216 protein-coding genes, 3 pseudogenes and 2 other annotated features (2 of these 221 only partly in view) are annotated in these 230,686 nt (G+C 34.2%); of the genes and pseudogenes, 106 read left to right on the forward strand and 113 right to left on the reverse strand.

Translation table 11 applies throughout. The features are described 5' to 3' along the window. From BQ7474_RS09270 to galE, 9 genes are all read right to left on the reverse strand, one after another. A protein-coding gene (locus tag BQ7474_RS09270; protein ID WP_073998580.1) for a MarR family transcriptional regulator crosses the window boundary here: on the reverse strand, positions 1–136 show its 5' end (the start). Its footprint begins 398 nt before the window's first position; the window shows 136 of its 534 coding nt (coding positions 1–136); it begins with the start codon at positions 134–136; the stop codon falls past the left edge of the window. 134 nt (positions 137–270) lie between these two features. After that, entirely contained in the window at positions 271–690 is a 420-nt protein-coding gene (locus BQ7474_RS09275) for a PTS sugar transporter subunit IIA (RefSeq protein ID WP_073998581.1), read from the reverse strand. Continuing rightward, positions 690–1,697: a PTS system mannose/fructose/sorbose family transporter subunit IID gene (locus BQ7474_RS09280; RefSeq protein ID WP_073998582.1), complete on the reverse strand. Its 1,008-nt coding sequence runs from the start codon at positions 1,695–1,697 to the stop codon at positions 690–692. The genes BQ7474_RS09275 and BQ7474_RS09280 overlap by 1 nt, the downstream gene beginning before the upstream one ends. After that, positions 1,687–2,493 carry a PTS mannose/fructose/sorbose/N-acetylgalactosamine transporter subunit IIC gene (locus BQ7474_RS09285; protein ID WP_073998583.1) on the reverse strand — a complete coding sequence of 269 codons (807 nt, stop codon included), beginning with the start codon at positions 2,491–2,493 and terminating at the stop codon, positions 1,687–1,689. The genes BQ7474_RS09280 and BQ7474_RS09285 overlap by 11 nt, the downstream gene beginning before the upstream one ends. A gap of 16 nt (positions 2,494–2,509) precedes the next feature. After that, a complete protein-coding gene (agaV, locus tag BQ7474_RS09290; RefSeq protein WP_073998584.1) occupies positions 2,510–2,986 on the reverse strand; it encodes a PTS N-acetylgalactosamine transporter subunit IIB in 477 nt (158 codons plus the stop codon). An 18-nt stretch (positions 2,987–3,004) separates the two neighbouring features. Further along, on the reverse strand, positions 3,005–3,280 hold the full coding sequence (yajC, locus tag BQ7474_RS09295; RefSeq protein ID WP_073998585.1) for a preprotein translocase subunit YajC: 276 nt from the start codon (positions 3,278–3,280) through the stop codon (positions 3,005–3,007). Positions 3,281–3,529: 249 nt separating this feature from the next. Next, the gene (locus BQ7474_RS09300; protein ID WP_082187917.1) at positions 3,530–4,354 is read right to left on the reverse strand and encodes a sulfatase/phosphatase domain-containing protein; all 825 of its coding nucleotides are present in this window, start codon (positions 4,352–4,354) and stop codon (positions 3,530–3,532) included. Between the two features lie 41 nt (positions 4,355–4,395). Next, complete coding sequence (locus BQ7474_RS09305) at positions 4,396–5,316, reverse strand: nucleotidyltransferase family protein (protein ID WP_073998587.1); 921 nt, start codon at positions 5,314–5,316, stop codon at positions 4,396–4,398. After that, positions 5,313–6,341 carry a UDP-glucose 4-epimerase GalE gene (gene galE, locus BQ7474_RS09310; RefSeq protein ID WP_073998588.1) on the reverse strand — a complete coding sequence of 343 codons (1,029 nt, stop codon included), beginning with the start codon at positions 6,339–6,341 and terminating at the stop codon, positions 5,313–5,315. Before galE ends, BQ7474_RS09305 begins: the two co-directional genes overlap by 4 nt. 308 nt (positions 6,342–6,649) lie before the next feature. Here galE and BQ7474_RS09315 point away from each other — a divergent pair, with 308 nt between their 5' ends. Continuing rightward, on the forward strand, positions 6,650–7,921 hold the full coding sequence (locus BQ7474_RS09315) for a glucose-6-phosphate isomerase (RefSeq protein WP_073998589.1): 1,272 nt from the start codon (positions 6,650–6,652) through the stop codon (positions 7,919–7,921). Positions 7,922–8,010: 89 nt separating this feature from the next. Further along, positions 8,011–8,916 (forward strand): lactate/malate family dehydrogenase, encoded by a 906-nt coding sequence (locus tag BQ7474_RS09320; protein ID WP_073998590.1) that lies wholly within the window; start codon positions 8,011–8,013, stop codon positions 8,914–8,916. Between the two features lie 126 nt (positions 8,917–9,042). On the opposite strand, the gene BQ7474_RS09325 is transcribed toward BQ7474_RS09320, so the two are convergent. The 6 genes from BQ7474_RS09325 to BQ7474_RS09350 all read right to left on the reverse strand — a co-directional run bounded on the left by BQ7474_RS09325 (position 9,043) and on the right by BQ7474_RS09350 (position 15,173). Then, positions 9,043–9,786 (reverse strand): sugar isomerase domain-containing protein, encoded by a 744-nt coding sequence (locus tag BQ7474_RS09325; protein WP_073998591.1) that lies wholly within the window; start codon positions 9,784–9,786, stop codon positions 9,043–9,045. A 12-nt stretch (positions 9,787–9,798) separates the two neighbouring features. Further along, positions 9,799–11,034, reverse strand: coding sequence for a PTS ascorbate transporter subunit IIC (locus BQ7474_RS09330; protein WP_073998592.1), 1,236 nt, complete (start codon positions 11,032–11,034; stop codon positions 9,799–9,801). A 2-nt stretch (positions 11,035–11,036) separates the two neighbouring features. Continuing rightward, on the reverse strand, positions 11,037–11,312 hold the full coding sequence (locus BQ7474_RS09335) for a PTS sugar transporter subunit IIB (RefSeq protein WP_073998593.1): 276 nt from the start codon (positions 11,310–11,312) through the stop codon (positions 11,037–11,039). A gap of 1 nt (position 11,313) precedes the next feature. Then, positions 11,314–11,748, reverse strand: a complete 435-nt coding sequence (locus tag BQ7474_RS09340) for a PTS sugar transporter subunit IIA (RefSeq protein WP_159429560.1) — start codon at positions 11,746–11,748, stop codon at positions 11,314–11,316. A 13-nt stretch (positions 11,749–11,761) separates the two neighbouring features. Next, on the reverse strand, positions 11,762–13,633 hold the full coding sequence (locus tag BQ7474_RS09345; RefSeq protein ID WP_073998594.1) for a BglG family transcription antiterminator: 1,872 nt from the start codon (positions 13,631–13,633) through the stop codon (positions 11,762–11,764). Between the two features lie 310 nt (positions 13,634–13,943). Then, complete coding sequence (locus BQ7474_RS09350; protein WP_073998595.1) at positions 13,944–15,173, reverse strand: dicarboxylate/amino acid:cation symporter; 1,230 nt, start codon at positions 15,171–15,173, stop codon at positions 13,944–13,946. A gap of 135 nt (positions 15,174–15,308) precedes the next feature. On the opposite strand from BQ7474_RS09350, the gene uraA reads away from it, so the two are divergent. After that, positions 15,309–16,574: a uracil permease gene (uraA, locus tag BQ7474_RS09355; protein ID WP_073998596.1), complete on the forward strand. Its 1,266-nt coding sequence runs from the start codon at positions 15,309–15,311 to the stop codon at positions 16,572–16,574. A 75-nt stretch (positions 16,575–16,649) separates the two neighbouring features. Here the strand turns inward: uraA and BQ7474_RS09360 are convergent, their stop codons facing one another. The 3 genes from BQ7474_RS09360 to BQ7474_RS09370 form a co-directional block, all read right to left on the reverse strand. Next, positions 16,650–17,624, reverse strand: a complete 975-nt coding sequence (locus BQ7474_RS09360; RefSeq protein ID WP_073998597.1) for a CPBP family intramembrane glutamic endopeptidase — start codon at positions 17,622–17,624, stop codon at positions 16,650–16,652. A 95-nt stretch (positions 17,625–17,719) separates the two neighbouring features. Then, positions 17,720–18,625 (reverse strand): CPBP family intramembrane glutamic endopeptidase, encoded by a 906-nt coding sequence (locus BQ7474_RS09365; protein ID WP_073998598.1) that lies wholly within the window; start codon positions 18,623–18,625, stop codon positions 17,720–17,722. A gap of 27 nt (positions 18,626–18,652) precedes the next feature. Continuing rightward, positions 18,653–19,303 carry a hypothetical protein gene (locus tag BQ7474_RS09370; protein WP_143180006.1) on the reverse strand — a complete coding sequence of 217 codons (651 nt, stop codon included), beginning with the start codon at positions 19,301–19,303 and terminating at the stop codon, positions 18,653–18,655. Between the two features lie 70 nt (positions 19,304–19,373). Between BQ7474_RS09370 and BQ7474_RS09375 the strand changes: the two genes are divergently transcribed. The 5 genes from BQ7474_RS09375 to BQ7474_RS09395 all read left to right on the forward strand — a co-directional run bounded on the left by BQ7474_RS09375 (position 19,374) and on the right by BQ7474_RS09395 (position 24,353). Then, complete coding sequence (locus BQ7474_RS09375) at positions 19,374–20,237, forward strand: hypothetical protein (protein WP_073998600.1); 864 nt, start codon at positions 19,374–19,376, stop codon at positions 20,235–20,237. 98 nt (positions 20,238–20,335) lie between these two features. Further along, positions 20,336–21,895, forward strand: coding sequence for an N-acetylglucosamine-specific PTS transporter subunit IIBC (gene nagE, locus BQ7474_RS09380; RefSeq protein ID WP_073998601.1), 1,560 nt, complete (start codon positions 20,336–20,338; stop codon positions 21,893–21,895). Positions 21,896–21,964: 69 nt separating this feature from the next. Then, positions 21,965–22,531, forward strand: coding sequence for a helix-turn-helix domain-containing protein (locus BQ7474_RS09385; RefSeq protein ID WP_073997051.1), 567 nt, complete (start codon positions 21,965–21,967; stop codon positions 22,529–22,531). Next, the gene (locus BQ7474_RS09390; protein WP_159429565.1) at positions 22,495–23,349 is read left to right on the forward strand and encodes an IS3 family transposase; all 855 of its coding nucleotides are present in this window, start codon (positions 22,495–22,497) and stop codon (positions 23,347–23,349) included. The genes BQ7474_RS09385 and BQ7474_RS09390 overlap by 37 nt, the downstream gene beginning before the upstream one ends. Before the next feature lie 77 nt (positions 23,350–23,426). After that, positions 23,427–24,353: a DUF7916 family protein gene (locus tag BQ7474_RS09395; protein ID WP_073998603.1), complete on the forward strand. Its 927-nt coding sequence runs from the start codon at positions 23,427–23,429 to the stop codon at positions 24,351–24,353. Positions 24,354–24,728: 375 nt separating this feature from the next. Here the strand turns inward: BQ7474_RS09395 and BQ7474_RS09400 are convergent, their stop codons facing one another. The 9 genes from BQ7474_RS09400 to BQ7474_RS09440 form a co-directional block, all read right to left on the reverse strand. Then, positions 24,729–26,099 (reverse strand): MATE family efflux transporter, encoded by a 1,371-nt coding sequence (locus BQ7474_RS09400; protein WP_073998604.1) that lies wholly within the window; start codon positions 26,097–26,099, stop codon positions 24,729–24,731. Positions 26,100–26,226: 127 nt separating this feature from the next. Next, entirely contained in the window at positions 26,227–28,149 is a 1,923-nt protein-coding gene (gene thrS, locus BQ7474_RS09405) for a threonine--tRNA ligase (protein WP_073998605.1), read from the reverse strand. Positions 28,150–28,202: 53 nt separating this feature from the next. Then, positions 28,203–28,389: a binding site (T-box leader), on the reverse strand. A 141-nt stretch (positions 28,390–28,530) separates the two neighbouring features. Next, positions 28,531–31,143, reverse strand: coding sequence for a coiled-coil domain-containing protein (locus BQ7474_RS09410; protein ID WP_073998606.1), 2,613 nt, complete (start codon positions 31,141–31,143; stop codon positions 28,531–28,533). Continuing rightward, positions 31,133–32,092 (reverse strand): AraC family transcriptional regulator, encoded by a 960-nt coding sequence (locus BQ7474_RS09415; protein WP_073998607.1) that lies wholly within the window; start codon positions 32,090–32,092, stop codon positions 31,133–31,135. The genes BQ7474_RS09410 and BQ7474_RS09415 overlap by 11 nt, the downstream gene beginning before the upstream one ends. Further along, positions 32,082–33,488, reverse strand: coding sequence for an ATP-binding cassette domain-containing protein (locus BQ7474_RS09420; protein WP_073998608.1), 1,407 nt, complete (start codon positions 33,486–33,488; stop codon positions 32,082–32,084). The genes BQ7474_RS09415 and BQ7474_RS09420 overlap by 11 nt, the downstream gene beginning before the upstream one ends. Further along, on the reverse strand, positions 33,475–34,176 hold the full coding sequence (locus tag BQ7474_RS09425) for an energy-coupling factor transporter transmembrane component T (protein WP_073998609.1): 702 nt from the start codon (positions 34,174–34,176) through the stop codon (positions 33,475–33,477). Before BQ7474_RS09425 ends, BQ7474_RS09420 begins: the two co-directional genes overlap by 14 nt. Beyond that, positions 34,177–34,758, reverse strand: coding sequence for an MptD family putative ECF transporter S component (locus BQ7474_RS09430; protein WP_073998610.1), 582 nt, complete (start codon positions 34,756–34,758; stop codon positions 34,177–34,179). A 16-nt stretch (positions 34,759–34,774) separates the two neighbouring features. Then, positions 34,775–36,496 carry an ABC transporter ATP-binding protein gene (locus BQ7474_RS09435; RefSeq protein ID WP_073998611.1) on the reverse strand — a complete coding sequence of 574 codons (1,722 nt, stop codon included), beginning with the start codon at positions 36,494–36,496 and terminating at the stop codon, positions 34,775–34,777. Continuing rightward, positions 36,496–38,244 carry an ABC transporter ATP-binding protein gene (locus tag BQ7474_RS09440; protein WP_073998612.1) on the reverse strand — a complete coding sequence of 583 codons (1,749 nt, stop codon included), beginning with the start codon at positions 38,242–38,244 and terminating at the stop codon, positions 36,496–36,498. Before BQ7474_RS09440 ends, BQ7474_RS09435 begins: the two co-directional genes overlap by 1 nt. 261 nt (positions 38,245–38,505) lie before the next feature. Between BQ7474_RS09440 and BQ7474_RS09445 the strand changes: the two genes are divergently transcribed. The 3 genes from BQ7474_RS09445 (at position 38,506) to BQ7474_RS09455 (ending at position 42,114) form a co-directional block, all read left to right on the forward strand. Then, positions 38,506–38,979 carry a PTS sugar transporter subunit IIB gene (locus BQ7474_RS09445; RefSeq protein ID WP_073998613.1) on the forward strand — a complete coding sequence of 158 codons (474 nt, stop codon included), beginning with the start codon at positions 38,506–38,508 and terminating at the stop codon, positions 38,977–38,979. Positions 38,980–39,126: 147 nt separating this feature from the next. Further along, positions 39,127–40,785, forward strand: coding sequence for an FAD-dependent oxidoreductase (locus BQ7474_RS09450; RefSeq protein ID WP_073998614.1), 1,659 nt, complete (start codon positions 39,127–39,129; stop codon positions 40,783–40,785). Between the two features lie 9 nt (positions 40,786–40,794). Further along, complete coding sequence (locus BQ7474_RS09455; protein ID WP_073998615.1) at positions 40,795–42,114, forward strand: sialidase family protein; 1,320 nt, start codon at positions 40,795–40,797, stop codon at positions 42,112–42,114. 49 nt (positions 42,115–42,163) lie between these two features. Here the strand turns inward: BQ7474_RS09455 and BQ7474_RS09460 are convergent, their stop codons facing one another. The 28 genes from BQ7474_RS09460 to BQ7474_RS09590 form a co-directional block, all read right to left on the reverse strand. Next, positions 42,164–43,486, reverse strand: coding sequence for a hemolysin family protein (locus BQ7474_RS09460; protein WP_073998616.1), 1,323 nt, complete (start codon positions 43,484–43,486; stop codon positions 42,164–42,166). Between the two features lie 16 nt (positions 43,487–43,502). After that, a complete protein-coding gene (locus BQ7474_RS09465; RefSeq protein ID WP_082187920.1) occupies positions 43,503–44,195 on the reverse strand; it encodes a V-type ATP synthase subunit D in 693 nt (230 codons plus the stop codon). A gap of 9 nt (positions 44,196–44,204) precedes the next feature. Continuing rightward, complete coding sequence (locus BQ7474_RS09470; RefSeq protein WP_073998617.1) at positions 44,205–45,572, reverse strand: V-type ATP synthase subunit B; 1,368 nt, start codon at positions 45,570–45,572, stop codon at positions 44,205–44,207. Continuing rightward, positions 45,572–47,329, reverse strand: a complete 1,758-nt coding sequence (locus BQ7474_RS09475) for a V-type ATP synthase subunit A (RefSeq protein ID WP_073998618.1) — start codon at positions 47,327–47,329, stop codon at positions 45,572–45,574. The genes BQ7474_RS09470 and BQ7474_RS09475 overlap by 1 nt, the downstream gene beginning before the upstream one ends. 11 nt (positions 47,330–47,340) lie before the next feature. Then, on the reverse strand, positions 47,341–47,652 hold the full coding sequence (locus BQ7474_RS09480) for a V-type ATP synthase subunit F (protein ID WP_044565092.1): 312 nt from the start codon (positions 47,650–47,652) through the stop codon (positions 47,341–47,343). Further along, the gene (locus BQ7474_RS09485) at positions 47,645–48,709 is read right to left on the reverse strand and encodes a V-type ATP synthase subunit C (protein ID WP_073998619.1); all 1,065 of its coding nucleotides are present in this window, start codon (positions 48,707–48,709) and stop codon (positions 47,645–47,647) included. The genes BQ7474_RS09480 and BQ7474_RS09485 overlap by 8 nt, the downstream gene beginning before the upstream one ends. 10 nt (positions 48,710–48,719) lie before the next feature. After that, the gene (locus BQ7474_RS09490) at positions 48,720–49,271 is read right to left on the reverse strand and encodes a V-type ATP synthase subunit E (protein WP_073998620.1); all 552 of its coding nucleotides are present in this window, start codon (positions 49,269–49,271) and stop codon (positions 48,720–48,722) included. 15 nt (positions 49,272–49,286) lie between these two features. Continuing rightward, complete coding sequence (locus tag BQ7474_RS09495; protein WP_073998621.1) at positions 49,287–49,757, reverse strand: V-type ATP synthase subunit K; 471 nt, start codon at positions 49,755–49,757, stop codon at positions 49,287–49,289. Further along, positions 49,757–51,691, reverse strand: coding sequence for a V-type ATP synthase subunit I (locus tag BQ7474_RS09500; RefSeq protein ID WP_073998622.1), 1,935 nt, complete (start codon positions 51,689–51,691; stop codon positions 49,757–49,759). The genes BQ7474_RS09495 and BQ7474_RS09500 overlap by 1 nt, the downstream gene beginning before the upstream one ends. Continuing rightward, complete coding sequence (locus BQ7474_RS09505) at positions 51,678–52,001, reverse strand: ATPase V (protein ID WP_073998623.1); 324 nt, start codon at positions 51,999–52,001, stop codon at positions 51,678–51,680. The genes BQ7474_RS09500 and BQ7474_RS09505 overlap by 14 nt, the downstream gene beginning before the upstream one ends. Positions 52,002–52,194: 193 nt before the next feature. After that, positions 52,195–54,501 carry a YhgE/Pip domain-containing protein gene (locus tag BQ7474_RS09510; protein ID WP_073998624.1) on the reverse strand — a complete coding sequence of 769 codons (2,307 nt, stop codon included), beginning with the start codon at positions 54,499–54,501 and terminating at the stop codon, positions 52,195–52,197. Between the two features lie 10 nt (positions 54,502–54,511). Continuing rightward, positions 54,512–56,566 (reverse strand): efflux RND transporter permease subunit, encoded by a 2,055-nt coding sequence (locus tag BQ7474_RS09515; protein WP_073998625.1) that lies wholly within the window; start codon positions 56,564–56,566, stop codon positions 54,512–54,514. Between the two features lie 14 nt (positions 56,567–56,580). Then, positions 56,581–57,123, reverse strand: a complete 543-nt coding sequence (locus BQ7474_RS09520; protein WP_073998836.1) for a TetR/AcrR family transcriptional regulator — start codon at positions 57,121–57,123, stop codon at positions 56,581–56,583. 207 nt (positions 57,124–57,330) lie between these two features. After that, entirely contained in the window at positions 57,331–58,389 is a 1,059-nt protein-coding gene (locus tag BQ7474_RS09525; protein WP_073998626.1) for a ribonucleotide-diphosphate reductase subunit beta, read from the reverse strand. A gap of 11 nt (positions 58,390–58,400) precedes the next feature. Further along, positions 58,401–58,661 carry a Txe/YoeB family addiction module toxin gene (locus BQ7474_RS09530; RefSeq protein ID WP_073998627.1) on the reverse strand — a complete coding sequence of 87 codons (261 nt, stop codon included), beginning with the start codon at positions 58,659–58,661 and terminating at the stop codon, positions 58,401–58,403. A 1-nt stretch (position 58,662) separates the two neighbouring features. Then, on the reverse strand, positions 58,663–58,923 hold the full coding sequence (locus BQ7474_RS09535) for a type II toxin-antitoxin system RelB/DinJ family antitoxin (protein WP_073998628.1): 261 nt from the start codon (positions 58,921–58,923) through the stop codon (positions 58,663–58,665). Between the two features lie 67 nt (positions 58,924–58,990). Continuing rightward, positions 58,991–61,519 (reverse strand): ribonucleoside-diphosphate reductase subunit alpha, encoded by a 2,529-nt coding sequence (locus BQ7474_RS09540; protein ID WP_073998629.1) that lies wholly within the window; start codon positions 61,517–61,519, stop codon positions 58,991–58,993. A 165-nt stretch (positions 61,520–61,684) separates the two neighbouring features. Continuing rightward, the gene (locus BQ7474_RS09545) at positions 61,685–62,167 is read right to left on the reverse strand and encodes an RDD family protein (protein WP_073998630.1); all 483 of its coding nucleotides are present in this window, start codon (positions 62,165–62,167) and stop codon (positions 61,685–61,687) included. Continuing rightward, positions 62,160–63,146 (reverse strand): signal peptide peptidase SppA, encoded by a 987-nt coding sequence (gene sppA, locus BQ7474_RS09550; protein WP_073998631.1) that lies wholly within the window; start codon positions 63,144–63,146, stop codon positions 62,160–62,162. The genes BQ7474_RS09545 and sppA overlap by 8 nt, the downstream gene beginning before the upstream one ends. Then, positions 63,133–64,119 (reverse strand): Ldh family oxidoreductase, encoded by a 987-nt coding sequence (locus BQ7474_RS09555; RefSeq protein WP_073998632.1) that lies wholly within the window; start codon positions 64,117–64,119, stop codon positions 63,133–63,135. The genes sppA and BQ7474_RS09555 overlap by 14 nt, the downstream gene beginning before the upstream one ends. 289 nt (positions 64,120–64,408) lie before the next feature. Next, positions 64,409–65,557, reverse strand: a complete 1,149-nt coding sequence (locus BQ7474_RS09560) for a 2-hydroxyacyl-CoA dehydratase subunit D (RefSeq protein WP_073998633.1) — start codon at positions 65,555–65,557, stop codon at positions 64,409–64,411. Positions 65,558–65,577: 20 nt separating this feature from the next. Continuing rightward, complete coding sequence (locus tag BQ7474_RS09565) at positions 65,578–66,954, reverse strand: 2-hydroxyacyl-CoA dehydratase subunit D (RefSeq protein WP_073998634.1); 1,377 nt, start codon at positions 66,952–66,954, stop codon at positions 65,578–65,580. 9 nt (positions 66,955–66,963) lie between these two features. Next, entirely contained in the window at positions 66,964–67,785 is an 822-nt protein-coding gene (locus BQ7474_RS09570) for an acyl-CoA dehydratase activase (protein ID WP_073998635.1), read from the reverse strand. A gap of 147 nt (positions 67,786–67,932) precedes the next feature. After that, positions 67,933–69,672: an acyl-CoA carboxylase subunit beta gene (locus tag BQ7474_RS09575; RefSeq protein ID WP_073998636.1), complete on the reverse strand. Its 1,740-nt coding sequence runs from the start codon at positions 69,670–69,672 to the stop codon at positions 67,933–67,935. A 15-nt stretch (positions 69,673–69,687) separates the two neighbouring features. After that, positions 69,688–70,482 carry a glutaconate CoA-transferase subunit B gene (gctB, locus tag BQ7474_RS09580; RefSeq protein WP_073998637.1) on the reverse strand — a complete coding sequence of 265 codons (795 nt, stop codon included), beginning with the start codon at positions 70,480–70,482 and terminating at the stop codon, positions 69,688–69,690. Further along, positions 70,475–71,479: a glutaconate CoA-transferase subunit A gene (gctA, locus tag BQ7474_RS09585; RefSeq protein WP_073998638.1), complete on the reverse strand. Its 1,005-nt coding sequence runs from the start codon at positions 71,477–71,479 to the stop codon at positions 70,475–70,477. Before gctA ends, gctB begins: the two co-directional genes overlap by 8 nt. Before the next feature lie 28 nt (positions 71,480–71,507). Next, the gene (locus BQ7474_RS10650; RefSeq protein ID WP_159429561.1) at positions 71,508–71,666 is read right to left on the reverse strand and encodes a hypothetical protein; all 159 of its coding nucleotides are present in this window, start codon (positions 71,664–71,666) and stop codon (positions 71,508–71,510) included. Between the two features lie 49 nt (positions 71,667–71,715). After that, positions 71,716–72,300: a leucine-rich repeat domain-containing protein gene (locus BQ7474_RS09590; protein ID WP_073998639.1), complete on the reverse strand. Its 585-nt coding sequence runs from the start codon at positions 72,298–72,300 to the stop codon at positions 71,716–71,718. A gap of 410 nt (positions 72,301–72,710) precedes the next feature. Between BQ7474_RS09590 and BQ7474_RS09595 the strand changes: the two genes are divergently transcribed. Next, a complete protein-coding gene (locus BQ7474_RS09595; RefSeq protein WP_073998640.1) occupies positions 72,711–73,976 on the forward strand; it encodes a Glu/Leu/Phe/Val family dehydrogenase in 1,266 nt (421 codons plus the stop codon). A 94-nt stretch (positions 73,977–74,070) separates the two neighbouring features. Here BQ7474_RS09595 and ltrA (BQ7474_RS09600) read toward each other — a convergent pair whose 3' ends face one another. The 8 genes from ltrA (BQ7474_RS09600) to BQ7474_RS09630 form a co-directional block, all read right to left on the reverse strand. Continuing rightward, entirely contained in the window at positions 74,071–75,462 is a 1,392-nt protein-coding gene (ltrA, locus tag BQ7474_RS09600; protein ID WP_073998641.1) for a group II intron reverse transcriptase/maturase, read from the reverse strand. Further along, positions 75,459–75,611 carry a hypothetical protein gene (locus BQ7474_RS10655; RefSeq protein WP_159429550.1) on the reverse strand — a complete coding sequence of 51 codons (153 nt, stop codon included), beginning with the start codon at positions 75,609–75,611 and terminating at the stop codon, positions 75,459–75,461. Before BQ7474_RS10655 ends, ltrA (BQ7474_RS09600) begins: the two co-directional genes overlap by 4 nt. 365 nt (positions 75,612–75,976) lie before the next feature. Next, on the reverse strand, positions 75,977–76,921 hold the full coding sequence (locus BQ7474_RS09605; protein WP_073998642.1) for an NAD(P)-dependent oxidoreductase: 945 nt from the start codon (positions 76,919–76,921) through the stop codon (positions 75,977–75,979). A gap of 123 nt (positions 76,922–77,044) precedes the next feature. Next, a complete protein-coding gene (locus BQ7474_RS09610) occupies positions 77,045–77,836 on the reverse strand; it encodes a nitrilase-related carbon-nitrogen hydrolase (protein WP_073998643.1) in 792 nt (263 codons plus the stop codon). A 65-nt stretch (positions 77,837–77,901) separates the two neighbouring features. Further along, positions 77,902–78,843, reverse strand: coding sequence for a 5-oxoprolinase subunit C family protein (locus BQ7474_RS09615; protein ID WP_073998644.1), 942 nt, complete (start codon positions 78,841–78,843; stop codon positions 77,902–77,904). After that, the gene (pxpB, locus tag BQ7474_RS09620) at positions 78,836–79,582 is read right to left on the reverse strand and encodes a 5-oxoprolinase subunit PxpB (protein WP_073998645.1); all 747 of its coding nucleotides are present in this window, start codon (positions 79,580–79,582) and stop codon (positions 78,836–78,838) included. The genes BQ7474_RS09615 and pxpB overlap by 8 nt, the downstream gene beginning before the upstream one ends. Positions 79,583–79,595: 13 nt before the next feature. Then, a complete protein-coding gene (locus BQ7474_RS09625) occupies positions 79,596–80,879 on the reverse strand; it encodes an NRAMP family divalent metal transporter (RefSeq protein WP_328585405.1) in 1,284 nt (427 codons plus the stop codon). A gap of 1 nt (position 80,880) precedes the next feature. Continuing rightward, on the reverse strand, positions 80,881–81,657 hold the full coding sequence (locus tag BQ7474_RS09630) for a LamB/YcsF family protein (protein ID WP_073998646.1): 777 nt from the start codon (positions 81,655–81,657) through the stop codon (positions 80,881–80,883). Positions 81,658–81,863: 206 nt separating this feature from the next. Here BQ7474_RS09630 and BQ7474_RS09635 point away from each other — a divergent pair, with 206 nt between their 5' ends. Together BQ7474_RS09635 and BQ7474_RS09640 are read left to right on the forward strand one after the other, a co-directional pair. Next, on the forward strand, positions 81,864–82,370 hold the full coding sequence (locus tag BQ7474_RS09635) for a helix-turn-helix domain-containing protein (RefSeq protein WP_073998647.1): 507 nt from the start codon (positions 81,864–81,866) through the stop codon (positions 82,368–82,370). A gap of 28 nt (positions 82,371–82,398) precedes the next feature. Next, positions 82,399–83,274, forward strand: a complete 876-nt coding sequence (locus BQ7474_RS09640) for an IS3 family transposase (protein ID WP_268873873.1) — start codon at positions 82,399–82,401, stop codon at positions 83,272–83,274. A 120-nt stretch (positions 83,275–83,394) separates the two neighbouring features. Here the strand turns inward: BQ7474_RS09640 and BQ7474_RS09645 are convergent, their stop codons facing one another. The 22 genes and pseudogenes from BQ7474_RS09645 to BQ7474_RS09740 all read right to left on the reverse strand — a co-directional run bounded on the left by BQ7474_RS09645 (position 83,395) and on the right by BQ7474_RS09740 (position 103,085). Continuing rightward, a complete protein-coding gene (locus BQ7474_RS09645; protein ID WP_073998648.1) occupies positions 83,395–84,642 on the reverse strand; it encodes a sodium/glutamate symporter in 1,248 nt (415 codons plus the stop codon). A gap of 52 nt (positions 84,643–84,694) precedes the next feature. Further along, a complete protein-coding gene (locus BQ7474_RS09650) occupies positions 84,695–85,891 on the reverse strand; it encodes a sodium ion-translocating decarboxylase subunit beta (protein WP_073998649.1) in 1,197 nt (398 codons plus the stop codon). A gap of 8 nt (positions 85,892–85,899) precedes the next feature. Continuing rightward, entirely contained in the window at positions 85,900–86,298 is a 399-nt protein-coding gene (locus BQ7474_RS09655) for a biotin/lipoyl-containing protein (protein WP_073998650.1), read from the reverse strand. A gap of 27 nt (positions 86,299–86,325) precedes the next feature. Then, the gene (locus BQ7474_RS09660) at positions 86,326–86,658 is read right to left on the reverse strand and encodes an OadG family protein (RefSeq protein WP_073998651.1); all 333 of its coding nucleotides are present in this window, start codon (positions 86,656–86,658) and stop codon (positions 86,326–86,328) included. A 420-nt stretch (positions 86,659–87,078) separates the two neighbouring features. Continuing rightward, positions 87,079–87,564: a group II intron maturase-specific domain-containing protein gene (locus BQ7474_RS10795; protein WP_268873874.1), complete on the reverse strand. Its 486-nt coding sequence runs from the start codon at positions 87,562–87,564 to the stop codon at positions 87,079–87,081. Further along, positions 87,538–88,470 (reverse strand): annotated as a pseudogene (gene ltrA, locus BQ7474_RS10800) (group II intron reverse transcriptase/maturase); the annotation flags it as partial. The pseudogene ltrA (BQ7474_RS10800) and the gene BQ7474_RS10795, both read right to left, overlap by 27 nt. Beyond that, complete coding sequence (locus tag BQ7474_RS10660) at positions 88,467–88,619, reverse strand: hypothetical protein (protein WP_159429550.1); 153 nt, start codon at positions 88,617–88,619, stop codon at positions 88,467–88,469. The pseudogene ltrA (BQ7474_RS10800) and the gene BQ7474_RS10660, both read right to left, overlap by 4 nt. A 286-nt stretch (positions 88,620–88,905) precedes the next feature. Continuing rightward, positions 88,906–90,138, reverse strand: coding sequence for a sodium/glutamate symporter (gltS, locus tag BQ7474_RS09670; RefSeq protein WP_177343667.1), 1,233 nt, complete (start codon positions 90,136–90,138; stop codon positions 88,906–88,908). 244 nt (positions 90,139–90,382) lie between these two features. Beyond that, complete coding sequence (locus BQ7474_RS09675) at positions 90,383–91,153, reverse strand: carbon-nitrogen family hydrolase (protein ID WP_073998652.1); 771 nt, start codon at positions 91,151–91,153, stop codon at positions 90,383–90,385. Between the two features lie 92 nt (positions 91,154–91,245). After that, the gene (locus BQ7474_RS09680; RefSeq protein WP_073998653.1) at positions 91,246–92,352 is read right to left on the reverse strand and encodes a biotin--[acetyl-CoA-carboxylase] ligase; all 1,107 of its coding nucleotides are present in this window, start codon (positions 92,350–92,352) and stop codon (positions 91,246–91,248) included. A gap of 12 nt (positions 92,353–92,364) precedes the next feature. Continuing rightward, a complete protein-coding gene (locus tag BQ7474_RS09685; RefSeq protein WP_073998654.1) occupies positions 92,365–92,898 on the reverse strand; it encodes a biotin transporter BioY in 534 nt (177 codons plus the stop codon). Between the two features lie 158 nt (positions 92,899–93,056). Next, positions 93,057–95,039, reverse strand: a complete 1,983-nt coding sequence (gene ftsH, locus BQ7474_RS09690; RefSeq protein ID WP_073998655.1) for an ATP-dependent zinc metalloprotease FtsH — start codon at positions 95,037–95,039, stop codon at positions 93,057–93,059. Continuing rightward, a complete protein-coding gene (locus tag BQ7474_RS09695) occupies positions 95,040–95,510 on the reverse strand; it encodes a MarR family winged helix-turn-helix transcriptional regulator (protein ID WP_073998656.1) in 471 nt (156 codons plus the stop codon). A 114-nt stretch (positions 95,511–95,624) separates the two neighbouring features. Further along, positions 95,625–96,509, reverse strand: a complete 885-nt coding sequence (locus BQ7474_RS09700; RefSeq protein WP_073998657.1) for an NAD(P)/FAD-dependent oxidoreductase — start codon at positions 96,507–96,509, stop codon at positions 95,625–95,627. Then, positions 96,509–96,817, reverse strand: a complete 309-nt coding sequence (gene trxA, locus BQ7474_RS09705) for a thioredoxin (protein ID WP_073998658.1) — start codon at positions 96,815–96,817, stop codon at positions 96,509–96,511. The genes BQ7474_RS09700 and trxA overlap by 1 nt, the downstream gene beginning before the upstream one ends. A gap of 168 nt (positions 96,818–96,985) precedes the next feature. Beyond that, positions 96,986–97,687 carry a DUF1538 family protein gene (locus BQ7474_RS10470; protein ID WP_235821513.1) on the reverse strand — a complete coding sequence of 234 codons (702 nt, stop codon included), beginning with the start codon at positions 97,685–97,687 and terminating at the stop codon, positions 96,986–96,988. A gap of 259 nt (positions 97,688–97,946) precedes the next feature. Continuing rightward, complete coding sequence (gene pta / locus BQ7474_RS09715) at positions 97,947–98,945, reverse strand: phosphate acetyltransferase (protein WP_073998659.1); 999 nt, start codon at positions 98,943–98,945, stop codon at positions 97,947–97,949. 106 nt (positions 98,946–99,051) lie between these two features. Beyond that, positions 99,052–99,528, reverse strand: coding sequence for a DUF4446 family protein (locus BQ7474_RS09720; RefSeq protein ID WP_073998660.1), 477 nt, complete (start codon positions 99,526–99,528; stop codon positions 99,052–99,054). Next, positions 99,525–100,082, reverse strand: coding sequence for a cyclodeaminase/cyclohydrolase family protein (locus tag BQ7474_RS09725; RefSeq protein ID WP_073998661.1), 558 nt, complete (start codon positions 100,080–100,082; stop codon positions 99,525–99,527). The genes BQ7474_RS09720 and BQ7474_RS09725 overlap by 4 nt, the downstream gene beginning before the upstream one ends. Further along, the gene (locus BQ7474_RS09730) at positions 100,063–100,965 is read right to left on the reverse strand and encodes a ParB/RepB/Spo0J family partition protein (RefSeq protein ID WP_073998662.1); all 903 of its coding nucleotides are present in this window, start codon (positions 100,963–100,965) and stop codon (positions 100,063–100,065) included. Before BQ7474_RS09730 ends, BQ7474_RS09725 begins: the two co-directional genes overlap by 20 nt. Then, positions 100,958–101,893: a ParA family protein gene (locus tag BQ7474_RS09735; RefSeq protein ID WP_073998663.1), complete on the reverse strand. Its 936-nt coding sequence runs from the start codon at positions 101,891–101,893 to the stop codon at positions 100,958–100,960. Before BQ7474_RS09735 ends, BQ7474_RS09730 begins: the two co-directional genes overlap by 8 nt. Next, positions 101,871–103,085, reverse strand: a complete 1,215-nt coding sequence (locus BQ7474_RS09740; protein ID WP_073998664.1) for a nicotinamide-nucleotide amidohydrolase family protein — start codon at positions 103,083–103,085, stop codon at positions 101,871–101,873. Before BQ7474_RS09740 ends, BQ7474_RS09735 begins: the two co-directional genes overlap by 23 nt. Positions 103,086–103,170: 85 nt before the next feature. Between BQ7474_RS09740 and BQ7474_RS09745 the strand changes: the two genes are divergently transcribed. Beyond that, positions 103,171–104,118 carry an NAD(P)H-dependent flavin oxidoreductase gene (locus BQ7474_RS09745; protein WP_073998665.1) on the forward strand — a complete coding sequence of 316 codons (948 nt, stop codon included), beginning with the start codon at positions 103,171–103,173 and terminating at the stop codon, positions 104,116–104,118. Positions 104,119–104,259: 141 nt separating this feature from the next. Here the strand turns inward: BQ7474_RS09745 and BQ7474_RS09750 are convergent, their stop codons facing one another. The 4 genes from BQ7474_RS09750 to mnmE form a co-directional block, all read right to left on the reverse strand. Next, the gene (locus BQ7474_RS09750) at positions 104,260–105,021 is read right to left on the reverse strand and encodes a CPBP family intramembrane glutamic endopeptidase (protein ID WP_073998666.1); all 762 of its coding nucleotides are present in this window, start codon (positions 105,019–105,021) and stop codon (positions 104,260–104,262) included. 69 nt (positions 105,022–105,090) lie between these two features. Next, positions 105,091–105,714 (reverse strand): 16S rRNA (guanine(527)-N(7))-methyltransferase RsmG, encoded by a 624-nt coding sequence (gene rsmG, locus BQ7474_RS09755; protein WP_143180015.1) that lies wholly within the window; start codon positions 105,712–105,714, stop codon positions 105,091–105,093. A gap of 7 nt (positions 105,715–105,721) precedes the next feature. Further along, on the reverse strand, positions 105,722–107,614 hold the full coding sequence (gene mnmG, locus BQ7474_RS09760) for a tRNA uridine-5-carboxymethylaminomethyl(34) synthesis enzyme MnmG (protein WP_073998668.1): 1,893 nt from the start codon (positions 107,612–107,614) through the stop codon (positions 105,722–105,724). Then, positions 107,604–108,971 (reverse strand): tRNA uridine-5-carboxymethylaminomethyl(34) synthesis GTPase MnmE, encoded by a 1,368-nt coding sequence (gene mnmE / locus BQ7474_RS09765; RefSeq protein ID WP_073998669.1) that lies wholly within the window; start codon positions 108,969–108,971, stop codon positions 107,604–107,606. The genes mnmG and mnmE overlap by 11 nt, the downstream gene beginning before the upstream one ends. Positions 108,972–109,230: 259 nt before the next feature. Here mnmE and glsA point away from each other — a divergent pair, with 259 nt between their 5' ends. Together glsA and BQ7474_RS09775 are read left to right on the forward strand one after the other, a co-directional pair. Beyond that, complete coding sequence (gene glsA, locus BQ7474_RS09770) at positions 109,231–110,160, forward strand: glutaminase A (RefSeq protein ID WP_073998670.1); 930 nt, start codon at positions 109,231–109,233, stop codon at positions 110,158–110,160. A gap of 9 nt (positions 110,161–110,169) precedes the next feature. Beyond that, a complete protein-coding gene (locus BQ7474_RS09775) occupies positions 110,170–111,636 on the forward strand; it encodes an alanine/glycine:cation symporter family protein (RefSeq protein WP_082187923.1) in 1,467 nt (488 codons plus the stop codon). Positions 111,637–111,906: 270 nt separating this feature from the next. Here the strand turns inward: BQ7474_RS09775 and BQ7474_RS10945 are convergent, their stop codons facing one another. The 5 genes from BQ7474_RS10945 to rpmH are packed head-to-tail and all read right to left on the reverse strand — an operon-like array spanning position 111,907 to position 114,592. Next, positions 111,907–113,115 carry a Jag family protein gene (locus BQ7474_RS10945; RefSeq protein WP_082187924.1) on the reverse strand — a complete coding sequence of 403 codons (1,209 nt, stop codon included), beginning with the start codon at positions 113,113–113,115 and terminating at the stop codon, positions 111,907–111,909. Continuing rightward, the gene (locus tag BQ7474_RS09790; protein ID WP_073998671.1) at positions 113,081–113,833 is read right to left on the reverse strand and encodes a YidC/Oxa1 family membrane protein insertase; all 753 of its coding nucleotides are present in this window, start codon (positions 113,831–113,833) and stop codon (positions 113,081–113,083) included. Before BQ7474_RS09790 ends, BQ7474_RS10945 begins: the two co-directional genes overlap by 35 nt. A gap of 21 nt (positions 113,834–113,854) precedes the next feature. Further along, positions 113,855–114,070 carry a membrane protein insertion efficiency factor YidD gene (gene yidD, locus BQ7474_RS09795; RefSeq protein ID WP_073998672.1) on the reverse strand — a complete coding sequence of 72 codons (216 nt, stop codon included), beginning with the start codon at positions 114,068–114,070 and terminating at the stop codon, positions 113,855–113,857. Beyond that, the gene (gene rnpA / locus BQ7474_RS09800) at positions 114,060–114,410 is read right to left on the reverse strand and encodes a ribonuclease P protein component (RefSeq protein ID WP_073998673.1); all 351 of its coding nucleotides are present in this window, start codon (positions 114,408–114,410) and stop codon (positions 114,060–114,062) included. The genes yidD and rnpA overlap by 11 nt, the downstream gene beginning before the upstream one ends. 47 nt (positions 114,411–114,457) lie before the next feature. Continuing rightward, positions 114,458–114,592: a 50S ribosomal protein L34 gene (gene rpmH, locus BQ7474_RS09805; RefSeq protein WP_044567037.1), complete on the reverse strand. Its 135-nt coding sequence runs from the start codon at positions 114,590–114,592 to the stop codon at positions 114,458–114,460. A 699-nt stretch (positions 114,593–115,291) separates the two neighbouring features. Between rpmH and dnaA the strand changes: the two genes are divergently transcribed. From dnaA to BQ7474_RS09925, 24 genes are all read left to right on the forward strand, one after another. Then, positions 115,292–116,692 carry a chromosomal replication initiator protein DnaA gene (gene dnaA, locus BQ7474_RS09810; RefSeq protein WP_177343679.1) on the forward strand — a complete coding sequence of 467 codons (1,401 nt, stop codon included), beginning with the start codon at positions 115,292–115,294 and terminating at the stop codon, positions 116,690–116,692. 229 nt (positions 116,693–116,921) lie between these two features. Beyond that, positions 116,922–118,034 (forward strand): DNA polymerase III subunit beta, encoded by a 1,113-nt coding sequence (gene dnaN, locus BQ7474_RS09815; protein ID WP_073998675.1) that lies wholly within the window; start codon positions 116,922–116,924, stop codon positions 118,032–118,034. Between the two features lie 9 nt (positions 118,035–118,043). Then, complete coding sequence (locus BQ7474_RS09820) at positions 118,044–118,250, forward strand: RNA-binding S4 domain-containing protein (protein WP_073998676.1); 207 nt, start codon at positions 118,044–118,046, stop codon at positions 118,248–118,250. Further along, positions 118,250–119,335: a DNA replication/repair protein RecF gene (gene recF, locus BQ7474_RS09825; RefSeq protein WP_073998677.1), complete on the forward strand. Its 1,086-nt coding sequence runs from the start codon at positions 118,250–118,252 to the stop codon at positions 119,333–119,335. Before BQ7474_RS09820 ends, recF begins: the two co-directional genes overlap by 1 nt. A 23-nt stretch (positions 119,336–119,358) precedes the next feature. After that, complete coding sequence (gene gyrB / locus BQ7474_RS09830; RefSeq protein WP_073998678.1) at positions 119,359–121,260, forward strand: DNA topoisomerase (ATP-hydrolyzing) subunit B; 1,902 nt, start codon at positions 119,359–119,361, stop codon at positions 121,258–121,260. 8 nt (positions 121,261–121,268) lie between these two features. Beyond that, positions 121,269–123,731: a DNA gyrase subunit A gene (gene gyrA, locus BQ7474_RS09835; protein ID WP_073998679.1), complete on the forward strand. Its 2,463-nt coding sequence runs from the start codon at positions 121,269–121,271 to the stop codon at positions 123,729–123,731. Between the two features lie 9 nt (positions 123,732–123,740). Then, positions 123,741–124,043, forward strand: a complete 303-nt coding sequence (locus BQ7474_RS09840; protein WP_073998680.1) for an STAS domain-containing protein — start codon at positions 123,741–123,743, stop codon at positions 124,041–124,043. Between the two features lie 3 nt (positions 124,044–124,046). Then, entirely contained in the window at positions 124,047–124,382 is a 336-nt protein-coding gene (locus BQ7474_RS09845) for an ATP-binding protein (RefSeq protein ID WP_073998681.1), read from the forward strand. Continuing rightward, positions 124,382–125,164, forward strand: coding sequence for a SigB/SigF/SigG family RNA polymerase sigma factor (locus tag BQ7474_RS09850; protein WP_073998682.1), 783 nt, complete (start codon positions 124,382–124,384; stop codon positions 125,162–125,164). The genes BQ7474_RS09845 and BQ7474_RS09850 overlap by 1 nt, the downstream gene beginning before the upstream one ends. 437 nt (positions 125,165–125,601) lie before the next feature. After that, positions 125,602–126,567 carry a LacI family DNA-binding transcriptional regulator gene (locus tag BQ7474_RS09855; RefSeq protein WP_073998683.1) on the forward strand — a complete coding sequence of 322 codons (966 nt, stop codon included), beginning with the start codon at positions 125,602–125,604 and terminating at the stop codon, positions 126,565–126,567. Positions 126,568–126,592: 25 nt separating this feature from the next. Next, positions 126,593–127,597 (forward strand): ABC transporter permease, encoded by a 1,005-nt coding sequence (locus BQ7474_RS09860; RefSeq protein ID WP_143180009.1) that lies wholly within the window; start codon positions 126,593–126,595, stop codon positions 127,595–127,597. A 1-nt stretch (position 127,598) separates the two neighbouring features. Then, positions 127,599–128,486 (forward strand): carbohydrate ABC transporter permease, encoded by an 888-nt coding sequence (locus BQ7474_RS09865; protein WP_073998684.1) that lies wholly within the window; start codon positions 127,599–127,601, stop codon positions 128,484–128,486. 3 nt (positions 128,487–128,489) lie between these two features. Continuing rightward, positions 128,490–130,112 carry an extracellular solute-binding protein gene (locus BQ7474_RS09870; protein ID WP_073998685.1) on the forward strand — a complete coding sequence of 541 codons (1,623 nt, stop codon included), beginning with the start codon at positions 128,490–128,492 and terminating at the stop codon, positions 130,110–130,112. 8 nt (positions 130,113–130,120) lie between these two features. Then, positions 130,121–131,578 carry a glycoside hydrolase family 32 protein gene (locus BQ7474_RS09875; RefSeq protein ID WP_073998686.1) on the forward strand — a complete coding sequence of 486 codons (1,458 nt, stop codon included), beginning with the start codon at positions 130,121–130,123 and terminating at the stop codon, positions 131,576–131,578. Continuing rightward, entirely contained in the window at positions 131,578–132,453 is an 876-nt protein-coding gene (locus tag BQ7474_RS09880; protein ID WP_218188990.1) for an ROK family protein, read from the forward strand. Before BQ7474_RS09875 ends, BQ7474_RS09880 begins: the two co-directional genes overlap by 1 nt. A gap of 3 nt (positions 132,454–132,456) precedes the next feature. After that, on the forward strand, positions 132,457–133,569 hold the full coding sequence (locus BQ7474_RS09885) for an ABC transporter ATP-binding protein (protein ID WP_073998688.1): 1,113 nt from the start codon (positions 132,457–132,459) through the stop codon (positions 133,567–133,569). A gap of 187 nt (positions 133,570–133,756) precedes the next feature. Then, on the forward strand, positions 133,757–134,407 hold the full coding sequence (locus tag BQ7474_RS09890; RefSeq protein WP_082187926.1) for a hypothetical protein: 651 nt from the start codon (positions 133,757–133,759) through the stop codon (positions 134,405–134,407). A 167-nt stretch (positions 134,408–134,574) separates the two neighbouring features. Further along, positions 134,575–135,489, forward strand: a complete 915-nt coding sequence (locus BQ7474_RS09895) for a helix-turn-helix transcriptional regulator (RefSeq protein WP_073998689.1) — start codon at positions 134,575–134,577, stop codon at positions 135,487–135,489. Between the two features lie 94 nt (positions 135,490–135,583). Next, positions 135,584–137,350, forward strand: a complete 1,767-nt coding sequence (locus BQ7474_RS09900; protein ID WP_073998690.1) for an ABC transporter ATP-binding protein — start codon at positions 135,584–135,586, stop codon at positions 137,348–137,350. After that, positions 137,343–139,097 carry an ATP-binding cassette domain-containing protein gene (locus BQ7474_RS09905; RefSeq protein WP_073998691.1) on the forward strand — a complete coding sequence of 585 codons (1,755 nt, stop codon included), beginning with the start codon at positions 137,343–137,345 and terminating at the stop codon, positions 139,095–139,097. Before BQ7474_RS09900 ends, BQ7474_RS09905 begins: the two co-directional genes overlap by 8 nt. Before the next feature lie 144 nt (positions 139,098–139,241). Then, a complete protein-coding gene (locus BQ7474_RS09910) occupies positions 139,242–139,481 on the forward strand; it encodes a helix-turn-helix domain-containing protein (RefSeq protein ID WP_073998692.1) in 240 nt (79 codons plus the stop codon). Continuing rightward, positions 139,482–139,682 carry a hypothetical protein gene (locus tag BQ7474_RS09915; protein ID WP_073998693.1) on the forward strand — a complete coding sequence of 67 codons (201 nt, stop codon included), beginning with the start codon at positions 139,482–139,484 and terminating at the stop codon, positions 139,680–139,682. It abuts the gene before it with no gap. 107 nt (positions 139,683–139,789) lie between these two features. After that, positions 139,790–141,409, forward strand: a complete 1,620-nt coding sequence (locus tag BQ7474_RS09920; RefSeq protein ID WP_159429562.1) for an ATP-binding cassette domain-containing protein — start codon at positions 139,790–139,792, stop codon at positions 141,407–141,409. Continuing rightward, positions 141,402–143,132: an ATP-binding cassette domain-containing protein gene (locus BQ7474_RS09925; RefSeq protein ID WP_073998695.1), complete on the forward strand. Its 1,731-nt coding sequence runs from the start codon at positions 141,402–141,404 to the stop codon at positions 143,130–143,132. Before BQ7474_RS09920 ends, BQ7474_RS09925 begins: the two co-directional genes overlap by 8 nt. Positions 143,133–143,433: 301 nt before the next feature. Here the strand turns inward: BQ7474_RS09925 and BQ7474_RS09930 are convergent, their stop codons facing one another. Then, positions 143,434–143,817: a hypothetical protein gene (locus BQ7474_RS09930; RefSeq protein WP_073998696.1), complete on the reverse strand. Its 384-nt coding sequence runs from the start codon at positions 143,815–143,817 to the stop codon at positions 143,434–143,436. 240 nt (positions 143,818–144,057) lie between these two features. Between BQ7474_RS09930 and BQ7474_RS09935 the strand changes: the two genes are divergently transcribed. Further along, entirely contained in the window at positions 144,058–144,651 is a 594-nt protein-coding gene (locus tag BQ7474_RS09935; protein ID WP_073997383.1) for a helix-turn-helix domain-containing protein, read from the forward strand. Continuing rightward, entirely contained in the window at positions 144,639–145,508 is an 870-nt protein-coding gene (locus tag BQ7474_RS09940; protein ID WP_235821527.1) for an IS3 family transposase, read from the forward strand. The genes BQ7474_RS09935 and BQ7474_RS09940 overlap by 13 nt, the downstream gene beginning before the upstream one ends. A 122-nt stretch (positions 145,509–145,630) precedes the next feature. Here BQ7474_RS09940 and BQ7474_RS09945 read toward each other — a convergent pair whose 3' ends face one another. The 4 genes from BQ7474_RS09945 to BQ7474_RS10705 all read right to left on the reverse strand — a co-directional run bounded on the left by BQ7474_RS09945 (position 145,631) and on the right by BQ7474_RS10705 (position 148,625). Continuing rightward, on the reverse strand, positions 145,631–147,478 hold the full coding sequence (locus BQ7474_RS09945) for a heavy metal translocating P-type ATPase (RefSeq protein WP_073998697.1): 1,848 nt from the start codon (positions 147,476–147,478) through the stop codon (positions 145,631–145,633). Positions 147,479–147,481: 3 nt separating this feature from the next. Then, positions 147,482–147,706 carry a cation transporter gene (locus BQ7474_RS09950; RefSeq protein ID WP_004812500.1) on the reverse strand — a complete coding sequence of 75 codons (225 nt, stop codon included), beginning with the start codon at positions 147,704–147,706 and terminating at the stop codon, positions 147,482–147,484. A gap of 9 nt (positions 147,707–147,715) precedes the next feature. Then, a complete protein-coding gene (locus tag BQ7474_RS09955; RefSeq protein WP_073998698.1) occupies positions 147,716–148,009 on the reverse strand; it encodes an ArsR/SmtB family transcription factor in 294 nt (97 codons plus the stop codon). Between the two features lie 172 nt (positions 148,010–148,181). Then, the gene (locus BQ7474_RS10705; protein WP_177343668.1) at positions 148,182–148,625 is read right to left on the reverse strand and encodes a hypothetical protein; all 444 of its coding nucleotides are present in this window, start codon (positions 148,623–148,625) and stop codon (positions 148,182–148,184) included. A gap of 498 nt (positions 148,626–149,123) precedes the next feature. Here BQ7474_RS10705 and BQ7474_RS09965 point away from each other — a divergent pair, with 498 nt between their 5' ends. The 14 genes from BQ7474_RS09965 to BQ7474_RS10025 all read left to right on the forward strand — a co-directional run bounded on the left by BQ7474_RS09965 (position 149,124) and on the right by BQ7474_RS10025 (position 163,296). Then, positions 149,124–150,704: an ATP-binding cassette domain-containing protein gene (locus tag BQ7474_RS09965; protein WP_073998699.1), complete on the forward strand. Its 1,581-nt coding sequence runs from the start codon at positions 149,124–149,126 to the stop codon at positions 150,702–150,704. Between the two features lie 113 nt (positions 150,705–150,817). Further along, positions 150,818–151,309, forward strand: coding sequence for a GNAT family N-acetyltransferase (locus BQ7474_RS09970; protein ID WP_073998700.1), 492 nt, complete (start codon positions 150,818–150,820; stop codon positions 151,307–151,309). After that, positions 151,302–152,075, forward strand: a complete 774-nt coding sequence (locus BQ7474_RS09975) for a dimethylarginine dimethylaminohydrolase family protein (protein WP_073998701.1) — start codon at positions 151,302–151,304, stop codon at positions 152,073–152,075. Before BQ7474_RS09970 ends, BQ7474_RS09975 begins: the two co-directional genes overlap by 8 nt. Before the next feature lie 200 nt (positions 152,076–152,275). Further along, positions 152,276–152,746 (forward strand): IS200/IS605 family transposase, encoded by a 471-nt coding sequence (gene tnpA / locus BQ7474_RS09980; protein ID WP_073998702.1) that lies wholly within the window; start codon positions 152,276–152,278, stop codon positions 152,744–152,746. A gap of 124 nt (positions 152,747–152,870) precedes the next feature. After that, positions 152,871–153,053, forward strand: a complete 183-nt coding sequence (locus tag BQ7474_RS10570; RefSeq protein WP_159429563.1) for a hypothetical protein — start codon at positions 152,871–152,873, stop codon at positions 153,051–153,053. A gap of 37 nt (positions 153,054–153,090) precedes the next feature. Next, positions 153,091–153,459, forward strand: a complete 369-nt coding sequence (locus BQ7474_RS09985; RefSeq protein WP_073998703.1) for an EXLDI protein — start codon at positions 153,091–153,093, stop codon at positions 153,457–153,459. A 400-nt stretch (positions 153,460–153,859) separates the two neighbouring features. Further along, positions 153,860–154,534, forward strand: coding sequence for a DNA alkylation repair protein (locus BQ7474_RS09990; protein ID WP_073998704.1), 675 nt, complete (start codon positions 153,860–153,862; stop codon positions 154,532–154,534). A gap of 417 nt (positions 154,535–154,951) precedes the next feature. After that, positions 154,952–156,172 (forward strand): ATP-binding protein, encoded by a 1,221-nt coding sequence (locus BQ7474_RS09995; RefSeq protein WP_235821542.1) that lies wholly within the window; start codon positions 154,952–154,954, stop codon positions 156,170–156,172. Between the two features lie 1,092 nt (positions 156,173–157,264). After that, positions 157,265–157,522, forward strand: a complete 258-nt coding sequence (locus BQ7474_RS10000) for an AbrB/MazE/SpoVT family DNA-binding domain-containing protein (RefSeq protein WP_044567017.1) — start codon at positions 157,265–157,267, stop codon at positions 157,520–157,522. Next, positions 157,519–158,646: an alpha/beta fold hydrolase gene (locus BQ7474_RS10005; RefSeq protein ID WP_073998705.1), complete on the forward strand. Its 1,128-nt coding sequence runs from the start codon at positions 157,519–157,521 to the stop codon at positions 158,644–158,646. Before BQ7474_RS10000 ends, BQ7474_RS10005 begins: the two co-directional genes overlap by 4 nt. A 405-nt stretch (positions 158,647–159,051) precedes the next feature. Then, positions 159,052–159,513 (forward strand): flavodoxin, encoded by a 462-nt coding sequence (locus BQ7474_RS10010; RefSeq protein WP_044567022.1) that lies wholly within the window; start codon positions 159,052–159,054, stop codon positions 159,511–159,513. A 162-nt stretch (positions 159,514–159,675) separates the two neighbouring features. Beyond that, entirely contained in the window at positions 159,676–161,898 is a 2,223-nt protein-coding gene (locus tag BQ7474_RS10015) for a hypothetical protein (RefSeq protein ID WP_073998706.1), read from the forward strand. Between the two features lie 9 nt (positions 161,899–161,907). Continuing rightward, positions 161,908–162,552, forward strand: coding sequence for an ABC transporter ATP-binding protein (locus BQ7474_RS10020; RefSeq protein WP_073998707.1), 645 nt, complete (start codon positions 161,908–161,910; stop codon positions 162,550–162,552). 72 nt (positions 162,553–162,624) lie between these two features. Next, positions 162,625–163,296, forward strand: a complete 672-nt coding sequence (locus BQ7474_RS10025; protein ID WP_082187928.1) for a hypothetical protein — start codon at positions 162,625–162,627, stop codon at positions 163,294–163,296. Positions 163,297–163,298: 2 nt separating this feature from the next. On the opposite strand, the gene BQ7474_RS10030 is transcribed toward BQ7474_RS10025, so the two are convergent. After that, positions 163,299–163,688, reverse strand: coding sequence for a type II toxin-antitoxin system death-on-curing family toxin (locus BQ7474_RS10030; RefSeq protein ID WP_073998708.1), 390 nt, complete (start codon positions 163,686–163,688; stop codon positions 163,299–163,301). Beyond that, a complete protein-coding gene (locus tag BQ7474_RS10035; RefSeq protein ID WP_073998709.1) occupies positions 163,685–163,927 on the reverse strand; it encodes a type II toxin-antitoxin system Phd/YefM family antitoxin in 243 nt (80 codons plus the stop codon). The genes BQ7474_RS10030 and BQ7474_RS10035 overlap by 4 nt, the downstream gene beginning before the upstream one ends. Positions 163,928–164,031: 104 nt before the next feature. On the opposite strand from BQ7474_RS10035, the gene BQ7474_RS10040 reads away from it, so the two are divergent. Both BQ7474_RS10040 and BQ7474_RS10045 read left to right on the forward strand, forming a co-directional pair. Next, on the forward strand, positions 164,032–166,704 hold the full coding sequence (locus tag BQ7474_RS10040; protein WP_073998710.1) for a DNA methyltransferase: 2,673 nt from the start codon (positions 164,032–164,034) through the stop codon (positions 166,702–166,704). Positions 166,705–167,003: 299 nt separating this feature from the next. Continuing rightward, on the forward strand, positions 167,004–168,452 hold the full coding sequence (locus BQ7474_RS10045; RefSeq protein WP_073998711.1) for a hypothetical protein: 1,449 nt from the start codon (positions 167,004–167,006) through the stop codon (positions 168,450–168,452). Between the two features lie 208 nt (positions 168,453–168,660). On the opposite strand, the gene BQ7474_RS10050 is transcribed toward BQ7474_RS10045, so the two are convergent. Then, on the reverse strand, positions 168,661–169,323 hold the full coding sequence (locus BQ7474_RS10050) for a deoxynucleoside kinase (protein WP_218188991.1): 663 nt from the start codon (positions 169,321–169,323) through the stop codon (positions 168,661–168,663). A 308-nt stretch (positions 169,324–169,631) separates the two neighbouring features. Further along, on the reverse strand, positions 169,632–170,603 hold the full coding sequence (locus BQ7474_RS10055) for a hypothetical protein (RefSeq protein ID WP_073998712.1): 972 nt from the start codon (positions 170,601–170,603) through the stop codon (positions 169,632–169,634). Positions 170,604–170,826: 223 nt separating this feature from the next. On the opposite strand from BQ7474_RS10055, the gene BQ7474_RS10060 reads away from it, so the two are divergent. The 14 genes from BQ7474_RS10060 (at position 170,827) to BQ7474_RS10125 (ending at position 188,537) form a co-directional block, all read left to right on the forward strand. Then, the gene (locus BQ7474_RS10060; protein WP_073998713.1) at positions 170,827–172,824 is read left to right on the forward strand and encodes a peptidoglycan amidohydrolase family protein; all 1,998 of its coding nucleotides are present in this window, start codon (positions 170,827–170,829) and stop codon (positions 172,822–172,824) included. 360 nt (positions 172,825–173,184) lie between these two features. Next, positions 173,185–175,368, forward strand: coding sequence for an ABC transporter substrate-binding protein (locus BQ7474_RS10065; protein WP_073998714.1), 2,184 nt, complete (start codon positions 173,185–173,187; stop codon positions 175,366–175,368). Positions 175,369–175,616: 248 nt separating this feature from the next. After that, positions 175,617–176,129: a helix-turn-helix domain-containing protein gene (locus BQ7474_RS10070; protein WP_073998715.1), complete on the forward strand. Its 513-nt coding sequence runs from the start codon at positions 175,617–175,619 to the stop codon at positions 176,127–176,129. A gap of 375 nt (positions 176,130–176,504) precedes the next feature. After that, on the forward strand, positions 176,505–178,775 hold the full coding sequence (locus tag BQ7474_RS10075; protein ID WP_073998716.1) for an ABC transporter substrate-binding protein: 2,271 nt from the start codon (positions 176,505–176,507) through the stop codon (positions 178,773–178,775). Between the two features lie 348 nt (positions 178,776–179,123). After that, positions 179,124–180,086 (forward strand): ABC transporter permease, encoded by a 963-nt coding sequence (locus tag BQ7474_RS10080; RefSeq protein ID WP_073998717.1) that lies wholly within the window; start codon positions 179,124–179,126, stop codon positions 180,084–180,086. Between the two features lie 10 nt (positions 180,087–180,096). Further along, the gene (locus tag BQ7474_RS10085; protein WP_073998718.1) at positions 180,097–182,070 is read left to right on the forward strand and encodes an ABC transporter permease subunit; all 1,974 of its coding nucleotides are present in this window, start codon (positions 180,097–180,099) and stop codon (positions 182,068–182,070) included. A gap of 8 nt (positions 182,071–182,078) precedes the next feature. Next, a complete protein-coding gene (locus BQ7474_RS10090) occupies positions 182,079–183,080 on the forward strand; it encodes an ABC transporter ATP-binding protein (RefSeq protein WP_073998719.1) in 1,002 nt (333 codons plus the stop codon). Continuing rightward, positions 183,067–184,686, forward strand: a complete 1,620-nt coding sequence (locus tag BQ7474_RS10095; protein WP_073998720.1) for an oligopeptide/dipeptide ABC transporter ATP-binding protein — start codon at positions 183,067–183,069, stop codon at positions 184,684–184,686. The genes BQ7474_RS10090 and BQ7474_RS10095 overlap by 14 nt, the downstream gene beginning before the upstream one ends. Beyond that, complete coding sequence (locus BQ7474_RS10100; protein WP_073998721.1) at positions 184,683–184,871, forward strand: hypothetical protein; 189 nt, start codon at positions 184,683–184,685, stop codon at positions 184,869–184,871. Before BQ7474_RS10095 ends, BQ7474_RS10100 begins: the two co-directional genes overlap by 4 nt. Positions 184,872–185,138: 267 nt before the next feature. After that, complete coding sequence (locus BQ7474_RS10105) at positions 185,139–185,342, forward strand: helix-turn-helix transcriptional regulator (RefSeq protein WP_073998722.1); 204 nt, start codon at positions 185,139–185,141, stop codon at positions 185,340–185,342. Between the two features lie 9 nt (positions 185,343–185,351). Continuing rightward, positions 185,352–185,768, forward strand: a complete 417-nt coding sequence (locus BQ7474_RS10110) for a histidine kinase (protein ID WP_073998723.1) — start codon at positions 185,352–185,354, stop codon at positions 185,766–185,768. Positions 185,769–185,863: 95 nt separating this feature from the next. Further along, positions 185,864–186,628, forward strand: a complete 765-nt coding sequence (locus tag BQ7474_RS10115; RefSeq protein ID WP_073998724.1) for an AIM24 family protein — start codon at positions 185,864–185,866, stop codon at positions 186,626–186,628. A gap of 97 nt (positions 186,629–186,725) precedes the next feature. Next, entirely contained in the window at positions 186,726–186,986 is a 261-nt protein-coding gene (locus tag BQ7474_RS10120; protein ID WP_044567100.1) for a glutaredoxin family protein, read from the forward strand. Between the two features lie 324 nt (positions 186,987–187,310). Further along, the gene (locus BQ7474_RS10125; protein WP_073998725.1) at positions 187,311–188,537 is read left to right on the forward strand and encodes a M20 family metallo-hydrolase; all 1,227 of its coding nucleotides are present in this window, start codon (positions 187,311–187,313) and stop codon (positions 188,535–188,537) included. Positions 188,538–188,597: 60 nt separating this feature from the next. Here the strand turns inward: BQ7474_RS10125 and BQ7474_RS10130 are convergent, their stop codons facing one another. From BQ7474_RS10130 to BQ7474_RS10145, 4 genes are all read right to left on the reverse strand, one after another. Next, on the reverse strand, positions 188,598–189,053 hold the full coding sequence (locus BQ7474_RS10130) for a hypothetical protein (RefSeq protein WP_082187929.1): 456 nt from the start codon (positions 189,051–189,053) through the stop codon (positions 188,598–188,600). Continuing rightward, positions 189,040–189,858 (reverse strand): DUF3100 domain-containing protein, encoded by an 819-nt coding sequence (locus BQ7474_RS10135; protein ID WP_073998727.1) that lies wholly within the window; start codon positions 189,856–189,858, stop codon positions 189,040–189,042. Before BQ7474_RS10135 ends, BQ7474_RS10130 begins: the two co-directional genes overlap by 14 nt. Positions 189,859–189,867: 9 nt before the next feature. Then, the gene (locus BQ7474_RS10140) at positions 189,868–191,046 is read right to left on the reverse strand and encodes a M20 metallopeptidase family protein (RefSeq protein WP_073998728.1); all 1,179 of its coding nucleotides are present in this window, start codon (positions 191,044–191,046) and stop codon (positions 189,868–189,870) included. Positions 191,047–191,206: 160 nt separating this feature from the next. Beyond that, the gene (locus tag BQ7474_RS10145; protein WP_073998729.1) at positions 191,207–191,488 is read right to left on the reverse strand and encodes a YkvA family protein; all 282 of its coding nucleotides are present in this window, start codon (positions 191,486–191,488) and stop codon (positions 191,207–191,209) included. A 140-nt stretch (positions 191,489–191,628) separates the two neighbouring features. Here BQ7474_RS10145 and BQ7474_RS10150 point away from each other — a divergent pair, with 140 nt between their 5' ends. The 9 genes and pseudogenes from BQ7474_RS10150 (at position 191,629) to BQ7474_RS10185 (ending at position 199,067) form a co-directional block, all read left to right on the forward strand. Then, positions 191,629–192,627: a DUF4236 domain-containing protein gene (locus BQ7474_RS10150; RefSeq protein WP_073998730.1), complete on the forward strand. Its 999-nt coding sequence runs from the start codon at positions 191,629–191,631 to the stop codon at positions 192,625–192,627. Between the two features lie 3 nt (positions 192,628–192,630). After that, complete coding sequence (locus tag BQ7474_RS10155; protein WP_073998731.1) at positions 192,631–193,431, forward strand: class I SAM-dependent methyltransferase; 801 nt, start codon at positions 192,631–192,633, stop codon at positions 193,429–193,431. Between the two features lie 231 nt (positions 193,432–193,662). Then, positions 193,663–194,358 (forward strand): N-acetylmannosamine-6-phosphate 2-epimerase, encoded by a 696-nt coding sequence (locus tag BQ7474_RS10160; protein WP_073998732.1) that lies wholly within the window; start codon positions 193,663–193,665, stop codon positions 194,356–194,358. Between the two features lie 19 nt (positions 194,359–194,377). Next, positions 194,378–195,298: a dihydrodipicolinate synthase family protein gene (locus BQ7474_RS10165; protein ID WP_073998733.1), complete on the forward strand. Its 921-nt coding sequence runs from the start codon at positions 194,378–194,380 to the stop codon at positions 195,296–195,298. Between the two features lie 11 nt (positions 195,299–195,309). Then, the gene (locus tag BQ7474_RS10170; protein WP_073998734.1) at positions 195,310–196,824 is read left to right on the forward strand and encodes a sodium:solute symporter family protein; all 1,515 of its coding nucleotides are present in this window, start codon (positions 195,310–195,312) and stop codon (positions 196,822–196,824) included. 4 nt (positions 196,825–196,828) lie between these two features. Next, a complete protein-coding gene (locus BQ7474_RS10175; protein WP_073998735.1) occupies positions 196,829–197,278 on the forward strand; it encodes a NanQ anomerase/TabA/YiaL family protein in 450 nt (149 codons plus the stop codon). Positions 197,279–197,343: 65 nt separating this feature from the next. Then, positions 197,344–198,222, forward strand: a complete 879-nt coding sequence (locus BQ7474_RS10180) for an ROK family protein (RefSeq protein ID WP_073998736.1) — start codon at positions 197,344–197,346, stop codon at positions 198,220–198,222. 44 nt (positions 198,223–198,266) lie between these two features. Beyond that, positions 198,267–198,449: pseudogene (locus BQ7474_RS11025) on the forward strand (MurR/RpiR family transcriptional regulator); the annotation flags it as partial. Between the two features lie 48 nt (positions 198,450–198,497). Further along, positions 198,498–199,067, forward strand: a complete 570-nt coding sequence (locus BQ7474_RS10185) for a MurR/RpiR family transcriptional regulator (RefSeq protein ID WP_235821515.1) — start codon at positions 198,498–198,500, stop codon at positions 199,065–199,067. Between the two features lie 169 nt (positions 199,068–199,236). Here BQ7474_RS10185 and panB read toward each other — a convergent pair whose 3' ends face one another. Both panB and BQ7474_RS10195 read right to left on the reverse strand, forming a co-directional pair. Then, positions 199,237–200,064 (reverse strand): 3-methyl-2-oxobutanoate hydroxymethyltransferase, encoded by an 828-nt coding sequence (panB, locus tag BQ7474_RS10190; RefSeq protein ID WP_073998738.1) that lies wholly within the window; start codon positions 200,062–200,064, stop codon positions 199,237–199,239. After that, positions 200,061–200,972: a ketopantoate reductase family protein gene (locus BQ7474_RS10195; protein ID WP_073998739.1), complete on the reverse strand. Its 912-nt coding sequence runs from the start codon at positions 200,970–200,972 to the stop codon at positions 200,061–200,063. The genes panB and BQ7474_RS10195 overlap by 4 nt, the downstream gene beginning before the upstream one ends. A gap of 648 nt (positions 200,973–201,620) precedes the next feature. On the opposite strand from BQ7474_RS10195, the gene BQ7474_RS10200 reads away from it, so the two are divergent. The 10 genes and pseudogenes from BQ7474_RS10200 (at position 201,621) to BQ7474_RS10250 (ending at position 211,666) form a co-directional block, all read left to right on the forward strand. Further along, positions 201,621–202,772 (forward strand): cation diffusion facilitator family transporter, encoded by a 1,152-nt coding sequence (locus BQ7474_RS10200; RefSeq protein ID WP_073998740.1) that lies wholly within the window; start codon positions 201,621–201,623, stop codon positions 202,770–202,772. A 341-nt stretch (positions 202,773–203,113) separates the two neighbouring features. Beyond that, the gene (locus BQ7474_RS10205) at positions 203,114–203,569 is read left to right on the forward strand and encodes a ferritin-like domain-containing protein (protein ID WP_073998741.1); all 456 of its coding nucleotides are present in this window, start codon (positions 203,114–203,116) and stop codon (positions 203,567–203,569) included. A 687-nt stretch (positions 203,570–204,256) separates the two neighbouring features. Next, complete coding sequence (locus tag BQ7474_RS10215; RefSeq protein ID WP_073998743.1) at positions 204,257–204,586, forward strand: hypothetical protein; 330 nt, start codon at positions 204,257–204,259, stop codon at positions 204,584–204,586. A 181-nt stretch (positions 204,587–204,767) separates the two neighbouring features. Then, positions 204,768–205,699, forward strand: a pseudogene (locus BQ7474_RS10220) (IS30 family transposase). Between the two features lie 287 nt (positions 205,700–205,986). Further along, positions 205,987–206,289 carry an ArsR/SmtB family transcription factor gene (locus BQ7474_RS10225; protein WP_073998744.1) on the forward strand — a complete coding sequence of 101 codons (303 nt, stop codon included), beginning with the start codon at positions 205,987–205,989 and terminating at the stop codon, positions 206,287–206,289. A gap of 101 nt (positions 206,290–206,390) precedes the next feature. Beyond that, a complete protein-coding gene (arsD, locus tag BQ7474_RS10230) occupies positions 206,391–206,759 on the forward strand; it encodes an arsenite efflux transporter metallochaperone ArsD (RefSeq protein WP_073998745.1) in 369 nt (122 codons plus the stop codon). A 32-nt stretch (positions 206,760–206,791) separates the two neighbouring features. Then, positions 206,792–208,534 (forward strand): arsenical pump-driving ATPase, encoded by a 1,743-nt coding sequence (arsA, locus tag BQ7474_RS10235; RefSeq protein ID WP_073998746.1) that lies wholly within the window; start codon positions 206,792–206,794, stop codon positions 208,532–208,534. Between the two features lie 6 nt (positions 208,535–208,540). Continuing rightward, positions 208,541–208,957, forward strand: a complete 417-nt coding sequence (locus tag BQ7474_RS10240; RefSeq protein WP_073998747.1) for an arsenate reductase ArsC — start codon at positions 208,541–208,543, stop codon at positions 208,955–208,957. Beyond that, complete coding sequence (arsB, locus tag BQ7474_RS10245) at positions 208,954–209,994, forward strand: ACR3 family arsenite efflux transporter (RefSeq protein ID WP_073998748.1); 1,041 nt, start codon at positions 208,954–208,956, stop codon at positions 209,992–209,994. The genes BQ7474_RS10240 and arsB overlap by 4 nt, the downstream gene beginning before the upstream one ends. 112 nt (positions 209,995–210,106) lie before the next feature. Further along, positions 210,107–211,666, forward strand: coding sequence for an IS1182 family transposase (locus BQ7474_RS10250; protein ID WP_073998749.1), 1,560 nt, complete (start codon positions 210,107–210,109; stop codon positions 211,664–211,666). Positions 211,667–211,920: 254 nt separating this feature from the next. Here BQ7474_RS10250 and BQ7474_RS10255 read toward each other — a convergent pair whose 3' ends face one another. Then, positions 211,921–213,069: a cobalamin-independent methionine synthase II family protein gene (locus BQ7474_RS10255; RefSeq protein ID WP_073998750.1), complete on the reverse strand. Its 1,149-nt coding sequence runs from the start codon at positions 213,067–213,069 to the stop codon at positions 211,921–211,923. Positions 213,070–213,141: 72 nt separating this feature from the next. After that, positions 213,142–213,376: a binding site (T-box leader), on the reverse strand. Between the two features lie 154 nt (positions 213,377–213,530). On the opposite strand from BQ7474_RS10255, the gene BQ7474_RS10260 reads away from it, so the two are divergent. From BQ7474_RS10260 to BQ7474_RS10270, 3 genes are all read left to right on the forward strand, one after another. Continuing rightward, positions 213,531–214,025 (forward strand): GNAT family N-acetyltransferase, encoded by a 495-nt coding sequence (locus tag BQ7474_RS10260; protein ID WP_082187930.1) that lies wholly within the window; start codon positions 213,531–213,533, stop codon positions 214,023–214,025. Positions 214,026–214,110: 85 nt separating this feature from the next. Further along, positions 214,111–214,383: a type II toxin-antitoxin system RelB/DinJ family antitoxin gene (locus tag BQ7474_RS10265; protein WP_073998752.1), complete on the forward strand. Its 273-nt coding sequence runs from the start codon at positions 214,111–214,113 to the stop codon at positions 214,381–214,383. Further along, positions 214,380–214,655, forward strand: a complete 276-nt coding sequence (locus BQ7474_RS10270; RefSeq protein WP_073998753.1) for a type II toxin-antitoxin system YafQ family toxin — start codon at positions 214,380–214,382, stop codon at positions 214,653–214,655. The genes BQ7474_RS10265 and BQ7474_RS10270 overlap by 4 nt, the downstream gene beginning before the upstream one ends. Positions 214,656–214,702: 47 nt before the next feature. Here BQ7474_RS10270 and ahpF read toward each other — a convergent pair whose 3' ends face one another. Further along, complete coding sequence (ahpF, locus tag BQ7474_RS10275; RefSeq protein WP_073998754.1) at positions 214,703–216,250, reverse strand: alkyl hydroperoxide reductase subunit F; 1,548 nt, start codon at positions 216,248–216,250, stop codon at positions 214,703–214,705. A gap of 21 nt (positions 216,251–216,271) precedes the next feature. Then, positions 216,272–216,841, reverse strand: coding sequence for a redoxin domain-containing protein (locus BQ7474_RS10280; RefSeq protein WP_073998755.1), 570 nt, complete (start codon positions 216,839–216,841; stop codon positions 216,272–216,274). A gap of 205 nt (positions 216,842–217,046) precedes the next feature. Here BQ7474_RS10280 and BQ7474_RS10285 point away from each other — a divergent pair, with 205 nt between their 5' ends. The 9 genes from BQ7474_RS10285 to pepF all read left to right on the forward strand — a co-directional run bounded on the left by BQ7474_RS10285 (position 217,047) and on the right by pepF (position 227,798). After that, the gene (locus BQ7474_RS10285; protein WP_073998756.1) at positions 217,047–217,577 is read left to right on the forward strand and encodes a hypothetical protein; all 531 of its coding nucleotides are present in this window, start codon (positions 217,047–217,049) and stop codon (positions 217,575–217,577) included. 16 nt (positions 217,578–217,593) lie between these two features. Beyond that, positions 217,594–219,276 carry a hypothetical protein gene (locus BQ7474_RS10290; RefSeq protein ID WP_073998757.1) on the forward strand — a complete coding sequence of 561 codons (1,683 nt, stop codon included), beginning with the start codon at positions 217,594–217,596 and terminating at the stop codon, positions 219,274–219,276. Continuing rightward, complete coding sequence (locus BQ7474_RS10295; protein WP_073998758.1) at positions 219,276–219,701, forward strand: hypothetical protein; 426 nt, start codon at positions 219,276–219,278, stop codon at positions 219,699–219,701. The genes BQ7474_RS10290 and BQ7474_RS10295 overlap by 1 nt, the downstream gene beginning before the upstream one ends. A gap of 256 nt (positions 219,702–219,957) precedes the next feature. After that, positions 219,958–221,556: a CAP domain-containing protein gene (locus tag BQ7474_RS10480; protein WP_082187931.1), complete on the forward strand. Its 1,599-nt coding sequence runs from the start codon at positions 219,958–219,960 to the stop codon at positions 221,554–221,556. Positions 221,557–221,816: 260 nt separating this feature from the next. After that, positions 221,817–223,082 (forward strand): bifunctional folylpolyglutamate synthase/dihydrofolate synthase, encoded by a 1,266-nt coding sequence (locus tag BQ7474_RS10305; RefSeq protein ID WP_082187932.1) that lies wholly within the window; start codon positions 221,817–221,819, stop codon positions 223,080–223,082. 204 nt (positions 223,083–223,286) lie between these two features. Beyond that, positions 223,287–224,396, forward strand: coding sequence for a glycerate kinase family protein (locus tag BQ7474_RS10310; protein ID WP_073998760.1), 1,110 nt, complete (start codon positions 223,287–223,289; stop codon positions 224,394–224,396). Between the two features lie 46 nt (positions 224,397–224,442). After that, entirely contained in the window at positions 224,443–225,117 is a 675-nt protein-coding gene (locus BQ7474_RS10315; RefSeq protein WP_044565739.1) for a rhomboid family intramembrane serine protease, read from the forward strand. Between the two features lie 8 nt (positions 225,118–225,125). Then, on the forward strand, positions 225,126–225,995 hold the full coding sequence (locus tag BQ7474_RS10320; RefSeq protein ID WP_073998761.1) for a membrane lipoprotein lipid attachment site-containing protein: 870 nt from the start codon (positions 225,126–225,128) through the stop codon (positions 225,993–225,995). A 21-nt stretch (positions 225,996–226,016) separates the two neighbouring features. After that, a complete protein-coding gene (pepF, locus tag BQ7474_RS10325) occupies positions 226,017–227,798 on the forward strand; it encodes an oligoendopeptidase F (RefSeq protein WP_073998762.1) in 1,782 nt (593 codons plus the stop codon). A gap of 58 nt (positions 227,799–227,856) precedes the next feature. On the opposite strand, the gene BQ7474_RS10330 is transcribed toward pepF, so the two are convergent. After that, positions 227,857–229,197: a sodium-dependent transporter gene (locus tag BQ7474_RS10330; RefSeq protein WP_073998764.1), complete on the reverse strand. Its 1,341-nt coding sequence runs from the start codon at positions 229,195–229,197 to the stop codon at positions 227,857–227,859. Positions 229,198–229,330: 133 nt separating this feature from the next. On the opposite strand from BQ7474_RS10330, the gene BQ7474_RS10335 reads away from it, so the two are divergent. Continuing rightward, complete coding sequence (locus tag BQ7474_RS10335) at positions 229,331–230,047, forward strand: glycerophosphodiester phosphodiesterase (protein WP_073998765.1); 717 nt, start codon at positions 229,331–229,333, stop codon at positions 230,045–230,047. Positions 230,048–230,179: 132 nt separating this feature from the next. Beyond that, on the forward strand, positions 230,180–230,686 hold the beginning of the coding sequence (locus BQ7474_RS10340) for an ABC transporter substrate-binding protein (protein ID WP_073998766.1). 879 nt of this gene lie beyond the right edge of the window; 507 of the gene's 1,386 nt are visible here — the first part of the coding sequence; its start codon is at positions 230,180–230,182; its stop codon lies beyond the right edge, outside the window.

Here is a 230,686-nt window from a genome sequence, read left to right on the forward strand (position 1 = left end):
AAAAGGCTAATACAAAATCATACATTGGGTCAAGGAGTTTGCTAAGCTCTTCGTATTTTCTATCTGTTTCTACTTTGCCTTCTTCAATGTCAAACCAACTATCTATAACTTCTTTTTCATATATATCTTTTTTCATTTTTTACCTCAATATTTATAATACACCAAAATATCATTTAATAAAAGGTTAATAATTAAGGCTTTTAACTATAAAGCTATATAAAAAACCTAGCTAAGAATCACTAAATCTTAGCTAGGTTTAAATTTTAATTCCTAAATCCCATCCAAGTCATCATCTTCTTGGCTTACTTCCAAGTCGAATTTTGTGATTGATTCTTTTGATGTTTCTAGGACTTCTTCTATGAATTCATCTAGGTTTTCCGTTTCTGAGCTTAGGGCTTGGTAGAGCATGGCAAAGTTTACTCCTGCCAAAAATCCTACATTGCCCTTATCTGATAGGCTCATTACAGATCTATTAAATGGTGTTCCACCTGCTAGGTCTGTAAGTACAACTACTTGGTCGTAGTCTAGACTATCATAGGCTTCTACTAATCTTTTGTCTAAGTCTTCTAAATTGTCTCCTTCATGAAATTCTACAATTTTTATATTTTCAAATTCTCCGGCTATCATTTTTATTGTCGAATATAAGCCAGATGCAAAATTTCCGTGAGTCGTTAATATAATACCTTTCATTAGAATATACCTATATATGAACCAACAATTCCTAGTAATAGTAGGAAACCAATACACATAATTGGGGTCCATCCTTTCTTTGATAGTAGGAAGTATAAGAGTAGTGTAAGGGCAAGCGGTACTAGGCTTGGAATTATACCATCTAGTACTTCTTGAATATTAACTGTTACTGGAACTTCTTCGTAAGTGTTAAATTTAACTTGGCTTGTTCCATTCCCTAGGTCTCTAATCTCTGCACCTTCTTGTAGGTCAGTAGTTAGTGCACCATTGTCATCTTTTACATACAAGTATTCTTCATATGTTTTGATTGAGTCATTTGGAAGAACAGTTTGTACTTCTCTTGCTTCGTTTGTACTACCATTCGGTATTTCAAGGGCAAGTTTTGTTCCACCATACACTGAAATTAATGCGCCTACTACCATTACACCAAGGATTGATGCAGCTCTTGTAAATTCTTTGGCATTGGCTGTAAAGACATCAATGGCTTCAGATCCCATTTTGTATGACCAGTTCATTAACCAGTAACGGATAATAAATTGGAATACATTAAATATTACTAAAAATAGGATAGGTCCAGCGATTGATCCTTGTAGGGCAAGGTTTGATGCTATACCAGCTGAAATTGGTACTAGTGTAAACCAAAATAGGGCATCACCAATACCACCAAGTGGTCCCATAGCAGCAACTCTTACGGCTCTGATTGTTGGAATCTCTACCTTGTTTTGTTCAAGAGATAGGATAATTCCCATTACAAATGTTACCAAGAATGGGTGGGTATTGAAAAATTCTAGGTTGTGGGTCATAGACCTTGATAGGTCTTCATCATTTGTGTGGATTTTTTCTAGTCCAGGCAGGATTGAGTATAACCATCCTGCAGCTTGCATTCTTTCGTAGTTGAAGGATGCTTGTAGGAATAGTGATCTCCACACCATTTTGTTTAGTGTTTTCTTATCAAGAGTAGGAGCTGGATTTCTATCTTGATATTCATAAATTTGATTAGATTCCATCTTCATAGTCTCCTTCACTTACGCTTGTTGCTTGAACTTGTTTAAGTTTTGTGTGGATTTGGTAATCCCAAAATGCAATTGCAAAACCAATTAATGAAATTAATAGTAGTGCTGCACCGCTTAAATCAGGATTAGCCATGATAATTACTGCAAAGGCAAAACCTGCAAGGAAGAATCCCCATAGGTCACGGCTAAGCATTAGTCTTAATAGAACAGCAAAACCTACGTATTTCATCATTCCACCTGCTACACCTAGTCCATGCATAAGGGTATCAGGGATTTCTTTTACAAGTCTAGTTCCAAAAGCAGAACCAGCTAGGAAAAATAGAACAACTATTATACCAAAAATTGTTCCAAGAGCAGCCATAGCCCCGTAGTTGATTTTTTCAATACCGCGTGGGTTTGCATCAGCAGCATATTGGTCCGCCTTTGTCATGATTGGCGCCATAGCTGTAAAAAGTAAGGTCACCCCATATTGGCCAAGAAGTGCAAACGGAATAGCCGCAGCTACAGCTGCATTTGGTTCAAGACCTGATGTTACCGCAAAGATTACTGACATAATACCACCGATAACAGCATTTGGTGGTTGTGCCCCACCTACTGGCATGTTACCAATAGTCATAAGTTGGTAAGTTGCGCCTACAATAAGACCAGTGTGTAAGTCCCCAAGAATAGCCCCAATAACTGGACCCATAACAATAGGTTGGTATAGGGATTCTAGGAATGAGAATTGGTCTATAGCCGCAAAAAATGTTACCACAAATATCAATAGTATTTGTAAAGCATTAAATTGCATATAAATCTCCTAAAAATTATGAAAATAATTTATCAATATTATCTTTTGATTCAGTAGGAACTTTTCTAATCTCAATATCAACGCCCTTATCACGAAGAGCTTTGAAAGCTTCTACATCTTTATCATCAACAGCAACTGTTCCAGCCACTTGGCGTTTACCCTCAGCCATGTGCATATTTCCAACATTTAACTTATCTATTGGTACTCCACCTTCTACAAGTTTTAAAACATCCTCTGGTGTTTCGCAGATGATAAATATATGTTGCCTATCAGCAGCCTTGTGGATAGTATCAATTGTCTTTTGAATAGTCCAATATCTGGTTGCAACACCTGTTGGAGCTGCCATATCCATAAGACCTTGCCTCATTTTGTTAGAAGCCACTTCATCATTAGCCACCAAAATTAGATTTGCACCAATAGCCTTGGTCCATTGAGTTGCAACTTGACCATGCAATAGACGGTTATCAATTCTGGTTAATACAATATTTGGCATAAATTCCTCCTTATAAAATTATTTAATAACGGATTGAATAGAAGAACGATCTACTTTAATTTCAACATTTTCTGCAATCTTTACAATAGCCGTTTCTTTATTAAGCTTAACAAGAGTTCCATAAATCCCTCCTAAAAGCATAACCTTTACCCCCGGCTTTAAACTTTCTTGTAAAATTCTCATATTCTCCCTAGACTTTTTCATGTTTTTTGCACTTATAATTTGCATAATAACAAAAAAAACGGACAAAAAAGCTAAAAGAACAAGAGAAATTTGCCCTATATTATCAAGCATACATCCTCCTATAATCTCTTATTTCAGTTTTAATTATAGATATATTTGATAACCTTGTCAAATATAACGAGTTATAAACATTGAAATTTTAATGTTTTGATAAAGGGGCTGTTGCAAAATAGATAAATCGTTCCTATATCATTCGAGCACCCTCCCAGAAAGGTCTCTGTCAGCCGACGGGCTAGTTACCTCCCTGAGCCGGCGGGCTAAACCTCAAACTTTCTGGGAGTGCACTCCAATGATGGAACGTTAGATATCTATCAATTTGCAACAGCCCCACTCCAAGGTATCCCTGACTTCACATCCGACTTGCAAATTACCTTCTTTGATGTATCTCTCTGGTCTGTTTTTTAGTTCTTTCACTACTTTGCCTCTGTAGTCTTTTATTAGACTAGCTTTTGTTTGATCGTCCTTGAGGTCATTTACTTCTTTTGGATCATTTTTTATATCGAAAATTTGTTCTTTGCCACTTTGGCTATACCAAACATATTTATAATCCTTATCTAGAATGTAGTGGTTTGACAAGTCCTCATAGGCGTGTTCGCCGTTAAGGTAATCTCTTTGACTTTCTTTTGTGCCGTTGATTAAATCTTTTATTGATTTGCCTTCTACACTTTCCGGTATTTCTATGTCACAGAAATCTAGCAAACTAGGCATTATATCTCTTAGTTCAACTATTTCATCTAGCTTGCTATCCTTATTGTCTCCCAAGTTCTTGCCTGGATCATATACTATTAGAGGTATGTGAATTGATCCTTGGTATGGGACGGATTTTCTTAGGAAATTGTGGTCTCCTATCATATCGCCGTGGTCTGAATCAAAGACTATGATGGTATCTTCTAAGAGACCATATTCACTAAGTTTCATTAAAAATCTTCCAACTTGGTGGTCAATTTGTTCTACTAGGCAGCTATAGGCTCTTTTCGCATTTTTGATTTTTTCTTGGCCTATATCTCCATAAATAGCATTTATATCGTAATTTTTGCCCTTAAAGAAATCCCAATCACTATAGATGGTAGGCAGAACTTCCTTGTTCTTGTATTTGTCAAAATAATATGATGCCGGAGGTAGCAGCTAGTGTGGGCAACAATAGACTATGTTTGTTTTTGTTCATCTTATTTGACCCAAATATCTGATGGGTAAACTCCTTTTTCAAACATTGCTTTAAAGGCTTCTTGGGCTTGTTTTAAGTCTTCTTTATAGGTTATACCTATCCACTTTTCATTGGTTGGAAGAATAGTTATTTCTGCCTTGTCTTCTTTTAACAGTTCATCGATCATTTCTGGAAGGACGTATTCTGCTTTTTCTAGATTATCTTTATTTCTTTGAAGATATTTCTCAAAGTATTCTTCGCATAAATCTATGAATTCTGGGTAACTTGCCCACATATTCATTGAAACTAGACTTTCTAGGTTAAGTAAGTCAGAATCGAGATTTTCCTTGCTGGAAAGAGAACCATCTTTTTCTAGTTTTATTTCATGAGTTTCTAGGATTTTTACTAGTTTATTGTTCTCATCTCCTACAGAAACTCCACGCGTCACTGTTCCGTTGTCTGATAGGGTGTTTTTTAGTTTGTAGCCTGCCATGGCGATTTGCAATTTATCTTTATCTCTATTTGCTGGATCTACTAGGAAGTCATGCAAGTCTTTGAAAACTTTCTTGCCATAGTAATCATCAGCATTTATTACTAAAAATGGTTCGTTTACAAATTTTTTGGTCGGTATAATTGCTTGGACTGTTCCCCAAGGTTTGGTTCTGCTCTCTGGATTTTTGAATCCGCCTGGAAGTTCTGGCCTTTGATAAGCATATTCAACTTCCATAATTTCAGAAATTCTATCGCCAATTATTTCTTTGAAGTCATCTTCTATCTCATCTCTTATGATAAATACAACTTTGTCAAATCCAGCTTCTTTGGCATCAAATATTGAATAGTCTATGATGGTATAGCCATTGTCGTCCATTTTGGCTAGTTGTTTGATGCCCGCCCCATATCTGCTGCCTATTCCTGCTGCTAATACTACTAATGTCGTCTTCATTTTTCCTCCGATTTGTATCCATTTGGATTCATTTTTTGCCATTTCCATGCATCTTGGCACATTTGATCTATACCATTATCAGCAACCCATCCTAGTACTTCCTTGGCCTTACTAGCATCTGCAAATGACTTATCTATATCTCCTTCTCTTCTTGCCTCAATTTGGTATGGGATTTCTTTACCACATGCTTTTTCAAAAGCATGAAGGACATCGAGAACCGAATAACCATTACCTGTTGCTAGGTTAAATACACTTACTCCATCAAGCTCATCTATCTTATCAACTGCCAAGACATGGCCCTTGGCCAAATCTACTACGTGTATATAGTCCCTGACTCCTGTACCATCGTGAGTGTCGTAGTCGTCACCATAAACGTGTAAGTACGGGAGCTTGCCAACAGCAACTTGAGAGATATATGGCAATAGATTGTTTGGAATGCCTTGTGGGTCTTCGCCAATAAGTCCAGATTTGTGAGCTCCAATTGGGTTAAAATACCTTAGCAAAACCACTTTAAAGTCTGGGTCAGCCGTGTTTAGGTCAGTCATAATTTGCTCCATAAAGGACTTGGACCAGCCGTATGGATTGGTGCAAGTGCCCTTTGGAAAATCTTCAGTAATAGGCGTTGTTTCTGGATCACCATAAACTGTAGCTGATGATGAGAAAATGATGTTTTTAACACCAACTTCCTCCATAGCTTCAAGCAGGCTTAGGGTTCCTGTAAGGTTGTTATGGTAATATTTGAGTGGTTTTTTGACTGATTCACCGACAGCCTTGAGAGCTGCAAAGTGTATGACTACATCTATTTTCTCTTTGATTAAAACTTCTTTTAAAAATTCCGTATCTAGGATATCAGCCTCATAAAAAGTAAGTTTCTTGCCTGTAATCTCTTCCACCCTATCTAAAGCTATCTTTGATGAATTTACAAGATTATCGTAAATTACAACATCATATCCTCTTTCTAAAAGTTCTACAGCTGTGTGGCTACCAATATATCCTGCCCCACCGGTCAATAATACTCGTGTCATTTTTATCCTTTCATTTTAAGTCAAAAAGTATATTTTCTTGGCTTAGCAAAGCCATATGATTTTTTCTTCTTTAAGTATAGTATACGCCAAGTTTATTATAAAAAATAGCTATTTTCTTGTCAAATGAATTATAAAACCTTTTCATCAATATATAAATGTATTTATATTACGAAATTACTTGTTATTAGCTCTACAATATACTATCAGGCTAAATTTTTAAGATAACATTTTCTCCAAAACTTTCCCCATAAAACTAGCTATTTACCAAAGTTTGGGTATAAATTAAGTAGTTTATGAAGGAGGCTATGATGAGATTAGATTTTACAAATGTTGACTTGAAAAACATCAACAATTATGAAGAAAAAGCCATGGATGCCTTTAAAACTTTGATTGATGGATCAGGTGAAGGTAATGACTTTTTGGGTTGGATTGATAGACCAAATAACTACGACAAAGAAGAATTTGAGAGAATCAAAAAGACTGCAGCAAAAATCCAATCTGACAGTGAGGTTTTAGTTTCTGTTGGTATTGGTGGTTCCTACCTAGGTATCAAAGCTACAGAATTTGCCTTGGATAAGTATTTTAACTCTGATAGAAAAGTTAAAATTGTTTACGCTGGCAATAATATTTCTGGCGAATACATGGCTGATTTGCTTGATTACCTCAAGGATAAGGACTTTTCAGTAAATGTTATTTCAAAATCAGGTACAACAACAGAACCTGCTATTGCTTTTAGGTTCTTAAAAGAAGCTCTTGAGGAAAAATATGGTAAAGAAGAAGCTAAAGGCAGAATTTATGCTACAACAGATAAAAACAAGGGTGCATTGAAAGACTTGGCAAGTTCTGAAGGCTACCAAACTTTTGTTGTTCCAGATGATATAGGCGGACGTTTCTCTGTAATATCAGCAGTAGGTCTATTGCCACTTGCAGCTAGCGGCATCAATATAGACGAATTTATAGCAGGCTTTGCAGAGGGACGCGAAATCTATACTAAAGAAGATTTTGAAAATGAAGCTATCAAGTATGCAGCTGTTAGAAATATGTTATATGAAGATGACAAAGATATAGAAGTCTTTGTAAACTACGAACCAAAATTACAGTATATTGCAGAATGGTGGAAACAATTATTCGGAGAGTCTGAAGGTAAAGATGGCAAGGGAATCTTTCCAGTATCTATAAATAACTCTACAGACCTCCACTCACTTGGACAAATGATTCAAGATGGTAGGAGAAACCTATTTGAAACTGTAATAGAAATTGAAAATGCAAAAAAAGATATAGAAATCAAAGAAACAGCTGACAACCTAGATGGACTAAACTTCCTAGCTGGCAAAACAATGAATTATGTTAACAAGCAAGCCATGGAAGGTACTACAATTGCCCATGTAGGCGGAAATGTACCAAATATTCGTATAATCCTAGATGAAGTTAGCGCCAAATCAATAGGCAAACTATATTATTTCTTTGAAATAGCAGTTGGTGTATCAGGCTATATGCTTGGAGTTAATCCATTTAACCAACCAGGAGTAGAAGAATATAAGGCACAAATGTTTAAATTACTTGGAAAACCAGGATATTAAAATATAGTTAGTAAGAGTGCACTAAAAAGAGTCTGGCGTTACGGCTCTTTTTTTCACTTAGTATTGAATAAATTAATAAGAGGTGGATAATGAAAAAAATTTCTCTAATTGGCTTAGGAAATGTAGGGGCTACAGTTGCCTATACTTTGATAGAAAGACAACTTTGTGATACCCTTGCCCTATTTGACAAAAAAGAAGGACTAGCTCAAGCAGAAGTAAACGACATGTCTGATGGCATGGTCAAACGTGATGGAAATGTAAATTTAATAGCAGGAAAAACATCTGATCTAGATGATAGTGATATTATAATTTTTGCGCCTGGTGATATTAGTATCTTGCAAAAACATTCTGACCGCTTAGAAGAATTCAAATATACCAAAACTTGCGTAGAAGAATGGGCTCCAATAATCAAAAAATCAAAATTTGATGGAATTATAGTATCTATCACAAATCCTTGTGATGTTATAGCAGAATATATGCAAAAACTAACCGAGATCCCTCGCGAGAGAGTCATAGGAACAGGAACAATACTTGATACAGCAAGGATGAAAAATGCTGTAGCAAAATTTGTGGACCTAGACCCAAATTCTATAGACGGTTATGTCATAGGCGAACATGGCAACAGCCAATTTGTAGCTTGGTCAAATGTTTATATAGCAAATGAACCAATAACAAATCTTTTGGACCAAAAGACTATCGAAGATATAGAAGAATCAACCAGAATGAAAGCTTTTGAGACAATTAAGGCAAAAGGATACACATCTTACGGTATAGCAAATGCTACAGCAATAGTAGTAGAGACAATATTTAAAGATTCCAAAACTATCCTTGCAGTTTCTTCATATTCACCAGTTGATGGTTGCTACATAGGACACCCTGCCGTAGTTGGAAGAAATGGAGTAATCCGCGATTTTCGCCTAAAACTAGATGAAAAAGAACAAGCTAAATGGGAACATTCAGTAAAAACAATAAAGGAAACTGCTCCAATAAAATAAGGGCCCTTGCACTTGCAAAAGCCCCGATAATAGAATCCCATTGTGGATTCTTTTTTTATGCGATTTTACCCTTTTTTCTTAGTCTATTTGAGTTGATAATAGCTGCTGATGCGTCACCTGTGAAATCTAATACATTTTGTACTTTATGTTACCCTTATATTCTTCGTATAGTTTTCTATTAAGTTCATCCCCTCCATCAAGGTTAGCACTATAGAATATTGGTATATTAGTAAATCCTTCTTCTGTAAGTTCAATTATAGATTGAGTTATAATCTCCTGCGCTATATATATCGAAATAATAGAACTCGTAGGCGTTACTTTGCTTCCTAACGATTTAATATATACCGATGCATCACCTATATCTCCATGATTATCTAGCACCACATCTGCTATTTCATATAACTTCTTTCCTGAGCTATGTCTAGATGTTACAGACTTGCTGTATTCAAGATTAGTTATGCATACTACTGTTGCATTATTTTTTTTCGCTTCTAATGCAACTTCTATAGTTTGGGGATTTCTGCCCGACACAGAATGAACAAGTAATAAATCGCCTTTAGAAAAATTAACTTCTTTTCCGATTATCTCGCCATAACCTTCTAATCTCTCCATTTTTGACGTTCTTGTAATGGGAGTAGTATCGAGCATTGTTTCCTTAGGAAAAATTGGATTTATAGTCATTAACCCACCTGCTCTATAGTATAGTTCTTGAGTTAGGATACCAGCATGAGATGATCCGAAAACATAAATATTTTTCTTTTTTAATATAGCCTGCTTAAAAAGATCAACAGACTTTTCCATGCCTTTAATTTCTTCATTTTGTACTGTTTTTATTATAGATGAAATTCTATCATAATATTTAAAATTCATTAAATCTCCTAACTAAAATATTGATAAAACTAATTTTGCTAAGCTACCAAATATGGAAAAATCATTCCCACCGAAAATTAACATCCAGTTAGAAATAGTATTTGAGTAAATATCAGCTGAGATACCTAAAACAAAAATCATAACTATTGAAGATACAGCTGTTCCTATAATGCAACCTTTCATACCGCCTTGACCTTCAGCAATAACAGCAGCTGCACCACATTCAAAGAAACACGTAATAACTAAAGGTAATAAAAATGTGTTAAATATTCCTAATTTATTGACTACTATTAAGGTAATAGTGGATACGACCATTGAAGTTATGAATCCTATAATTACAGCATTAGGTTTATAATTAAATATTACTGGACAATCAAAAGCTGGTATTGCGTTTGGTACAATCTTTTCTGAGATACCTTGAAATGCTGGTACAATTTGATTAATTAGCATTCTAACACCTTGTAACATTATTAATAAACCTGCTCCAAACTTCAAACCTTGATTTAAAGATTCGAAAATTAGATTATTTTCAGTTAGAGATGGTATAATTAATCCAATAATAATCCAAATAAGCATCATAACAATACCACCTGTTATTGGAACTTCTCTAAAAAAAGATAAACTTTTCGGAAAATCTATATCTTCAGTAGATTTGTTCTTATCTCCTACAACTCTTGCTATAGATCCTGCTATAATTGATAATAGTCCTGTAGGATGTCCTAATGTGAAAGATTCGTCACCTGTTACATCAAATACATATTTTCTTAAAACCCAAGGCATTATAGACCAATACAATGCTGATAATATAGCTGCAGAAACAATTAAAGCTGTTCCTTTTAAACCTGCTTCAACGCCCGCGGCTACAAATATAAATGGAAACCACCAAATCATATGTCCAGTTAAAAATATTGTTTTAATAGGTGTGAATTTTGCAATTAGAAGATGTATAACCAATCCAATGAACATTGCTAATCCAACTTCTCCTCCAAAATTAGCAGTAAATGTAATATCATTTAACCCTTCCCCTACACTGCCATTAATTGCCTGCGAAAAAGCTTCGTTTATAGGAGAAATAGTTCCTACTAACATGCCTACACCAGTATCTAATATTATCATTCCAAAAGCAGCCATTAAACTGCCTTTAATAACATCAGATGCTGATTTCTTTTGTAATAACAATCCAATTAATGCAATGAGACCTAGCAATACTGGCGGATTTCTTAAAATATTCTGTGTAATAAAATTCATATTTACTCCTTGTCAATAAATTCTTTTATCTTTGACTCAACTTCATTAACATCCATGTATTTCATTATTGGGATAACAGGTACATTTACTGATGATTTTAATTCATTAGCAAGTTCATTACTAGTCAAAATCAAATCTACATCAGTACCTCTTGCTCCTGATAAATCAGTATTCTCTACATCTCCCTCAATATTTAAATTTCTTAAAGCTTTTTCAGCACTCATTTTTAAAATCATGCTTGAGCCCACTCCAAATCCACAAACTGCCAATACTTTCATTTTATGCTCCTTTTTTTATTAATTCGTTAATTTCTTGTAAACTTCCATTTATGAAAACATCTTTTTTTTCTTCATCCATCAATAGTTCTGATAGTTCCGCTAATGATTGCATATGGCCATCCCTATCTTCTGGGGCTAGTACAATAAAAAGTTTTACTGGATTGCCTAGTAAATCAACTGGTTCTTTAATAGATAACAAACTCATTGATTGTTTATCTACATTCTCTTCTGAAATAGCGTGTGGTATTGCAATATAATCATCTATTACAATATATGGGCCAAATTTTTTTATACTAGAAATCATATCATTTACATATTCGCTTTTTACTGACTCGTCATCTATTAGTGGCTGAGTAGCAATTTTTATAGCTGTTTCCCAATCATTAACCTTATCAACTTTACTCATTCTTTCTAAAAATAAAATATCAGAAAGCATCATTCCTCCTTTTTCAAAATTTAGATACATATTTATAAATTATATTCGCGGCTTCCACAGAATTATTTGCTAATAGTAAATCTTTCTTAAATTTATTATCGTTAAACAGATTTGATAATTCGAACAAGGCTCTTAAATGGTCGCTTTGATTAACAGTGGCAAAAAAAATGATAAAATTTATAAACTCTCCAGAGTTTATTCCAAATTCAACTGGATTCTTTATGATTAATAAAGAAAATCCTGTTCTTTTTACACTATTCGATATACTGGCGTGTGGCAACGCTACTCCATCTGTAATTATTACATAAGGTCCGCTTCTTCTTATATTATCTATAGATTCTTCTATATATTTATAATTTATATAATCTTTATCTTTTAAAATAGAGCCCGCTTCTTTAATAGCTGTTTCCCAATCTGATTCGTAATTCTTAATTTCTATAAATTCTTTATTTAAAAATTCTGTAGCACTTAATCCGTATCCTTCTGAATACGTTGTTGGAAAAACGTTATCTTTAAAGTCTTCTTTGCGTTTTTTATCCATCTTTCTTATAATCAAATGATCCAAGAAATTATTAATATTGGAAATATCTTCGCTAGAAAATCCAATATTTAAATCTATCTGAATTGTTTTTTCTAATTCAGTACTTACAGTTGAAAATATCACATCAATATCAGATAAATCGATCAAACCAACCTCATGACTGCTAATAATTTTGTCTATATGAATTCCAAAACTATTTTCTATACGGACCTTTAGAAATTTTTCTGTTCCCAATCCTAAATCGGTTAATAAAGCAGCTCTCGCTTTTTTTAGTTCATTTAATCTCATAATCTCGTAAGAAGTTAAAAAATATATAGAAATATAATTAATATCATAATCATCAAATATTTTATTGTAGTAAGATTCCAAAATAGTTATATTATTTATGACAGCTTTTATGATATCATTGCTAATGGATCTAGGAAATCCTTCTATCATTAATTTATCATAATTTGTTATATTAACTTCATTTCTTTGAAGATGCATAGATAAATTACTAAAAAGATCAAAGTCTTCTTGAAAAGGAATATTGAGTTCATTAGAAATTCTTTCTATAAACTTTCTAGCTATTACTTGAGTATTCGGTGACTTAAAACTATCAACAATTCTAAATCTATATTCTAAGCTCTCTACAAAAATATTAATATAAAATTTTTCGCTATTAGGTAGTATAATCTTTGTTGTATTCTCAATAATTTTAATTACATGTTCACCTAGTTCAGAAACACTAGATTTTTCATAATATTTAATAAATTTGTTTAAGATAATTCTTGTTGAAAATAACGTTAGAAAATTGACAAGTTTGAAATAAGATTTTTTTGAAAATTCTAATCCATACTTATTTTCTAAAGTATTAATTTTTTCTGTAATTTTGGTATGAATATCTTTTAAAATATCATTTTCTAAAATTTCTATTTTGAATTTTCCATTATAAATTATTTGATATAGGTAATTATTATTATCTAAGAAATCTAGAATATATGATCTTAATATTTCCTCATCCGAATTTAATATTAGTCCCTTTCCCACATTTATTTCAACATTTAAATTGTTATACATCGTATAATCAATTAATTTTTCTTGATCAGATATTAAAGTGGTTCTAGATATCTGTAAAATATCTGAAATTTCTTGATAAGTTAAATACTTTGTACTTAAAATCAGCAGCAATGTTGTGCATTTAACTCTCTCATATACATTTAATCTATAAAAACTAACATCTAAATTTTTAATTATTATTTCATACAAATTATGATTATTAATACTAACTAAGCCATTGTAAATTGAAATATGGTAAGTGGGTTCAATTTTATTAATAATTATATTTAATCTATCTACAGTCATCCTTATTGACCTAGAACTTACACTAAATATATCAGATAGAATGTCTATATGCTGATTATCTTCCGATTCACAAATATATTTAAGAAATATTAAATCTTTATAATTTATTTAATCACCTCCTATAAACATTATAAAACGTTTGCAATCTTTAATCTAGAACAATATGCTTCATCATATGAAGTCATTTATACTTACTTAAATTTCAATAAAATATTTTTTTAAAAATTTATTGAAATGAATACAATAAAAAAATAAAGTATGTTTACATTATTTTGATAATGAACATACTTTATTTATTAATCAAACTATTTTATGCGATTTTACCCTTTTTTCTTAGTCTATTTGAGTTGATGATAGCTGCTGATGCATCACCTGTGATGTTTAGTACTGTTCTACCCATATCAAATATTCTATCAACTCCTGCTACTAGGGCAATTCCTTCTACTGGAAGACCAACTGATTGTAAAACCATAGCAAGCATTATCATTCCAGATCCTGGAACTCCTGCTGTACCTATTGATGCGAGTGTTGAAGTGATTACAATTGTAAGCATCTGACCAAGTGATAGATCTATGCCATAGCAAGCCGCTATAAATACTGCACAAACACCCTGGTAAATAGCTGTACCATCCATATTTATTGTTGCGCCAAGTGGCAATACAAAGGCTGTCACATCGTGGTCAGCTCCAAGTTCTTCGCAGCATTTCATATTTATTGGCAAAGTTCCCATAGATGATGCTGATGAAAAGGCAAATATCATAGCTGAAGACATACCCTTGAAGAATTCTATTGGATTTAGGCCACCTAAAGTTTTGATTGTAAATGAATACACTATCAAGGCGTGAAGTAGGTAAGCTAGATAAGCTACAAGAAGTACTGATGCAAGAGAGCCGATAATTACTGGTCCATTTGCTGCTATAACTGGTGCTAGCAAGCAAAATACACCAATTGGTGAAAGTTTTAGGATTAGCCCCATAGCTTTCATAAATATATCATTAAGTATATCTATAGTTTCAATAGCCTTGACTTGTTTAGTTTTTTCTAGCATAAGTATTGAAAAACCAATGATTAAACTCATCACTATGATTTGTAGCATATTGTTTTCAACCATAGGTGCTATGAAGTTACTTGGGAAAATATTTACTAATGTGTCCATGATTGAAACTTCATTTGTCATTTCAAAAGTTAGATCACTAGTTGAAATAACTGGGAAGAATTTCTTAAAAACATTTGCCAAGCTTAGACCGATAATAATTGCACAAGCTGTAGTCAAAAAATAGTAAATGACTGTAAATCCACCAACTTCACCAACCTTCTTGATGTCTTTCATGGAAATTATTCCGCCGATAATAGAAAACAAAACAATAGGAGTAACAATAAATTTGAGTAGATTAAGAAAAATATCTCCAAATGGCTTAATATATGTAGATAAAAATTCAGCCTGACTTTGCATAAGTAGACCAACAATAATGGCCAAAACCAGTGCAATAAAGATATTTCTCGCAAGAGAATTCTTCTTACTTTGTTTCTTTTCTGTCATAATTCGTCCTTCCTTTCTTATTAAATTATTAGTATTTTATCGCAAATTTTTACTTTGTAAAGTTTTTAAAATATTTGACAAAATTTCTTTCCTGTTATAAAATATCGAAGATTTGAGATAAAATATGGAGGTCATATGCAAAAGAAAAAAATTTATAAGGTAAATGAGGATGTACCAGCAAAATTACTAGTCCCTCTTGCTCTCCAACATACCTTTGCTATGTTTGGAGCATCAGTTTTGGTTCCAATATTATTTGGGATTAATCCTGGGATTGTACTTTTGATGAATGGCATTGGAACGATATTATTTATATTGATTACCAAGGGAAAAGCTCCTGCCTATCTAGGATCTTCTTTCGCTTTTCTTGCACCAGGAATTGCCATTATCAATTCTCAAGGTTTTGAATATGCCCAAGGAGCCTTTGTAGCTGTAGGAATTCTTGGTTGTTTACTTTCCTATATAATCTACAAAAAGGGAACTGATTGGATTGATATAGTTTTGCCGCCAGCTGCCATGGGAGCTGTTGTTGCACTAATTGGTTTTGAACTTGCCGGAAACACAATTTCTGGTGGATCAATTGGAGCTAATATTATGACTGATACAGTAGCAGCTACTGATTGGCTTGTATTTTTGGTAACTCTTCTTACTGCAATACTTGGATCAATTATGTTTAAGGGATTCTTGTCAACTATACCAATATTAATTGCAATTATTGTCGGCTACATAGTAGCTTATTTCAACGGCCAAGTTGACCTTACACCAGTTAGAGAAGCGCAAATTTTTACTATCCCAACTTTCCAGTTAGCAAAATTCTCTCCTGAGGCCATATTTGCCATGCTGCCAGTCTTATTGGTTATTGCGGCAGAGCATATCAGCCACCAAGTTGTAACAAGCAACATCATTGGCCAAGATTTGATTAAGGATCCTGGTCTTCATAGGTCGATATTTGCAGATAACTTTTCAACTGCCATCTCTGGGCTAATAGGTGGAGTTCCTACAACAACTTATGGTGAAAATATAGGAGTTATGGCTATCACAGGAGTTTATTCAGTGAAAGTTATTGGAGGAGCTGCGATTATATCAATCCTTATGGCCTTCATAGGACCTCTTTCTGCACTAATATCAACCATTCCAGGCAATGTCATCGGCGGAGTAACCTTCTTGCTTTATGGAATGATTGGCACAAGTGGCATTAGATTATTAGTAGACCAAAAAGTCGACTATTCTAAATCTGACAATCTAATCTTAACAAGCGTGATATTTATAGCAGGACTTTCTGGCTTATCCATCCAATTTGGATCAATAGAACTATCAGGCATGGTTTTATCATCAGTAATAGCTGTAATACTTTCACTAATGATTCACTTAATCAAAAAATCTGGTCTATCAAACTTGGAATAAAAAATAAGGAGTTCTTGTAAAAAACAAGACTCCTTTTTGTCTTTCTTATATTCGATTTTTTATAAATTATTATATCTATTTTATTATTTCTGAAGAATTTTCTTCTTGATTCTGATTGTAATATCTGCTGTAGACTAATGACTTCTCTTTGGATTTTTTGATTAAATAAATAGTTACTATAGTCAAAACTATCGTAGTTGCCAAGCCTCCTTCAATGCCAAAAGCTCCACCAGTCAAACTTGGATTTCCTAATAACTTAGAGATGAAAATAGTATTTTTGCTATTGGCTATGCCACTTACTGAAATACCAAAAATATTACCTTGGGCAAAATTCCAAAAACTATGGGCTGAAGCCGAAAGCATTATGTCATCTGATACATAAAATAATAGGGAAAATAGTATCCCAACTATAAAAATATTAATGGCAGCCAACAACCCAAAAGAATTATTAGCCAAGTGCAAGAGGGAAAATATCAGAGCGTTTGATATTATACCGACCAAAGGGCTATATTTAGCAGCAAAAGAATTCATCAAAATAGACCTTGTCACTAGTTCTTCTTCAAAGCCTTGGAACATCCATCCAATTATTATAAAAAGATAAATGATTGGAGAAATATTGGCAATATTTGACTTTATTTCAATAAGTCCCAAGATTTTTAGTATTAGAATAACCCCACCAATCATTCCTAGACCAAGCAATAATCCCTTTATGTAGTTTTTGAATTTATTTGGGCTAGTAAGACCCAGAGATTCTTTATTTCTTTTTTGAATTTTTTTTGCAAAAATATAGACAGAAATGCTCACTAAAATAGTTAAAAACAGCATTCCCAATAACCTATATTCGCTATCTATGGAGTTGAAATAATTCATCATAGATTGTGGATTTTTCGTTATACTTGGATTAGAAAATGCAATGGCCAAACCTGAAATAACACCAACTATTAACATAGGTAATTGCATGAATAAAAGCAGTAAAAGAACAGTAATTATAGGGTTTTTATCTTTCATTGTTCTCTTAGTCTCTCTTATTGAATAGTTATCATGAAGCATAAAATATCCTCCTTCTTTTTCTATTAATCAATTACCCATAATTAATAGAAAATTAAATTTTTTTTAAAAAAATAAGGCGGAAAACCGCCTAAACTTTAATTGATTTTATCTACGTATAGATTTCTTCTTTTTATAATTCTTATTATTACAAAAATCATTATGATTTCAACAAGGGTCACAAAAATAGATCCTTCAAAGCCAAAGGCTCCACCGCTTATTAGGTCACCACCCATAAGTTTTGTTTTAAAAAAAGTATTTTTAACTTCATCCATACCACTTACACTCATTCCAAATATATTTGCCTGAGCAAAGTTCCAAAAGCTGTGAGTTGCTGCAGGTAAAAATATATTATCTGATATGTAAAATAACAGAGAAAACAAAATACCCATTAACATTATATTTATAAATGCTAGGATTCCAAATCCTGTATTGCCCATATGTAAGATAGCAAATAACAGGCTATTTATTATTATCCCTACTATTACTCCGTTGTTTACAGCAAAAAAATTCATCAAAATAGATCTTGTTATAAGTTCTTCTTCAAAGCCTTGGATAATCCAACCTATTATAAAAATTATAAAAAATGACCAAGATATTTTGGATGTATTTATGCTGATCTCAGCAAAGCCTGTAAGTTTTGCCACAAAAGCTACTACAAGTATCATAAAAATACCAAGTAATAGGCCCTTAAGATAAGATTTCAACTTATCACTACTTGTAAGTCCCAAGCTAGCTTTGCTTCGTTTTTGGTAATATCTTGCAAATAGGTAGGCTAATAAGGCTATAAATAGGGTAGTAAATAAGCTGACAAGCAGAAAAGAATCTGCATTTGCCAATTTATTTGAGTAACCTTTATCTTCCAATAATATCTGGGAAATCAAGGGGTCAATTATGGCCCCTGGTACTTGCATTAATAAAAATAAAATCACAACAGTTGAAACTGGATTGGTTTTTTTTAATGTCTTTCTGCTTTGTTCTATAGAAAAGTTGTCTTTTAGCATGGGACTTCCTTCCTTATTAAGGAAAATCTAATTTCCCTTGCTTGTATCCTCATTATCACTTTCGGCTTTTTTTTCTATCTTTGGTAGATCATCCGCATATTCAAGAGCACCACCTAGGATTGCATTGATAAAATCCCTAGTTTCATAAACCCTATAGCCTTTTATGGTTCTTTCCAAAAATATATTGGCCTCCATGACAGTCCTATCCTTACTAGGAGTAAGAAGTTTTTTGACATAGTTGTTGTGGACTACCGTCTGATCCTCATCTCCCTCGACACTATCATATACATCTATGTAGTTGACGTTTTTGACATTGAGCCTTACTTCTTTGCCCTTTGATTTGTTAGTCACATCTATTACTTCAAGGTCTAGATTTGAAAAGTTGCCGTCATAAAATTCTTCTTGTTTGACCGAATCATCAGAATATGATTTTCTTAAGACATCCAAGATAATTGGCAGACGATCTGTCTTTTCCTCAAGATATGTCACATCATAGGTTTTGATAGCCTTTTCCAATTTTTCAACATTTTTATTAACATTAAAATTTATAAAATAATAAATTGCAGAAAAAATTCCTAGTATTAATATTACCAGAATAAGATATGGTAATACTGACATCTTTCTCCTTCTTGGAGGAGTATGCTTTCTTCTGCGATTTGCACTATAATTTCTTGCCATAAATACCTCGCTAATTTTAATTATACCATAAGAAATAGCCTAATTTTTAAAATCGTGATATTATTATCATATGAATACATATAAAATCAAACTTGCAGATGGCCTAGCTTTGTTGCTATTATTAGCATCTTATCTATCGCCATTTTTTGCAAATCAAATAAAAGTGAATATAAATGTTCTTACAATGCTCATCAATTGCTATATCATAGCCTATCTGGCCTATAATATTTCCTTTACTGATAGCAAAAAAGTATTATTGATGGCCTTACCTCTCATAGTATATGGAACTTTCATTATATTTTACACCAAGGGCTTTGAACTTACATTTAACAAATACTTGATAGCAGATATAAGGTATTTGATTGTAAACTTCTTTGATGTGATTTTTGTTGTTTTTGTATTTTTTATCATTGAACTTATCCTATCTAGGATATTGGGGACTAACATTACAAGTGTTATAGCTTTTTTAGGTCTTTTACTCTACCTTGCTATGCATAATACTAATTATATTCCCTTTGACTTTTACTATAAGGACATCTTGGTCTACTTTGCCTTCTATGTTTTGGCAACTAGGATCAATCCAGCTAAATCAATAAATAAATTTCTCTATCCCTTGGCAATTCTCCTATTTGTTGGAGAAGTATACTTGGTATACAGCAAAAATTTCTACCTAGGCATATATTTCTCGCTCTTCATCCTAACATATATCATCTTAAAGGGAGATTGTGAAGTGGGTACAAGGAGTTTTGGCAAGTATTTGACCTTTGCCTATATCTATCCTTACAAGCTAATATATATCCTTTTGGCAGGCATAATTGATGCTAGTACTCTTATAGTAACAGTTATGGCAATTTTAGTAACTTTCTTCTTAGGAGAGATTTTATTTAAGCTAAAGATGAAATTTTTGGATTATATCCTTATAGGCGTACACTAATTTGTCAAATAAATTATTTAAAAATATTCCAAATTATGATAATATAGAGAAGTAATGGTATTTATTTAACATTAAAAATATTTTATTAGGAGGTAGTTATGAAAGAAAAACTACAAAGATTAGGTCAAGCCCTAATGCAACCGGTTGCGGTTATGCCTCTAGCAGCCCTTCTTTTGGGTATCGGATATTTTATTGACCCTGTTGATTGGGGTGCAGGCTCACCAATAGCAGCGTTTTTTATTTCTGCTGGTGGAGCAGTTTTAGATAACCTAGGCATACTATTTGCAGTTGGTATAGCATTTGGTATTGCCAAAGAAAACCACGGCGCAAGTGCTCTAGCTGGTCTTGTAGCATTTTTAACCTTATCAAAGATGCTATCAACAGGAACAGTTGCACAACTTAAATCTCTTGACGTCGAAACATGGACAGCAAGCGATCCATTTAGAGTTGCGGCATTTGATGCCATCAACAACAAGAACGTCCTTATAGGTATTATATCCGGAGTCTTGGGTGGCAAAGCCTACGATAGGTTCCACTCAACAAAACTTCCAGACTTCTTAGCATTCTTCTCAGGAAGAAGACTTGTGCCAATTATGGCATCTCTCTATGCATTAATTGCATCAATAATTCTAATTTTCCTATGGCCATTCATTTATGCTGGTCTAGTAAAATTTGGTACAGCACTAACAGGAATGGGAGCTCTTGGTGCTGGATTATATGGATTCTTTAACAGACTATTGATTCCAACAGGACTTCACCATGCCCTAAACCAAGTATTCTGGTTTGGACTTGCTGATATCAACGATATACCAAATTTCTTAAATAACGTTCAAGAATCAATCACAGCAACCTATCACCCAGGTATGTACCAAGCAGGATTCTTCCCAATAATGATGTTTGGTTTACCAGGTGCAGCCCTAGCAATTGCTCAAAGAGCTGATGAAAGCAACAAAAAAGCTACCAAAGCTCTTATGATTGCAGGTGCCCTTGCATCATTTTTAACAGGTGTAACAGAGCCACTAGAATTTGCTTTTATGTTCGTAGCTCCTCAACTTTACCTAGTACACGCACTACTAACAGGTATTTCAGTATTCTTAGCAGCGCAACTAAAAGCATATGCAGGATTTGGATTCTCAGCTGGACTTATAGACTTACTACTATCATCAAAAAACCCAATGGCACAAAAAATTTGGATATTACTTGTAATGGGACTAGTATTCTTTGCAATCTATTACTTCTTATTTAAGACTTTAATAGAAAAATGGGATATAGCTACTCCAGGTAGAAGCTCAAAAGCTCAAAAAAGTGAAAACAAGGCAAGAGTTATAGAAACCGAAGATAAGGGTAGGGTTTCAACAAGTGATAAAACAGCTGACCAAGAAGCTAAAGAACAACAAGCCACTGTAAAAGGATCATATGCTGATACAGCAAAGGTAATTTTACAAGGCCTAGGCGGAGCAGAAAATATTGATACAACAAGCTATTGTACAACAAGACTACGTCTAACAGTAAATGATCCAGCAAAAGTAAATGACGATAAAATCAAAGAAGCTGGCGTTGCAGGAATTATGAAACCAGGTCCAAAAGCAGTCCAAGTAATCATAGGACCACAAGTTCAAGCAGTATACGATGAATTTGTAAAACTTTTGGGTAAGTAATAACTGAAAATCAGCAGGCTAATGATATGTACCCTCTTTACTGGACAAACCAGTAAGGAGGGTATTTTTATGAAATATAGTTATGAATTCAAAAAAGAATGCGTACAATTGTATAGAGAAGGTAAATGGCCTGATACACCTGAAGGAGCTAAAGAAAAAAACTTTCATGATTCAATTAGAACATGGTTTAAGTTAGAAGAACTTCATGGACCAGAAATTTTAAAACACGGAAATAATATTAATTGGACTGCTGATGAGAAATTAGAAATGATATCTAAAGTGTTAGCTGGAAATTCCATAAAATCTATAGCAATCGAAAATGGAATCAATGATGGACAACTTTATTCATGGGTTAACAAGTATAAAAATTATGGATATAATGGTCTTGTGAATAAAAAGAAAGGCCGTAAATCTAAAAATACAAGTATGAAAAATAATAATAACCATAAAGCAAAAGAACTTAATGAATCTGAAAGAGAAGAACTAATAAAACTTAGAGCAGAAAATGAATATATAAAAGCAGAAAACGAAATAATAAAAAAAGAGATCGCCTTGAGAGAAGAACGTTACGCTGCGCAACTCAAGGCGAAAAAGCAGCGATTGTCAAAGAACTCAAAGAAGAAGGATACAGACTAAAATATCTTTTAAAAGCTATTGATATGCCAAGATCAACATACTATTTTGAAATAAACAAAGTTGATAATATAAAGATTAAGAATAGTCATATTGCAGATAAAATAACTCAAATATTTAACTTACACAAAGGAAGATATGGAGTAAGAAGAGTATATATGGATCTGATAAATCAAGGTTATGTCATAAATCATAAAAGAGTTCAAAGAATAATGCATGAGCTAAAACTATTTGGAAAAAGATCTAAGGAAAAATATCACTCATATAAGGGGAAGGTAGGTAAAGTAGCAGATAATATAATAAATAGAGATTTCAAGGCAGATAGACCTCTACAAAAATGGACTACTGATGTGTCAGAATTTAAATTCTCTTGGGGTAAGTGCTACATATCTCCAATACTTGATATGTATACCAATGAGATTATTTCTTACGACCTATCCTTAAGTCCTAACTTAAATCAGATATCAAATATGTTAGAAAAAGCATTTAACAAATTTCCGAAACTAAATAATCTGATACTACATTCAGATCAAGGATGGCAATACCAACATAAATACTATGTGAATGAGCTTAAAAAACATGGTATAAGACAATCAATGTCAAGGAAGGGAAATTGCTATGATAACTCCATTATGGAGACATTCTTTGGAAGATTAAAAAATGAAATTTATTATGGTTATGAAAAGAGCTATAGCTCTTTTGAAGAATTTTCGAGAGCAATAGAGGAATATATTGATTATTACAATAACGAGAGAATTCAATCCAAAACAAAATGGATGCCACCTACAAAGTATAGGTTAGCATCCACTACAATTAGTTAATTAAAATATTGTGTCCAGGTTTATGGGTACACATCATAAAGCTTGCTGATTTTTTTATAAAACAAAAGGAGGAGAAAATGAAAAGATTATTAAACTACCAAGGCAAAGACTACCTCAAAGCTAGCCCTATGGAACTAAAACAAGCCATACTAGCATCAGAAGGCAGGGTAATAGTATCAGAATCAGTAGTATCATCCCAACCATACATTGGAGGCCTTACAAACGCTGAAATAGAAAGAGCCTTTGGAGCAGACATACTACTATTAAATGCCCTAGACCTAGAAAATCCAACAATAAACGGAGTCCCAGAAGAAGCATCAAATCACTTAGCATGGCTAAAACGCGCAACATCAAGGCCCCTAGGAGTGAACCTAGAACCTGTAGATACTAATGCAGCAATGACCCAAAGTAGAGAAGAACTACCAGCTGGTAGGATAGCATCCATAAAAAACTACAAATTAGCAAATGATCTCGGCCTAGATCTCATATGCCTAACAGGCAACCCAGGAACAGGAGTAACTAATAGCCAAATACTAGAATCCATAAAAGAAGCCAAAGAGAACTTCAAAGGACTTATCATAGCTGGCAAAATGCACGCAGCAGGAACTGACGGACCAGTAATGAACCTAGAAATAGCCAAAGATTTCATAAAAGCAGGCACAGACATACTCCTAGTACCAGCCCCATACACTGTTCCACACTTTAACGAAGATGACCTAAAAGAGATAGCAGACTATGTCTACGATTACAACACTGACAAAGACATAGAAGAAAAAGTCCTCATAATGTCTGCCATAGGCACCAGCCAAGAAACAAGCGATGAAGACACCATAAGACAAATCGCCCTAGCAGCAAAATCAAATGGCGCCCACCTCCAACACATAGGAGACGCCATGAACGGCATATCCCTACCAGAAAATATCTACACCATGGGAGTAGCCATCAGAGGAGTAAGATGGCAAATGTACCAAATGAGCTCTAGTAACTATAGGAATGTAGAATAGAGTTTGTTTTCTATAAATATATGCTATAATAAAAACGCCACTTTATTAAGTGGTGTTAGGGGGTGATATGAAATGTCATCGTCAGTTGTGGAAAATTTTATTTTTCCTCTCCTAGTCGGGATTATACTTTTGATTATATCAAGGTATGTAGATTCCAAAAACTAGGTAAAGAAAAAGACAGTAGTTCGTACCTACTGTCTTTTTTAATGAGTAATACTACTCTATCATCGTCAGTATCCTTGTTCCCAAGGGCTTTATAGAGGTGGCATCTCTTAATATTATTATAAGTCAACTATTCAAATTTTCAATACTCGATTGAGTTTGAATCTTAATAAAATAATATTTTGTGATTATTATAAAAATACTGTGATCTTATTACAGCACATCAATCTTATTTCTAATATCCCTCTTTAGCATCCATATACACAAGATGGAGTTTAAGAATTCTGCTATGAAAAATGACCACCAGGCTAGTTTTAGGTTGCCTGTTAGGGATAGGACGTAGAATATTGGTACTAGTATTATAAATTGTCTGAGGAATGATTGGAGTATTGCTATTTGCCAGTTTCCTAAGGATTGGAAGACTCCACCTACTGCTACTACTGATGGGATTGCTACAAAGTAGGATAGGCTTACTATGCGCATCATTGGCACTCCTATTTCTATCATTGTTTCTGTTGCGTTAAAGAGGCCTAAAAGTTGTTCTGGCCATATCCACATTACTAGTATGGATATGGATACTAGGGCAAAGGAGCTTTTCATTGCAAGGCTTATGGCTTCTTTTATTCTTTCCTTTTTCCTTGCCCCAAAGTTGTAGGCCACTATGGTTGTAAGGGCGTTTGATATGCCTATGACTGGCAAGAAGGCAAATGATTGGAATTTAAACATTACCCCGTAGGCTGCTATGGCTGATGATCCAAATTTGTTTAGGATTTGGTTTAGGACAAATACTACTATGGATCCTATGGTTGACATAACTATGGATGGGATTCCTATCCAAAATATTTGTTTGACTATGTCAGCGTGCAATTTGAACTTATCTGATGTAAATTTGATTTCCTTGTTTTTTGTCTTGTTGAAGTATAGGCCTATCAAAGATCCACCGACTTGGCCTAGGACTGTGGCTATTGCTGCTCCCTTTACTTCAAGCCTTGGAAATCCAAATAGGCCAAAGATTAAAATTGGGTCCAGGATTATGTTTAGGACAGCTCCTGATATTTGGGTTATCATCGTATAGTTGGTTAATGATGTGGCTTGGAGGAGCTTTTCTGCGAGTATTTGAAAGAATATGCCGGCAGAAAATATGGTCACTATGTATAGGTACTCTTTGGTATAAGTAGTGACTATTTCATTTTGTTTTTGGGCTAGGGCATATGAATTGGTAAATAACAATCCAAGGATTGCAAATACTACTGATAGGATTATGGCAAGGATGACTCCGTGCCTGGCAACAGAGCCTACCCTATCTCTATTGTTTTCTCCCAAGAACCTACTTAATAGTGCTGAAGATCCTACTCCTATACCTACTCCAAAGGCTATTAGGATATTTTGTACTGGAAATGCAAGGGATACTGCTGTTAGGGCTTCTTCTGAGATTTGTGCTACGAAGATTGAGTCCACTACGTTATAGATTGATTGTACTAGCATAGAGATTACCATAGGTATGGACATCTCCAAGAGAAGTTTGCCTACAGGCATGGTTCCCATTTTGTTTTCTTTTATTTGTATATCTTGTATGTCTGTCATAATTTCTCCACTAATTTTTTGTATAAGCTTATACAATAAACCATTTAGTAAAATTCTGTCAAGATGTTTTATGCTTTAAAGCAAAAATCCCAGGAAATTATCCTAGGATTTTCAGCTTATCATCCAATTAAAATGCTGATTTTACTGATTTTGTTTTGCTTTCTTCTGATATTTTTTCGATAAATTCTTCTAAGCTTACTTCTGGTGTTTCTTCACCATCTCTATTTCTTACTGTTAGTAGTTTTGAACTTTCTTCCTTTTCTCCTACTACTAACATATAGTTTGCACGCATTAATTGTGCTTGGCGGATCTTATATCCTACTCCCTCGCTTCTTCCATCAACCTTTACCCTAAATCCAGCTTCTTTGATTTTGTCTTTAAGGTCATAGGCTGTGTCTAAGAATTTGTCGCTTACCGGAATAATTACTACTTGTTCTGGGTTAATCCATAGTGGGAATCTTCCTGCAAAGTGTTCTGTTAGTACTCCTATAAATCTTTCTATTGATCCTAGTAGGGCTCTGTGAAGCATTACTGGTCTTTTCTTCTCACCATCTTCATCTACATATGTTAAGTCAAAGTTTTGTGGTAATTGGAAGTCTAGTTGGATTGTTCCACATTGCCATTCTCTTTTGGCTGCATCTAGGAGGTGGAAGTCAATCTTTGGTCCGTAGAATGCACCATCGCCTGGGTTTAATTCATAAGCGATGCCACGTTCTTCAAGGGCTGCCTTTAGTTGTTCTTCCGCAAAGTCCCAATCTTCTAATTCTCCCATATAGTCATCTGGTCTTGTTGATAGTTCAAGTGTATATTCGAAACCAAATGTTGAGTAGAGTAGGTCTGCAAGGTCAATCATTCTGTAAACTTCTTCTTTGATTTGGCTTGGCAAACAATATACGTGGGCATCGTCTTGGGTAAATGTTCTTACTCTGAATAGTCCATGTAGGGTTCCTGATAGTTCGTGTCTGTGAACTTGGCCAAATTCTGCAAGTCTGATTGGTAGGTCTCTATATGAATGTTGGTTAGATGCGTAGGTCAAAACTGATCCTGGGCAGTTCATTGGTTTTATAGCATAGTCTTCTTCGTCAATTTTTGTGAAGTACATGTTTTCTTTGTAGTGGTCCCAGTGACCTGACTTGTGCCATAGTTCTTCGTTCATGATAAGTGGAGTTTTGATTTCTCCATATCCACGTTCTTCAAGAACACCTCTCCACCAGTCTAGTAGTTCGTTCATTAAAATCATTCCGTTTGGATGGAAGAATGGGAATCCAGGTCCTTCTTCGTGGAAGGCAAATAGGTCCATTTCTTTTCCTATCTTTCTGTGGTCACGGCGTTCGATTTCTTTTTGTAATTCTTCCCAGTCACTTAGTTGGCTAGCTTTTTCAAAGGAAATTCCGTAGATTCTTTGAAGCATTTGGCGGTCAGAGTCACCTCTCCAATATGCGCCAGCAATTGTTTTTAGCTTAACTGCTTTGATTTTCTTTGTTGATTCAAGGTGTGGACCAGCACATAGGTCTGTAAATACATCCCCCATCTTGTATAGAGTAATCATCTCATCAGCTGGAAGGTCATTTATTAGCTCTACCTTGTAGTCTTGGCCTTCTTCTTCAAACATTTTTAGGGCTTCATCTCTTGAGATTTCAACTCTTTCAAGTTTATGGTCATCTTTAGCAATGGCAAGCATTTCTTTTTCTATTTTTTCAAAGTCTTCTGGTACAAATCTGTGGTCTAATTCCATATCGTAGTAGAATCCATCAGCTACAGCTGGACCTATAGCAAATTTAGTATCTGGCCAAAGTTTCTTGATAGCAGCAGCCATAATATGGCTTGTTGTATGCCAGAATATTTCCTTGCCTTCCTTATCTTCAAATTTTACAACTCTAAAGTCACTATCTTCTGTGATTGGCTCAGCATAACCCATGACTTTGCCATTAACAACGGCTCCAAGAGCAGCTCTGTATAGGCCTTCAGAAATATCTTTAGTAACTTCTCCAACTTTTACGCCACTTTCATATTCTCTTATCGAATCATCTGGTAATTTAATTTTAATCATAATCTCTCCTTACTTTTTTTCACAAATAAAAAACCGTCCCTTATCGTTTCCGATAAAAGGACGGGTCATATCCGTGGTTCCACCTAATTTTGTTCTCATTAAAGGTCTTAACGCGACCAGACGTTTTAATTTCTTAAAAAACTCCAGGGTGGTCTTCGACAATTTTCCTTTTAAGACTTCTCAGCAATCGTCTCTCTCTGTAAAAATTCCAATCTCTACTGTCCCTATCATTGTTAATATTATATAAATTAGTTTACCTTCAAAATGGACTTTTGCAAATTATTATTGATGAGCAATATCTCTGCTTATTAGTTTTATATACAAAAACATCTCTGAAAAAATATATTTCGGTTTAGCTAAATGTGTCTATTTATTAGACTATTATCCCAAAATTTTTTCATATTCTTTTATAAATTCTTCAGCCTCTTTTTCTAAAACTCTGCTCTCTTCTATTAGTTTTTCTAATTTATCTTTTACATTTATTACAGTTTTTGGTGTGTAGTCTAGTAGATACTGAGCTGCCAAGGCTTTAATCTTTAGGGCATTTAATGATTTCTTAACCATAAAAAGATTATTTTGTAAGCTAGATCTCTTATAGTAACCTTCTTTAATATTTTTATATCCCTTGCCTACATAAATTATGTCGTAAGAATCTTTTTTATTTAAATCATCTTTTTCTAAGTCATGTGACTTATCAGGTTCTTGTGGATTCACTGGTTTAGATGGTTTGTTTTTTGCATTTGCAATTGCTTCTATTAATTTATTGTTTAGTTCAATTAAGTCTTCTGCTGATAAATCTTTATTTTTTAGTGCTAGGTCTATTTCTGCAATTACTTTCTTTAAATTTTCATCATCTATTTCTTTGCTGATCTCTATTAGCTCTTTAAGAGATTTTTTACTTCTTTGTATTTTTTCTTTAGTTTTTTCATCAGCTAAGTTTTTCTCTTTTTCTGATAATGTATCTTTGGCATCAGAAGCTTTCTTTTGTGCCTCTTCTAAGTCTTTTTGAGCTTCTTCTTTTGCCTTATTGGCCTCATCCAATTTTTTCTTACTTTGAGCTTCTTTTTCTTTTGCTTCTTTTACCTTTTCTCTATTTTGTCTAAGCTCTTCTTTTGCTTTCTCGTATCTTTCCTTGGCTTCTTTTATTTCTTGATTAATGTTCGCATCACTTGTATTTTTTTCTAATTCTGATATTTTTTCTTCAAGTTCTTTTACTTTTTGATCAGCCTCTTTTTTTGAAGCATTAGCTTTTTCTAAAGCTTTTTTAGATTCTTCTAATTCTTTTTTAGCTATTTGCTCTGTTTTTTCATTAGCTTCTAACTCTTTTTGTTTTTCTAGAGTTTTTGCTTCGGCTGTCTTTATTTCTTCTTGGATTTTTTCTTTTTCTTTGTTTGCTTGATCTAGAGCTTTTTTAAGCTCTTCAATTCTTTCTTTATTATTTTCTATACTTTGTATTAATTCTTTGGATTCTTTTAGACTATCTATATAGGCTTCATCTTGTTCGTATTTAGCTAGAGCTTCTTTATAGATTTCTTCTTTTTCTGTTAGGTTTTTTGATAATTTTTCCATATTCGCTAGTTGACTAGTAAATTCTTTATCAAATCTCTCGACAGTTCCACCTATAGAGCTAGCTTGATAAGCAAAGTTCCAATCATATAATTGAGCTCTACTATCTCTAAATGCATCGGTTGCTTTTACTACTGCTCTCCAACATTCCCAATACTCATCTTTAGCTTTTTCATAATCATATAAAGGCCCTTTTACATTGTGAAAATAATTATCTTTATTGCTTTCTTCAAGTTCTTTTATCTTGTCATCTAGATTTTCAGATGTAATATTGCCATTTTTTATATCTTCTATTAGTTTATTTTTTGCTATAGCCTTACTTTGTTCAATTGTTTTATCATGTTCGCTTCTAATTGCGCCATTATAATTCCTTACTGAATCTAAATCTGCATTGGCCTGATCATTAAGTTCATGGCATTTTTTTCTTAGCTCGTCTCGTAGTTTGTTACATGCTTCTGCTTGCTTTTCTAGCTTATCTATTTCTTCTTGCTTTTTATTGTATTGGTCGCTGTCTTTTTCTAGAGATTTTATTTCTTCCTTTGCCTTATCTAAGCTTTTATTAATTTCTACTAAATTTGTATTTTCACTTTCAAATTTTATTATTTCTTTATAAAGATTTTCTAGATTATTCTTATTTTCCTCTACCTTTTCCAGAGATTTTTTAGTATTGGTTTTCAAACCCTCAACTTCATTTCCTATTTTATCCAAATCTTCTTTTTTATCTTCTAGGGCATTTTGGGATTTATTTTTCGCATCTTCTAAATCTTTATTAGCTTTTTCGTAATTTTCTTCTACTTCTTTTGTTTTTGGATTATCTATGAGCTTATTTAGGTCTTCCTGTGCTTGCTTTTCTTCTGCTTTTGCTTTTTCTAGAGCATTCTTAGCTTTGTTTACTTTTGCTTCTTGAGCTTCTTTAGAACTTATGGCTTCTTTTACTTCCTTATCTGCTTTGTCTTGATCATCTTTTGCAATTTCCAAATCTTTTTTTGCTTTTTCTAATTCTTTTTCTGCTAATTCGTTTTTATCTTTTAACTCACTAAGTTTTATAAATTCATCGCTAGCATTAGTTTGCTCTTCTACAGCCGCTTCTAGATTTTGGTAAGCTTTTTCTTTTTCATCACTAGCCTTAGCATAATTGATATTTGCTTTTTCTACTTCTTCATCTCTTTGTTTTTTCTTATCTTCCTTATCTCTTAAATTTTCTTCTGCCTTAGATAAATCTTTTTGGGCTTCTTCTACTTCTTTTTGTAGTTTTTCGACTTCCTCACTTGCTTTTGTTAATTCTTCATTTTTAGTATTAATTTCTTCATTATTTTCTAATGGCTTTGCTTCATTACTTGCCGCAAATGAGCTTATTGCTGGGCTTAGGGCATTTAAACCCAAAGCTAGTAAAAGTGCAGTTGCTAATTTTTTATTTTTATTTTTCATATACGTTCTCCTTTTTATTAATACATTTTTTGTAAACTCTTCTATATTTGCTAGGACATAAGCCTGAATAAATTTTAAAATTCCTAGCGAAATTTGATTGTTCTGCAAATCCTAGTTCTTCTGCTATTTGACCTATTTCTTTATCTGTGCTTATAAGCAAATCCTGAGCTTTCATCATCCTAATTATATTTAGATACCTCATAGGAGTATATTGAAATTCACTAATAAATTTATTATTTAAGCTAGATTTTGATATTTGAAACTTATCTACTAAAAAATCCAAACTAATATCATTAGCCAAATTTTTTCTAAGATAACTTTCAATCTCAAATATTTGATCTTCACATTGTTTTTTATAGTATCTACTTCTATTATCACTAATCTTCCTGTCTGATATTAAACAGATTAATTCTAAAGTTTTTATAGCAATTAAACTTTTATTTTCTTCTTTAAGGTATAAAATAAGCTGGTTTGCAGCCTCTAATAAATCTTTATCTGATGAGGTGTAGCCTACATCACTTATGTTTTTAAATTTATTAACAAATGTTTGTAAAATTTTATAATAATCCTTACTAATATCAAGATTATTAGGATTAATAACTATGTTAAAGGCAGTTGTTTTTTCTCTGTTCGTATAAGATTTTTTAGATTTAGGTATATACTTACCTACAAAAAGTTGTCTATTAATTAATACCTTGCTATTATTGATATAAGTAAAATAATTGCCTTCATAAGAGTAGGCAATCCTATAACCATAGTTGCTGCTTTCAATTGAATTTTCCGAACTATATTTTTCTTTAAAGTCTATATATACTACATAAACTCCTGGAAAGATTAAGTAAGATCTCATTTTATTTTTTGGGGATTCTATGGATTCATAGTCAAAAATTTCTTTATCTTTTGTAGGGCAAAGCTTAAATCCCCAACTTTCAATACCTTTAACTGCCATTTACAAACTCCACCACATTCTCATCAACCATTTTTATAAATTCATAGTCATGGGTTACAATTATTACTACTTTTCCCATCTCTTTCATTTCTTTAATTATTTCAATTATTTTTTTCATATTTGTCATACAAAGACCAGATGTAGGTTCATCTAAGATAACAATTTTCTTTGGACTTGCATATGCTAAAGCTAGGGCAAGTCTTTGTTTTTGTCCACCAGATAAGCTTTGAGGATGTATATTTTTCTTATCTATTAAGCCAAGTTTAGAAAGACTTTCATCTTTTATTTTTTCATCCTCTATAACTATTGAAATCTCTTTATATACGCTCTCTGTAAAAAGCTGATAGTTTACATCTTGCATTACAAGGGATATATAATCTCCACTTGATTTAATTTTCTGACCTTTATAGTAAACTAAAGACTTTTGCCTCTTATTTAGCTTACACAAATTCCTAATAAAGGATGTTTTTCCTATGCCGTTTTTACCAATTATAAAATATATCCCAGGATCAAAAGAAATATTAAAGTCAAATAAAACTCGCTTACTATTTTTATATTTGCAATAAAAATTAATACATTTTAATGCATGATTATGATCATATGACTTATCATCTAAAGACTTTCTAGTCCATTTTTCATTTTTTATTTCATTAATCCCTATTTCATCTAATCTTCTTAGATTATAAGTCTTTATCAAATCATTATTTACTTCTTCTTTATCATATTCTATAAGATTATTTTCTTTAATTATACAAAGCTTATCTAGTATATTTTTTAAATAATAAAGTCTATGCTCAGCGATAATTATAATCTTACCCATATATTTTAAGATTTTAATAACATTTGCTAGCTTTTCAATTGCTTTTTTATCAAGAGAGGCTGAGGGTTCATCAAATACATATATATCATTATCTAAAACTGCTACAGAAGTAATTGCCACTAATTGTTTCTGTCCACCTGATAATTTTAATAAGTCCTTATCAAGAAGTTTTTCTGTACCTAATATATTGCTATATCTATCAATAGTTTGAAATATTTCATCTCTTTCTATATTTCTATTTTCCAAAGCAAAAGCTATCTCATCAAGAGAATTTACTGCATAAAATTGATTTTTAGGATTTTGAAATACCGTAGATATAAACTTACTTCTATCTGCTATGGTCATATCTACTAGATTCTTACCATCTAATTCAATTTTCCCACTCAATTTTGCCTTATCAATCTCAGGAATTATTCCATTGATAGCTTTAATAATCGATGACTTACCAGAGCCGGATTCCCCAGTTATTACATTCACAGAGCCTTTTTCAAAATTTATATTGACATTTTCTAATATCTTATAACTTTTTTTGTCAACATCTTCATAGTCTAATCCAAAATCTTTAAATTCTAGCATACTTTCCCCTTATAAATAAAATTATTAAAAGCAAGGAAAATACTAAAAATACATAATCAAAAAATTTAAGTCTAGTATTTGAAATGCTAGAACGTTCACATCCTACTTTCATCCCTCTTGTCATTGCAGATATTGATACATTATCAGCTGTTTGTGAGGTTATCATTAGCAAGGGAACAAATTTATATTCCAAAATCCTAACTGGATTTTTAAAGAAATTTTTTGCTGTTAATCCATGCATATAGATAGCCTCATTTATTTTTTGATAGTCCTCTTTTATGGAATAAAAAAATCTAAACATAACTGAAATTGGTATTATTATATAATCAGGAAGCTTTATTTTTTTTAGAGCATAAACTAAATCACTCATAGTAGTAGTGCTGATTGTATAATAACCCATCATAAAGCCTGGTAGAACGCTCATAGTAATTCCACAATACAAGTTTAATATCATAGTCCGTATATTTTGAGGAAGTATTAATAAGTATTTATTTCCTACAATGGCGAGAGTATTTACTACTACTCCCTTTATAAGCATTGACCATCTTTTATCTACCAAGGCAAAAATATAAGGTAAGAAGCACAAGAACATTCCTAAATAATAATAGTTATGTACTAGGCTCCCTTCAATTACAACAACTCCTACTACTATAGTTAAAAGTAGTTTTGTTCTAAAATCAAGCTTCATCTATGCCATTCCTGCTTTTATAAAGTGTTTTTTAAGTATTTTTATTCCTAGCGTACAACCTAAATAAGCACCTAATACACCAAGAGCAACAATTGGAACAAATGACCAAGTAGGCATTACTGACATTAACTTTTCTACAAAGTCTGCTTTATAACCTTGGCTTATCAAATTCTCTTTATAAGAATCTCTAGCTATATATAAAGGTAATAGATTAGCAGCAGAAAATAATGAAAAAAACATATAAGTTAACCTTGCATATTTTATGCTTTTGTAATTACCTTTTTTCATTATAAATTCTGAAACTAAAGCAATAAGAACAATGAGTGGAAAAGCAAGAGAGCCATGACCACTTAAAGAAAATACCAATCCAAAAATAATGCCCATTATCAAAATCATACCAAATTTATCTATTTTAGTTGAATAGAGCATAAAAACAGGTCCTGATAACAAACAACAGGCAAAAGGGACAAGAGGCATGAGGACAGGTATAAAACCTATCATGCCAGCAACCCATACTGCCATAACGACTAAAAGAGAAAATACTCCTGCATTTACTAAATCTCGTACATTAAATTTATTCACTTATAAAAAACCTCCCTTAATATACAAATTCTTCAGAAAGTCTTGAGCTTTCTATCATTTTTGCGTAAGTTTTACTATTGTCCAAAAGATATTCATGAGTTCCTAAAGCTTCGATTTTCCCCTCATTCATAACTATAATTTGATCTACATTTTGAATTGACTTCATTCTGTGAGATATGAGCACTACCGTCTTATTTTTTGTTAGTTCATTTAAAGAATCTTGGATATACTTTTCGTTTTCTACATCTAAAGAAGCTGCTATTTCGTCTAACAAAATTATTTCTGCATTTTTTAAAAATGCCCTAGCTATTGAAATTCTCTGTCTCTCTCCTCCAGATAAGTTTGAGCCATTTTCTCCAATAAGAGTTTTATATCCCATTGGAAGTTTGTTTACAAACTCGTCGCAATTGGCAAGTCTTGCAGCTTTCAAAACTTCATCATCACTTGCGGATAAATCTCCAAACCTTATATTATCCATAACGCTTCCATTAAATAATATTACATCTTGAAATACCATGGATATGTGGCTAAATAAATCCTTAGTGTCCACGGTGCTTATTTCTTTGCCATCTATAGATATCTTTCCTTTATCATAATCATAAAGTCTTGATAAGAGTCGAAGTACAGTTGTTTTTCCGCAACCAGATGGTCCTACCAAGGCGCTTACTTTATCTTGGTAACTATTAAAGGAAATACCATCTATTACTTTCTTACCATCTTTATAGGAAAACTCTAAATTTTCACAAGAAATATCAAAAGATTTTATATCACTTCTTTGACCTTCTTGAATATCCGCCAATTCGATGGATTTGATTTTTTCAACTGGTGAATCTATATACATAAATTCTCCATAGTATGTTACAAATTGATCTACTCCGTCTATTAGCCTTGCCGCAGCAAATAAGTAGCCGGAAAAGTATAGAATATTTATATTACCTTCAATAAGTTCCTTTAATCCAAAATATATGGCAAAACCCAGAGCAAATTTTGCCACAATTTGTGAAAGTGTTAATGGTATAACTTGGGAGATTTCGGTAGAAATATGTTTTTTCTCAAGCTTATTTACAAAATGAATTGCTTCTTTTTCTTTGCTTTCGCTTAAATTATAAGCTTTGATTTCTGTAGATGAGTCTATAAGCTCTTGAAAAATCCTAGCTGATTCTCTTTGATCTTTGTAATATTCTCCTGTCGCTTTCTTTTGCCTATTTTTAGATAAAAATGTCAACAATATACTTGCTAAAATCGGAATAATTATAGCCAAGGCTAGTCTAAGATTTCCTATTAATAACAAAATTGAAACGATGCAAAAACTAATTATAAAACCATAAAATCCTGGGATAGAATGACTTAGACAGTGTTCTATAGTTTCTACATCTTTCATTATAGTTTGGGATAAATCTGTAAGATCGTGGCTAGCATAAAAGGAGAGGGGCAAATCTTTTAATTTCTCAGCAAGACTAATCCTTAAATTTGCACTTTCTTTGTAGGTCTCGTTATAGGTTGTCTTATAATCCTTATCAAGTACCAAGGCCATTATAATAGCTACAATTATATAGGATATTATAGTAGCTTTAAGAGAAAAGTCCCCAAGATCCAACAAACCCTGGATTGTATACATTAGCAAAAATATAGGCAACATAAAAGATAGGTTTTTAAGTGTTGAATAAAAGATTGCTATCGACGTTCCCTTTGCACCCTCATCCGTTAGGGCAAATCTATTTTTTAAATAATCTTTCATTAGCTTATCCTCCATTGGTTGGCTTCATCATACAAATCTACAAATTGTTTGTACCTAGCTCCCTTTTCCATCAAATAATCATGACTTCCTCGCTCAATGATATTTCCGTCTTCAACTACTAACATCTCATCAACTCCACGAATAGAAGATAATCTGTGAGCTATCATAATGACTGTTTTGCCTTCCATTAGATTTTTGAAGGCTTGTTGAATTTCATATTCATTTTCTGGATCTGCTGCAGCCGATGCTTCATCTAAAATAATTATTTTAGGATCTTTTAGAAATATCCTTGCTATAGATACTCTTTGTATCTCTCCACCTGATAAATTGACCCCGCTTGCTCCAATTATAGAATCATAACCATCTTCAAATTTATCTATGAATTGATCACACTTAGAAAGTCTTAAAGCCTCATAAACTTCCTTGTCACTTGCATCCTTTTTTGCAAGTTTTACATTTTCAAAAATTGAAATTCCTTGAAATAGTTTTGGATTTTGGTAAACCATGCCAATATTATCCATCAAAGTCTCTTTTTTATAAGAGTAAATGTTTTTATCACCTAGAAGTACTTCCCCAGAATCTATAGGATATAAAGCGGAAATAAGTTTTGCAATAGTTGATTTACCGCCTCCAGATGGACCTACTAGGGCATAAACTTTATTTTCGTCTAATTTAAAAGATAAATTATCTATTATCTTGGTCTTTTTTTCATAAGAAAAACTTACATTTTTAAATTCTATAGAATAATTATCTATAAAATCATCATTTCCATAAGTAGTTTTATTGGCATTCATCTCATCAAATAGATTTTCGAGATTGTCTACTGCTGTAGTTGCCTCTACGTTGTACATGCCGACATACATAATCTTCATCAAATCTGAGAAAAATAAACCCATAAACAAGGTAAAAAATAGAAGCTTAGCAGACCAAAGATAAGGATCAGCGCCATTTCTCACTACCATGTAAATAGCAATAAATATAGGCGTAATTATAAAAATATTTAATACCCATTGAAAACTTACAAAGGGCAACCTACAAGACATAGAATAAGCGTAAACCATATCTCTATAGTCGTTAATAGTCCTATATAACTTTTTAAAACCTATGAGTGGAGCATTAAAAATCTTTACAACCGGCAATCCTCTGACATATTCAACAGCCTGGCCATTAAGTTCATCAGATTTTTTCATATAAGCTATGGTAAATTCTTTTTCACCAGACATTTTATAAAGTAAAAACATAGATATTAAAACAATTATTACGAAAAATATGCCCAGATAAAGATCTATATTAAAAACCAAGATCAGCAATAGTATCGGTGTAATAATTGCTGCTGTATGGTCAGGTATTAAGTGAGCGACACTCATATGAGTTTGCTCAACATTGTTATCTATAATTTTTCTAACTTCTCCTGACTGATGAGTATCAAAAAATGTGTTTGAAGCATTTATTAAATTCTTAATTCCTTTTTTCCTAAGCCTCGTTTCCAAGCTAAAAGCCGCTAAATGGCTCATCCAAGTCCCTACTATGTATAATATAGCTTGTACTATAAATAAATTTAATACATAAGATGCACTAAATTTTACACCTAAATAATCTCCTTTTGTAAAAACACTTTCAATTATTTGCCAAATCAAATAATAGGCATAAAATTGGACAAAACATCCTAAGGCCGTAAAAACAACTGATAATATACCATTAATTTTTTTATCTGGAATATAAGAAAATAATTTATTATATATTTTCAAAAGTATACCTCCTTATAATCGATGTATATTGATAATCAATATCATTATATAGTATATCAAAAATTATCTATTATACTTGCCAAAAATCGTATTTTATTCAAAAATCTTCAAATTTTTATAAAATTTTATAATTTTTATAAATAATTAATGAATTTTACTAAGTAGGAAAAAATAATATGACAATACATATGTCTTAGGGTAAAATGATTGAATATAAAATATAAGAAAATATGAGAGAGTAAGTAAATAGGAGGAAAATTTATGGCAAAAGCAGTTTTATTAAGAGTTGACGATAGACTATTGCACGGCCAAGTAGCCAGAAATTGGATGAAACAAGTTGGCGCTGATGTAATAGTTGTAGCAAACGACCTTGTAAGTGAAGACGAAAAACAACAACATCTTATGGACCTAGTAACACCAATGGGTTCAAAATCATATTTCTTTGGTATAAGCGAAGCTAGTTCTAAAATCAAAGACCTTGAAGAAGAAGATGCCCTAGTTTTGGTAGAAAGTCCAGAAGATGCCCTAAAATTGATTGAAGATGGAATTGAAATCGACTCAGTTAACGTAGGAAACATCCACCAAACAAGTGACAAAGAAAAGGTAAACGAAAGTATCTTCGTAGATCAAAATGATATTGATACATTTAAGAAAATCGAAGCTAATGGTAAGAAACTAGACATTAGAACCCTACCAAATGATAAAGCTATAGATTTTGACCAACTTTTCAAATAAATAATAAAGCCAAAGCTTTCAAAGCTTAGGTAAAATGATTGAATCCAAAATGAGGGTTTTGGATGCATTAGAGGAGCGTGAAGCTCCTTTTTTTATTTTGGGGTAAATATTTACTAAGAATCGGTCAAAGAAGAGGGAGGAGAAAAAATGAAAGTTATAATAGTAGGAGCTGTAGCAGCTGGGGCAACCCTTGCCACTTCACTACGTCGTCTTGATGAAAATATTGAAATAGTAATGTACGAAAAGGACAGAGATATGAGCTTTGGCAACTGCGAATTACCCTACTACCTATCCTACCAAATAAAAAACAGCCAAGATTTGGTCCATAGGGACAGCGAAAGTTTTGCAAAAAGATACAATATAAAGGCAAAAAACTACCACGAAGTCCTTTCAATCGATAAGGAAAACAAATCCATCAAAGTTTTGGACAAAAAATCCGACAAAGAATTTGTAGAAAATTACGATTACCTAGTACTTGCCACCGGTGCCCACGCCAATGTACCAAAAACTATTAAAGGAACTGACAAGGACCATGTTTTTACCATCAGAAATGTAGTAGATGTAGAAAATATAAGAACCTACTACGAAAAAAATAAACCTAAGGAAATCTTTGTTGCAGGCGGTGGATTTATCGCCATAGAAGCAGCCCACGCCCTGAACGAACTAAAAGATACTCAGATAAATATGTTCGTCCGTGGCAAAATCCTTGGAGTCATAGACGATGAACTCAAAGCATTTATAGAAGAAAACATCATAGAAAACGGTATAAATATTATCCATGAAAAAGAACTAGTAGAAATCACGGACAAAGAAGCCATATTTGCATCAGGCAAAAGAGTCCCTGCAGATATGGTAATACTTGGTCTTGGAATGCTTGCAAATAACAAGCTTGCAAAAAATGCTGGCCTAGAGATAACAGAAAAAGGTTCCATAGTAACAGATGATGATTACAAAACTTCAGATCCAAACATCTTTGCCATAGGCGATGTGATTGATATCAGAAATTTCTTTACAAGAGAAAATGAGAACCTAAAACTAGCTTGGCCAGCCCATAGGCAGGCAAAATATGTAGCCAATCTCCTAGGAGGAGAAAAAAGCAAAAAACAATCATTTATAGGAACTTTTCTATTAAAATCCTTTGACTTAAATATAGGAGTAACTGGTCTTGGAGAAGCAAAATTAAAGGAATTGGCCTATGATTATGACACAACGCTCATCTCCCACACAGACATAGTAGGGATAATGCCAGAAGCACAAATGGTCTATATGAAACTATTATTTGACAAAAATAATGGCAAAATCTACGGAGCTCAAGCCTTGGGCAGAGGAGTAGTCGACAAGAGAATCGATGTCATAGGAAGTCTTATAAAAATGGGTGGAACGATATATGACCTCTACGACCTAGAACTTGGCTACCAGCCATATTACTCAACAACCGAAGATATCAACAATGTCATAGGATCTCAGGCCATAAATATTAAAGAAGGAAGGCTCCCTCATGTGAGAATATCAGAACTAAATGATATTATCTCTGATTATAAAATATATGACATAAGAAACGAAACCGCCTACAAAGAGTGCCATATAAAGGGAGCAAAACTATTTACAGGTGATATAGAAAAATTTAAAATTCCTAAAGATAAGAAAGTCCTAATCTACGACCAAACAGGTTCATCCGCATCTAACACCATAAAAAGACTAAAAAATATGGGAATAGAAAACGTCTACATGCTAGACGGAGGCATGCTATACTTGCGTAAATACGCCAAATACCTTAAACTGGACTTAGTTTGTGAAGAAGAATAGGAGGCAAATGTGTACAAATCATCACCAATACCAATTTTTTATCCGGGACTTGATGATTCGCCTTTTTATAGGATTCCATCTCTTTTGATGCTTGATAATGGAACTATAGTTGCTGGAGCTGATCAAAGACTCGACACTAGGTCTGATTGGGGGAAAATCAATCCAGTTTTGCTTTTTAAAAATCCTGGTTACGATTTTGCAAATTTTACCAAAGTTATTGATATGGATGGAGCTGATACAGACAATCCACCATTTAATATAGATATGTGTCTTTTAGAAGACAAAGATAGACTATATATGATTGTTGATGCTTTCAAGTCTGGCGGCAACTTTTGGGCAGCCAAAAATCAAGAATCATACAAAGAAGTTAAAGGAGAGAAATATTTAAAATTTTTTGATTCTAATAGCAATGAATTCTATGTAAGAGATGATGGAAGCGTCTATGATAATAGGGATAAGAAGACAAATTTAAGTATACAGATGACTGATACTATGCCATTTACCAATCTTTATAATATATATGAAGATGGCAAGGTCATCGGTAATATTTATAAAGACACATCACCCTACCAAATCCACCAAACTTCTCACCTGTGGCTGACTCATTCTGATGATGGTGGGAGAACTTGGCAATGCCCAGTAGATATTACTAAGCAAATTGCAGATCCTAGGATGAAATTTCTTGGGACTTGCCCGGGAGTAGGCCTAAGCTTAGCAAATGGTCGCCTGCTTTTTGCCATCTACTATTCAATAGGAGATGATTACAACAAGGAAAATGTAGCACTCATCTACAGTGACGATGAAGGCAAGACCTTCAACAGGTCTAGGTCCATCAATTTTGGAAAAGATGAACTCCTTGGAGACTTAGGATTCAATACATCAGAAAGCCAGCTAATAGAGCTTAACAATGGCCATGTAATGATATTTGTGAGAAATACTTCTGGCAAAGTTCTCTATGCCATCTCAAAAGATTTGGGAGATACCTTCTCAGAACTTAGGGAAGTTGACTTTGAGTCCACATCAACATGCATGGTTTCAGTACTAAAATTTGAGAGAGATAATAAGGAGTACATCCTCCTATCAAATCCAGACGGCCCTGACAGGAGCCATGGATCTATCAAGATCCTTGAAGTAAAAAATGATGACAGGTTAGAATTTGTAGGAAAAAAGATAATTAATAACAAGCACTACGGATATTCCTGCCTAGCCCACAGTCCAAAAAAAGACACATACGCTCTTCTTTACGAACAAGAAGAATTGATAGACGGAGAGAAAAAAGATATTATTTACTATACAGAATTTGACCAAGAATGGCTCTTTGATTTGTAAAAGAAAAAATGGATGGTTAGAATAATAAGGATTCTAACCATCCATTCTATTAGTTTTCCAAGGTTGTTTCTTGCTTTGCTTCTTTTAATTTCCTTATCCTACAAGCTTTTATCCTATTGTCTTCTATGTATAGGATTTTGATTTCGTAGCCCTTGTAGTCAAAGGCGACGTTTTCGCCAGCGTCTGGTATATAGCCTAGTCTGTCTATTATGAAGCCTCCCAAAGAGTCGTAGTTTTCGTTGTCTTCGTCTATTTCTATTGGGATTTTCTCGTTTAGGTCTTTGATAGACATAGAAGCCTTTACTACATATACTCCCTGCCTATTTTCCCTAAATTCGTGGATATATGACTCACCTTCGTCTAGGTCACCTACTATCTCTTCTAGTAGGTCATCTATGGTTACAACCCCAGCAAAACCTCCGTATTCGTCTATTAGAACGGCCATATGGATGCGTTTGATTTGCATATCTGAGAAAAGCTTGTCTGTTTCAATCTTATCTGGTGCAAAGTATGCTGGTTTTATAAGACTTCTTAGGTGGACATTTTTGATACCAACGCGACTTGCTTCTAGTAGGTAGTCTTTGGTAAAAATTATTCCCAAAATATTGTCTACTTCGTCTTCATAGACTGGTATCCTAGAATGTTTGATCTTGCAAAACTCATCTAGCCAAGTTTTTTCCATATCGTTGACATCTATCATAAAGACATCTGTCCTTGCGGTCATTATCTCTTCTGCTATGAGATCATCAAAGCCCATGATGGAATTAATCATCCTAGATTCCATGGGACGGATGATGCCTTGATTTTCTCCTACTTGGACAATGGATTTTATCTGCTCGCTGGTCACTTCCTTTTCTACAGCCTTGGCTTCTATGCCAAATACGTTCATAAAAAAGTTTGTGACAAGGTTAGTAAATCTTACAAACGGTGCAGTTATTCCAAGTATTAGTCGGCTTAGAAAGTTTGTTGCCATCGCAAGCTGCATAGGGTTTCTGACTCCAATGCGCTTTGGAATTTTGTCTATAAATATTATTTTAATTATAGCAAAGATTATAATGGATAAGACAATATATGTGCTCATCCTTCCTTCTAAAATATGGTAATAAGGTAAGCGGCTGATAAAATAAGTTATTATCACAAAGGATATGATCATATCGATCAAATCAAATGATTGGTTTAGCTTATCTTGGTCGCTGATTATTTTTAGAAGGGATTTAGTCTTATTATCTCCTTCTTCTTCATAGATTTCTTTTAGTCTATTTGAGTTTAGTGATATAAGACTAGTGTGTACAGCTCTTATAATCGCATTTAATATTATTAGTAAAATGATTATAGCTGCGTTTTTTAAAGTAAAATAGGGCCCAGCCTCCATTTATCATCTCTCCTTGTTAAATGTAAGTTCTATTATCTTCTACAAATTGCTTTTCGTTTAAAGTATCTGTAACATCTGGGTCAGAAATAATATCTTTTACTTTCATTAGTCTAGCAATAGTAGCTCTTTCATTTTCTTCTAGTTTTGCTCTGATGTATTTGATTGTCTCTTCCAAGTCTGGAATTGTACGGTATTCTAGAGCATTAACACGACGACGTGTTGATTCTATCTCATCTGCCATTAGTTGGGTGGTCTTTTCCAATTCAGCTAGTTTGAGTAGTTTTTCCATAACTTCATTAAGGCCAATGATTGCTTGGTCAAGCCCTGCTGATGTTTCGGCATAGCCATAGGAAAACATACTTGCGTTTTCGTCTTGGTCGACCTTAAATGCCATTTGTGGAATCCTAACGCTCATGATATTTTTTACATCTATATCTACACCAACTTTTTGGGTTGGAAAGCTTACTGCAGCTTCCATAGCCTCTGGAGACATAAAGGCACTTGCTATAAGAAAGTCAGAGAAGGAGTCAGAAAGCTCTTTTTCTACTTCTTCTCTTAGGGTCTTGTTCTCGCGGATTAGTATCATAAATTGGCGCATGAGTTCATCTTGCTTGTCTTTTAATAATTTGTATCCACGTTTGCTTGTGCCTAGTCTTTTCTTGAGGGTATTTAGGTTCATCCTAGTTGGCGTTACTTTTAGTCTTGCCATTTTTATCACCTAATCCATGTATTTTTCAATTAGGACGTCGTCAATTCTCTTAAGTTCTGATTTTGGAATGATCTTTAATAATTCCCAACCAAGATTTAGAGTTTCTTCTATAGACCTATTGGTGTAATATCCTTGGTTGATGTATTTTTCTTCAAATTCTTTGGCAAATTCTGCAAAGGCAAGGTCTGCATCTGATAAAGCGGAGTCACCCAAGATTTTTTGAAGTTCTCTGGCATCAACACCTGATGCGTATGCTGCATAAATTTGGTTCATTGTTCCAGCATGGTCTTCACGAGTTTTGCCCTTGCCTATACCCTTATCTTTAAGACGAGATAGGGATGGAAGGATTGAAACTGGTGGTTCTACACCTTGGTTATAAAGCTCACGGTTAAGGATGATTTGTCCTTCTGTGATGTAGCCTGTTAGGTCTGGGATTGGGTGGGTGATATCATCTTCTGGCATTGATAAAATAGGAATTTGAGTAATGGTTCCTGGTTTGCCACGAAGTTTTCCAGCTCTTTCATAGATTGTAGAAAGGTCTGTATAAAGATATCCTGGATATCCACGACGGCCTGGTACTTCCTTACGGGCAGCTGATACCTCACGCAAAGCTTCTGCGTAGTTGGTCATGTCTGTCATGATAACAAGTACTTGCATATCTTTTTCATAAGCTAGGTATTCTGCACAAGTTAGGGCCATTTTTGGTGTTGATAGACGTTCAATTGCTGGGTCATCAGCAAGGTTCATAAATAGTACTGAACGGTCCAAAGCTCCAGTTTTTCTAAAGTCATCTAGGAAAAATTGTGCTTCTTCAAAGGTAATACCTATAGCTGCAAATACTACAGCAAATCCTTCGTCATCGTTTAGTACTCTGGCTTGACGGGCAATTTGTGCTGCTACTTGGTTGTGTGGTAGTCCGTTTCCTGAGAAAATAGGAAGCTTTTGTCCACGTACTAGGGTGTTTAGTCCATCTATGGTAGAAATACCTGTTTGTATAAATTCTGATGGATAGTCACGGCTTACAGGGTTGATTGCTGTTCCGTTTACATCTCTTTTTTCTTCAGGAATGATAGCAGGACCATCATCAATTGGTTCACCTAGACCGTTAAATGCACGGCCTACCATATCTTCAGATACGCCAAGTTCTAGTGGACGTCCAAGAAATCTAACGCTTGTTGCAGCAAGGTTGATACCTGTTGATCCTTCGAAAAGTTGGACCATGGCACGACCTTCTTCGATTTCTATAACACGACCACGGCGACGTTCGCCTGTTTGCATTTCGATATCTACTAGTTCATCAAAGTTGACACCTTCTACACCTTCAACTAGCATAAGAGGGCCAACGACTTCTGTAACTGTTTTATATTCTTTTAACATTATGCCTCCTTTTGCAAGTTTCCAATTTCTTGGTCAATTTCATCTTTGATATCTGCTAATTTCTCGATTTCTTCTTCGCTTACAAACTTAGCACGAGTGATTCTCTCGTGAACTGGAAGTTTTTCAATCTCAGATATGTCTATACCATTTGAAAGAGCTTCTATAGATCTGTCGTAGTTATACAAAATCAAGTCAAGCATGATGTTTTGTTTCTTTAGTGAACAATAGGTATCAACATCGTGGAAGGCATTTTGTTGCAAGTAGTCTTCTCTGATTGATTTTGTAACATTTAGTTTTAATTTATCATCATCTGATAGGGCATCACGACCAACAAGTCTTACAACTTCTTGTAAGCTTTGCTCTTGGGCAAGCAAGCTCATAGCGCGTTTTCTCATAGTTGAGAAGTCTTCGTTGACATTTGAGTCAATATAGTTATCCATCTTGTCTTGGTATAGGGAGTATGAGTTTAGCCAGTTGATAGCTGGGAAGTGACGTTGGTAGGATAGGTCGTAGTCTAGTCCCCAGAACACTTTTACTATACGAAGTGTTGCTTGGGTTACTGGTTCTGAAAGGTCTCCACCTGGAGGAGATACAGCTCCGATTACTGTTAGTGATCCTTTTTCGTCACGGTTTCCTAAAACGTCAACTTTACCACTTCTTTCGTAGAAGTCTGCTATACGGCTTGCTAGATATGCTGGGAATCCTTCATCTCCTGGCATCTCTTCTAGACGACCACTCATTTCACGTAGAGCTTCTGCCCAACGGCTTGTAGAGTCGGCCATCATAGCCACGTTGTAACCCATATCACGGAAGTATTCTCCAAGGGTGATACCTGTGTATATACTTGCCTCACGGGCAGCTACTGGCATATTTGAAGTGTTTGCTATAAGGATTGTTCTCTCCATTATTGATTCGCCAGTTTTTGGGTCTATTAGTTCTGGGAATTCGTTAAGTACGTCAGTCATCTCGTTGCCACGTTCACCGCAACCAACGTAAACTACCATATCTGTATCGGCATATTTTGCTATTTGGTGTTGAACTACTGTCTTACCAGATCCAAATGGTCCTGGTATTGCTGCAGTACCACCCTTAGCAACTGGGAAGAATGTATCTATAACCCTTTGGCCTGTGATAAGTGGTTCGTTTGGATCAAGTTTTCTTCTTGATGGACGAGCCTTTCTTACTGGCCATTTTTGGATCATATTGATTTCTTTATCACCATCTTCTGTTTCTATAACTGCTACAGTTTGCTCAACTGTGTATTCGCCAGATTTTATATCTTTTATTTTTCCGCTTACTCCAAAAGGTACCATAATTTTGTGAGTAAGTACGTGTGTTTCTTCAACAGTACCTAGGACATCTCCTGCCACTACTTGATCGCCTATATTAGCAGTAGGATTGAATTCCCATAATGTTTCACGAGATAAAGCTGGTGATGTAACTCCTCTTTTTAGGAAGTTGCCAGCCAAATCTTCAAGTTTTTTAAGTGGTCTTTGGATACCATCGTACATGTGGCGAAGCATTCCTGGTCCAAGCTCAACTGATAGAGGGTGGCCTGTTGAGACAACCTTGTCTCCAGGGCCTATACCTGTCGTTTCTTCATAAACCTGAATACTTGCAACATCTCCTCTCATCTCTATTATTTCACCGATGAGCTTATCTTTTGATACCTCAACCACGTCATAGATGTTAGCATCAGATAGGCCGCTAGCTTCTATCAATGGTCCTGATACTTTAGTAATTTTACCTTCTTTCAAATTAAGCTCCTTTAATTTAAAATGTTGGCTCCAACAGCCTTTTCTACTGACTTGTTGATATCAGCAAGGCCTATGCCCATAGAACCTGTGTTTCCTGGGATTAGGATTATTGCTGGAGTCATCTGATCTCTATATTTGTCAATTGTAGATGGGATTTGTTGGGCAAATTTTTCTGTAATAAATATCACGCCAACTTCTTCTTTGGCAAGGTCTTTGATCTTTTCACTTGCCTCATTGCCATCTATAACTGTGTATACTTCTACACCGAGTGCCTTAAAGGCTAGAACTGAGTCCTTATCTCCGATTACCGCTACTCTATACATATGTTTCACGCAACCTTTCTAGGGTAAAGTCTTTTGGAAGATTGTTTAGCTTTGAAACTAGGATAATCCTTAAGTTTTTGATCTCTGCTTCTTTTGAAATTATATAGTTCATCAAAACTTCTGGCCCATAAGTCATTTGTTTGGCCAGCCTTGAATAGTCCATTTGATGGTCATCAATTGATTTTTCAAGGTCAAGTAGGTTTTGATTCATAGTCTTATCGCCATCTATGGCGTTAACTACATACTTGTTGATATTTTCATTAGAAAGACTTACCACGATTTGATCTATTTCCTGTGGGAAAATCTCATCAAATCTTTCTTTTTCTATATAGCCTCCATCTATAAGAGCGCTATTAAGTTCCTCAATGTCAGAATTTTTGCTTTTTACTCTAAGCATTGTCTTTAGATTGATAAGGTCAATTCTCTCTTTGGTAAAGCGAGTCAATTCTTCTAGGTCGATAGCCTTGGCATCTTCTAATAGCTTTTTATAATAAGCCTTATCAAGGCTAATTTCCAAGTCTTTCGGATTTTTGCTTTCATCAAAAATAGCCAGTGCCTTTTTGGCATCTTCTAGGTAAGATTCGCTTGGGTTGGTCGATTTGTTGAAAGGCTCATAGCCTTCTATATCTAGGGTTTCCAAGAAATCTTTATCTAGGCCATCTTCGTTTAGAAGTTCTTTTTTGATATAGGCAAGGTCAATATTTGATAAATCGCTATAAAGATTGCTATAGTTTTCCTTTTGGATGATTTCCTTTAGAAGTACTTTTAGGTTATGGAAGTTATATCTTTCCCTAAAATAATCCAAAATATTGCTATCACTAGCGGTATTTTCGATTAATTTGTAAGACTTTTTAAGTTCATCATCTAGGATTTTCTCGTATTCCTCATCCCTATTGAGATTTTGAATGCTTTCTCTATAAGAAGAATCGCTTAGGGCGTTTAAGACTTCGCTTAGAGAGTCATAGTCAACTAGTCTTTCCAAGTCATTTTTACTAAGGAGGTTGTTTTCATATATTCTTGTTGAGATAGATCCACCTATATAGTTATCTCTGTTCATTTAGCCCTCCTTATTTAAAAATTTCGCTTGAAATTTGTTTTCTTATATCGTCAATATTGTATTTTATTATTGAAGAAAATCTGTTGTCGTATTCAATCTTTCCAGATTTGATCACAAAACCATCTTCTACGCTTTCATCTGCTACTGTAAATCCGTGAAAATCTTCGTTTTTTAAGGCATCCCTGTAGTTTTTTGCCAAAAGCAGGTCTCCACTTTTGATATCAGAGTTTTTTATAGTATTTAAAACAAAGTTTTTGTAAGAAGATTCGTCGATATTTTTTAGATTTTCTAAAAGCTTATCTACTATTTGGTCTATAACCTTGTTTTTTGCAGAAATTTCTATATCTCTAGATTCTCTTTTTGCTGAGACATTTTCATTTGATAGTATAGTTTCTGCTTCTCTATTTGCCTTATCGATAATCTCACGTGCTTTGATCTCTGCTTCGTTTTTTGATTGGTATATGATTTCGTCAGCCTTTTCTTGGGCTTCTCTTAAGATTTTTTCTTTTTCAGTATTTCCTTCGCTAATAATTGACTCTAATATTACTTCAAGATTATTCATAATCTTTTCCTAATATTAAGCTCTAACTAGTAGTAGAGAAATTACAAATCCTAAGATAGCATAAAGCTCAACCATTACAGAGTAAACTACACCTTTAACGAATTGGTCTTCGTTTTTAGCAAGGATGTTTACACCTGCGATAGCAACACGTGCTTGTCTTTGTGCTGATGCATAACCAACTATTGCTACTGGAAGAGCTGCCATTAGTAGGTATAGACCTCTTTCAAATGTGATAGAATCTCCACCTGTGATTTGTTGTAGGATAAAGAATCCGATTACGAATCCATAAAGACCTTGGGTACCTGGTAAAAGTTGTAGTACAAGGGCTTTACCAAATTTTTCTGGTTGGTCCACTGTCAACGCTGCTGTAGCCTCACCTGCCATACCTACGCCCTTTGCTGATCCCATACCTGATAATAAAGTTGCAAGAGCTGCTGCTAATACTGCAAATATTGTTCCACCGTTTTCAATAAAAAATTCACTCATTATTTTTCTCCTTTTCTAATGATATTTATAAATTTTGTGTCTTCGACCATCTCACGGAACTTGATTCCGCCACCTTCGTAAAATTTGTTAAACATTTCTACATAAATTAACCTTAGTGAGTGTACATAAGCTGATAAATATGATAAGAACATATTAAATATTTGGAAAATTACAAAAACTATAATTCCCGCGATTAGACCACCTATGCCACCATCAACCAACATTTCTACAATCAAGTTTACAGAATAAGCTACGAAACCTCCAGATAATACTAGGGCCATAAGTCTTAGGAAGGATACAAAGTCTCCAATCCAAGATGTTATTCCGTAAAGTTCATAGGCACCGGAAGCTATTCTTCCACCCCATGATTTTATAGCACGTCCTGCAAATAGAACTATTATTACCATGCCCGCTATCATGACGTATTTTGCTATTGGGCTTTTGGTAAGGGCTAGAGCTATTGCTCCGCCTACTGCCATATACCAGCTTATTACATCAAAGAATAGTCCGTCTGGGTGTCCATCGCGTATTGCCATAAAGCCTTTGACACCAAGGGCAAAGAATAAAGAAATACCTCCAATGATTAAAGACACAGTTATTAGAGTGTCTATATCATTTTGAGTATCGACCAAGCCAAATGGTACATCTATTATTCCACCAAAAACTGATCCGAATATGATGCCAAATACACAAGCTGAAACCGATATTCTAAGGAACAGTTTTAGGGTTTGTTCAGTGCTTTTTGGGAACTTCTTAAGTTTAAGTGCAAGTAATATTGCTATTACTCCAAGAAGTCCATAGCCTAAGTCGCCTATCATAAAGCCTGTAAATATTGTATAAAAAGGCGCTACTATAGCTGTTGGGTCTAGCTCGCTATACTTTGGCAAAGAATAGGTCTCAACCACGCTTTCATAAGGCTCTATGAGCTTGTTGTTCTTTAAGATGATTGGAACATTTGGATCTTCTTTTTCGGCTTCTTTTACATCTAATATGTATTTATCGCCTAAAGTTTTGTCCAAATCAGCCTTAAAGGCATTTGTCATATCACTTGGTACATAGCCTTCTATGATATTCATCTGGCGAGTTTTTAGGAAATTTTCGCTAGATTCTTCCTTTTTTCTTTGGTTTCTTACATAAGATTGGTAGATGTATAGGTCAGGCAAATATTTTGCCAGTCCTCTGATTTGCTCATCTATTTTTTCAATCTCAGTGTTTTTTTCATCTTTTTTCTCATTTAGGCTAGTTAGGTAGGCTCCTATATTATCATCTGCACCAATTTTAACTTTGCTAAAGCCATATTCTCTTAATACATCTTCAAATTCTTCCTCTAAGGCTAGAGTTGAGACAGCTACCACATAGTAGTTGCCATCGCGCTCGCTTATCTTATAGACAAGGCTTCCATCAAGACCACGCTCTACCAGAGCTTCTTGTAAGCTTTGGTAAAATCTAGATGAAATTGTTCCTGTTTCTAGGAAAAACCTATCGGAATTATAAAGCTTGTTGATATTGATATCTATATCTTTCCAAGGGGATAGGTCGTATACTCTAGAAGATAAGTTCTCTTTGGCATTAACTAGTTTTTCACGACTGGTTACTAGGTCTCTTAATTTCTCATAAATTAAATCGAAACCGAAGTTTGAACCCTTTTTGTTGACTTCCTCTATAGACATCTCACTTGTTTCAGTATGAAGTTCTTCTGGCAAGTTCTTGTTATAGTCTTCTATTAGTTTTATAACATAATCTACCTTGTTGATAGATTCGTCTATTTGAGCAAGTTCTTTTGTTGCCCTAATTTCGGTCAAATAGTCTTCATCATTTTCTAGAACCAAATCGTTAAAATGAACGTAGTTAAAGTCTTGTAGGATATTTAAAAGATTTTCTCTATCAGAGTCAAAGGCTAGCAAGTTAAACTTATCCATTTTAACTATTGCCATTTCTAATTATCCTTTCTGTAAGCTCATTTATTAATTGATCTATATCACTAGTTTGATTATCAATAATACTTTTTGAACTAGCCTTGGCCTTTTCTAGTATAGGCTCTTTGTCTAGTTGAGCTTTTTTATTTGCATCTTCAATCAATTTAGCTTTTTTTGCATTAGCTTCAGAGATTATTCTCTTGTATTCAGCATTTGCCTGATCTTTAGCATCTTTTACAAGTTTACTTGCTTGATCTTTGGCATCACTTACACTTAAGCTGGCATTTTCTTCAGCTTCTTTGATCTTAAGTAATATATCGTCTGCCATTTTTCACCCCCTAAATAACATTAATTAAATTATACCATAAATATATACCCTAAAATAGGCTTTGATTAAGTTTTATCAATAATCTAACCTTGTTTTTATGAAAATATAAAATGTTTTCCCTTTTTTTATTTCTTAACTTATCTATTGAAAAAAATAAGTGAATCCAAATCAATCTGGATTCACTTGTATTTTTCTACTTAATCTTTTCTATAATTCTAGATCTTGTCTCAAAGTCATCTGTTGAACCAGAGATTGCATTGTTTTCTTTGGCTAGTTTTGACATCTCATCTAGGATATCTGAGATCTTTTGGGCATCTCCTGTTTTGTTTGAAAGTTCATCTATGCCCTTAGTCTTGTAATCCTTTAGACCTTGGTTAAATTCTTGGTAATTTGCTTGGTAGGTATCTGAACCTTCTTTGATTTGTAGGGCTGCATTTCTTAGCTCTTGGATACCATTGTTTAAATCGCCTATTCCCTTGCCCATAGGATTTATAGCTTTTTCATTGATATCTCCAAGGCTGGATAAAGCTTTTGATCTTTCTTCAAATTGAGCTAGACCATCAGATAATTGCTTAGAACCATCTTTTAGGTCAGATGATTTTCCATCTAATTGGCCCATAGCGCCAGCAAGTTTTGCTACACCTTCTTTGTTTTGGCTAGTTCCTGCTTTTAACCTCTCTGAACCTTGTTTTAATTCTTTTGTAGCATCGTCCATTTGACCTATAGCTTGGCCCAATTTTACCAAATCAGAATTTGATAGGCCACTGTCTAGTTTACCAACTCCTGCAGCAAGTTTTCCTGACGCTTCTTCTAATTGGCCACTGGCTACATTTAGTTTTTGACTTAGCTCAGCACTTCCCTTATGAGCTTGGCTAATTCCTGCATTTAATTCTTTGGATCCTTGGTTTAGACCTGCTAAGCCTTGGCTAATAGCTCCATTGACTTGGGCACTTGCTTTAAGATTTTCAGCTTGGGCGTATAGGCCACTTTCTAATTGTCTTAGGGTATAGATTTCATCAGCATATGATCCATCAACATCTTTGCTTTCAAGACTTGCTGCAATACCTTCTATGGCAGTTGCTTTAGCTATGATGTCTTCTACAGAAGCAGATAGGCTTGGTGAATTTTGAGCTGTTTGATTTAGTTTTTCTATTCCTTGGCTTAGGGAAGCTGATGATTCTTCTAGTTTGCCTAGGCCACCGTCAAGTTCACTTACGCCATTTGCTAGTGGTTTAACATTTTTGCCAAAGTCATCTAGGCCAGTTTGGAGACTTGCTAGTGATTTACTTAATGATGCTATGCCTTCACTACCAGATATAGCTGAGGTTTTTTCTCTTAGTGTTCCTGTGGCTTCGGATAGTTGGCCAAGTCCTGCATCTAGTTTACCAGCACCTGCATCAAGGTCATTTGCACCCTTATTTAGCTTGTCCATATTTGCGTTGATCTCGCTAACAGCTTCGGTGTATTGGCCTATGCCAGCATTAAGTGATGAACCACCTTGGTTAAGCTTTGTTACAGCTCCTGAGATTTCTTGAGTTTTGGCTGGCAAATCTTTGAAGGCATTGGCAAATTTTTCGTAAGAATTTACTAACTTTGTTGATCCATCGCTAAGCTTTTTACTTCCATCGGCAAATTTGCCAAGACCATCGTTTAATTTTTGGCCACCGTCGTTTAGTTGGTCTCCAGCATCTACCAACTTATCCATATTGCTTTCTAGCTCTCCTATGCCATCATTTAGGTCGTCTAGGGAAGCTAGGTTGTTGTCTTCTTGGAAGAATTCGTTGGTAATTACTGCATAGATTTCACTTACTTTGTAGTCGGTGACATCCATTTCTATTTCTAGGTTTTCTTTGAATCTATCAAGTTTATCTGCTTCTATGACATCTGTTAAGTTTTCCTTTAGACCAGGAGTTAAGAGTCCTGTTACTATGTCGTTTTTGCCATCTTTTACAATTTTGCCATCTGGTGTTTCTATATTTGTAACTTTGTCAGAATCAAAGCTCATTACTGTTACAACTGCATATGGAGAGTATACTTTTTTCTCCTTGCCGTCTATAACAGCTTGGCTACTGATATTATTTGTTGAGCTTGCTACAATTTTTAGATGGCCGCTTTTGCCTTCTAGGTCTTTTGATGATATTTCTTTACCATCAAGATAGTAGGTCACCTTTACATCTACTGGAAGTTTTTGATCAGATTTGCCTTGATAGTAGATATCCTCATCTTTTTCATTCCAGTTGATGTAGCCATCACTAGTCTTGATTTCTTGGTCTGTTTCAAGGTTTTTTATATCTTTTAGGTTTGATTTATCCTTTGCCTTGATATTTTTATCTGAGTTTAGCCAAACAGAAGCTGTTTGGTCGGTTATCTTGCCATCTTCTACTGTTACATATATTGTTTCACTTTTCTTTAAGTTATCACTTGCAGCATAGGATACATTTGTTCCCAAGACTGAAGATACTGTTAGAACTGCAAGTGCTTTGACGAATTTATTTTTCATTAATTTCCTCCTAGTTTAAGCCTTTGGTAGTCTTTTTGATAAATGGGAATGTTATACTAATGATTGCTGGTAGGAAGATTATAATTACAAGCATTGAAATTATAGCTCCTCTTGCCAAGAATATACATATAGTTGATACTATTTCCATTTTTGAATATATACCTACGCCGATAGTTGCTGCAAAAAATGATAGGGCAGATGTTACTATTGATTTTGCTGTCTCTTTTGTTGCAACAGCTAGGGCCTCGTTCTTATCTTTTCTTTTTTTGTATTCAAACAAGAACCTATCTGTCATTAGTATTGAGTAGTCAATTGTAGATCCAAGTTGTACTACACCAATTATTATTGATGTTATAAATGGTATTGTTTTTCCTGTGTAGAAAGGAATACCCATATTGATGAAGATCGCAAGTTCTATTGCTGCAATTAATACAACCGGGATAGCAAATGACTTAAATACAACGGCTATTATGACAAATACAACTGCAATTGATGCAATATTTACCATCTTGAAGTCACGATCAGATATTTCTGTAAGGTCATCGGTAAGAACCGCTTCTCCTGTTAAGTATCCATCAGGGTCATGAGCTTTGACAATCTTCTTTATCTCCCCTATTTGTTTTTTAACTTCTGGGGAAGCTGTTTGGTATTTGGAATTTAGCATAATCATTTGATAGCCATTTTTCACAAAATTGTCTTGTAGCTTATCTGGCAAGACGCTAGATGGTAGGGTTAGACCTGTTGCAGAGTTTACACTAAGAACATTGTTTACACCTTCAACATCTTCTAGTTGATCTACCATTTCATTTATAGATTGCTTGCTTAGGTCTTCTTTTACAACTACAAAGTGAGTGGAAGCCATATTGTAATCTTTTTTCATCTTGTTTAGGGCTACTATAGAGTCCAAATCTTGTGGCAAGGACCTGTCTAAGTTGTAGTAAAGGTCAGTGTGATTTGAACCATATGCTGCTGGTATAAAGAGGGCCAAAAATACAATAAATAAAGTTTTTCTGTATTTTAATGTAAAATTTGAAGTCTTATCAAATTCTGGCAATAGTACTTTATGGTTAAATCTGTTGACCCATTTTTCTGATAGCAATAGCATTGGTGGAAGGACAACAACTGTTGAAATTAGACCCAAAAGCACACCCTTACTCATAACAAGTCCAATATCTTTACCAAGACCAAGTCTCATCAAAAGTAGGACTAAAAATCCTGCAAAGGTAGTAAGAGAAGATGCAAAGATTGATGCAACAGTGGACTCTATGGCCTTTGCCATAGCATCTTCATTATTTTCTGTAGTCTTTTTCTTTTCAACATATCTGTGGTAAAGGAATATTGAATAGTCAGTAGTTACAGCTAGTTGTAATACTGCTGCAATTGCCTTTGTGATATATGAAATCTCTCCCAAAAATATGTTTGTACCAAAGTTATACAAAATGGCATAGCCTATGTTTAGCATAAATAGGAAAGGAATTATAGTTGATTCATTTGCCAAACTTAATACTATAAGGGCAAGAGCAACTGCCAAACCTACATATATAGGGGTTTCGTGGTCAATCAAATCCTTGGTATCTTTTACCAAAGATGATATACCTGATAGGTACTTTTCCTTAGACTCAAGAGCCTTAATTTGATCTATGGCCTCCATAGTTCTAAATGAAGATGATGACTCTGCGAATTTGATCATCAAGAGAGTCGAATCTTCAGCATAAAAGGTATCTCTTATATTGTCAGGCAAAAATTCATTTGGTACTGTATCCCCCACAATAGAGGATTTTGAAATAACATCCTCAACACCATCAATTTCTAGAATCTCTTTTTTTAGCTTATCTGCATCGTAGTCAGATCCCTTTAGGATCAACATCCCCGTAGCAGCATTTTTAAAATCTTTATCTAGAATTTCTTGGCCTTGGGTAGACTCAAGGTCACTTGGCAAGTAGGAGAGAATGTCGTAGTTCACACCAGTGTTCTTATAGCCTATCCATGAAGGAATTAGCAATAACGTCATTACCAAGAGGACTAACTTTGCATGATGTGAAATAAAATTTGCAATTCTTTTCATTATTAATCTCCCGTTTACTTAAATATTTTTCTAATAACAGCAAACAAAACTGATTTCATCTCATCTATTGAAAGAACAGATTCTTCCATCAAGGCACTCTTGCAAGTGGAAATGATATTTTCAATAGTAAGGGAAAGTATGTAAAGCTGTTGGGGCTCTGTAAATGAGTGCGAAAATAAATTCTCATATTTATTTAGAATAAATTTTAGAGTCGAATCAGCCTCTCTTAACCTTTGATCATTTTCAATCTCGGTATAAAGTGCCCAAGTAATATTTTTGCTAAGAAGGTCTAGTTCGAATGGATTGGCAATCAGATAATCGATAATATAATCGACAAAAGATATATATCTTTCGATCGGATCTTCGCCTATACAAGAATTCTCAGCATTGATAATGATAGAGCTTGCCAAATCTAAAACTAATTTCTCCTTAAGGTCGTTTTTATCCTTGTAATAAAGATAAAAAGTTCCAAGGCCAAAACCAGCCTCCTTCATAATGTCTCTAACAGAAGTCTTCTCCAGACCCTTTCTTTGAAAAACTCTAATAGCCGCATCCATAATCAGTGCTTTCTTATCATTCGATTTGTAAATTACCAATCCTATCCCTCCTTTTTTAAAAATGAACAACGTTCATTTGTTGTTACAAAAGTATGATACCAGCATAATGAACAGTGTTCAACTTTTTTAGAAAAATTTTTTTATCTGCATTTAAACTTTGGAATTTTAATACTAGGAATAAAAAAAGAACCCCGGAGGGTTCGCTTTTTATAAGTCGTCTTCTATTACTGATGATTTGGAGTAAGCAGATACTTTTGCTTCGAAGAAATCTGTTTTTACTTGGTTTGGATCTGAGTATTCATCTACCCATTTCATTGAACTTGGTATTTCGTTATATCCTTCATAGATTGGACCAAATCCTAAGCCTTTTGCTCTTAGATTTCCTAGATATTTGATATAATCTTCAATCATCTTGCCATTTAGCCCAGCTATATTATCACCAATAGCGTATTTGCCCCAAGCAATCTCTTCTTCTACACCTTCTTTGAGCATTTCTGTGTAATATTTGATGTGCTCTTCAGTAAATAAGTCTTCTCTTTCCTTTTTAAGGTCGTTGATTAAGGACCTAAACAACCACAAGTGAGTATTTTCATCACGGTTGATATACCTTATCTCTTGAACAGTTCCTGGCATCTTGCCGTTACGTCCTAGGTTGTAGAAAAATGAGAAACCTGAATAGAAATATATACCTTCAAGGATGTAATTTGCAATTATAGCCTTCATAAAGTTAAACTCATCATCCCTTTCTAGGAAATGATTGTATTGGTCGCCTATATATTCATTTCTGTGAAGCAAGTGTTCGTCATCTTTCCACATATACAAGATCTTGCTACGCTCTTCTGGCGAACAGATTGTATCTAATATATATGAATATGATTGAGAGTGGATGGACTCTTGGTAGGTTTGAATTGATAGGCAAAGATTTATCTCATTTGCTGTGATATAGGTCTGTAGATTTGGTAAATTTGCTGTTTGTATAGAATCTAGATAGGTCAAAAATGAAATAATCCTATCAAAGGCAAATTTCTCATGTTCATCAAGATTGCGATAATCTTTAATATCTTGGTTTAAATTTATTTCCTCTGGAATCCAGAAATTGTTCATAGCTTGCCTGTACCAATCGCTAGTCCATGTATATTTAAGGTTATTAAAATCGTTTAGGTTTGTGGTATTACCTTGGATAATCTTTCTCTTAGAAAGATCAATATCCCCATCCTCATTAAAAATCCCACGCTTGCCAACTTCTCTTTTTTTACTTTCTTCCATTGATTGCTCCTTTACATATAATGACCTTTACATGCTATAATTACTATTTTATCATCCAAAACTTTATAAACCATTCTGTGCTCTTGATTTATTCGCCTGCTCCAATAACCTGCATAATTTGACTTAAGTGGTTCTGGTTTCCCAATTCCTTCAAAAGGCGTTCTTATACTAACTTTTATTAACTCATTTATCTTTTTAAATATTTTCTTATCCTGCTTTTGCCGTGCAAGGTAATCTTCCCATGCGGGCAAAACCCACTCAATACTTCTCAAATCACTCCTCGATTAGTTCATGATTTACAATCTCAATCCTTCCATTCTCATAATCATCTATTAATTGTTCAAGTTTTTCCAGATTTTTTGGACTATAAAATGAATCCGCTTCTAATTCAAAGGGTATCCTATTTTCTCTTACAATTTTCTTTAAATATATGTTAATTGCTGATGACAGGGAAATACCTATATCAGAACATACTCTTTCTGCATCTTTTTTTGTATCTGAATCTATACGTACATTTATTTGTGATTGTGCCATCAAGAAACCTCCTATCACTATACATTTACTATACATTGTATAAGGAGATTATCAAAGGATATAATCCCTAACTTGCACAAGAATCACAATCTTCTACTTCTAGGCTCTTGCCTCTTACATAGTAGATTGATTTTACTCCTGATTCCCATGCTTTGATGTAGACATTTAGGATTTGTCTCATGGTGTATTCTGTTGTGATGTAGATATTGATTGATTGGGCTTGGTCTATGTGTCGTTGTCTTACTCCTGCCATCTCCATTGAGATGTTTTGGTCGATGTCGTGGGCGTTTTCGTAAAGCCAGAAGGTTTTGGTTGTTAGTCCTGGTGCTACCCTTGGTACTATAGCGCCCTTTTTTTCTTCTAGGAAGTAGCGGCTCATGATTGGGTCAACTCCTGCCGATGTGCCGGATATGATTGATGTTGATCCTGTTGGAGCTATGGCCATTAGGTAGCCATTTCTTAGGCCGTTTTTGGCAACTTCTGCTTTTAGTTCTTCCCATCTTTGGCTCTTATAATCTCTAAGTTTGAAGTAGTCACCATTTTGCCAGTCAGATCCTTCAAATTCTTTGTAGGATCCTTTTTCTTTGGCTATTTCCATGGATTCTTTGATAGCATAGTAGTTGATATCTTCGTAGACCCTATCAACAAATTCTCCGTGAGCTTCTTTGTTTGACCATTTGATGTCATTTTTTACTAGCATATGGTGGTAGCCACTCGTGCCAAGGCCAATGGCACGGTATTTTTTGTTGGTTACTTCTGCATATGGTGTTGGATAGTAGTTTAGATCTATTACGTTATCTAGGGCACGGACTACTGTTCTTACTGTTTCTTCAAGTTCTGCTTGATCATTTACATCTAACGTACCTAGGGTTAGGCTTGCTAGGTTACATTCAACAAAGTCTCCTGGTTTTGTTTTATTTACTATGATTGTATCGCCATTTTCATCTACTATTTCTGTTGAAACTGTCTCTGATGGGCTCATATTTTGGGCGATTTCGGTACATAGGTTTGATGAATAAATCATGCCCTTGTGTTTGTTAGGGTTCATCTTATTTACTGCATCTCTATTAAAGACAAATGGTGTACCTGTTTCTGTCCATGATTTGATTAGTAATCTTACCATTTCTTTTACAGGCATGGTACGGCGAGATATTTTCTTGTCGTCTACAAGTTTTAGGTAGAATTCTTTCCACTCATCTCCATAGGTATCTTCTAGGGCCTTGCCGTATTTTTTGTCCACTTCGTGTGGATCAAACATATGCCAGGTTGCGTTTATATCATCCCTGCAAAGTTCCCAGAAATAATCTGGAACGCAAACACCTGGGAAGATGTCGTGGGCTTTCATGCGGTCATCCCCGTTATTGGTCTTTAGGGCCAAGAATTCTGGTATATCCTTATGCCAGATATCTAGATAGCAGGCAACTGCACCTTGGCGCACTCCTAGTTGGTCTACAGCAACTGCTGTGTCATTAGCAAGTCTTATCCAACGGATAACTCCACCTGCAACTCCCTCAAAACCACGGATATCGGATCCGTTGGCGCGAACCTTACCGAAATAAAGTCCCATACCTCCACCGTGTTTGGAAACTTCGGCAAAGTTTGTTATAGAACGGTAGATTCCCTTTAGCGTATCTGGAACTGTGTCTATAAAGCAAGAGGAAAGTTGATTAAATGGCTTTCTAGCATTGGTCATTGTTGGTGTTGCCATAGTTGCTTTTAGGCTTGAAAGTATATCATAAAGTCTTTTGGCAAAGGCCACTCTGTCTTTTTCTGGAATAGCAAGGTGCATGGCAATACCCATAAACATTTCTTGAACACTTTCTATGATATCACCAGTGAAAGTCTTAATAAGGTATCTTTTCCTCACTAAGTCTAGACCAGAGAATGTAAATAATTTGTCGCGGTCCTTGTTAAGGCAGCTTTCAAGCTCATCAAGGTCGTCAGAGCTGTAGTTTTCTAAGATATATTCTCCATAAAGACCTGCTTGTGTAAGGTATTCAATTTTTGATTTGAAGTCATAGATATCAAATCTTTCTTCGTTTCTTTCGATTTCTAGGTCGATTTCATACATTAAGAACCTAGCTGCTATGATTTCCCAATCTGGACCTTCCTTGCTTGTAAGCTCACTTGCAGCGCGGATTAAGGCTTTTAGGTAGTCCATATCTGTCATATTTGGCTTGGTGAAAGATTCAAATTTTAAATATAAAGATTCAATTGGATATCTTTGGTTGTCAAACTCTTCTTGGATATCTTCAAGTATTCTTAGTACTTCTTTATCAGTAATAAAGTTTTCAAAATCAGTAATAACCTTACGATCCATATTGTGTTTGGCTCTGTATAGGATGTAAGATTTTACTTCTCTGTAATAATTTTCATCAATAAGAGTTAGCTCGACTAAATCTTGTACTTCTTCTACTGTAACTGTGTGGTCTTTGGGATATTTTTCCTTGATGGTTGCTACAATTTTTTCTGACATATATTTTAACTTTTCGTCAGTAACCATAGAGTCAACAGAAGCAAAAGATTTTTTTATAGCTATCTCGATTTTTTCTTGTTCGAATGGAACATAGGTCCCATCTCTTTTAATTATTTCCATTATTACTCCTCAATTTTAACAAAGAAAAATAAACACTAGATATAGTGTTTATTTCTAGGTTTCTTATTAAATTATACCACATATAGTATGCTTTTGAAAATTTGGTACAAAGTCTTGTTTTCAATCTTTGGCATATTTTTAGGTTTTTGTCAGTTGTATTTTATATTAATTTGTGACTATTTCTAAATCTTTTTCATTAAAATATAAACTAACATTTTCCCTTACTACGACAGTATCTGAAAGTATATCCGTAAGAGATTGTTTCATAGGAGCAAAACCTACTATCAAATACAAAAACATAAATTTGTTTTGGATGTATCTTCCAAATGTTTCACGTGAAACAATTTGTAGGAAGTCTAAATCGCTTCCATCTAAACTAACGACACGTATATTGGTAATCATCTTGCCAAGTGTTTGCCCCTTATTAAAATATGTGGTGAGGGTAAAATAAGCCAGAGTAATAATCCAATACACTAAGACCTCTACTTGTAAATTAAAAGCAAGTTCAATATTAACAAAACTTATAATGATTCTTTTCAAACCATAAACAACTAGCATATCAATTGCAAAGGCTACTAATCTTATGAAAAAACCTGCATAAGCAAAACTAGGAAGGTCCTTATAATCTCTTAGCTTAAGTTCACTCATAATAACCCCCGTATAGATACAACGGTTTTTTACTTTCACTATTCATTAACTCTTGTAAAATTTGAAGTTCTGACTTCGGCTTGTCTGTAAAAGACTTAAAACCAGGGAAATATTTACTAAAATTTGAAAATACATCTGATTTTTCAACTAGCATTGGATCTGATAAGTTGTATTCTTTTGCCATATCCTTATAAGCATCGTCCAGGTCTCCAATTTTATCAACCAATCCATTTTCTAAAGCCTGACTTCCATCATATACCCTACCATCAGCTAGCTTTCTAACATCAGCTTCTGACATATCTCTACCATCTGCTACGACTTTGACAAAACGAGAAAAGGCAGAGTCAACTAAGTTTTGTAAGTATTCTTTTTCTTCCTTATCAAGTGCCTTGCCAGGAGAGCCTGCATCTTTCATTTTGCCAGTTGTGATATTTTGTTCCTTAATGCCATATTTTTCAAATAAGCCTTCTAGAGAATATGACTGCATTATAACTCCAATTGAACCAGTAAAGGTCTCGTTAGATGCGAAAATCTTGTCACAAGGAGCTGAGATATAGTATCCACCACTTGCTGCAAGTTCTTGCATTACAGAATAGACTGGTTTATTTTCTTCTTGGAGTTTTTTAATCTCTTTGTAGATCTTCTCGCTTGCATAAACAGATCCACCTGGAGAATTTATGTGCATAATAACCCCTGCTACATTTGGATCCTTGCGAGCATCTTCTAGCAAGTCAACAATAGTATCGTTATTGGCGTCATTGGCGATTACTCCGTCAACATTTATTACAGAAATTTTCTGGAGAGGATTTGAGCCATATATTTCTTCTTCATCCATCTGATAAAATTTATCAAAGGCTTCTTTTCTAATTTTGTTCTCATCTATTTTTGCTTCCTTTCCCTCAGTAAATAGGGAAACTAGTAAAACTAATAGGGCTAATCCTGCTGCTAGCCATCTTTTTTTGTTGTTATTTTTCTCCATAAATATAATCCTTTAACTTTTTCACATATTCTTCATCGACTTCTATGCCCTTTTCTAAGGACTCTTTTCTCTTTATTATCATTCTTTCTCCCGGATAAGAAGTGCTGTCAGATCCTTTCTTGATGTAGGCTATAGTATCACTCATTTTTTTCTCAAAATCATCGGTAAAATTATTCGGGTCTATGGCAATAAAAACTTGACTTATGCCTATACACATCCCCTTGTCCAACTTATTGACATCGTAAGTAGTATTGCCATCAGCAAGCATTGCAGCTAGCATATCGAGTGCTATGGCAAGTCCCGACCCCTTCCAATATCCCATTGGATAGGCAAGGCCTCCATTAATAATATCCTTAGGATTTTTACTTTCATTGCCATCCTTATCTAGGCCACCAATATAGGCTAGTTCTTCTCCTGCTGATGCAGTTACTTGGAGTTTGCCAAAAGAATACTGGCTCATAGCCATATCCAAAACAAAGTCATTATCTGGCAGTGCAATAGATAGAGGATTGTTACCAATATTAACCTTATCTGATCCCCAAGCTGGCATATTGGAGTCAGTGTTTGACCAAGCTATGCCTATGAGATTTTCCTTGCTAATATTCATAGTGTATGTAGACGCCCTTTGCCAGTGGGTAGTATTTCTTAGGCTGACTAGTCCAAGGCCATATTCTTTTGCCAAGCTTTTTGCCCTATTTGATGCAAAAATAGCATTTTTTACTCCTATGCCAAAGTTACCGTCGTATTGTTCAACCATTGCCATAGACTTTATAAGAGTTGGCTCAGCCTTTATGTCTATTGTCCCATCCTCAACAAGTTCTATGAATTTACCTACTCTATTTAGTCCATGAGAATAAACACCGTCTCTTGATGATTCTGTGTGAACTTGGGCCAAAAGTTCAGCATCCTCTTCGGACAAGCCAGCCTTTAGGAGAGCATCTTTAATTAGCTTTTTTAACTCATCAAATTTCATATAAACTCCTTTACAAAAGTATATTATATTTAAATGTTTTTATCAATATGAAATTACCATTGCCACATTTTTTTTGATAAGTATAATATTAGTGCATGACAATTATCGTTAACACTAGAAATAATTGGAATGTATAGGTCCTGTGGGCCTATTTACATAAACTATCATTTTTATTATCCTTTTGTATGCCTAGATGGCTAATTTATCATGTTCAATCTATAAAATAAAAATGATCTTATATACAAAAACTGACCCAGAGATTTTCTTGGGCCAGTTTTTTATTGTTTATCTAGAATCTATTTAATTCTACTAGGTCTGCTAGGGTTTCTAGTTGGGTTCTAACTTGAGCAAAGTCAGACATAGTTTGATCATATCCCATTTTTATTAGTGGTACACCTGCCTTATCATAGGCTTTCTTCAATGATGGGTATTCCATTTCTTCAGTATCATTGAAGGTCATCATAAATAAGATACAAGCATCTGCATCTCTTTCTAAGGCTTGGTTTAGGACATATTTTGGTCTTTTTGTTATGTCTGGGTCATATAGGATTGGATCTTCGTCCATTCTTGCAAATTGATCAGATAGGGCCCTATATGGGTCTTCTATTGATGTATCGATATCTACCTTGAATCCTCTAGATTCTGCTGCTATATCATCATCTACTATGTTGATTTTATATTCGTCAAGAACTTCAAGTAGTCCCTCATTGTCTGCTATTACACCACTAGTTACTACTCTTGGACCTTCCCATTCTTCTTTTGGCATTTCTCTTAGTTGGCTTACCAAGTCTTCTAAGAGTTCATTGTGCTCTTCTTTTAGCATAAAATAAGAAGATTTTATAACATTAGACCTATCTTTAGTAGATATAGTTTGTCTATGGTCTCCTGCTAATTTTACAAATTCTCTTTTTAGTGCCCTATTTTTGTTATAGATTTCAAAGGTTTTTTTGAAGTCTTCATCTTTGATTTCATCAATACCTAGGGCTTTTTTTAATTCTTCAGCTGCTTGTTTGAATAATCTAGCGTTGTATGTAATACCAAACTCTTCTTTTCTATGTTGACCATGATTTAGAAAAATCATTGGTATCTTATCTCCAACTGCTACCTTATAGTTTTGAGATAATGGTCTTAGGGTATCATCAAGGGTTGTTATCATTGTAGCAGATAGGCCATCTAGGGATCCATCTAAGGCCATTTCCATACATCTCATTGCTAATGAATAGTAGAAGGTTGGGAAATATTGTTTGGCTAGGTCTATTGGACCTGATCCTCCCCATATTTCTATTGGAACTGCTCCAGCTGCATGAATGATTTCTTCAGGAGCGTAGTAAGGGAAAACCCCTACTACTTTTTTGCCTTCTTCTAGATATTTATCTATTTGTTCACGTTGTGAGTGGGCAACATGATCAAAAGTTTCTAATAGTTGCTTTATTTCCATTTTATTCTCCTGTATAGATCTTATTGAGCTTGTTTATTTTTATCATCTGTTGGAGTTTGTATTTTTTTCTCTAAATCAGATAATTTTGTGTTTTCGTGGTTGGTATATTGGTCCTCGCCTTTAGCTAGTCTTTCATCACGTCTTTCATTCATAATTTCGATTAAGCCTTGAACACGAGTTTTGTATTGTTCTTCTGAGAAGTTTCTTGAGTCCGCTTGGTCTCCATCAAAGTTAACTACTGGAATATCAAGGGAGTCTCTCCATTGTCTTTCCATTTCTGGCATAGCACCTGACCATGGTTTACATGATCTGTTGTAGTTTACTAGGGCTCCGTCTATACCATTATCACGGGCCATGTTACTTCTCCACTCGATACCATCTTCTATACATACAGAGCATGGAGCCTTAGAGTAAGCTGCTGCCATTTCACGGATTCCATCATATTGGAAACCAAAGGCTGGTGCGTATACTACTGCTGCTACATTTACTCCGTTTTCTTCAAGTGGTTCAAATAATTTTCTTAGACCTGGCCAGCATGGGATTCCTTCAAATAGGATTCTGTGCTCTTCTGGCTTAGTCCATGTTGATGTTCCTTCTTTTATAGATTGTTCGTATTCTTCTGCTAATAGTTCAAAACCTCTTGCTGCTCTTTCATCAACCCTTGCTGTTACTATATCAGCCATGTGGTTAAATAGGTCAAAACCACTTAGTGGTGATGGTTTGTAAGCCATGTAGTTACATGCCTTTAGCCATGCAGCTGCTGTTCTATTAGCTATGTTACAAGCTTCATCGAATTTTTCTTGGTCAAATTTCTTGCCTGTAATCTCTTCTAGTTGTTTGATAGCATATTCAAATTGGCCTACCATGTAGTCAATTTTTTCTTCTGATACTTCTTGGGTGTTTTGGAATGGGAAGTCTACCATTACCATTGGTATATCATGGATTCTTGCTATGTTTTCATACCATTTTGTCATCATGTTGCAGATATTGTTGCAGCATAATACCAAGTCTGGCATTGGCATTTTTCTTGAATCTGATGGTTCACCAGCTGCATATGCTAGAGATATTCTTGCATAGCCACAGATGTCGTTATCATAGCCCATGTCTTCTGCTTTTTTGCAAAGTCTTAGACCATCTTTTTTGGCTGCTGTTGTTGCAGCGTGGTTTTCTGGATATACACAGTGGATACCAAAGGCTTTGGCAATTTCTATTGGGAATTTTGAAGAAGTCCAAGCTATTAGCTCTCCTCTTTCTTTAGCTTCCCAAGCGTCAGAGTAGATAGTTTCAACTAGGTCTGATAAGACCTTTTTTGCTGGTGGATTGCCATCTATAGGACGTGGTTTTCCGCTGGCTTGTGGCTTTTTATATTCTGTTTGTACTTTATCTTTTGTTTCCATTATAGCCTCCTATTTGTTGGCACTTAGTGCCATTTCTCTTTTTCTTTTGTTCGCTATTTTTTGATAACCTAGTAGTCCTGCTCCTAGGGCTCCTACTAATTGTGAGTATTCAGATGTTTTTATCTTATGACCAATGTTTTCTTCTAGGGCTCTAACCATACCATGGTTTAAGGCTACCCCACCAGTAAATACCACATCATCCTTGATCCCTACTCTTTTAGCTAGGGCTCCTACACGGCTAGCTATGGCATTATGAATACCTTTTACTATACTAGGTTTGTCTGTACCTTTTGATAGTTGGCTTATCACTTCTGATTCGGCAAATACTGTACAAGTAGATGATATTTCTACTATGTCTTCTGCTTGATCATCAAGTTTTTCAAGTTCATCAAGGTCTACTTCTAGTCTACCTGCAATAACATCTAGGAATTTTCCTGTTCCTGCTGCACACTTATCATTCATGACAAAGTTATCTAAGATTCCATTATCTCCAATGCTTAAAGCCTTAGAGTCTTGGCCTCCTATGTCTATGATTGTCTTTACACCTGGGAATAAGAAATATGCTCCCTTGGCATGGCATGTTAACTCTGACATTTGATAATCAGCAAGTTCAAAGGTGTTTCTACCATAGCCTGTGGCCATAATAAAATCCATATCCTCTTTGCTTAGGTCTGTACCCTCAAATATTTCTTCCATTACCCTCTTTGGACCGGAAGTTCCTGCTCCAACACCTATTACAGCTGTAGATACAATCTCTTTACCATTTCTTAAAACGACTGCCTTTGTAGCAGTAGAGCCTACATCTACACCTAATGTATATATATCATCCATATAACCTCATCCTTCTTTATATATATTAATATCGATTAACGATATTTATTTAACACTACTATGTACTCATCATACTCGTTGGAAAAGCTAATTCAATTGAATTAGCTTTTCTTAAGTATGATTATATATGTTTTTATATATGAATGATTAGCCTCTAATTATTCTTGGAAGAATCATTTGGTGAACTGGACAAATTTGTTGTTTATTTTGATAGCTTGCTTCTGTAAAGGCAACCATGTAATTTCTCAAGGCATTTAGGTTTACAACTTCATCTACCATGCCTGTTATAGCTGTGTATATAGGTTTTGATTTTTCCTTGTAGTCATCAATTAGAGCATTCATTTTCTCTATTGTTTCATCAAGGTCCTTGCCAGCCTTATTATCTTTTACAAGTCTTCTAGAATACATAGCAATTGAAGCGGTTTCACCGTTCATTACGTTGATTTCTGTTGCTGCTGTTCCTAGGGAGAAGGCATTTGTATCATTACCTTGTGGACCACCTAATACATAGTGAGCTGCTGCAGTACCCTTCCTTAGAGTAATTTCCATTTGAGGTAGGTCAGAGTTTTGGATTGAGTAAATCAATGATTGACCTAGTCCTAGTAGTTCTGCTTTTTCTGCTTCATCTCCTACATCAATACCTGTAGTATCTTGGATCCAGATTATTGGTAGTTTGTCTCTAGCACATAGAGTTACAAATTCATTTAGTTTTATAAGTCCCTGTCTATATAGTTTTCCACCTACACCAACACTACCTGCGGCCTTATATTCTGGGTAGTTCATTAGTAGACCTTGGGCATTGGCAATAACAGCTGTTGGCAAACCATTAATTTTTGCTATACCTGTTATCATTTCTGGTCCATAGCCTTTTTTGAACTCTTCAAATTCTGACCCATCTGTAAGTCTAGCTATAACCTCATACATATCATAAGGTTTTTTGGTGTTCATTGGCAAGATAGAATATATATCATCTGCTGAGAATAGTGGTTCTTTTGGATCATCAACTCTAAAGAAGTCTAGGTCATAAGCTGGAAGCATATTTACGAATTTTTTGATTCCGTGCAATACTCCTTGTTCATTAGAGTAAACTTCTCTCATGAATCCTGTTTCAGCAAAGTGGATTCCTACTGATCCTGGAGGAGCTTGGATACCTGCTGATTTTGTTGAATTTATGATATCTTGAGCACCTTCTTGGTCTATAAAGCCCTTTGGATTCATACCACCAACGATACCTGCACCACCTACTGCCATGTTGGCATCCTTGTGGGCTATTATTATTGTTGGAGATATTGAGTGGTAACCACCACCAGCTGGGTTTGTTCCCCAAATACCTACTATAACTGGAATACCTAGTTGGTTTAGGTCAGCATTTCTGTAAAATGGTGTACCACCACCACGTCTGTTAGCATATACTTTTTCTTGTTCATCTAGTTTTACACCAGAACAGTTTAGTACATATACTAATGGTATATTAAGTCTTTTGGCTGTATCACTTGCTCTTACTAGGTTTTCTGCTTGACCAGCAACCCATGCACCTGCAAGTTTCTTATTATCTGATCCTACTATTAGGCACCATTTGCCAGATACTTTTCCAAGACCTTTGATAATACCTGTCGAACCATTTTTGTTGCCTTCTGGGTTAAATAATGAGTTTAGTGGGATAAAAGTTTTATCATCTACAAGTTCGTGGATTCTTTGTAGAACTGTCCATTCTCCTCTTTCATTTACTTTTTCATCTGGCTTACCAGCAGCTTGCACTTCTTTGATGGCATCTCTAATTTCTTTTTCTACAGCAGAAAGTAGGTCGCAGTTTTCCTTATCTAAGGATACTTCCGATCCTATTGTTTTCATATTTTGGAAATATGGATGTAATGTATAATTTCCCATGAGCTATCCCCTCTATCAGTCCTTAGGTACTTTGATGAATGCTTGAGTTGGGTCGATTTCTTCCCTAATTAGTTTAATAACTTCTGGGCTTGGAGCTTCAAGTTCTACTGCCTTGTCTGTTGCTATTTCAAAACCAGTGTTTTCTACTATTTCTTCTATAGAAGATGTTGGATAATATCCAGCTAAGTACATTCTCTTTGTTTCTTCATCAAATTTAAGGATTCCCTTATCTGTAACTACCATCTTTGGTCCTCTGTTGCCTGGAAGGCCAGCTCTTTCACGTCCTCCAGGACCATCCATATAACCAGGTGATGTTACATAGTCAATTTTTTCTATAAATCTTCTTTTTTCGTGTTGCATCATGATAACTGTATCTACATAAGTAGCTATACCATTAGCTCCACCTGAACCAGTAAATCTAGTTTTTGGATTATTATAATCACCGATAACTGTTGAGTTTACGTTACCATATGGGTCTATTTGTGCACCACCTATAAAGGCGATCATTCTATTTTCATCATGTAACCATTCGTTTGTTTCAAAACCAATGAATCTATAGTTTGGCCATTGTACAGCACAGTGAGCCATAAGTCTGATATCACCTACTGAAGTTGGAACTTCGATTGGTTTACAGTCCATAAGACCACTTTCTACTATGATTTGGCAATTTGGTGCAAATACTGTTTTTGCAACTGAGGCACCTATTAGTGGAAGTCCTGTTCCTACTATAACTATTTGGCCGTCTTCGATTTGTTGGGCTATAGTTACAGCTTGCATCTCTCTGATTGTGTAATTTTCGTAATTACTCATTATCGCTACCCTCTCCTTTTGCTTCAACTTCTATGTTTTTCTTTAATACATCTGTTGCATATCCATAACCTTGAACTGCCATTATGTTTAATAAAGTCTTTATACCGATTTTTTCTAGGTATTCACCATGGTCTTTGGTACCATAGATATATTCTTGTACGAATGCCTTGAAACCTTCTTCTGTCTTAGAAACTTGTTCATACATTCTTAAGATGTTTGCATCATAGTCATAGTAACCATAACATTGTGATGGGTGAGCTCCCTTTGGTACATGAACTACAGCATCAACACACATACCAGGAATTGTGTTTTTAGTTGGTTCACGTCTGATATCTTCATTGCTCATTAGCTCTTCACAAGTTACGATTGTTTTTCTAGCTGCTATAGCTATATCAGCATCGTGGAATTCATCACCAATGATTCTTGTTGTTCCATCAGGAGATGCTACTTGGGCGTGAATGATTGCAGTGTCTATTAGAGGAACCGGAACTGCTACTACCTTATCATCGCCAGAGAATGGGTCTGTTACATAGAAGAATTTATCATTTGGTAGTTTATCGATTTTTTCTCTTTCTTCTTTTGAGATTCCCCATTTGTCAACCAAGTCTGTACCTTGCATAAGTTTTACTGGTAGATATGGTAGACCCAAAGATGCAGCATGCAATCTAAGCATTTCAACGTCTTGTGAATAGTCTTCCATTAGAAGGGTTCCATTTTCTACCTTAGCTCTAAATCTTCTTAGTACATTAGAAAATCCTGAGTTTGCAGTATAGCAGTTAATATATGCCTTTAGTCTGTCTTCACCTATTAGTAGGTCCCAGTCACCACCTGCAGGACCACCTTCACCTATGAAATCTTTTTTACCTTGTCTTAAAATTTCGTGAATAGCAGCGTATGGTTTTCTATTTGTTGTAAATCCGCCTAGACATAGAGTATCTCCATCCTCTACATAACGATCTATGGCTTCATGAAGGCTTACTACCTTAGTATTTTTCATTTATAATCCTTTCGTTATAAGTATGTATTTATTTATTATCGTTTCCAAAATTTGGTGTTTTTGGTATATCAAAATCATCAATTGAGATTTTATCAGGTATTTCTTCTTCGTACTCCACAACCACATCATAGTCCTTATCACTATTAGCTACATGGATAGAGTACTCTTCCCTTATTGTTTTACTCAATATAAATACCTCTTTCTTATATATGCTTTATATTAAATCCTACTTATCTTTAGATAAGTTCAGAGTTTTCTTCAAATGCTCTATGGTCTACTTCACAATCTTCAGGTATCTTAACTTGAGGGATATTGTTCTTGTGGAAAGCAAACTCTTTTATTTCCTTTACTGTTTCTGGAATGCTTAGTTCTTCTAGTTTATTATCATAAAAAGCAGAAACATCTATTTTTTCTACCTTGTCATTCCAATTTATCTTTTCTATATTGTTTAAAGAAAATGCATATTTTGAAATCACTGTCACATCTTTAGGAATACTTACTTCCTTAATTTTGTTTCTATAAAAAGCAAAGGCCGCTATGTGTTTTACACCCTCTGGCAATACTAATTCTTCTATTTCGTTTTGACCGAAAGCTTCAAATCCGATCTCTTCTACAGTTTCAGGTATTTCTACTGAAGTGAAAAATCTTCTGAAGAAAGCTTTTTCCCCAATCCTTCTGATAGGTACTCCATCAGGTGAAACTTTTGGAATTGGCATAGACTTTATTTTTTCTTCTTTGATCTTATCTTTCCCTTTTCTACTAAGGGCTACAATAGAGTCTCCATCAAATACAAAATCATCATATTCAAATTGACTACTCATTAATTCCTCCTTCTATCATATAATGACTATTAGCAGTATATCATATATGCACTAGTAATGAAAGTATTTTCTTAAATATTTTTTACAAATAATCTATAATCTTAATAGCTTAATCATTAGATAAAGTTACGAGACATATATTGCCATGTTTGTTTATGCAAGCATTTTCTTAAATGATTTTGCAGATAACTTTCATTTAAGTTTGCCAGATGAAACTTCCTTCTTTATATATAGTCTGTATAAAGGTTTTATGTTAAAATTTTAAGACCTATTTAAGTTATTATGACATTTTTTACTAGTCTTGCCAAGGTTTAAAAAGAATTTGCCTTTTTGCCTTGAAAAATGAAAACGTATTTGTTATAATTGTAACGTAATCAATAATTACAATAATAAGTCGTTAGGAGGAAATAATGACAGAAACATTAAACCCATTAGAATCCGCACAACAAAAAGTAAAAAAAGCTTGCGAAAAGCTCGGTGCTGATCCTGCAGTATATGAAATTTTAAAAGAACCAGAAAGAGTAATCGAAATCTCTATCCCAGTAAAAATGGATGATGGTTCAGTAAAAACATTTAAAGGATGGCGTTCAGCTCACTCAACAGCAGTAGGTCCATCAAAAGGTGGATGTAGATTCCATCCACAAGTAAACTTAGATGAAGTAAAAGCTTTATCTCTTTGGATGACTTTTAAAGGTGGAGCACTTGGCCTACCATATGGTGGTGCTAAAGGTGGAATTGCTGTAGATCCTAGCGAACTATCTGAAAGAGAACTAGAACAACTATCTAGAGGCTATGTAAGAGGACTACACAATTACCTAGGCGATAGATTAGATATCCCTGCACCAGACGTTAACACAAACGGTCAAATCATGAGCTGGATGGTTGATGAATACATAAAACTAAACGGCGATAACTTTGACATCGGAGTATTTACAGGTAAACCAGTAGAATTTTCTGGATCTCAAGGACGTAACGAAGCTACAGGATTTGGTGTAGCAGTAGTAGTTAGAGAAGCTGCTAAAAGATATGGTATCGATATTGCTACAGCAAAAATAGCTGTTCAAGGTTTTGGTAACGTAGGTAGCTATACAGTTAAAAACATCGAAAGACAAGGCGGAAAAGTTTGCGCTATAGCTGAATGGGACAAAAAAGAAGGAAACTACGCTCTATACAACGAAAATGGTATCGACTTTAAAGACCTATTAGCTTACAAAGAAGAAAACCACACACTAATTGGTTATCCAAACGCTGAAAAAATCTCAGAAAAAGACTTCTGGGAAGGCGAATATGATATCCTAATACCAGCTGCACTAGAAAATGTAATTACAGCAGAAGTTGCTGAAAAACTAAATGTTAAACTAGTTTGTGAAGCTGCTAACGGTCCTACAACTCCAGAAGGAGATAAGGTTCTTGAAGAAAGAAACATTACATTGACTCCAGATATCCTAACAAACTCTGGTGGTGTACTAGTTTCTTACTACGAATGGGTACAAAACCAATATGGCTACTACTGGGATGAAACAGAAGTAGAAGAAAAACAAGAAGCTGACATGATGAAAGCTATCGAAGGTGTATTCGGAATCTGTGATGAATACGATGTAATCCCAAGAGATGCTGTTTACATGTACGCTATCCAATCAATTGATAAAGCTATGAAACTAAGAGGTTGGTATTAATCTTAGGCTCTAGGCTAATCGAGTAGGAGGTAAATGATTAATTCATCTACCGTCCTCTCACACCACCGTACGTACGGTTCCGTATACGGCGGTTCTACAGTTTAATATGAACTTTATTGTAATAGCTGACTAGGGATATATAGCCCCTTTCAGCTATTCTTTTGTTGTTAAGAGCTCTGTTTAGTACTGGACTTTTGGCTATTCTCCAATAGGATTTACGTGTATTTGCCCATTGCCAGGCTTGAAATTTTGCTGTTCCTAATTTTACTAGATTTGTAAATTTGGTTTTTACTTTCTTCCAGCTTTTCCATGCACACATTCTTATTCTTCTTCTTAACCATTCGTCTAGTTTTTGAAGATGGCTTCTCATATTTGCTAGTTTGAAATATTGAATCCATCCTCTTATGATTTGGTTGATTTTTATTCTTCTTTGCTTATAGCCTAGTGCATTACTTCTGTTTGTTACTTCTTTTAGTTTTGCCTTTAGTTTCTTTAGGCTTTCTTTGTGTACTTTTAGTTGGGTTCCGTTGTTATGGTAAAATCCATACCCTAGATATTTTGTTTGGCTTAATTTTCTTATTGAGGTCTTTTCCTCATTTACTTTAAGTTTTAATTTTCCTTCTAACAGCTTTTTGACTCTTTTGTAGTATCTTTCGGCTGCTTTTCTATTTCTTGCAAATATTAGCATGTCGTCTGCATATCTTACAAATTTGTATCCCCATTTTCCAAATTCTTGGTCAGCTTCGTTTAGGTAGATGTTTGCTAGTAATGGACTTAAGGGTCCACCTTGTGCTACTCCTTTGTCTGATTTTACTTTTATTCCATCTATCATTATTCCTGATTTTAGATATTTGTGTATTAGGGATATTACGTCTCCATCTTTTATTTCTTCTGATAGGATTTGTATGAGTTTGGATTGGTTTACTGTTTCGAAGTATTTTTCTAGGTCTAAGTCTACTACCCAGGTGTTTCCTTCTTCTGCTATTTCTTTTATCCTTTTTAGGGCATCATGCGCGCTTCTATTTGGTCTAAATCCATAGCTGTTTTCTGAGAATTTCTTTTCATAGATTGGGCTTAATTTTTGTGCTATTGCTTGTTGTATTACCCTATCTGTTGTTGTGGGTATGCCTAGATTTCGTTTCTTTCCATTTGATTTTGGTATTTGTACCCTTTTTACTGGTTTGGGTTTGTATTTCCTTGCTCTTATTTGTCCTAGTATTTTCTCTTTGTTTTCTTTTAGATATTCTAGAAGTTCTTCTGTTGTTATTACATCTATTCCTGCTGTACCTTTTTTTGATTTTACTTTTTTAAAGGCTTCGTTTAGGTTGTTTCGATGGAGTATTTTTCCTATTAGTTCATTTTTGGTATTTTCTTTTGAGTTAATCTTTTCATGACTGTGTCCAGCTAATTTATTTTCACTTGCCGAGCTATCTTTGATTAGTCTGGTTGATTTTCTACAGTCTTTGTCATGATTAGTTTCTTTCATAAATTTATACTTCCTGTAGTTCTGTCCTTCCTAGTTTTTACTAGTACTATGACTTCTGCTGACTTCTCACTATTCGTTGTTACTACTGTTTCGCTAGTGAGACCTCCTCGGGTAAGGGCATGTTCTTTCCTCTCATATATCTGCCACATTTACATTTACGTATTCCGTGTAGTTATTGGACTTTGGCTTGTAATGCAGTCTTATCCTACGTACCTGCCTTATGTAGTTTCTGTTCGTCAGACCAAGAGTTTGCCTAGGGCTTCCTTCAGATTCCACCTCACGATGGACACCCTTGCCTTTGACTATGTGTTTCCCACTACCGGGCACACTTAGGACTTTCACCTGTTAGAATATGATCATGCCGAGCGCACATATAGCAAAAAGGCGGGATATTTATCCCACCTTTTTTTTATCTAAAATTTGACCTATAAATAATATATAAATTTACTAACTAACATGCTTTATTATTTTACACATCAAAAAACCAGGAGAATTTTCCCCTGGTTTTTTATAATTAAAGGCTAAATTGTTTTTTGATATTTTCAAGAACAACATCACCAATATCATCTTGAGAATCATGGGTAGATCCACCGATGTGTGGAGTGATGTAAAATCTATCACATTCAAATAATTTGCTTTCTACATGAGTATCTGTAGAATCAAGACCACCTGCACCTAGTTCATTAGATATAGTATCGAAGTTTGCTCCACCGATTACCTTATTTTGTAGGGCATCATATAGGTCATCCTCGTTTACTATTCCACCTCTTGCTGCATTGATGATGATTGCATCATCTTTCATTTTTTCTAATTGTTCTTTAGCAATCATATCTTTTGTATCAGGTGTTAGAGGGATGTGTAGGGTAATTACGTCAGCTTTTTCAAATATTTCATCAAGGTCTGTTAGTTTTGTGTAATCTTCTTTGATATCAGCTTCTGTTAAGAATGGGTCGCTAGCTAGGACATCCATGTGGAATACATTAGCAATCTCGCCAACTCTTCTACCTATAGCACCATATCCTATGATACCAATAGTTTTATTTCTTAGCTCTCTACCAATCCATCTGTATTTGTTCCAAATTCCATCAACCTTGATTTCATTTTGAGCTTGTACAGTATTTCTATATAAGTCTAAGATTTTTGCAATTACAAGTTCAGCTACAGCATTGGCATTTAGACCTGGAGAGTTGTATATTTCTATGCCTTTTTCCTTAGCATATTCTTTGTCTATATGATTAGTTCCTGTTGAACCTACAAATATAGCTTTAAGGTTTTCTCCCTTATCCATTATATCTTTGTCTATGAATGGGTCTACCCTCATTATTAGCATATCGTAAGCTGGAATAAGTTCCATAAGTTTTTCTTTGCTAGGTAGCATTTCTTTATCAAATTCTATTCCTAGCTCTTCTAGTCCCTTGTCAATTTTATCTGACATGTAATCAATTATTAAGGCTTTCATTTCCTTCAATCTCTCCTTTGTTTTTCGTGTAATGTGATAACATTTTCAACTACTATTATAACACATGCTAACTTTTTATCAAGCATTGTTTTATTCTTATTTTCTCATACTTCTACTTCTATTTTATTTATATATTTTTTTGTAGAGGTCTTCCCTTCTATCTGCTAGAATTTTAAAGGTTTCCTTGTATTCTTTAGCTGTGCTTAAATCAAGCTTTGCAGTCTTTATCGGTCCTGGTTTATTTGGATCAATTATATAATTTGCCATGGGTCCAACTATCTGAGAATGTCCACCATAATGGCCCTCATAGGCCCTGCCAGTAGAGTTAACCCCTACTACAAACATCTGATTTTCTATAGCCCTAGCCCTTAAGAGGCTATCATAATTTATAATCCAATCTTCATGCCAGCAAGCAGGATTAAATAAAACTTCAACATCATCTAGGGCATAGGAAGTAACCCATGGGGCAAACTCTATGTCATAGCATATTAAAAGTCCACATTTGACTCCATCTATTTCAAATATTAGCCTAGAGTCTCCAGGTGTAATAAAATCCTTTTCTCCAGATGCCTTATAAAGGTGGGCTTTATCATAACTACCTATTACTTTACCATCTCTATCAAAGACATAGGAGGTATTATAGACCTTGCCACATCTATTATCTAAGATAGACCCTCCAATTATGTAGGATCTCAGTTCTTTGGCAAGGGTTGATAAGATTTCTTTGGTTTTTTGCCCTTGCTTATCTGCTATTTTGATAGCAAGCGGATCAATTTCTCCTGTATTAAAGATTTCTGGCAAGACAATAACATCAGGATTTTGATCCCCAGATTTTTTTATTAAATCTTCTATTAACTTATAATTATAGGTATCATCTAACCTCTTTAGGGCTGGTTCTATCAAAGATATCTTCATTAATCCTCTCCCCTGAAAAAATAAAGGACTCAACTAGGAGTCCCCATTTTTGTTTTATATATTTATTAATTAAGCTCAGCTTTTATCTTATCAAAAGTATCATAATAAGCACGAGCTAAGTCATTTGCTTCTTTAGGGCTTACTTCTGTAAATATTACCTTATCCTTATAGTTTAGCTTACCTAATTTATGAAGGTCAGCTGTAATTATGGTTCCTACTTTGGTATATCCACCTGTTGTCTGTCTGTCAACAAAGAGGATTATAGGTTGACCATTTGATGGAACTTGGATTGATCCTAGGGCTGTACCATCTGATATTATATCAGCAGATTCTTTATGTTCTATCTTGCTACCAGAAAGTCTGATTCCCATACGGTCAAAGTCTTTAGTTACTGTATATCCACCTGAGTTAAAGAAGTCAAAGATTCCCTTATCTGTAAAGGCATCATCTTGAGGTCCCTTAACTACCCTTAGTTCACTAAATTTTGAGTAGGCTTTGATATATTTTTTGTCAAGGACTCTTTCTTTTTTATCTTCTGATACGATAACATCAAAGCTATCATCACTCATTAGCTTGCGTCCTTCAAAGCCACCCATTCCTGTCTTTAGGTTGGTTGATTTTGAGCCATTTACTACTGGTACATCAATCTCTCCACCAAAGGCTATATATCCCCTAAAGCCATTTTGGGCTGCGCCTAGGGTTAGCTCATCGCCTTCTTTTACTAGATATGACCTATAATTTTCTATAGGTTCATCATTTAGCTTAGCTGAAAAATCTGCGCCTGTTAGAGCTATTAGCATAGGAGCGTTAAATTCAAAACTTGATCCCAAAAATGCCATCTCTATTACTTCGCTATCCATATCATTGCCTACAAGAATATTAGCAAGCCTTGCATTATAGTCATCAGCAAAACCAGAAACATTGATACCAATCTCTTGGTAACCGTATCTACCACTATCTTGGATGGTGGATAGCATACCACCATTTATTACTTCTACATTAGCCACGGAGTTGCTCCCTCTTAACTTCTTTTATGTTTACTTTATAAGTTCCAGCATTGACTTCTTCTGATATTTTATTATAGGTATCTTCATCAACAGATACATATCTAATATAGTCTCCAGCCTTGATAAATACTGGTGCTTCTAAGTTTGATGGATCATAAAGTTTTACCGGTGTTCTACCTATTAGTTGCCAGCCTCCTGGTGATTGGATTGGGTACATACCTGTTTGGCTACCTGCAATACCTACTGAACCTGGTACTATTTTTAGTCTAGGTGATGATAGTCTTGGTGTTGCTATTCTCTCATCTAGACCTCCTAGGTAGGTAAATCCTGGTAAGAATCCCATCATATAAACTAAATAGTCTACCCCAGTATGGATTTCTACTACTTCATCTTCGCTTAGATTAGCATTTTTAGCAACATTAGCAATATCAGGGCCATATTCTCCACCATATAGGGTAGGGATTTCTATTAATCTTACGCTGCCACTAGCTAAGTTACTATCTGCTATTTCTATACTAGATAGTTTTTCTACTAACTGTTCGTAGGTAAAAACTCTTGGGTCATAATTTATTAATATTGACCTATAGGTTGGTAGAATGTCTACTATCCCATCCAATTTTTGATCTTTGAGGTAACCTACTACTTGGGCTATGCTCGCATTGATTTCTTTACTAATTTCATTACCAAACTCCATTACAAGAGCGCTATCTCCTGATGGTAGGTATTTTATATTTTCCATATTATCGCTTCCTTTATATTCCTACACTTATCATATTAATTAATGTCTTTACACTCATGATACCCGTAAATATAACAACTAATATACCTAGTATATATAATAATTTTGAATGTTTATATTCACCAATTATTTCCTTTTTCCTAGTAGCTGCTAACATTACAGCCAAAGTGATTGGCAAGATAAATCCGTTTAGTGTTCCTACAACAACAAGTAATTTTTGTGGTTTTCCTATTATTATAAATACTATAGTTGATATAACTAAAAATATATTTGTTATTAGTGATTCCTTGTTAGCTACAGTAGTTGATAAGGTTTTTAGGAATGATACTGAGGTATATGCTGCACCAACTATTGGTGTTAGCGATGCTAAGAAGAATAATAAACCAAATATCTTATATCCTGTGTTACCTGCACCGACTCTGAAGGCTGTTGCTGCTATATCATTTGGATCTATTTGATCACGAGCTATTCTTAGTGCTCCTAGGATGGCTAGGAAAAGTAGGACCCTCATTATAAAGGCTACTACTATACCAAGCATAGCAGATTTGTTTACCTCATCTAAGTTCTCTTCTCCAGTGATGCCAGCATCTATAAGTCTGTGACCACCTGAGAAAATTATGTAACCACCTACTGTACCCCCTATTAGTGTAATTATTGCAGGAAATAGCTCAGCCATGGATTTTTCTGGCATAACCATTGAAGTGAAGGCCTCTCCCACAGGTGGTTTTGTTTTTATTGCTACAAATGTTATCAAAATAATCATTATGATTCCAAAATATTTTGATGTTTGGTCAAGGATTGTCTTTGCCTTAGGATTAGAAAATATTAAGATCCCTATTATACCACCAATAGCAGCACCAATTCTTGGATCTAGACCAAATAAAATATTTAGACCTATACCTGCTCCACCGACGTTACCTATATTAAAGGCAAGACCTCCAAGGGCAACTAGACCTGCAATAAAGTAACCTAGTCCCGGCAAAACCTTGTTGGCTATATCCTGGCCCCTCATTCCTGATACTGATATAACCCTCCATACATTTAGTTGGGCTATCAAGGAAATTAGCACTGATGATAGTACTACAAAGGCAAAGGCCTTATCTAGGTCATAGGTCAATTTTCCAGTTTGAGCTATAAAACCTGGTCCACATGAAGATGCTGCCATTAAGAAGGCAGCCCCAATAAGAACTGAAGGGTTAGACTTTTTACTTTTCATTGTCTTAACCTTAGAATCTCCCTGAGGTTCATAGGTTGTTTGCTCAGTTACTTTGTTCTTATTATTTTTGTTTTCTTGCATTTTACTTTCCTAAAAACTCTAGCAAAGGTGCAACTTTAATGCCTTCTTCTATTAGGCCTTCTTTTAAAATTCTTACGAACTCAAGGGCTTCTGGATTGTCCCCATGGACACAAATAGAATCAGCTACTATATCAATTTCTTTGCCATCTGCTGTAGTTACTTTGCCTTCTTTTACCATTTTTATTACTCTTGGTAGGGCTTCTTTAGGGTCTTTTACAAAGGCTCCTGGTAATTTTCTATTTACTAGAGTTCCATCTTCGTTGTATCCCCTATCAGCAAATACTTCTTGAGCGACTTTTAGGCCACGTTTTTTGCCTTCTTTAGCTATGTATGATCCAGATAATACCATTAGTATTAAATCTTTGTTATATTCTTCTACAGCATCTAATATTGCATTAGCAAGTTTTTCATCATTGCAGGCTGTATTGTAGAATGCTCCATGTAGTTTTACGTGTTGGAGGGTAGTTCCATGAGCTTTAGCAAAGGCTTCTAGGGCACCTACTTGGTATAAAAAGTATCCACGAGCTTCTGCTTCAGAAACATCCATCTTTCTTCTACCAAATCCCATCAAATCAGGGTATCCTGGGTGGGCTCCAATATTAACTCCTTTTTCTTGGGCTAGGGCGCAAGTCTTATCCATGATTAGTGGATCTCCAGCATGGTAACCACAAGCAAGATTGATACTTGTTACATATTTTACGATTTCCTCATCTAGGCCAAGTTTGTATGAACCAAATGATTCTCCAATGTCACTGTTTAAATCAACGTAATATTCCATTATTGACTCCTTTTTTTTATTCATTCTAATTAATTGTAGCACAAAACCGATTTCATGTAAATTTATTTCATTTTTTATTATTATTTTCTGATTGTAAAACGATATCAGATTAGTTAATATTCATATCTTTAGATAAAATCCCCAGGTCACGAAAGTGAACTGACCCCAAAAAGTTGGACCAACCAACTTAGGGAGGTCAGTTTTTTATGGCAAAATATAGTACAGAATTTAAATATAAAGTAGTTGAAAGATACTTAGAAGGTAACGAAGGTTATGAGTCCTTAGCTAAGATATTTAGCATCCCTGATAAAAAATTAATAAGAGTATGGGTAAACGCATATCAAACATTAGGTTATGATGGTTTAAAAAGATCTAGAAAAAAACAAAAATATTCTACAGAATTTAAGAGAAATGTAGTAAAGTTGTACTTAACAGAAGAATGGTCCTATCAAGACTTAGCCAACAATTTAGGTATAACAAATCCATCGATGATATGTACTTGGGTTGGCAAATATAGAAAACATGGAATTGAAGGACTAGAGCCCAAAAAACGAGGAAGGCCTTCAAATATGACTACTAATGAAGATAAAAAGACTAGTAAATCAATAGATAAAGAATATACACCAGAACAAAAAGATAGAATCAATGAACTAGAAGATCAAGTGTATTGGCTACAAATGGAAGTAGATTTCTTAAAAAAAAGAGAGAATTGAGACAAAGAGGCAAACTCAAAAAGAAGAAATAGCTAGTATAATACATGATCTTAGGTCAAAATACAAATTGAAAGATTTACTAATTAAATTCAACTTTCCAAAATCAACATATATGTATTGGCAAAAAAGATTTGATAGAACTAACAAAGATGCTGATTTAGAAGAAAAAATATTAAATATTAGAGCTAATCATAAAAATTATGGCTATCGTAGGATATATGGTCATTTAAGAAATCAAGGAATATTAATAAACAAAAAGAAAGTACAAAGATTAGTCCAAAAGCTAAAACTACAGGTTAAAATCTTTGGAAGAAAATCTAAGTATTCCTCATATAAAGGACATATAGGAAAGTTATCAGATAACTTAATAAATCGTAATTTTAAATCACCATTACCACATCAAAAGATAACAACAGATACATCAGAATTTAAATATTACACTACTGATGATAAAGGTAATACGAGAATAGGGAAACTGTACTTAAATGCATTTCTAGATATGTATAATGGTGAGATAATATCATATTCCATAAGTAAGAGACCAACAATGCAGGCGATTTTAGACCCACTAAAAGAAGCAATCAAGATAACAAGTGACTGTAAAGAAAGAATATTTCATTCAGATCAAGGATGGGGTTATCAAGTAAAACAATACACGAAAACACTTAAAGAATATGGAATAACCCAAAGTATGTCAAGAAAAGGAAATTGCTTAGATAATGCTCCAATGGAAAACTTCTTTGGAATATTAAAACAAGAAATGTATTATGGTCAAACTTACAAATCTTATGAACAATTAAAACAAGCTATAGATGTGTATATAAAATATTACAATGAAGAAAGAATAAAAGAAAAATTAGGATACTTATCACCAGTAGAATATAGAAGAAAGAATGCAGCTTAGAAATCGACTTTCCCCTAGGGGAAAGTGCAAACAAAAAACATCAGACACAAATTAAATCTATGTCTGATGTTAAGTCCAACTTTTTGGGGTCACCTTAAAGACCTGAGGATTTTTTGCTTATTATTTTATTAGTGATGCTAGGACTGATAATAATATCGGATTAAATATATCATCTATTATAACTGCAAAGGATGGATAGAATACCCAGGCTAGGTTGTGATAACCATATTCTTGCATTACTGCCTTAATGTTAGCAACTGCATTTGGACCTGATCCACAGCCCCAGCCACAGTTACCTGCAGCCATTACAGCAGCCCCATAATCCTTACCAAAGGCTCTAAAGGATACTGTCATAGTAAATACAGCTATTAGGATAGCTTGTAATACTAGGATGATTACAAGGGATGAGGCTTGAGAAGCTATAGCTGTGATATCTATTGTCATTAGTACCAAAGCTAAGTATAACTCTAGGAACATGTCCTGAATGGCTGTAACTTCTGGTATATACAACTCGCTATTTCTCTTTTCATTTATATTTCTAGCGATTGCCCCAGCAAATAAACAACCAATAAACTTAGGCATTTGAATCATTGGTATAAGGTCCAAGAGGTATTTTATAGGGATACCAAATGCCGCTATAAGTAAAGTCATAGCAAAGGCACGTATCATCTTGGTGTTATCTATCACTGGGAGCACATTATTCTTTGCTGTTTCTGGTTTATCATTTGGGTCAGCCTTAAGATTATTTTTCCTAATCAAGTATGCTGCAATTGGTCCGCCTATTAGCGATCCCATTATATTTCCCATGGTACCTGCAGCTACACCAAATTCTGTTACATTAGCTGGAGCTCCCATAGACTTAAATATAGGTCCAAATGCTGATGCAGTACCAACCCCTCCACTCATGGCTGCTGATGATGCCTGCAAGCCCAAAAATGGATTGAGACCTAGGGCCTTGGCAGCACCTAGACCCAATAGGTCTTGTAAGAGGATAAGTAGGCATGATACCCATGTTACCCTAATGACAAGCTTTTTTCCTGCACTTTTCATTAGGCTAGTAGAAAAGCTATAGCCTATGGCCAAGAAAAATAAGTTTTGGGCAAGGTCTTTGGTTACCTTGGCATCAAAGCTAAAGTCCATTATGCCAGCTGTTTTGATAATTGATACTATAAGTGAAAATATAATACCAGATACAACCGGGGCAGGGATGGCATATTTTTGTAGGGCCTTTGATTTGCCAACCAAAAACCTACCTAAAAATATAACTAGGGCAGCTATTCCAAGGGTAGTAAGGTACTCAACTTGAAAAGCTGGAGTAGTACCGGAAGTTTTAGTTATTTCTCCATAATAAGATAAAAAGTTATCCATTATTTCTCCTTCTAAATTTTAACCCTGGGTTAAAATTAAACAATACTTACGATTAGCCAAATAGACTTAGTAATACTCCTGCTGCAACAGCAGAACCTATAACACCTGACACATTTGGTCCCATAGCATTCATTAGTAGGAAGTTACTTGGGTCAGCTTCTTGGCCTACAGTGTTTGATACTCTGGCAGCCATAGGTACAGCTGATACACCAGCAGATCCTATTAGTGGGTTAATCTTATTACCATCTTTTAGGAATAGGTTCATAAGTTTGGCCATTAAAACTCCAGCTGCTGATCCTACTGCAAAGGCAGCCAAACCAAGTAACATAATTTTTATGGTGGCTAAATTTAGGAAGGCGTCAGCTGAAGCTGAGGCACCTACTGATAGACCAAGTAAGATGGTTATTATATTCATTAGTTCATTTTGTGCTGTCTTTGATAGTCTTTCTACTACCATAGACTCCTTCATTAGGTTACCAAACATTAGCATACCTATAAGTGGAGCTGCATCTGGTAGGGTCAATGCTACCAACAAGGTTACTACAATTGGGAACATTATTTTTTCTTTTTTAGATACGACCCTCATTTGAGGCATCTTTATTTCTCGTTCACTTTTGCTTGTTAGCGCCTTCATGATTGGCGGTTGAATTATTGGTACTAGAGCCATATAAGAATAAGCCGCAACAGCTACCTGGCCTAGCATATGAGGAGCTAGCTTACCTGTCAAATATATAGAAGTAGGACCATCTGCTCCACCAATTATACCTATGGATGATGCCTCTTGACCATTAAAGCCTAGAAGTATGGCACCCATAAAGGTGAAAAATATACCAAATTGAGCTGCTGCACCTAAAATAAGTGACTTAGGGTCAGCTATAAGTGGGCCAAAGTCTGTCATGGCACCAACACCCATAAATATTAGTGGTGGGAATAAGCCAAGCTCATCTCCCTTAAAGAAGTACCCTAACAAACCTCCCGGCTGTTGAATCTCATTTACTACCGATATGACATTATTTGCCTTATCAGAATCTATAATAGTTAATCTATCAACTCCCGCTTGCATAAGGTTAGCAAGAGGAAGATTTGCAAGAAGCATACCAAAACCTATTGGCAATAAAAGTAAGGGTTCAAATCCCTTTTGGATGGCTAGATAAATCAAGACTATTGATACTGCTAGCATTACTACAGTTTGCCAAGTTAGGGCGGCAAAACCAGTAGTTGATAAAAAGTTAGATATTACGTGTCCCATCTATTCTCCTATGCAAGATCTACAAGTGGATCTCCTGTATTTACACTATCCCCACTAGCTACATGTATTTTGTTAACTACTCCATCATTTGGAGCTTTGATATCATTTTCCATTTTCATAGCTTCAAGGACTAATAGTACATCTCCCTTAGATACTGATGCACCTTCGCTTACATTTACCTTATTGATTGTTCCAGGTAGGGGTGATGTTACTGATGAAGCTGATGTTGCTGGAGCTGCTGGTGCTGCTGGTGCTGGACTTGCAGCTACTTCATTAACTTGTGGCCCAGCTTGACTACTTGCTGGTGCATATACTACATTAGGGTTTTTTTGAGGTTCTAGGAAGTCTTCTTCCATTACTTCTACCTCATAAGTTTTCCCATTTACTGTTACATTTAATTTTTTCATATATTCCTCCATAAAAATATTGTGGTTTTATTTTTTGATATGTATCTTTACCGAATCACTTCCTAGGGCTTGGCAAACTGCTGCAGTTATTACTGCTACAATTTCATCCTCATCTTCTACTTGGGCTTTTTTAGCTGGTGCTACTTCTGGTACTTTTTTGCTAGATTCTTTTATTTTATCTTCCTTTTTGCTACCAGATGCCTTACCCATAAGCTTAATTACTAGGATTAGTAATATTAATACTACAAAAACAGTACCCATGGCAAGTAGGGTAGTATAGCCTGCTCCCTGCATCTTCTCTCCTGTAGTTAGTGAGCCTATATTATGTGATAACGCTTCTAATAATTGATTTGTATTCACTTATTCCTCCTTTCTCCTATCTAATGATAACTAATACGACTTAATAATTAGTGACTAAATCATATCTTAACTAATATGATATCAAATAAAAAAATTCTTTCAATATAAATATCATATAGACCCTATATTTTTGTATAAATTTTATTACATTTAATATTGGCCTTAACCCATAAAATGCCTACTAGCATTTTATGATTAGTGACTAATTCCATTAAATTATAGCATAAGTAACCTTTTCATTAAAGACAAAATCCTTGTAATTGTTAATTTTTTTATATTTCTTATATTAATTTTCTAAAATTTTACAACTTATCAATAAGAAAAAAATATCTACACTTGCCTAATCGAGTAGGAGATAGATGATTAATTCATCTACTGTCCTCTCACACCACCGTACGTACGGTTCCGTATACGGCGGTTCTACAGTTTAATATGAACTTTATTGTAATAGCTGACTAGGGATATATAGCCCCTTTCAGCTATTCTTTTGTTGTTAAGAGCTCTGTTTAGTACTGGACTTTTGGCTATTCTCCAATAGGATTTACGTGTATTTGCCCATTGCCAGGCTTGAAATTTTGCTGTTCCTAATTTTACTAAGTTTGTAAATTTGGTTTTGATTTTTTTCCAGCTTTTCCATGCACACATTCTTATTCTTCTTCTTAACCACTCGTCTAGGTTTTGAAGATGGTTTCTCATATTTGCCAATTTGAAATATTGTATCCATCCTCTTATGATTTGGTTGATTTTTATTCTTCTTTGCTTATAGCCTAGTGCATTACTTCTGTTTGTTACTTCTTTTAGTTTTGTCTTCAGTTTCTTTAGGCTTTCTTTGTGTACTTTTAGTTGGGTTCCGTTGTTATGGTAAAATCCATACCCTAGATATTTTGTTTGGCTTAATTTTCTTATTGATGTCTTTTCCTCATTTACTTTAAGTTTTAATTTTCCTTCTAACAGCTTTTTGACTATTTTGTGGTATCTTTCGGCTGCTTTTCTATTTCTTGCAAATATTAGCATGTCGTCTGCATATCTTACAAATTTGTATCCCCATTTTCCAAATTCTTGGTCAGCTTCGTTTAGGTAGATGTTTGCTAGTAATGGACTTAAGGGTCCACCTTGTGCTACTCCTTTGTCTGATTTTACTTTTATTCCATCTATCATTATTCCTGATTTTAGATATTTGTGTATTAGGGATATTACGTCTCCATCTTTTATTTCTTATGATAGGATTTGTATGAGTTTGGATTGGTTTACTGTTTCGAAGTATTTTTCTAGGTCTAAGTCTACTACCCAGGTGTTTCCTTCTTCTGCTATTTCTTTTATCCTTTTTAGGGCATCATGCGCGCTTCTATTTGGTCTAAATCCATAGCTGTTTTCTGAGAATTTCTTTTCATAGATTGGGCTTAATTTTTGTGCTATTGCTTGTTGTATTACCCTATCTGTTGTTGTGGGTATGCCTAGATTTCGTTTCTTTCCATTTGATTTTGGTATTTGTACCCTTTTTACTGGTTTGGGTTTGTATTTCCTTGCTCTTATTTGTCCTAGTATTTTCTCTTTGTTTTCTTTTAGATATTCTAGAAGTTCTTCTGTTGTTATTACATCTATTCCTGCTGTACCTTTTTTTGATTTTACTTTTTTAAAGGCTTCGTTTAGGTTGTTTCGATGGAGTATTTTTCCTATTAGTTCATTTTTGGTATTTTCTTTTGAGTTAATCTTTTCATGACTGTGTCCAGCTAATTTATTTTCACTTGCCGAGCTATCTTTGATTAGTCTGGTTGATTTTCTACAGTCTTTGTCATGATTAGTTTCTTTCATAAATTTATACTTCCTGTAGTTCTGTCCTTCCTAGTTTTTACTAGTACTATGACTTCTGCTGACTTCTCACTATTCGTTGTTACTACTGTTTCGCTAGTGAGACCTCCTCGGGTAAGGGCATGTTCTTTCCTCTCATATATCTGCCACATTTACATTTACGTATTCCGTGTAGTTATTGGACTTTGGCTTGTAATGCAGTCTTATCCTACGTACCTGCCTTATGTAGTTTCTGTTCGTCAGACCAAGAGTTTGCCTAGGGCTTCCTTCAGATTCCACCTCACGATGGACACCCTTGCCTTTGGCTATGTGTTTCCCACTACCGGGCACACTTAGGACTTTCACCTGCTAGAATATGCTCATGCCGAGCGCACATTAAAAAGAAACTCCCAAATGAGAGTTTCTTTATTTGTAATCTACACTAACTTATAAATTTAATTAAAAGGTTATCTGTGCAAACATTGTTATTATCAATACGTTGATAATATCTATAGCAAAGGCTCCTACCATTGGCAAGATAAAGTATGCCTTTGGTGCTGGACCATAATTTTCTGTCAAGGCATCCATATTAGCCAAGGCGTTGTAGGTAGCACCCATACCAAATCCACATATACCACCTGAAAGTACAGCTGCGTCGTAGTCACTACCCATAACCTTAAATGTTACAAAGTAAGCGAATAGGGCCATAAATATTGTTTGTGCAAATAGGATTATTAGCATTGGACCAGCCACTGCTTTAAGTTGGGTTAGGTCAAGGGTTATTAGAGCTATTGATAGGAATATGTTAAGACCCATAGATCCACATATATCATTGGCTCTTTGGTTGATTTCCCAACCATCTCTTTTACCAATTGTGTTTACATATATAGCTGCAAAAATCATTGATGCTACATACTCTGGTAGGTTTAGTGGTGATCCTAGTAGTGTAACATTGTCATATAGGAACTTTTTAAGTATGGCACCTAGACCTACTGATATAAAGATTAGGGCAAAGACTTTTAAGAAGTCATCTACTGTTAGTGGTGCATGTTTTTCTACTACTACATTGCCTACTTCTTCATCTTTCTCGATTAAAAGGTCTGGGTTTGGTTTTAGGTTGTGCTTTCTAATTCTAGCAGATCCGATTGGTCCACCAATTAGTGATCCCATGATTACACCAAAAGTAGCTGCAGCTAGGGCAATAACTTCACCTGCCGGTAACCCCATCTTTTCTAACTCTGGACCCCAAGCTCCTGCTGTACCGTGGCCACCAACCATGGTGATAGATCCAGTAACTAAACCTAGTAATGAGTTTTGTCCAATAAGTTTAGCAAGACCCATACCAAGAATGTTTTGGAAAAATACAAGAACTACAGATACGGCTAGGAATATTACAAAACCCTTACCACCTTTTTTAAGTGTTTCTAGGTTGGCTCCTATACCTATAGATGTAAAGAATACCATCATAAATGGATCTTTTAGAGTTGTGTCCATCTCAAAAGTAGCTGCTCCAGTAGATTTTAGGATAAGATGAATTATAGCAAATAAAAATCCTCCGATAACTGGTGCTGGAATACAAAATCTGTCAAAGAAATTGACCTTCCTTCTTAAGAACTTTCCAACATAAAGCATAATTATAGCTATTGCAGTCGTTTGCATCATATTGGTAGAAATAGTAAAAATACCTTCCATATTTCCTCCTTATAATTAAATTTTGGGTGATATGTACCAAGTTCTTACCGTAATATATTAAATCATTAACGGTAACCATAATATATCAAAATGTTTTCCTGGTGTCAATATATTTCTTTAATTATTTTGCTAGAAATTTTAGGTAAAGACTTCACAAGTCGTCATCAGTGGCTAAAAATAGCCAATAAAAAAACTTTCTAGCATTTTCATAATTTTGCTAGAAAGTTTTGATTTTTCTTTTTTTCTAATATAAGTCTGACCTTCTATCAGCAAAAAAGCTCATCTCTTCTCTTATCTCTTTGACTTTTTTTAGGTCTATTTCTGCTGTTACAATACCTGTCTTTTCATATGGAGCTACTATATATTCCCCAAGAGGATCTACAATCATAGAGTGTCCACCAGAATCATCCTTGTACCTAGTTGAGTTGACCCCAACTACAAAGATTTGATTTTCTATGGCTCTAGCCCTATTTAAGGCCTCCCAATGGGGTAGCTTAGATGTTGCCCATGATGCACAATTAAAGAGGATTTCTATCCCATCTAGGGCAAATTTCCTAACCCATTCTACAAATCTTACATCGTAGCATAGGACTACTCCACATTTTACCCCATCTATTTGAAAGGTTACATACTTATTGCCCCCTTGAAAAAGTTTATCTTCTCCAGCTGGGGAATATAGGTGAATTTTGTCATATTCGCTTAATAAATTCCCCTGCCTATCAAAATTATAGTTTCTATTGTAGATTTTGCCATCTTCTTTGACAGCTACTGATCCACCTATTATATTTATATCAAGTTCTTTTGCAAGCTTTGATAAAAACTCTTTGGACCTAGTGCCATCCACATCTGCTAGTTCATCTATATTTTTTGGATAATAGAAAGTATTCCAAGTTTCTGGCAAAACTACTACGTCTGCTCCTTGGTTTTTGCTTTCTCTTATGGTTTCTTCTATTAGTTTATAATTGTTCTCAACTTCCCCCTTGACTGGGGCAACTTGGCCTAGTGCTATTTTCAATTTTCCCTCCAGTATGTCTTTTCTCACATAAAAATAATACCCCAAAGCACATAAAAATAAAAATAGGGCCTGGGATATATACTTAAAAATTTTTATCCTATAAATTTAAGCCTGTACTTATCATAAGAGAAGGTCTTTTCTTCATTTCCCACTTCTAGGATAAGGTCTAGCTTATCATCCATACCTATAAGGGTACCTGCTATTTCTTCATCCTTGCTATAGACTATAACTTCATCACCCTTTTTGGCCATAAGTTCATTATAATTTTCTAAAAGCTTACTTTGGCATATGCCTTCTTGCATGGATAGGATTGCTGGTATTAGATAGTATTTAACATTTTCTATGGTATCACTTAAAGTTAACTTAGAGTCTTTACCAAATAATGTTGTCATTATAGGTCTTAAGTCTTCTGGTATAGGGCTTAACTCTATAAGATTGATGCCTATACCTACTATGGTATATTGGGCATGACCCTTATGGTCTACTGCTGATTCGCAAAGGATACCAGCAAGTTTTTTATTTCCTATGTATAGGTCATTAAGCCACTTTATTTTTATATCTTTATTAGACATTTTCTTTAGGGCTTTTGCTAGAAGAACTCCTGTTTGAGATGTTACAAGGATTAGATCAGAGTCTGGTACACTTATATTTAGACTTATATATAGGCCTCCTTTGGGAGATACAAATGCACGGTCCTTTTGACCCTTGCCCCTAACTTGCTCATCTGCTGTAACTATACTGATATCCTCTCCCTTATTAAGCTTATCCTTGATATATGTATTGGTGGAATCCACACTTTCTAGGTGGACTTCCTTTCCTAGCCATGAGGCCTTTTTGTCAGTTAAATCTTTTAATAGATTTTCTATCTCTTGCTTATCTTTAGACAAAAGGTCTATAGATTGGTCAAATTTATCTAGAAAGTCTGCTCTTTTTTCCTGATCATCCTCTATAAGTGTGTAGTACATATAATGGTACATATAGGTTGTTGGACTCTTAGAAAAATAAGAGGATATTTTTTCTTTTTTTATATATTGGTCAAACCTGTCTTTTTGACCTAAAAGCATCATTAGTTTGGCTGTTAGTATCTTTTTGTTGTTAAGCTGGTCAAGGTCATCCTTGCCTATAACTAGGTCTAAGGCTTTGTTTATTTCGTTTGATCTTAGTAGATAGATCATATTGTTATCAAAAATTTGACTCATAATATCACCCCCTTATTTTGATATATACTTATAAGTTCTCTTATATATTATTATAGCTAATATAATTTTAATAGTATCAGGTATTATAAAAGGAATTAGACCCAGGCTTAGGACCTTACTCATAGGAACTTCTACTCCCTGGACCCTGGTTAGACCCACCTTTAGGTAGATTAGACCTAGTATATAGCTTACAATAACTCCTATTAGGATACCTAAGATTATTTTCTTATTATCCATAGATCCGTGGCCAAACTTAGAAATGATATAAGCCATTGGTATAAAGCTTATGATAAAACCAAAAGTTGGGCTTGCTATGGATTGGAGTCCTCCTGAAAAACCTGCAAATATCGGGACTCCAATAAGTCCAATTAGCATATATAAAAATGCCGATAGACCCGCATGAGAAGGTTTTAGGAAAAGTCCTGCCAATATTACAAACAGAGTTTGTAGGGTGAAGGGTACTGGCCCTAGGGGAATGGTTATAAATGCTCCTATGGCTATCAGTGCCGTGCTAAGAGCGATTCTTGTTAGTTCTTTACTTGTCATTATTACCTCTTTTCTTTATTAATCTCCTATAATTATATCACAACTTTTATATTTAATAATAGTACAAACTTTTTATAAATTTTATTGCTTAATTATCGGCCTATAATTTTGACAAAAAAAGATGTTCTAAGATAAAATATTAAAACATCTAATTAATCTTAAATATCAGTCTCTTCTGGCCTATCATCATTATCATTTAATGGTGGTAGGTCTATGACTTCTTGGTTACTATCATCTAAATTTTTAGTATCTACATCAGTATTTTCTGCTACTTCAGCTTCTTTGATTTCTTTGTCTTTTTTACCATTTAAGATTTCCATGAATTGCTCACCAGTTATGGTCTCTTCCTTTAGTAGGTAGGCAGAGATTTCGTGAAGTTTATCCATGTTTTCTTTTAAAATCTCTATGGCTCTCATGTGGGCAGCGGAAATTATTTTTTGAACTTTTTCGTCAATTTTATTTCCTGTTCCACTTGATACTATAAGTCCACGCTCTCCTCCTAGGTACTTACCTTGGATTTGCTCTAATTGCATAAAGTCGAAGTCTTCGTCCATACCATAGATAGTTACCATAGATCTTGCCATTGCTGTTGCACGTTCTATATCATTGCTTGCACCAGTAGTCTTGGTATTAAATATAAGCTCTTCTGCAGAACGTCCACCTGCTAAGGTACAAATTTCATCAAACATTTCTTCTTTGGTCATGATGTATTTTTCGTCTTTGTCTACTGTCATAGTGTAGCCCAAAGCTCCACCTGTTCTAGGAACTATTGTTATTTTTGTGACAGGTGTCTTGTGAGTTTGAATTGCCGCTACTAGGGCGTGTCCTACTTCATGGTAGGCAATAATTTTCTTTTGATCATCAGATATAACAGCGTTTTTCTTTTGTTGGCCTGCTATTACTACTTCTATTGATTCTTCTAAGTCCTCTTGGGTTAGCTTCTTGCGGCCTTCACGAACTGCACGTAGGGCACCTTCGTTTACTATATTTGCAAGGTCAGCACCACTTGTACCAGCTGTTCTTGCTGCTATCTCTTCATAGTCTATATCATCTTCACGTTTGACAACTTTGGCATGTACTTTTAATATGTCTTCACGGCCCTTTTTGTCAGGAAGTTCTACTTGAACTTGTCTGTCAAAACGTCCTGGACGTGTTAGGGCAGGGTCTAAGATTTCTGGTCTGTTTGTCGCTGCAAGAAGTACTACTCCTTCTGTGGCATCAAAACCATCCATTTCGTTTAGCAATTGGTTCAATGTTTGCTCACGCTCGTCGTTGCCTGAATATCCAGATACGTCACGTTTTTTACCTATTGCATCTATCTCATCTATAAATACTATACATGGTGCCTTTTCCTTGGCTTGCTTGAATAGGTCACGAACCTTGCTTGCACCAAGTCCTACAAACATCTCTACGAATTCTGATCCAGAGATTATAAAAAATGGTACATTTGCTTCACCAGCTACAGCTTTTGCTAATAAAGTTTTACCTGTTCCTGGAGGTCCTACTAGTAGCACTCCCTTTGGAACCTTGGCACCAATCTCTTTGTACTTGCCAGGGTTGTGAAGAAAGTCAACTATTTCAAATAGAGAATCCTTGGCTTCTTCTTGGCCTGCTACATCCTTAAAGGTCTTGCCTGTCTTATTTTCTACATAAACCTTGGCATTTGATTTACCAAAGTTCATAAAGTCGGCTCCACCTCGGCCACCCATTGTCTTTGTAAGTGACCTTGATGCAAACCAGAATATTCCCCAGATTAAGAATAGTGGCAATATTGAGGTTATAAATAGGGTTAGCCATGGGTTCATGGATGTTTCTATTTTTTTTCCAAAGGTCAATTTATCGTTTCTTTTTTTGGCGTCAAGTAGCCTATCTGTTAGATCAGTGTCTGCCCATAGACCAGTTTCATAAGTTTTTTCTTCACCATCAACTTTGGCTTTGAAGGTGTATTTAGTGTCATCCTTATATACTTCTGTTACTTGGTCTTTTTCAATCATTGACACAAATTGGCTGTAGGATACTTCCTTGGCGCCATCTTTTGCGGCAATTGGGTTTAGGGCATAACGTATTATAACAAATAATACTACCGCTACTATCCAATAATATAAAAAGGGTTTATTGGATTTGTTTTTCTTATCGTTCATCTATAATCCGCTCCTTGAGATATAGTTATCAAGTAGTTCATCCAGAGCTTCTAGTTCATCAACAATAGTTTGCAAATTAACATTTATATTATCTTTTGGTATGTCTGTTCTGATTTGATCAAAGTATACACCAACTTTTTCTGCTGCTAACTTTCCATTGTCAGTCAAAATAACATTTACAACTCTTTCATCGTCGACAGATCTTATTCTTTCAACGAACCCTTGTTTTTCTAGTTTTTTGCATATATTTGATATATTTCCACCAGTCACTCCAATGGCCTTGCCCAAATTTCCTATAGATACTTCATTGCCTGTAGAATATAGGGTTATGAGCATCTTTAGTTGTAGGGTTGTTATTCCTAGCTCTGTTGCAGTGTCTTGTAATAATATATCTATTTTGTGAGATATTTCTCTTATCATCGAGAAAATAGAATTGTTAAATTCAAAAAAATCAATATGTTCTGTAGCCATACTTCCTCCTAGATAAAAATATTCATCTAGCTATATTTTACATAAATTTTTATTATTTTCAAATAAAAAATATTATTTATAAAACGACTTCTTTTTAAAAAAGTTTTTTATACTTTACCAGGTAGATTTATCAAAGCTATCCTTTTTAAGTAAACTAATATACTTTGCTGCATCAAGGGCTGCAACCTGACCTTGGCCAACTGACTTATTTATTTGATAAGGTCTGCCAGCAACATCACCTGCTGCATATAAGCCACGGATATTTGTCCTACAATTGTCATGGACTATTATGTGTTCATCATCTGTTTCTATAGATGGAACTAGACGAGATGGTTTTGATGAATCTCTTATAATGAAAAATCCATCAGCGCTGATCTCTGCCCCTGACTTAAATTTCAAAATACTTGCCCTATCTTCTCCAATAAATTCTACTGGAAGATCTCCACTTATGACTTTTATAGAATCATTTAGCTTGATATCATCCTTGTACATATTTACAAAAATAAGCTCATCTACAATCTCTGATGTGAAGTTTGCTTCCTCGACACTTTCTTCATTGTAACCAATTAATAGAACTTTCTTACCCTTATATAAGGCTGCATCACAGGTTGCACAATAAGAAACTCCCTTGGCAAAAAACTTATCTTCGTTAATCAAATCTTTCTTTAGCTCTATACCTGTTGCAACTATTACTGACGTGGCCTCTACCATATCGTTATTTTTTAGCATTAGGCCAAAATAATCACCCATGGCATATACCTGCTGAACTTTCTGATCTGATTTGTCGTATTCATAGCCTTCTAGGGATTTTTTGAAGGCATCATTTAATTGTTTACCAGAAACATCTCCAAAACCCAGATAGTTTTTGATTGATTCACTATTTTCTAGGCTAGGCGAATCTGTGCCAAAGATTATTACCGATTTATTTCTGATTTTGGCATTCAATAAGGCGCTAAGTCCAGCTGGACCTGCGCCTATAATTGCTAAGTCGTATCTCATTATAAGTATTTTCCCATGGCCTTTTCTAGGACATCTTTGGCTTGGAAGCCTACTAGAGTTTCTTTTAGGACTCCATCTTTGAAAATCATTAGTGATGGTACTGCATTAACATTGTATTTTGATGCTATATCGGATGAATTATCTACATCTACACCATAGATTTCATATGATGCTTCTTCAGAAAGTTCTTCAAGAATTGGTGCTTGCATCTTGCATGGTCCACACCATGTCGCATTAAAATCAACTAAAGCAAGTCCTGATCCATTTTCTACTAAATTAACAAATTCCATTGAGTCTAATTCACGCATTTTCTTCTCCTTATATTTCTCTATGAGTTAGGGGCAATCAACCATAGTTGCTTGTTTGATCTTTTTACTATAGCAAGCTATCTACTATGCTAGCTAAATTTCTCATCTAAATAGGTCATTTAGGTATATTAGATGAGAAAACTATTAGCCTAGTAGGGACATTTTAGTCTAGCTTCCTTGTTCTATCAGTCCCCTGACTTCCATTACTGGTAGTGAATATATTATACCCTTATTCTCATCTTTTAAATTCATTTCTTCATATATGGCGTTTTTTATTGGATTCATTAGGTCTTTTTTAACTAGCATTATTACAATATCTTTTTCTGGTTCTATGTTCATATTTAGCAGTATAGACTTTTGCTCTCTACCTGCTCCTCGGCCGTGGACTAGGGTTGCTCCAGAAGCATCGTAGGCTATGGCGTGTCCTGTATCACTGGTAAAAATCATTAAAATAAATATACTTGTGTATACTATCCACATAAGCAAAGAAATAGAAATTTCCTTAAAAATCCTATATAGGCCTATCGATATCATAAGCCCTACTCCCAGTGAAATTATAATAACTATTAGGAAAGGTGTTATTCCAATGGCCTGGCTTACTTGATTGGCAAGTATTAACAAATCAGGCTCTGCAATCGAAATTATAAAACCAATAAAGATTCCAAATATTATAACTTTTATAATTTTATCAAATCTTCCTAGGAAATCCCCCATCATGGTCCCAATCTTTGATATAGATAGATCAACTCCTGATAGGAAAATAGAAAGACCTAGGATTACTCCTAGAGATCCTAGGGTAAATTTGATTAGTAAAGCTTTTGAAACACCAACAAAAAAATTTAATATGTATACCAAAATAACTATGGGCAAAACTGCCTTGGTATTATCCTTTATGTTCTCAAAAAATATATATTAATCCTTATGTTTTTAAAAAAAATGGACTACTGCAAATTGATAGATATTTATCGTTCCATCATTGGAGTGCACTCCCTGAAAGTTTGAAGTATAGCCCGCCAGCTCAAGGGGGCATTTAGCCCGTCGGCTGACAGAGACCTTTCTGGGAGGGTGCTCGAATGATTTAGGAACGATTTATCTATTTTGCAGCAGCCCACTTTATAGTATCGTCTGTCTAAGAAATTTTGTTATTTACTGCTTGGCTTGCTGTGATTACTGCAATTTCGTAAACATCTTGAGTGGAACATCCACGTGAAAGGTCGTTTACTGGTGCATTTAATCCTTGTAGGATTGGACCTAGAGCTTTATATCCACCAAGTCTTTGAGCAATTTTATAACCAATGTTACCTGCTTGTAGGTCTGGGAAGATAAATACATTTGCAGTACCAGCAACATCTGATTTTGGTGCCTTATTCTTTGCAGTAGCTGGGTCGATTGCAGCGTCAAATTGTAGTTCTCCATCAAGTGGAAGGTCTGGAGCAAGTTCTTTAGCTTTTTTTGTTGCTTTAACTACTTTGTCAACTAAGTCGTGTCTTGCTGAACCTTTAGTAGAGAATGATAGAAGAGCAACTCTTGGATCAATACCAAATCCTCTTGCTGTTTCAGCAGATTCAACTGCAACTTCTGCCATTTCTTGAGATTCAAGGGTAATATTTACTGCTGTATCGGCAAATATTAATTGTTCTCCATTAGGTCCTATCATAACCATAATTCCAGATACTCTTGATACACCTGGTTTGGTTTTGATAAGTTGTAGGGCTGGTCTAATTGTATCTCCTGTAGTACCAACAGCACCTGAAACCATACCATCAGATAGGCCTGCTTTTACCATCATAACACCATAATAGTTGTTATCTTTTTTAAGCATATATTCAGCGTCCATTTTTGTAGCCTTGCCTTTTCTAGCTTCTACAAATTTTTCAACTAATAGGTCAAAGTTTTCGTCATAATGTGGATCTATAATTTCAAGATCGCCAAGGTGTAGGCCATTTTCATTAGCAACTTTTTGGATTTCTCCCTTATCACCTAGGATTATTGGATGAATTAATCCATCTTCCCTGTGTTTGATAGCTGCTTCCAGGATTCTTTTATCTTTACCTTCTGGAAAAACGATTTTTAGATTTTTACCATCAATAGCCTTAGTGGCCATTTCTAATATTGATGAGTTTGACATAATTCCTCCTATTAATAATAGTCTTATTATATTTTATACCCAATTGCTAATAATTAACAAGCCTTCATTTATAAATAAAAGATAAAACAAATATTAGTTAATCTTTTCACATTCCTTTTGCTCTTTTTAAAGCTTCATCTTCTTGCTTAGATAGGTCAATTTTGGTCTGTCCATTGGTAATTTCTTTTAGATATATATTAGAACCATCATTGCCATAAAGATTTGTAAGGATTACTCCATTATGAAAATTATCTAACAAACATAGGGAAAAAGAAAGCTCCGATGTCTGACCTTCAAAGGCATTGTAATGTACAACAGACATATTAGAAATAGAACCCATAGTTGTATCTTTGGCTTCAATAGATCTTTGATCAACAGACCTCAATTGTTTGTTTGATGACTCTATCTGATCATTTAAGGTCAAGAGTAATTCTTCCAAATTTACATCTTCATTTGTACCCCTAAGTAGGTGGTCATATCTTTGTTTTTGGCGTCTAAGTTTATTGTTCATAGACTGAATCATAGCAAATTCTGCAATTACTAGAAGAGCTAAGATTCCTAAAATAACATATACTAGTGTCATTTATTCCTTCTTTCAATTAATAACTTATTCTTTTGATAAAGTTTTTCGATTTTTTCTTTAATAAATTCCTCATCTCTGAACTGGCCAAGATTTAGCTTAATTGTTGGTAGAGCAGCTAGGCTTGCTGTTTTTAGCAAGTCGTTTGCAATTTGTCCATCAGTTAGGGTAGTTTTCTTGCCATATCTTAAATAAAATCCTAAGACTTCCATAGCTTCTAAATTAATATCAATCATATCTAACAAAGGCTTAGATGCATCTATATAATGCTGATCATTAATCGATCCATTCTTGTAAGCCTTCATAAGTAAGTCGAAATTATCCACATCATCTTGCATTGAGATAGATAGTCCATCAGAAATCTTTAAGATTGTTTCACGTGAAACATCAGCAAGTTTTTGCTTATCGCCCCAATCATTTTTATCCATCATTAGTATCAAATTGATAGCAAGATTTGAAATCAATATTAAAATTGCTCCTCCACCCGGATTAGCTCCTTTGGCTCTCGTTTGTTTTAGGAGAGTCGGAATATCCATATCAGTTAGTGAGTTTGTCATAGATCTTTTCTACATCCTCAATAGAATAACAATCTATAGTAACTTTATAAGCCTTACCTGACTTCTTTACATTGACCTTGGAACCAAGTTTGTCCATGAATTTTTCCTCTAAATCTTCAAACAATATGTCATCTATATTTGGAGTAGATTCTTTTTTCTCAGTCTTTGTAGAAATCTTTCTTTCAACTTTCCTTATATTTGTGCTGCCATTGATAAAATCATTTAGACTTAAGCTTCTTTCATTCGGATCAGCTATTGATAGAAGAGTTCTAGCCTGGCTAGGTGATATTTTCCCATCATTAAGCGCTCTTTTTTCTATATCATATAGATTTAATAGCCTTAGAGTATTTGCTATATAAGATCTAGACTTACCTACGGTTTTTGCAATCTGTTCTTGGGTCATCTTGTGGTCACGCGATAATTTCTGGTAAGCTTGTGCTTCTTCAAGTGCTTTAAGGTCTTCCCTTTGAATATTTTCTATCAAAGATAGGACATCGACATCTTTTTGTTCAAATTCTTTGATTATGGCATCTATCTTATCTAAGCCTGCTAGCTTACTTGCCCTATACCTACGTTCACCAGCTAAGATTTCGTAGTGGTCGTCCTTTTTAGTAACTACAATAGGATTTAGTAGTCCGTATTCTTTTATAGAATCTGCCAATTCATTTAGGGAATCATCATCAAATGTTTTTCTAGGCTGACCTTCACGAGCCTTAATCTTATCAAGAGATATTTTTCTGATAGATTCAACTTTTGAGTCGTAGGTCTTGTTAACATTTTCATCATTTTTCTTATTATAATTAAATACTGGTTTTAATTCTTTATTGCTATTTTCTGGAATCAAAGAATTAAGACCACGTCCTAGGGCTCTTCTATTACTCATTTATACTCTCACTTTCATTGATCTCATTAGCTAGGCACTGGTAGGCATAAGCACCAGGTGAATCTATGTCGTATTCAATAGTTGATAGACCATGGCTAGGCGCTTCAGCTAGCCTTGGGTTTCTTGGAATCATTATCTTAAATACCTTGTCTTTAAAATAGGATTTTACTTCTTCTACAACTTCGTAGGATAGGTAGGTTCTCTTATCAAACATTGTCAACAAGACGCCCTTGATTTCTAGGTCACTATTAAGTTGCTTCTTTACAAGGTTATATGTGTTCATCAATTCAGAAATTCCTTCAAGAGCATAATATTCTGCCTGTACAGGAATAACAATTGAATCACTAGCAACTAAAGCATTTATTGATAGAAGACCTAGGGATGGAGGACAGTCGATTAGCACATAGTCATAGCCTTCTAGACCTTCAAGCAATCCTTTTAATTGTTGGGTTCTCTCTATTGGATCAAGTGCTACCAATTCAACCTCAAGACCAGAAAGAGCTGCCTCTGAAGGTATAATGTCTACTCCTGATTTCGTGTGACTTATGTATTCATTAATATCGATAATTTCTTCAGGCTCAATATCTGCTAAATCATCTTTGCCTCTTTCTTCATAGATAGAATCAGCTTCGACTACTTGGATATTTTCTTGATCATTATCTTCTTCACTTTTTTCGTCTTTTTCTTCTTCATTTATTTCGTCAATATCTTCCTCATTTACTTCTTCTTCTTTGGCGTAAAATAAGTCATATAAAGAAATATCTATGTTGTACTTATCTAGACCTAAACCAGAAGTTGTATTTGCTTGTGGATCTATATCTACTACCAAGACTTTTTTTGATAAGTTTGCAAGGGCTACTGCTAGGTTTACAACTGTGGTTGTCTTTCCAACTCCTCCCTTCTGATTAAATACTGATATTACTTTCATATACACCTCTCATAATTAATATTGCCATATCTATAGCATGATTTTTTGTTCTAAGTCTTACTCTGTTTCTATCACCATTAAGCTGTAAGTGCTTTGTATACTTCTTACCTTTATATAATATGCCTAAATACACTTGGCCTTTGTGGGCATATCCTGTAGTGGCAATACAAAGCTCGCTTTGACTCATTTGGTATAGGCCATCTAACATTTGGACTAAAACTTCTTCACTCACTACATCATACTTCTTAATTGTTTCACATGAAACATTTAATAGTTTTTCTTTTGCTTGGTTAGAATATACTATATATGATTCTTTAAGAACATCACTTGCACCAGGTATATCAATTATTGACGAAGCAATGAGTCCACCTGTAATAGATTCTGCTGTCGATATGTATTCACCTTTGTCTTTAAGTAAATTAATTAGTACTTCTTCTTTGGTCATATCATCACAGGTTATTAGGTATGTTGAAAGATTCTCTTTTACAATCTCAATACCTTTTCTAATCTGCTTATCAACTTCTTCTTCGCACTTATCTTTGGCAGTGATTCTTAATACTGGTCCTTCATTAGTTATATATGGGCTAATGGTTGGCTTTTCTCTATCAAGATCAATCTTCTGGGCCATTTCCCATTCACCTAAGAGCGCAATCTGTGCAAATACTGACTTCATATAAGCATCACGTGGTAAATGTTTCATAAGCTCATTAGTAAACATAAGTTCCATTTCATTTGGTGGACCTGGCATAATTATATATTTTGTACCTTTTTTTGAAGTGAAAATTCCTCCAGGAGCTGTACCAGCAGGGTTTTTTAAGACTATAGCTTCTTTTGGAAACATTGCTTGCTTGATATTCTCATCGGCCTTTTTCTTACTACCATTAAAATATTCTATTAAAGCATTATATGATTCTTCGTGGATTTCAGACTCTAATCCCAGTGCTTCTATAATAGCTTCCTTGGTCAAATCATCTGGTGTTGGTCCAAGTCCTCCACTTGCAATAACAAAATCCACCGTGCCATCACAATTTTTAAAGGCATCTACAAGTCTGTTGAAATTATCACCAATTGTTTCCATCTTGTATAAATTGATTCCTAATTCTCTCAATTTTTCAGCTATGAATTTTGAATTAGTATCTACTATGTTTCCCAATAATATTTCTGTCCCTATAGAAAAAATTTGTGCATCCATAATTACTCCATTTCTAATATAGTATACCACAAAGATATGATATGAAAAAATATAATAGGGTATAAACTTATCAAAGGAGAAATATATGAATATAGCAGAATTATTAAATATAAAATATCCTATCATACAAGGTGGGATGGCGAGAATATCGCGCGGCAAGTTGGCAGCAGCAGTTTCAAATGCAGGTGGTCTAGGCCTTGTAGGTACAGGCGGGCTTTTTACCGATGAATTTATTAAAGAATATGAAATTGCAAAAGAATTGATAGATGATGACAAATACTTTGGCGTAAACTTAGTTTTAATAGAGCCAGATAGGGAAGAAAAATTAGAATTTATCAAAAATTCAGATGTAAAATTTGTAACCATATCAGGTGGTAACCCTGCCAAATACGTTCCTATATTAAAAGAAGCTGGCAAGACAGTATATTGCTTGATTGGTAATTCTAAGATGGCCAAAAAATGTGAAGACCTAGGTGCAGATGGAGTTATCCTTGAGGGACTAGAAGCAGGTGGTCACTTATCAAAAGCTACATCTATGGCATCCCTTATCCCAACTATAAAGGCTACCAAGCTTCCAGTAGTCGCAGCTGGCGGTTATGCTGATGGAGCTCAAGTACTTGCAGCTCAAGTTATGGGAGCTGCAGGTGTGCAAATGGGTACTAGATTCTTAGTAGCTGATGAATGTGAAGTTCACGACGGATATAAACAAGCAATTATTGATGCCAAAGAATACGAAACCGATATAACCGGAACCTTGGCAGGAGAGCCTGTAAGACAGATTGCCAACGATATGACCAAGCAAAGTTTGGAATATGAAAAACGTGGAGCCAGCGAAGAAGAATTCATAGAACTTTACACAGGTACTTTAAAACGTGCAGTTTTTGAAGGGGATAGAAAAACCGGTTCAATGATGGCCGGAACGTCTATAGGCCTTATAGAGGAAAGACAAAGCGTAGTAGAAATATTTGAAGAATTAAAAGAAGAATACAACAAAGCTTTAGAAGATATAGAAAATGCCAAGAAATTTTTCTAGAATAAAGGGGCTGTTGCAAAATAGATAAATCGTTCCTATATCATTCGAGCACCCTCCCAGAAAGTTTGGCCTCCCTGAGCCGGCGGGCTAAACCTCAAACTTTCTGGAAGTGCACTCCAATGATGGAACGTTAGATATCTATCAATTTGCAACAGCCCCTTTTTCATTACTTCTACAAATCTTTATTAAAAAATAAAGGCCAATAAATATACAAAGAATCATGATAACAGATATAAGAGGCAGTGCTTGCGGGAAGAAAGTTGGCAATATCGCCACCGCATTGTTGCTCATATGAACTATTATATTATCCTTTATATTTGCCCTGTGATAGTATACTAATGATAAAACCATAGCCAAAAAGAATGTATTAATACCTTGGAGTAGGTTCATGTGAAATAGTCCAAAAAGTAAACCATTTAGAATAACAGAAGTAGTTAACGAAAACAACTTCTTGCATTCAGTAAATACATATCCCCTGAACAGATATTCTTCAACTATTGGTGCAACAAATACTATAACCAGAATTTGAATAAACAATTCAAAATTTGTGTTGCTGGTAAAAGCATTTGTTAGCATATCATAGGAATTTTTTACCAAAGTATTATCTTCACCAAGCAAATTTATCAATTGGGCCAAAAGTATGTTCCCAAATCCAGCTGTGCCAAGGCCTATAATTATCATCTTCCATGAATCACTTTGTATGCCCTTATCTTTGACCTTTATTTTCTTTATAATAAAATACGTGCAAATTCCCAATACGATCTGTGAAAGCAGAACAGCGATAATACCTCCATCAGAAGGATTATAGCCTGACAATCCCATAAAAACACCAACTAGTGCTGTAAGTAATATAAGCAGTACTAGGGTTCCAACTATTTTTAAAAATTCCTTTGTTTTACTCATAGTATTCCTTTCGTCTTTTTCTTATATATACCCAAATGTTTCATGTGAAACAAAAAAATCCCTTGTTTTTTACAAAGGATTTTTCTTAGGTAGATTTTTCCCTCTCGGATATTGTTTTTTCGTTGGATGAACTTTTTCTACTATGATATTCACTCTGTCATTGCCATCTAGATTTAAACGGTCAATTTTTTTAACCTCTCCACCCAAAACTTTTATAGAGTTTTTAGCTTGGTCTAATTCCTCGTCGGCCTTAGGTCCTTTTAGAGCTATGAATATACCACCAATTTTCAAAAAAGGTAGACAGTATTCTGATAGGGTGGACATATTTGCTACTGCACGGCTTACTACAATATCATAACTTTCTCGGTTTTCTTTCGCAAAATCTTCAGCTCTAGTATGGATAGCAACAGCTTTGTCAAGATCTAGTTTTTCTATAACTTCATTCATAAACTTAACTTTTTTGTTCACACTATCTATAAGTGTCAGATCTATATCTTTTTCTATAGCTAAGGGAATTCCAGGAAATCCTGCACCAGCTCCTATGTCCAAAACTTTAGAACCTTCCTTTATATAAGGTAAAACAGAAAGTGAATCTTGGTAGTGTTTAATTTCTATTTCTTTTGGATCTGTGATACTTGTTAAGTTGGTATGAGAATTTACTTCCAATAAATAATCGGTGTAAATTTCGTACATTTTTTCCTTATCCACTGATTTCTCCAGTCTTTAATCTAATAAGTAGCACATTGATATCTGCTGGACTAACTCCAGAAATCCTACTTGCTTGGCCAATGGACGATGGTTTAATATCATTTAGTTTGCTGGCTGCTTCTTTTTTAAGTCCAGGAATATTTTCATAGTCTATATTTTCCGGTAATTTCTTTGCTTCAAGCTTTTTAAATTTCTCTATATCAGCCATTTGCTTAGCAATATAACCCTCGTACTTGATTTCTGTTTGAACTTGGATTTGTTGGAACTTTGGAAGTTCAGGTCTTTCCGGATCAAATACTGCAAGAGCTTTATAGTCTAGTTCTGGTCTTTTGATTAGGTCGTATAAAGAAACTCCAGTTACAAGTGGGTTTGACCCAAGCTCTTCTAACTTTTTATTAGTTTCCTTGGTTGGTGTCATCATTATTTTTTTAAGCCTTGCTTTTTCATTTTCAATGGCATGATATTTGCTAAGCATTTTTTGATATCTATCTTCGTCAACCAAACCAACCTTGTAGCCCTTTTCTGTTAATCTCAGGTCTGCATTATCTTGGCGTAGGGTCAAGCGATACTCACATCTACTAGTCATCATACGGTAAGGCTCATTAGTTCCCTCAGTTACCAAGTCATCTATCAAAACACCAATGTATGCATCTGAACGGTCAAGGATAAAGGGATCTTTGCCTTGGATTTTTAGTGCTGCGTTGATACCTGCCATAAGACCTTGGCTGGCAGCTTCTTCGTAGCCACTTGAGCCATTGATCTGGCCTGCAAAGTATAGGCCTGAATAAGCCTTTGATTCCAAAGTAAGGTTTAGCTCACGTGTGTCGATCATGTCGTATTCGATAGCATAGGCCGGTCTCATTATCTTGGCATTTTCTAAACCTATGATAGTTTTGTAAAATTCCATTTGAACTTCTTGAGGCATAGATGAAGATGCGCCTTGAACGTAGATTTCATCAGTTGAGAGTGATTCTGGTTCTAGGAATATCTGATGGGTATCTCTATCTTGAAATCTGATCATCTTATCTTCAAGGGAAGGACAATAACGTGGACCGATTCCCTTAACCTTACCACCGTAAATAGGGGAGCGATCAATGTTGTCCATGATGATTTTCTTCGTCTCTGGTGTAGTGTAGGTTAGATAACAATTTTCTTGTTTGATTCCTGAGAAGTCTTCATTTTCGTTTGCAAAGGAAAATGGAACAATCTCACCATCACCTGCTTGAACTTCTGTTTTTGAAAATTCTATAGTCTTGCGGTCAACCCTAGCTGGAGTTCCTGTCTTAAAACGTCTTAGGAAAAATCCCATATCTTCTAGGCAATCAGAAAGGTAAGTTGCTGCCGAAAGTCCATGTGGGCCAGAAACTTTTTCAAATTCACCTATAAGAATCTTTCCATTGAGGTAAGTTCCTGTACACACTATAATAGCCTTGCATGGAAAGATTGCCCCTTGGATTGTTTCACATGAAACAATTTTGTTATCTTCATAATTTATCTTGTCAACTTCTTGCTCGAAGATGCCAAGGTTTTCTTGATCTTCTAAGACTTTTTTCATTACTTCGTGATATTTTCTCTTGTCAGCTTGAACTCTAAGTGAATGAACTGCTGGGCCCTTACTGGTATTTAACATCCTAGATTGGATGAAGGTCTCATCAATAACCTTAGCCATTTGTCCACCCAAAGCATCAACTTCACGAACTAAGTGACCCTTGCCTGTTCCACCTATGTTTGGATTGCAAGGCATATCTGCAATTGACTCTAGACTTGTTGTAAGGATTAGAGTAGACATACCCAAGCGAGCAGAGGCTAGAGCTGCTTCACAACCTGCATGACCTGCACCAATTACAACAACATCATAGGATTTTTGTACATATTTATTTTCCAACACAAAACTCCTTAAATACTTTATCCATTATCTCATCTGAAACTGATTGACCTATTATTAGACCCAAGTCGTCATATGATCCTCTTAGGTCAACTTCTACTGCATCAAGAGGTATGCCTATCCTTATATCTTTAAGTGAGGATGCTAATTTTTCTCTTGCAGCATTTAAAAGTCTTTCATGTCTAGTGTTTGTAATCAAAACTGACTCGCGATTAATCTCGCTGGTATCAAAGATATCAGTTATGGTTTCTTCAAGCTTATCTATACCTATATTTTCTGTCATGGAAGCTTCTATTATAGGAAGGTCCAAGATAAATATTGACTTATCAAATTTAGTATCCAAATCTTGTTTGTTTAAGATTATGATAGTGTTTTTATCCTTTATAAGGTCTAGGATCTTTTCATCCTCGTGGTCAAATTCTCTTGATGCATCAAAAATAGCTATTATAAGATCACTAGCTTGAGAAAGCTCTATCGACTTATCTACACCAATTTTTTCTACAATATCTTCTGTATCACGGATACCAGCTGTATCGTTTATCTTTAATGTAAAAGATCCAAGGTTGATATATTCACTGATCAAATCACGAGTTGTACCAGGTATATCTGTAACTATGGCACGATTTTCTTTTAAAAGGGCATTTAATAGGGAAGACTTGCCCACATTTGGCTTGCCAATGATAGTTGTATTGATACCATCTTTTATAATTTTGCCCTTATTAGAAGTATTTAATAATTTGTCAATCCATGCCTTGGCCTGCTCCATATAATTGATTATCTCATCTGGAGCTAGGTCTTCACCATCTTCTGTAAAATTTATAGAATATTCTAGACGTGATAAGGCTTCAAGAAGGGATTTTCTTATTTTTTCAATCTCCTGCTTTAATGATCCCTGCAATTGGCTGATACCCTGAGCCTGGCTTAAGTCATTGGTAGAATTTATTATGTCTAAAACTGCTTCTGCTTGGGATAAGTCTATCCTTCCATTTAAGAAGGCACGCTTGGTAAATTCACCAGGCTCGGCCAAAACTGCCCCAGAATCTAGAATAAGATTTAATATTTTTTTTACAGAAATAAAAGACCCATGGCAATTAACTTCAACTATATCCTCACGGGTATAGGTAGCAGGTCCTGCCATATAAGAAACCATGACTTCATCTATGACCTCACCCTTAGTATCAACAATGTTTCCATAACGCATTTTTCGGTTATCCTTGATTCTATCAATTGGACCACCAGCAAGGGGTAGGAAAATTTTATCAATTATCTCTTTACTCATCTCTCCACTCATCCTAACAATGGATATACCACCAGTACCTGTTGGAGTAGAAATAGCTGCTATTGTAGCTTCACTCATAATATTCCTTTCATTTAGTACGATTAGTCATCCACTACTTTGACTAGTGGTTTATAACATAAAGATTATAGGGTAAAAAGTTAAAATGTCAACATTTATCTACTATGCCCCTAAATTCTTACCTATATTTTACTAGTTTTTGCCTAGCCTACTATAGATGATACATGAATGGTTTTAGTAAATTTTTAAAAAAATTTTTAAATTTCTTGTAAAAACGCTTTCATTTTGTGATATAATTTTCTAGGTAAGGAGGTGGAAGATGTCTATAGCTAATAAAGACATAATTGAAAAAATCAACCTAGCAATCAAAAAAAGTGAAAAATACATTGGCATGGGGGAAATAGCCAGTTACATACCAGAGCTAGCCAATGTAAATCCAGAAAACTTTGCCATAGCTCTTGTAGATACCCAAGGTCATACCTATGAGTTTGGAGACACAGACGTAGTATTTTCTATGCAATCCATATCTAAGGTCATATCTTTGATTATGGCTCTAAAGGACAACGGCTATGATAAAGTATTTGAAAAAGTCGGAAGTGAGAGGTCTCAGTATAAGTTTAACTCAGTTATACCCATAGACGATAAACCAGCTAATCCACTAATAAATGCTGGAGCTATTACAACCTCATCTCTTATAATGGGAGAAGATGTAATAGAAAAATACGATAGGATCCTAGACTTAATAAAACAAATGGCAGCCAGTGATGATATTGGCCTATTGGAAGAAGTTTACCTATCAGAGATGGATACAACAGATATAAACAGGGCCATAGCTTATTATTTGAGAAGCAAGGGCATTTTTGATGATGATGCTGAAAAAGTCTTGGACCTATATATTAGAAATTGTTCTATAGGACTGACAGCAAAGCAACTAGCTCATATAGGAGCAATCCTTGCCAACTCAGGCAAAGATTTAAACTCCCAAAAGGAGATAATTTCCAAGGACATAGTAAAAATAACAGTAGCTCAAATGGCCAGCTGCGGCATGTATGAGATCAGCGGCAAGTATCTACAAGATGTAGGTATTCCATCAAAGTCTGGGGTAAGTGGGGCCATCCTAGGTGTTGTACCTGGTAAATTTGGTATCTGCGTTTACTCACCTTTACTTGATCAAGCTGGCAACAGCGTTAGAGGGAAAAATCTCTTAAAAATTCTCTCCAATGACTTAGACCTAAATATTTTTTTATAAGGAGAACAAATGATAAATTTCGGGCAAACAATAAAACAAATTGGTGATTTATGGGCAAGCGGCCTATACGAAAAAGCCTTTAATACAACAACAGGCTTATTATCTGACACCATATATACATACATACTAATTCCATTACTTTTAGCCATTGGTATATATTTCACAATCAAGATAAAGGGTGGACAAATCAAAAACATAGGCCATGCAGTAAAGCTAATTACTAAACCAAGCAAAAACAAAAATACTATATCTCCCTTCAAGGCCTTCACTATATCTGCAGCCAGCCATATAGGAACAGGTAATATAGTCGGTGTTGCAGCTGCTATAGCTACTGGTGGACCTGGAGCGGTTTTTTGGATGTGGGTTACTGCCCTAATCGGGGGTGCATCATCCTTTGTTGAAAACACCCTAGGCCAAGTATTCAAAGAAACAAACCCAGATGGGACCTTTAAGGGTGGACCAGCTTATTATATGAGAAAGGCTCTCAATAAACCAAAGCTAGCTATCATATTTTCAGTAGTAATTTCTATAGTATATGGTATAAACTTCAATGCTATGCAAGCTAATACTATAGCAGCAGGCTTTAATTCTTCTTTTGGTATAGACACAAAAATAATAGCCGTCCTACTAATTATACTAGCAGGCATTATTATCTTTGGAGGTTTAAAAAGAATAGCAGATGTGACCAGTCTTCTAGTACCAGTAATGGCTGTCATTTATATGCTAGTAGTTTTATTTATAATTATAAAAAATATAGGTCTAATACCCCATATGTTTGGGCTAATATTCTCCAATGCCTTTTCTCTAAAAGCTGGTTTTGGCGGACTTTTTGGAACAGCCATCCTAAATGGTATCAGACGTGGACTATTCTCCAATGAAGCTGGTATGGGAGCTGTACCAAATGCATCAGCTGTAGCAGATGTATCCCACCCAGCCAAACAAGGTCTTATCCAGGCCCTAGGTGTCTACCTAGATACTATTCTAGTATGTTCAGCAACAGCCTTTGTAGTTATTTTAGGTGGGGAGGGCATTTATAACTCAGACCTACAAGGACTACAAATAACCCAGGCAGCCCTAGCCAATGAAGTAGGTTCTTGGTCAAATTATTTCTTGACCTTCTGTATCCTAATGTTCGCCTTTTCATCTATAATAGGCAACTATTATTATGGAGAAAATAATATCCTAAACCTAAATCTTGGCAAGTATTCCCTAAATATCTATAGAAGCCTAGTGCTCATAGCCATCATCCTAGGCTGTGTTGGAGACTTCTCAGTAGTGTGGAATATAGGAGATGTTTTTATGGGTATCATGGCGATAATTAACCTTATAGTATTAATATTCTTAGGAAAGATTTCCGTAGGTGTTTATAATGACTACATCAGCCAACTAAAAGTAGGCAAAGACCCAGAGTTTAATCCTAGGAATATAGAGGAACTTAACCCTTACTTAGATCAAGTTACAGCTTGGGATAAATAAAAAAATTAATCCATAATAAAATCCTAGTTGATTAGCTTATTCTTAAAAAGGATAATGCATCTCCTACTAAAGATATAATATTATGTAAAGTGCTAACTAATATAAAATAGTTTAAAATAACTTAATAAGCATAAAAAAATCCTACCCTGGGGTAGGATTGGACAAAGAAATACCAGAGCTAATTTATTTATAACTCTGGTATTTGCTCCAACTTTATGGAGTCACCTTAATTTCGGATTTTGGGGTTAAAGTCATTCATGGGTCTATTATTTATTGGTCTTTGTCATCATTTACATAGGAAACAACAACATATCTTTTTGGTTCCTGACCTTCTGAATGGCTAGATACATTAGGGAACTTGCCTATTTCTTCATGGGCCAGTCTTCTTTCATAGGAGTTCATATATTTTAGATTCCAAGATTTTCCGCTTCTTTGAACCTTTCTAGCTGTATCAGCAGCTAATTCTCTGATTTTTTCATCCCTACGTTTTTTATAATTATTTATATCTACATTGACTCTTAGGTTGTTGGCTCTACTATCAATTGACTTTCTAATCAAAAGTTCTATGGCTTCCAGGGTAGCTCCACCCTTACCAATGGCTATGCCCGTATCATTTTCATCTACCTTGCCATCAAGTTTTATAGTCGAACCCTCAAGATTGCCATAAACACTTGAATTTTCAAAGTGCATCTCTTTTAGGATATCTTCAAAAAATTCCTTGGCCTTGTAGTATTTGTCAATGTCAGTTTGTTGCTTTTCTTTGGCAATACTTGCCTTAGCTTCGCCTGCAGTAAATACTCTTGCTATTGACTCATTTTTGCTTTCTTCTTTTGTTTCTTCTTTGGATTCTTCTATTGAATCTTCTACTAAAGCTTCATTAGATTCATCAAACTCATCTATAGATTTTTCTTCTTCAAAAACTGGTTCTGGACGTCTTTCTATCTTGTAGCCATCCTTTGTTATAGAGTCAATATTGTGGTCCAAAACTTCAGATAAGTCTGGATTTTCCTTTTTTTCTTTTGATGAATTTTCTTGGTAAGAATTGATTTTTTGAAGTCTAGAGTATTCTCCTAGATCTTCTTCTTCACCTCTGATGCTTTTTATAGAATCTTCAAAGGCATCAGAATCATACTGATAGTCTTCCTTTTGACTAGGGATTTCTGGCTGATCATCACTTTTGTAATTTGCAGAAGCTTCGTTTTTGTAGTAGTCGGTTCTTTTTGAAATGTTGTATAATTCATCATTTCCCTTAGAGCTATCTCTTTTGATTTCTTCTTCAAAATCAAAAAGGCTTTCTTCTACACTTTCATCATAGATTACTTTTATAACAGCATCCTTGCTGCCAAGGCCCAAAAATCCAGCAGAACCTTCTTCTATGACTTCTATTTCAACTTCTGATCTGTCTTTACCAATCTCATTTAAGGCTAATCTGATAGCTTCTTCTTTATTTTTTGCTTGTTTTATTATTGACTTTTTCATCTTTTACCTCATTTAATTGTTTTGGCTTTTTGACTGTGTAATGCATTATTACCATTATAATAAGTCTGATTAGAGAACTCATTGTATAGTAAAGTGGAAGACCAGCTGGCAGTCTGATAAAGGTCATAAAGAAAACAAGTGGCAAAAATAACATTGACTTATTCATGCTGCTCATTGGACCTTCGCTCATTTGTGGGTTGGTCTTCATGGAAAATAGGGTTACCAAAAATTGGGATACACTTGTAAGTAGTGGCAAACCAAACCATAGAGGGTCTGCAAGCGTTAGATCTGGTACCCAGTAGAAGTCTCTTCTAAGGTTTTCTATACCCTCAGGGAAGACAAAGGTTTTTGTATCGTTCATAACTCTAAGTAATCCAAATAGGATTAAAAGTTGAAAAATCATCATAAGGCAAGATGATATTCCCGGATTAACTCCTTCTTCTTTATATAGCTCTTGCATCTTTTTTTGCATGATCTGTTGGTCGTAGCCATATTTCTTTTGGATTTCATCCATTTTAGGCTTGATTTTTCTAGATTGTTCTGCCTGTTTTTGAGTAGAAATAGTAACTGGTATTGTTAATAGGGAAACTAGAAGGGTCATCAAAATGATTGCTATAGCATAATACGAAATATTTTCTGGCTCAGCACCAGTAGCAGCCAGCGAATCATAGATCCACCTCATTAGTTTTCCCAAAAGGGTAGCTAAAAAATTTATCATAATCTCTCCATATAATATAAACTAAGGGACAGGGTCATATCCACCCTTGGAAAAAGGATTACATCGTAAAATTCTCCACACAGACATCAAAAATGCTTTTACAAATCCATACCTTCTAAAACACTCAATAGCATAGCTAGAACAGGTTGGATGATATTTGCACTTTCCAAAGCCAAGTTGTGGAGAAATGTAGTTTCGATAAAATATAATGATTTTTATAAAAATTTTATTTAACATAAAAAATCTTATTCTTTTTAAATGCTTTGCTAAGTACGTGACCTAGAGATTTCTTAAGTCTGATGTAGTCAAATTCTGTAACATGCTTTTTTGGAATGATAACAATATCAACTCCATTGAGATTTTTGTAGTTAATCCTTACTATATCGCGTAGTTTTCTCTTAAGTCTGTTTCTTTGGTTGGCCTTACCAATCTTTTTGCTTATAGAAAAACCAAAGCGGGGATGGGAGAGGCCATTGTTTTTAATCAATACAGTAAAGTCTCTATTAAAAAAAGCTTGATTCTTTTTGTATACTCTCTGAAAGTCAGTATCTTTTCTTAAACTTATTCGCTTTTCCATCTATGTCCTTAAATCTAAGTAAAAAAGCAAAACTTCTAGCCTAAAAATTAAGCTGAAAGTCTTTTTCTGTTTTTCTTACGTCTAGCTTTAATAACGCGTCTGCCACCTGGTGTTGACATTCTTTTTCTAAAACCATGATCTTTAGCTCTTTTTCTTCTATTTGGTTGATAGGTTCTTTTCATTATTACACCTCCTCATAAATTTTGACTCATATTATTATATGTAGAAATAGCTATTCTGTCAAGGTTTTTTAGTTCTTTTGATCCTAAAATAACTAGGAATATTAACCATGAATAAAAATTCTAGGATTTTTATTATAAATATACCAAATATTAGAGAATTCTCTTATATTTTTTCATTGTGGATAAATAATTTTGGAAATTTTTTTATCAACAATATTTGAACACTTATCCAAATGAAAAATAATTAATATATGTGAGTATAAAAAAATCAAAAGCCCATTATATGGACAAAAGCAAAATAAAATTATAAAAACTATAAATAAATACACAGACTTATCCACATATCAACAATAAAAAATCTGAATTAGTAATTTATCTAAAGAGTTTTCCCAAAACTTATTAACAGGATGTGGATAACTTGTACGAATCTCTATTTTATAGTATAATTTGAGGTGTAAAAATATATGGAAAAGCCAGTTTTTGCTTTTCATAGGTTATATTTTTGTGGAAAAGTTTTAATTTTTTTTATTTTTCTCGATTTTTTATAATTTTAATCCCATAAAATAGAGCTTTATTTTAAAAAATTCGACTTATCCACAATTTAATCCACATTAGTGGATAAGTCCTATTATTTGCTTTTATCCTTTATATATAGGTCTTTATACTTGTGGAAAGATTTTTACTAAGAAAGGCTTGATGATGATCAATTTAGAATACATTACTGATGAATTAAAAAATGAAATGAAAATGAATATTCCAGATGAGAGTCAATATTACACATGGATAGATATTTTAAAACCATTAAATCTCTATGAAAATACTCTGTATTTGGAAATACCAAAGTCCAATATGATTTTCGTTTACGATAAGATATGGACTCCATCCCTCCAAGAAAGCTTGGATAGGATTACAAAAGATGAGCCTGGCCACTACAAGGTTGTGGTTGTAGCAAGAGATTCTGATTCATATTCTAGAATCTTGACCTTGGGCAATAACTTTGATGACGATGGACAGATGAAGATAAAAGGGCTAAACAAGTACCCAAAACCACTTTTGGATAGGAACTATACCTTTGAAAACTTTATCCAAGGCAAGTCCAACCAATACGCTCTTGCTGTTGCCAGTGCAGTTACTGAAAATATCATAAATGGTCACCCAAATAAGGTATACAATCCTCTCTTTATATATGGGGATTCAGGCCTTGGCAAAACTCACTTGATGCAGGCTATAGCCCATAAGATTCTTGAAGAGCGTGACGACTTATATGTTATGTACATATCTAGTGAACGCTTTACAAATGAGCTTATAGCAAGTATCCAGCCAACAAGCAGGTCCAAAATTCAAAACCTAAACCAAGAATTTAGGGACAAGTACAGATCAGCAGATATCCTGCTTATAGATGACATCCAGTTTCTATCTAATAAGGAAGGTACACAAACGGAGTTATTTCACACCTTCAATGACCTATACTATGCTGATAAGCAAATAGTGCTATCATCAGATAGACCTCCTCTTGAGATCAAAGATTTGGAAGATAGGTTACTTTCAAGGTTTTCTTGGGGTATTACCGTTGATATACAAAAACCCGATTTTGAGACAAGAGTTGCCATACTCCAGAAAAAATCTGATGAATTAGGTGCTTTTATAGATAATGAAATATTGACCTATATAGCTGAAAATATCGATACGAACATTAGAGATTTGGAAGGTGCTTTGTCAACAGCCATTGCCTATGCCAAGGGAGATGGAAGAAATACCATAAACCTTGAAGATGCTACAAAGGGCATCAATACAAGGTCTATCCACAAGAGAAAGCACATCAATATAGGCGATATACAAAAAAAGGTAGCAGAGAAATATTCTATAAAAGTTTCTGACCTAAAGGGCAAGAGCAGGAAAAAAGAGATAGTCAATCCAAGGCATATAGCCATGTACCTATCAAGAGACTTGACTGATTCATCCCTTGTTACTATTTCCAATGCTTTTGAACGAGATCATACTACCATCATGCATGGCATAGATAAGGTAAAAGATCAGATGGAAAGTGACGAAGATTTTAAAACAGAAGTAGAGGATTTGAGAAATTCTTTGACTGATTAAGGGCAAAATGTGCATATCTTTTGGGATAAGCTTGTGGATAAGTAAATTTAAAATTTATAAAAAGAATCTCAAAATGATATGTGGATAAAGTCCCAACTTATCCTTGGATTATCCACATGGTATTTTGTATAAGTAATGGCTTGATATAAAGCTTTACTTGACTTTTCCACATATATACATGCCCTACTACTAATACTACTAAATATATATAGTTATATGAGGAGACACCATGAAATTTGAAGTTAAACAAAATGAGCTGATAAATGCTATCAATATTGCCAATAGGGCAGTGTCCAAAAATACCAATATACAAATTCATGAATTAATATACTTTGAAGCAAAAGAAGATAGACTCTCACTGACTGCTTTTGATGGGGAAATCACAATCAAAACCTTTATAGAAGCAAGAGTAATAGAAGAAGGAGAGATGGCCCTAAAGGCAAATCTATTTACTAATATAATTAGAAAACTTCCTAATGATATTGTAAAGATAGAAAGTAAGGATGGCAAAATATCTATAAGAAGTCAAAATTCTAACTTCAACCTCCTTGCCTTTGAGTATTTTGAAAAACAAGACCTGGAATTGCCAGATACATCTCCACTAGAGATATCAAATGATAAATTAAAAAGATCTATATTACAAACAGAATTTGCTACAAGCTTAGATGAAACAAAGCTTGCCCTTACAGGAATTTTATTTGAGCTAAAAGATGCTAGCTTAAATATGGTTGCCCTAGATGGCTACAGGGTAGCCCTAAAGAAAAATACTATGGACTACCAATCAGAATACGAAAATAGCGAATTTATCATACCGAAAAGATCTCTTATGGAATGGTCCAGGATTATAGCTGATGATTCTATTACAAAAATATATAAAAATGAAAATGACTTAGTTTTCCAAGCTGAAAACACTACTATGTATTGCAGAGTAATAGATAAAAACTATATAGACTACAGAAATATTATAAACAAAACATCAGAAACAAGTGTTATAGTTGACAAGGCTAAGCTAGTATCTGCCCTAGACCGTGCCCAAGTTTTGTCAGACCCAGGTAGGGCAAATCTTATCAGAATAGAAATTGCCGAAAATCATATGATTATCAAATCAAATTCTGAAATAGGGGATGTAAAAGAAGTCATAGAAATAGACCAAGAAGGACCAGAGCTTAACATAGCCTTCAATGCTAGATATATGCAAGAGGGAGTTAGAGCCTTTGACAGTGACAAGATCAAACTTAATTTCAAATCATCCCTAAATCCTTGCTTGATAGATCCAGTTGACAGCAAATACGAAGATGAAGAATTTACCTACCTAGTTCTTCCAGTAAGACTAGCAAATTAGGAAAAAACTATGGAAGAATTAGAATTTCAAACAGAAATGATAACATTAAAAGATTTGCTAAAAGTTACTCAATTGCTCCCATCTGGTGGTATTGCCAAAGCAGTGATCAAAGATGAGGGAGTAATAGTAAATGGAGAAGATTGCTTTTCTCCAGGCAAAAAACTCTACAAAGGCGACTGGCTAATCTTTGATGATGTAAAAATTACTATTGTATAATGTGGATTAAAAATATAAGCTTAGATTCATTTAGAAATTATGATAAGGCAGATGTAGAATTTTCTAAGGATATAAATATCTTTATAGGCGATAATGCCCAGGGCAAGACAAATTTGTTGGAATCCTTGTATTATCTGGCCAATGCTACCAGTTTTAAGAAGATTAGAGATAAGGATATCATTTCCTTTGATAAGGAGACTATGTCTCTTGAGGGCATTATCAGGAAAGATAAGTATTTTAAACACGTTTATATAAATGTTGACCAAAATAGTAAGAATATCTATGTAAATGAAGTAAAATATGAGAGGAACAAAGACTTAAAATCCCACTTTTCTCTGGTGCTTTTTACACCGGAAGATTTGCTTATAATAAAAGAGGGACCCAATTTAAGGCGAGACTTAATTGATGATATAATAATAAGTGTAGATTTTTCCTACAAGCAAATCAAAAAACAATATGATAAGCTTATTTTTCAGAGAAATAAACTTTTAAAAAATCAAAAAAGTCCATATTTTGAGGATCAAGTCAGAGCTTTTGACAAAAATCTTTGCCGTTTTGGCTATAGAATCTACAAGAAGAGAGCTAAGATTACAGGGCTTATAGGAAGATTTGCTAATGAGTACCATGATTTGCTCTCAGAAGATAAAGAGGATTTAAAAATAAACTATAAACCTGATATCATTGCCACTAGCCAAGAAGATTATTATCAAAAGTTTATAAGATCCTATGACCTAGACAAAAAGTATCAGACGACCCAAGCTGGCATCCACAAAGATGAGATAGAAATCACTATAAATGATAAACCAATCAAAAATTTTGGATCCCAAGGCCAGCAAAGATCAGCAATACTAAATATAAAACTAGCCCAAGTAAGATTGATAAGGGAAGTGACAGGTGATAAATCTGTCATTTTATTTGATGATGTTTTCTCAGAACTTGATGAAAAAAGATCCCACTTCCTCTTAGAGAACCTAGAGGGCTACCAGACAATTATTACAGCTACCAATACCAAAAGCTTGGATATGGTGGATGAATCTTCCCTTAGATACATAAACAATGGCAAAATATACCAAAACTTGATGTAAGGGAGATTTTAGAAAGGAAAATTATGACAGAAAATAATTACGATGCCGGTAATATTAAGGTCTTAGAGGGACTAGAGCCAGTTAGACTAAGACCTGGTATGTATATAGGCTCAACTAGTGAAAAAGGTCTACACCACCTGGTTTATGAAGTTGTAGATAACTCAATAGACGAGGCTCTTGCCGGACGTTGCGACTACATAAAAGTGACCGTATCAAAAGATAATATTATAACAGTAGAAGATGATGGATCAGGTATACCAGTAAAAGAGCACCCACAAACTCACAAGTCAACCCTAGAGACTGTTCTTACAGTTCTTCACGCTGGTGGTAAGTTTGACTCATCAGCCTATCATTATTCAGGTGGACTTCACGGTGTAGGTGTCTCTGTAGTAAATGCCCTATCAGAATACCTTATAGCAGAAGTCAAAAGAGATGGTCACCTATATCGCATGACCTTTGAACGTGGAGTTGCTACAAGTGATTTGGAAATTTTGGGAGATACTGAAGAAACCGGTACTACCATAAGCTTTAAGGCTGATCCAGAAATATTTGAAACTACTGTATACGACAAGAAAACTCTAGAACGTAGGTTCCGTGAAATGGCCTTTCTAAATTCTGGTGTGCAAATAATCTTTGAAGATCAAAGAGATGAATCTTCTCAATCATTCAAATACGAAGGTGGAGTTAGTGAATTTGTTGGCTATTTAAACCGCAACAAAGATTCTATTATGACTGAAATCCCACACTTTATTGGAAGCCAAGAAGATACAGAAATAGAAATTGCCTTCCAATACACAGATTCGTATTCTGAAAATATCCTAACTTTTGCAAATAATATCCTTACTCCAGAAGGAGGAACCCACTTATCAGGCTTTAGGTCTGCCCTCACTCGTGGAGTTAATGACTATGCTAGAAAGTATAAGTTTATCAAAGAAAACGAAGAAAACCTCCAAGGTGAAGATGTCAGAGAAGGTATGACAGCCATAGTATCAGTAAAGATATCAGAACCACAATTTGAGGGTCAAACTAAGGCAAAACTTGGTAACTCTGAAGTTCGTGGAGCTGTAGATAGCTTCTTCTCATCCAAGCTAGAAAGCTTCCTTGAAGAAAATCCAAAGGTTGCGCAAACCATCCTCGATAAGGCTCTCCAATCCAGAAGAGCACGTGAAGCTGCTAGAAAGGCAAGGGACTTAACCCGCAAGCGTTCTATACTTGATAGTGCAACTCTTCCAGGAAAATTGGCTGACTGCCAATCTACAGATATAGGAGAAAACGAGATATTCATAGTCGAAGGTAACTCTGCTGGTGGTTCAGCAAAGGGTGGACGTGATAACCGCATCCAAGCTATACTTCCTCTTCGTGGTAAAATCCTAAATGTAGAAAAGGCAAATATAGACCGCATATTAAATTCAGAAGAGATTAAGGCAATGATAACAGCCTTTGGTACAGGAGTTGGCAAGGAATTTGATATATCAAAACTTCGCTATGGCAAGATAATCATCATGACAGATGCCGACGTCGACGGTGCTCATATCAGAACCCTACTATTGACATTCTTCTATAGATATATGAAAGATTTGATAGATGATGGCCATATTTATGTTGCCCAACCACCTTTATACAAAATCACCCACGGCAGGACTGAACGTTATGTATACTCAGATGCCGAAAGAGATAGGGTCATAGGAGATATAAAGGGCGAAAACTACAAGATCAACCGCTACAAGGGTCTTGGTGAGATGAACGCTGAGCAACTTTGGGAAACAACCATGAATCCAGACAACAGGATATTGCTTAGGGTCTTAGAAAATGAAGAATCAACAAGTACAGACGACACCTTTAGCCTACTTATGGGAGAAAAGGTAGAACCAAGACGTGAATTCATAGAAGAAAACGCCAAATACGTAAATAATATTGACGTATAGGAGGCAAGATGACTGAAATTAACAATGAACACAATATTATAAATGTAGACCTAGAAGAAAAGATGAAGGATGCCTACCTGGATTATTCTATGTCTGTAATAGTATCTCGTGCACTTCCAGATGTACGTGATGGACTAAAACCGGTACACAGAAGAATCCTCTATGGTATGGAAGGTCTAGGTCTTGATCCAAACAAACCAACCAGAAAATCTGCCAGAGTAGTTGGTGAGGTAATGGGTAAGTATCATCCTCACGGTGACACAGCTCTTTATGATGCCCTAGTACGTCTTGCCCAAGATTTCTCAACCAGATATCCCCTAGCCCAAGGCCAAGGTAACTTTGGTTCTGTAGATGGAGATGATCCAGCGGCTATGCGTTATACAGAAGTTCGCATGTCAAAAATCGCCAAGGAAATGCTAAGAGACCTCAATAAAAATACTGTAGACTTCATACCAAACTTTGACGAAGAAGAAAAAGAACCGGTAGTCCTACCATCAAGATTTCCAAATCTTTTGGTCAATGGATCTAACGGTATAGCTGTAGGTATGGCTACAAATATGGCTCCACATAACCTTAATGAAGCCATAGATGCATCCATAGCCTACATGAGAAACCCTGAGATAAGCATCCAAGAATTAAACAAAATTATCAAGGGACCAGACTTCCCAACAGGGGCAAAGATCTTAGGCAAAAAAGGAATCAAGGATGCCTACGAAACAGGCCGTGGTAAGGTTAAACTTCGTGGTATAGCAAAAATTGAGCCTTTCAAGAAAAACCGCGAGAGAATCATAGTTACAGAGATCCCTTACCAAGTAAACAAGGCAAAACTCATACAAAAGATAGCCGACCTTGTAAAAGAAAAGAGAATAGATGGTATATCTGATATCCGTGATGAATCAGATAGAAAGGGAATGAGAATTGTAATCGAAATCAAACGTGATTACAATGCCAATATAGTCCTCAATAACCTCTACAAATACACCCAACTAGAGACAACCTTTGGTATTATAAACCTTGCTTTAGTTGATGGTATACCAAGAATTCTCACATTAAAAGAATTGATCAAATACTATATCGACCACCAAAAAGATGTAGTAACCAGACGTACACAATTTGACCTAGACAAGGCAAAGGCTCGCAAGCACATAGTAGAAGGTTTGATCATCGCTATCGATAATATCGATGAGATTATCAAAATCATCCGTTCTTCCTATGATGACAACGAGATTAAAGGTATTTTCCTAGAAAAATTCGGCCTAACAGACCTCCAATCTCAAGCTATCTTAGACATGAGATTGAAACGTCTATCAGGACTAGAAATTGAAAAACTTAATGCAGAAAATAAGGAACTTGAAGAGACAATTACCTATCTCCTATCAATTCTAAACTCAGATGAAAAGCTTATAGACCTAATAGAAACAGAGTTAAATGAGATTAAGGAAAAATATGGAGATGAACGTCGCACCAAACTTGCTCCAGATGAAGGCGAAATAGATATAGAAGAGCTTATAGAAGAAGAAGATATACTAATCACCCTTACAAATGATGGATACATTAAACGCTTACCAGTAGATACCTACAAGGTACAAAACAGGGGAGGCAAGGGAATTTCTGCGGCAAATACCAAGGAAGATGACTATATCAAACGCATCATGACTACAAACACTCACGAAGACTTACTATTCTTCACATCCTTTGGTAGGGTCTATAGCCTCAAGGGCTACGAAATCCCAGAAGGATCTAGGACAAGCCGTGGCCAAGCCATAATCAATATTCTATCCCTAAACTCAGGCGAGAAAATAACAGAGATTATGCCATTATCTGAGCTAAAAGAAGACGATCAAATTGTACTTCAAACACAAAATGGTAAGATTAAGAAAACTGATGCAAATAATTTCACATCTATCCAAAGAAATGGAATAATTGCTATTGGCCTTGAAGAAGGCGATAAACTAATATCTGCCCGCCACATAGAAAAAGAAGAAGAACTAATAATATCAACTAAAAACGGTATGACCATCCAATTTAACACTGAAGACGTGAGATCTATGGGTCGCCAAGCTCGTGGAGTCCGTGCTATAAAACTAGCCAAAGATGATGAAGTAGTAGCAATGAACATCAGAGGCGAGGAAACCTACCTACTAGTTGTAACAGAAAATGGTTTTGGCAAGAAGACATCATTTAACAACTTCAAAAACCAAAACAGGGGCGGCAAGGGAATCAGATGCCACAAAGTCACAGAAAAAACAGGCTTTGTAGTAGACACTATCCCAGTAGATATAGACGAAGACATAATGATGGTTTCCCTAAGAGGTGATATAATAAGAATTAGAGCAAAAGATGTCTCTACAACAGGAAGAAACACCATGGGAGTCACCCTCAAAAATATGAAAGATGACAAAGATAGAATAGTATCAGTAACCAAATACGACGATGGCGCATACGATGTCCAAAGAGAAGATATTAAATAGGGGAAGAAGATGTTTGATAAAGAAATAAAAATTGAAGACGATATTCAGACAGTAAAACTTGTTGGCGATCTAGATGTGTATTCAGAAGAAGACTTCAAAGAATTCATAGAAGAAAAAATAGATGCCAACAAGGACCTAGTATTTGACCTAAAAGACCTAGATTACCTAGACTCAACAGGCCTTGGTATGTTTATGCTTATCTACAATAAGCAAAAAGAAAATGGCAAATCAGTAAAAATAATAAACACAAAAGAAAATATCAAAAAATTATTCAAAATAACTGATCTATCCGATCTATTTGATATGGAGTAAATAATGGATAAAATTACCATAACAATCCCAGCTCGCAAAATCTATCTAAAATCCATAAGATTGTTTACCGCTTCCCTTGCAAGTGATCTAGGATTTAATATAGAAGAAGTTGAAGACCTTAGAGTTGTAGTAAGCGAGGCTATCAACTACAAGCTAAGCGATGAGGACGTAAAAATAGAATTTTTGCCAGAAGATAAAAATCTTCAAATCAAAGTTATAGGCAAGGACAAGAGCCTAGACCAACGTGCACTCAAAATGCGTGATTTAATTTTGAAGGAACTTGCAGACGAAGTTGAAATCACAAGCGGAGAAATTAAAATCACAAAAAGGGCAAGCTAATGACAAAGCAAAAAGATCTAACTGATCAAGAATACAAAGAGCAGATCAAAAAGAAATTTGAAGAATATTATGAAACCCGAGATAAGAAACTTCGTGATGAACTGATCGAAGAGCATATGTATATAGTAGATATCCTATCCAACAAATACGTAGGCAAGGGGATCGAAAGAGAAGACCTCTACCAAGTAGCAAGCCTTGGGCTAATCTTTGCAGTAGAAAGATTTGACCCAAGTAAGGGCTACGAATTTTCATCATTTGCAACACCAACAATAATGGGTGAACTCAAACGCTACTTTAGAGACAAGGGTTGGGTCATCAGAGTCCCAAGAAGAATCCAAAACCTCTACAAAAAAATAAATAACGCCAAAAAAGTCCTACCCCAAGAACTGCAAAGAACCCCAACAGTAAAAGACATAGCAGACTATCTGGGAGAAGACGAAGAAACAATACTAGAAACCATGGAAGCAAGCAAAGTATACGCTCCACAAAGCCTTGATATGAAATACCAAGTCCAAAAGGGAGAAAACTCCATAGACTTGGCCGATATGATAGGAGAAGAAGACAGGAACTTCGACTCCATAGAACTATCAGATCTTATAGAAAAATCAACAGAAAGGCTAAACGATTTGGAAAAAGAGATCCTAGAACTAAGATACTACGAGGGCAGAACCCAAATAGACATAGCCAACACCCTAGACATCTCCCAAATGACAGTAAGCCGTATAGAAAAAAAGATCTTGCAAAAATTCACCATGGAACTAGAAAAAATGGAAGATATCTAAAAAATCACGCTAGGGATTAGCCCTGCGTGTTTTTTATAGAATATCTAGGGAAAAGAAAATAGTAAATGTCTATATTTTTTTATATGGGAAGTATAGAAGTATAAATTTTAAAATCACTATAGCTATGCAAATTGAACAAATGATAGTTTTTAAAATAAAAATCAAAATATCCTATAATCTTATAAAGATTACAAAATTTTCTAATAAGCCAGCAAAAGTGCTGGTTTTTTATTATAAAAAAGACTTGACAACATGTAAATGTTTTCATATAATGTAATGGAAATATGAAACGTTACAAAAAAAGTTATAGTAATTGTTTTTTTAAAATTTTAAATATGAAACGTTTCATATAATTGTTCCACACTTGTTTATATAATTATGGTGTATAATAGATATATAATGAAACGTTTCAAAATATATAAGAGTGGAGGAATATTATGGCAACTATGAAAGATGTGGCCATGGAGGCTAATGTAAGCCTTGGTAGTGTTAGCAATGTTATAAATGGTAAGGAAGTAAAACCAGATACATATAACAAAGTAATGGAGGCGATAAAGAAATTAAATTATGAGAAAAACGATTTAGCTACAGGTTTGAAGAATAATAAAACAAATACTGTTGGCTTAATTATCCCTACTGTATGGCACCCTTTTTTTTCGGAACTAGCTTTTCATGTTGAACAAATTTTACAAGAAGATGGATATAAGATGCTTTTATGCAATACACATTCTAATCCTGATAATGAGATTAGATATATCCAGATGCTTAGAAAAAATATGATTGATGGGATTATAGCCATATCTTATTCTGATATAGAGCTTTTATTAAATTCCAACCTACCCTTTGTAAGTATTGATAGGATATTTGATAAGGATGTAAACTTTGTAGCTAGTGATAACTACCAGGGTGGTAGGCTTGCTGCTAAAACTTTAGTTGAAAAGGGATGTAAAAATTTACTTTATGTAGGTAGCCATAATGTTTTTAAGAATGCAACTATGGATAGGAAAGTAGGCTTTGAAGCTTATTGTAATGAGAATAATATAGCCCATGAGATTATAGACTTACTTGAGCCTTATAGTGGTCTAAAGGAAGAGTTAATTGCTACATTTAATAAAAATGAGGGTATAGATGGTATTTTTGCTATTAACGATTTTTTAGCTATTGATATAATAAAAATGTTAAATGTAAATCAAATTAAACTTATAGAAGACTATCAAATAATAGGTTTTGATGGGATTAAGCTTAGTAAGGAGAGATCTTACATGATTTCTACTATAGTTCAGGATGTCGAACGTATAGCTAAAGAAAGCGTTTCTATACTTTTTAAGAATATAGAAAATGAATCGTTTTATGGAAATGCATACGTACCTGTTAGATTTGAGGAAGGAGGGAGTACCAAATAATCTTTATTAGAAAAAGGGGGAACTGATGAAAAAATATGATGATATTCAAAATACTAACGAAATAAAAGATATTGAGAATATGAAAGAAATTAATAATATAAAAGATATAAATGAAAATGATGAAGATTTCAAAATATCTAAGTGGCAGATTTTTAAAGAGCAATACCAATTATTTTTATTATTGCTGCCAGCATTGTTAATTACATTTATATTTAAATATATACCAATGTATGGAGTTTTGATTGCCTTTAAAAATTATAATCCGCTAAAGGGAATAATGGGGAGTCCTTGGATTGGATTTAAGCATTTTGAAAACTTCTTGAATTCACCAAACTTTGGAATACTTTTAGAAAATACCTTGAAGTTATCTATATATGGTTTGCTCTGGGGATTCTTTCCACCAGTTATACTAGCTTTGATGTTGAATCAGGTAATGAGTGATAAGATGAAGCAACGTGCCCAAACTATTTTATACTCTCCAAACTTTATATCTACAGTAATAATAGTGGGTATGGTGTTCTTATTCTTCTCAGCAAATGGACCTATAGTAAGGATCTTAACTAGTATGGGGATTAACCCGCCAAGGTTTTTAACAGACCCTGATTCATTTAGATCCTTATATATAGTTTCAGGTATATGGCAAGGAATGGGATGGGCTTCAATATTATACACTAGTGCTCTAGTAAACATATCACCCGACTTATATGAGGCGGCTGATCTTGATGGAGCTAACTTATTCCAAAAGATAAAAAACATAGAGCTTCCAGCCTTAAAACCTATAATGATGGTTAACTTCGTACTGGCTGTAGGAGGAATAATGAGTGTGGGATATGAGAAAGCATATTTAATGCAAACTTCTCTAAACCTACCAACATCAGAAATTATTAGTACCTATGTATATAAGATAGGTTTACAGCAAGGCAACTATTCATACTCTGCTGCTGTAGGTTTATTTAACTCAGTAATAAATCTAATACTATTGCTTTTAACTGGTTATATAGTAAAGAAACTAAACAAGGAGAAAGCTTAAGATGAATACTCTAAACTTAACTAAAACAGATAAAAAACTTAGAAGAGTAAATATAGTTTGTTTAATAATCATATTACTTTTAATTTTAGTACCTATGGTTTATGTACTTCTTGCAAGCTTTATGTCACCAGATGTATTGCTTAGCAAGGGAATAAGTCTTAAGCCATCCGATTGGAGTACAGAAGGGTACAAAAGAGTATTTGCAGATAAAAGTATCCTTAGAGGATTTATAAATTCTTTTATATATTCCTTAAGTTTCGGTGTTTTAAATGTAGCTGTAACAATGATGGCTGCCTATCCAATGAGTAGAGAAGATTTATTATTTAAAAAAGGAATTTATACCTTCTTTATAATAACAATGTTCTTTGGCGGGGGCTTAGTTCCAACATACTTGCTTATCAAAGACTTAGGTATGTTAGATACAATTTGGGCTTTGATAATACCAGGTTGTTTTTCTGTATTTAATTTGTTTCTAGCACAAGTTTATATAAAAAGTTTACCGCAAGAGATGATTGAAGCGGCTAAGGTTGACGGGGCAAATGACTTTCAAATATTTGCTAAAGTTATACTACCACTATCAAAATCAATCATGTTTGTAATTTTTCTATATTCTTTTGTTGGGATGTGGAATAGTTACTTTGACGCAATGATTTATATAAAATCACCAGAACTCGAACCCTTACAATTAGTTTTAAGAAAGATTCTAGTTCAAAATCAACCTAATATGAACATGATTGGATCTCAAACAGCTATGGCAGAACTTAAGAAAATAGCTGAACTTATAAAATATGCGACAATTGTAGTATCAAGTGTACCATTAATAGTTATGTTCCCATTCTTCCAAAAATACTTTGAGAAGGGAATATCACTTGGATCAGTGAAAGGATAAATTATGAAGATTAAAAAAAAATTATTATTAGCATTGGCAATTCCAGTAATGATTACAGGATGCGGAAAAGGCTCAGAAAGTGGAAACGCAAGCAGTGAAGATTACCAGTTAGAAAATGTAAGCTTACCATTAGAGGAAAAGGTAAGCCTAAAAGGGATGATTAGTAGTTCACCTCTAGCACCAGAAGATCCTAACGAAAAACTAATCTTTAAGAGATTAGAAGATGATACAAATGTTCATATAGATTGGACTAATTATAATAGTGACTTTAGCGAGAAAAGAAACCTTGATATAGCAGCTGGAGATATTCCTGATTTCATATGGAATGCTGAAGCTTCTGATGCAGATTTAATGAAATGGGCTGAAACAGGAGTAATTGTTCCAGTAGATGAGTTAGTTGAAAACTACATGCCAAATCTTAAGGCGATTTATGAACAAAACCCAGAATATAAAAGTCTAATGGTGGCTCCTGATGGGAAGATGTACTCTTTCCCATGGATTGAAGAACTAGGTGATGACAAAGAGTCTATCCATACTGTAAATGATATTCCATGGATTAATGTAGAATGGCTAGACAATTTAGGCCTAGATATGCCAACCAACCCTGAAGAACTAAAAGAAGTTTTAATTGCCTTTAGAGATGAAGATCCAAATGGAAATGGTGAAGCTGATGAGATACCTTTTTCATTTATAGATGCTGATGGAAATGAGGACTTTAAACACATTATATCTGCTTTTGGTGGGGATGGAGACAATGATAACCACTTAGTTGTAAAAAATGATGGAACTTTAAATTTCACTGCAGACGATGATGAGTATAGGACAGCCTTAGAATATATGAATGACCTATATAATGAAAACCTAATTGATCCAGAAGCCTTTGAGCATGATTGGAATGCTTATATAGCCAAGGGTAAGGACCATAAGTATGGACTATACTTTACATGGGATAAGGCAAATGTGTCTGGAATGAATGATTCTTATGATGTTTTACCTGTTATGGAAGGTCCGGATGGAGTAAAACGAATTACTAGAACTAACAATATGGGTTTTGTTAGAGATAGGTTAGTTATAACATCTGAAAATAAAAACCTAGAGCTTACTGCGAAATGGATTGACAAAATGTATGAACCTATCCAATCTATCCAAAATAACTGGGGAACCTATGGTGATAAAACCCAACAAAATATCTTTGAGATGTCCAAAAATGGTAAAGGCGAACCAATGCTAAAACACCTTCCACTAGAAGGGACTGCTCCTGGCGAGCTTAGACAAAAAACAGAAGTTGGTGGACCTTTAGCGATATTAGATGAATACTATGGGGAATATACTACAATGCCTGATGATGCAAAATGGAGACTTGATATTATCAAAGAAGAGTTTGCTCCATATGTAGATAAGGACAACTTCTTCCCAAAAGTATTTGCCCCAGCAGAAGACCTTGAAAGACTTGCTCAAATAGAAGCAGACTTATTCCCATTCATCAGCAGATCTAGGGCTGAGTTTATCCAAAATGGTATAACAGACCAAGATTGGGATGCTTATAAGGAAGAGTTAAATCGTTTAGGACTAGAAGAATGGCTAAGTACTAAACAAGAACACTATGATAGCTTTAAAGAAAATTAGGAGATATGATGTCATTTAGTACAGGAAGATCTAATGATTTTATAAAAAACAACAAAGATAGGGTAGATGATAAGTTCTACCCTATAATAAACTTTGCAGCTCCAGTAGGTTGGATAAATGATCCAAATGGTGTATCTGTTGTAGGTGATGAATATCACTTATTCTACCAATACTATCCATACGAACCAGTCCATGGACCTATGCACTGGGGACATGCAAAGACAAAAGATGGAAAAACTTGGGAACATTTACCAGTAGCTTTAGCCCCAGACCAATCCTATGATAAAAATGGAGTATTCTCTGGAAGTGCTATAGAAAAGGATGGAAAATTATACCTAATGTATACGGGTCATCTAACAGAAACAGACCATGGTGAAGTAAGGCAAAACCAGAATATAGCTGTATCTGATGATAATATAAACTTTGATAAATACCAAGCTAATCCGGTTTTAGATGAAAATAACCTACCAGAAAATATATCCAAAAAAGATTTCAGAGATCCTAAGGTATTTAAAAAAGATAATAAGTATTATGCTGTAATAGGAACAAAGACAGAAGATGAAGTTGGTACAGTATTATTATATGAATCAGATGATTTATTAACTTGGTCCTATAAGAGTGTATTAATATCAGATGAGAAGTACCTAGGTGATATGCCAGAGTGTCCTGATTTACTTTTATTTGATGATAACAAAGCAGCACTTTTAGTAAGTGCCATGAATTTTGACTATGAAGGTATGAAACATCCTCATAAAACAATGATTATTGAAGGACATATGAATTGGGATACTTATAAATTTATTCCTGAATCTATAAGAGAGATGGATTATGGTTTTGACTATTATGCTCCTCAAAGTGCCAAAGAAGGTGATGATTACTTTATTATAGCGTGGAATCAATCCTGGGGTACAAACCTAATTCCAGGAGAATCAAACCATAATTGGATGGGTCAGATGACAGTACCTCAATTAGTATATGAAAAAGATGGAGAGATAAAAAGAAGTATCCATCCTAAAGTTTTAGAAAATAAAAATCTATTAGAAAAAACTACTAATAAAGCAAATGAAAGCTTAGATATAAATCCAGGTAATTATATATACATTAAGTACAACAAGAAGAATTCATCTTATCTAAAGTTAGAATTTAAAAATAAAGAAGAATCTTTTAGCTTTAAGTTTGATTTAGAGAATAATAAGGGATCATTTAATAGAGAATCTTTAGCTTACCCTATAAAGAGTGACCGTAATTTAGATATCGGAAAGAAAGAATTTGCTATTAGATTTGAAGAAGAAAATGATATAGGCATTATCTTTGACAAATCTTCAATACAAATATATATAAATGATAAATATTCAATCTCTAATACTTATTATTCTGAAAATCCTCTAGATACCTTGATAATAGATTCAGACAATGGTAAATCTTTAGAATTAATAGAGAATTATTCTTTACTAGGAGAAAATTGATGTATGGTTCAATAGAAGCTGGAGGCACTAAAATAATATGTGCTGTAAGTGATAATAAATTAAATATTATTGATAGATTAAATATAGCAACTAAAGACCCAAATTATAATATGGAACAAATGATAAATTTCTTTGATAAGTACAAAGAAGATTTAAAGGCTATAGGAATTGGATCATTTGGACCTGTGGATATAGATCCTAAGTCAGACTCCTATGGTCATATTTTAAATACTCCTAAGAAGGAGTGGGAAAACTTTGACCTAGTAAGTCCTATAAAAAAAGAACTTGATGTTGAAGTTTACTTAACTACAGATGTAAATGCGTCAGCATATGGAGAATTAAAAATAGGCGCTGGCAGGGGTAAAAACTCCCTTGCCTACTATACATTTGGTACAGGAGTAGGTGGGGGAATAATTCAAAATGAAAACTTTATTGGAGGAGTTTCCCACCTAGAATTAGGGCATATGATAGTCAAAAAACATAAAGATGATGACTATAAGGGATATTGCTATGCTCACGGTGATTGTTTAGAAGGACTAGCATGTGGTCCATCTATATCCGATAGATTCAAAAAAAATGGACAAGAAATAGATGAAGATGATAGTTTTTGGGATATAGAAGCATACTATATAGCTCAATGTGTATATAATACTGTCTTAAGCTATTATCCAGAAATAATAGTTTTGGGCGGGGGAGTAATCCAAAAGAAAGGGTTACTAGATAAAGTGAAAAAACATTTTAAAGATCTAATGAATAATTATATAGATATAGGTGATATAGATAAATATATAGTAAAACCACAAAGAGATGGTGAATCAGCCACTATAGGATGCCTAATTCTTGCCCAAGAACATTATATAAAAAAGATTGGATAGACTATGGTAGATATTAATTTTAAAAATATATATAAAAAATATAATAATGCTACAACTTATGCTGTTGAGGATTTTAATTTAGATATAAAAGATGGTGAATTTATAGTTTTTGTTGGTCCATCTGGATGTGGAAAATCTACTACACTTAGGATGATAGCTGGTCTTGAAAATATTACCAAGGGTGAATTATATATAGATGGTAAGCTAATGAATAGAGTACCATCTAAAGAAAGAGGAATAGCCATGGTATTTCAATCATACGCCCTTTATCCTCACATGAGTGTAAAAGAAAATATGAGTTTTGGATTAAAGCTTAGAAAATACGACAAAAACCAGATTAATGAGAGGGTAAATAAAGCAAGTAATATCCTAGGGCTTGATGAATATCTGAATAGAAAACCTGCTGCTCTTTCAGGTGGGCAAAGACAAAGAGTTGCTTTAGGAAGAGCTATAGTAAGAGATGCAGATGTGTTTTTAATGGATGAGCCTTTATCAAACCTAGATGCTAAACTTCGTATGCAAACAAGGGCAGAAATATCTAGACTCCATGATGAACTTAATGCTACAACTATTTATGTAACCCACGATCAGACAGAGGCAATGACTATGGCTGATAGGATTGTAATCATGGATAAGGGAATAATTCAACAAATCGGTACCCCAGAAGAAGTATATGATAGCCCAGCTAATACATTTGTTGCAAGCTTTATGGGTTCGCCGGCTATGAACCTTATAAACCTTACCTATAAGGATGGACAAGCGCTAGGTGAAAATGGTTTTAAGATAAAATTAAATGAAAGCCAACGAGCTAAATTAGATGAACTATCATATGATGGAAAAGAGATTGTATTTGGAATAAGACCAGAAGATATACTAACAAATGTAAATCATGAAAACACAAATGATGATAATATTTATAAGGCTAAAATTGATTTATCAGAGTTACTAGGATCAGAGTCTATGTTTTATATTACAGTAGCTAATGTTTCCCTAATAGTTAAGGCTAATAAGGAAAGTTATAGGCAAAGTGAGTATATGGATATAGGCTTTAACCTAGATAAGTCCCACATATTTGATGCAGCAACAGGTGAATCTTTAACTAGAAAAACTTACTAAATATCAAGTCAAATGTAATAATATTATTTAAAAATGTTCTTTTGTAAAATCCACGAGTAATCGTGGATTTTATTGTTGTCCACTTAAGTGAGTTGAGCTAATGAAAGAGAGCGAAACAAAAAAACACCTGCTATTAAGGTGGAGGGAGTGTAGATAAAGCTTAGAGCAGTAAGAAAAGGAGTAAGCGATGAAGACTTATATGAAAAAATTACACAACAAACACATATATCTGGATATAGAAAATTCAGAAATTGCAAAGTTAGATAATAGGGACTTTGATAAATTGATTGCTCACTACAATAAGCCACTTCAAGTAGGAGTCTATTCTGATAATTATGAATTAATTGATTTATTAACTAAAAGCGGTTTTTCTTTAAAGAGAAAATGTCATGAGTTAGAAGTGAGCAAGTATGATTTAAAATCTCCTCTAGAAAATGAGATAGAAGATCTATTTGAAACTAGGAGTGGGCAGTTTGAATATGAATATTGTTGTAAAATGCTCTACGATTACTATGCTAAAACACATTATGATGTAAACCCACTTACAGCAAAATTAGATGATTTTATAGATAGGATTCCTCAAACAGTAATTTATACAAAATCCAAAGATCACATTGACCATTGTGCCTTTGTTGAAGAAAATGAAATTGCTTATCTAGCTTCTTTCAGTGAAGATAATAGCAAATCTTTTCTAAACTCCCTCTTATTCCTTATGTTTTCTAAATATAAATACATCTTTTTTGAAGCAGATGATACAGATTGGCTAGCAACACAATTAAGAGAAATGTTTAAAATAGATAATCCCATAACTTTTGATTCTTATGTAAGATATAAGTAGAAATATTATGGTTAAATGTCGGATAAAAATAGCCAATATGTAAGAAATCAGTCCTGGAATCATCCTTTTGTATTCGGAATTTATATAAAATTAATATTACACTTTAATATGGTAAAATTAATATAAGCTAATGAAAATATAAATTATGATTCTTTAAGGAAATTAATATGGATAGAGAAAATAGAGCTATGTACCCCTTTATAGGCAGAGAAATTAAAAATATAAGAAAATATAAACATATAACTCAAGAAGAATTGTCTAAAATTAGTGGCGTTAATAAGGATACAATTAGAAAGATTGAAAACGGATATGTTGATGCTAATATTGTTACATTACTCTTAATATTAGAAGCATTAGGAGTGAGTATAAGTGATGTAAGCGAAACTTTTCTAAATCAAAAGGGGACAATGTATTCTAATATTAATAGCATTTATAAAGGCATAGAAGAAAGTCTTTTAATTTTCGATTACAAAAAAATAGAAGTATTGCTTAGCAAACTAGAAGAGCTGGATTACTCATTTTTACCATTTTCTTCCTATGAAGAAATAGAATCTAAAAGATTATTATATAGATCATTTGTAGAAGATAGTTTATATAAAAATGATGAAAAATCTATAGATTTACTTTTTGAATCAATTGGAGTATCATATAAAAGTTTTGATTTGAATCATTTGGATAAGCACAGTTACAATGGTCTTCAGACTAGAATATTGATGAACATTGCATCAATTTATAATAAATATGATATAGAAAAATCATTTGAAATATATAAGCACCTAATAATTTCGAATGATAATTTAGAAGAAAGGAATCAACTACTGTATAACCTTATTAATACTAAATATTTAATTGGTGATTATAAAGAAGCATTGAAACTAAGTACAAAATTACTTAAATCTATAGGCAATAATGATACTAGATTGCATATATTAGCATTGTTTCAAAAAGGTTTGTTGCTAGAAAAGATGGGTAGGATAGATTCCTCAATTATATATTTAAAGTCAGCAATCAATCTATCTTTACTAACTTCTAATTCAAATTTATCAAAAAAAATGAAAACTATAGCAGATAAGTTAATATAAAACCCAGATTATAATCGTATTTACTTATTTTGCGTTCCGTGATATTTTAAATATAGGTTAACCTAATATTTAAATATTAAAGAAAGAGAAGATAATGATAAAAAACAGTACTTTTAAAATAATGAATATAATTAAGTCTTATGGGCAATATTATTTTATATTAAGCTTTGTTTTGGAAATAATATCTGCTTTGATTTTTCCCATAAGCTTAGTTCTTATGGAAAAGTTTGTTAATACAAGTATAGATTATTTCCTAACAAGGGATAATTTAAATTTACTTATTAGATATTTACTCTTATTTTTATTTACATTTTTTCTGGTTTCAAATTTCAATTTATTTACAAATACAGTTGACATACATTTACAAAGAAATATAAAGAAGAATATTTCTTCTGAAATTACGGATAAATTCTATAAAATCAATTATGAATGCTTTGAAGATTCAAATTTTAATGATACTTTAAATAGGATGCAAAATAATCCTGATGAAAAGATTTTTGATATATACAAATCTTATATGGCTATTATTAAATCGTTAGTAAGTATTGTATCGGTTAACATAATAATATCAAAGATTTCACCAATATTTTCTTTAACCTATAGTATTTTGATTGCAGCTATATGTTATTTTGATTTTATGGCTATGAATGAGATGAATAATATGTTTAACAATCAATCTTATTCAGAAAGAGAATCAGATTATTTTAAAAAATTACTATCAGATAAACACTCTTTAGTTGACCTTAGAGTTTATAAAGCTTGTAATTTTATATATGATAAATTTTCTAAGGCTAATAAAGAGAAGGTAGATGAAAGAATATCTACAAGTATAAAAAATCAAAAATATTTTATCGTTAGCAATATATTGATTAGTATGTGGGTGATAAGTATTCTTTATATGGTGTATAAAAATATAATGGATGCGTCTATTAATATAGGTCTTTTCGTAGCTGTAATTACAAGTATAGATCAAATTTTATCTTTAAGTGAAAATATATCCTATGATTTTTCATTTATATCTCAAAATATTTTAAATTTAGAACATTTTGAAAAATTTATGTCTCAAAAAGAAGAATATGATAAAGCAAATCAAAATAAGATAGACTCTTCTTTTATTGAATTTAAGAATGTTAGTTTTACATATCCAAATACTAAGGATAAGGTTCTAGATAATATTTCTTTTAAAATAGATATGAATAAAACTTTAGCTTTAGTAGGGGAAAATGGGTCTGGAAAATCAACCATTATAAAATTAATTTTAAAACTATATAAGGTTGATACAGGAGAAATCCTTATTGGTAATATAAATATAGATGATATTTCCAGAAGTCAATTACAAGATGTATTTTCTGTAGTATTCCAAGATTTTTCAAAGTATGAGATTACTGTTAGAGAAAATGTAGCCTTATCAGATATTAACAATATAGATGATGATATGAAAATAAGGAATTGCCTAGATAGTTTTAAGCTTAGCAAGCTAGATAATCTCGATCAAAATCTTGGGAAAATAAGGAAAGACGGTATAGATTTGTCATTTGGTCAATGGCAGAAATTAGCACTTGCTAGAGCGATATTTAAACAAGCACCTTTTACAATATTTGATGAACCAACTTCAAGTCTTGATCCTATATCAGAAAATAAAATGTATGAAAATCTTCACATTTTAAGTTCAACGCATGGATCAATTTTTGTATCACATAGACTGGCATCATGTAAAATGTGTGACGAAATTATTTTGATTGATGATGGTAAAGTAAAGGAATACGGCAATCATAAAGATTTAATTTATCAAAATGGCTTATATAAGAAAATGTACGAAGAACAAAGTAGCTGGTATAGGGAAAGTGATAGAAATGTTTAAGAAATTATTAAGGACAATATTTACATTTATTCCAATCGCGAGTCTTCTTGTAACAATAAATTTTATAATTGAAGCACTAGTTCCAGTTAGTATAACTTATATAATATCTAAATTAGTAAGTTCAATAAACTTATATTTTAATAATAATTCAGGGATTGATGATATAAAATATTGGATGTGTATCTTTGTTGGCGTATTTATTATAAAGGGGCTTAATAGCTCTATTTATAGTATTAGTTTGAATGCTTATTTATTTGAGAAACTAAATAATATTTTGGAAATCAATTTGGTTAGAAAAGCATCAAGTATTAGCATCTTATCATACGAAAATCCAGAAGTTTTAAATATAAAAAGAAGAGCAGAATCAGCAGTAGAAAATGAAGTTATACCAATGGTATATTATAAACTTTTAGAAGTTTTTAAAAATCTTATAATATTTATAAGTATGATTGTAGCTTTATCTACCTTTGATTATAGACTAAGTTTTATTTCAATTATTGCAACAATTCCTCATTTTATAAATAGACTAGTTAGAGGTAAAGAATTTTATAAGATTAAAGAATTCCAAAGTGAAGATGAGAGAGAAAAAAATTACTTATACTCTTTAATAGCAGGTAAAGATACTAACAAAGAGCTTAGAGTATATGATAAAGAAAAATATATAAAGAAAAAATATATGAATACATTATTTAAGCTTGAAGATAAATTATGGAAATTCAAGCTTCATGATAATAGAAACTTCGCTTTATGTGAAATCTTAGTGATTATGGGTTTTGGTATATCCTTAAGTCTATCTTTAAAACTAATGATAGATGGAGCTATAAATGTTGGACAATTTTCAGCTCTTATTTTAGGGTTAGAAAATCTAAGTGAAGCTAGCAAGAATTTTTTAATAAATGTTGGAGCCATACCATCATCCTTATTATTTGCCAATAATTATTTTGATTTTTTGGAACTAGAAGAAGATAATCTGGACGAAGGATATAAACTAGCTGAAATTAGATCAATTGAATTTAAAAATGTTAGCTTTACTTATCCGAATACTACAAAAAAAGCACTGTCAAATGTAAGCTTTGAAATTAAAAGTGGTGAAAGCATAGTAATAGTTGGAGAAAATGGATCTGGGAAAACAACTATTAAGAATTTGATACTTAATCTATATGATAATTACAATGGCGATATTTTAATAAATGATATGAATATTAATGAGATATCGAAAAATTCATTATATGCACTTACAAGTACCGTTAATCAAAATATAGTAGATTATAAATTAAAGGCAGATGAATCTATATTATTAGAAAAAACAGATGGAAAAAATAATAAAGAAATCGATGATAATTTGTCATATCTATCTCTTGATCACCTTAAAGATAAAGAAGGATATAAAAGATTGGGAAAAGAATTTAATGGATTAGAATTATCTACTGGACAATGGCAAAGATTGGCATTAGCTAGATCTAATATAGCAAATAGTAAATTAAAATTATTTGATGAGCCGACATCTTCGTTAGATCCATTAGAAGAAAATAAGATATTAAAAGACATAATAAAACAAAGTAAAAAAGATCCATTAGCTATATCAATAATAATTTCTCATAGATTAGGTCTTGCTAAGTTTGCTGATAAAATTCTAGTTATGAAAGAAAGTAAATTGCTAGGAGTTGGAGATCATAACAATCTGATAAAAAATAATCCAGAATATATAAGACTTTATAATTCTCAATCAAAATGGTACAAAGATTAAATTGTAAGCATAAACAGAAAAATTTTATTTTGCATAGTTATTTATAATAGTTGAATTAAAAACAACGATCAAAACAAGGTTTTCAATATTCTAATACCATATGCTATAATGTAAGCAAAAGTTATAGCTTAAGTGAGGTGGAAAATGAATGAGTATGATTTTTCCTATATTGGTAAAAGAATAAAATATGAACGTCAAGAGAAAAATATTTCTAGAGAAGAATTAGCAATCAGATCCTTAGTGTCAGTAGAAACTATAAGGAAAATTGAAAAAAATCTGTGTGATCCTAATATTTCAACACTAATCCCTATTTGTAATGAGCTTTCAATTGATATAAGTAGAATATTTTTTGATTATCCAAACTCACCATCTTATAAATTATAAATGCTAGATAATAATTCTTCGTTTATCAAATTTATTGATGATGGTATTGAAAATACAGCTGGTTTTATCGCTCATTATGAAAATAAGAAATATATACTAGAAATTCATTATTCTAGTGTTGAAAATCTATCGCACATGGCGGATATGGGTAAGTTTAGTGACTTAGAATATTGTGAAAAGGATGAGCTGGTAATAGAATGAAAAATCTTATTAATAAATTTTTTAGATGTAATTTTTTCTATATTGTAGTTTTTTGGATTTTTAATATTATTAGTTTTTTTCTAGATACTTATGTATTGGGATATGTAATGAAACAAATTGAGGCTGGTTTTTATTTGGACCAACTAATTAGGATTATTGTAATTATTGGACTTATAATGTGCATAAGTAAAGTGGCTTATAATATGCTTAGTAGTAAGGTTTCCTTTCTTTCTTTTGAGTCTAGAATGAACTACCTTTTTGATATAAATTCGAAAGCTATAAATAATAGGTATAGGTCTTTTGAAGACGAAAAATTTGTAAGTAGCTACCAAAGGACGCTAAGTTTTTTTTCTTCTGATATAGAAGGATATCAAGAAGCAATAAATGGATTTATTGAGATAATTCCTTTTTTTATATTAACAGTATTTAGTGGTTTTTTTATAGGAAGATACTCTATATTAATTCTTCTTATAAGTATAATTATAGCATTTATCATTTTCCCAATTAAAGATAAGATCAATAGCTTTGATTTACTTGAAGATGAAGATTTAGGAGATATAGAAAATAGAAAAGATTACTACCACTCACTTACTACTAATAGTAAATATAGCAAAGATATCAGAGTTTTTCACCTTAAAGATATGATTCTAAAAAGATATAGAGATGTAATTGATGACTTATTTGATATTTTTGATAGAAAATCAAAACTAAGTCTTAAAGTTAAGCTACATATTAGTTTGCTTTTAATTTTAAATGATATATCTATTTTAGCAATACTTTTATTTAGACATAAAAATATTTTAGTTAGTGATTTTGTAATTATATTAAATATGTATTACCTATTTAGTGAGTCTATTATTAAAGTATTAGAGAGTTATTCATCTATTAGGAAAAACTCTAATCTTTTTGAAAGGTATGATCAAGTTTTAAATAAAAATCTTCAAGATTTCAATGAATTTGATGTAATAAATAAGTTTAAGGTTGATTTTATTAATGTATCATACAAGTATCCTGGATCTAGTGATTTTGCATTAGAAAATTTAAGTGTGAGCTTCACATCTGATGAGAAAATAGCTATTATTGGAGAAAACGGTGCTGGTAAAACAACATTTATAAAGTTATTAATAGGATTGCTTGAGCCAACTAGCGGGCAAATATTATTTGATGGCAAAAATATATCAGCTGATGATAGGATTAATTATTTCGCGTCAACATTCCAAACATCTAAATTATTCCCTGGTAGCCTAGCGGATAATCTTTTTTTCAATAATAAGCAAAATAGAGATTTAGAGTTTATAAAATCTTACATACATAAAAATAAGATTGAAAATAAGTCGAAATTTCGAGACCTTGATCTTGAAGACTATATAGGTAACGAGTTTTTTGATGATGCTTTTATACCTTCAGGTGGACAAGAGCAACTAATTGTAACATTAAGGGCACTTTTATCTAATAAAAGGATGCTAATATTTGACGAACCTACATCTAACTTAGACATTGACAAAGAGATTAAATTCTATAATATTCTTTCTGAATTTGAAGATAGAGGATATATAATAATATCACATAGGATATCTATAACTAATGTAGTAGATAGAATAATAGTTATTAGAGATAAAAAGGTAGAAAATTCTGGGACTTATCATTATCTTAAAGAAAATTCTCCTTATTTTAAGCACTTACTAGATATATCTGAAGAGCTAATGAAAGGAGCAATAGATGATTGATAGTATAAAAACTTCATTATCGCTCATAAGGAGAGCTAGTAAGACTAATAAGAAATTTATAGGAATTTTGATATTAAATGTTGTAATAAGTTCTATTGAGGCCTATGGATTTTTCAAATTTATAGAACTTATTACCAATTTTATAGCTAATAAAGATTCACTTGATAAAGCTATTTATGTTTTTATATTTTTGTGCTTGCTGAAGTTAATAAATGCTTATATTAGCACACAATCTGTAAAGATTGGAAATGAATTCATATATCAAGTTGAGGAAGAATTAATAGATAAATCAATGTCGATATCTTATAAAGTGACCGAATCAAAGGATTTTTATGACCTTCAACAGAGAGCTAATTATTCCTTGCGTAATCAGTATGCCTTAGAGAATATGATAGAAGCTTTGGTAAATATTATCCAAGGCATCAGTATTATCATAGTAACTTCATTTATAATTTCTAGCATTTCTTTTTGGACAGGATTTGTAGTATTGATATTAGTTTTTATAAACTTTTACACAAGGTTGGTATATTCTAAAAAAGATGAAGAATTTTATAATAAGCTTGCACCTATCAACAACTGGATATGGTACTACCAATATATACCACTTGAAGATGATAGATTTATTGATATAAAAGCAAATTCTATGGAGACTAATATTATTAAATCGAGCAAGATTTATATTGATAAAACTATAGAAATATTTACTGACTTCTATCATAGAATGGGAATTAGAGATACACTATCAGATCTTACTGATATCCTTATATACTTTTTTGTTTTAATTACTGGTGTAGTTGAGCTTTATAATGGAAAATTTAATATAGATTATTTTGCAATACTTATTATGGCAATATTTAAGATAACAAATGCTATAAAAGATATTTCAGAATCATTAATTGATTTTTGGAGATATTCTCTATTTTCTAAGCCTATTATAGAGTTTTTGTCACTTCCAAACTCTGATGAATTAGCTTTAGAAACCAAATATACTAATGAAATCCATTTAATTTCTAGGAACTTAACATTTGCATATAATCATAAGAATGTCTTAGAAGACATAAATTTTGATGTTAACGAAAATAAATTAATAGTAATAATAGGTGAAAATGGTTCTGGAAAATCTACTTTAGTGAAACTTATAGCAGGTATGTATACGCCAAATCAGGGTCACATCTCTTATAATGGCTATGATACAGAGAGAATAAATTATTCACATATAAGTCCTGTTTTCCAAGATTTTAAGCTAATAAAAGACTTTACTAGTCTTGAAAATATAAGAAGAGAAGTAGGAAAAGATTATGATAATAAAATTCCTTGGCTACTTGATTTATTAAACTGGCAACTTAATTTTGATTTGGGAAAAAGGATAGGAAAAGAACTTAGTGAAGATTATGTAGAATTATCAGGAGGTCAAGGTCAGCAAGTTGCTATATTAAGAGCTATCTATAATAAACGCAATATAATAATTTTGGATGAGCCAACAGCATCAATAGACTTGGAAAAAGAAAGAGATATTTATAAAGCTGTTACAAAGCTTAGGGATAATAATATAGTTTTTTTAGTTTCACATAGACTATCTTCTGTACATCAAGCAGATGAGATATGGTTTATAAATGATGGAAGATTAGAGAAATTTACTTCCCATAAAGATGCAATGAATAATTCAAAGACATATAGAGACTTGTACACTAATTATTATGATAATTATTCAAAAGTTAACTAATCTAGGCACTATATAAATAAATCTATCCTTAATATTATAGTATATTTAACAACTTTACTAGTTTTTGTAGATTATAGGATAAGCATAGTTGTCCTTTTATCTTCTGTATTAATTGCATTATACCCTATTTAGTCACAAGTGTATTAAAATCGAGTAAAATAGGTTATAATTGTAATGAACGGAGGTAAAAAGCTAGACCTTTCGACTTCGCTATTGCTCCGCTCAAGGAAGTCCACTTCGTTTTACTTTTTCCTCTAATTTTCCAAATAAAAAACCCACAATTAATACTGTGGGTTCTAGATTATCTCATATGTTTCTTACATTCATCATTTCTATTAGAAAATTTCCTTGACATATGATGATGGTTTTTATTTCTTTTCTCTTCTCCTACTCTATGGCAAGTATCATAAGAGTTTTTATTGGTGGAGTGCTTGCATGTTTGCATATCCATGTAGTTTTCGTTCATAAAATCTTTGCAAGCTTGGTAGCCTTCACTTTTGTATGTTTCATCACAATAGTCTGCCATATGGTTTTCGCAGTCTCTGTGCATGTGATTGTGATAATAAGAATCTTCATTCATACATATATTTGATTCAGTTTCATTTTGCGTATTGTCCATGTTTTTAGCATATCCCGCACCGCCTACTAGGCTTGTTGCTAATAATATTGCAAATATTTTATTCATATATTTCTCCCTTTATTCATTTCTACTCCTGAACTATACCTCGATTTTATATTTTATCATAATTTTGTCTTCAGACAAAGTTGTCTGATCAGACCGAAGACAAATCCCAGCATAAACTGGCATTTGTCTTTATTTTTTATCGTTTTAAGCTATTTTTGCAATAAAAAAATCCCTAGTTAAGTTCTGTACTGACCCCCAAAAGTTGGACTTAAAAACCAACTTAAGGAGGTCAGTTTTTTAATGACAAAATACAGCACAGAATTTAAGATGAAATTAGTAAAAGAATATCTTGAAGGAAAAATAGGATACAGAGAATTAGCAAAAAAATACAATATCCCAGACAAGCATACTATTAGAACGTGGGTTAATGCTTACCAATCCCAAGGTTATGATGGACTAAAAGTATCAAGAAAGAATAATAGTTACACTTTAGAATTTAAACTAAATGTAGTAAACTTGTATTTAACAGGAGAAATGTCCTATCAAAGCCTATCAAACAATCTTAAAATCAATAATCCATCAATAATCGCTCGATGGGTTAATGAATATAGAAAAGAAGGAATTGAAGGACTTAGACCCAAGAAGAGAGGAAGACCTTCAAAAATGGCAAAAACACCAGAGAAATCAAAAGATATAAAATTAGAATCAACATCACAATTAACCAACGAAGAAGATAATTCATTAAATGAAGCACAACTAAAAGAAAAAATAAAGAAGTTAGAAGAAAAAAACTATTGGCTTCAACTAGAAAATGATGCAATAAAAAAAAAGATAGAATTGTCTCAAATGACAGATGCAGAAATAAGACAATTGCTAAAACAATCGAAGTCTTAAGAAGTAAATACAAACTTAAAGATTTGCTAATCTACTTTAACCTTCCAAAATCGACCTACATGTATTGGCAAAAAAGGCTAGAGCTGCCAAGCAAAGACAAAGAAATTGAATCAAAAATATTAAAAATCAGAAAAGACAATCCAAACTATGGCTACAGAAGGATAACAGCAATATTAAAAAGATTAGGACTAACAATAAACAAAAAGAAAGTACAAAGGTTAGTTCAAAAATTAAAAATACAAGTAAAGAACTTTTCAAGGAAAACAAGAAAATACTCATCATACAAGGGAACTGTTGGTAAAGTAGCAGACAATAAGATAAAAAGAAACTTCAAAGTAGAAAAACCATATACCCAAATAACGACAGATACAACAGAATTTAAGTATTTAGAAAAAGATAAATCAGGAAACTATCAAATAAAGAAACTCTATCTAAATCCATACCTAGATATGTACAACAGTGAAATACTAAGCTATGAAATATCAAAGAAACCAACACTAGAACCAATTCTAAAAGCCTTAGATAGAGCAATAAAAATAACTAACAAAAGCAAGGAAGAAAGAATATTTCACTCAGATCAAGGCTGGGCATATCAAGTAAAGCAGTACACATCAAAACTAGAATCCAATGGCATAATCCAATCTATGTCCAGAAAAGGAAACTGCTTGGACAACTCACCAATGGAAAACTTCTTTGGAATACTAAAACAAGAAATATATTATGGAAGAAAATTCTACTCATATGAACACTTAAAACAAACAATTGAAGATTTTATAAAATATTACAACGAAGAAAGAATAAAAGAAAAATTAGGATATTTAAGTCCGGTGGAATATAGAGAAAAGAATGTAGCATAAAAAACTTCCACCCCTAGGGGTGGAAAGTAATAAGCTAATACCAGAACTAGTAAACTACAAGTTCTGGTATTAGGTCCAACTTTATGGGGTCACCTTATTCATGACTTTCCTAGGGAATGTATTTATATTTTCTTTTTTAGTATCCTCATTGCCCATAGGACTGCTATTATTGTAACGCCAACATCTCCAAATATTGCTAGCCACATATTTGCATATCCTAGTAGTCCTGCTATTAGGATTCCTATTTTGACAGCCATTATGAAAATCACGTTTTGCCTTACTGTCCTATTGGTAAGGTCTGAGATTTTCATTAGCTTGCTCATCTCTCTAAATTCTCCGTTAACTACGAGTATATCGGATGATTCTATAGCAAGGTCAGATGCTGTTTCTCCCATTGATATACCAACATCTGCATTGGTAAGGACTGGGGCGTCGTTGATACCATCTCCTACAAAGACTGTAGGAAGTCCTTTATCTTGGTAGCCTTTCATAATTTCTAGCTTCTGGTCTGGCATTACTTCTGCAAAGTAGTTATCTAGGCCAAGTTCTTTGGCTGTTTCTTCTACTGCATTTTTTCCATCGCCTGATACTACAGCTATATTTTCAAAATGGTTGTGAAGATCTTCTATAGTTTCAAATGATTGGTCTTTGATTTCATCTTCGATTATTACTTTTGCAGCAAGCTTGTCATCTATAGATACATAGATTGCCCTGTCATTTTCTTCTCCATCATAGCCAATAAATCTAGCAGAACCTATCTTGATTAGGTCTCCATCCTTGCTAGTAGCTCTTACACCAAGGCCCTTTTCATTGGTTACTTCTTCAAACAAATCATGTTTTTCATCACGGTCTAGACTTTCTACGATCCCTTTTGCTATAGGATGGGTGCTCATTAGCTCGATATTATATATATAATCGAGGATTTTTTCCCTATCATGGTCAGTAAAATATTCTATATCTTTTACTTTGAAATTCCCTGTAGTGAGGGTTCCGGTTTTGTCGGATAATAGGACTTTGGCATTCTTTAGTCCTTCAAAATACTGGCTTCCTTTTATAAGGATGCCATTTTCACTAGCTAGTCCAAGGCCTGACATAAAGCTTAGTGGGACTGATAGTACTAGGGCACATGGGCATGATATTACTAAAAATGTAGCTGCCAAGAATATAGAGTCATACCAATCTCCTCCAAAAAATAGGGGAGGGATGATAGCTACTATAAGCGCAATAGCTACAACAATTGGGGTATAGATTCTGGCAAATCTTGTTACCATTTTTTCACTTTGAGATTTACTTTCTGCGGAATCCTCTATAATCTCCATAATCTTTGCTGCAACAGAATCATCAAATTCTTTCTTAGCTTCCATCTTGATAATACCCTCAGTAAGAAGGGATGAAGATATAATCTCAGACCCTACTTCGGCTTCTACTGGCATGGATTCTCCAGTAACAGAGGATGTATCAAGTAGACCATGGCCTTCTATAACTACACCATCCACACCAATTTTCTCACCATCACGAACGAGGAGGATATCTCCTACTTCTACATCATCTAGGTCGATTTCTGTAGTAGAACCATCTGGGTTTACCTTATTGGCCACATCAGGCACTAAGTCTAGGAGTCCTTCTATGTTTTGGCGGGACTTATGGCTTGCTATATTTTCAAATAAATCACCAAAATTATAAAAAAGTATTACAGCAATTGCTTCTATATATTGGCCCAAGAGAAAGCCTGCAATTGATGCTATAGACAAAAGGAAGTTCTCATCCATGGCCTGGCCACGGATGATTCCCTTAAACCCTTTTATCAAAACATTCCATGCGGATAGCAAGTAGGCTAATAAAAACCCACCCACAATCCATATACTTTCACCTATATTATTCCTTAATACTGCTAATATAGCAGTAAAAATACCTATAGCTATAAGTTTACTAAGCTCCTTTTTGTGAGCATCTGTCATAGACTCAAGCATATCCTACCTCACTAAGACAGTCCCTGGCTCAAGCTTATCAGCAAGTCTATTAGCCTCATCAAAGATAGCATCTTCATCAGCACCATCAGCTAATTCCATCTTTAGCTTCAAAGTTAGGAATGATAGGTTGGCATCATTTACTCCATCAATTTTCTTAACAGCCTCTTCAATCTTTGCTGCACAATTTGGACATAGGTCATCACTTTCTACTTTGTATTTTACTTTCATTATATTCTCCTATTCTTTAATATGTTCTAATCCTGTCATAAAAATTGTCTTGACGTGGTCATCGGCAAGTTCGTAGTATATTGACTTGCCACTTCTATTGGAACTGACCAAATTGTTATCCTTCAAGCTCTTTAGCTGGTGGCTTATAGCTGACTGGCTCATATCCAAGACTTCTGCAATTTCGCCTACAGAAGTAGGTCCACTAAAAAGCACATTCATGATTCTAATCCTAGTCGAATCACCAAAAACCTTAAAAAGATCAGCTAAATCAAATAAAATTTCTTCATCTTTGATAGTTATCATTATCACCTCCGTTCATATGAGCATATGTTTATATGAACATTATAGCATATGTCTTTCTAATGTCAAATTTATATGTGAATAATTTTAATATATGAATATTTGACTTCTGTTTTTTTACCTTTCCAAGCGGGATTTTTACTCTTTAACAAAAAAGACAGAATCCCCCGTCTAATTAATACCATTTTTTTCCATTGTATTCTGTGTGCTCTAGGTCTATCTTTTCCCAGCCGCCAAACCTTGATATATATTGGTTTTTAAGCTCTTCATACTCTTCTTCGCTTACCTCTACCGTGTCATACTCACTATAGTAATAGAAAGGCTTTTTTGCTTGCTCAAAGCTGTTTGCAGCTTCATCATAGAGCCAGTTATATCTTTCCTCAGGATAAGAGTCATCTTCGACTTTTCTTTGATCCTCAGAAAGCCATTGCCAAGCTGTTTTCCAGTAGCCCTCTGCCCTTTTGCACTGATACTCTTCTCGCCTTTTACGAGCTTCTCGTAGTCTTCTTTCCTCTCGTCTTTCTGCTCTTATAAGCTCTTTTTCGTCTTCTGATAGCTCTACAGTATCCTCATAAAAGCAGTAATCACACCACTCTCCGCCTTGTCTGTTTGCACGCATATAAAAGATATAATCGTCAGATATAGGCTTTCTATATATCTTCCTCCAGCCTTTTACGGTGCGTAGCTCTGTATCATCATAAGGCTGATGTTCTCGGTATATACTGATAGCTTTACCATCTGAGTAGCGGTCGCAGTATCTGAGAAGATTACGCACTTTAGTGCTGGTCTTTATGCTTATAGGGACTTTGCTTTTTTTAAGCTTTTTTAAGTCTCTGATATCTATGATTTTTCTGCCATCTTTATAAGTATCTATAGTTAAAATATTTAAAAAGAGATTATCTTTTTTAAGAGGAAATTGTTAAAAAGTAGTAGGAATGTATTGTCAACTAGTAAATTATGCTTGTATCAGATAAACACCTGTATGTATATCTAGAATTACAAATTAAAATTATGAAAGACATATAGTATAAAAAATATGTATGCAATTATAATTGTTTGCATGTTTTTTATTTACCGATTAAAATAAAGTTAAATAATTATTATCGGAGAATAGATAATGAAAAAATATATACGAAAATTGAAAGTTCCAATTATAATACAAATCATATTTACTTTATTGTACTCAGTTACTGTTGCAATTTTTCCTCTTATTAATAAATATTTATTTGATCATATTTTAGAAGAAGGAATAGGTCTTGTTTTTAAACTTATAGGCATTTATGTATTATTGATTCTTCTAAATTTACTCTTTCAATATATATCTAGGTTATATGAGTGGAAAGTTTCTAAGTTATTTTTTGTAAAGATTAAAGATGATTTGTTCAAGCATATTTCTTCTTTAGATATCCACGAGTTTAATAAAAGGAAAGTTGCTGATTACTTGGTGATTTTTACTGAGAATGTGGAAGCAATAGACGAGGATTACCTCAGTGCTTACATAGATCTCTATAAATCTATCCTTAATATTATAGTGTTTTTAACAACCTTGCTTGTTTTTGTAGATTATAGGATAAGTATAGTTGTCCTTTTATCTTCTGTCTTAATTGTATTTATCCCTAAAATATTTAAAAAGAGATTGTCATTTTTAAGAGGAGAGCAAATAGCAAGTATAAAGAGATATTTTGATAAGGTTCTTGACTTGTTATCTGGCAAATCACGAATCAATAAAGTAACTTTTAAGAACATTAATAATGAGCATAGGTCATATCTTACTGATAGTGAGGACAAAAGATATAAGTTTGGTAAGTTTAAAACTATTTCAGATTTAGCAGGAGCTTTTGGTATATTTCTAGTGGAATTTAATACCTTTGTTATAGTAGCCATACTTCTGGCTCAAGGAAAAATAACTGTTGGAGTTGGAATAGCAGCTTTTGGATACACTACTAGTTTCCTAGACCCTATCAATGATATACTAAGCTGCATAAATCTTATAAATTCGACCCAAGAATTAGTTGATGAAACTATGGATTTCATTAATGGAGACCTAATAGAAGAAAAAGACAAATGGGAAGATAAGAAAGTCGATAGACTAAGCTTAGAGAATTTATCTATAAGTTTTGATAATTTTTCCTTAGATAAGGTAAACTATGTATTTGAGAAAAATAAAAGATATGCTATTCTCGGCCACAGCGGTTCCGGTAAATCAAGCCTATTAAAACTCATTGATGGAAGTCTAGAAGCAGAAACTGGGCAAATTTATATAGATGGGAATCCTATAGATGATTTGGACGAATACATATTTTCACTCAAACAATATGAGTATCTATTTAGAACAGATTTCATAAACAACATTAGTATATTCAAAAGCATGGAAACTGACACGAAATTAGTAAATAATTTCTTGATGGCCCTAAATGAAAAGATGAGAAACAAAATCATAAATTATGAGGATATAAATAAGCTAAGTGGAGGAGAAAAGCAAATTATAGGCATAGTACGTATGCTAGTAGCAGATAGACCAATAATACTTTTAGATGAGCCCTTTGCTAGTATTGACCACAAAACAAGCAAGATAATAAAAGATTATCTATTAAACTTACAAGATAAGATAATAATTGAAATCACCCACGATCTATCAAAAGAAAATCTATCGAGATTTGATGAATTAATACATATGGATGAGGGGAGAATTAAGTAGAAAGTGAAAAATATAGAAACTTCCAAAGTCGCGATAAAAATCGTGGCTTTTTTGTTTCATGTGAAACATTTATCTATTAATTAAAAATAATATAATAGTAGTAAGGGGGAGCTATGATAGTAGAATTGACCACAGAACATATAGAAAAAATAAACAAGAATTTTATCGACCAAGGCTGGGATGAGAGAAATCTAGATAAATATTTACAAGAACAAAACAAGGGAGATCGTATAGCTTTAGTATATGAAAAAGATGACCAAGTGAAGGGATATATCACTCTAGTAAAAAATCCAAGTTCAGGTCCATTTAAGAACACAAAAATCCCAGAAATCAAGGACTTTAATGTCTTCGAAAAATATCAAAATAAAGGCATAGGTCAAGAACTTTTGGACGCTATAATCAAAAAAGCAAATGGTCCACAAGTGGGTATTGGAGTAGGACTTAATCCAGACTATGGCAAAGCACAGAGATTGTACATCAAAAACGGCTTTATCCCCAATGGCAAAGGAATTTACTACAAGGGTGAAATTGTAAAAGCTGGAGATACTTGCATTAATGATGACGATTTGAATATGTATTTTACAAAAGGAGTATGTTATGTTTAAAAATATTATTGTAAGAAAACCAAGTAAGTCTATGATAGAGGGTATTAGTACTGGTATGTTTAGTGAGGATAAGCCTATTTATGAGGATGCTATCAACCAACATGCTGAGTACGTTAAGACTATTGAAAGCTTAGGAGTTGAGGCTCTTGTTTTGGAAGCTTTGGAAGAATATCCTGATTCTTGCTTTGTTGAAGATCCTGCTGTTGTTTTGAAGGAATGTGCTATTATTACAAATTCTCCTAGAGAAAGCAGAAATGGTGAAAAATATGAAATAGAGCCAGCTATCAAGAAATATTATTCAGATGATCAAATATTCTACATCGAAGCTCCTGGCACTATGGAAGGTGGAGATGTTATGGTTGTTGATAAACATATTTACATCGGACAATCTGATAGAACCAATGCTGAAGGTGCCAAACAATTTAGCGAAATAGTTGAAAAGTATGGTTATACTACTTCTACAGTTCCTGTAACAGAAGGCCTACACTTGAAAGACTTTGCTATTTATCTAGAAAATAACAATATGCTTGTAAGTGAAAAGATGAACGAAGCAGAAGCTTTCAAAGACTTCAACCGTTTTGTAGTTCCAAAAGAAGAGTTGTATGCTATTAACAGCTTATATATCAACGGCACAGTCCTAGTACCAGATGGATTCCCAAAAACACTTGAGCATATCAAATCTCTAGGATATCCTGTTAAGCTTGTTAATACTGATGAATTTAAGAAAATTGATGGTAGCCTTACTTGCTTATCATTGAGATTCTAAAACAAAAAGTCTGATAGTAGTGTTTTCGCTCTATCAGTTTTTTATTGTTCACTTAAGTGAGTCGAACGAACGAATGTGAGTGAAACAATAAACCACCTGCTATGCAGGTGGAGGAATTTAGCTTTAGCTTCAAGCCAAAAAATTCTCGCTTGATATATAATTGTGATAACCACATGCACAATTAAAACAAGGAGAATTTAATGGACAAGAATAGTTTATCACACACCAAATGGAAATGTAAATATCATGTAGTGTTCGCACCAAAATACAGAAGGCAAGCAATATATGGAAAACTAAAAAAAAATATAGGTCAAATTCTTAGAGAATTATGTCAACGTAAAGGAATAAATATAATAGAAGCTGAGCTTTGTGTAGACCATGTTCATATGTTGATAGAAGTACCACCAAAATACAGTATATCAGAAATAATGGGGTATCTAAAAGGGAAAAGTTCATTAATAATATTTGATCGTCATGCCTATTTGAAATATAAATATGGAAACAGACATTTCTGGTGTAGAGGTTACTATGTTGATACAGTAGGACGAAATGAAAAGATGATAAAAGAATATATACAAAATCAATTAAAAGAAGATTATTATTCAGACCAAATCAGCTTAAAGGAATATTATGACTCGTCTACGGGTGAGTCAGTACCAAAGAGCAAATAAATAACTGCTTAAGCAGTAGTTGGTAAAGTGGTGCATGTTATGGAATATTCGACAGCCCCAAAAGGGGCGTGCCGGTATTCGCGCCTTATAGGCGCTGTGCAAACTACCAGCTAAGTTGGTAGTTTTGATTTTCATAGCTGATAGTAGAGATGCTTTTATGATAATAGGTGTTGACGAAGAAGATAAGTATAATATCAAAAATGTCAGGAAAGATAAGGGAAGAAGTAATACTCAAAATGTTGTTGATTCTCTAAAGCTTAAAAATTATAATAAGCTTGTAATAATTAATTTACTTTATCGGTGTTGATAATATAGTAAAATTGCTTAACATAAGGAGGTATTTTATGAAGTATGAAGACATTAGATTAAATGTTTCAAATGATTCTATTAGTGATTATAAAGTATTCAAAGGAATAAAATTATATTCTGAAATGTTTAAAGCAGAAGATGGAAAAAAACTCATTAATAAAAGAGTGTTTGTAACTCCCAAAAAAAATTATGTATATTATGAAAGGACAGATATAAATTGGAATTATTGGTCAGATAAAACAAAATATGACTCGAGTTTTGATTTAAGTGATAAAAATCATAATATAATATTTGAAGTAACATCTGAATTGGATAATTTTTCAAAATACTTAGATGAAGAAGTAATCAAAAAAATTATAATGAAAGAAAAAAGAGAAGAGATAGTAGAAGTACTAGATATTTGAGACTGTGTAAAATTCTGTGTATAGAAATCTCCTGATTATGGTTAAGAAAAACTAATCAGGAGAAATTTTTATGCCATAAGAAAGCGATCAGAAACAAAATCTCTAAGATGTTAATTGAAGAATATTAACAAGAAACAGCACAAGATTTACAAGATGCTCTAATATACCTTTTAGGTGAGACAATGGAGCATTTGTTGAAGAATATGAAAATGCATTAGTTTTAAATAAAATGTTAAAAGAATTTAGAATAATTGAGAATAAATATATTCCCACATACGAGGCTTCCCTAAAATATTAAATATTATCCATACTGACCACTCAAGCCACGTCGAGAGTGTAGTATTGATGTCAAAAATCCATAGTAGAGCGGCAAATTAGAATTATATAGAGAGTGAGAGAAATGAACATCAAAGAAGAATTATTGGCATTGCAGGATATTTCATATGCTGATTTTCAAGCGAAATTGACACCAAATATTCCAAGAGACCTATTGATAGGGGTTAGAGTTCCAGAGGCTAGAAAGCTCGCTAAAAGAATTATAGGAGATCCGGAAACATCAAAATTTCTAAGGGATTTACCCCATAAATATTATGATGAAAATATACTTCATGGACTCCTAATTTCTGAAATTAAAGACTATGATGCCTGTATTGTGGCAGTTGATGAATTTCTGCCTTATGTAGATAATTGGGCTGTTTGCGATATTATGTCTCCAAAGATTTTCAAAAAAAATAAAAAAGCACTTTTGGAAAAAATTAAAGAATGGTCGGCATCGGAAAAGACCTATACTTGCCGCTTTGGAATTGAGATCTTGATGTCTTACTTTCTTGATGATGATTTTAAGCCTGAATATTTGGAGATACCAGTCTCTGTTAATAGTGAAGAGTATTATGTTAAGATGATGATTGCGTGGTTTTTTGCAACGGCTTTGGCAAAGCAATGGGATGCGACCATAAAATATATTGAAGAACAGCACCTAGATACATGGACTCATAATAAGGCAATACAGAAGGCACGTGAAAGTAGGCGCATTACACCGAAACAAAAAGAATATTTAAAGTCACTTAAAGGATGAGGAAATTTAGTTATATTGAACTTTAACTTACACCTTATAGGACATATTTTTTGCATTTTCAACTATGCAAGTAGCGTTAAAATCCACTTATTTGTGTATGTTATCATCAGGTTCGTCTTAATAAATATTAAAATTGTTATGTGATCGAAAAGAAAACAGGGAATTGAAGTTATGCTAGTAAAGTAAGATGATAATGGGAATGTTAAAAGGCTAATTTCAAAATATATCCTATATGGAATTATTTCTAAATAGATTTCAATTATATGACCTTACACTTTATAATATATTTAGATTAAGTTCCAAAACGGAAATAATTCTAAATAGATAGAGGTGTAGGCATATGGAAATAAAGCGTGATTATTATTTAGATAAATTAATTCAAAAAAAGACAATGGGTTCATTAAGATTATTACAGGAATTAGAAGGAGCGGTAAATCTTATTTACTTAATAATCTTTTTTATAATTATTTGATTGAGAATGGAGTAGATGAAAACCATATTATAAAATTTGCCTTTGATTCAGGAAGAGATTTATTAAAAATTGGCGAAGATTTAATAGATTTAGATGTACTAAGCGGCGAAAGATTAGTAGATCCTAAAAAGTTTTTAGACTATATCATGAGCAAAACGAATGACAAGGAAAAATTTTATATCCTCTTAGATGAAGTTCAATTGCTTAAATCTTTTGAGCAAGTCTTAAATGGATTTTTGCGTCAAGATAATTTTGATGTTTATGTTACTGGGAGTAATTCTAAATTCTTATCTAAAGATGTCATTACTGAATTTGCAGGTAGGGGTGATGAAATTCATGTTATGCCGCTTGTATTTTCTGAATTTCTTCAAACTTATGATGGCGACAAAGAAGATGCTTTTGCGGAATATCAAGTTTACGGCGGTTTACCAGCTGGGGCTTTAATGAAAAGGGATGAAGATAAGATGAATTATCTAAAGGGGCAACTCGAAAATGTATATTTGCGCGATATTGTTCATAGGTATGACATACGTTTAACTTCTGAACTAGAAGACCTACTCAATATTTTGGCATCAGGCATTTCAAGTCTTACAAATCCAAGTAAAATAGCTTCAACTTTTAAGTCCATAAAAAAATCTAAAATTTCTGCAAATACAATTGATAAGTTTATAGGCTATTTTGAAGATTCTTTTATTTTAAAAAGAGTCTATCGATACGATGTTAAAGGGAGAAAATATATAGGCACGCCTTATAAAATATACTTTGAAGATGTAGGGTTGAGAAATGCAAGATTAAACTTTAGACAGATAGAACCAACCCACCTAATGGAAAATATCATTTATAACGAATTAAGATATCGTGGCTATATGGTTGATGTAGGAATGGTCATGAAAAGGGAAAATGTTAATAATAAAGATATAAAGAAACAGCTGGAAGTTGATTTCATAGCCAACCTTGGAAATAAAAAATATTATATTCAATCTGCATATAGCCTCCCTTCCATAGAAAAAATAAATCAAGAAAAAGCATCTTTATTGAATATTGATGATTCATTCAAAAAAATTATAATCGTAAAAGACAGAGTAAAACCATTTCTAGATGAACATGGAATACTAACTATTAATTTGTTTGACTTTTTATTGGATAGAGATAGTTTAGATTTATAGGGATTCATTCGATGAGTTGATAATTATTAATATGTTCCCACATACGAGGCTTTTGAAGAATTACCAAATTTATCCATACTGACCACTAGAGCTACGTCGAGACTATAGTATTGATGCCAAGGAAATAAGATAAGAGTTTGTAAGACTGTTGAAATCAATGGCTTTAGGATTTTAGAAGAAATCTTAAAAGCCATTTTTCTATTTAAAAACACCTTGTGGGAACAATTCGAGTGTAGATTATAACAGAGTATGTAGACACTATGGATATTTTATGTGGAGTGAGCATGGTGGATACTATTAGGCTGTTCATTATAGATTAATAATATATGAAACTTCAAGCTATATGAATGGTTATAGTAAATTAATAAAATAGATGACATCTATAAAATGTAAAAATAGCCTGATCAGAATAGTTGTTAGAGAAGACAATTATAATACAAAATAGATATAAGTTGCTGTTTTGTGTTATAAGAGACAAATAAGATATAACCTAACTACCAGATGTAGAGACGGTAGTATTGATGTCAAGGTGAGGGACTAAACTGTATAGAAAAGCCTTGAAATAAACGGGTTTTGATGGTATTGCCAAGAAAAAGTGCATCATCGTAATCTCATTTTTAGATCTTTTAAAAACAGTTTTGTCTTCCGGAAATGTAACTATGGAACTGCTTTTTGACGTATTGAGACTTCAGAAATGTAGTCGGAGGTGGCTTTGGAGATATTCAGACAATAAAACTGTTTGCAATTGTATATTTCTCGACAAACGGGTCAGGTAGATTACTGAATACACTGAACGTCCGGACAGACGACTTAGTAAAAGATTACGGTTTACGATGAGAAATAGGCTGTGGAATTCAAATCAGCCCTTGCGATAAAAGGAGATGGATGTAAAGAATATATTAAAATAGGGCACCTCGTCAGGAAATGGCGGGGTGATTTTTTGTAGGAATACTTTAAACATAAAAAGCATATGAAATTGCTACGGCATTGTCGAGTTGGAATTAACATATTTTTACTTGACAAGGCAATAATTTATGATATAAATAGTATGAAATGTATAACAAAGGATACTAACCCTCAAGGAGATAAAATATGAAAAAAAGCAAGCAATATCATAGTAACTTGGAATATGAGAATAAAACTGAGAAAAACGAACAGGGGCTTTATGCTTGGACTGCAAAAGTTGGCTCAAAAGGACAAATTGTAATTCCAAAAGAGGCAAGAAATTTGTTCCATATAGAAAGTGGTGACACAATTCTCCTGCTGGGTGACCAAAATCAGGGAATAGCATTGATAAGTGGTGATAAAATGGCTGAGATGCTACAGGCAATTAAAGGAAAGATATTATGAAACGAATGAAACGATTAAAAATTATTATGGTTATTTTGATTGTATTAGTTGTGATTCTAGTGGGTTTTGCATATCGAACGCTTCACTTTGATTATGGGAATGATCAGTTTATGAGGAAAAAGGGGAAGCAATTAGGATTTACAGAAAAAGTGTACAAGACGACTGATGGCAGTAAAATAGCATACTTAGAAGGGCCTGATAATGGGGAGCCGCTTTTACTAATTCACGGTCAGATGGTATCAAAAGAAGATTATGCGAAGGTTTTACCGAAACTATCGAATTATTTTCACATCTTTGCGATAGACTGCTACGGACATGGAAAATCGTCTAAACATCCTTATAAGTATCAGCTAATTCCTATTCGTGATGATTTGATCGACTTCATGCGTGATGTGATTGGTGAGAAAACATATCTTTCAGGACATTCCTCAGGTGCTTTGATATCAGCGGCAATAGCTGCAAAGGAAAAGGAACAGGTAAAAGGACTTCTCCTTGAAGATGGACCTTTCTTCTCTACAGAGCCTGCTAGAGCAGAAAATACTTTTTCTTATCTTGAGTTCAAGACAATCCATGATTTTCTGTCGCAGCAAGCGGAGAAGAATTATACGAGATATTATCTTGATCATACTTACATGAAATCACTTTTTAATAAAGATGGAAAAGATAATTGGAACTTTATAGTTAAAAATCCTTTTTCCAATAGAATCAGAGAAAATAGTAGCAAAATGCCAATTGTTTGGTATTATCCTCCTGAAATCGGGCTGAATGGAATTATATTCTTAACACGTAACATGCAGGACGGAACAGGAAACTATGATTTAAGATTTGGGGAGGCTTTTTACGATTTTTCCTGGTTTTATGGAGTTGATCAGAAAAAGATGTTGAGCGAAATAGAATGTCCGACAATCATTCTTCATGTTGCGCCTTCAAAGGAAACCGCGCCGAGCTATTATGATAATAATGGAATACTGCTATCTGCCATGGACGAAAAAGATGCAGAAGAAGTGCATGCGTTAATTAAAAACAGTACTCTTAAATCAGGCTATGAATCAAGTCACGATATTCATGCCGACTTACCGGAACAGTTCGTTGATGCAGTGATTGAAATGAAGCAGCAGAAGTAGTGTATATTCTAGTTGAACGGGCTTTGATATGTACCCGAATATATCATTTCTTTTGCAACTTCCACCGTGCAACGAGTGTGAAGGCTCTCTTCTTGATGTATTGCTATCGTCAGAGTGGTCTTGATACATGTTATGACTAATTATAGTATTGATGTCAAGAAATTAGGATAATGGTAAATAAAACTCTTGAAACAGGTGGCTTTTAGGATTTCTAGAAGAAATCTTAAAAGCCATTTTTCTATTTAAAAAACACCTTTTGGAAACAGTTCAAGTGTAGATTATTTCAGGGTGTGTAAACACTATGTATATTTTAGGGGGAGTGAACAGGATAGATAATATCAGGCTACTTATCATATAATAAAAATGATATTATAGTAATTAGGTTGAATTAAGGAGGTAATTATAATGAGTCCTTTAGTTGTATATTATTCATATTCAGGAACAACAAGAAGATTAGCAGAAGATATTGCGTTGATTACTGATGGAGATTTGAGAGAGCTGAAGCCACAAAAGCCTTATTCATTCTCATATAATACAGCTGTAAAAGAAGTGAGAGAAGAAATTGAAAAAGGATATTGCCCACCTCTTATTCAAGGAGCGGAAACTATTGAAGATGCAGAGGTGGTTTTTATTGGTTCTCCTAATTGGCTTAAAACTTTTGCCCCACCCGTGCTATCGTTTTTAAGAACGGTTGATTTAAATGGAAAGACAATTATTCCGTTTTGCACGCATGGCGGAGGTGGTTTTGGGAGAATGATTGAAGATTACAAAAAGGAATGTAAGAATTCAATTATTAAAGATGGAATAGCATTAAAAGGAGATTACAGTTTTGATGAACTAAAAACATGGTTAGATAGTAATTTATGAATCCTAGTTTATTAAACTCAAATAACCAAATCAGAACTACCAGCTAAGCTGGTAATTCTGATTTGATTATTTTAAGTTTACTAATTTTTTGATTAATATATTGACTCTCATATAATATGGTGTTATACTCATAATAACACACCACACATAAAGGAGCGGTATATGAATGATAAGTCGGTCAAAAGGATATTAAATATCATAATCCCAGTCCAATTTATAGTATTTGCTATATTGGTTTCTTATTTTCTTGATTTTAAATATAGAGAAAATTTTAAAAATATCGTATCTGATTATAAAGAAATCACTATAAACAATATCGATATGGAAAAAAACATGGATGTCGGAGATTATATAGGAGAATTTTTGGATGAAAAGAAGGGGCTTTTATTAAGAGAAGTAGATAGCCCTGACTACGCTGGGGATAAGATGATCCATGGTTATTGGATGAGTGGAGATTTTGATGCTAATAGAGATAAGCTAAATATAGAATTTCTAGGCAAGCAATACGCATCAGATGAGAGTTTTAATAAGCTAGATGATGGTGGAAGTATAGGTTTACTATCTGGGGAATATGGATTGATAGAGCCTACTCCAAAGTTTATTTTTGGAGATTCTTATGTATTTATAAACCTCATAGGTACAGGAAAGTTTGCTGGCTTTAACGGTACATACAAAGCGGTAGGACTTAGTGATCAAGACATAGATCAGTTTTATAAAGGAATAAGTGAAGCTAGTGGTATAAGTGTAGCAGAACTAACAGATGTAAAAGGTGGTGGATCTGCTATGACAGGTGACCTCCCATTAGGATTTATAGCTATTTATATAGTATCTACCATCTTAATAATTGGCCTACTAAGTACATATACAGTATCAAAACTAAAGAATATGGGAACATACCTACTTCTGGGATGGACTAAGGGTGATTTTATAAAATCTACCTATGGGACTTTCAATAAAACTGCCTTAGTAGTGACTTTGCTATTTCCATTATTTGGACTAATACTATCCAAAGCAAGTTTTTTGACTCCTAAGTTTATTGGTATATATTTTTTAGCTGGTTTTATTAACTTTGTAATATATCTGATTTTTGAATTTTTAATTTCATTGATTCTAAGAACAGTAAAACCAATCAATGCAATTCATGGTAGGGTTACGAAAAAAGGCTTACTTATATTTGGGATTATCTTGTATTTACTAGTAAATCTATCAACAGGTTTAGTTTCGTTTGTAGGTATGGATGATTCAATAGCAGAAATTAGAGATCAATATAAAACAAAAAAAGAATGGGAAGAGGTGTCTGACTACTATGTAACCAATGGCTTCTTCAAAGGCGATGACTATATGGACCCTCAAACAGCCGATCAGCCTACGCTAGATAGAGATTTTATGGAATTTTATAGGTCGATTGAAGGCAAAGATGGTGTAAAATTTATCAACACTCATTTCTATAGGCCAGATTTTAGAGAAGAATGGATTGATAAAGGTGTGTATAAGTATCCGCCGGATTTTTCTTATATGGAATTTAAGGCTGATAATAATTATATAGAAGATGATCTGGGCATCGATTTGGATGAAGATTTGATTAAACTATCTAAAGAGGGATACAGGATTTATCTGATACCTAGTAGCTTTACTGATGGTGAGAAAAAGCAAATAGAAAAATTCTATCAAGAAATGAATGATCAGGACTTCTCAGATGAATATGTGAATGAAAAATACTACTCTACTCTTTATAAGGGAAATAAATTTATCACTTATGATAATAACAAAGAATATTTTACCTTTCCTAATAATTACGATGACTTTATGTACAAAGAAACCTTCCCACTTAAAACAAGTGAACCTGTTATAAGCCTTATAACCAGTGAAAATATGTCCTATTTTGAATCTATGAGTTTACTTGCTGGAGGGGAAACTAACTCATATATAAAATTAAACCAAGAAGCTTACGATAAATATATAAACAAAGAATATTATAAAAAATTTAATTTAGATGATAATATGCCTGAATTTGTAAAAATTGCTGATTTGATAACAGGAATGATACGTAGTTTAACTCAACACATTGCAACTTTTATAATCCTTGCCTTGTTTTTAACCTATATAGGAATAATGATTTTATCAGCTTTGATTAAACTATATAGAGAAATATATGGAGAAGAAGTTAATATCAAAAAATTCTTAGGCTATGATAACAAAAAAATCTATAAAGCCTTATGGATCATAGTAATACTAGCTAGCCTAGTAAATATCATAATAAGTCTAGTGAAAGGCTCAATTAGTGGTATAAGTTTATCAGTTATCCTATTTATAATTCAATATCTAATGCTTGATAGGCTAACAAAAAGAAATCAGTTTGAGAATTTAGTGGAGTTTTTAAAGTAGGAGAAATATATGAATCATTTAGAGATAAGAGAAGTATCAAAAGCATTTGGTAGTAGAAAAATAATAAATAACCTTCGCTTTGAAGTAGCTAAAGGGGAGGTCCTAGCAATAGTAGGAGAAAGTGGATCGGGTAAGTCTACTCTACTTAATATGATAGGCTTGCTAGAAAGAGTTGATAGTGGGGAGATTTTACTTAAGGGAAAGGCTCTGCCTGATATAAATAGCAAAGAGGCTACTCTAATACGTCGAGATGAGATAAATTATATTTTCCAGACCAATGCTCTCATATCTGAGAAAACTGTCAAAGATAATTTGCTCATTGCTATGGAATTTGTAAATCTTAAAAGTGCAGATAAATTAGATCAAATAAAAAATATTTTAAATACTCTAGGTATCGAATATTTGATAGATCAAAAGATAAATACCATATCAGGTGGTGAGGCCCAAAGAGTGGCACTGGCCAGATGTATATTAAAGCCTGGAGATCTAATCCTAGCCGATGAACCTACAGGATCTCTAGACCCAGCCAGAGCTGGTGAAGTTTTTAGATTGTTAATAAGCTTACGAGATGACTTTAACAAGACAATAATAATTGTAACTCACGACATGGATTTGGCTAGAAAATGTGATAGGATAATTGAAATCAAAAAGTGATGAGCAGAATAGATTTACCTATTCTGCAACATCACCTTCTGATTTTAAAGTAATATAGATGTAGGAGCTGATATGAAAACTTATACTAATAAATTTCACAATAAACATACATATTTAAATATAGAAAATTCAGAGATATCCACTATCAATGATTTTGATCATTTGCTTGATAAGTATAAAAAGCCCCTACAAATAGGAGTGGATTCTAATAATTATAAATTGATTGACTTATTGGTAAAAAATGATTTTATTCTAAAGAGAAAGTGTTATGAAGTCGAAGTTACCAAGGCAGATCTTAAATATCCTCTTGAAAAGGCGGATATTTTCCAATGTCATTATGGGAGTTATGAATACAAGAAATGTTGCCAAATTCTTTATGATTATTACGCACTAGTTCACTATGATGTTAGTCCGCTAACTGCAAGTTTTGCTGAATTTGTAAATATTATTCCTAAGGACTCACTTTATATTAAAGAAGATGGAACCATCACAACTTGTGTCTTTGTAGAAGAAAATGAAATTGCCTACCTAGCTACTAGCAAATCCGATTCGAAAACTAGGAGAGTTTTCCTAAGTGCCTTATTAACTTTCCTTTTCGAGAAATACCAATATATATTCTTTGAAGCAGACGACACGGATTACTTTGCCACAGAGTTAAGGGATATCTTTGATATAAATATTAGAAATTCTTACGATACTTACATCAAATATTACAAAAAGCATGAGACTAATAAGTTTTCCTAGTCTCATGCACTTGTATCATTTATATGATTTTTAACCCATTCCAATAGTTCTTTTTCACTTAGCTTTGAACTTGAAAGTTTAAGTATTACATCTATAAGTTCCTGATCTGTGTAAGTTAGAGAATAACCATTGATGTATAAATTTGTTAGCATAGCATGGGTGCCAATTCTCTTATTACCATCTATAAATGGATGATTCATCACAAGGGAATATCCAAGATGAACAGACTGACTTATGGCATCTGGATAAAGATTAATACCATCAAAAGTTTGATAGGCAGAATTTATGGACAAATCTAACATATTTTCATCCCTAATACCCTTACTACCTCCAAATATTTCTATTTGTTGCGTGTGCAAATATAAAATTTGTTTTCTAGTTAATCTTTTCATTCAGATAATTTCTTATAAACTTCTTTATTTTTTTCGATTAAAGACTTAGAAATATCCATAACCAATTCATCATCGGCATCTTCAATATTTTCAGATTCTTCATAAGCTGTTATTACATATTTAGGTGCATTATTTTTTAAAATAACTGCAGAGCCTTTTTCATCAACTAATCTTGCTACTTTGGAAAAATTTTGATTAGCTTCGGTTATTGAAACCATTGTTTTTGTATCTATCTTCATAATAGCCCCCTTATTTAGGATATATTATACCTACTTATAATCCTAAATCGAATTTTGTTAGACATTTTACCTATGCTATAATAAATAGGAAAAGAGGTGGAATTGTGAATCAGAGAGAGCAAAAGCAAAAAGCAAATGAATTTGTAAATAGATGGCAGGGTAAGGGCAATGAAAAGGCAGAAAGTCAAAGATTTTGGCTAGACTTATTGCAAAATGTCTACGGCATAGACCAAGCCACAGCCTATGTGAGATTTGAGGATAAGGTTATGCTAGATAATGCTTCCTTTATAGACATTATTATTCCAGATACCCACGTCCTTATAGAGCAAAAATCTAGAAATAAATCCTTAGACAAGGCCATCAAGCAATCAGATGGGGCACTCCTATCTCCATTTCAACAGGCTAAAAGATACTCAGCAGAATTACCATATTCCCAAAGGCCAAGGTGGATTGTAACATGTAACTTCAAACAATTTTACATATATGATATGGAAAAACCAACCGGAGAGCCAGAAAAAATTCTCCTAGAAGATTTGCCAGAGGAAGCCTACAGGATGAACTTTTTGGTAGACAAAAAGGACGAAAATATTATAAAAGAAATGGAAGTATCCCTCCAAGCTGGAGAGATAGTAGGTTTTCTTTATGATGCCTTACTAAACGAATACAACAATCCCCAAGACCCACAGACTCTAAAGGATTTAAATATTCTATGTGTCCGCCTAGTATTTTGCTTTTATGCAGAAGATGCGGGACTATTTGGCCACCACAATATGTTCCATGATTATCTTGGAAAATTTGATGAAAGTAACTTTAGAAGTGCCCTCATAGACCTATTTAATATTCTAAACCAGCCAGAAGAAAAAAGAGATCCATACCTAGACCCAGAATTATTAGCCTTCCCTTATGTAAATGGAGGTTTATTTGCTGAGGCAAATATAGAAATCCCAAGGCTAAATCCCTTTATTCGTGATATAATCCTAGAAAAAGCCAGTCGTGGTTTTGACTGGAGCAAGATATCACCAACCATATTTGGATCAGTATTCGAATCCACCCTAAACCCAGAAACTAGGCGTGCAGGCGGTATGCACTACACATCCATAGAAAATATCCACAAGGTTATAGACCCACTATTTTTAAATGATCTAAGAGATGAGTTTGACCAAATCAAGTCTATAAAGACAGAAAAAATAAGAAATAACAAGCTAGAAGTCTTTCAAAATAAACTAGCTAGCATAAAATTCCTAGACCCAGCAGCAGGATCTGGAAACTTTTTGACAGAAACCTATCTCTCCCTTAGAAAACTAGAAAATGAAGCCATCAAAACCCGTTTTGGAGACCAAATATTTATGGGAGATGTAGAAGATCCTATCAAAGTCAGCCTTGACCAATTTTATGGGATAGAGATAAATGACTTTGCAGTAACAGTAGCAAAAACTGCCCTATGGATATCAGAAGACCAGATGATGAAAGAAACAGAAGAAATCATCCACGCCAACATAGACTTTTTGCCACTCAAATCCTACGCCAATATAGTAGAAGGCAACGCCTTAAGAATGGACTGGGAAGAAGTAGTTGCTAAAGATGATTTGGATTATATAATGGGAAATCCGCCTTTTGTTGGCAAAAAAGAGCAATCTAAAGATCAAAAAGCTGATTTGAGAGAAATATTTGGCAAATTAAAAGGATTAAATAAGTTAGATTATGTATCTGGATGGTATAAAAAAGCATCTAATTATATACAAGATACCAAGATCCACACAGCTTTTGTATCTACTAATTCAATAACACAAGGTGAGCAAGTATCTATATTATGGAAAAATTTAATTTTAGAAAATGGTATTTCAATAAATTTTGCTTATAGAACCTTTAAATGGGATAGCGAAGCATCTTTAAAAGCACATGTTCATGTTGTAATTGTAGGATTTTCTATTGAAAAATTAGATAAAAATTATTTATACTCTCAGGATACTGTAAAAATAGTAAATGATATTAACGCTTATTTAGTAGAAGCGCCAAATACTTTCATCGACAGTAGAAAAAAACCTATAGATAATGGAAATTTAATTTTAAATAAAGAAGAGTTAAAGAATATTTTAAAAGAAAATATAAAAAATAAAGAATTTATAAAAAAATATATTGGTGGATATGAGCTTCTCAATAACAAAATGCGTTGGTGTATATGGTTAACTGATAAAGATCCATCTGAATATAGAAAATCAAGCAGAAGAAAAGAAACTTTAAAGCTTGCAGATACCCCATATCTATTTGGAGAGATAAGACAACCAAATTCAGATATGCTTGTAATTCCAAAAGTATCATCTGAAAGAAGAAAATATTTACCATTGAAATTTGTAGATAAAGATACTATTGTTAATGGGAGTGCTTTAATATTAGCTACAAATGAAAAATATATTTTTGGAATTCTAACTTCTAATGTTCATATGTCATGGATGCGTGCAGTTGCAGGAAGGATGAAAAGTGATTATCAATACTCTGCTAGTATTGTCTACAACAACTTCCCATGGCCAGACCCAAGTCCGGAACAAAAACAAAAAATAGAAAAAACTGCCCAAGGCATTCTTGATGCACGTGAACTTTATCCAGCATCATCCTTAGCAGACTTATATGATGAGCTTACTATGCCAGTAGAACTTCGCCGCGCCCACCAAGAAAATGACAAGGCAGTCATGGAAGCATATGGTTTTGATTGGCGTACTATGACTGAGTCTGAGTGTGTGGCTGAGCTTATGAAAATCTACCAAGACTTGGTAAAGTAAAAATAAATTTAATGTAAAAAATCCTAATTATTTTTTAGTAGTCTGAGGGGCTGTTGCAAAATAGATAAATCGTTCCTATATCATTCGAGCACCCTCCCAGAAAGGTCTCTGTCAGTCGACGGGCTAATTACCACCGTGAGCCGGCGGGCTAAACCTCAAACTTTCTGGGAGTGCACTCCAATGATGAAACGTTAGATATCTATCAATTTGCAACAGCCCCTTTTTATGTCATGATTCATTTTCCTGTTTTGCCTAAAACAAGAGAGGGTAAAAATTAAAAAACATTATAGGAGAATATGATGAAAGGCAAAAAAATCCTACTAACTCTTATGATTTTTCTAACAGCTTGTAATGCTAATAATGAAACCAGCAATAAAAGCGAGAAAAATCCTAAGACCGATATAGATATGAAAGAAGAGACTAGCAACAAGGATGCTCTAGAGTCTGCCCAAACAGACCAGGCCCAAATGGATGAATTAATTGCCCAAAACCAAGCGGAAGTAGATAAGATGATGGAGGGCATGTCAGAAGAAGAAAAAAAAGAATTTGAAAAGAACATGGCCGAAATGGGTTTTGATGTAAATGACGTAAGCAATATGGATAAACTTTTAGAAAAATCTAAGGATCAAAACCTAGGTGATATGAGCCTAGCGGGCATACAAAAGGGAGATGGAGAGCGCAAAAAGGAAAATACAGCCAAGGCAGATACGTTATATGCCAAAATCAAAGAAGTTAAAACTGATATTAGCTTAGAGGGCATAGAAGGAGAGGCTCCTACCAGCAAAGATGATCTAATGACCACTTTTGGCTTTACAGAAGATCAAAGCGGCGAGGAGACCTACTTTGAAGACATATCCTATATGCAATCCAAGGATGGCAAGGAATATAAGATAGCTAGTAGTCAATCAGGCAGTATTTTGACAATTGAGCCAAAATCTAGTCTAGACATATCCCTACCATATGGGATAAGTGGTGATGATAGCAAAGAGGAGGCTAAGGAAAAGTTAATAGAAGGAGCTCATTTGCTTAGGTTAAATGAAGATAGCCACGCCCTAGACTTTGCAGCTGGAGATAAAATCTTTAGCCTAAACTTTGATACTAGTACCGGCAAAATCTATAGCGTAACCATAGAAGAACCGGTGGATTCATCAACTATAAAAAATGATATTCTTTTAAATATCTATATTAAAAGAAATAGACCAAAAGAAGAAGGTTCATTTATGATAGAAGATCAAAAATTAACCTACCCAATGACCATGGGTGATTTAAAAGATGCCCTAGGAGGGGAATATGAACTAATAAGTGACGAGAATACAAAGGACTTCTCCAAAGATTTTGATATGGGTATACTCACCTATGGAACATATGCCATCCTTGATGCACCTAGCCACAAGTATTTAGTTGAATACAATATACCTGATTCAATAAAGCCTAATTTAAACGATCAAGGTCTATATACTCCAGATGATAGCTATGAAATATCGGGTATAAGCTTTTATGATGGTCCAGACTTTGCAATAGAAGGCAAAGATATTGACATTAACCAAGAATCCTACAAAGACTTAGAAAAAACTCTTCTAGATAAGGGAATACTCTATAGTAAGGGCATAGATGGCCTAGAATATACTCCTTATGATAATATTAAATTTATAAGTAAAGGAGACCTAGTAACCATAAAAGTCTCAAATTACGAGCAAAGACTTTATGAGGATGCCCAAAAAGAAGTGATGGCTGACCAAGCCTATTAAAAATCCCAAGGTCTAGGCTTATAATTTCACTAAATCTCCAAGCTGTACTGACCCCCAAAAGTTGGACTTAAAAACCAACTAAAGGAGGTCAGGTCAATCCCTAATCTGATTTTTCTTTGGCAAATATTAAAATAATTTTCTCTAGGCATAGACCTATTATAGATATTGGTCTATAGATAAATCCCTTGGAATATTTCATGGGATTTACTTATTTATCTTCCTTACATAAACTCTTATCAAAGGCCTCCATAATCATAGCAAAGACCTCCTGCCAGTCTTGTTCACAATTTACATCATATTTATTCATATCTATGGCAATTTTATCTGAGTAGGAGTAATTCTCATACCAACTTTGGTACTCTTTATGGAGAGTTTTAAAATAGGCTAGGTCTTTTTGTCCCTTTTCTGTACTTAGATCTATCTGCTCAAAGTCCCTACCTCTTTTGGCTAGGTTATCTAGGAACTTATCAAAGCTTATGTCTAGGTAGACTAAGAGGTCTGGGAATTTTTTGGGCATGTCCTTTATCTCTTCTAACATATTAGCTAAGAGATCGGCATAGGTATCATATTCTACCTGACTAATATTGCCTTCCATTAGGTTGATTCTGGTAAATAATTCGTCTTCATAGATAGAGCGATCTAGGACGTTTTTGTTGTTGGTGAGGGCTTCCTTTATAAGTTTGAACCTCTCGTTTAGAAAATATATTTGTAATAGGAAGGCGTATTTTTCCTTATCCTTGTAATATAGAGGCAGGATGGGATTTTGATCTACTGGCTCTATCATTAGCTTACTTCCAAGTTCTTTGGCAAGTCTTGCTGATACTGTTGATTTTCCTGAGGCTATCATTCCCGCTAATACTATCACTGGCATAGTTCTCCTTCTTGTTGTTGATATTGATTATTATTATACAATTATATTTTACATTTTTGTCATAGTAATTGCACATTAAATGCATAGCAATTGGATTATTATAAGTCTATGGAGATTATTATGATTTGAGTAAAAATGTGGGATTTTTTAAGGATAGAAAGGCCTTAGATATAAAAGTTGAGATAAATTTTGATTTCGGTGAAAAATAGGTATTATTGCTTCTATTAGACCTTGCAAGTTTACTTTGATTAATGCCATCTAAAGCAAGAAAAAACCTTCCTAGTACTAGGAAGGCCTTATTAGCTAAATTATTCTTCTCCTGGATACATGGTGGATGCACCTGGGTACATCTTGCCTAGTTCGTCAAATATTAGTCCTATATCTCCAAATCCTGTCTCTTCTAGCCTATCCATGGCACGGGTGTAGGCCTTATCTATATCTTCGTTTGTCATTTGATTTACTACAGAAGGAGAAAATTCATAGTATTGTACCATTGCTGCTTTGATGGCATCGTAGTCTGTTTGGCTTGATCCAAATCTTCTCATTGTTGGTTTTTTAGGTTTTTCGTCTTCTTTTTTGGAAATGTCAGAGGAATCTCCCTCATTTTCTGCATCGGTACTTTCATCACTTTCTTTTTCTGGTGAAAGTTTATTTAAAAATAGTATATCTGCTGCTCTTTTTACGTAATCATCAAAGTATAATTCTTGATTTTCCATATAGGCAATCTTTAGAGCTTCTTGGATATAATAATCATCTGTTCCCCAAACCTTATCTACTGGATAGCCCCAAGTTCCCATCAATGTTCTTTCGTAGTTGAACCTATCTGTAAGCTCTCCTTCAACTGCAGCTTCTTGGTTGTATTTTGCTGCTATTGAATCTAGAGGGAATTTGTTAGATTTGTATGGATTTTCAATTGCTAATTCTTGGAATACAAAGTCCTTTTGATCCCAGTAGCCAGTTTCTTCTGATAGTTCTTTTGCTTTTTCTACTACTTTATCAATTTCTTCATCAGAAAGCTCATCGGCAAAGTCTTCATCAAATTCACCAAATTCGACTATCATTTCTCTCCACTTATCATAGTCTGTTGCCTCGCTTTCTTTTCCAGCAAGACTTGTCTCTTTTTTGCTATCTTCTGATTTAGTTTCTTTATTATTGTCCTCTAGAGCCTGAGATATTTCTTCATCATTTGCTACTTTTTGGACATTTTTTGCTTCTTTATTATTACAAGCACTTAAAACAGCTATTAGTGCAAGGCTTGCTAGTATTTTTTTGTAAGTCATATGGCCTCCTTAAGTTATTATAATTTTATCACGTTTCTTTATTTTTTTGTAGTTAAATACAAATTTGTAATAATTTTTTAATTTTTTTGGGTAATAAATATAATTAGTGCAAAAAATTGTAACTTTTTTGTTGCAATTACATACTAAATGGTTTATAATAGGTCTGTAAACTAAAAAAATAGACTTATTGTAATTATATTGTAATAAAAGTGAGGTAATAAATATGAAGAAAATTAATAAAACATTATTGCTTGCCTCAACATTATTTGTATCTCAAGCTGTAACTCTTTCTGAAAATGCATATGCTGATGAAGGATACGATCTGAATGTTGAAGTAAGCACCGAGGAAAGTTCTGATGCTAGCTTAAAGGAAGTACAACCAATCAGCCTAGATCAAGTAGATAGCAATGAAGATAGTAATGAAGACATCACACTAAGTAGTGAAAACCTTGATGAAAATGAAGAGGCTATCTCAGAAAATAAAGACGATTATCTAGATCTTGAAGAAGAACAAGCTGAAGAAGATACAAGTATTGAAAATGAAGAAAATACAAGTATTGAAAAAGAAGAAAACGAAGATTCTGAAACTAGGCAAAAAGAAGAATTAACTGATGAAGTCAATGAAGAATCAGAAGAGTACGAACAAAGAGATGACCTAGTTTACTATAACGATAAAAACCTTGATGAAATTTTAACAATGATTGACGATGTTGATGCTAAAACTAGCGAAAATAGTCAATCTGTTGATAATAAATCTACTGACAATCAGACTACTGAAGATCAAACTGTAACAGAAGAAACAAATATTAATCATAAAGTTTACTATGCTCCAAAAGCAACAGGTGTTATAGTTGAGGAAAAGAATACAACAAAATATTACGAAAACAATAAGTTAGTTAAAAATGCACAAGTTATAGTTAATGATAGATTTTACAATATTGACAGCAAGGGTAATGCTACAAATCCAAAGGCATATTGGACTGTAATGGGAGCAAACCTATACTATTCAGATGAGACTGGTCATATTGTAAGAGGTATCAAAGAAATCAAAAACAAAAAATACTATTTTAATAATGATGGTATCTTACAATTAAACAGACTTCTAGTAACAAATGAATCTCATTATGATATTGGAAGAGAAGGCGAAATGGTTGCACCAAGAAATAAATGGGTGACAATTAACAGTAAGAAATACTATAACGACAATAATGGAAAATTATTAAAGGGTATAGCTAAAATCGCCGACAAAACATATTACTTTGACAATGATGGAGTTTTAAAAACAAATAAAAAAGTTCTAACAGAATCAAGATTCTACACAGTAGATGGAAATGGTATAGCAACCAATAGGAAGAATTATTGGTTCAACCTTGGTGGTAAGACATATAGAACAAATAAAAACGGCTCTATAATAACGGGTCTATTTAACGAGGGAAATAATACATACGTATTTGACGACCAAGGTGTTCTATTCCAAAATACTTCTATAATTGCTGGTGGAAAATACTATAATATCGACAAAAACGGCCTAGTTAATAATCCTAAGAATTCATGGGTAACATACAATGGTCAAAAATACCACACCAACGAAAACGGATATGTAAAAGAAGGTGTGTGGAAGATAGATGACAAATACTACTATTTCACATCAAATGGTCTAACAGCCAACAAGACAATTACACAACAAGGTGTTGTTTACAATGTCGATGAAAATGGTATAGCTACAAAAGAAGATAATAATATCCCAGGTGAAAAATCTGTTGATAAAGTTATAGAATGGATGTTCAATGCCAGAGCTAACAAACTAACATACAATATGGGAGCAGGTAGAAATACAGCCAGCCAAGCAGACTGCTCATCAGCAGTATATAGGTCACTAATATATGGTGGATTCCTAGGCAAGGATGCCTGGGTAGGCAACACCGAAACTTTATTCCAAATGGGAACAAAGGGCAAGGTAATGTATGAAGTAAAGGAATCTGAAATCCAATACGGGGATATCTTCGTTGCAGGTAGACCAGGTGGATCTGCAGGAGCTGCAGGTCACACAGGATTTATCCTAAACCCAACAGATGATACAATCATTCATATGTCCTACAGCAAAAATGGTGTAGCAGTAACACCTCGCAAGGGCTACATGGGAGATTCAAGAGGACTTCCAATAAAATACTTTAGGCTTGTAGGTGGAAACTCTGCAAACACTTACCTTAATAAGAAATAATAATTTTATAATAACGGGGCTGTTGCAAATTGATAGATATCTAACGTTCCATCATTGGAGTGCACTCCCAGAAGGTTTGAGGTTTAGCCCGCCGGCTCAGGGTGGTAATTAGCCCGTCGGCTGACAGAGACCTTTCTGGGAGGGTGCTCGAATGATAGAGACCTTTCTGGGAGGGTGCTCGAATGATATAGGAACGATTTATCTATTTTGCAACAGCCCCGAATTTTTTTGCAAAGTTTCAACTATGTAAAAGATTGAAAATAAATATTCATTTATATTCATAATCTTGCAAAAATTGATAAAATCTATATTTATCGTATATTATAAATCGTAGGAAAACAATTTAAGGGAGACATAATAATGAAAATTAAAAAAATATTTTCATCTGTAATGGCCCTAGGCCTTTCTCTAACCCTTGCTTCTTGTGGCGGATCAGACTCAGATTCTATCAATACAAGTGAGCAAAATCCAACAAGCAAGGAAAGTACAGATGAAACAGCAGATAGACAAGAAGAAAATGACCTTGACCAAGATGCCAAAAAAGACTTGGATAATTTTGAAAGCCAAACATCAAACGACACCCTAGTAGTTGGTGTTGGATCAATGAATGGTGATTTCATCCAAGGTTTTGGTAATGATGCCAACGACGTTAAAACTCGTAGACTTCTAGGTATAGAGGGAAACAATGGTTTCACAACCTATGTACAAGATGAAAACGGAAAGTGGCAATGGAACAAGTCAATTTTAGCAGAAGAACCAACAAGCGTAAATAATGACGATGGTTCAATGACAGTAACATTTAAGTTAAAGGATGATGTAAAATGGTCAGATGGAGAGCTTCTTACAGCTGATGACTTCCTATTTTTGACACTTTTACAATCTGATTACAACTACATTTCTATGACTGGTTCACTACAAATAGGTGATGATGGACTAGTAGGTTATGAAGCCTTCCACAATAATGATTCAAATGAACTAGAGGGTCTAGAAAAAATAGACGATCATAGTTTTAGTGTAACTATTGATGCCAAAGAACTACCATATTTTGACGTTCAATCTCTATCAAATGAGGGAGCTAGACCACTTCATTATATAGCACCAAACCTTCAAGTAGCTGAAAATGGCAAGAGATTACAAGTCAAAGATGGCTATGAAGTTACAGAGCAAGATAAAGAAGAGTTCATCCAATCAGTAGATACAAGAATTGGCAAACTAAAAGAAGAATTTGACGAAAATTATCCAGAAGTGCCAAAAGATGGCAGCGAGGAAAAGGAAGAATACGACCAAGACCTTAAAGATCGTGACGAAAAAATAGCAGAGCTTGAAGCAAGCAAGGAAGGCGACATAGACCCAACTCGCCTACTAATAGACAAGGCTGCGATTTTTGAAACAGAAGAATATAGATTTAAGCCAGAAGTTACACCAGGACCATATAAGTTCGAATCATTTAAAAACAATATGACAAAACTTAGCCTAAATGAAAACTATCCTGGCAACTTCAAAGGAGATAAGGCAACAATTCCAAACATCATCCTCCAAGTAGTAAACGACAATATAGCTGTAGACCTATTAGAAAATGGCGATATAGACGTTTGGGAAGATGAAAATAAGGGTGGAAAAATCGACCAAATGAGAAAGGCTGCCGATGAAGGCAAAATCCAAATAGGATCTTTTGAAAGAAATGGTTATGGTAACATCACCTTCCTAACAGATAGAGGATCAACCCAATATAAGGAAGTTCGCCAAGCTATAGCTTACCTAATGGATAGAAACGAATTCGTTGCATCCTATGCAGGTGGATATGGTGTTGTAACCAATGGTATGTACGGCCAAAGCCAATGGATGTATAAGGAACGTGGAGCTGATGTAGAAAGCGAAATGATCAACTACACTCTAAATATAGACAAGGCTAATGAACTATTAGACCAAACCCCATACAAATATGAAAAAGACGGCAAAACACCTTGGGATAAGGCAAAACTAGAAGAAAACTTCAAGGGAGACCTAGAAGGATTTGACTACTACAGATACGATGAAAATGGTAAGAGACTAGTAGTAAACCAATATGGTTCTGACCAATCACCAATCACAACCCTTATCTCCAACCAACTACCAATAAATGCAGCCCAAGCTGGTATGGAATACAATGTAACATCTGGTTCTTTCTCAACTCTAATAGAGCTATACAACTATCCAAAAGAAAACCCAGACTATACAGCATTTAACATGGGATCAGACTTTGGTGTGCCATTTGACCCATGGCTATACTACTCACAAGAAGGTCCATTTAACAAGACAAGAACAAATGATCCAGAAGCTGACAAAATCACAGAAGATTTGAGAAGAACTGATCCAAGCGATGTAGAAGGCTTCCTAGACAAATGGGTAAAATTCCAAATTTGGTACAATGACTACCTACCAGAAATCCCACTATACTCAAATATCTTCCACACAGGATATTCAAACAGAGTAAAGGGATTTGATGTAATGAGCCCTGTATGGCACCTAAACGACCAAATCAATGCCATAACATTAGGTGAATAATACAAATTAGCAAAGAAATAGAATAAAGATATTTTTACTCATTACTAAATAGTAGATGAGCAAATATAACTGACCTCCAAAAGTTAGACGGCAAACTAACATAAGGAGGTCTTTTTTTATGTCAGCATAAATAAAAACTTAAAAATTAAAACATAAAATTATGAAATACTGGGCAAAAACACCCAAGTTGCCCTATAGTTGCTAGCTTTTTATAAAAAATTCCTTAAAATAAGCAATAAGGAGGTCTTATGATAGGAGAAAAAATAAAAAATAAAAGAAAAGAATTGAATCTAACCCAGGAATATTTGGCAAAAGAACTAAATATATCAAGACAAGCTGTATCAAAATGGGAAAAAGGACTAAGCGAACCTTCCATGGATAATCTTGTTAAATTATCAGAAATTTTTGGAGTCGATATAGACTACTTCAAAAAAGATGAAGGAGAAGATAAGTCCCCTATAGCAAATATTTTTTGGGATTTCTTATATGCAGCCATTGGACTTATTTTCTATTTACTATATTACTTTGGGATAATGGAGGGAGCCTTAAACAAGGATCCAAGGCAAATGCCGTTTTTAATACTTAGCATTTTTCTAGCCATTTCAGTAATAGCTTTCCCTCAAGCTGTAAAAAATATGGGGGACAAATTAGATGAGATTGATTATTTCACATTTTCAAAATTAATCTTGCCAGTGATTTTTATAATATCACCCTTTATAGTTTTTTATTACATTTTTAAAAAAGAAAAATCTAATAAGTAAATATCATAATTGGATTATTTATAGTAATTTTCTCTATAAGTGATTATAATAACAAACTTTTAGCAGAAATTTTCACAAAAAAATAAAAATTTATTTTCGTATATATAAGATAAAAATGTATAAAGAAAATACAGCGGCCTAAAGTGAAAAAAATAACAAGAACTTTAGCCAAGTGCTGGAACGCCTACGTTTACTACATTATTAGAATAAAGTTTTCCTCATAATTATTTGAGAGTGATTTTCAAAGCTTGAAAAATCAACCATCACAACGCATAAATATACAACAAGATAAATAATAACAGCTTTATCCTGTTGACAAAATATGATTTATGGATTAAAATTTACTTAATATAACATTAAATGGAGGGTATACTCGTGAAAATTAAAAAAGTATTTTCTTCCCTAATGGCACTAGGCTTGGCAACAACTCTAGCAGCTTGTGGAGGAAACACTGATTCAGCTAATACTGAAAAAGATAACGCTGATAAAGCAACAACTGAAGATGCTGCAGCAGAAGATAAAGCTGAAGAAGCAACAGATGAAGCTGGCGAAGATAATGCAAAAGAAACAACTGATGATCAAGGCGAAAATACTGAGGAAGACGAAAAAGCAAGCGAAGAAGTAGAAAACTTTGAAGCTCAAACATCTGACGATACCCTAGTACTTGGTAAAGCTGACATGAACGGCGACTACCTTGTTGGTTGGACAAACAATGCAAATGACGTTAGTGTAAGAAAATTACTAGGTATCGAAGGTAACTCTGGTTACGCTACTGTAGTTCAAGACGAAAATGGTCAATGGGTAAATAACCCGACCGTTCTTGATGGAGAACCAAAAGTTACTGAAAACGAAGACGGTTCAAAAACATATCAATATAAAATCAAAGAAGACCTAAAATGGTCTGATGGTGAGCCAATTACAGCAGATAATTACCTATATGGTAACTTAATCTTTACTCACCCATCATATATACCTGTAACAGGATCTACATCAATAGGTGCTGACTCACTAAAGGGATATGAAGCTTACCACACAGGTAAGGATGCAGATGGCAATGATGTTGACTTCTTTGAAGGTCTAAAGAAAATCGATGACTACACATTCGAATTTACTATTGATAGCTCATTCCTACCATATTTTGAAGAAGCAGCTCTAGCTTCAGCTGACCCATTCCCACTTCATGCAGTAAGTGAAAACCTTGTTCTTAACGAAGATGGTACTAAACTTGTTGCAAAAGATGGTTATGAACCAAGTGAAGAAGAAATCCAAAAATATAAAGATGACCTTCAAAAACAAATCGACAATCTAAATGCAGATTTTGAAGAGAATGTAAAGGCTCCAGGTGCAGATGCATCTGAAGATGATAAAGCAGCTTACGAAGAAGCAAAAGCAGCCCATGAAGAAGAAATAAAAATTCTTGAAGATAAGATGAATGGCGATGTTGACCCAAGCTTACAATTAATCGAACAAGCAATGCTTAACATATACAATGACTATAGGGTAAACCCATCAGTTGTATGTGGACCATATATGTTTGATGAATTCAAAAACAACATGGTTAAACTATCTCTAAACCCTAACTATGCAGGAAATGCTAAGGGTGATAAGGCAACAGTTCCACACATTATAGTACAAACAGTAAACACAAATATTGCTGTTGACCTACTAGAAAATGGCGACATAGATATTTGGGAATCTGAAGCTGATGGTGGTAAGATTGACCAAATGAGAGCTGCAGCTGATGCTGGTAAAATCAAATTTAACGAATTTGAAAGATCTGGATATGGTAACCTTACATTCTTAACAGATAGAGGAAACACAAAATATAAAGAAGTTCGTCAAGCTATCGCTCACTTAATGGATAGAAACTCATTCGTACAATCATATGCTGGTGGTTACGGTGTAGTAACAAACGGTATGTATGGTCAAAGCCAATGGATGTACAAGGAAAAAGGAGCTGACCTAGAAAGCGATCCAAAAATGATCAACTATCAATTAAACATTGATACAGCTAACGAATTACTTGACAAAACACCATTTACATTTGAAGAAGACGGCAAAACTCCATGGGATAAGGCAAAAGCTGACGAAGCATTTGCAGCAGACCCAGATGGATTTGACTACTACAGATACGATGAAAATGGCAAGAGACTAGTTGTAAACCAATACGGTTCTGATGATTCACCAATCACAACACTAATCTCCAACCAACTTCCAAATAACGCTAAACAAGTTGGTATGGAATATAACGTAACAGCTGGTAACTTTGCAACATTAATGCAATACTACACATCTCCAACAGAAGATGCAGAATATACAGCATTTAACATGGGATCTAACTTTGCACCAATCTTTGACCCATGGTATCAATACAACTCAAAGGGTAGTGATAACAAGACAAGAACAAATGACCCAACAGTTGATGAAATTACAGAAAAACTTCGTAGAATCGCTCCAGATGATAAGGAAGCGTTCCTAGACGAATGGATGAAATTCCAACTTTGGTACAATGACTACCTACCAGAAATTCCTCTATACTCTAACCTATTCCACACAGGTTACACAAACAGAGTAGAAGGATTTGATGTAAATACTCCAACATGGCAATTTGCAGATCAAGTTAACGCAATTACAATAGCTAAATAGTTATCGAAAATCTCTTAAAACTAAAAGGGCTCACCTAGGTGAGCTTTTTTAGTTAATGATAATGTATAATTTGGTGGATTTATTAGTTTGTTTGCATAAATATAAAGAGAATTAATAAACAAATATGTAAATAATTATACATAAAAATGATAAATATTTCTTGTTATTATATTAATAATATTTGACAAATTTGGGCCAATATATTAATATATAACTTATAAAAAATGTTATTTTGGGGTTTTTAACCTATTTGATTTTTACTAAATAAATACATAGAAATTATTCAAATGATAACGATTTAGTAAATATAAAAAAATCAATTATATAACAAAATAGGAAGGGGAAATTATGCTCCGTTATATAGTAAAGAGAATTTTAAACTTGATACCAGTTGCAATAATCATATCTATATTGCTATTTACTTTCTCTAAAGCTATGCCTGGGGATCCAATCAAGGCCATGATGCCACAAGGAACCCGTATGACTAAGGCACAAGAGGAACAGCTTTATGAGACACTTTCTGAACGTTATGGACTAAATAAGTCCTATCCAGAGCAATATGTTAGATGGTTAGGCAGAACCCTTAAAGGTGACTTTGGTGAGTCAATTAGAGTTAGACGTGATGTGAAAGAATATTTAAAAGAACCACTAAAGAATACTATATTTTTAAATATTGGTTCTACTATTATTTCATTTGTTTTATCGATACTGATAGGTATAAGGTCGGCCACCCATAGGGGAGGGGTCTTTGATAGGCTCTTCCAGACTCTAACACTGGTTGGTTTATCTATCCCAGTATTTTTCATAGGTCTTATTGCGATTTATATTTTTGCATTTAAACTTAAATGGTTACCAGCAAATGGTATGCCTAGGACCAACGAATTTAAAGAATGGGTTAGATACCTAACTCTACCTACTCTTACACTTACTATAGGATCTCTCGCAGGACTTTCTAGATATGTTAGAAACTCAATGCTTGATGCCCTAAACGAAGATTATATTAGAACTGCAAGATCTAAGGGTCTTAAAGAAAAGACTGTTGTCTATTCACATGCCTTTAGAAATGCACTTATTCCAGTAGTTACAGCCCTAACATGGGCAGTATTAGGTATGTTCTCTGGTTCTGCTATTACTGAGAGAATATTCTCATATAGAGGAATTGGTAACGAACTTATTTCTGCAGTTATGGCCCAAGATTACAATATTATATTAGCCCTATCAATGTTTTATGCTATACTTACACTTTTAGGAAACTTGATAATGGATATAGCCTATGCGCTAGTTGATCCAAGGGTTAAACTAGACGCTTAAGAGGGGAAATATGAACAAGACACTTAACAAATCATTAAAATCGTATAAGAAATTTTTAAAGTCATATCTCCTTAGAGGCTTTACATTTGCAGATGGAATAGATGAAAACGAAGTTAAAAAAGTAGAAGATAATAGACTAGATAAAGAGATGAGAGAAAATCTCAATGGACCAAATCCAAATGTTGGTCCACAAGGGGATAAGTCTACAGAAAATAAGGACCTAAAGGAAGAGGCAATACTTTCACCAGGTCAAGTAGCACTAAGAAACTACTTTAGAAATCCACTTGGTGTTATTGGACTTATAATGTTTCTTGCTATAATACTAGTTGTATTTATAGGTTCTAGAGTCCTACCTTTTAACCAATACTATTCACAAGGTAACCTTACTAATGTTGCTCCAGGTGGGGCATATATGAATTTCCCTGGTGAAATGGAAAAAGAAGGTACAAAAAAAATCTCAATGGGTAATACCTTTGCTGTTGGTCTTACAAACGAAAACAATGTTTATGTTTGGGGATCAAACAACGAAGATAATATTACATCCATACCTGATAAAGTAAAAGAAGGCCTTGCTGGCAAAGAAATCAAAGATGTGGCAGCTGGTGATAGACATATCCTTGTAGCTACAGAAGATGACCAGCTTTATGGTTGGGGTAACAACTCCTTTGACCAAACAAAGATTCCGCCAATGCAAGAAGCCCAAATCAAAGAAGAAGGTATAGAAAAAATTGGTGCTGGTGTTCAATACTCAGCTATAGTTACCAAAAAGAAAAACCTTGTGGTTTGGGGTTCAACAATGGCCAGCCGTTTGAACTTGATTCCATCAACAGTTCAAGGCCAAGTTGAAGACTTTGATACATCACCAATCAATATGATTGTTGCAAAGACAGATGGAACAGTTCAACTTTTAGGTGTAATGGGCGCAGAAAACCAAACAGCTATGCCAAAAGAATTGGCTGATGGTTCAGTTTTTGTCAAAAAAGTTGCACTAACATCTAGCTCAGCTGCAGCCCTTGATGACAAAGGAAAACTTTATGTTTGGGGACCATCTAGAGCTGGTATTTCTGGAAACAATGTTCCAGAATTTGAGGCTCCAATAGTAGATATCCAAGGTGGAGATTCTACCTTTACAGCCCTTGATGAAAATGGAAAGATTTATACTTGGGGAATGGATAACTATGGTGAATTGAATGCTCCAGATGGAGAATTTGATCAAATATACGCATCCTACTTCAACCAATATGCAGTTGACAAAGAAGGCAAGATCAAAACTTGGGGATTAAACGGATTTAGATTTGGTTCTGATGACCAAGGTCGTGATATTTTCACAAGACTAATCCACGGTGGTCGCATGACTATGATTATCGCCCTAATCTCTACAGTACTTCAAGTAGTTCTTGGTGTACTTATAGGTATGATTTCTGGTTTTGCTGGAGGACGTGTGGATAATATCTTGATGAGAATCTCAGAGATTATAGCATCATTCCCATTTTATCCAATGCTTATCTCTCTATCAGCACTATTGCCACCAGGGGCTAGCCAAACCCAAAGAATTACCATGGTAATGATTCTTCTAGGTTTATTAGGTTGGACAGGACTTGCTCGTCTAGTACGTGGACAAATCCTTGCGGAACGTGAACGTGATTATATTACTGCAGCTCGTGCCCTTGGTGTTAAGAACTGGTCAATTATGATGAAACATATTTTACCAAATATCCTTTCAATCGTTATAGTAAACGCAACACTTGGATATGCTGGTAACTTACTAACAGAATCTGGTTTATCATTCCTAGGTTTTGGTGTACAAGAACCTACTCCATCATGGGGTAATATGTTGACAGCAGCACAAAGCTCTGATGTACTAAACGTCTACTGGTGGAGATGGATATTCCCAGTACTTGCAGTATTCTTAGCATCTTTCTCTGTAAACCTTATAGGTGATGCTATGCGTGACGCTATAGACCCAAGAGCAAATGAGAGATAGAGGTAAAGATGAGATTACTAGAAATAAATAAGCTTCACACATATTTCTCCACAAGAAAAGGCCTAATCAAAGCTGTAAATGGCGTTTCATTTACTATCGATGAAGGAAAAACCCTTGGACTTGTAGGTGAATCTGGTTCTGGAAAAAGCCAAACAGCCATGTCTATCTTAAGGCTGTTTGAACCTAACCAAAAGATCTATGAGGGAGAAATCTTATACAAAGGCGAAGATTTAACAAAATATAGCACAAAACAAATGGAAGAAATCAGGGGAAATGAAATCTCCATGATTTTCCAAGAGCCAATGAGCTCACTAAACCCAGTATTTACTGTTGAAAAGCAAATATCAGAAGTTTTGATTCTTCACAGACATATGACTAAGGCTGAAGCAGCCAAAAGATGTGAGGAGCTCCTTGCATCTGTTAAGATTCCTAACCCACATATTGTTGCTAAACAATATCCATTTGAACTATCAGGTGGTATGAACCAAAGGGTTATGATCGCTATGGCCCTTGCCTGTGAACCAAAGCTACTAATAGCTGACGAGCCTACAACAGCTCTAGACGTAACAATTCAAGCTCAAATCCTAAGGCTAATGAATGACCTAAAGCATAGACTTAACACATCTATCCTATTTATCACTCACGACCTTGGGGTTATCAACCAAATGGCAGATGAAGTAGCGGTTATGTATTCTGGACAAATAGTAGAACAATCTCCAGTAGAATTTATCTTCAAAAGAGATATTACAGACTACAACCACCCATATACAGTAGCCCTACTAAACTCTATACCATCTATAACAAGTGATAAGAATGAGAGATTGGACATTATACCAGGTTCAGTACCACACCCACTAAACCTACCAAAGGGATGTAAATTTGCCGACAGATGTAAATTTGCAACAGAAAAATGTATCAATCAAATGCCTGAACTTGTTTCTGTAAATGAGAATCAAAGAATCAGATGCCATTATCCAAATAGAAAGGAAAGGGAAAATGGAAACAACTAACGATAAAAAGGTCTTATTCAAGATAAGAAACCTTAAAAAATATTTCCCTTTAAAAAAGAAATCTATATTTGATAAGGGACCAAGAGACTATGTTCATGCCAACGAATCTATCACAATAGATATCTACGAAGGTGAAACCCTAGGCCTAGTTGGGGAATCTGGTTGTGGTAAATCTACATTTGGTAGAACTCTTTTACAAATCTACGAACAAACTGAAGGAACCACCCTATATTATGGCAAAACAATAGAAGATATTGCTCCAGAATATATGGGCAAAATGATTAAAAATATACCAGGCCAATATCCAAACTATGCCAAAGCAAAAGAGGAATTGGATGCTATATACACTGAGCTAGAAGGTGCCGATACTGACGAAGTACGTGCAGAAATAAACGAACGCGCTATGCTAAAACGTCACGAAATTGAAGAAAAATACACCAATATGGTAAGAATTGCCGGTGGATTACTAGCAAGTGATGACCTATCTAAGGTATCAAACCTTCTAGAAGACTATTACAAAGTCTTAAGAGAAAGAGCAGCAGTCCTACAAGACATAGAAGAATTCGAAGACAAGCTCAAAATGAGATCTCGTGATTGGGATTCCTACCACAAAGCTTTGGAAAATGACAACAAATACAAGGAACTAACCACAAAAAGAGCAGAACTTTCAAAAAAAGTCGGCGAAAAAATAAACATAGTCGATGAATATAGACAAAGTCTAAGCTCAAAAGAAGGATTCGAAGAACTAGAAAGCCTCAAAGACAGCGGTATAGACTTATCTGAACTAAACTCAGAAGAAATGAGAAAAATGAGAAAAGACCTACAAATGATCTTCCAAGACCCATACGGATCTTTGGATACAAAAATCACTGTAGGAAATATCATCGGTGAAGGTGTACTAGGACACGATTTATTCAAATCTAGAAAAGAAGCTGGATACAACGAATATATCCAAGAAACCATGGAAAAATGTGGACTGGCACCATACTTCCTTCACAGATATCCTCACCAATTCTCAGGTGGACAAAGACAAAGAATTGGTATAGCCAGAGCCCTTGCCCTCAAACCAAGCTTTATAGTTTGTGATGAGGCAGTAAGTGCCCTAGACGTATCAATCCAATCACAAATTATAAACCTACTCCAAGACCTAAAAGATCAAAACAACCTAACATACCTATTCATCACCCACGACCTATCAGTAGTAAAATACATCTCTGATAGAATAGGAGTAATGTACCTTGGAGTACTAGTAGAACTTGCAGGCACAGAGCAAATCTTTGACAAACCACTACACCCATACACACAAGCTTTATTACAAGCCATCCCAAGAACTGACGTGGACCAAGGCCAAGAACTTGCTGTAATAGAAGGGGACATCCCATCAGCAGTACACCCACCAAAGGGTTGCCGTTTCCACACCAGATGTGAGTATGCTATGGACATATGTAAAACTTATGAGCCAGAACTCAAAGACTACGACAATGGCCACTTTGTAGCTTGTCACTTGATGGAAGTAAGCGAAGAAGAAAAACAAAAAGCTTACGATAAAAACAAGGAACTAAAGAAAAAACAAGAATCAAAATTAGAAGAGATGAGTGTTTTATGAGAAAACCAATAGATAGATTCTCTGGCAAATCCAATGACGAAATCTATCAAAAGGAATCCTTGCTAGAAGACGACAATCTAGAAAAATACGACAAACTAGCAATGTTTCTAGCAGCTCTAAAAGTACTATTCCCAGCCCTACTAATAGTAGTAGGCCCGATCTTGCTTTTTGCAATATTATTATAAACGAGAAAGGGGCTGTTGCAAATCAATAGATATATATCGTTCCATCATTGGGGTGCACTCTGAGAAAATTTGAGATTTAGCCCGCCGGCTCATGGAGGCCAAATTTTCTTAGAGGGTGCCATAATGATATTGGAACGATTTATCTATTTTGCAACAGTCCCTTTTTGTGTTGAAAAATATTTTTTGACATTTAAAATAAATTTTGGTACTATAAATGTAACATATTTAGTACTAAAAATGTAACATTTTCTATGAAAGGATAATCACGTGGAAGTTCAAATAGAAAATAGAATTGCAGAATTTAGAAAGGAAAAAGGCCTATCTCAGCATAAGCTAGCAACTGCTGTTGGCCTAAAAAGAAGATCAATCATGGCCTATGAAAACAACACCATAAGCCCAACGCTTGAAACAGCCTACAAAATCTGCAAGGTCCTAGACAAAGATATCAAAGAAGTATTTATTTTTAAATAGGAGAAGACAATGGGACTATTATTTAACGATAAAAATGAGATAAAAGCAAAGGTCGAAGAAAACTTTAACGATAATAAAAATTTCCTGGTGGCAATGAAACATAATGATACAAAAACAGGGCTAGCTAAACTTATGCTTAGTAGTATACTTTACATTATGGATTCTACTAGAACATTTATCCTATACTTCAGCCCAAAAGGCATATACGAAAAAGAAATAAGCAATTCAAGTAGGGGAAATTTTACCCTGTTGCCAGCTAATGAAATAGAAGACTTTGAAATAGAAGAAAAATCTAATAAAACTATTATAAACTTCCTACACTTAGGCAAAAAGATGAGCTATGAAATTCCTTATAAGGGCAAGATTTGCACAACTAACGAGGAAAACTTGCAAATCTTAAAGGCAAATAATTGGAATATGATTTAAGATTCATTATTTAAAATAATATTATCATTAATAGATAGATTTAATATGTTTAATTATAATTTGATATAATAAGTACAAAAGTATAAGGAGTTCTTATGTATAAAATTGATAATTTTCTAAACAATGATGATATTGACGTAACTTACAAGATGGGTGCTTTTAGAGTTGCTGAGTACAAAAGAGACTTATCAGTTACCAAGGAAACTGCACAAAGAGAATACTTTGCCTCACAGATGGGTGTTAGGTTAAAACAACTAGTATGTGACCTAAAACAAGGCCCAGTTACTGTACAGGCGGGTTCTATGCAATGGATGATAGGAGATGTAAACGCAAGTTCTGGTATCAAAGGAGTTGGTGATCTTATAGGAAAAAGTTTGAGAAGTACAGTTACCAAGGAAACTGCTGTAAAACCAGAATACCATGGGACAGGCATGATAGTCCTAGAACCTACCTACAAATATATAATTCTTATTGATGTTGGGGCTTGGAATGGATCAATAGTTCTAGAAGATGGATATTATTTGGCAAGTGAAGCGAGTCTCCAACACAAAATAGCAACAAGAAGCTCATTTTCATCTGCTGTTGCCGGAGGAGAGGGACTATTCAACCTAAGCCTAAAAGGAGATGGTGTAGTTGCCCTTGAGTCACCAGTCGCTAGAAATGAACTAATCGAAATCGATTTAGTTGATGATGAACTAAAAATAGATGGGTCATTTGCCATAGCTTGGTCGGGATCATTGAAATTTACAGTAGAACGCTCAACAAGTTCACTAGTGGGATCGGCAGTAAGTGGAGAAGGCTTGGTGAATGTATACAGAGGAACAGGCAAAGTTTTGATGGCTCCTGTTGACTTTAATTAAAAAAAATAAAAAAAGTGTTTAGGAAATCATTTGCTGGGTATAATATAAATAAGAAAAATATATTTTTCATAAACTGATGGAAAAGGAGGACAGTCCAATGAAAAGTGAAGACTCACAGTTTGAGCTATATTTTAAGCCAGATTGTCCATATTGCTTGAAGGTGTTAAATTTCTTTAGAGAAAATGACATTGAAAAATTCCCATCATATAACATAGAAGATGCGACTTGTGGAGATGAAAATAAGAAGAAGTTAGAAGAAGTCGGAGGAAAGGTCCAGGTACCATGTCTTGTTATAGATGGTAAGGCAATGTATGAATCTGACGATATAATTGAATACGCAAAAGAAAATCTTCTTTAAGATAAAATATGTAGCAAAAATTGCTAAGAAGCCTCGGTTGAAACTTAGAGAATAAAAGAAAGTGGAGAAGTCCAATGTACACACTTCAGTTTTGATATGGCGATATGAGTAATTAAAGAAATTTGCTTTGAAGAATATAACTAAACCCAAGCTTTTAAGATTATTATAAAAACAGGAGTCAACAATACCAGTTGATGCTAGGATAAATCGCAAAGTAAGAAATAGTCAAGACGACTTATCTAGCCCTTGTTTGGAGAATAGTTTTAATAGATGCTTGGGTTTTTTATGCTTTTATATAAAATAATTTCATTATAGGAGGGAAAATTGAGTACATTAGAAAGAATAGAAAAAAATTTAAAGGACTTTGCTGCCTTTAGTGCAAGCCCAATTGAGGGTTGTACCAGGTTGCCTTTTTCAGAAGAAACCAGGGCTGGTGCGGATAAATTAAAAGAGTTAATGGAAGATGTTAAGCTTAGCGTTTTTGAAGATGGAGTAGGCAATATATTTGGTATTAGAAAGGGCAGAGATTCAACAAAACCCGCAATACTTTGTGGGTCTCATTATGATTCTGTTTTTAATGGTGGTAACTTTGATGGTATAGCAGGAATTATGTCTGCTATTGAAATTGCAAAGCTACTAGATGAAAATGATATAACTTTAGATAGGGATTACATAGTAGCAGCCTTTATGGATGAAGAGGGCACTAGGTTTGGTACGGGTTACTTTGGATCTAGGGCCATAATGGGTGAAGTGAGTGATGATGAAATTAATAATTTTACCGACAAAGATGGTATTTCTATTCATGAGGCTATGACTACCTACGGTCTAAATCCAGATGATATCAAATCAGTTATATGGGATAAGGACCGCATAGGAACTTTCCTAGAGCTACACATAGAACAAGGACCAGTCCTAGATGAAAAGAAAATCGATCTTGGAATTGTAAATGGGATTGTTGGCATGGAAAGGTATATGATTATTGTAAATGGACGAGCTGACCATGCTGGAACTACTCCTATGGATATGAGAAAAGATCCGGTGGATATTGCAGCAAAGGTAATTGGGAAAATTTCTGACTTTGCCAAAGAAGCAGGTGAGGGTACTGTTGCAACAACTGGCCTAATAAATGTAAAACCTGGTGGCATGAATATAGTTGCCTCACAGGTAGAATTTTCTGTTGATATTAGGTCGATTGACAAGGATGTGGTAAGTGAAATTTATAGTAAAATTGCAAAACTCCTAGATCAATTGACCAAAGAAGTTGGGGCTTCTTGGAAGGCTCAGAAGACCTTGGATGTAGAAGCTACTATGATGGATGAAAAATTGATTGATAAAATGGTAGATTATACAAATGATAGGGGATATTCTAATATTATCATGCCATCAGGAGCCGGCCATGATGCCCTAGTTTTTGGCAAGCACTATCCAGCAGCCATGGTTTTTGTTCCAAGTGTAAATGGCAGAAGCCACAGCGCAGAAGAATTTACACCTTATGAATATTTTGAAAAAGGAATCAATGTCCTATATGATTTGATAGTTAATTTAGACTAAAAAAGCCCATGCTTGTTAAAAAAAATTAACAGGCTAGGGCTTTGTTTTTTATAGAATATTTTAGTTAAAGATTCCCATGAAGAAATCACCAAGTAGGGCTGATATTAAAAATGTACCAGCAATTACAAATATTGATACAATAATACCTTTAGGTCCAACTTCTTTGAATGCTCCCCAGTCTTTTCCTATAATAATTCCTGCATAAGCAAGGATTGGTGTAATGATAGCGTTGATTGTAATTTTATCAACACTTTCTATTACAAATTCTGATATAGGTGAGATTGGGCTAGCAGCTAGGATTGCAATGATTGAAATCCATAGTACAGATGTTACTTTCTTTAGAGGAATAACATAGGATAGGAAATATCCTATTAGAGATATTACTGCCAAAACCAGCATTCCTGGTATAGAGCTTGTAAGAGTTTCTTCTCCAAGTGCATTTGCAAAGATGAACACGACAGTTGTTACAAGCAGTGCTTGGATAAGTCCTGGTAATTCTATCTTAAATTTTTCCATTATTTTTCTCCTCATCTACATTTCTTTTGCGGCCACCTAGTCTTTTATATAGGAATTCTGTTAGTGGCAATCCTAAAAATATACCAAGCGGTAGGGCAATAACAGAAGAAATCAAGTTTGAAAGACCCGCAAATGCTGTCATTTGAGCTTCCATTTCTGGATAGCTTGCAATAAGTGCTTGAAGGCCTGCAGTCATCATTGATGCAGATCCAGCGCCTGTACCCATTGCTGCTCCTAGTGGGCTAACAATGCCAAGGCTTATAAAAATTGATGTAAGTAGGCTTAGTATGATAGGACCAAAGATTGTTCCTATGATATAAACTGCCATTACACCCCTAAACTCTGGGCTTTCTGCACCGTAAGTATCTTGAATAAGGCCAACATTTGCCTCCCTACTTAAGGCATGGCACATGCCAACTGATTCTCTTTTTAAGCCAAGAAGAAGGGCAATTGGTAAAGATAGTAGGATGGTTCCAAGGTTACCAAAGTTTTGTAGAACAAGGGCAAGGCCCGCTTGCCTGATTGCTTCGATTTGAGCGCCACTTGTAACTCCTAGTTTTGCAATAAGGATACTTAGCATAATACTCATCATAGTATTTGCTACTGGTGCATTTTCAATACTTATTGTCTTAAGTGGTGACTTAAATAGGATAAAGGAAATAATCATAGCCCAGATTAGTGGAGAAAATACTATGGTTATTGTTCCAATTTCTAGGGTTTTAGGACCGATAAAAATTGCAAGAAGGGCCACCAAAAGCAGGGTCAAATGCATCGACCAATCTTTTTTAAAGTTCAAACTTGTCATAGAAAACTCCTATTTTAATGCTTCAAAGGCTGTAGCTAAAAATGTTGCAATTCCCTTGTAGAATAAGGTTTCGTCAAGATCAAATTTGGAGTTGTGGTTTGGATAGCAAACCCCATCAGAGTGAGCCTTAATGTTTGATAGGAACATAAAGCATCCTGGGACTTCTTGTTGGTAAAATGCCATATCTTCACCACCCATTACAGGTTTTTGCATTTCATAAACATCGTCTGGGAATAAATCACTAACTACATTTCTTACCTTGCTTGTAAAATCAACGTCGTTAATTAAAACAGGATAAAATCTTTCGTAATTTACATTTGCAGATCCACCATAAGTTTTTGCAATACCATCACAGATTTCTTCGATTCTTTTTTCGACAACATCTCTAACACCTTCGTCAAGGCTTCTTGCAGTTCCCATCATTTCAACCTTATCAGGTATAATGTTTTGTGTAAATCCACCGTTTATTTTACATACAGAGACTAGGGCGCTATCAACAGGAGCAATTTCTCTTGAGATAATTTTTTGAAGACCCATTAGGATTTCTCCAGATATAACAATTGGGTCAACAGCTAGGTGTGGGCTTGCACCATGTCCTCCCTTACCAATTACATCTATAGTAAACTTATCCATAGCAGCCATCATTTCATTGTCTTTAAATCCAATATTTCCTGTTGGAATATCTGCAAGGTGGCCGCCGTGCATACCTACGATATAGTCTACTTTTGGATTTTCAAGTACACCCTCTTCAATCATTGGTTTTGCACCACCAGGGATTTCTTCGCCAGGTTGGAAGATAAATTTAACAGAGCCCTTTAGCTTATCCTTATTTTCATTTATGATTTTTGCAGCTGTAAGAGCGATAGCAGTATGTGAATCGTGTCCGCAAGCGTGCATTTGTCCAGGGTGAGTAGATGCAAATTCAAGTCCAGTTTCTTCTGCAACTGGAAGAGCATCCATATCAGCCCTAATAGCAAGGCATGGACCTTCTTGGTCACCTTCTACTACACAAGATAGGCCGTTTCCATTAACGTATTCCTTATATTCAAGGCCAAGGTCTTCTAATTGTTTTTTAACAAATGCAATCGTTTTTGGTAAGTCCAGCTCAAGTTCTGGAATTTTATGTAACTCACGTCTAATATTTATACAATATTGTTCGTTATCTTTAGCTAGTCTTATATAATCCATTTTTTCCTCCTTATGAAAAATTAGTAATACTAACTACTTTTATTATAGCAAAATATTTTACTAAAATAAACTTAGTAAAGTAATTAATTAAATTGAGTTTTTTTTAATAACAAAAAATCCCAAACCATTAAAATTATGGCTTGGGACATATATTCAATTACTATTTAATTTCTTCGTAATTTAAATCTTCTATTTCATCTTTTTTCTCATCCATAACAGTATCTGGGATCATTTTGCCTGCAATTGTAAACAAGATCGCCATAACAACTGCATCGTCAAACCAACCTAAAAATGGTACAACGTCAGCTACCAAATCTGCTGGCATTACTGCGTAAAGTACTGCTGCTAGTACGGCGATTTTTGCACTTGCAGGAGTGTTTTTGTTAAATAAAGCTTTCATAAAAGCAGGGATTGATGTTCTGATTGTATTTAATTTATTCATAAAAACCTCTTTCTTAAAATGAGTTTGAATATTGTTAACTTGTATCATTATTATACTTGAATATTTTAAAAGTCAAGTTAATTATATTTAATATTAATAAAAAATCTTTTCTTTGGTATAATATTATTAAGGAGAATGATATGGGATTTAGATATAGAAAAAGCATAAATCTCGGCAAGGGATTTAGAGTAAATATGAGTAAATCAGGACCAGGAATTTCCTGGGGTGGCAAAGGATTTAGGCTTACAAAAACAGCCAAGGGAAATATTCGTGGGACAGCCTATATACCAGGCACAGGAGTATCCTACCAAAAGGAATTCAAAAACCCTTTTAATAAGACCAAGGCCCAAAAGGCCACAGCAAGCAATAAAAGAGAAGATGTAAGCACCAATTCCAAAAACTTTACAAATGATGTTGGTAATATCAGATCAGGAGATATGGGAGACTTAGTGGCAGCCAAAAAGCAGAACAAGACCAACAAGATTGTTGCCGTTCTCTTAGTTATAGCAGGGATAGGTCTTGCAATAGTAAACCCACTATTCTTGATCATATCAGCCTTAGGTTTGGTTTTCGGCCTATATAGTAAAAATAACAATACCATAAAAATAGACTACGACTTCACAGATGAGGCGGCCAAGGAGCTAAGCCGAACCAACAAACTCCTAGAAGGCATTATGGAATCAGATGATGTCTGGTTAGTCACAGAGGCAGAAGATCTGGGAGAAGAAACAGGCGCAGATATGAAAATCCTATCTCGCACACCAATAAACTACTACAAGGGAAACGACGAGATAGAAACAAACGCAGAGACCTTTACCCTAGATGCCACATCAAGCAAATTTATATTTTTGCCAGATTCTATTGTGATAAAAGAAGGAAGCAAGGTAAATGCCCTAAGCTTTAAGGACATAGACACCAACCTAGGCAAGATGACCTTCCTAGAAGAACAAACTCCAGCAAAAGATGCTACAGTCCTTGGCAAAACCTACGAGCACACCAACAAAGACGGCAGCCCAGACAGAAGATATAAGGAAAACAAAGAAGTCTATATAGTAGAATACGGCTTCCTATCCCTTTATAACTCAACGGGCTTAGATACATTGATAGTATTTTCAGATACAGTTTTAGATGGGGAGTAAGAAATGGACATAAATGATGTTTTAAAAATTACCGATGATTTAAAAAGAAATGATGAACTATACAAAATTTTTGATGAAGAAAAAAGGCTTGAAAGTAAGGCTGGATCAGTTGAAAAAATAACGACAGTTAATGAAATTGACAAACTAATAAATAGCAAAACAAAAGCTCTGGATATTGGAGCGGCAACAGGCGTATATAGCCTTTATTTAGCAGAAAAAGTAGATGAGGTAGTATCATTTGAGCCATCCAGTGCTAATTTTTCAAAGTTAAATGAGAAGATTTCTCAAGAAAATATTAAAAATATCAAAGCTTACAAAAAGTCATCCATGGATATGGGTGATCTAGCTAGCAATTACTTTGACTTAGTATTACTTTTTGGTCCAATGTATCACCTATCAAATGAAAAAGATAGACAATTTACCCTAAAAGAGGCTAAAAGAGTTTGTAAGAAAGGTGGTCATATCTTAATAGCATTTATAAATCACGATATGATCCCAATGACAGAAACTAAATACAATCCAAATTTCATGTCAACAAATCTTTTTGACCAAGGAAAATTGAGGGTTAAAAACACTCCGTTCATATATTTCACCCTAGATGAATGCACAAAAATGCTAGAAAACGAAAACTTAAAAATAAAAGAAAGAATAGCAAGCGATGGATTTTCTGAACTTTTAGCAGATAAAATAAACCAAATGACCGAGGAAAGTTTTCACACGTACTTATCATGGCACCAAAGCCACTCAAAAAATGAAAATTTATTATCAGCAAGCAACCACTTTTTGTTTGTGTGTGAAAATTAATAAAATAGAGCTGTTAGGTAATTAATTCTGCCTTATCAGCTTTTTTTGTTTGTAGCAAAATAAGGTCATATCATTTTCTTGTTTTCCTGAATTCACTTTCACCAAAAACTTAGGGAAAACGGGAAAATGTTATCTTGTTTTGCCTTTTATTGAAAGTAATTTCTGAATGTGCCAAGTAAATTGAAATTATATTCAAGACGGTATATAATTGCCTTAAATGAGGAGGAAGGAATGAGCGATAGTAAAAAAATTGAATCTTTGAAGGGTAAGCTCATTGTTTCTTGCCAAGCCTTGGCTGATGAACCTTTGCATTCTTCATTTATTATGGGAAGGATGGCAAGAGCTGCCAAAGTAGGTGGGGCAAGTGGCATCAGAGCGAATACTAGCGAAGATATTAGAGAAATCCAAAAAGAAGTGGATCTTCCAATTATAGGCATAGTTAAAAGAGACTATGACGATTCGAAAGTATACATAACACCAACTATGGCTGAAGTTGAGGAACTTATACCAACTAATGTAGATGTCATAGCCCTAGATGCTACAGGAGATATTAGACCAAATGGACTTAGTCTTGATGATTTTTATAAGGAAATCAGAGACAAGTACCCAGACCAATTGTTGATGGCTGATTGTTCTACTGTCGAAGAAGCTATCCATGCAGATGAACTTGGTTTTGATTTTGTTGGCACAACCTTGGTTGGATACACAGACCAATCTAGGGAAGATAAGATCGAGGCAGATGACTTTGCTATACTTAGGAAGATTATCAAAAATGTAGGTGCAAGGGTCATTGCTGAGGGCAATATCAATACACCGGAAAAGGCAAAGAGGGTTATAGACCTTGGTGCTTATAGTGTAGTAGTTGGATCAATAATAACTAGACCACAAGTTATTACAAAGAATTTCGTTGATAAATTAGCAGAATAATTATATAGGAGAGGATAATATGAGAAATTTAGACAAATACAAGGGAGTAATTCCAGCATTTTATGCTTGCTATGATGAAGAAGGCAACATCAGCCCAGAAAGAGTGAGAAATCTTACCAAATACTTTATCGAAAAAGGCGTTAAGGGAGTATATGTTAACGGTTCTTCTGGAGAATGTATCTACCAGAGCGTTGAAGATAAGAAAATCGTTTTAGAAAATGTCATGGAAGAAGCAAAAGGCAAATTAACAGTTATTGCCCACGTAGCTTGCAACAACACAAAAGATTCTATGGAACTTGCAGCTCATGCAGAAAGCCTTGGAGTAGATGCCATAGCTTCTATACCACCTATATATTTTAGACTACCAGAATATGCTATTGCAGAGTATTGGAACGACATATCATCTGCTGCTCCAAACACAGATTTTGTAATCTACAACATCCCACAACTAGCAGGTGTTGCACTTACACCAAGCCTATTTGCAGAAATGAGAAAAAATCCTAGAGTAATAGGCGTGAAAAACTCATCAATGCCAGTTCAAGACATACAAATGTTCAAGCAAGATGCTGGCGAAGATTACATCATTTTCAACGGTCCAGATGAACAATTTATCTCAGGCCGTCTAATCGGTGCAGAAGGTGCAATCGGTGGAACATATGGAGCTATGCCAGACCTATTTTTAAAGATGAACGAACATTTAATAAATGGAAACTTAGAAGAAGCTAGAAATATGCAATATGACATCAATGCTATCATCTACAAGATGGTATCAGGCCATGGCAATATGTATGCAGTTATCAAGGCTATACTTAAAGAAAATGAAAACTTAGACCTTGGCTCTGTAAGAAAACCTTTAGCAGGACTTATAGATTCTGACCAAGCTATAGTAAAAGAAGCAGCTGCCATGATTAATAAAGCTCGTGAGAAATACATTGTATAAGGAAATATCATATGCAGGGTTTTACAACTATTGACTTAATCATACTTATAGCATATCTTGGAGCAGTTCTCTTTGCTGGTCTTCACTTTTCCAAAAAGGAAATGAAGGGCAAGGAATACTTCAGAGGCGATGGATCAATCCCATGGTGGGTAACATCAGTTTCTATCTTTGCTACCCTACTAAGCCCAATATCCTTCCTATCACTTGCTGGTAACTCTTATGCTGGCACATGGATAATGTGGTTTGCTCAGCTAGGAATGCTTATAGCTATACCATTTACTATAAAATATTTCCTACCTATCTACAGCAAACTAGACATAGACACAGCTTACCAATACCTAGAAATCAGATATCAATCCAAGGGCCTCAGGGTCCTAGGGGCAATCATGTTTATAATCTATCAAATCGGTAGAATGTCCATTATCATGTACCTACCTTGTATGGTTCTATCAGAGCTAATGGGTATTAGCGTGGACCTATTGATTATAATCATGGGGGTTATAGCTATCATATATTCATATACAGGTGGACTAAAATCAGTACTATGGACAGACTTCATCCAAGGCTCAGTTCTCCTAATAGGTGTAACATTTGGACTAATATATCTTGTAAGCAACATAGATGGTGGCCTTGGGGCAATAAACTACGAACTATTTGCCAACAACAAGTTTTTGGCTGTTGACCAACCAATCTTTGATGCAAATATCCTAAAAGATAGCGTGTTTTTACTAATATTTGGAGCTGGTATCAACACCATAGGATCCTATGTATCAAGCCAAGATATAGTACAAAGATTTACAACAACAAACGACTCCAAACAACTTAGAAAGATGATGATAACAAATGGATGCTTATCCCTATTCATAGCTACTGTGTTTTACCTAATAGGTACAGGACTATATGTCTTCTACCAAAGCCAAGGTAATCCACTACCACCAAGTGCCCAACAAGACCAAATCTTTGCATCTTGGATAGCTTACGAACTTCCAGTAGGAGTTACAGGTATCCTACTAGCAGCCATATATGCAGCCAGCCAATCAACCCTATCAACAGGACTAAACTCAGTTGCATCAAGCTGGGCCTTAGACATCCAATCAACTTTCAACAAAAAAGACATGACCTTTGAAAAACAAACCAAGATAGGCCAAAGAGTTTCACTGTTGGTAGGTATATTTGCCATAGTAGTATCAATTCTACTAGCTCATGGTGGAGTCAAATCAGCTTACGAATGGTTCAACGGATTTATGGGACTAGTTTTAGGAATCTTGGTTGGAATATTTATCCTAGGTGCCTTTACAAAAGTTGCCAACAAATTTGGAGCAAGCCTTGCTTTCATAGTCGCTTCATGTGTGATGGTATATATCAAATACTTTGTTGACCCAGCCAAAGTATCATTCTGGTCATACTCTATGATATCAATTGCAGTGTCACTTGTCGTAGGCCTTCTAGGATCTGTCATCTACAACAAGGTCAAAAAAGAAAAATTCATCCCACCAGCAAACTCAACAGTATATAAGGAAGTGTAATAATATGATATTTGGCAATATTACAAACTTGAGCGAATATAATTTTCTAGAAGAAAAAATCAAAGAATGCTTCGTTTATGCCAAGGCCAATGATTTAAAATCATACAAGCCTGGACGCCACGACATAAAAGGTGATAAACTATTTGTAAATTTAGTAGAATATGAAACTACAAATCCAGAAAATAGGTTCTGGGAAGCTCACAAAGATTATATAGACCTTCATCTTCTCTTGGATGGAAAAGAGCAAATAGACCTTAATTTCCTAAAAAATATGACATTGGGTGATTATATCAAAGAAGATGACTACCAAAAGATAGAAGGAAACAAAAATTCATCAGTAGTTTTAAGTGAGGGAGACTTTTTAATCTGCTACCCTAATGATGGTCATATGACAGCAATAGCAGTAAATGATTCTCAAAAAATCAAAAAAGCAATATTTAAAATAAAGATTTAATCTTTAAAAAGGCATGTGCTCTGGCATAATGCCTTTTTGTCAATTATAAAAACAAGGAGAAAGACTTGAAAAAATACATAAGCATAGACATAGGTGGAACTTTCATCAAATACGGTCTAATAAGCGAAGATGGGACCATAATTGAAAACCACGAAATGCCAACCCAAGCCCAAAAAGGTGGCGAAGAGATCCTAAACAAGGTCCTAAAAATCATAGAAAACTACACAAAGAATCATCAAATAGAGGCTGTAGCCATATCCACAGCTGGCATGGTCGACAGGGAAAAAGGATCCATTCGCTATGCCTCAGATCTCATACCAAACTACACAGGAACAAACTTCAAAAAACCAATCAAGGAAAAATTTGGCCTCAACTCTTCAGTAGAAAATGACGTCAACTGTGCAGGCCTTGCCGAATACACATCAGGAGCAGGTAAGGATAGCAAGATTGCCCTCATGTTAACCATAGGAACTGGCATTGGTGGCTGTGCTGTAATAAATGGAGAAGTCTACCAAGGAGTATCAGGCTCTGCCCTAGAAGTAGGCTATATGAAAATAGAAAATGGAACTTTCCAATCCCTTGGCTCAGCCAAAAGCTTAGTGGAAAAAGTGGCCATAGAAAAAAACGAGAGCATAGAAGATTGGGATGGCAAAAAGATCTTTGACCTTGCCAAGAAGTCTGATCCTATTTGCACCAAGGCCATAGATGAAATGTGCCAAGCCCTAGCCATAGGCATAGCAAACATCTCCTATGTACTAAACCCAGATACAGTAATACTAGGAGGGGGCATAATGGCCCAGGAAGATTACCTCTATGACATAATAGATAGCAAGCTAAAAGAAAATTTGGCCAAGCCTATATATGAGCAAATCAGCCTCAAATTTGCCAAACACAGAAACTCCGCAGGTATGCTGGGGGCTTTCTATAACTACAAAAACAATTAAGGAGGTCAGCCATAGACTACCGCAGAAAATCAGTTATTGAAAATATAGAATCAAATTATGAAAACTTCACCCCAGTAGAGAAAAACATAGCTGATTTTTTCATTCACAATAATAAAAAGGGAGACTTTGCAGCCAAAAAATTAGCAGAAAAACTATTTGTATCCGAAGCCTCTCTATCAAGATTTGCCCAAAAATGTGGATTTAGAGGCTATAGGGAATTTATCTACGAGTACAAGCAAAATTTTGTTGTAAAACAAGAAGTCATCACCCAAAACGTGAGCAAAGTACTGACAACCTACCAAGAACTATTGAACAAAACATATTCGCTAATAGACGAAAATCAAATCAAAAGAGTCATAGACTATTTTAATAGTAGCAATAAGGTCTTCGTATGTGGTAAGGGATCATCAGGTCTTGCAGCAAACGAGATGGAACTTAGGTTCATGAGGATAGGGGTAAACATAGACTCCATCACAGATGCTGACCAGATGAAGATGCGAGCTGTCTTTCACACAGCAAATAGTCTAATCATAGGTCTAAGCATAAGCGGTGAAACAGAAGAAGTCTTATACTTTTTAAAAGAAGCTCACAAGAGAAAGGCCAAAACTGTTCTAATCAGCTCACAAAATAGGACTGAACTAAAAGACTACTGCGACGAAATAGTCCTAGTACCATCACTTAAACACCTAAACTACGGCAATGTAATCAGTCCCCAATTCCCCCTATCAGTAATGGTAGACCTTCTCTACTCCTTTTTCGTAGATGAAGATAAAAACCTAAAAGAAAAGATGCACGGACATACCCTAGAAGCCCTAAATGTAGGCTACAAAAGAGAAAACAAATAGGGGCTGTTGCAAATCAATAGATATATATCGTTCCATCATTGGGGTGCACTCTGAGAAAATTTGAGATTTAGCCCGCCGGCTCATGGAGGCCAAATTTTCTTAGAGGGTGCCATAATGATATTGGAACGATTTATCTATTTTGCAACAGTCCCTTGTTTTCTAACATTTATTATAAATCGCTTAAGTCAACATCCCTATTAAAAGAATATTCTTCACTTGGGAATTGGCCGCTTACAGACTCATCGTGGTAAGCATTAAGACCCTTTAACATTTCTTCTCTGACATTGGCAAATATCTTTACAAATTTTGGTTTAAAATCTGGATACATACCAAGCATATCTTGTAAAACTATAACTTGGCAATCTACATCTTTTCCAGCACCAATTCCTAATATTGGCACAGAAACACTTTCAGCAATCTTCTTGCCAACAACACTTGGAACACATTCCAAAACTATAGAAAAACAACCAGCTTCTTCCAAGGCCTTGGCATCATCGATTAGTTTTTTGGCAGAATCTCTAGTGGTTCCCTGAACCTTAAAACCACCAAGCATGGTTGAAGATTGAGGAGTAAGGCCAATATGGCCCATCACAGGAACACCAGCATTAATTATTGCCTTGATAGTATCAACATATTCCACTCCACCTTCAAGTTTTACACAATCACAGCCAGTTTCCTTAAAAATTCTCACAGCATTTTCCACGGCCTTTTCCTTGGAAATTTCATAAGAACCAAAAGGCATATCAACAGTAATAAAAGTATTTTTTGCTCCCCTAACAACAGCACTTCCATGGTGGATCATATCATCAACAGTAACAGGAACTGTAGAATCATAACCAAGCATGGTCATGCCCAAAGAGTCCCCAACCAAAATAATCTCCACATCACTCTCATCAACAATAGATGCCATAGTATAATCATATGCTGTTACATAAGCAAACTTTCTCTTCTCTTCCTTGTACTTTTTGAAGTCTAGTATAGACATTTTCTTTTTCATATATTTTCCTCCTTAGCCTTAATCAACAATGTTATAGCCTCGTTATAAGGACAAGCTATACCCTTCGCCATAGCCTTATCGACAATAACTTTGTTGATTTTATCAATCTCGCTCTCGTTCTTCTTCAAGAGATCAGCCCTCATTGAAGAAGTATTTTTCCCGGTTTTCTTTGCGGTTTCAATAACCCTATCAAAAATTTCTTCCTTATCAAAATCATATCCATATAAGTTGAAAATATGGCAAGCTTCACTAACCAGAAGCTTAGACATCTCTCTGGCATGAGAATTTTTGTATATGCAAGAATTTTCCTTATCAGCAAGAGCTGTAATAGCGTTAATGCCAATATTTATGAACAACTTTTCAATCATCAATTTTTCAATATTTTGACTAATTTCAAGGTCAAAACCAGAATCGATGAGAACTTTTTTTACAATATTTAGACTGTCTTTGTTAAAATCATTTTCGCCCAAGAAACTTTTCCCACTACCAGCATGAAAAACTTTCCCATAAGAAAGAATGGTTGAACCATGGGTAGTAGAGCCAATCACAACATGGCTTTTATCTTGAAACATTTCCAAATCTTTGTCATTACCATAACCATTTTGTAGGCTTACAAGAATAGTATCATCAGAAATCAGATGAGAAATATTTTCTAAAGCCTCCATATTTTTGATGGATTTTACAAAAGAAAAAATAATATCGGGCTTAGGCAAATTTTCATCATACATATATGCAGGAATATTATAAAAATGTCTAGAATTGTCATTTTCAATAAGCTCTATGCCGTCCTTATTAATCTTATCGATCTTTTCTATCTTGTGATCAATAAGAAAAACCTCGTTATTTACTGACAAATAACAAGCAAACAAAGACCCCATAGCACCTGCACCAAGTACAGCTATTTTCAAAATTACCTCCAAAATTTATCGAAAAAATCCGACAATATAAATTGAGATAGCACTTAACACCATACAATCTAGTATTATCTTTAAAATTATTAAACAATTTGATGCCTTCTATAATAAAAAGTAAAGCTCAAATCAATCTTTATCCAAATATCATCTCCTAACAAAAAAAGCACGCTATAATTGTCTATAATTTAACAAAAAACAAAAATAGCATGCCTAATAAACACTGTATTTTGAGTCTCATTAAATATATAAGCTCAATTTTTTAAAATAAAAATGGTGTAAGAGTATAGTTTTGCATTCAAATACTATCTCTTATCTAATTATAACAAGAATTTAATATTTTACAAAAGTAAAGTGACTTTGTTAGGAAATAAACCTCCATAAAAGCAGAAAATAGCCATATTAGCTATAGTTTAAGATTTATATTAAGAAACATTTTTTAAAGATAAGAGAATATTTATCAATTGCTGGAGGATATCTATCCAAAAATGATAGCTATGACATAGCTAAATTTATTTATGATTATTAATTTTGTAATCACTTGATTTATGACAAGTAAAAGCGCACATTTTTATTATTAGAGCAAAACAGTATAGTATTTATAAACAAAAATGATAATTATACAGTAAGTAGAAAGTTAATAAATTGAAACGATTTGAAGATTTTAAGAAGCTAGACCAATTAGAAAAAGAACGAGAAAATAAAATTATAAAAACTAGCATATTTGGCATCATTGGCAATGCAGTCCTTGCAATATTTAAAATATTTATAGGAATGAAATCAAATTCCATAGCTATATTGGTAGACGCAGTCAACAACTTATCAGATGCAGGATCTTCTGTTATAACTATTGTCGGAACAAAACTTGCCGGCAAAGAAGCTGACAACAAGCACCCCTTTGGCTATGGTAGGATAGAATACCTATCCGCTATGGTGATATCAGTCATCATCCTATACGTAGGTATAACATCCCTAGTAGAAGCAGTAAAGAAAATATTTAATCCCATAGAGCCATCATATAGCCTCATGAGTATTATCATAGTAAGCCTATCTGTCAGAGTAAAACTAGTCATAGCCCACTATTTCCTAAAGGTAGGAGAAGAGGTCAAGTCCGACTCTCTCATAAACTCAGGCCAGGATTCCAAGCTTGACTCTATAGTATCATTGTCAATTCTCCTAGCCGCAGGCATTTTTGTAATGTTTAATATTTCCCTAGAAGCCTACTTGGGAGCAATTATATCAATTATCATTATAAAATCTGCCATAGATATGCTAAGCAAAACTATATCACAACTTTTGGGAGAGAAAATTGACCCAGAGTTAGCCCAAGTAGTAATCAAAACAGTTGAAAACTTCCCAGGAGTAGAAGGAGCCAGCGCCCTTGTACTTAACAACTACGGTCCCAACGACTGGAATGGGTCTATCGATATAGGAGTGCCAGAGACCTACACAGCAGAAGAATTTGATGAAATCATTAGAGATATTCAGCTAGAAGTCTACTACAAGCATAACATCATCCTCACTGCAGTAGGAGCCTATCCTATTAATAAAAGCAACCGTAAGATTATAAACATAAAGGATGAGATTAGAGAAATAATTTTCTCTCACGAGCATATAGATGGCCTCCATGGCTTGTATGTAGATGAGATAGATAAGGAAATCAGGTTTGATGTCATCATAAGTCTAGATGCTAAAGATAGGTTAGAGCTACTGGAAGAAGTAGTATCAGATGTCAAATACCACTTCCCAGCATACACTATCGAGGCTTTCCCAAATATAGACTATGCGGGTAGGTAGTAAGGCTTGTTAACCTATATTTTTATAAGGATTTGCTTATATACCCTTATGATAATATTAGATTTACTATTAAACTAACAACCAATTGTTTTATATATAATTATTTATGAAAAATATATAAAAAATACTTGAAGTTTATAATGGTACTAGTATAGTGAGCACAACAAGATAACCATTGAATGATGGATGTATAACTAAGTAATTACTCCATGAATTATAGCTTATAAGAAATTTATAAAAGGATATCTTTTTAATACCTTATTAATTATAGTTGTGGGAGAATAACATTTTTATACACAAAAGCTCGATTCGGAAATATTATAATACAATTGGAGGATATTATGGATAAAGAACAATTAATACAAGGCTTACAAGGCATTGTAACACAGTTATCTCAATATGCAGAACAACATAGATTACAAGCTATTGTATTTGAAGACCAAGGATTCACTAAACTAAGAGAAAAGTACAATGGACACGCTCAAGAAGAAATTGGATTTGTAGAACAATTTGCCCAAAGAATTTTAGATCTTGGTGGAGAAGTAAAGCTTGAAGATAAAAAAGCTATGCCAATATATAAGGATCCTATTGAATTTATAAAATTCGATTTAGAATTATCCAAAGAAGCGCAAAATCCGCTATTAGAATTAGTAAACGGCTCAATGTCTGAACCAAAGACATACGACTTACTAAGAGCATATTATGAAGATGAAGAAGAAGATAAGCTTTGGAGCGAAAATGAATTAGAATTAATTGAAAAAATCGGTGAACAAAACTGGTTACAAAATCAATTATAATAATTTAAATTATATAAATTAAAATATATTTAAAAATTAATTACAAGTGATATGATTACAAGAATGGGGCTGTTGCAAATTGATAGATATCAAACGTTCCATCATTGGAGTGCACTCCCAGAAAGTTTGAGATTTAGCCCGTCGGCTCATGGAGGCCAAACTTTCTGGGAGGGTGCTCGAATGATATAGGAACGATTTATCTATTTTGCAACAGCCCCTTTTATATTTTTATAAAACTCCCAATTGACAGCGACCTAGTCCCTGGTAAAATAACATATAGAAATATTTCTATATAAGGAAATGTATCTATGGGGAAGTAGGCGATGATATGAGCTTGCCAAATAGAACAAAACATCGCTGTCAGATTCAGGTGTAGGAACTATAACAGGTGTAACCGACAAAAAACAAAAAGAAAATTAGATATAGCTAACGAAAACTATTGATAAATAAAAATAATTATGTTTAATTTAAATTAACCAAAGGGGGAGTGGGTGGAACATCAAGAATAAGTATAAATAAAATAGAGACAGAAAAAACAGTGCCGACTCTAGTGATTGCGAATAATATAGCGAATGCTTTAGTGGTTTGGGAAACTGTACAGGATCAGTTAACTCATGTTGTTGGAAGACAGGCAGCTATTTGGATTCGTATGGCACTTGAATGGATGCTATAAAGAGGTTAACCATAATGGCAGGGCTAATAAAAGAGAATTTTAACGAAGAAGTATTAATAGAATTATCTTGGATTATGAATGTGATTGATGAAATAACCCAAAGATATGGGATTGAAACATATGAGACGGTTCTTATAAAGAATCGTATACAACCTGAGGAAGAAAACGCCATAGATCATTTCTTTGCACTAAACATTAGAAAATTAGAGAGCTTGACAATTGGAGATATTCAAAAAGAAATATCAAAGTACTATTTTCAATTGACGAAGAGAGAATGGCGTATATCAGACGAGATAGTTGAAAAACTGATTCGATTAAAGCTAAATATTTTGCAACAAGATTAAAAAAGAAAAAATAGAACTTAGATTATGTTATAGTGAAAGCGACCTAGGAAATTCTAATGACTAGGTCGCTTTTTATGAATGATAAGTTGTAAAATTAAATGCGACACTAGAATAAAATAGAAAACTCATACTAACTTCGTGTAAAATGTTAATAACTACAAAAACACACGCGGAGGTTAATATGAACTATAAACTTCTTACCATAAATGATGGAAATAAGATAGAGGTACTAAGTAAAGAGGGCTATTCTTCTAGAAGAATAGCGAAAATTTTAGATTTTCATCACTCCACAATATCTAGAGAATTAAAAAGGTGTGATAATAATTATGAAGCTATCTATGCCGAAAAAGATAAGATTGAAAAATCATCATCTAAAGGCAGAAAGGCAAAAGCTGATAACAATATCATAAAATCCATATCTGAAAAACTCCATAAGAAGTGGTCTCCTGAGCAAATTGCAAACACTGTATGTAAAGATATTGTATGCTTTAAAACAATATATAATTGGATTTATTCAGGAATTATAGACTTTGATATTTCCAAACTAAGAAGAAAAGGAAAATCAAGAAAAGCCAAAGAAACAAGAGGTAGATTTAACATTGGTAAATCAATAAATAAAAGACCTAAAGAAGTTAAAAAAACAATACTTTTGGTCACTGGGAATTAGATACAGTTGTGTCATCTAGAGGTAAAAGTAAAGGTTGCATAGCAACATTTGTAGAAAGAAAAACTAGATTTTACATAGCCTTACCTATGGTAGATCGAAGTAAAAACTCTATGCTAGAAGCAATTGACAAACTAATTAAATCTTTACCATTAGAAGCTTTAAAGACTTTCACATCTTACAGAGGCAAAGAATTTGCTTGTTATGAAGATGTTGAAAAACGAGGTATAAGTTTTTATTTTGCTGATGCATATTCAGCATGGCAAAGAGGCAGTAACAAAAATTCTAATGGTTTATTAAGAGAATATTATCCTAAGAAGACAGACTTATCTAAAATATCTGTTAATGAGTTAATAAGTAATTTAATGGAGCTTAATACTAGACCTAGAAAATGTCTAGGATATCAAACTCCATTTGATTTGTTTATGCACGAACTTAGTTTGATTTAAGTGTCGCAGTATTAGTTGCAATTCATCACATAAAAATCCGGAATAAATCTAGATTTTTCAATTAATTACCATAAAGCTCATTAATCTCCGGATATGCTAAGTTTAAAAAAAAATAAACTCACCCACAAACCAATAAATAAAAGGCTTTCAGGTGGGTTTTAGAATGAGTATTTTAGCTTGGGCCGGGATAAGTTTTACTATATTCTCAAACCCCCCTTACCAATCATTTGACAAATATAAATTCCTTAATATAATACATATAGAAAGATTTCTATATGAGGTGGATTATGGCAGTTGATTATGAAAATATAGCTAAGAAGCTTAAGGTAATATCTGATCCTAAGAGGCTTAGGATTATTGATATGTTATCTTGTGATGAGCTTTGTGCTTGTGAGATACTTGAGAAATTTGATATTACTCAGCCTACCTTATCTCATGATATGAGAAAGCTTGAAGAGGTTGGTCTTGTTTCTAGCAGGAGAGAGGGTAAGAATACCTACTACTTTTTGGATAAGGCTAGTTTGGATGAGATTGAGGATGGTTTAAGTCTTATATTTAATATCCAAGATGATTGTATTTGTAAGGAGTAGATCCAAAGCAAATATTTTTTCTCTAACATATAGAAGTATTTAAATATGTCTATATGTGATTTACCAATTATAGGATGATTTTAATTTTAAGGAGGATTTTTATGAAGAAGATGTATATATATGAAGGCCCTATGTGTTGCTCAACAGGTGTTTGTGGACCAAGCCCTGATGAAGAACTTATGAGAGTTTCTACAATTGTTGATAGGTTGACAAAAAATGGAGCTAACATTACTAGATACAATTTGACCAATGATACAAATGAGTTTGTGGATAACAAGATTGTGAATAAGTTTTTAAATGAGAATGGCGAAGAGGTACTTCCTATTACTATGATAAATGATGAGGTTGTTATCACTCGTAGATATCCTAGCAATGAAGAATTTTATGAAATGTTATTATTGGATGATGATATAGATGAAACTGAGGAAGCTGCTGGCCCTTGTGGATGTGGCGGATCCTGTGGATGCTAGTTGGAGTTTTGAACTAACTAAGGGGGATACAATTGGAAAAATTTGATATCAACCATATTGATTTGACAAAATATTTATTTTTTACTGGCAAGGGAGGAGTAGGAAAGACTTCTACAGCCTGTGCTAGTGCTATAAGTCTGGCTGATAAGGGAAATAATGTTCTATTAATCAGCACTGACCCTGCTTCAAATTTACAAGATGTCTTTGAGACTGAGCTTGATAATAAGGGTGTGAGGATAGAAGGTGTGGCAGGTCTTACTGTTATTAACCTTGATCCTATAGAAGCTGCTAATGAGTATAAGGAAAGCGTAGTTGGTCCCTACAGAGGAAAGTTACCTACTAGTGTAATAGAAAATATGGAAGAGCAATTATCTGGATCTTGTACTGTTGAAATAGCTGCCTTTAATGAATTTTCTAAGTTTATAACTGCTGCAGACCTAAAGGATGCATATGACTATATAATATTTGATACTGCTCCAACAGGCCATACTCTAAGGATGCTCCAACTTCCTTCTGCTTGGACTAACTTTATCAGCGAATCCACCCACGGAGCTTCATGCCTAGGTCAATTATCAGGCCTAGAAGATGAGAAGGAAACATATAAGTATGCTGTGGAAACCTTAGCTGATGGGAGTCTTACAAGCTTAGTATTAGTTGCAAGACCTGAGGAGACTCCTCTTCTTGAAGCAAATAGAGCATCTCATGAACTTTCAGAACTAGGCATTAAAAATCAAATCCTTATCATAAATGGACTTTTAAGTGCCTATGATGATGAAGTTTCTAAAGCTTTTTATAAGAAGCAAAAAGAATTTTTAGATGCGATGCCAGATGACATTAAGGATCTTGAAACATACTTTATACCACTTAGGGGATACAACTTAAATAGCATCGAAAATTTAAGATCTTTGCTAGTTGAAGATAAGGATTATACTAGTAATCTAGATCTTAGCATAGATGAAACCCCTAGCTTAAAAGATATCATAGATGACTTACACAAAAATGAGAAAAAAGTTATCTTTACCATGGGTAAGGGTGGTGTAGGAAAGACCACATTAGCATCTGCCATTGCCAAGGGACTTGCTGATAAGGGACAAAAAGTCCATCTAACTACAACTGACCCTGCCAACCATTTGACTGGAATGATTGAAGAAGATGACTTATTAACTGTAAGCCATATAGATGAAGAAGAAGAGCTTAAAAAATACCAAGAAGAAGTTTTAGAAAATGCTAAAAAAACTATGTCTGATGATGACTTGGAGTATATAAAAGAAGATTTGCGTTCTCCTTGTACTCAAGAGATTGCTGTATTTAGAGCCTTTGCAGATGTGGTGGATAAGGCGGATAATGAGATCGTTGTTATAGATACAGCTCCAACAGGCCATACACTTATGCTCCTAGATTCGACAGAATCCTACAACCAAGAGATAGAAAAAAACCAAGGTAATGTTCCAGAGTCAGCAAAAAAACTTCTACCTAGACTAAAAAATAGTGAGGAAACAGAAGTCCTAATTGTTACCCTTGCTGAACCTACTCCCTTCTATGAGTCTGCAAGGCTTGAAGAAGACCTAAAGAGAGCGGGAATTTATAGCAAGTGGTGGATTATAAATTCATCTATATATAAAACTGGCTCTACTAACAAGACCTTAGAAGCTAAGGCTAACAGTGAGCTAGAATGGATAAATAAGGTTGATAAACGTGCAGATGGAAACTTCACAATAATCCCATGGTCTAGTGATCAGATTAAGGGTTCTAATTTAGATAAATTAATTAAGTAGGTATATATGACAGAAAAAACAAAAGTTGCATTTATATGCGTTCACAATTCTTGCAGGTCTCAGATAGCTGAGGCCCTTGGCAAGAAATTTGCAGGAGAGAAAATAGACTTTTACTCTGCTGGAACTGAGCTAGTAGATCAGATAAACCAAGATGCAGTCAGACTTATGAAAGAAATACACGGAATAGATATGGAAGCTGACCAATATTCCAAACTCATAGATGACCTACCTGAAGTAGACTATGTTATCTCTATGGGTTGCAATGTGGTATGTCCTATACTTCCTTTTAAGCACAAGAAATACGATTGGGGGATAGAAGATCCTACAGGCAAGTCTGATGAAGAGTTTATCAAAGTAATAGATGAAATCGAAGGAAAATTAAAGGACTTAATCAGTGAAATAGATGAGGAGGTAGATAAATGAAAAAACAAGAAGATATAAGCTTTTTTGAACGAAATCTTACATTTTGGGTCTTGATATGCATGGTTATAGGTGTTTTAATTGGACGCTTCATACCTGCTATTCCAGAGACTTTGGGAGAATTTGAGTTTTACAATGTATCCATACCAACAACCATACTTTTATGGATCATGATTTATCCAATGATGCTAAAGATTGACTTTAACAGTATAAAAAATATCAAAAACAATCCTAAGGGGCTGTTTATAACTTGGATTGCCAACTGGGTTATCAAACCATTTACCATGTATCTAATAGCTAGCTTATTTTTCTTTGGTATTTATAAAAATATCATTAGCGAAAATCTAGCATCAGAATATCTAGCAGGAGCAGTTTTATTAGGGGCAGCTCCATGTACAGCCATGGTTTTTGTATGGAGTAAGCTAACAAGAGGGAATAGTGCCTATACCCTAGTCCAAGTTGCTAGTAATGATTTGATTATATTAATTGCCTACATACCAATAGTAAGCTTTTTACTAAAGAGAGGCAATATCAATATACCTTGGGGGACCCTACTTTTATCAATCGTATTATTTATAGTAGTTCCTCTTATCCTAAGTATGATTACTAGAAACTATGTGATAAAAAATAAGGGTGAAGATTACTTAAATAATGAATTTATCCCATCATTTGATAAGTATACTATGGTTGGATTATTACTAACTTTGATAATTATATTTTCATTCCAAGGGATGAAAATTATCGATCAACCTCTAAATATTGCTCTTATAGCAGTACCACTTATACTTCAAACCTTGCTGATATTTGCTATAACCTTTGGCATGGCATATTTTGCAAAATTGCCTTATTCTATAGCTGCTCCATGTGGCATGATAGGAGCATCTAACTTCTTTGAATTATCTGTAGCTGTTGCTATCTCACTATTTGGACTATCATCTGGTGCAACCCTTGCAACAGTGGTAGGAGTTTTGGTAGAAGTACCAGTAATGCTGCTATTAGTAAGAATTGCAAACTCAATGGAAAATAAGTTTAACAGATAATTGTATAGTAATTTTTAAAAATTATCATAGAAAGGGGCTGTTGCAAAAGTCCTAACATAGAAAAAAGACGAGGAAACTAAAAATCCTCGTCTTTTTCTGATACAATGTATTTATGAAACAAAATATTAATACATCATCATTAACTAATTTTACACTAGTTGATGATACAATTCAATTAAAATTAAATTTTAACACCGAAGTATACATCCAAGATGACATAAAACTAAGGCTTGTAAAAAATATAATTGAAAGGATAGACCTAACAGAAATAAAGAAAGTCTACTCATCATTTGGAAGAAAACCTACTGTTAACCCAGTAACAATGCTTCAAATAATAATATTCTGCTACTCTGAAGGAATATTTACATCAAGAGAAATAGAAAAATCATGCAAATATGATCTAAGAATAAAATATCTTCTTGATGGACAAACTCCACCAGATCACTCAACAATAAATAGATTTAGACAAAAAATAATAAATCTAACCCCCAATCTACTAAATGAAATGGTCCAAATATTAATAGAAGAAAATCAGATAGACCTATCAAGTATATACATAGATGGAACAAAAATAGAAGCCTACGCCAATAGATATAGCTTTGTATGGAGAGGAAGCATAGAAAAGTGGCAAGAAAAACTAAGGATGAGAATAATAAAACACTTCAATTTAAACAAAGACCTAACTGCAAGCCAAGTATTAGAAGTAGTAAAAATAGTATTTAATCAAGTTAGTAAAGAATGCATAGAAAAGAAAATCAACTTTGTATTTGGACAAGGCAAAAGAAAACATCAGCTTCAGCGTGAGTATGAAATGCTAAAAGATTGGAAAAGCAAACTAGAAACTTACCAGAAACATCTAGAAATAATGGGCGATTACAGAAACTCCTACTCAAAAACAGACCATGATGCAACCTTTATGAGAATGAAAGAAGACCACATGAGAAATGGTCAACTAAAGCCAGCATATAACATTCAACTAGCAAGTGCCTCAGGCTTCATCATAGGAGAAAATGTATCCCATCACCCATCTGATATGTATACGCTAAAACCATTCTTAACAAAACTACTAAAAAGTTACCCAAACAAACTAGACAAAGTAGTAGAAGATGCAGGATATGAAAGCGAAGAAAACTATGTATATCTTGCAGAAAATAACTTAACATCCTACATAAAGCCATCAAACTATGAACAATCAAAAACACGAAAATATAAAAAAGAACAAGAATTTAAACAAAGCCTAATATATGATGAAAATCAAGACAAATACATATCACTAGAAGGGAAATTCTTTGTAAGATGCAAAGATAGGTATGATACTAAGAAAAGTGGATATGTCAGTATGAGTAAAGTCTATAGGTGCTTCGACTGGAACAAAGACGGTCAAAAAACTAAAGGGATCTACATAGCAGAAACATTCCAAAAATATAGGAAAGAATCATTAGAAAACATAATATCCGACCAAGGAATAGAAGAAAGACTAAACAGGTCTATTCAAGCTGAGGGAGCATTTTCCAAAATAAAATCAGGGCTAAACTACAACAGATTTCATCATAGAGGAAAAGCAAATATAATAAGTGAGATTTGCCTCTTATCAGTGGCATTAAACTTAAATAAACTAGCATCAAAAATTGAAAATAAAGATTTAGAAATCATAAAATACAAAGCTGCTTAAGAAAAAAACATTATTTTTATAAGCTCTATTAAGTGAACCTATTTTTATAAAAAATGTGGATAAATTAAATTTTATCCAATAAAATTCTAAAGAATCTAATGGCTTAAGATAAATATATTAGAAAAAAAGTGATGAGCAGAATAGATTTACCTATTCTGCAACATCACCTTTTATAATTGTATATTTTTAATAATTTATGTGGCTAGATGGACTAGCAATCTTCTGTTTTATAAATACTTACAGATTCTACTATCTTATTCACCCCAAAATTCCTTAGCAATTTCTTGGCCTTGGTCAATCTTTGCCCATTGTTCATCAACTGTTAGCTCGTTACCCTCATCACATGAAGCAAAGCCACATTGGTGGGATAGGTAGAGTCGGTCTTTGTCTATGATCTTGCTTGCTTTTTCTAATAGGTCTAGGACTCTTTCTTTGTCATCTATGGTGTTTGTTTTACTTGATAGAAGTCCTAGGACTACTTCAACATCTCGGTCTTTGAAAGCTTGAAGTGCCTCGATAGATCCAGCTCTTTCGTCATCCCATTCTAGGTAAAATCTGTCGTAGTTTTGTTTTTCCAAGAATAGGTGGGCAATGGATTCGTATGTTCCGTCACTTGCTGATCTTGACTGGTAGTTGCCGCGGCAGTTGTGGGTGTAAACTTTTAGTCCCAATTCGTGGCCATAGTCTATAACTTCGTTGTTGATATCTATGAATTTAAGCGCTATTTCTTCAGATGGCTTTTCTGATCCTTTAGAGATTGGTGAATTTTTGTTATCATCTGAGAATATTTCCCATATGCAGTCATCAAATTGGATGATTTCGCCTCCTACTTCTTTGAATTCTTTTAGGAAGTCCTTGTAAGACTCTATTAAATCTTTTTCAAAATCTTCTTCCTTGCCTTCGTAGTATCCGCCTTTTAGTCCACCAAATAAGGATTCTCCACCATATATTTGTGATGGGGATGGGATACATTGTTTGATTTGGGCATCTCCGGCTTCTTCTTTTAGTCTTTTGAAGTGGTCAATGAATGGGTGGTTTTTGCCATTTATTTTGCTTACAAATTTGATTCCTATATCTTTTCTTGTTTCATAGACCCCTTCATTGCCCTTGTCTCTAAATAGATAGCCTGTATCTGCTATGTATCTTTCTGCTCCATTAAGTCCCCATACAAAGTCCAGGTGCCAAAGAGATTTGGAGTGCTCTCCATCGCTTATTTGTGCTAGGTTGTGGTCTTTTTGAGATTTTACTACATCTGCTACTGACTTATCTTCGGCTTCTTTGTAGCCTTTTAGGTCATCGTAAAATGGATAGGTGATATCATCTCGTTTCCTTATTTCATCTTTATATTTTAATAGTTCTTCTTCTCTTAGTAACGATCCTACTGTCAAAAATCTTTTGCTCATAATTAGCTCCTTTATTTGATATATTTTAGAAATAAAACGCTTAAAGGCAAAATCAAAAAAGACCCCGTCCTTAAAAAGGACGAGGTCACTCGTGTTACCACCTTAATTTCATATCAATTTCACAATTAATAACTCATCAGGTACAAATTTATACCCTATCGCTGTAACGTGCGCACACGGATTGTCTTAAATATTCGGACAACCAACTTAGAGGCCATTTTCAGTTTTCTGCCACTTAACTATTCCCACCAACCATAGTCTCTCTGGAAAGTTTTCAAAAACCTACTTTTCTCATCAACGTTTTTATTTCTTGTTATGATTATAGACTGGCTTTTTATCTTTGTCAAATAAATCGTTGAAGATATTTTGATAATTCTTTAAGTTTTTGTTCAAATCTTACTAATTACATAGCTAGAGCAGAAGATGTATAGTAAAAGTATTAAAGATTTGATGGGGGGATAATGATAGAAATCAGACAAACAAGCAAAGATGATTTAAAAAATATACAAAAGTTGTGGGCTGACAAAGAAGTCATGGTCCATGTAGGCATTCCAGAGGGGATTATAAAATCAGATGATCAAATGAATAGCTGGCTAGAAGCACAAATCTCAAAGAAAGCTAATTCAAATCATTACTCAATCTATAAGGATGGTAAATATTGTGGAGAAGTCCACTATAACATCTTTACTGACCATGACAATATAGCAGATCTTGGCATCAAATTATATAGCTTTGCAAGAGGATTAGGGATAGCTAACTATGCCTTATCTTTTGTAATTGAAAAAGCTTATAAGAATGGGGCAAAGATAATATCCTTAGATCCAAATCCTAACAATAAGAGGGCCATCAGATTTTATGAGAAGATGGGTTTTGTAAAAAAGGAAGCACCAGATTTTGTTATTAAAAAATTTCCCCAATTTGACCATTATTATATGGAGCTTAATAAAAATTCATAGTATTGTGTATATCAATTTAAAAGCATAAGCAAAATTATTTACAATCCATTACTAGGTAAGTATAATGTAAAAAAAGGAGGGGCTTATGGATACAACTAATGTGAATTTTAGACTTGACAAAAAAACTAAAAAAGAGGCTGAAGAATTGTTTGAGGACTTGGGATTAAATATGACCACGGCCCTTACCATGTTTGTCAAAGCATCTATTAGAGAGCAAGGAATACCATTTGAGGTGAGAAGAGATGTACCTAATGCAGAAACAATTGCCGCTATAGAGGAATCGGAAAGATTATTAAGTGACCCAAATGTTAAAGGCTACGATAATATGGAAGATTTGATTAGGGCTTTAGAATCATGAAATATGAAGTCATTTATACTAATCAATTTAAAAAAGATTTGAAGCTAGCCAAAAAGCAAAATAAAGATTTGAATAAACTTTATCATATTGTAGATTTATTATCCCGTGGTAAGAAATTAGATCTATCATATAAAGATCATAGCTTAATAGGAGATTACAAAGGCTATAGGGAGTGCCATATTGAACCAGATTGGCTGCTGGTTTATAAAATTAAAGATGAAATAATGGTCCTATCTTTAGCAAGACTAGGCACACATTCAGACTTGTTTTAAATAACTAACAAAAAAACGCCCAGACGGGCGTTTTTTGATGTATATTTTTAGTTTCTCATCAAATAGTTAAAGGCACCAAGGGATGCTGTTGCACCAGATCCTGCTGCTATTACTATTTGTTTGAATACTGTATCTGTGGCATCTCCTGCTGCGTAGACTCCTTCTAGGCTGGTTTTACCCTCGCTATCTACTAGGATTTCGCCACGGTCTGTAAGTTTTACTTCAGAATCTTTTAGCCATTCTGTATTTGGTACTAGACCTACTTGGATGAAGCAACCTTCAACATCTATGCTGCGTTCTTCGTTTGTTTCTCTATCTGTGTATTCTAGTCTTTCTAGTCTAGAGTCACCGTAAAGGCCTGTTGTTTGGGCGTTTTTGAGCACCGTAACATTATCTAGGCTATAAAGTTTGTCCTGGAGGACTTGGTCTGCCTTTAGCTCTGGTAAGAATTCTAGGACTGTTACATGGTCTACCATGGCTGCAAGGTCTATAGCAGCTTCGATGCCTGAGTTTCCTCCACCGATTACTGCCACAGGTTTACCTTTAAATAGTGGGCCATCACAGTGGGTACAATATGCTACACCCTTGTTTCTAAATTCGATCTCTCCAGGTATACCTATTAGTCTCCACCTAGCACCTGTTGCAATTACAACAGTTATAGCTTGAAGTTTTGCGCCATTGTCAAGCTCAACTTCTACTAGTCTAGGATTTGCTGAGCCTTCTACTTCCTTAACTCCACTTGCAAGAGTGCCTGTCATGATATCTACGCCAAGAGCTGTTACTTGTTCTTTCATATTTGCCATGAAGCTAGGACCTTCGGTGTATTTGAAACCTGGGATATTTTCGATTCCAAGAGTTTCTTCAACTTGTCCACCAAATTCGCTGGCAACAAGGCCAGTAGATACACCCTTACGAGCTGCATAGATTGCAGCTGTTGCAGCAGCTGGACCGCCACCGATGATCAATACATCATAGGCTTTTTTTTCGGCAAAGTCATCAGAAGATCTCGTAGATCCAATTAGCTCAAGGAGGCTATCCATAGTTTGCTTGCCACCTTCTAAAAATTCCCCATCCTTAAAGATTGCTGGAACTGCAAGTACATCGCGGTCTTCAGCAATTTCTTGGAACATAGATCCTTCTATCATAGTGTGGTTGATGTTTGGATTTAGAATAGCCATGATATTGAATGATTGGACAACTTCTGGGCAGTTGTGGCATGATAGAGATACTATAGTTTCAAGGTTTTGCACATCATCTATAGCCTTAATTCTCTTTTTTGTGCCTTCATCAATCCTGGGTTCGATTCCCCCAACTTGAAGGAGGGCTAGGGCAAAGGATGAGAATTCGTGGCCAAGTGGGACACCTGCAAAGATGATTTGCCCGTGGTCCTTTTCCCCTTTTAGTTCAAAGGCTGGAGTGTAGGTAAGGTCTTTTTCTACGATATTGATTTTGTCGGAAAGACTTGCAACGTCTTCTACAAATCCACGCACTTTATTACTTTTTTCGTCATTAGTAACAGAAAGCCCAATAGTGACTTCTGTTTTGAGCATGTCAAGATATTGGGCTAACTGGGTTTTTAAATTTTGATCTAACATTTATTTATAAATCCTCAAATCTTATAGTTTACCTACAAGGTCAAGACCTGGGGTTAGGATATCATCGCCTTCTTCTTCCCATTTAGCTGGGCAAGCTTCACCTGGGTGATTCGCAATGTATTTACCAGCTTTAACTTTGTTGATGTTAACATCAGCCTTACGTCCGATACCATCAGCATTTATTTCTACTGTTTGGATCACGTTTTCTGGGTCGATTACGAATGTAGCCCTTAGAGCCTTTCCTGAATCATCAAGGATATCAAGTTCTCTTGTTAAATCTTTGTTAGAGTCAGAAATTAGTGGATATTCAAGTTTGCTAATTCGCTCGCTGTTGTCATGCCAAGCCTTGTGAACGAAGTGAGTATCTACAGAAACACCGTAAACATCTGCTCCAAGCTCTTGTAAAGCAGCATAATTATCTTGAAGATCTTCTAGTTCTGTTGGGCAAACGAAAGTAAAGTCAGCTGGATAGAATAGTAGTACTGTCCATTTTCCCTTTAAATCTTCGTTTGAAATTGTTATAAATTCGTCCTTTTTTGGATCGTAAGCGTCTAAATTAAATTCTGGAAGTGTTTTACCAATAAATGCCATAATAATCTCCTTTATTTTTATTATTTATACTAATTATTATAATCATTCTAAATTAAAAGTCAAACTAAAATAGACTTTATTTCCTCCTACAAAGATTTAATACCCTTTTTATATATATTTATATATTAAATTACAGTACTTTATTAAAGTTTAAGGTAAAATGTAGGTATAAAGCATAGTAATTAACTATTATTATGAGGCTGAGATGAAAAAAGTTAAAAAATTTAATGTTTGCGTTAAGGCTTTTGAGTTGGGAAGAGAAAACCCTTTGGAAGATGAGCTTATCGCATCTGGGAAATTAATAAAGCATGATGACTATTATGAAGTTTTTTCTATAGAGGCCGCCCGAGTCGGAGAGCTTGCTTATGCTGGAGATTACGTTAAGATTGATAGTTCTAATATGCCCTATCCAAATACTAGAGATAGATTTTTATCCAATCACATACATATAGGTGGGGATGACTTTATCCAGTATCCTCAGGAGGTTTTAAGCTGGACTTATGGGGATGTTGAGGATGTGAATATCAAATACTTGCTTAAGACGAAAAAACTTATGATAAATCCTGACTTAGCAGATTCTTTTTACAAGGCAAATCTACGGGGGACCTTTCTTACAGCCAAGAAAGATGATTTGATCTTGATATATGGTGTGAAAAAAGTGGGAAATAAGATAATATCAGTCGATTTCAACCTAATCGACAAGGATGAATTTGATAAGACTTACGAATATATATAGTTAACGGGGAGTAGAGATGGGAGCTAGAATTTTTTCAGGGGAAACAACAATTATCGAAAGTAATGAATTTGAATGGCAAAAAAACATCAGTTCTGGAGAATATCTAAACATAGAGTCCATTGCAATTGGTGCTAATAATACCATATCGCTTAGGAAAAAAATTCCTTTTTATAAGTATATAATCAACTTTTTGTTGTTAAAATATAAGGATAGGTTGGATATTAAGGAAGATATAGGGGAAGTTTCAACTCTTATATTCGATTCTATTGAGGCCAATGAGAAAAACGAAGATTTAGAAAAGCTTGCCACGCTAGTTATTGAACTTTTTAGGGAAAAGGGCTTGGCACCAGGAGATTCAAAAAACGAAGTTTACGGATCCTTGGATTACAAAAAAGAAGATAGGAAAATTTGGAAGAAGACTCAAATAAGAAAGGACCTAAAGGCCAATGTTATAAGTCGTGATAAGATGTTCATATATGCCTTTGGTCTAGGGATGAGCCTGGAGGAGCTTGAGGGATTTTTGATGAAGGTCTTGGAAGAAACTGGCCTAAATATTTGGGATAGCAAGGAAACTCTCATATACATAGCTCTCAAACACTTCCCAGATAATCCAATGAGTTTTTATATGCGCGCTAATTATCTTTACCATGAAGAAGCTAACAAAAAGATTAGCTATGAGAAAAAGGATACTAATTTTAACACAATTATCTTACAAAACTCTCTTGATAATTATCTAAATGATTATAAAAATGTGCCAGAAGTTGATGACACTCTGATCCATAACATAATATCCTACTACAAAGAATTGGTAAGCGAAAATAAAAACAGGACTATACTCAAAGAATTTATATCTACTTTTAATAGCATAGATGAAAGTTTGTCCGCTGAAATTGCTGCCTTTTCCAATGTAAAATACGGAAATGACGATGGAACTACTACAAATGCTGAATACTTTTCCATGGGTAAGGTAGATATTTTTTACAAAAGTGATGAGGATATTATACTCAAAAGAGAAGATCCTTTTGTTTTTAGGTCCGAAGAAACTGGAGAGGAAAAAACTTACTATCCTTTTACCAGCTATACACTGCCAGCCAATCCTGAAGGTGGAGAAAAGAAAATAACTCTAAGAAGCACCTTTTACGAAGATAAAGACGACGTTCCAATCCTAGGTACTGGGGAAGGATATAGCGATTTTGCCTACGTTAAAACTATCCCTCAAATAACAAAAATCGAGAATGATTCTATATACATTTCAGAAAAAAGATTATCTTCACTACTAACCTACTTGTACAACGAAGATGCCTTGATTCTAAGAGAAGATAGCAAATTGCCAGATGATCAAATCCAAGCCTTGGATAATCTATTAAAGGAAACAAAGATTAGGCACGAAAACTTAAATGCTATCATAGAAAAAGGAAAGATTAGCCAGATCACAAGGTCTAGACTTATAACCCTATACTTTATTTCCTATGTATTGAAAAATAGAGATATTTGGTTTGACAAACTTTCCACCCCAGCTAGGAGGAAAAGGGATTATCTAATCTTTATGGATTATAAGCTAAGAAATGCCAGACTCTATGAGTACAACATTTCAAATCCTTACGAAGAAACCCTACTAAAGCTTGTAGTCTATGATGAACCTTTAGAAGCTTTCAGAGATCTTTGGGCAAAATATTTGATAAATATTGGGGACAATTGATGAAAAATTTCCAAAGCCAAGATGCTTTTATTAATCAAATCAAAGAGATTAGTGGCTCTAGAAGGTCGTCTATGAGTGGCCATTCCTTTGATATAAGAACTCAAGAAGGTAAATACAGGGTAAAGACGGGCAGACTTATTGGAAAAACAGAATCCTGCCTTATCTACCAAGCTCGTGTAGAAAATACTGGTAGACAAAATATGCTCATGAAAGAATTCTTCCCCTCTCTTAGAGAAGATGTAGTTGGAATCAGAGATGCTGAGAATCCAGAAATAATCCACTATCAAACAAAAAGCGAAGAGGGCCAAAGATCACTTGAGAAGAGCCGCAAGAATTTTGTAGATTCCTACTACAAACACCTAGAAACTATGGATTTAAATTTAAAAGAAAATACACAAAAAACAATAGTAAATAAAAGAATTTAAATATAATTCGAAAAGGCTAGCTGGAAGAAGTAGGCAAAACACCGACTTCTTCCAGCTATTTTTATGCCAGCCTCCCAAGCTTAAAAAGTGAAATTCGAAAAAAATCTAGGTCATTAGCCCAGCCTATAATGTAATCAAGATAAATGCAAGCGAAAAGCTCAGGAATATAAAATGAAATTTGAAAAAAATCATGCTTGAAGCTTGGACCTATAATAAAGACACAATAGACAACGGGGAAATATAACGGGAGGTAGATATGAAAAAGCAATTAAAAGCATTAGCATTAATACTAGCAATACTCACATCAACAGCATGTGAATCAAAAGAAGCAAATACAACAGAAAATATCAACCTAGCACAAAAAGAAACAGAAAGTGAAGTTTCCCTTGCAAATATAAAAACACCAAAGACAACCAAAGTTTCATTTGAAGAAGAAAATACAGAAAATAAAGAAAACAAAGAAAATAAGAAATCTTATCTAATTCCACAAACTTTAGAACTTAAAGAAGCTGAAAAAGCGGAAGAAGCAAAAGAAGCTAAAAAAGAAACTACTGAAGAAGAAGTAGTTTATCAAGAAGTTAGCACAGTTAATGAAGAAGATTCTATAGAAGAAGCTAAAGTAGAAGAAAAAGCACCAGCTTACGATGACGCATACGAAGTTTTCGTAGGAGCAGACAAAGAAGAATACGCATACATAGAAGAAGAAATAGAAGATGATAAAGCAGTAGCTTATCTAGCAGAAGAAAAACATGAAGTTGAAGCTAATAAAGAAGCTCCAGAAGTAATAGAAGAAGCTGTAATATCTGCACCAGCAGTAATCGAAGAAGAAGTTACAGTAAACGAAGATAACGAAATCATCAAAGAAGTAGAAGAAGAAACAGAAGAAACACCAGTAGAAATCAAAGAAGAAGCACCAGTAGTAAATGAAACAAAAGAAAACAATGCGTCTGGACTAACAGTTGCTAGCCCAACTATAGAAGAAATAAGATCATACTGGAAAAACTACCAAACAAAAGCAAACGACACAGTTGAAGTATTTGGACTAAACTTAATCAACCAAGAAAGTGATGAAATATTTAGCGAATGGACAAATCTTGACCTTAACAACATGACTCTTGGCGCACTTTCTCAAGTGGCACAAGAAGATGCTCTTCACATTGTAAACACAGCAAGATTTGCATCAGGTATCAAAAACGAACTAATAATAGGTCAAAACCAAGCACAAGCTGCACAAGCTGCATCACTAGTAAACAGATTAAATGATGAAATGAGCCATAACCCAGAAGAAATTAGTGGACTTGATTCAAACATCTACCAACTAGCTTGCAATGGTGCTGCAAACTCAAACCTAGCATCAAACTATGGTCTACTAGAATCAGTAATAGGATACTTAAGAGATGACCTTGGTGAAAGGAACCAAGCTGAAGTTGGACACAGAAGATGGGTACTAAATCCAGCAGAAACAGTAGTAGGATTTGGGTTAGCTGAAGAATACTCAGCAATGTATGTTAACAACAACGAATACGATGGCGAAAACGAAGATTTAGTATATGCTTATCCAGGACAAACTGCAATAAGCGAGTTCCACTCAGAAAATTCTAGCCTATCACTAATGTTTGGCGAAAACTTTGACTTAACAAATGCTAAAGTTAGCGTAACAGACCTTCAAACAGGCGAAGTAAGAAATGATGCATACATCGACCAAAGTCTAAAAGGTTGGGTAAAATCAATCACATTCGGTAAAGGAATGAACTTCCAACCAGGTACAAAACTTCAAGTTAAAGTTACAGGCGTAACAAAAGACGGAGCAGAATACCCAGTAGAATACACAATCGAATACGCATCAATTAAGTAAAAAGATAATCCCGTATATATTTTCACATAGAGTAAAAGCTTAAGTTTCCCGTCTTAAGCTTTTTTGTTTGCATAAATTTATGTTAAAATTAATATAGATATAATAAAGCTAAAAAATAAAAGAAACACTTAGGTTATAGCCACATATAATAAGGAGAATGACTCCTAAAATAAGGAAAAATCTATAAGATATAATAAGTATATTATGACCAATCAAAAATCATTATAGAAAAATATTGGCCAAAATAGATAGGAGAAGTTTTGGAAGATATTAATCAAGCAAAAGAATTTGTCCTAAACAGGAGAAATTCTAAGGGCATCCACAGTCTAGAAAAGATAAGGCTCTTGCTGGATAGATTTGACAATCCACAAGATAAAATAAAAGTAATCCACATAGCAGGAACCAATGGCAAAGGCTCTACGACAAAGATGATTAGCGCTTGTTTGGCCAAGTCATACAAGGTTGGGACTTTCACATCACCATATATAAAAGAAATCAATGAGAATATAGCCATTAATGGCAAAGCTATTTCTGATAGCGACTTTCTAAATTTAATCAATAAATTAAAAAATTACATAGACGATTTGGACAAAAAAGGCTATTATCTGACATATTTTGAGATACTAACAGCAATGATGTACTTGTATTTTTATGAGGAGAATGTCGATATTGCCATTGTAGAAACAGGCTTGGGTGGTCTTTTGGATTCTACAAATATTGTCAAAAATCCACTGGCATGTGTCATAACAAGCATATCCAAAGATCATATGGAAATTTTGGGAGATAGCTTAGAAGAAATCGCCTACCAAAAAGCGGGCATAATAAAGGAAAAATCGCAAGTCTTCCTCTATCCTCAAGAAAATTCTGTGTCTAAGGTCATAAAAGCAAAGGCCGATGAGTGTCGTAGTAAACTTTTCACTTTTTCTAAAGACGAAGTAGTGATTAAGAAAAGTGATGATACAACAAATGCTTTTGACTTCAGAAATTATAAGGACGTGGAGATATCCTTGCTAGGAATCCATCAGATCTACAATGCTAGCCTTAGCCTTATGGTCTTGGATTATTTTAAAGATGAGTTCAACTTAGATGAAAAAACTATAAAAGAAGAGATTTATAAGGCGAAAAACCCTGGTAGATTGAGCTTGATTAGTCAAAATCCAAGGGTTTTAGTAGATGGCAGCCACAATAGGGATGCCATAGACTCTCTTATCAAGTCGCTTAATACTTTTAACTATCAAAGGTTAATAGTAGGCTTTTCAGTCCTTAAGGATAAGGAATATGCATACATAATAGATAGGCTAACAGAGATCGCAGATGAACTTATAATAACAAGTATTGATAGCCCGAGAGCCTTTGAAATTCGTGAATTAAGAGAAATCGTAAAAGAGAAGTTTCCTAAAGTTATAGCTATAGAGGATAATAAGAAGGCGTATAATTATGCGAAAGAAATAGCAGGCCCAAAGGATTTAATCATTTGGTGCGGATCACTTTATTTGGTTGGGGAAATTTACGAGGGTGAAATCTAATTTTGCCAAACAAAAAACCATTACGTGCTCGCAATGGTCTTTGATGGGCGAAATCTGTATAAGATTTCATGAGTTAAACAGCGAAAGTTCTTAACTTTCAGATTCATTATAATAAAAAAGCTTGAATTTGTAAAGTTTTCATCAATTTAATTAAGAACTTTTTTTTTTCGGGTAATATAAGAAGTAGGGAGAATAATAGGAAATATGAAAACTTTACTAGCAATTGATTCAATCAAATATTATGAAAATTCAATAGAAATAGGCAATATATTTCAAAAAGAACTTGGCGAAGATGCTAAGGTTATGCCATTTCTAGATGGTGGCAGGGGTACTGTTGAGGCTATGAAAGCCCTCATAGATGGAACCTACAAGTATGTAAATGTACATAATCCAAAAAACGAAGTAATTACTGCTAGATATGTTGTCAAGGACGACTATGCTGTTATGGAAATGGCTGAATCTTCTGGTCTTCGTTTATTATACAAAGAAGAACTTGATGTTATGAACTCATCTTCTCTTGGTTTTGGAGAGATGATAGTTGATGGGCTCAATCAAGGAGCCGACTCACTACTAATAGGCATTGGAGATACGGCAACCAATGATTTGGGCATGGGTATGTTATATGCCCTTGGAGTTAGGTTTTATGACCAAGATGACAACGAACTTAACCCGATTGCAAGCAATATGGAAAGAGTCCACAGACTAGATATTTCAAATATTGACCGTAGGATTTACCAAAAGGATATAACCATAGCTACAAGTTCTGATACAACTTTATTTGGTGATAATTCATTTTTGGAAAGCAGAATTTATAGAAAAGGAGCAAGTATAGAGGACATAGCCTTTTTATACAAGGGATGTAAAAATTTCAAGGCAGTAATCGAGAAGACCCTAGGAATTGATTCTGTAGACTTCCCATCACTTGGCTCTGGCGGTGGAGTAGCTTGGGCCCTTTATACATTTTTTAGGGCCAAGATTTCTAAGTCCATGGATATAGTTATGGAAAAAATAGACTTTGTATCAATGATTAATAATTACGATTTATTGATACTTGGTGAAAACGTAGACCAATTTGATGGTGCTTCCTCCATCAATGTAAGCAAATTAGCCAAATCTTACAATCCAAACCTCAAAATTATCTTTTTGGAAGATGCTGATGGCAAGGAGATAGGTCAGAGGGAAAACTTTGATATGATTTTTAAATATAAACTCTCAGATGACTTTGACAACAAACAAATAAGAGAAGGGATTAGAGCCTTGGCTAAGGACGTAGACGAGTCTTTAAGGGATAAGGTATTGGCTACATATTTATAAGGCCTTTTGCCCTTTAGTAAGGCTTGTTAAGTAGTATAGTATTTTTATGAATTATTTTAAAAAACTTGGAGAAAGTAAAGTGACGAGAGCTCTTATCATTATAAATATTCTAGTTTTTGTTATAATGGCCCTAAGTGGTGGCACTGAAAACACAGCAAATTTGGTGCGTTTTGGTGCTGTATTTAAGCCATATATAGCAGCTGGCCAGTGGTGGAGACTCTTTACAGCTTCTTTCATCCACATAGGATTGATGCATATTTTATTTAATATGTACTTTTTGTATCAACTTGGTCCAACTTTTGAAATGCTTTATGGTAGCAAGAATTTTCTAATAATCTACCTTATTTCTGGTATAGTTGGTAACTTAGTTAGTTTTGCTTTTGGATCAGATGGAACAGTTTCTGCTGGTGCTTCAACTTCCCTTTACGGAATGTTTGGCTTAGCACTAGGAATCATGCTAAATTACAAAAATGATGCAGTTTTATCAAGTTTTGGCGCAAGCTTCTTATCAGTTATAGCCATAAACGTGATTTATTCATTTATAAGTCCAAATGTTGGCATACTTGGCCATTTTGGAGGACTTTTTGCAGGCCTCATATTATCTGGCATATTCCCAGTAGTAAACAGAGAGCTTTCATCTGGTGTGAGACTTGTATCACTAGCAGCAATGGTTGTTTTGATTGTATTTTTGATTAGAATTGGATTAAAATCAGCTTATTAGGGTGACATATGAAAAGAATACTAATTATCATATCTCTTGTACTTACCTTATCAGCGTGTGACTTTGAATCCAGGTCTGAATTTGAGGAGAAATTTAACAAGAAAGAACAAATCTCTGATGATGTAACTATGCCCAAAATCACCTATGTTCCAGCAAGTGATGATGATAGGAAAGATACGCATAGTGAGGATAATAAAGACAAGATAGACTTTGAAGAGCACTATGGCAAGGGCAGTAGCGGTAAGTCTTTAGACCCGTCAAAAAGTCTTGGAAACATTGTCGATACCAAAGTTGGCGATACACAAATAGGCATTTCCTTAATGCAATCAGTGCAAATACCTGGAGGATATTCTACATATCTATCCTACAATAGAAATGACGAATTTGTAGAAAGGGAATTCGGACCTATTGTAGGCTTTGTAGGTATTAGCTCAACTGTAGCCTATGATGTGATAGATTCAGAATCAGGGCAAATGCTATTGGTAAGCATGGTTGGCCAGTCAAACGGAGACACCTACAGCGCCTATTATCTATTTAACAAATTTATGGGCCTTATTGACTATTTGGTATTTAGAAATTCTGTTGACAATATAAAGCCAACGGTTGAAAGGCTGGGAGAGGTGATAGAAGCGCCAGAAACGGAAGTTCCAGGAAGTATCGACCAAGCCATAAAGGCGAGGATAGATATAGAGAATAAGCATCTGCCAAGCTTACTTGATGTCTATGGCATTAAAACTAGACCAGTAGTAGCTAGGGTAGATGGCAGGGACATGGATATAGGTTATATTCCTGATATTAAGATGGAAAATAGGATATTATTAGCAAGGACAACAAACGATCCAATAGACCAAGGATCTAGGATTGATATAGAAAAATAAAAGGCTTAAAAAGGAGAATTTATGAAAAGAAATGAAATTGATGAAAGATTAAAGTGGGACACCTCCTTAATCTATAAAAGTGATGAAGATTACTATAGCGAAGTCAAAGAATCGAGAGAGCTTGCAGATAAACTTACAGACTATAAGGGTAAAATCACAGAAAATGCTGATACACTTTTAGCTTTCCTAAAAGATTATGAAAAGCTAATGAGAAAATTCTACAAGGCAGCAGTTTATGGTCACTTAAGATCAGATGAAGATACTGCTAATAGCACCTACCAAGAAATGAGCCAAACATCATCTATAGCAGGGGCAGAAATTTCTGAAAAATTATCATTTATTACACCTGAAATCTTATCTGCTGACTATGAAGACATAAAGAAAATGCTTGGTGAAAAAGAAGAATTAAAAATCTATGACCACTACTTTGAAGACTTGTTTAGAAGCAAAGACCACGTATTAAGCGAAAACGAAGAAAAAGTTATAGCAAGCTTCTCAAAATTAGCTGAAAACCCTGTATCAACTTATATGATTTTCTCTAATGCTGATATAAAATTCCCATCCGTAGAAAAAGATGGCGAAAAAATCGAACTTTCCGATGCAAACTTCACAACACTTGAAGAAGACAAAGATCGTGACTTAAGACGCAAAGTTTATGAAACATATTATAAAGTTTACAAGCAATTTGAAAACACAGCTGCTTCTTTACTAGATGGGGAAATTACTAGCCATAATATCGAATCAAAACTTAGAAAATACGACTCTGCTCGCCAAATGAGCCTATCTTCAAATAACCTTGATGAAGCAATATATGACAACCTTATTGAAGTAGTTCACGACAATATGGATATCCACAGAGACTACACTACACTTCGTAAGGAATTTTTAGGAGTAGATGATCTTGGATTCCACGACATCTACGTGCCACTAGTAAAAGATTACGATAGAAAGATAGAATTTGATGAAGCTCGTGACATAGTCCTTGAAGCAATCAAACCACTAGGCGAAGAATACGTTGAAGTTGCCAGAAAAGGCTTTGAACAAAGATGGTTTGACGTTATGCCAAACGAAGGCAAAAGATCTGGAGCTTACTCATCAGGTTCATATGACACCCAACCATACATCCTACTAAACCACACAAACACAATAAACGATGTATTTACCATAGCTCACGAACTTGGCCACTCTATGCACTCATACTACACAAGAAAGACCCAACCATATATCTACGGTTCATATTCAATCTTCTTGGCAGAGATTGCATCAACCACAAACGAGCTATTACTTCTTGACTACATGCTAAAGAATAGTCAAAGCGAAGAAGAAACTGCTTACCTACTAAACTACTTTGTAAACCAATTCAAATCAACAGTCTTTAGACAAACATTGTTTGCAGAATTTGAACATGAAGTAAACAAATTAGTAGCAAATGGAGAACCAATCCCAGCAGCTAGACTTGATAAAATCTACGGTGACCTAAACCGTGATTACTTTGGCAAGGACATAGATGTTGACGAATATATCTCAACAGAATGGTCAAGAATCCCACACTTCTATATGTTCTACTATGTATTCCAATACGCAACAGGATTTATGTCTGCAGTAGCACTTAGCCAAAAAATCCTAAAAGGAACAGATGAGGACAGAGAGGCTTACCTAAACTACCTAAAAGCAGGAGAAAGCGAATACCCAATAGATGTTCTTAAAAAAGCAGGCGTTGATATGACAAGTAAAGATGCTATGCAAAAGGCTATGGATGTAGCAAGAGAAGCTCTAAAAGACTTAAGAAATGCAATAATGTAAGATGAAAAAGAGACCTAGCTAGTTTTACTAGTGGGTCTCTTTTAATGTGCTTACTATTTCAACCAATACCCCCAAAAGTTATACCCAAAACTAGGGCAAGGAGGCTTAGTAGGCAATATAGGTACTTGCCAATAGGATAAAAGTAAGATGAAATTGGCTTTTTGCGACCCTTGTTAACCTCACCGAGTGCCATATCCTTATCCAAAATCCAAAAGAACATGATGCCTGCAAGAAGGGCACCTAGTGGAGCTATAACTATAGAAACAAAATCCATCCAAGAGCCAACAATTCCTTGGACAAAAATAGCTGAAATAATTCCTATTGCATTTATAACAAAAGAAGCTTTTTTTCTATTAAATCCAAATCTTTCTTGGACATAGGCTACTGGAGCTTCGTATAGGTTGATTATTGACGAAAATCCTGCAAAAAGAACTGCAAGATAAAAAATAACCATCAAAATCCTACCTGCTGGAAGCTTATTAAAGACACCAACCAAGTAAATAAACATAAGACCAGGCCCACCCTCATTAATGTCAGCTGAACCAATAGCCATAGCTGGGATAATAACGAAAGCTGCCAAAAGTGCTGCCAAAGTATCAAAAAATGCAATGTTTCTAGCAGAAGAAGGTATATCTTCATCCTTAGATAGGTAAGATCCGTAGATTACAGATCCATTACCAGCTATAGAAAGGGAGAAGAATGCCTGGCCAAAGGCAAAGACCCAAAGTTTGGGATCTGCTAGCTTCTCTGTGTTCAAGTTGAAAATATATTGATATCCCTTTGATGCGGCAGGATTTTGGCCAATATATATGGCAAGGCCAAGTAGCATGATAAATAAAATAGGCATCAAAAATTTATTCGCCCTCTCAATACCCTTGGCAATACCAAAAGACATTATAATCATAGAGGAAATACCAGCTACAATTATCCAGAAATTATTAGAAAAAGCAGAAGCTGTTTGGTTAAAAGTCATGCCAATCATATAATTATCGTCAGCAAAATTTGTCAATGTACCATTTATGGCTAAGTAATTATATCTAAAAATCCAACCCATGACAGCAGTATAGCCAATAGCAAGAGCTAGAGAGCCCAAAACGGGTATTATTCCCAATTTTTTTCCTATACTTTCCTTTCCCTTTTGACCAGTTGCAAATCCAAAGGCATTAACAGGCCCAGAACCTGTAAGCCTTCCTAGGGCAAACTCCTCAATAACACCAGTAGAGGCGATGAGGATTACAAAAAAGAAATAAGGCAACAAAAAGCTCATACCTCCCCAAAGAGAAACCATAACAGGGAATCGCCAAATATTACCCATACCTACAGCAGAGCCGATAGAAGCGAGGGTAAATCCTAATTTACTTGTAAAGCCGTCTTTTTTTGAAAAATTATTGTTAGTCATTATATATCCTTTATCATAATATTAGACTAAATTATATAATAGTATAAAAGATTTGTCCATTTAATATAAAATTTACATAGATTCATTATAATGTTTGTGTACTAACATTGCATTAAAAATTTAGGAGGAAATTATGATAAATTTTGCCCATAGAGGCTTTAAAGGAAAATATCCAGAAAATACTATGTTAGCTTTCAAAAAAGCACTTGAAGCAGGAGCAAGTGGCATAGAATTTGATGTCCATCTATCAAAAGATGGACAATTAGTAATAATCCATGACGAGACCTTGGAAAGAACCACCGATGGATCAGGTTTAGTAGGCGAAAAAACTTTAGATCAGCTAAAAGATCTAAATGCATCTAAGAACTATCCGGATTGTGAAATCCAAAGGATATTGACTCTAAGAGAGTATTTTGACTTTGCCAAAGATTATGACATCATCACAAATATCGAACTAAAAACATCTATTATAGATTATCCAGGTATTGAGGAGAAAGTTTATGAACTTATCAAGGAATATGGTTTGGAGGAAAAGATAATTATTTCATCCTTTAATCACAACTCACTAATAAGATTTAAGGAACTTGATGACAATATAAAATGTGGAGTTCTAGAATCCTCAAGACTATATGAGCCGTGGAATTATGTGAAAAATCTGGGTATGGAATACTATCATCCATTAAATTTTACAGTGACAAAAGAAGTAGCGGAAAAATGTGCAGAAAATAATATTGGACTAAATATTTGGTTTGGGGTTTCTGATTATGATTACAGCCAATATCTGGAAATGAATCCCACCGGACTTATAACGGATTATCCTGATAGAGTCTGTGAATTTATAGGCAAGTAAATCTGTTATTAGTTTTATACAAATTATCAAAAAATATAGTCAACTAAATTTACGTAAAATTTACAAATAATATAAATATTTTTAACATAGCTATCCTATAATGCAAAGGTAATAAAACTTATTGGAGGAACCATGTTAAAAAAATTTGTTAGTAGACTAATGCTAATTTTAATGTTTGTTACACTTGCCTCTTGTGCAGGACGTAATGACAAGCAAACAGACACACCAAAGGATGGTGGAGCTACAAGTAGTGAAACTAATGCAAAGGATGATAAGAAAACTTCTAGCCAAGATGGAAGAACAACCATAGTATTTTGGCACTCTATGGGTGGAAATCTAAATGATGCTATTGATCATCTTGTTGAGGAGTATAACAATTCTCAAGACAAGTATTTTGTAAAAGCAGAATTTCAAGGGGAATACGATGATGCTTTAACAAAGCTTAGATCTTCAGCATCAGGTAAGGATGTAGGAGCTGATCTAGTTCAAGTCTTTGACCTAGGTACCAGATACATGATTGACTCTGGCCTAATAAAACCAATGCAAGATTTTATTGATGAAGAAAAGTTTGATACTAGCCAACTTGAAGATAATCTTCTAGCTTATTACACAGTAGATGGAAAATTAAACTCAATGCCG

It is taken from the genome of Anaerococcus urinomassiliensis, assembly GCF_900128425.1.
Classification (GTDB): Bacteria; Bacillota; Clostridia; order Tissierellales; family Peptoniphilaceae; genus Anaerococcus; species Anaerococcus urinomassiliensis.

What these genes read in the sequence shown, in the direction of transcription:
- BQ7474_RS09525 (WP_073998626.1), bottom strand. Translation starts at nt 58,389, where the DNA reads ATGGAAGAAAGTAAAAAAAGAGAAGTTGGCAAGCGTGGGATTTTTAAT.
- recF (WP_073998677.1), top strand. Translation starts at nt 118,250, where the DNA reads ATGTGGATTAAAAATATAAGCTTAGATTCATTTAGAAATTATGATAAG.
- BQ7474_RS10025 (WP_082187928.1), top strand. Translation starts at nt 162,625, where the DNA reads ATGAAAACTTATACTAATAAATTTCACAATAAACATACATATTTAAAT.
- trxA (WP_073998658.1), bottom strand. Translation starts at nt 96,817, where the DNA reads ATGCGTGAATTAGACTCAATGGAATTTGTTAATTTAGTAGAAAATGGA.
- BQ7474_RS09515 (WP_073998625.1), bottom strand. Translation starts at nt 56,566, where the DNA reads ATGAAAAGAATTGCAAATTTTATTTCACATCATGCAAAGTTAGTCCTC.
- BQ7474_RS10165 (WP_073998733.1), top strand. Translation starts at nt 194,378, where the DNA reads ATGAGAAATTTAGACAAATACAAGGGAGTAATTCCAGCATTTTATGCT.
- BQ7474_RS09860 (WP_143180009.1), top strand. Translation starts at nt 126,593, where the DNA reads ATGAAAAAATATGATGATATTCAAAATACTAACGAAATAAAAGATATT.
- BQ7474_RS09590 (WP_073998639.1), bottom strand. Translation starts at nt 72,300, where the DNA reads ATGAGTAGTCAATTTGAATATGATGATTTTGTATTTGATGGAGACTCT.
- dnaA (WP_177343679.1), top strand. Translation starts at nt 115,292, where the DNA reads ATGATCAATTTAGAATACATTACTGATGAATTAAAAAATGAAATGAAA.
- BQ7474_RS09495 (WP_073998621.1), bottom strand. Translation starts at nt 49,757, where the DNA reads ATGAGTGAATTTTTTATTGAAAACGGTGGAACAATATTTGCAGTATTA.
- gltS (WP_177343667.1), bottom strand. Translation starts at nt 90,138, where the DNA reads ATGGAAGGTATTTTTACTATTTCTACCAATATGATGCAAACGACTGCA.
- ftsH (WP_073998655.1), bottom strand. Translation starts at nt 95,039, where the DNA reads ATGAACGATAAGAAAAACAAATCCAATAAACCCTTTTTATATTATTGG.
- BQ7474_RS09970 (WP_073998700.1), top strand. Translation starts at nt 150,818, where the DNA reads ATGATAGTAGAATTGACCACAGAACATATAGAAAAAATAAACAAGAAT.
- BQ7474_RS09275 (WP_073998581.1), bottom strand. Translation starts at nt 690, where the DNA reads ATGAAAGGTATTATATTAACGACTCACGGAAATTTTGCATCTGGCTTA.
- BQ7474_RS10660 (WP_159429550.1), bottom strand. Translation starts at nt 88,619, where the DNA reads ATGTGGCAGATATATGAGAGGAAAGAACATGCCCTTACCCGAGGAGGT.
- BQ7474_RS09985 (WP_073998703.1), top strand. Translation starts at nt 153,091, where the DNA reads ATGAAGTATGAAGACATTAGATTAAATGTTTCAAATGATTCTATTAGT.
- BQ7474_RS10705 (WP_177343668.1), bottom strand. Translation starts at nt 148,625, where the DNA reads ATGCGTGCAAACAGACAAGGCGGAGAGTGGTGTGATTACTGCTTTTAT.
- BQ7474_RS10100 (WP_073998721.1), top strand. Translation starts at nt 184,683, where the DNA reads ATGAGAAAACCAATAGATAGATTCTCTGGCAAATCCAATGACGAAATC.
- thrS (WP_073998605.1), bottom strand. Translation starts at nt 28,149, where the DNA reads ATGATTAAAATTAAATTACCAGATGATTCGATAAGAGAATATGAAAGT.
- BQ7474_RS10290 (WP_073998757.1), top strand. Translation starts at nt 217,594, where the DNA reads ATGGGAGCTAGAATTTTTTCAGGGGAAACAACAATTATCGAAAGTAAT.
- BQ7474_RS10065 (WP_073998714.1), top strand. Translation starts at nt 173,185, where the DNA reads ATGAAAATTAAAAAAATATTTTCATCTGTAATGGCCCTAGGCCTTTCT.
- rsmG (WP_143180015.1), bottom strand. Translation starts at nt 105,714, where the DNA reads ATGTACGAAATTTACACCGATTATTTATTGGAAGTAAATTCTCATACC.
- BQ7474_RS09700 (WP_073998657.1), bottom strand. Translation starts at nt 96,509, where the DNA reads ATGAGATACGACTTAGCAATTATAGGCGCAGGTCCAGCTGGACTTAGC.
- BQ7474_RS09420 (WP_073998608.1), bottom strand. Translation starts at nt 33,488, where the DNA reads ATGCTAGAATTTAAAGATTTTGGATTAGACTATGAAGATGTTGACAAA.
- BQ7474_RS10090 (WP_073998719.1), top strand. Translation starts at nt 182,079, where the DNA reads ATGAGATTACTAGAAATAAATAAGCTTCACACATATTTCTCCACAAGA.
- BQ7474_RS10170 (WP_073998734.1), top strand. Translation starts at nt 195,310, where the DNA reads ATGCAGGGTTTTACAACTATTGACTTAATCATACTTATAGCATATCTT.
- BQ7474_RS09490 (WP_073998620.1), bottom strand. Translation starts at nt 49,271, where the DNA reads ATGAATAATCTTGAAGTAATATTAGAGTCAATTATTAGCGAAGGAAAT.
- BQ7474_RS09735 (WP_073998663.1), bottom strand. Translation starts at nt 101,893, where the DNA reads ATGAAAGTAATATCAGTATTTAATCAGAAGGGAGGAGTTGGAAAGACA.
- BQ7474_RS10205 (WP_073998741.1), top strand. Translation starts at nt 203,114, where the DNA reads ATGGATAAAGAACAATTAATACAAGGCTTACAAGGCATTGTAACACAG.
- BQ7474_RS10225 (WP_073998744.1), top strand. Translation starts at nt 205,987, where the DNA reads ATGGCAGTTGATTATGAAAATATAGCTAAGAAGCTTAAGGTAATATCT.
- BQ7474_RS10050 (WP_218188991.1), bottom strand. Translation starts at nt 169,323, where the DNA reads ATGCCAGTGATAGTATTAGCGGGAATGATAGCCTCAGGAAAATCAACA.
- gctA (WP_073998638.1), bottom strand. Translation starts at nt 71,479, where the DNA reads ATGAAAAATACTAAGGTAGTAAGCCTTCATGAAGCCATAGATCGTTAT.
- BQ7474_RS10260 (WP_082187930.1), top strand. Translation starts at nt 213,531, where the DNA reads ATGATAGAAATCAGACAAACAAGCAAAGATGATTTAAAAAATATACAA.
- BQ7474_RS09845 (WP_073998681.1), top strand. Translation starts at nt 124,047, where the DNA reads ATGGATAAAATTACCATAACAATCCCAGCTCGCAAAATCTATCTAAAA.
- BQ7474_RS09375 (WP_073998600.1), top strand. Translation starts at nt 19,374, where the DNA reads ATGAATACATATAAAATCAAACTTGCAGATGGCCTAGCTTTGTTGCTA.
- arsB (WP_073998748.1), top strand. Translation starts at nt 208,954, where the DNA reads ATGAAAAAACAAGAAGATATAAGCTTTTTTGAACGAAATCTTACATTT.
- BQ7474_RS09460 (WP_073998616.1), bottom strand. Translation starts at nt 43,486, where the DNA reads ATGGAGGCTGGGCCCTATTTTACTTTAAAAAACGCAGCTATAATCATT.
- tnpA (WP_073998702.1), top strand. Translation starts at nt 152,276, where the DNA reads ATGGACAAGAATAGTTTATCACACACCAAATGGAAATGTAAATATCAT.
- BQ7474_RS10080 (WP_073998717.1), top strand. Translation starts at nt 179,124, where the DNA reads ATGCTCCGTTATATAGTAAAGAGAATTTTAAACTTGATACCAGTTGCA.
- BQ7474_RS09345 (WP_073998594.1), bottom strand. Translation starts at nt 13,633, where the DNA reads ATGACTGTAGATAGATTAAATATAATTATTAATAAAATTGAACCCACT.
- BQ7474_RS09880 (WP_218188990.1), top strand. Translation starts at nt 131,578, where the DNA reads ATGTATGGTTCAATAGAAGCTGGAGGCACTAAAATAATATGTGCTGTA.
- BQ7474_RS09360 (WP_073998597.1), bottom strand. Translation starts at nt 17,624, where the DNA reads ATGCTTCATGATAACTATTCAATAAGAGAGACTAAGAGAACAATGAAA.
- BQ7474_RS09655 (WP_073998650.1), bottom strand. Translation starts at nt 86,298, where the DNA reads ATGAAAAAATTAAATGTAACAGTAAATGGGAAAACTTATGAGGTAGAA.
- BQ7474_RS09445 (WP_073998613.1), top strand. Translation starts at nt 38,506, where the DNA reads ATGGCAAAAGCAGTTTTATTAAGAGTTGACGATAGACTATTGCACGGC.
- gyrB (WP_073998678.1), top strand. Translation starts at nt 119,359, where the DNA reads ATGACAGAAAATAATTACGATGCCGGTAATATTAAGGTCTTAGAGGGA.
- sppA (WP_073998631.1), bottom strand. Translation starts at nt 63,146, where the DNA reads ATGGAGAAAAATAACAACAAAAAAAGATGGCTAGCAGCAGGATTAGCC.
- BQ7474_RS10045 (WP_073998711.1), top strand. Translation starts at nt 167,004, where the DNA reads ATGAAAGGCAAAAAAATCCTACTAACTCTTATGATTTTTCTAACAGCT.
- BQ7474_RS09520 (WP_073998836.1), bottom strand. Translation starts at nt 57,123, where the DNA reads ATGGATGCGGCTATTAGAGTTTTTCAAAGAAAGGGTCTGGAGAAGACT.
- uraA (WP_073998596.1), top strand. Translation starts at nt 15,309, where the DNA reads ATGCAAAAGAAAAAAATTTATAAGGTAAATGAGGATGTACCAGCAAAA.
- BQ7474_RS09625 (WP_328585405.1), bottom strand. Translation starts at nt 80,879, where the DNA reads ATGCAAGAAAACAAAAATAATAAGAACAAAGTAACTGAGCAAACAACC.
- pepF (WP_073998762.1), top strand. Translation starts at nt 226,017, where the DNA reads ATGAAAAGAAATGAAATTGATGAAAGATTAAAGTGGGACACCTCCTTA.
- BQ7474_RS09555 (WP_073998632.1), bottom strand. Translation starts at nt 64,119, where the DNA reads ATGAAATTTGATGAGTTAAAAAAGCTAATTAAAGATGCTCTCCTAAAG.
- BQ7474_RS09315 (WP_073998589.1), top strand. Translation starts at nt 6,650, where the DNA reads ATGAGATTAGATTTTACAAATGTTGACTTGAAAAACATCAACAATTAT.
- BQ7474_RS09450 (WP_073998614.1), top strand. Translation starts at nt 39,127, where the DNA reads ATGAAAGTTATAATAGTAGGAGCTGTAGCAGCTGGGGCAACCCTTGCC.
- BQ7474_RS09820 (WP_073998676.1), top strand. Translation starts at nt 118,044, where the DNA reads ATGGAAGAATTAGAATTTCAAACAGAAATGATAACATTAAAAGATTTG.
- BQ7474_RS09350 (WP_073998595.1), bottom strand. Translation starts at nt 15,173, where the DNA reads ATGACAGAAAAGAAACAAAGTAAGAAGAATTCTCTTGCGAGAAATATC.
- BQ7474_RS09840 (WP_073998680.1), top strand. Translation starts at nt 123,741, where the DNA reads ATGTTTGATAAAGAAATAAAAATTGAAGACGATATTCAGACAGTAAAA.
- BQ7474_RS09905 (WP_073998691.1), top strand. Translation starts at nt 137,343, where the DNA reads ATGTTTAAGAAATTATTAAGGACAATATTTACATTTATTCCAATCGCG.
- BQ7474_RS10010 (WP_044567022.1), top strand. Translation starts at nt 159,052, where the DNA reads ATGAGTCCTTTAGTTGTATATTATTCATATTCAGGAACAACAAGAAGA.
- BQ7474_RS10480 (WP_082187931.1), top strand. Translation starts at nt 219,958, where the DNA reads ATGAAAAAGCAATTAAAAGCATTAGCATTAATACTAGCAATACTCACA.
- BQ7474_RS10145 (WP_073998729.1), bottom strand. Translation starts at nt 191,488, where the DNA reads ATGAATAAATTAAATACAATCAGAACATCAATCCCTGCTTTTATGAAA.
- yidD (WP_073998672.1), bottom strand. Translation starts at nt 114,070, where the DNA reads ATGTTAAATAAAATTTTTATAAAAATCATTATATTTTATCGAAACTAC.
- BQ7474_RS10140 (WP_073998728.1), bottom strand. Translation starts at nt 191,046, where the DNA reads ATGGATTATATAAGACTAGCTAAAGATAACGAACAATATTGTATAAAT.
- BQ7474_RS10015 (WP_073998706.1), top strand. Translation starts at nt 159,676, where the DNA reads ATGAATGATAAGTCGGTCAAAAGGATATTAAATATCATAATCCCAGTC.
- BQ7474_RS10175 (WP_073998735.1), top strand. Translation starts at nt 196,829, where the DNA reads ATGATATTTGGCAATATTACAAACTTGAGCGAATATAATTTTCTAGAA.
- BQ7474_RS09320 (WP_073998590.1), top strand. Translation starts at nt 8,011, where the DNA reads ATGAAAAAAATTTCTCTAATTGGCTTAGGAAATGTAGGGGCTACAGTT.
- BQ7474_RS09425 (WP_073998609.1), bottom strand. Translation starts at nt 34,176, where the DNA reads ATGAAGCTTGATTTTAGAACAAAACTACTTTTAACTATAGTAGTAGGA.
- BQ7474_RS09645 (WP_073998648.1), bottom strand. Translation starts at nt 84,642, where the DNA reads ATGGATAACTTTTTATCTTATTATGGAGAAATAACTAAAACTTCCGGT.
- BQ7474_RS10240 (WP_073998747.1), top strand. Translation starts at nt 208,541, where the DNA reads ATGACAGAAAAAACAAAAGTTGCATTTATATGCGTTCACAATTCTTGC.
- BQ7474_RS10115 (WP_073998724.1), top strand. Translation starts at nt 185,864, where the DNA reads ATGTATAAAATTGATAATTTTCTAAACAATGATGATATTGACGTAACT.
- BQ7474_RS09920 (WP_159429562.1), top strand. Translation starts at nt 139,790, where the DNA reads ATGAAACAAATTGAGGCTGGTTTTTATTTGGACCAACTAATTAGGATT.
- BQ7474_RS10085 (WP_073998718.1), top strand. Translation starts at nt 180,097, where the DNA reads ATGAACAAGACACTTAACAAATCATTAAAATCGTATAAGAAATTTTTA.
- BQ7474_RS09470 (WP_073998617.1), bottom strand. Translation starts at nt 45,572, where the DNA reads ATGTTAAAAGAATATAAAACAGTTACAGAAGTCGTTGGCCCTCTTATG.
- BQ7474_RS09750 (WP_073998666.1), bottom strand. Translation starts at nt 105,021, where the DNA reads ATGAGTAAAACAAAGGAATTTTTAAAAATAGTTGGAACCCTAGTACTG.
- BQ7474_RS09565 (WP_073998634.1), bottom strand. Translation starts at nt 66,954, where the DNA reads ATGGAAACAAAAGATAAAGTACAAACAGAATATAAAAAGCCACAAGCC.
- BQ7474_RS10000 (WP_044567017.1), top strand. Translation starts at nt 157,265, where the DNA reads ATGAAAAAAAGCAAGCAATATCATAGTAACTTGGAATATGAGAATAAA.
- BQ7474_RS09895 (WP_073998689.1), top strand. Translation starts at nt 134,575, where the DNA reads ATGGATAGAGAAAATAGAGCTATGTACCCCTTTATAGGCAGAGAAATT.
- BQ7474_RS10330 (WP_073998764.1), bottom strand. Translation starts at nt 229,197, where the DNA reads ATGACTAACAATAATTTTTCAAAAAAAGACGGCTTTACAAGTAAATTA.
- BQ7474_RS10945 (WP_082187924.1), bottom strand. Translation starts at nt 113,115, where the DNA reads ATGAAAAAGTCAATAATAAAACAAGCAAAAAATAAAGAAGAAGCTATC.
- BQ7474_RS10335 (WP_073998765.1), top strand. Translation starts at nt 229,331, where the DNA reads ATGATAAATTTTGCCCATAGAGGCTTTAAAGGAAAATATCCAGAAAAT.
- BQ7474_RS09575 (WP_073998636.1), bottom strand. Translation starts at nt 69,672, where the DNA reads ATGGGAAATTATACATTACATCCATATTTCCAAAATATGAAAACAATA.
- BQ7474_RS10295 (WP_073998758.1), top strand. Translation starts at nt 219,276, where the DNA reads ATGAAAAATTTCCAAAGCCAAGATGCTTTTATTAATCAAATCAAAGAG.
- mnmE (WP_073998669.1), bottom strand. Translation starts at nt 108,971, where the DNA reads ATGAGTGAAGCTACAATAGCAGCTATTTCTACTCCAACAGGTACTGGT.
- BQ7474_RS09890 (WP_082187926.1), top strand. Translation starts at nt 133,757, where the DNA reads ATGAAGACTTATATGAAAAAATTACACAACAAACACATATATCTGGAT.
- BQ7474_RS09280 (WP_073998582.1), bottom strand. Translation starts at nt 1,697, where the DNA reads ATGGAATCTAATCAAATTTATGAATATCAAGATAGAAATCCAGCTCCT.
- BQ7474_RS09855 (WP_073998683.1), top strand. Translation starts at nt 125,602, where the DNA reads ATGGCAACTATGAAAGATGTGGCCATGGAGGCTAATGTAAGCCTTGGT.
- BQ7474_RS10265 (WP_073998752.1), top strand. Translation starts at nt 214,111, where the DNA reads ATGGATACAACTAATGTGAATTTTAGACTTGACAAAAAAACTAAAAAA.
- BQ7474_RS10270 (WP_073998753.1), top strand. Translation starts at nt 214,380, where the DNA reads ATGAAATATGAAGTCATTTATACTAATCAATTTAAAAAAGATTTGAAG.
- BQ7474_RS10310 (WP_073998760.1), top strand. Translation starts at nt 223,287, where the DNA reads ATGAAAACTTTACTAGCAATTGATTCAATCAAATATTATGAAAATTCA.
- BQ7474_RS09875 (WP_073998686.1), top strand. Translation starts at nt 130,121, where the DNA reads ATGTCATTTAGTACAGGAAGATCTAATGATTTTATAAAAAACAACAAA.
- BQ7474_RS09335 (WP_073998593.1), bottom strand. Translation starts at nt 11,312, where the DNA reads ATGAAAGTATTGGCAGTTTGTGGATTTGGAGTGGGCTCAAGCATGATT.
- BQ7474_RS10655 (WP_159429550.1), bottom strand. Translation starts at nt 75,611, where the DNA reads ATGTGGCAGATATATGAGAGGAAAGAACATGCCCTTACCCGAGGAGGT.
- BQ7474_RS09480 (WP_044565092.1), bottom strand. Translation starts at nt 47,652, where the DNA reads ATGTATAGAGTAGCGGTAATCGGAGATAAGGACTCAGTTCTAGCCTTT.
- BQ7474_RS10035 (WP_073998709.1), bottom strand. Translation starts at nt 163,927, where the DNA reads ATGAAGATAGATACAAAAACAATGGTTTCAATAACCGAAGCTAATCAA.
- BQ7474_RS09535 (WP_073998628.1), bottom strand. Translation starts at nt 58,923, where the DNA reads ATGGCACAATCACAAATAAATGTACGTATAGATTCAGATACAAAAAAA.
- BQ7474_RS09340 (WP_159429560.1), bottom strand. Translation starts at nt 11,748, where the DNA reads ATGCTTTCTGATATTTTATTTTTAGAAAGAATGAGTAAAGTTGATAAG.
- BQ7474_RS10110 (WP_073998723.1), top strand. Translation starts at nt 185,352, where the DNA reads ATGGGACTATTATTTAACGATAAAAATGAGATAAAAGCAAAGGTCGAA.
- ahpF (WP_073998754.1), bottom strand. Translation starts at nt 216,250, where the DNA reads ATGTTAGATCAAAATTTAAAAACCCAGTTAGCCCAATATCTTGACATG.
- glsA (WP_073998670.1), top strand. Translation starts at nt 109,231, where the DNA reads ATGTCTATAGCTAATAAAGACATAATTGAAAAAATCAACCTAGCAATC.
- BQ7474_RS10055 (WP_073998712.1), bottom strand. Translation starts at nt 170,603, where the DNA reads ATGACTTACAAAAAAATACTAGCAAGCCTTGCACTAATAGCTGTTTTA.
- BQ7474_RS09650 (WP_073998649.1), bottom strand. Translation starts at nt 85,891, where the DNA reads ATGGGACACGTAATATCTAACTTTTTATCAACTACTGGTTTTGCCGCC.
- BQ7474_RS09925 (WP_073998695.1), top strand. Translation starts at nt 141,402, where the DNA reads ATGATTGATAGTATAAAAACTTCATTATCGCTCATAAGGAGAGCTAGT.
- BQ7474_RS10020 (WP_073998707.1), top strand. Translation starts at nt 161,908, where the DNA reads ATGAATCATTTAGAGATAAGAGAAGTATCAAAAGCATTTGGTAGTAGA.
- BQ7474_RS10070 (WP_073998715.1), top strand. Translation starts at nt 175,617, where the DNA reads ATGATAGGAGAAAAAATAAAAAATAAAAGAAAAGAATTGAATCTAACC.
- BQ7474_RS09385 (WP_073997051.1), top strand. Translation starts at nt 21,965, where the DNA reads ATGAAATATAGTTATGAATTCAAAAAAGAATGCGTACAATTGTATAGA.
- BQ7474_RS09850 (WP_073998682.1), top strand. Translation starts at nt 124,382, where the DNA reads ATGACAAAGCAAAAAGATCTAACTGATCAAGAATACAAAGAGCAGATC.
- BQ7474_RS10280 (WP_073998755.1), bottom strand. Translation starts at nt 216,841, where the DNA reads ATGGCATTTATTGGTAAAACACTTCCAGAATTTAATTTAGACGCTTAC.
- BQ7474_RS09730 (WP_073998662.1), bottom strand. Translation starts at nt 100,965, where the DNA reads ATGAGTAATAGAAGAGCCCTAGGACGTGGTCTTAATTCTTTGATTCCA.
- BQ7474_RS09680 (WP_073998653.1), bottom strand. Translation starts at nt 92,352, where the DNA reads ATGAGTCAAATTTTTGATAACAATATGATCTATCTACTAAGATCAAAC.
- ltrA (WP_073998641.1), bottom strand. Translation starts at nt 75,462, where the DNA reads ATGAAAGAAACTAATCATGACAAAGACTGTAGAAAATCAACCAGACTA.
- BQ7474_RS09695 (WP_073998656.1), bottom strand. Translation starts at nt 95,510, where the DNA reads ATGGCTACAGAACATATTGATTTTTTTGAATTTAACAATTCTATTTTC.
- BQ7474_RS10005 (WP_073998705.1), top strand. Translation starts at nt 157,519, where the DNA reads ATGAAACGAATGAAACGATTAAAAATTATTATGGTTATTTTGATTGTA.
- BQ7474_RS09570 (WP_073998635.1), bottom strand. Translation starts at nt 67,785, where the DNA reads ATGGATGATATATATACATTAGGTGTAGATGTAGGCTCTACTGCTACA.
- BQ7474_RS09560 (WP_073998633.1), bottom strand. Translation starts at nt 65,557, where the DNA reads ATGGAAATAAAGCAACTATTAGAAACTTTTGATCATGTTGCCCACTCA.
- galE (WP_073998588.1), bottom strand. Translation starts at nt 6,341, where the DNA reads ATGACACGAGTATTATTGACCGGTGGGGCAGGATATATTGGTAGCCAC.
- BQ7474_RS09955 (WP_073998698.1), bottom strand. Translation starts at nt 148,009, where the DNA reads ATGATAACTATCAAAGATGAAGAAATTTTATTTGATTTAGCTGATCTT.
- BQ7474_RS09285 (WP_073998583.1), bottom strand. Translation starts at nt 2,493, where the DNA reads ATGCAATTTAATGCTTTACAAATACTATTGATATTTGTGGTAACATTT.
- BQ7474_RS09910 (WP_073998692.1), top strand. Translation starts at nt 139,242, where the DNA reads ATGAATGAGTATGATTTTTCCTATATTGGTAAAAGAATAAAATATGAA.
- BQ7474_RS09630 (WP_073998646.1), bottom strand. Translation starts at nt 81,657, where the DNA reads ATGGAATATTACGTTGATTTAAACAGTGACATTGGAGAATCATTTGGT.
- BQ7474_RS09950 (WP_004812500.1), bottom strand. Translation starts at nt 147,706, where the DNA reads ATGAAAGTAAAATACAAAGTAGAAAGTGATGACCTATGTCCAAATTGT.
- BQ7474_RS09935 (WP_073997383.1), top strand. Translation starts at nt 144,058, where the DNA reads ATGACAAAATACAGCACAGAATTTAAGATGAAATTAGTAAAAGAATAT.
- BQ7474_RS09325 (WP_073998591.1), bottom strand. Translation starts at nt 9,786, where the DNA reads ATGAATTTTAAATATTATGATAGAATTTCATCTATAATAAAAACAGTA.
- BQ7474_RS10315 (WP_044565739.1), top strand. Translation starts at nt 224,443, where the DNA reads ATGAATTATTTTAAAAAACTTGGAGAAAGTAAAGTGACGAGAGCTCTT.
- arsD (WP_073998745.1), top strand. Translation starts at nt 206,391, where the DNA reads ATGAAGAAGATGTATATATATGAAGGCCCTATGTGTTGCTCAACAGGT.
- BQ7474_RS09790 (WP_073998671.1), bottom strand. Translation starts at nt 113,833, where the DNA reads ATGATAAATTTTTTAGCTACCCTTTTGGGAAAACTAATGAGGTGGATC.
- BQ7474_RS09685 (WP_073998654.1), bottom strand. Translation starts at nt 92,898, where the DNA reads ATGACAAGTAAAGAACTAACAAGAATCGCTCTTAGCACGGCACTGATA.
- BQ7474_RS09720 (WP_073998660.1), bottom strand. Translation starts at nt 99,528, where the DNA reads ATGACACTAGTATATGTTATTTTAGGAATCTTAGCTCTTCTAGTAATT.
- BQ7474_RS10160 (WP_073998732.1), top strand. Translation starts at nt 193,663, where the DNA reads ATGAGCGATAGTAAAAAAATTGAATCTTTGAAGGGTAAGCTCATTGTT.
- BQ7474_RS09540 (WP_073998629.1), bottom strand. Translation starts at nt 61,519, where the DNA reads ATGGAAATAATTAAAAGAGATGGGACCTATGTTCCATTCGAACAAGAA.
- pxpB (WP_073998645.1), bottom strand. Translation starts at nt 79,582, where the DNA reads ATGGAAAATATAAAATACCTACCATCAGGAGATAGCGCTCTTGTAATG.
- BQ7474_RS09305 (WP_073998587.1), bottom strand. Translation starts at nt 5,316, where the DNA reads ATGAAGACGACATTAGTAGTATTAGCAGCAGGAATAGGCAGCAGATAT.
- pta (WP_073998659.1), bottom strand. Translation starts at nt 98,945, where the DNA reads ATGTCAAACTCATCAATATTAGAAATGGCCACTAAGGCTATTGATGGT.
- BQ7474_RS09545 (WP_073998630.1), bottom strand. Translation starts at nt 62,167, where the DNA reads ATGAGTGAACTTAAGCTAAGAGATTATAAGGACCTTCCTAGTTTTGCT.
- gctB (WP_073998637.1), bottom strand. Translation starts at nt 70,482, where the DNA reads ATGAGTAATTACGAAAATTACACAATCAGAGAGATGCAAGCTGTAACT.
- BQ7474_RS09505 (WP_073998623.1), bottom strand. Translation starts at nt 52,001, where the DNA reads ATGGCAGACGATATATTACTTAAGATCAAAGAAGCTGAAGAAAATGCC.
- BQ7474_RS10135 (WP_073998727.1), bottom strand. Translation starts at nt 189,858, where the DNA reads ATGACAAGTTTGAACTTTAAAAAAGATTGGTCGATGCATTTGACCCTG.
- yajC (WP_073998585.1), bottom strand. Translation starts at nt 3,280, where the DNA reads ATGCTTGATAATATAGGGCAAATTTCTCTTGTTCTTTTAGCTTTTTTG.
- BQ7474_RS09965 (WP_073998699.1), top strand. Translation starts at nt 149,124, where the DNA reads ATGAAAAAATATATACGAAAATTGAAAGTTCCAATTATAATACAAATC.
- BQ7474_RS10120 (WP_044567100.1), top strand. Translation starts at nt 186,726, where the DNA reads ATGAAAAGTGAAGACTCACAGTTTGAGCTATATTTTAAGCCAGATTGT.
- nagE (WP_073998601.1), top strand. Translation starts at nt 20,336, where the DNA reads ATGAAAGAAAAACTACAAAGATTAGGTCAAGCCCTAATGCAACCGGTT.
- BQ7474_RS09400 (WP_073998604.1), bottom strand. Translation starts at nt 26,099, where the DNA reads ATGACAGACATACAAGATATACAAATAAAAGAAAACAAAATGGGAACC.
- BQ7474_RS10095 (WP_073998720.1), top strand. Translation starts at nt 183,067, where the DNA reads ATGGAAACAACTAACGATAAAAAGGTCTTATTCAAGATAAGAAACCTT.
- BQ7474_RS09595 (WP_073998640.1), top strand. Translation starts at nt 72,711, where the DNA reads ATGACAGAAACATTAAACCCATTAGAATCCGCACAACAAAAAGTAAAA.
- BQ7474_RS09775 (WP_082187923.1), top strand. Translation starts at nt 110,170, where the DNA reads ATGATAAATTTCGGGCAAACAATAAAACAAATTGGTGATTTATGGGCA.
- BQ7474_RS09410 (WP_073998606.1), bottom strand. Translation starts at nt 31,143, where the DNA reads ATGAAAAATAAAAATAAAAAATTAGCAACTGCACTTTTACTAGCTTTG.
- BQ7474_RS10250 (WP_073998749.1), top strand. Translation starts at nt 210,107, where the DNA reads ATGAAACAAAATATTAATACATCATCATTAACTAATTTTACACTAGTT.
- BQ7474_RS09635 (WP_073998647.1), top strand. Translation starts at nt 81,864, where the DNA reads ATGGCAAAATATAGTACAGAATTTAAATATAAAGTAGTTGAAAGATAC.
- BQ7474_RS10130 (WP_082187929.1), bottom strand. Translation starts at nt 189,053, where the DNA reads ATGGAAAAATTTAAGATAGAATTACCAGGACTTATCCAAGCACTGCTT.
- BQ7474_RS10155 (WP_073998731.1), top strand. Translation starts at nt 192,631, where the DNA reads ATGGACATAAATGATGTTTTAAAAATTACCGATGATTTAAAAAGAAAT.
- BQ7474_RS09330 (WP_073998592.1), bottom strand. Translation starts at nt 11,034, where the DNA reads ATGAATTTTATTACACAGAATATTTTAAGAAATCCGCCAGTATTGCTA.
- rpmH (WP_044567037.1), bottom strand. Translation starts at nt 114,592, where the DNA reads ATGAAAAGAACCTATCAACCAAATAGAAGAAAAAGAGCTAAAGATCAT.
- BQ7474_RS09465 (WP_082187920.1), bottom strand. Translation starts at nt 44,195, where the DNA reads ATGGCAAGACTAAAAGTAACGCCAACTAGGATGAACCTAAATACCCTC.
- BQ7474_RS09415 (WP_073998607.1), bottom strand. Translation starts at nt 32,092, where the DNA reads ATGGCAGTTAAAGGTATTGAAAGTTGGGGATTTAAGCTTTGCCCTACA.
- BQ7474_RS09500 (WP_073998622.1), bottom strand. Translation starts at nt 51,691, where the DNA reads ATGGCAATAGTTAAAATGGATAAGTTTAACTTGCTAGCCTTTGACTCT.
- BQ7474_RS09885 (WP_073998688.1), top strand. Translation starts at nt 132,457, where the DNA reads ATGGTAGATATTAATTTTAAAAATATATATAAAAAATATAATAATGCT.
- BQ7474_RS10150 (WP_073998730.1), top strand. Translation starts at nt 191,629, where the DNA reads ATGGGATTTAGATATAGAAAAAGCATAAATCTCGGCAAGGGATTTAGA.
- BQ7474_RS10285 (WP_073998756.1), top strand. Translation starts at nt 217,047, where the DNA reads ATGAAAAAAGTTAAAAAATTTAATGTTTGCGTTAAGGCTTTTGAGTTG.
- BQ7474_RS10320 (WP_073998761.1), top strand. Translation starts at nt 225,126, where the DNA reads ATGAAAAGAATACTAATTATCATATCTCTTGTACTTACCTTATCAGCG.
- BQ7474_RS09605 (WP_073998642.1), bottom strand. Translation starts at nt 76,921, where the DNA reads ATGAAAGCCTTAATAATTGATTACATGTCAGATAAAATTGACAAGGGA.
- BQ7474_RS10030 (WP_073998708.1), bottom strand. Translation starts at nt 163,688, where the DNA reads ATGAAAAGATTAACTAGAAAACAAATTTTATATTTGCACACGCAACAA.
- BQ7474_RS09745 (WP_073998665.1), top strand. Translation starts at nt 103,171, where the DNA reads ATGAATATAGCAGAATTATTAAATATAAAATATCCTATCATACAAGGT.
- BQ7474_RS10215 (WP_073998743.1), top strand. Translation starts at nt 204,257, where the DNA reads ATGGCAGGGCTAATAAAAGAGAATTTTAACGAAGAAGTATTAATAGAA.
- BQ7474_RS09900 (WP_073998690.1), top strand. Translation starts at nt 135,584, where the DNA reads ATGATAAAAAACAGTACTTTTAAAATAATGAATATAATTAAGTCTTAT.
- gyrA (WP_073998679.1), top strand. Translation starts at nt 121,269, where the DNA reads ATGACTGAAATTAACAATGAACACAATATTATAAATGTAGACCTAGAA.
- BQ7474_RS09485 (WP_073998619.1), bottom strand. Translation starts at nt 48,709, where the DNA reads ATGAACAGAGATAACTATATAGGTGGATCTATCTCAACAAGAATATAT.
- BQ7474_RS09370 (WP_143180006.1), bottom strand. Translation starts at nt 19,303, where the DNA reads ATGGCAAGAAATTATAGTGCAAATCGCAGAAGAAAGCATACTCCTCCA.
- BQ7474_RS09870 (WP_073998685.1), top strand. Translation starts at nt 128,490, where the DNA reads ATGAAGATTAAAAAAAAATTATTATTAGCATTGGCAATTCCAGTAATG.
- BQ7474_RS09975 (WP_073998701.1), top strand. Translation starts at nt 151,302, where the DNA reads ATGTTTAAAAATATTATTGTAAGAAAACCAAGTAAGTCTATGATAGAG.
- BQ7474_RS09930 (WP_073998696.1), bottom strand. Translation starts at nt 143,817, where the DNA reads ATGAATAAAATATTTGCAATATTATTAGCAACAAGCCTAGTAGGCGGT.
- dnaN (WP_073998675.1), top strand. Translation starts at nt 116,922, where the DNA reads ATGAAATTTGAAGTTAAACAAAATGAGCTGATAAATGCTATCAATATT.
- agaV (WP_073998584.1), bottom strand. Translation starts at nt 2,986, where the DNA reads ATGCCAAATATTGTATTAACCAGAATTGATAACCGTCTATTGCATGGT.
- BQ7474_RS09945 (WP_073998697.1), bottom strand. Translation starts at nt 147,478, where the DNA reads ATGCTTGAGTCTATGACAGATGCTCACAAAAAGGAGCTTAGTAAACTT.
- BQ7474_RS09915 (WP_073998693.1), top strand. Translation starts at nt 139,482, where the DNA reads ATGCTAGATAATAATTCTTCGTTTATCAAATTTATTGATGATGGTATT.
- BQ7474_RS09865 (WP_073998684.1), top strand. Translation starts at nt 127,599, where the DNA reads ATGAATACTCTAAACTTAACTAAAACAGATAAAAAACTTAGAAGAGTA.
- BQ7474_RS09435 (WP_073998611.1), bottom strand. Translation starts at nt 36,496, where the DNA reads ATGAAAGATTATTTAAAAAATAGATTTGCCCTAACGGATGAGGGTGCA.
- BQ7474_RS09740 (WP_073998664.1), bottom strand. Translation starts at nt 103,085, where the DNA reads ATGGATGCACAAATTTTTTCTATAGGGACAGAAATATTATTGGGAAAC.
- BQ7474_RS09365 (WP_073998598.1), bottom strand. Translation starts at nt 18,625, where the DNA reads ATGCTAAAAGACAACTTTTCTATAGAACAAAGCAGAAAGACATTAAAA.
- BQ7474_RS09510 (WP_073998624.1), bottom strand. Translation starts at nt 54,501, where the DNA reads ATGAAAAATAAATTCGTCAAAGCACTTGCAGTTCTAACAGTATCTTCA.
- rnpA (WP_073998673.1), bottom strand. Translation starts at nt 114,410, where the DNA reads ATGGAAAAGCGAATAAGTTTAAGAAAAGATACTGACTTTCAGAGAGTA.
- panB (WP_073998738.1), bottom strand. Translation starts at nt 200,064, where the DNA reads ATGAAAAAGAAAATGTCTATACTAGACTTCAAAAAGTACAAGGAAGAG.
- BQ7474_RS09610 (WP_073998643.1), bottom strand. Translation starts at nt 77,836, where the DNA reads ATGAAGATATCTTTGATAGAACCAGCCCTAAAGAGGTTAGATGATACC.
- BQ7474_RS10255 (WP_073998750.1), bottom strand. Translation starts at nt 213,069, where the DNA reads ATGAGCAAAAGATTTTTGACAGTAGGATCGTTACTAAGAGAAGAAGAA.
- BQ7474_RS09990 (WP_073998704.1), top strand. Translation starts at nt 153,860, where the DNA reads ATGAACATCAAAGAAGAATTATTGGCATTGCAGGATATTTCATATGCT.
- BQ7474_RS09725 (WP_073998661.1), bottom strand. Translation starts at nt 100,082, where the DNA reads ATGACAAACTCACTAACTGATATGGATATTCCGACTCTCCTAAAACAA.
- BQ7474_RS10060 (WP_073998713.1), top strand. Translation starts at nt 170,827, where the DNA reads ATGAAGAAAATTAATAAAACATTATTGCTTGCCTCAACATTATTTGTA.
- BQ7474_RS09395 (WP_073998603.1), top strand. Translation starts at nt 23,427, where the DNA reads ATGAAAAGATTATTAAACTACCAAGGCAAAGACTACCTCAAAGCTAGC.